The sequence below is a fragment of the Paenibacillus diazotrophicus genome (assembly GCF_042610465.1).
The window spans coordinates 115,343-346,028 of the sequence record NZ_JBGJZN010000006.1 but is presented as its reverse complement, the minus strand read 5'-3'; the positions used below and the strand labels follow the sequence as shown (position 1 = coordinate 346,028).

The 230,686-nt window shown below is 50.5% G+C and carries 179 protein-coding genes, 1 tRNA gene, 2 pseudogenes and 2 riboswitches (2 of these 184 cut by a window edge); of the genes and pseudogenes, 37 read left to right on the top strand and 145 right to left on the bottom strand.

The annotated features are described in order from the left end of the window. Window positions 1-512 carry the 3' portion of a sporulation protein YhbH gene (gene yhbH, locus ACAN54_RS22380; protein WP_379160934.1) on the top strand. The gene continues 649 nt to the left of window position 1, outside the view, so only the last 512 of its 1,161 coding nucleotides appear in the window; its start codon lies beyond the left edge, outside the window; the stop codon is at window positions 510-512. A gap of 68 nt (window positions 513-580) precedes the next feature. On the opposite strand, the gene ACAN54_RS22375 is transcribed toward yhbH, so the two are convergent. The 7 genes from ACAN54_RS22375 to ACAN54_RS22345 form a co-directional block, all read right to left on the bottom strand. Then, window positions 581-1,477 (bottom strand): stalk domain-containing protein, encoded by an 897-nt coding sequence (locus tag ACAN54_RS22375; RefSeq protein ID WP_379160707.1) that lies wholly within the window; start codon window positions 1,475-1,477, stop codon window positions 581-583. A 94-nt stretch (window positions 1,478-1,571) separates the two neighbouring features. Then, window positions 1,572-3,077, bottom strand: coding sequence for an alpha-glucosidase/alpha-galactosidase (locus ACAN54_RS22370; RefSeq protein ID WP_379160704.1), 1,506 nt, complete (start codon window positions 3,075-3,077; stop codon window positions 1,572-1,574). Between the two features lie 98 nt (window positions 3,078-3,175). Next, window positions 3,176-4,132: an AraC family transcriptional regulator gene (locus ACAN54_RS22365; protein ID WP_379160701.1), complete on the bottom strand. Its 957-nt coding sequence runs from the start codon at window positions 4,130-4,132 to the stop codon at window positions 3,176-3,178. Between the two features lie 193 nt (window positions 4,133-4,325). Next, on the bottom strand, window positions 4,326-6,380 hold the full coding sequence (locus ACAN54_RS22360) for a methyl-accepting chemotaxis protein (protein WP_379160698.1): 2,055 nt from the start codon (window positions 6,378-6,380) through the stop codon (window positions 4,326-4,328). A 201-nt stretch (window positions 6,381-6,581) separates the two neighbouring features. Then, a complete protein-coding gene (locus ACAN54_RS22355) occupies window positions 6,582-7,430 on the bottom strand; it encodes a sugar ABC transporter permease (RefSeq protein WP_379160695.1) in 849 nt (282 codons plus the stop codon). After that, window positions 7,427-8,740, bottom strand: a complete 1,314-nt coding sequence (locus tag ACAN54_RS22350; RefSeq protein WP_379160692.1) for a sugar ABC transporter permease — start codon at window positions 8,738-8,740, stop codon at window positions 7,427-7,429. Before ACAN54_RS22350 ends, ACAN54_RS22355 begins: the two co-directional genes overlap by 4 nt. 113 nt (window positions 8,741-8,853) lie before the next feature. Beyond that, window positions 8,854-10,191, bottom strand: a complete 1,338-nt coding sequence (locus tag ACAN54_RS22345; protein ID WP_379160689.1) for a sugar ABC transporter substrate-binding protein — start codon at window positions 10,189-10,191, stop codon at window positions 8,854-8,856. An 867-nt stretch (window positions 10,192-11,058) separates the two neighbouring features. Here ACAN54_RS22345 and ACAN54_RS22340 point away from each other — a divergent pair. Beyond that, window positions 11,059-12,804, top strand: a complete 1,746-nt coding sequence (locus tag ACAN54_RS22340) for an alpha-glycosidase (protein WP_379160686.1) — start codon at window positions 11,059-11,061, stop codon at window positions 12,802-12,804. 116 nt (window positions 12,805-12,920) lie between these two features. Here ACAN54_RS22340 and ACAN54_RS22335 read toward each other — a convergent pair whose 3' ends face one another. Next, window positions 12,921-13,955, bottom strand: coding sequence for a Gfo/Idh/MocA family protein (locus tag ACAN54_RS22335; protein WP_379160932.1), 1,035 nt, complete (start codon window positions 13,953-13,955; stop codon window positions 12,921-12,923). 13 nt (window positions 13,956-13,968) lie between these two features. Beyond that, window positions 13,969-15,465, bottom strand: a complete 1,497-nt coding sequence (locus ACAN54_RS22330) for a DUF5605 domain-containing protein (protein ID WP_379160683.1) — start codon at window positions 15,463-15,465, stop codon at window positions 13,969-13,971. A gap of 257 nt (window positions 15,466-15,722) precedes the next feature. Between ACAN54_RS22330 and ACAN54_RS22325 the strand changes: the two genes are divergently transcribed. Next, window positions 15,723-16,760 (top strand): LacI family DNA-binding transcriptional regulator, encoded by a 1,038-nt coding sequence (locus ACAN54_RS22325; RefSeq protein WP_379160680.1) that lies wholly within the window; start codon window positions 15,723-15,725, stop codon window positions 16,758-16,760. A 168-nt stretch (window positions 16,761-16,928) separates the two neighbouring features. On the opposite strand, the gene ACAN54_RS22320 is transcribed toward ACAN54_RS22325, so the two are convergent. Continuing rightward, window positions 16,929-24,611: a pullulanase gene (locus ACAN54_RS22320; RefSeq protein WP_379160677.1), complete on the bottom strand. Its 7,683-nt coding sequence runs from the start codon at window positions 24,609-24,611 to the stop codon at window positions 16,929-16,931. A gap of 637 nt (window positions 24,612-25,248) precedes the next feature. On the opposite strand from ACAN54_RS22320, the gene ACAN54_RS22315 reads away from it, so the two are divergent. From ACAN54_RS22315 to ACAN54_RS22290, 6 genes are all read left to right on the top strand, one after another. After that, window positions 25,249-26,286: a LacI family DNA-binding transcriptional regulator gene (locus ACAN54_RS22315; protein ID WP_379160673.1), complete on the top strand. Its 1,038-nt coding sequence runs from the start codon at window positions 25,249-25,251 to the stop codon at window positions 26,284-26,286. Between the two features lie 301 nt (window positions 26,287-26,587). Further along, on the top strand, window positions 26,588-27,250 hold the full coding sequence (gene pgmB / locus ACAN54_RS22310) for a beta-phosphoglucomutase (RefSeq protein ID WP_379160670.1): 663 nt from the start codon (window positions 26,588-26,590) through the stop codon (window positions 27,248-27,250). A 226-nt stretch (window positions 27,251-27,476) separates the two neighbouring features. Further along, entirely contained in the window at window positions 27,477-29,795 is a 2,319-nt protein-coding gene (locus ACAN54_RS22305) for a glycoside hydrolase family 65 protein (RefSeq protein ID WP_379160667.1), read from the top strand. Between the two features lie 277 nt (window positions 29,796-30,072). Next, window positions 30,073-31,761, top strand: coding sequence for a glycoside hydrolase family 13 protein (locus ACAN54_RS22300; RefSeq protein WP_379160664.1), 1,689 nt, complete (start codon window positions 30,073-30,075; stop codon window positions 31,759-31,761). A gap of 117 nt (window positions 31,762-31,878) precedes the next feature. Then, window positions 31,879-32,739: an AraC family transcriptional regulator gene (locus ACAN54_RS22295; protein WP_379160931.1), complete on the top strand. Its 861-nt coding sequence runs from the start codon at window positions 31,879-31,881 to the stop codon at window positions 32,737-32,739. 174 nt (window positions 32,740-32,913) lie between these two features. Beyond that, window positions 32,914-33,759: a DegV family protein gene (locus tag ACAN54_RS22290; RefSeq protein ID WP_379160661.1), complete on the top strand. Its 846-nt coding sequence runs from the start codon at window positions 32,914-32,916 to the stop codon at window positions 33,757-33,759. A 258-nt stretch (window positions 33,760-34,017) separates the two neighbouring features. Here ACAN54_RS22290 and ACAN54_RS22285 read toward each other — a convergent pair whose 3' ends face one another. The 6 genes from ACAN54_RS22285 to ACAN54_RS22260 all read right to left on the bottom strand — a co-directional run bounded on the left by ACAN54_RS22285 (window position 34,018) and on the right by ACAN54_RS22260 (window position 40,353). Then, window positions 34,018-35,682 (bottom strand): PAS domain-containing sensor histidine kinase, encoded by a 1,665-nt coding sequence (locus ACAN54_RS22285; RefSeq protein ID WP_379160658.1) that lies wholly within the window; start codon window positions 35,680-35,682, stop codon window positions 34,018-34,020. A gap of 281 nt (window positions 35,683-35,963) precedes the next feature. Beyond that, window positions 35,964-36,665 carry an ABC transporter permease gene (locus ACAN54_RS22280; protein ID WP_379160655.1) on the bottom strand — a complete coding sequence of 234 codons (702 nt, stop codon included), beginning with the start codon at window positions 36,663-36,665 and terminating at the stop codon, window positions 35,964-35,966. After that, window positions 36,649-37,566, bottom strand: coding sequence for an ABC transporter ATP-binding protein (locus ACAN54_RS22275; protein WP_379160652.1), 918 nt, complete (start codon window positions 37,564-37,566; stop codon window positions 36,649-36,651). Before ACAN54_RS22275 ends, ACAN54_RS22280 begins: the two co-directional genes overlap by 17 nt. A 139-nt stretch (window positions 37,567-37,705) precedes the next feature. Beyond that, window positions 37,706-38,641, bottom strand: a complete 936-nt coding sequence (locus tag ACAN54_RS22270) for a sensor histidine kinase (RefSeq protein ID WP_379160649.1) — start codon at window positions 38,639-38,641, stop codon at window positions 37,706-37,708. Then, on the bottom strand, window positions 38,638-39,366 hold the full coding sequence (locus tag ACAN54_RS22265; RefSeq protein WP_379160646.1) for a response regulator transcription factor: 729 nt from the start codon (window positions 39,364-39,366) through the stop codon (window positions 38,638-38,640). The genes ACAN54_RS22270 and ACAN54_RS22265 overlap by 4 nt, the downstream gene beginning before the upstream one ends. Window positions 39,367-39,450: 84 nt before the next feature. Then, a complete protein-coding gene (locus tag ACAN54_RS22260; RefSeq protein ID WP_379160643.1) occupies window positions 39,451-40,353 on the bottom strand; it encodes a DUF4362 domain-containing protein in 903 nt (300 codons plus the stop codon). Between the two features lie 151 nt (window positions 40,354-40,504). Between ACAN54_RS22260 and ACAN54_RS22255 the strand changes: the two genes are divergently transcribed. From ACAN54_RS22255 to ACAN54_RS22245, 3 genes are all read left to right on the top strand, one after another. Next, window positions 40,505-41,482: a phosphodiester glycosidase family protein gene (locus ACAN54_RS22255; RefSeq protein WP_379160640.1), complete on the top strand. Its 978-nt coding sequence runs from the start codon at window positions 40,505-40,507 to the stop codon at window positions 41,480-41,482. Beyond that, a complete protein-coding gene (locus tag ACAN54_RS22250) occupies window positions 41,479-42,492 on the top strand; it encodes a GtrA family protein (protein ID WP_379160637.1) in 1,014 nt (337 codons plus the stop codon). The genes ACAN54_RS22255 and ACAN54_RS22250 overlap by 4 nt, the downstream gene beginning before the upstream one ends. Window positions 42,493-42,931: 439 nt before the next feature. Next, complete coding sequence (locus tag ACAN54_RS22245) at window positions 42,932-44,326, top strand: SpoVR family protein (protein WP_379160634.1); 1,395 nt, start codon at window positions 42,932-42,934, stop codon at window positions 44,324-44,326. A gap of 113 nt (window positions 44,327-44,439) precedes the next feature. Here ACAN54_RS22245 and ACAN54_RS22240 read toward each other — a convergent pair whose 3' ends face one another. The 5 genes from ACAN54_RS22240 to ACAN54_RS22220 all read right to left on the bottom strand — a co-directional run bounded on the left by ACAN54_RS22240 (window position 44,440) and on the right by ACAN54_RS22220 (window position 50,679). After that, the gene (locus ACAN54_RS22240) at window positions 44,440-45,942 is read right to left on the bottom strand and encodes an alpha/beta hydrolase family protein (protein WP_379160631.1); all 1,503 of its coding nucleotides are present in this window, start codon (window positions 45,940-45,942) and stop codon (window positions 44,440-44,442) included. Window positions 45,943-46,422: 480 nt separating this feature from the next. Continuing rightward, window positions 46,423-47,310 (bottom strand): AraC family transcriptional regulator, encoded by an 888-nt coding sequence (locus ACAN54_RS22235; protein WP_379160628.1) that lies wholly within the window; start codon window positions 47,308-47,310, stop codon window positions 46,423-46,425. A gap of 234 nt (window positions 47,311-47,544) precedes the next feature. After that, the gene (locus ACAN54_RS22230) at window positions 47,545-48,669 is read right to left on the bottom strand and encodes a glycoside hydrolase family 88/105 protein (protein WP_379160625.1); all 1,125 of its coding nucleotides are present in this window, start codon (window positions 48,667-48,669) and stop codon (window positions 47,545-47,547) included. 47 nt (window positions 48,670-48,716) lie between these two features. Continuing rightward, a complete protein-coding gene (locus ACAN54_RS22225; RefSeq protein ID WP_379160622.1) occupies window positions 48,717-49,739 on the bottom strand; it encodes an alpha/beta hydrolase family protein in 1,023 nt (340 codons plus the stop codon). 49 nt (window positions 49,740-49,788) lie between these two features. Further along, window positions 49,789-50,679, bottom strand: coding sequence for a pectinesterase family protein (locus ACAN54_RS22220; protein WP_379160619.1), 891 nt, complete (start codon window positions 50,677-50,679; stop codon window positions 49,789-49,791). Between the two features lie 72 nt (window positions 50,680-50,751). On the opposite strand from ACAN54_RS22220, the gene ACAN54_RS22215 reads away from it, so the two are divergent. Continuing rightward, window positions 50,752-51,615 (top strand): helix-turn-helix transcriptional regulator, encoded by an 864-nt coding sequence (locus ACAN54_RS22215; RefSeq protein ID WP_379160616.1) that lies wholly within the window; start codon window positions 50,752-50,754, stop codon window positions 51,613-51,615. 33 nt (window positions 51,616-51,648) lie between these two features. On the opposite strand, the gene ACAN54_RS22210 is transcribed toward ACAN54_RS22215, so the two are convergent. Both ACAN54_RS22210 and ACAN54_RS22205 read right to left on the bottom strand, forming a co-directional pair. Continuing rightward, window positions 51,649-53,106 (bottom strand): glycoside hydrolase family 28 protein, encoded by a 1,458-nt coding sequence (locus tag ACAN54_RS22210; protein ID WP_379160612.1) that lies wholly within the window; start codon window positions 53,104-53,106, stop codon window positions 51,649-51,651. A 16-nt stretch (window positions 53,107-53,122) separates the two neighbouring features. Continuing rightward, window positions 53,123-54,688, bottom strand: coding sequence for a glycoside hydrolase family 43 protein (locus ACAN54_RS22205; RefSeq protein WP_379160609.1), 1,566 nt, complete (start codon window positions 54,686-54,688; stop codon window positions 53,123-53,125). A gap of 200 nt (window positions 54,689-54,888) precedes the next feature. Between ACAN54_RS22205 and ACAN54_RS22200 the strand changes: the two genes are divergently transcribed. The 5 genes from ACAN54_RS22200 (at window position 54,889) to ACAN54_RS22180 (ending at window position 61,936) form a co-directional block, all read left to right on the top strand. Continuing rightward, complete coding sequence (locus ACAN54_RS22200; protein WP_379160605.1) at window positions 54,889-57,120, top strand: helix-turn-helix domain-containing protein; 2,232 nt, start codon at window positions 54,889-54,891, stop codon at window positions 57,118-57,120. A 300-nt stretch (window positions 57,121-57,420) separates the two neighbouring features. Continuing rightward, the gene (locus tag ACAN54_RS22195) at window positions 57,421-58,407 is read left to right on the top strand and encodes an ABC transporter permease (protein ID WP_379160602.1); all 987 of its coding nucleotides are present in this window, start codon (window positions 57,421-57,423) and stop codon (window positions 58,405-58,407) included. Between the two features lie 12 nt (window positions 58,408-58,419). Then, the gene (locus ACAN54_RS22190; RefSeq protein WP_379160599.1) at window positions 58,420-59,304 is read left to right on the top strand and encodes a carbohydrate ABC transporter permease; all 885 of its coding nucleotides are present in this window, start codon (window positions 58,420-58,422) and stop codon (window positions 59,302-59,304) included. Window positions 59,305-59,440: 136 nt separating this feature from the next. Then, window positions 59,441-60,985 (top strand): DUF3502 domain-containing protein, encoded by a 1,545-nt coding sequence (locus ACAN54_RS22185; RefSeq protein WP_379160597.1) that lies wholly within the window; start codon window positions 59,441-59,443, stop codon window positions 60,983-60,985. Window positions 60,986-61,204: 219 nt separating this feature from the next. Then, the gene (locus ACAN54_RS22180; protein WP_379160594.1) at window positions 61,205-61,936 is read left to right on the top strand and encodes a hypothetical protein; all 732 of its coding nucleotides are present in this window, start codon (window positions 61,205-61,207) and stop codon (window positions 61,934-61,936) included. 269 nt (window positions 61,937-62,205) lie between these two features. On the opposite strand, the gene ACAN54_RS22175 is transcribed toward ACAN54_RS22180, so the two are convergent. Further along, a complete protein-coding gene (locus tag ACAN54_RS22175; protein ID WP_379160591.1) occupies window positions 62,206-64,101 on the bottom strand; it encodes a PrkA family serine protein kinase in 1,896 nt (631 codons plus the stop codon). 174 nt (window positions 64,102-64,275) lie between these two features. Between ACAN54_RS22175 and ACAN54_RS22170 the strand changes: the two genes are divergently transcribed. Further along, window positions 64,276-65,040 (top strand): DUF2161 family putative PD-(D/E)XK-type phosphodiesterase, encoded by a 765-nt coding sequence (locus ACAN54_RS22170; RefSeq protein ID WP_379160588.1) that lies wholly within the window; start codon window positions 64,276-64,278, stop codon window positions 65,038-65,040. A gap of 223 nt (window positions 65,041-65,263) precedes the next feature. On the opposite strand, the gene ACAN54_RS22165 is transcribed toward ACAN54_RS22170, so the two are convergent. Beyond that, a complete protein-coding gene (locus tag ACAN54_RS22165) occupies window positions 65,264-66,481 on the bottom strand; it encodes an aminotransferase-like domain-containing protein (RefSeq protein WP_379160585.1) in 1,218 nt (405 codons plus the stop codon). A gap of 68 nt (window positions 66,482-66,549) precedes the next feature. After that, on the bottom strand, window positions 66,550-67,206 hold the full coding sequence (locus ACAN54_RS22160; protein WP_379160582.1) for a response regulator transcription factor: 657 nt from the start codon (window positions 67,204-67,206) through the stop codon (window positions 66,550-66,552). A gap of 279 nt (window positions 67,207-67,485) precedes the next feature. On the opposite strand from ACAN54_RS22160, the gene ACAN54_RS22155 reads away from it, so the two are divergent. Then, window positions 67,486-67,893: a hypothetical protein gene (locus tag ACAN54_RS22155; protein WP_379160579.1), complete on the top strand. Its 408-nt coding sequence runs from the start codon at window positions 67,486-67,488 to the stop codon at window positions 67,891-67,893. Further along, window positions 67,890-68,957, top strand: coding sequence for a phosphodiester glycosidase family protein (locus ACAN54_RS22150; protein ID WP_379160576.1), 1,068 nt, complete (start codon window positions 67,890-67,892; stop codon window positions 68,955-68,957). The genes ACAN54_RS22155 and ACAN54_RS22150 overlap by 4 nt, the downstream gene beginning before the upstream one ends. A 448-nt stretch (window positions 68,958-69,405) precedes the next feature. Here the strand turns inward: ACAN54_RS22150 and ACAN54_RS22145 are convergent, their stop codons facing one another. The 17 genes from ACAN54_RS22145 to thrS all read right to left on the bottom strand — a co-directional run bounded on the left by ACAN54_RS22145 (window position 69,406) and on the right by thrS (window position 90,740). Next, window positions 69,406-69,660 carry an AbrB/MazE/SpoVT family DNA-binding domain-containing protein gene (locus ACAN54_RS22145; RefSeq protein WP_379160573.1) on the bottom strand — a complete coding sequence of 85 codons (255 nt, stop codon included), beginning with the start codon at window positions 69,658-69,660 and terminating at the stop codon, window positions 69,406-69,408. Window positions 69,661-69,887: 227 nt separating this feature from the next. Further along, window positions 69,888-70,352: a tRNA (uridine(34)/cytosine(34)/5-carboxymethylaminomethyluridine(34)-2'-O)-methyltransferase TrmL gene (gene trmL / locus ACAN54_RS22140; protein WP_379160568.1), complete on the bottom strand. Its 465-nt coding sequence runs from the start codon at window positions 70,350-70,352 to the stop codon at window positions 69,888-69,890. 107 nt (window positions 70,353-70,459) lie between these two features. After that, window positions 70,460-71,551, bottom strand: coding sequence for a 3-phosphoserine/phosphohydroxythreonine transaminase (serC, locus tag ACAN54_RS22135; protein WP_379160929.1), 1,092 nt, complete (start codon window positions 71,549-71,551; stop codon window positions 70,460-70,462). Window positions 71,552-71,656: 105 nt separating this feature from the next. Continuing rightward, the gene (locus tag ACAN54_RS22130; protein WP_379160564.1) at window positions 71,657-72,541 is read right to left on the bottom strand and encodes a hypothetical protein; all 885 of its coding nucleotides are present in this window, start codon (window positions 72,539-72,541) and stop codon (window positions 71,657-71,659) included. A 182-nt stretch (window positions 72,542-72,723) separates the two neighbouring features. After that, window positions 72,724-75,459, bottom strand: coding sequence for a GH36-type glycosyl hydrolase domain-containing protein (locus tag ACAN54_RS22125; RefSeq protein ID WP_379160561.1), 2,736 nt, complete (start codon window positions 75,457-75,459; stop codon window positions 72,724-72,726). Between the two features lie 584 nt (window positions 75,460-76,043). Continuing rightward, window positions 76,044-77,468: a type I glutamate--ammonia ligase gene (gene glnA, locus ACAN54_RS22120; RefSeq protein WP_379160558.1), complete on the bottom strand. Its 1,425-nt coding sequence runs from the start codon at window positions 77,466-77,468 to the stop codon at window positions 76,044-76,046. Window positions 77,469-77,750: 282 nt separating this feature from the next. Beyond that, entirely contained in the window at window positions 77,751-78,797 is a 1,047-nt protein-coding gene (gene aroF, locus ACAN54_RS22115) for a 3-deoxy-7-phosphoheptulonate synthase (RefSeq protein ID WP_379160555.1), read from the bottom strand. A 305-nt stretch (window positions 78,798-79,102) separates the two neighbouring features. Beyond that, window positions 79,103-80,059, bottom strand: coding sequence for a 4-hydroxy-3-methylbut-2-enyl diphosphate reductase (locus ACAN54_RS22110; RefSeq protein WP_379160552.1), 957 nt, complete (start codon window positions 80,057-80,059; stop codon window positions 79,103-79,105). Between the two features lie 59 nt (window positions 80,060-80,118). Beyond that, window positions 80,119-81,567, bottom strand: a complete 1,449-nt coding sequence (locus ACAN54_RS22105; protein ID WP_379160549.1) for a sensor histidine kinase — start codon at window positions 81,565-81,567, stop codon at window positions 80,119-80,121. A gap of 1 nt (window position 81,568) precedes the next feature. Continuing rightward, complete coding sequence (locus ACAN54_RS22100) at window positions 81,569-82,255, bottom strand: response regulator transcription factor (protein WP_379160546.1); 687 nt, start codon at window positions 82,253-82,255, stop codon at window positions 81,569-81,571. Between the two features lie 124 nt (window positions 82,256-82,379). Further along, entirely contained in the window at window positions 82,380-84,077 is a 1,698-nt protein-coding gene (locus ACAN54_RS22095; protein ID WP_379160543.1) for a S1C family serine protease, read from the bottom strand. 314 nt (window positions 84,078-84,391) lie between these two features. Next, window positions 84,392-85,045, bottom strand: coding sequence for a response regulator (locus ACAN54_RS22090; RefSeq protein WP_379160540.1), 654 nt, complete (start codon window positions 85,043-85,045; stop codon window positions 84,392-84,394). A gap of 79 nt (window positions 85,046-85,124) precedes the next feature. After that, complete coding sequence (locus tag ACAN54_RS22085; RefSeq protein WP_379160537.1) at window positions 85,125-86,180, bottom strand: HAMP domain-containing sensor histidine kinase; 1,056 nt, start codon at window positions 86,178-86,180, stop codon at window positions 85,125-85,127. Window positions 86,181-86,182: 2 nt separating this feature from the next. Beyond that, window positions 86,183-87,262: a cell wall-active antibiotics response protein LiaF gene (gene liaF / locus ACAN54_RS22080; RefSeq protein WP_379160534.1), complete on the bottom strand. Its 1,080-nt coding sequence runs from the start codon at window positions 87,260-87,262 to the stop codon at window positions 86,183-86,185. Between the two features lie 232 nt (window positions 87,263-87,494). Then, window positions 87,495-87,632 (bottom strand): hypothetical protein, encoded by a 138-nt coding sequence (locus ACAN54_RS22075; protein ID WP_178382567.1) that lies wholly within the window; start codon window positions 87,630-87,632, stop codon window positions 87,495-87,497. 166 nt (window positions 87,633-87,798) lie between these two features. Continuing rightward, a complete protein-coding gene (locus ACAN54_RS22070; protein WP_379160927.1) occupies window positions 87,799-88,422 on the bottom strand; it encodes a 3D domain-containing protein in 624 nt (207 codons plus the stop codon). A 380-nt stretch (window positions 88,423-88,802) separates the two neighbouring features. Next, the gene (gene thrS / locus ACAN54_RS22065; protein WP_379160530.1) at window positions 88,803-90,740 is read right to left on the bottom strand and encodes a threonine--tRNA ligase; all 1,938 of its coding nucleotides are present in this window, start codon (window positions 90,738-90,740) and stop codon (window positions 88,803-88,805) included. A 49-nt stretch (window positions 90,741-90,789) separates the two neighbouring features. On the opposite strand from thrS, the gene ACAN54_RS22060 reads away from it, so the two are divergent. Then, window positions 90,790-91,107 (top strand): hypothetical protein, encoded by a 318-nt coding sequence (locus tag ACAN54_RS22060; RefSeq protein WP_379160527.1) that lies wholly within the window; start codon window positions 90,790-90,792, stop codon window positions 91,105-91,107. 111 nt (window positions 91,108-91,218) lie between these two features. On the opposite strand, the gene ACAN54_RS22055 is transcribed toward ACAN54_RS22060, so the two are convergent. Beyond that, window positions 91,219-91,389, bottom strand: a complete 171-nt coding sequence (locus tag ACAN54_RS22055) for a type II toxin-antitoxin system antitoxin (RefSeq protein ID WP_074109682.1) — start codon at window positions 91,387-91,389, stop codon at window positions 91,219-91,221. A 12-nt stretch (window positions 91,390-91,401) separates the two neighbouring features. After that, window positions 91,402-92,244: an SPFH domain-containing protein gene (locus tag ACAN54_RS22050; protein WP_379160523.1), complete on the bottom strand. Its 843-nt coding sequence runs from the start codon at window positions 92,242-92,244 to the stop codon at window positions 91,402-91,404. A 156-nt stretch (window positions 92,245-92,400) separates the two neighbouring features. Between ACAN54_RS22050 and ACAN54_RS22045 the strand changes: the two genes are divergently transcribed. Continuing rightward, complete coding sequence (locus ACAN54_RS22045) at window positions 92,401-92,583, top strand: transcriptional regulator (protein ID WP_379160520.1); 183 nt, start codon at window positions 92,401-92,403, stop codon at window positions 92,581-92,583. Window positions 92,584-92,737: 154 nt separating this feature from the next. Here ACAN54_RS22045 and ACAN54_RS22040 read toward each other — a convergent pair whose 3' ends face one another. The 4 genes from ACAN54_RS22040 to metA form a co-directional block, all read right to left on the bottom strand. Next, window positions 92,738-97,078, bottom strand: a complete 4,341-nt coding sequence (locus ACAN54_RS22040; protein ID WP_379160516.1) for a bifunctional 2',3'-cyclic-nucleotide 2'-phosphodiesterase/3'-nucleotidase — start codon at window positions 97,076-97,078, stop codon at window positions 92,738-92,740. 283 nt (window positions 97,079-97,361) lie between these two features. Continuing rightward, entirely contained in the window at window positions 97,362-98,498 is a 1,137-nt protein-coding gene (gene mqnC, locus ACAN54_RS22035; RefSeq protein ID WP_379160513.1) for a cyclic dehypoxanthinyl futalosine synthase, read from the bottom strand. Between the two features lie 234 nt (window positions 98,499-98,732). Further along, entirely contained in the window at window positions 98,733-99,911 is a 1,179-nt protein-coding gene (locus tag ACAN54_RS22030) for an aminotransferase class I/II-fold pyridoxal phosphate-dependent enzyme (protein WP_379160509.1), read from the bottom strand. A gap of 45 nt (window positions 99,912-99,956) precedes the next feature. Further along, the gene (gene metA, locus ACAN54_RS22025; protein WP_379160505.1) at window positions 99,957-100,886 is read right to left on the bottom strand and encodes a homoserine O-acetyltransferase MetA; all 930 of its coding nucleotides are present in this window, start codon (window positions 100,884-100,886) and stop codon (window positions 99,957-99,959) included. Window positions 100,887-101,012: 126 nt separating this feature from the next. After that, a riboswitch (SAM riboswitch) is annotated at window positions 101,013-101,112 on the bottom strand. A 427-nt stretch (window positions 101,113-101,539) separates the two neighbouring features. Here metA and corA point away from each other — a divergent pair. Then, complete coding sequence (gene corA, locus ACAN54_RS22020) at window positions 101,540-102,475, top strand: magnesium/cobalt transporter CorA (RefSeq protein ID WP_379160502.1); 936 nt, start codon at window positions 101,540-101,542, stop codon at window positions 102,473-102,475. A gap of 83 nt (window positions 102,476-102,558) precedes the next feature. Here corA and ACAN54_RS22015 read toward each other — a convergent pair whose 3' ends face one another. The 14 genes and pseudogenes from ACAN54_RS22015 to cobJ form a co-directional block, all read right to left on the bottom strand. Continuing rightward, a complete protein-coding gene (locus ACAN54_RS22015; RefSeq protein WP_379160499.1) occupies window positions 102,559-103,491 on the bottom strand; it encodes a 1-phosphofructokinase family hexose kinase in 933 nt (310 codons plus the stop codon). Window positions 103,492-103,602: 111 nt separating this feature from the next. After that, entirely contained in the window at window positions 103,603-104,622 is a 1,020-nt protein-coding gene (locus ACAN54_RS22010) for an HRDC domain-containing protein (RefSeq protein WP_379160496.1), read from the bottom strand. A gap of 272 nt (window positions 104,623-104,894) precedes the next feature. Then, window positions 104,895-105,776: an ROK family protein gene (locus ACAN54_RS22005; protein ID WP_379160493.1), complete on the bottom strand. Its 882-nt coding sequence runs from the start codon at window positions 105,774-105,776 to the stop codon at window positions 104,895-104,897. Window positions 105,777-106,138: 362 nt separating this feature from the next. Next, complete coding sequence (locus ACAN54_RS22000) at window positions 106,139-106,537, bottom strand: hypothetical protein (RefSeq protein WP_379160490.1); 399 nt, start codon at window positions 106,535-106,537, stop codon at window positions 106,139-106,141. 395 nt (window positions 106,538-106,932) lie between these two features. Then, window positions 106,933-107,070 (bottom strand): annotated as a pseudogene (locus ACAN54_RS21995) (hypothetical protein); the annotation flags it as partial. Between the two features lie 357 nt (window positions 107,071-107,427). Further along, entirely contained in the window at window positions 107,428-108,906 is a 1,479-nt protein-coding gene (locus ACAN54_RS21990; protein WP_379160488.1) for a cobyrinic acid a,c-diamide synthase CobB, read from the bottom strand. A gap of 4 nt (window positions 108,907-108,910) precedes the next feature. Beyond that, window positions 108,911-110,014: a cobalt-precorrin 5A hydrolase gene (locus ACAN54_RS21985; protein WP_379160485.1), complete on the bottom strand. Its 1,104-nt coding sequence runs from the start codon at window positions 110,012-110,014 to the stop codon at window positions 108,911-108,913. Beyond that, the gene (gene cobM, locus ACAN54_RS21980; RefSeq protein WP_379160482.1) at window positions 110,007-110,810 is read right to left on the bottom strand and encodes a precorrin-4 C(11)-methyltransferase; all 804 of its coding nucleotides are present in this window, start codon (window positions 110,808-110,810) and stop codon (window positions 110,007-110,009) included. The genes ACAN54_RS21985 and cobM overlap by 8 nt, the downstream gene beginning before the upstream one ends. Then, on the bottom strand, window positions 110,807-111,535 hold the full coding sequence (cobI, locus tag ACAN54_RS21975) for a precorrin-2 C(20)-methyltransferase (protein WP_379160479.1): 729 nt from the start codon (window positions 111,533-111,535) through the stop codon (window positions 110,807-110,809). Before cobI ends, cobM begins: the two co-directional genes overlap by 4 nt. Before the next feature lie 53 nt (window positions 111,536-111,588). Continuing rightward, window positions 111,589-112,821 carry a precorrin-6y C5,15-methyltransferase (decarboxylating) subunit CbiE gene (gene cbiE / locus ACAN54_RS21970; RefSeq protein WP_379160476.1) on the bottom strand — a complete coding sequence of 411 codons (1,233 nt, stop codon included), beginning with the start codon at window positions 112,819-112,821 and terminating at the stop codon, window positions 111,589-111,591. Next, window positions 112,814-113,965 (bottom strand): cobalt-precorrin-5B (C(1))-methyltransferase, encoded by a 1,152-nt coding sequence (locus tag ACAN54_RS21965; RefSeq protein ID WP_379160473.1) that lies wholly within the window; start codon window positions 113,963-113,965, stop codon window positions 112,814-112,816. Before ACAN54_RS21965 ends, cbiE begins: the two co-directional genes overlap by 8 nt. A 51-nt stretch (window positions 113,966-114,016) precedes the next feature. Then, a complete protein-coding gene (locus ACAN54_RS21960) occupies window positions 114,017-114,691 on the bottom strand; it encodes a precorrin-8X methylmutase (protein ID WP_379160470.1) in 675 nt (224 codons plus the stop codon). A gap of 135 nt (window positions 114,692-114,826) precedes the next feature. Next, a pseudogene (gene cobK / locus ACAN54_RS21955) lies at window positions 114,827-115,585 on the bottom strand (precorrin-6A reductase); the annotation flags it as partial. Next, complete coding sequence (gene cobJ, locus ACAN54_RS21950) at window positions 115,582-117,546, bottom strand: precorrin-3B C(17)-methyltransferase (RefSeq protein WP_379160464.1); 1,965 nt, start codon at window positions 117,544-117,546, stop codon at window positions 115,582-115,584. The gene cobJ and the pseudogene cobK, both read right to left, overlap by 4 nt. Before the next feature lie 176 nt (window positions 117,547-117,722). After that, a riboswitch (cobalamin riboswitch) is annotated at window positions 117,723-117,911 on the bottom strand. A gap of 124 nt (window positions 117,912-118,035) precedes the next feature. Here cobJ and ACAN54_RS21945 point away from each other — a divergent pair. After that, entirely contained in the window at window positions 118,036-118,974 is a 939-nt protein-coding gene (locus tag ACAN54_RS21945) for an ArsR/SmtB family transcription factor (protein WP_379160462.1), read from the top strand. A gap of 136 nt (window positions 118,975-119,110) precedes the next feature. Here ACAN54_RS21945 and ACAN54_RS21940 read toward each other — a convergent pair whose 3' ends face one another. The 11 genes from ACAN54_RS21940 to ACAN54_RS21890 form a co-directional block, all read right to left on the bottom strand. Then, a complete protein-coding gene (locus tag ACAN54_RS21940) occupies window positions 119,111-119,386 on the bottom strand; it encodes a DUF6171 family protein (protein WP_379160459.1) in 276 nt (91 codons plus the stop codon). Between the two features lie 13 nt (window positions 119,387-119,399). Continuing rightward, window positions 119,400-120,896 carry an alpha-N-arabinofuranosidase gene (locus ACAN54_RS21935; protein WP_379160456.1) on the bottom strand — a complete coding sequence of 499 codons (1,497 nt, stop codon included), beginning with the start codon at window positions 120,894-120,896 and terminating at the stop codon, window positions 119,400-119,402. 192 nt (window positions 120,897-121,088) lie between these two features. Continuing rightward, the gene (locus tag ACAN54_RS21930) at window positions 121,089-122,015 is read right to left on the bottom strand and encodes a 5'-3' exonuclease (protein ID WP_379160453.1); all 927 of its coding nucleotides are present in this window, start codon (window positions 122,013-122,015) and stop codon (window positions 121,089-121,091) included. A gap of 155 nt (window positions 122,016-122,170) precedes the next feature. Continuing rightward, window positions 122,171-122,536: an arsenate reductase family protein gene (locus ACAN54_RS21925; RefSeq protein WP_379160450.1), complete on the bottom strand. Its 366-nt coding sequence runs from the start codon at window positions 122,534-122,536 to the stop codon at window positions 122,171-122,173. 160 nt (window positions 122,537-122,696) lie between these two features. Beyond that, window positions 122,697-123,743, bottom strand: coding sequence for an RluA family pseudouridine synthase (locus ACAN54_RS21920; protein ID WP_489685746.1), 1,047 nt, complete (start codon window positions 123,741-123,743; stop codon window positions 122,697-122,699). Window positions 123,744-123,750: 7 nt separating this feature from the next. Then, on the bottom strand, window positions 123,751-124,314 hold the full coding sequence (locus tag ACAN54_RS21915) for a cob(I)yrinic acid a,c-diamide adenosyltransferase (protein ID WP_379160444.1): 564 nt from the start codon (window positions 124,312-124,314) through the stop codon (window positions 123,751-123,753). Window positions 124,315-124,497: 183 nt separating this feature from the next. Next, window positions 124,498-124,704, bottom strand: coding sequence for an aspartyl-phosphate phosphatase Spo0E family protein (locus ACAN54_RS21910; protein ID WP_379160925.1), 207 nt, complete (start codon window positions 124,702-124,704; stop codon window positions 124,498-124,500). Window positions 124,705-124,888: 184 nt separating this feature from the next. Then, a complete protein-coding gene (locus ACAN54_RS21905) occupies window positions 124,889-126,106 on the bottom strand; it encodes an aminotransferase class I/II-fold pyridoxal phosphate-dependent enzyme (protein ID WP_379160441.1) in 1,218 nt (405 codons plus the stop codon). A 13-nt stretch (window positions 126,107-126,119) separates the two neighbouring features. Beyond that, complete coding sequence (locus ACAN54_RS21900) at window positions 126,120-126,620, bottom strand: Lrp/AsnC family transcriptional regulator (protein ID WP_379160438.1); 501 nt, start codon at window positions 126,618-126,620, stop codon at window positions 126,120-126,122. A 174-nt stretch (window positions 126,621-126,794) separates the two neighbouring features. Further along, a complete protein-coding gene (locus ACAN54_RS21895; RefSeq protein ID WP_379160435.1) occupies window positions 126,795-127,181 on the bottom strand; it encodes a spore coat protein in 387 nt (128 codons plus the stop codon). Window positions 127,182-127,227: 46 nt separating this feature from the next. Further along, window positions 127,228-127,464, bottom strand: a complete 237-nt coding sequence (locus tag ACAN54_RS21890; protein WP_379160432.1) for a hypothetical protein — start codon at window positions 127,462-127,464, stop codon at window positions 127,228-127,230. 177 nt (window positions 127,465-127,641) lie between these two features. Between ACAN54_RS21890 and ACAN54_RS21885 the strand changes: the two genes are divergently transcribed. Then, on the top strand, window positions 127,642-128,868 hold the full coding sequence (locus tag ACAN54_RS21885) for an NAD(P)/FAD-dependent oxidoreductase (RefSeq protein ID WP_379160429.1): 1,227 nt from the start codon (window positions 127,642-127,644) through the stop codon (window positions 128,866-128,868). Between the two features lie 99 nt (window positions 128,869-128,967). Here ACAN54_RS21885 and ACAN54_RS21880 read toward each other — a convergent pair whose 3' ends face one another. The 7 genes from ACAN54_RS21880 to ACAN54_RS21850 form a co-directional block, all read right to left on the bottom strand. Then, entirely contained in the window at window positions 128,968-130,494 is a 1,527-nt protein-coding gene (locus ACAN54_RS21880; protein WP_379160426.1) for a flavocytochrome c, read from the bottom strand. 224 nt (window positions 130,495-130,718) lie between these two features. Next, window positions 130,719-131,438 carry a response regulator gene (locus ACAN54_RS21875; protein ID WP_379160423.1) on the bottom strand — a complete coding sequence of 240 codons (720 nt, stop codon included), beginning with the start codon at window positions 131,436-131,438 and terminating at the stop codon, window positions 130,719-130,721. Next, complete coding sequence (dcuS, locus tag ACAN54_RS21870; protein ID WP_379160420.1) at window positions 131,435-133,039, bottom strand: DcuS/MalK family sensor histidine kinase; 1,605 nt, start codon at window positions 133,037-133,039, stop codon at window positions 131,435-131,437. The genes ACAN54_RS21875 and dcuS overlap by 4 nt, the downstream gene beginning before the upstream one ends. A 36-nt stretch (window positions 133,040-133,075) precedes the next feature. Continuing rightward, window positions 133,076-134,284, bottom strand: coding sequence for an MFS transporter (locus ACAN54_RS21865; RefSeq protein ID WP_379160417.1), 1,209 nt, complete (start codon window positions 134,282-134,284; stop codon window positions 133,076-133,078). A 69-nt stretch (window positions 134,285-134,353) separates the two neighbouring features. Continuing rightward, window positions 134,354-134,899 (bottom strand): hypothetical protein, encoded by a 546-nt coding sequence (locus ACAN54_RS21860; RefSeq protein ID WP_379160414.1) that lies wholly within the window; start codon window positions 134,897-134,899, stop codon window positions 134,354-134,356. A 132-nt stretch (window positions 134,900-135,031) separates the two neighbouring features. Beyond that, window positions 135,032-135,451, bottom strand: a complete 420-nt coding sequence (locus tag ACAN54_RS21855) for a DUF350 domain-containing protein (RefSeq protein ID WP_379160410.1) — start codon at window positions 135,449-135,451, stop codon at window positions 135,032-135,034. A gap of 31 nt (window positions 135,452-135,482) precedes the next feature. Then, window positions 135,483-137,849, bottom strand: coding sequence for an endonuclease MutS2 (locus tag ACAN54_RS21850; RefSeq protein WP_379160407.1), 2,367 nt, complete (start codon window positions 137,847-137,849; stop codon window positions 135,483-135,485). A gap of 153 nt (window positions 137,850-138,002) precedes the next feature. Between ACAN54_RS21850 and ACAN54_RS21845 the strand changes: the two genes are divergently transcribed. Continuing rightward, complete coding sequence (locus ACAN54_RS21845; protein ID WP_379160404.1) at window positions 138,003-138,350, top strand: phage holin family protein; 348 nt, start codon at window positions 138,003-138,005, stop codon at window positions 138,348-138,350. Between the two features lie 82 nt (window positions 138,351-138,432). On the opposite strand, the gene ACAN54_RS21840 is transcribed toward ACAN54_RS21845, so the two are convergent. Next, window positions 138,433-139,416 carry a GGDEF domain-containing protein gene (locus tag ACAN54_RS21840; protein ID WP_379160401.1) on the bottom strand — a complete coding sequence of 328 codons (984 nt, stop codon included), beginning with the start codon at window positions 139,414-139,416 and terminating at the stop codon, window positions 138,433-138,435. A 275-nt stretch (window positions 139,417-139,691) separates the two neighbouring features. Between ACAN54_RS21840 and ACAN54_RS21835 the strand changes: the two genes are divergently transcribed. Then, window positions 139,692-140,084, top strand: a complete 393-nt coding sequence (locus ACAN54_RS21835; protein WP_379160398.1) for a cupredoxin domain-containing protein — start codon at window positions 139,692-139,694, stop codon at window positions 140,082-140,084. An 81-nt stretch (window positions 140,085-140,165) separates the two neighbouring features. Here ACAN54_RS21835 and ACAN54_RS21830 read toward each other — a convergent pair whose 3' ends face one another. The 10 genes from ACAN54_RS21830 to ACAN54_RS21785 all read right to left on the bottom strand — a co-directional run bounded on the left by ACAN54_RS21830 (window position 140,166) and on the right by ACAN54_RS21785 (window position 155,052). Further along, the gene (locus tag ACAN54_RS21830; RefSeq protein WP_379160395.1) at window positions 140,166-141,359 is read right to left on the bottom strand and encodes a sugar ABC transporter permease; all 1,194 of its coding nucleotides are present in this window, start codon (window positions 141,357-141,359) and stop codon (window positions 140,166-140,168) included. A gap of 2 nt (window positions 141,360-141,361) precedes the next feature. Next, window positions 141,362-142,873, bottom strand: a complete 1,512-nt coding sequence (locus ACAN54_RS21825; protein ID WP_379160392.1) for a xylose ABC transporter ATP-binding protein — start codon at window positions 142,871-142,873, stop codon at window positions 141,362-141,364. A 78-nt stretch (window positions 142,874-142,951) separates the two neighbouring features. Further along, window positions 142,952-144,010: a D-xylose ABC transporter substrate-binding protein gene (xylF, locus tag ACAN54_RS21820; RefSeq protein ID WP_379160923.1), complete on the bottom strand. Its 1,059-nt coding sequence runs from the start codon at window positions 144,008-144,010 to the stop codon at window positions 142,952-142,954. A gap of 237 nt (window positions 144,011-144,247) precedes the next feature. Beyond that, a complete protein-coding gene (locus ACAN54_RS21815) occupies window positions 144,248-145,828 on the bottom strand; it encodes a response regulator (RefSeq protein WP_379160389.1) in 1,581 nt (526 codons plus the stop codon). 30 nt (window positions 145,829-145,858) lie between these two features. Further along, window positions 145,859-147,292: a sensor histidine kinase gene (locus tag ACAN54_RS21810; RefSeq protein ID WP_379160386.1), complete on the bottom strand. Its 1,434-nt coding sequence runs from the start codon at window positions 147,290-147,292 to the stop codon at window positions 145,859-145,861. Beyond that, complete coding sequence (locus ACAN54_RS21805; protein WP_379160383.1) at window positions 147,289-148,272, bottom strand: sugar-binding protein; 984 nt, start codon at window positions 148,270-148,272, stop codon at window positions 147,289-147,291. The genes ACAN54_RS21810 and ACAN54_RS21805 overlap by 4 nt, the downstream gene beginning before the upstream one ends. Window positions 148,273-148,411: 139 nt before the next feature. Further along, a complete protein-coding gene (gene zapA / locus ACAN54_RS21800) occupies window positions 148,412-150,577 on the bottom strand; it encodes a cell division protein ZapA (RefSeq protein ID WP_379160921.1) in 2,166 nt (721 codons plus the stop codon). 203 nt (window positions 150,578-150,780) lie between these two features. Further along, window positions 150,781-153,225 (bottom strand): phenylalanine--tRNA ligase subunit beta, encoded by a 2,445-nt coding sequence (gene pheT / locus ACAN54_RS21795; protein WP_379160380.1) that lies wholly within the window; start codon window positions 153,223-153,225, stop codon window positions 150,781-150,783. Window positions 153,226-153,571: 346 nt separating this feature from the next. Beyond that, a complete protein-coding gene (gene pheS / locus ACAN54_RS21790) occupies window positions 153,572-154,606 on the bottom strand; it encodes a phenylalanine--tRNA ligase subunit alpha (protein WP_379160377.1) in 1,035 nt (344 codons plus the stop codon). Window positions 154,607-154,908: 302 nt separating this feature from the next. Continuing rightward, window positions 154,909-155,052, bottom strand: a complete 144-nt coding sequence (locus ACAN54_RS21785; RefSeq protein ID WP_379160374.1) for a hypothetical protein — start codon at window positions 155,050-155,052, stop codon at window positions 154,909-154,911. A 582-nt stretch (window positions 155,053-155,634) separates the two neighbouring features. On the opposite strand from ACAN54_RS21785, the gene ACAN54_RS21780 reads away from it, so the two are divergent. Further along, window positions 155,635-157,239, top strand: a complete 1,605-nt coding sequence (locus tag ACAN54_RS21780) for a diguanylate cyclase domain-containing protein (protein WP_379160371.1) — start codon at window positions 155,635-155,637, stop codon at window positions 157,237-157,239. Window positions 157,240-157,335: 96 nt separating this feature from the next. Here ACAN54_RS21780 and pulA read toward each other — a convergent pair whose 3' ends face one another. The 13 genes from pulA to ACAN54_RS21715 all read right to left on the bottom strand — a co-directional run bounded on the left by pulA (window position 157,336) and on the right by ACAN54_RS21715 (window position 175,446). After that, complete coding sequence (gene pulA / locus ACAN54_RS21775; RefSeq protein ID WP_379160368.1) at window positions 157,336-159,732, bottom strand: type I pullulanase; 2,397 nt, start codon at window positions 159,730-159,732, stop codon at window positions 157,336-157,338. Window positions 159,733-160,217: 485 nt separating this feature from the next. Further along, window positions 160,218-161,930, bottom strand: coding sequence for a phosphoenolpyruvate--protein phosphotransferase (ptsP, locus tag ACAN54_RS21770; RefSeq protein WP_379160365.1), 1,713 nt, complete (start codon window positions 161,928-161,930; stop codon window positions 160,218-160,220). Further along, window positions 161,923-162,198 carry an HPr family phosphocarrier protein gene (locus ACAN54_RS21765; RefSeq protein ID WP_379160362.1) on the bottom strand — a complete coding sequence of 92 codons (276 nt, stop codon included), beginning with the start codon at window positions 162,196-162,198 and terminating at the stop codon, window positions 161,923-161,925. Before ACAN54_RS21765 ends, ptsP begins: the two co-directional genes overlap by 8 nt. A gap of 100 nt (window positions 162,199-162,298) precedes the next feature. Then, window positions 162,299-164,362 carry a glucose-specific PTS transporter subunit IIBC gene (ptsG, locus tag ACAN54_RS21760; protein ID WP_379160359.1) on the bottom strand — a complete coding sequence of 688 codons (2,064 nt, stop codon included), beginning with the start codon at window positions 164,360-164,362 and terminating at the stop codon, window positions 162,299-162,301. Between the two features lie 269 nt (window positions 164,363-164,631). After that, window positions 164,632-165,501, bottom strand: coding sequence for a glucose PTS transporter transcription antiterminator GlcT (glcT, locus tag ACAN54_RS21755; RefSeq protein ID WP_379160356.1), 870 nt, complete (start codon window positions 165,499-165,501; stop codon window positions 164,632-164,634). A 148-nt stretch (window positions 165,502-165,649) separates the two neighbouring features. Then, complete coding sequence (locus ACAN54_RS21750; RefSeq protein ID WP_379160353.1) at window positions 165,650-167,266, bottom strand: hypothetical protein; 1,617 nt, start codon at window positions 167,264-167,266, stop codon at window positions 165,650-165,652. Next, window positions 167,259-167,969, bottom strand: coding sequence for an ABC transporter ATP-binding protein (locus tag ACAN54_RS21745; RefSeq protein ID WP_379160350.1), 711 nt, complete (start codon window positions 167,967-167,969; stop codon window positions 167,259-167,261). Before ACAN54_RS21745 ends, ACAN54_RS21750 begins: the two co-directional genes overlap by 8 nt. Before the next feature lie 97 nt (window positions 167,970-168,066). Continuing rightward, entirely contained in the window at window positions 168,067-169,614 is a 1,548-nt protein-coding gene (gene floT / locus ACAN54_RS21740) for a flotillin lipid rafts scaffold protein FloT (protein WP_379160347.1), read from the bottom strand. Next, the gene (locus ACAN54_RS21735) at window positions 169,614-170,150 is read right to left on the bottom strand and encodes an NfeD family membrane protein (protein WP_379160344.1); all 537 of its coding nucleotides are present in this window, start codon (window positions 170,148-170,150) and stop codon (window positions 169,614-169,616) included. The genes floT and ACAN54_RS21735 overlap by 1 nt, the downstream gene beginning before the upstream one ends. A 183-nt stretch (window positions 170,151-170,333) precedes the next feature. Further along, window positions 170,334-171,497: an iron-containing alcohol dehydrogenase gene (locus ACAN54_RS21730; RefSeq protein WP_379160341.1), complete on the bottom strand. Its 1,164-nt coding sequence runs from the start codon at window positions 171,495-171,497 to the stop codon at window positions 170,334-170,336. Between the two features lie 175 nt (window positions 171,498-171,672). Beyond that, window positions 171,673-173,253, bottom strand: a complete 1,581-nt coding sequence (locus ACAN54_RS21725) for a UDP-glucose--hexose-1-phosphate uridylyltransferase (RefSeq protein ID WP_379160338.1) — start codon at window positions 173,251-173,253, stop codon at window positions 171,673-171,675. A 26-nt stretch (window positions 173,254-173,279) separates the two neighbouring features. Then, a complete protein-coding gene (gene galE, locus ACAN54_RS21720) occupies window positions 173,280-174,266 on the bottom strand; it encodes a UDP-glucose 4-epimerase GalE (RefSeq protein WP_379160335.1) in 987 nt (328 codons plus the stop codon). Window position 174,267: 1 nt separating this feature from the next. Beyond that, window positions 174,268-175,446: a galactokinase gene (locus ACAN54_RS21715; RefSeq protein ID WP_379160332.1), complete on the bottom strand. Its 1,179-nt coding sequence runs from the start codon at window positions 175,444-175,446 to the stop codon at window positions 174,268-174,270. Between the two features lie 236 nt (window positions 175,447-175,682). On the opposite strand from ACAN54_RS21715, the gene ACAN54_RS21710 reads away from it, so the two are divergent. Further along, window positions 175,683-176,540: an AraC family transcriptional regulator gene (locus ACAN54_RS21710; RefSeq protein ID WP_379160329.1), complete on the top strand. Its 858-nt coding sequence runs from the start codon at window positions 175,683-175,685 to the stop codon at window positions 176,538-176,540. A 264-nt stretch (window positions 176,541-176,804) separates the two neighbouring features. Here the strand turns inward: ACAN54_RS21710 and mgrA are convergent, their stop codons facing one another. The 4 genes from mgrA to ACAN54_RS21690 form a co-directional block, all read right to left on the bottom strand. Beyond that, the gene (gene mgrA, locus ACAN54_RS21705) at window positions 176,805-177,809 is read right to left on the bottom strand and encodes an L-glyceraldehyde 3-phosphate reductase (protein WP_379160326.1); all 1,005 of its coding nucleotides are present in this window, start codon (window positions 177,807-177,809) and stop codon (window positions 176,805-176,807) included. A gap of 137 nt (window positions 177,810-177,946) precedes the next feature. Continuing rightward, the gene (locus ACAN54_RS21700) at window positions 177,947-178,684 is read right to left on the bottom strand and encodes an NAD-dependent protein deacylase (RefSeq protein ID WP_379160324.1); all 738 of its coding nucleotides are present in this window, start codon (window positions 178,682-178,684) and stop codon (window positions 177,947-177,949) included. 29 nt (window positions 178,685-178,713) lie between these two features. Then, window positions 178,714-179,484, bottom strand: a complete 771-nt coding sequence (locus ACAN54_RS21695; protein ID WP_379160321.1) for an HAD family hydrolase — start codon at window positions 179,482-179,484, stop codon at window positions 178,714-178,716. Between the two features lie 32 nt (window positions 179,485-179,516). Then, the gene (locus ACAN54_RS21690; protein WP_379160317.1) at window positions 179,517-180,257 is read right to left on the bottom strand and encodes an alpha/beta hydrolase; all 741 of its coding nucleotides are present in this window, start codon (window positions 180,255-180,257) and stop codon (window positions 179,517-179,519) included. Window positions 180,258-180,462: 205 nt separating this feature from the next. Between ACAN54_RS21690 and ACAN54_RS21685 the strand changes: the two genes are divergently transcribed. Continuing rightward, a complete protein-coding gene (locus ACAN54_RS21685; protein ID WP_379160314.1) occupies window positions 180,463-181,503 on the top strand; it encodes an acyltransferase family protein in 1,041 nt (346 codons plus the stop codon). Window positions 181,504-181,805: 302 nt separating this feature from the next. Further along, window positions 181,806-183,491, top strand: coding sequence for a dihydroxy-acid dehydratase (gene ilvD / locus ACAN54_RS21680; protein WP_379160311.1), 1,686 nt, complete (start codon window positions 181,806-181,808; stop codon window positions 183,489-183,491). Between the two features lie 381 nt (window positions 183,492-183,872). Here the strand turns inward: ilvD and ACAN54_RS21675 are convergent, their stop codons facing one another. Further along, window positions 183,873-185,252, bottom strand: coding sequence for a polysaccharide deacetylase family protein (locus ACAN54_RS21675; protein WP_379160308.1), 1,380 nt, complete (start codon window positions 185,250-185,252; stop codon window positions 183,873-183,875). Between the two features lie 242 nt (window positions 185,253-185,494). Between ACAN54_RS21675 and ACAN54_RS21670 the strand changes: the two genes are divergently transcribed. Then, window positions 185,495-186,694, top strand: coding sequence for an AI-2E family transporter (locus tag ACAN54_RS21670; RefSeq protein WP_379160305.1), 1,200 nt, complete (start codon window positions 185,495-185,497; stop codon window positions 186,692-186,694). Here ACAN54_RS21670 and ACAN54_RS21665 read toward each other — a convergent pair. The 8 genes from ACAN54_RS21665 to ACAN54_RS21630 all read right to left on the bottom strand — a co-directional run bounded on the left by ACAN54_RS21665 (window position 186,655) and on the right by ACAN54_RS21630 (window position 197,606). Further along, a complete protein-coding gene (locus tag ACAN54_RS21665; RefSeq protein WP_379160297.1) occupies window positions 186,655-188,451 on the bottom strand; it encodes a peptidoglycan D,D-transpeptidase FtsI family protein in 1,797 nt (598 codons plus the stop codon). The two genes, ACAN54_RS21670 and ACAN54_RS21665, sit on opposite strands and share 40 nt — an antisense overlap. 210 nt (window positions 188,452-188,661) lie before the next feature. Continuing rightward, window positions 188,662-190,728 carry a methyl-accepting chemotaxis protein gene (locus ACAN54_RS21660; RefSeq protein ID WP_379160294.1) on the bottom strand — a complete coding sequence of 689 codons (2,067 nt, stop codon included), beginning with the start codon at window positions 190,726-190,728 and terminating at the stop codon, window positions 188,662-188,664. A 43-nt stretch (window positions 190,729-190,771) separates the two neighbouring features. Beyond that, window positions 190,772-191,734 carry an acetylxylan esterase gene (locus ACAN54_RS21655; RefSeq protein ID WP_379160291.1) on the bottom strand — a complete coding sequence of 321 codons (963 nt, stop codon included), beginning with the start codon at window positions 191,732-191,734 and terminating at the stop codon, window positions 190,772-190,774. Between the two features lie 468 nt (window positions 191,735-192,202). Further along, window positions 192,203-193,228 carry a glycoside hydrolase family 130 protein gene (locus ACAN54_RS21650; protein WP_379160288.1) on the bottom strand — a complete coding sequence of 342 codons (1,026 nt, stop codon included), beginning with the start codon at window positions 193,226-193,228 and terminating at the stop codon, window positions 192,203-192,205. Between the two features lie 33 nt (window positions 193,229-193,261). Next, complete coding sequence (locus ACAN54_RS21645) at window positions 193,262-194,095, bottom strand: carbohydrate ABC transporter permease (RefSeq protein WP_379160284.1); 834 nt, start codon at window positions 194,093-194,095, stop codon at window positions 193,262-193,264. A 5-nt stretch (window positions 194,096-194,100) separates the two neighbouring features. Then, the gene (locus ACAN54_RS21640; RefSeq protein ID WP_379160281.1) at window positions 194,101-194,982 is read right to left on the bottom strand and encodes a carbohydrate ABC transporter permease; all 882 of its coding nucleotides are present in this window, start codon (window positions 194,980-194,982) and stop codon (window positions 194,101-194,103) included. A 126-nt stretch (window positions 194,983-195,108) separates the two neighbouring features. After that, window positions 195,109-196,482 (bottom strand): extracellular solute-binding protein, encoded by a 1,374-nt coding sequence (locus ACAN54_RS21635; RefSeq protein WP_379160278.1) that lies wholly within the window; start codon window positions 196,480-196,482, stop codon window positions 195,109-195,111. Window positions 196,483-196,796: 314 nt separating this feature from the next. Next, entirely contained in the window at window positions 196,797-197,606 is an 810-nt protein-coding gene (locus ACAN54_RS21630; RefSeq protein WP_379160275.1) for a response regulator transcription factor, read from the bottom strand. A 227-nt stretch (window positions 197,607-197,833) separates the two neighbouring features. On the opposite strand from ACAN54_RS21630, the gene ACAN54_RS21625 reads away from it, so the two are divergent. Genes ACAN54_RS21625 through ACAN54_RS21615 form a run of 3 tightly spaced genes read left to right on the top strand, consistent with a single transcriptional unit; the run spans window position 197,834 to window position 201,214 of the window. Further along, window positions 197,834-198,793 (top strand): glycoside hydrolase family 113, encoded by a 960-nt coding sequence (locus tag ACAN54_RS21625; protein ID WP_379160272.1) that lies wholly within the window; start codon window positions 197,834-197,836, stop codon window positions 198,791-198,793. A 7-nt stretch (window positions 198,794-198,800) separates the two neighbouring features. Further along, window positions 198,801-200,030 (top strand): AGE family epimerase/isomerase, encoded by a 1,230-nt coding sequence (locus ACAN54_RS21620; protein WP_379160269.1) that lies wholly within the window; start codon window positions 198,801-198,803, stop codon window positions 200,028-200,030. Then, the gene (locus ACAN54_RS21615; protein WP_379160266.1) at window positions 200,030-201,214 is read left to right on the top strand and encodes a glycoside hydrolase family 130 protein; all 1,185 of its coding nucleotides are present in this window, start codon (window positions 200,030-200,032) and stop codon (window positions 201,212-201,214) included. Before ACAN54_RS21620 ends, ACAN54_RS21615 begins: the two co-directional genes overlap by 1 nt. Window positions 201,215-201,524: 310 nt before the next feature. On the opposite strand, the gene ACAN54_RS21610 is transcribed toward ACAN54_RS21615, so the two are convergent. The 26 genes from ACAN54_RS21610 to ACAN54_RS21485 form a co-directional block, all read right to left on the bottom strand. Beyond that, complete coding sequence (locus tag ACAN54_RS21610) at window positions 201,525-201,779, bottom strand: hypothetical protein (protein WP_379160263.1); 255 nt, start codon at window positions 201,777-201,779, stop codon at window positions 201,525-201,527. Continuing rightward, complete coding sequence (locus tag ACAN54_RS21605) at window positions 201,751-202,305, bottom strand: class I SAM-dependent methyltransferase (protein WP_379160260.1); 555 nt, start codon at window positions 202,303-202,305, stop codon at window positions 201,751-201,753. Before ACAN54_RS21605 ends, ACAN54_RS21610 begins: the two co-directional genes overlap by 29 nt. A 10-nt stretch (window positions 202,306-202,315) precedes the next feature. Beyond that, complete coding sequence (locus tag ACAN54_RS21600; RefSeq protein ID WP_379160257.1) at window positions 202,316-203,380, bottom strand: LacI family DNA-binding transcriptional regulator; 1,065 nt, start codon at window positions 203,378-203,380, stop codon at window positions 202,316-202,318. Between the two features lie 16 nt (window positions 203,381-203,396). Continuing rightward, window positions 203,397-204,719: an ABC transporter substrate-binding protein gene (locus ACAN54_RS21595; protein WP_379160919.1), complete on the bottom strand. Its 1,323-nt coding sequence runs from the start codon at window positions 204,717-204,719 to the stop codon at window positions 203,397-203,399. Between the two features lie 22 nt (window positions 204,720-204,741). After that, on the bottom strand, window positions 204,742-206,628 hold the full coding sequence (locus tag ACAN54_RS21590; RefSeq protein WP_379160254.1) for a sensor histidine kinase: 1,887 nt from the start codon (window positions 206,626-206,628) through the stop codon (window positions 204,742-204,744). Between the two features lie 202 nt (window positions 206,629-206,830). After that, window positions 206,831-209,089, bottom strand: coding sequence for a methyl-accepting chemotaxis protein (locus ACAN54_RS21585; RefSeq protein ID WP_379160251.1), 2,259 nt, complete (start codon window positions 209,087-209,089; stop codon window positions 206,831-206,833). A 235-nt stretch (window positions 209,090-209,324) separates the two neighbouring features. After that, window positions 209,325-210,656: a peptidase U32 family protein gene (locus ACAN54_RS21580; protein ID WP_379160248.1), complete on the bottom strand. Its 1,332-nt coding sequence runs from the start codon at window positions 210,654-210,656 to the stop codon at window positions 209,325-209,327. A gap of 267 nt (window positions 210,657-210,923) precedes the next feature. Beyond that, window positions 210,924-211,856 carry a peptidase U32 family protein gene (locus ACAN54_RS21575; RefSeq protein ID WP_379160245.1) on the bottom strand — a complete coding sequence of 311 codons (933 nt, stop codon included), beginning with the start codon at window positions 211,854-211,856 and terminating at the stop codon, window positions 210,924-210,926. A 380-nt stretch (window positions 211,857-212,236) separates the two neighbouring features. Then, window positions 212,237-213,283 (bottom strand): endolytic transglycosylase MltG, encoded by a 1,047-nt coding sequence (gene mltG, locus ACAN54_RS21570; protein ID WP_379160242.1) that lies wholly within the window; start codon window positions 213,281-213,283, stop codon window positions 212,237-212,239. Window positions 213,284-213,446: 163 nt separating this feature from the next. Beyond that, window positions 213,447-213,755 (bottom strand): DUF1292 domain-containing protein, encoded by a 309-nt coding sequence (locus ACAN54_RS21565; protein ID WP_379160239.1) that lies wholly within the window; start codon window positions 213,753-213,755, stop codon window positions 213,447-213,449. After that, window positions 213,748-214,056 (bottom strand): DUF1292 domain-containing protein, encoded by a 309-nt coding sequence (locus ACAN54_RS21560; protein WP_379160236.1) that lies wholly within the window; start codon window positions 214,054-214,056, stop codon window positions 213,748-213,750. The genes ACAN54_RS21565 and ACAN54_RS21560 overlap by 8 nt, the downstream gene beginning before the upstream one ends. 13 nt (window positions 214,057-214,069) lie before the next feature. Continuing rightward, entirely contained in the window at window positions 214,070-214,486 is a 417-nt protein-coding gene (gene ruvX, locus ACAN54_RS21555) for a Holliday junction resolvase RuvX (RefSeq protein WP_379160916.1), read from the bottom strand. Continuing rightward, the gene (locus tag ACAN54_RS21550; protein WP_074084724.1) at window positions 214,486-214,761 is read right to left on the bottom strand and encodes an IreB family regulatory phosphoprotein; all 276 of its coding nucleotides are present in this window, start codon (window positions 214,759-214,761) and stop codon (window positions 214,486-214,488) included. Before ACAN54_RS21550 ends, ruvX begins: the two co-directional genes overlap by 1 nt. A gap of 334 nt (window positions 214,762-215,095) precedes the next feature. Then, entirely contained in the window at window positions 215,096-217,729 is a 2,634-nt protein-coding gene (gene alaS, locus ACAN54_RS21545; protein WP_379160231.1) for an alanine--tRNA ligase, read from the bottom strand. Window positions 217,730-217,755: 26 nt separating this feature from the next. Continuing rightward, window positions 217,756-217,908 (bottom strand): hypothetical protein, encoded by a 153-nt coding sequence (locus ACAN54_RS21540; RefSeq protein WP_379160228.1) that lies wholly within the window; start codon window positions 217,906-217,908, stop codon window positions 217,756-217,758. Window positions 217,909-218,055: 147 nt separating this feature from the next. Next, a complete protein-coding gene (pdxR, locus tag ACAN54_RS21535) occupies window positions 218,056-219,549 on the bottom strand; it encodes a MocR-like pyridoxine biosynthesis transcription factor PdxR (protein WP_379160225.1) in 1,494 nt (497 codons plus the stop codon). 97 nt (window positions 219,550-219,646) lie between these two features. Beyond that, window positions 219,647-220,861: a tryptophan synthase subunit beta gene (trpB, locus tag ACAN54_RS21530; protein ID WP_379160222.1), complete on the bottom strand. Its 1,215-nt coding sequence runs from the start codon at window positions 220,859-220,861 to the stop codon at window positions 219,647-219,649. 20 nt (window positions 220,862-220,881) lie between these two features. After that, window positions 220,882-222,291: a UbiD family decarboxylase gene (locus ACAN54_RS21525; protein WP_379160219.1), complete on the bottom strand. Its 1,410-nt coding sequence runs from the start codon at window positions 222,289-222,291 to the stop codon at window positions 220,882-220,884. Next, window positions 222,288-222,593 (bottom strand): chorismate mutase, encoded by a 306-nt coding sequence (locus tag ACAN54_RS21520; RefSeq protein ID WP_379160216.1) that lies wholly within the window; start codon window positions 222,591-222,593, stop codon window positions 222,288-222,290. Before ACAN54_RS21520 ends, ACAN54_RS21525 begins: the two co-directional genes overlap by 4 nt. Window positions 222,594-222,604: 11 nt before the next feature. After that, window positions 222,605-223,204, bottom strand: coding sequence for an anthranilate synthase component II (locus ACAN54_RS21515; RefSeq protein WP_379160214.1), 600 nt, complete (start codon window positions 223,202-223,204; stop codon window positions 222,605-222,607). Further along, complete coding sequence (locus ACAN54_RS21510) at window positions 223,185-224,684, bottom strand: anthranilate synthase component I family protein (protein WP_379160211.1); 1,500 nt, start codon at window positions 224,682-224,684, stop codon at window positions 223,185-223,187. The genes ACAN54_RS21515 and ACAN54_RS21510 overlap by 20 nt, the downstream gene beginning before the upstream one ends. A gap of 23 nt (window positions 224,685-224,707) precedes the next feature. Next, window positions 224,708-225,049 carry an AraC family ligand binding domain-containing protein gene (locus ACAN54_RS21505; RefSeq protein WP_379160208.1) on the bottom strand — a complete coding sequence of 114 codons (342 nt, stop codon included), beginning with the start codon at window positions 225,047-225,049 and terminating at the stop codon, window positions 224,708-224,710. Between the two features lie 53 nt (window positions 225,050-225,102). After that, on the bottom strand, window positions 225,103-225,786 hold the full coding sequence (locus ACAN54_RS21500; RefSeq protein WP_379160205.1) for a flavodoxin family protein: 684 nt from the start codon (window positions 225,784-225,786) through the stop codon (window positions 225,103-225,105). Between the two features lie 28 nt (window positions 225,787-225,814). After that, complete coding sequence (locus ACAN54_RS21495; RefSeq protein WP_379160202.1) at window positions 225,815-226,114, bottom strand: AzlD domain-containing protein; 300 nt, start codon at window positions 226,112-226,114, stop codon at window positions 225,815-225,817. Next, window positions 226,111-226,833: an AzlC family ABC transporter permease gene (locus ACAN54_RS21490; RefSeq protein ID WP_379160198.1), complete on the bottom strand. Its 723-nt coding sequence runs from the start codon at window positions 226,831-226,833 to the stop codon at window positions 226,111-226,113. The genes ACAN54_RS21495 and ACAN54_RS21490 overlap by 4 nt, the downstream gene beginning before the upstream one ends. After that, on the bottom strand, window positions 226,793-227,614 hold the full coding sequence (locus ACAN54_RS21485; RefSeq protein WP_379160195.1) for a B3/B4 domain-containing protein: 822 nt from the start codon (window positions 227,612-227,614) through the stop codon (window positions 226,793-226,795). The genes ACAN54_RS21490 and ACAN54_RS21485 overlap by 41 nt, the downstream gene beginning before the upstream one ends. Before the next feature lie 201 nt (window positions 227,615-227,815). Here ACAN54_RS21485 and ACAN54_RS21480 point away from each other — a divergent pair. Continuing rightward, window positions 227,816-227,889, top strand: a tRNA-Pro gene (locus ACAN54_RS21480). 86 nt (window positions 227,890-227,975) lie between these two features. On the opposite strand, the gene ACAN54_RS21475 is transcribed toward ACAN54_RS21480, so the two are convergent. Then, window positions 227,976-230,686, bottom strand: partial view of a glycoside hydrolase family 10 protein gene (locus ACAN54_RS21475; RefSeq protein ID WP_379160192.1) — the 3' portion only. The gene runs 1,276 nt beyond the window's last position; the window shows 2,711 of its 3,987 coding nt (coding positions 1,277-3,987); the start codon falls outside the window, past its right edge; the stop codon is at window positions 227,976-227,978.

The window sequence follows — 230,686 nt, the reverse complement described above, 5'->3', positions numbered from 1 at the left end:
TGATGGATACTTCCGGATCCATGGGCACTTTTGAAAAATATTGCGCCCGCAGCTTCTTCTTCTGGATGACCCGCTTCCTGCGCCGCCAGTACGAGAAGGTGGACATTGTGTTCGTGGCACACCACACAGAAGCCAAAGAGGTTAGCGAGCATGACTTCTTCACCCGCGGTGAGAGCGGGGGAACCATCTGCTCCTCAGCCTACCAGAAGGCCCTGGACATTATCGACAGCCGTTATCCGCCCTCCAAATACAATATCTACCCCTTCCACTTCTCTGACGGCGACAACCTTACCTCCGATAATGAACGATGTGTCAAGCTGATCGGGGAGCTACTGAAACGCAGCAACATGTTCGGTTACGGAGAGGTTAACCAATACAACCGCAGCAGCACGCTGATGTCCGCATACCGGCATCTGAAGCAGGAGCAGTTCATGCACTATGTGATCAAAGACAAGAAAGAAGTGTATCAGGCACTGAAGACTTTTTTTGGTAAAAAGAACGCCGTACAATGAGCAAAAGACCTCCACCCGGAAGGGGTGGAGGTCTTTTGCTGTCGATATCCTTTTGAACAATATGACAGTTATTCGTCACTTAATAAAAGCTCACCATGCAGCACAGTATCCCCCTTGTTATCCAGATACCATTTGCCATCGGAGGCCTTGACAACCGATTTAAGATAATAAAATAGTTCTATCACTGAACTTTTATCATCCTTGTCACGGACAGTATAAACAAAATAGACTGTGGCCTTATTCGGTCCATATGAGACAACGGTCGCCTGCTTCTTGGTATACTTCAGTTCGTGTTTGAGAAAGTTGTATTCCAGCAGCTGCTTGACCTGATCTTTGCTCAGATTTCGATTGATATAATATGCTTCAGGAGAGCGATCCACCGCCATGAGCGCCAGTGCATCCTCATTGTTCATTGCTTGTATATATTTATCAAGCAATGTATAGATGGCTACCTTGTCGGCATCCGGAACAGCCGCTCCCTTATTAGCAAGGGAGAGATCATCGGGAGACTCTGCTTCAATCTGGTAGACATCAATATTTTTATGAACGGCATCATAATTCATTCTGATATTGGAAGTAGCATTGAACAAATGATTTATAACCATTACATTGGCTCCGGAACCCAGTATCATTGGAGCATCTTTACTGTAGGTAAATTCACGGTCGTTAAGAAAGGTCTTCCCCGATTTAAGATCAATCTTATAGGAAGTATCCTTCGAATCTGCTGTGATCACCTTTTTGGCCGCATCGTAGTTGAACTTGAATCCTAAAGCCAGCACAACACTACGGAACTCGATGTACACTCTGCCCCCTTGCACGATAGGAGCAGCCTTCGGATGGATTTCCTCGCTCTGGACGAAGACTCGGATCGTCTTCACGTTTGCTGCCGCTGCGGAGGCTGCTGCCGGACCCAAAGACATAACTGTCAGAACGAAGGCCAGAAAGAGCATTGCAATCTTACTCATATTTAAATTCTTCATTAAATACCTTATACCCCCATTTTAATTAAAATCACCCTTTCTACTTTATCGTCAACTTTCATGTAATTCCTTTGAAGTCCTAATTAGTCTTCTCTCTATCCTTACCCTTGTCGGATTCACCAGCGTTCTTATTTGCGGATTCACGATCCTTCATCATCTCGTCCACAGACTTCACCTTCAGCCGTGCAGCCCCGGCGTTATCAGCCATCGTCGGTACGAGATTACCAGAAGCAAGGCGAGCCTTCGCTTCAGCAATCGCAGCACCATACTGCGGTAGCCACTGCTCCCCGGCAACCAGCATCTCATCGACCATCTGCCAGATTTCCTTCGGATTGCAGACGGCTCCGACCAGCGGGTCCATCATGAAGGCTTGACGCAGCAGCTTATCATCGCCATGTACCGCAGCCTCAACCGCCAAACGTTGCACAGAAATGCTGACATTGCATACAGCGGCAAGCCCAAGCGGTAGTTCCCCTACCACCGGCATCGAGATGCCGTTATGATCGACGTACCCCGGCGCTTCAATAATGGCATCATCCGGCAGATTACCAATGATACCGTTATTGACGGTATTAAAGTGGCCTCTATATACTCTGCCCGTCTCCAATCCTTCAATAATATAGGAGCCATGCTCTTCGCCGCGGTGCTCAGCCGTGTATTCCAGCGCCGGGTCCTTCATCCAATTAGGAAAATCAGTCTCGAACCAGTTGCGCCCTTCTGTGCAGACCCGTAAGTATCCCCCGGTTTCTCCGTTGATCCAGCTGCCCAGGTCGATCCAGTCCATAATTTCGCTGCTTCGCTTTCGGTACCACGGAACATATTCGCTTAAATGTCCATTAGACTCGGTGCTGTAAAAGCCGAAGCGGCGCAGCATATCGATCCGCACCTTTTCCGTCCGGCTGAATTCAGGGTGCTTTTCAAAAGCTTCCAGTAGTCCTGCGGTCAGATCCCTGCCATTATGCTTGGCTGAGATATACCAGGTCTGGTGATTGATCCCTGCACATATGATATCCACCTCAGTTTTCTCCAGCCCATAGACCTCAGCAATCTGCTGATGCCCATGCTGCACTCCGTGGCAGAGCCCAATGGTCTTCACACCCCCGTATTTATTGCAAGCCCAGGTCAGCATGGCCATGGGATTGGAGTAATTGAGCAACAGCACATCGGGCGCAGCTACCTCCCGGATGTCACGGCATATCTCCAACATCTCGGCAATCCCGCGCTGCCCGTACATGATTCCGCCTGCACATAAGGTATCACCCACGCACTGGTCCACACCATATTTCAGCGGAATATCCACATCGGTCGCAAAAGCTTCAAGCCCTCCCATACGAATAGTACAAAATACGTACTTCGCATCCTTAAGCGCTTCTCTGCGATCTGTCGTAGGCGAGATTGTGATCTTCAGGCCGTTCTCCCGGATATCCCGCTGACACAGCTCGGTGACCATCTGCAAGTTGTGAGGATTAATATCCATAAAGGAGACTTCAATCCCCTTAAATTCCTGTACCGTCAGCAGGTCACGCAGCAATCCCCGTGTAAAACCTATACTGCCTGCTCCAATAAAAGCTACTTTAAATGACATTGCCATCATCCTCCCAATGAATGAATTGTTCCTGTTCATTGTAGCAAGGAGGCTGCGGGAAGCGTTATCAATATCACGACCATTTTACTGATGAACTGTCAACAATCCTCACTTGTCGTCGACACCGGTTGATAATCCCCCCATGATAACCGTTCCATCGCATTACGGTACTCCACCGGTGTATAGAGGGTGTACTTCTTGAACAGGAGATGAAAATACTGCCTGCTGCTGATCCCCACGTAGTCCGCAATTTCCGCAACAGGAACTTCGCTCTGTCCGAGGAGCATCTTTGCCTTCTCCATACGCAGCATATTCAGATAGTCCGTCAGTGTCCGTCCCGTATGCGCCCGGAAGATGCGTTGTAAATACCCTGGATGCAGACTGACCTCGGCAGCAACCTCTTTGACCTGGATACTGCGGTCATAGTTCTGATGCATAAATTCAATCGCGCGCCGCACATAAACCTGCGAGGGCTGCTGGGTGGCCTGTATCTGTTCCCTCCGTAGTCTGGAGAGGCGCAGCAGCAGCTCGGCGAACAGCAGACCGATCATTATGCTCCCTTGTCCCTTCTTTTGCGCTTCTCCGTCACCACCTTGCTGGTCCAGTTCCAATACTAGCGATTTAAGTACACGAAATATCTCTTCGGGGTCCGGCAGCACCAGACTGCAGAAGGGCACACGTAGCAATTCTGCCAGATCCGGCTCCTCCTTAGCCAGTCTGGAGATGGAAAGGGATGCCCCCTTGGAGGGTGTGAAGCCAAATTCAACATTCAGCATTCGGCACGATGTTCCCTCTTCCACAATCAGCCGGTGCGGCACATTGGCATCGAGTATAATTAATTCTCCTCTTTTCAAGCGGATACGTTCCTCATTCACACCCTGTTGTACATCTACCACACAGCTTCCCGAGATTAGATACATGATCTCCGTCCAATTATGCTGATGATACGCCATCGTATATGAATTCCACTGTTTATAATAGTAGGCAAAAAAATGCGGCCCATAATCCCCTTCCAGCAAAGCCTGCTGAAACAGGCTACCATTTAATTCCGGCAATCAATTCCCCTCCTTTCTGTCTGCAGAATTCTTATCTCAACCTGCAAGACTTCTTGGTTCCTTCTATATAGGACAAGTGTATCCCTTGAACCTCCCCGGGACAAGGACCGGATACGCACAACAGGAAGCAGTCCATGCCAAAAACCCCCGCGCCGCCGATGACTCGGAACGCAGGGGCTATGTTCTATCCAGATTATCCCTGAAAAGAAACCAGAGACAGCTTCAACTCCTCAGCCAGTGCCTCCAGCTTGCCGGATAGAGCGACCAGCTCCTCGCTCACGATGAACTGCTGCGAGGACATGGAGGCCACTTCCTCCGTCGAGGCACTGGTCTGCTGGACTACCGCATGCACGCTGGCCATGGATTCACTCAACAGCTGCTGGCATTCTGTCAGTGAAGCGATCGAGGCCGACGACTCATTCAAATATCCGATAAACTGTTCCATTTCTGTCCGGACACCTTCAAATATAATAGAGGAATCCCGTACAGATGCAATCTGCTCACGAAAAAGAGGCGCTGTCTCCCCCACAACCTGAACCGTATTTTCTATATGCCTGCTGATTTCTTCAGTGATTGCGGCCACAGAAGCGATCGACTGGTTGGATTGATTGGCCAGTCCGCGGATTTCGTCCGCAATCACTATGAAACCTCTTCCGGCTGCTCCGGCTCTAACGGCTTCTATGGAGGCATTGAGCGCCAGAATATTCGTCTGCTTATTCACGGCGACCATCGGGGTAAGAATGCTCCGGATCAGAAGTGTGCTTTCTCTCAGCCTTATGGAATTTTCCTGAATCAAATCCATCATCCGCGCAGTAGATTCACTCTGGGCAACCAGTGCCTTCATCAGCTCCGCTCCCTGGTCGCTGACCGTGATTACCTTCTCCGCCGATGTATCCATGACTTGATTGATCTCCTTCACTTCCTTGATCTGGAGATTCATCCTTTCCACGTTGCGGTTGCTACTCTCTGCTTCAAGAGCCAGGCTGGCTGCACCGCGGGCAATCTCTCCCGTAGCGGCTGCCACTTCTCTCGCATGGGTGGATGTCGCACCGGAAGCGTTCACCAACTGTTCCGAGGTAGCCAGTACCTGAGCCGCTGAACTTCCGCTCTGGCCTGCCAAGAGGGAGATCTGCTCCATCATCTTGTTGAAACTATGGCCCAGCCGGCCAATCTCATCCTGGCCTTTGAAGCTGGTACGCACCTGGAGATTACCTTGCTCGCCTTCCTCCATCAGACGGGCAAGCTTGCCCAGCGGGCGCCCAATCTGGCGGACCAGCAGGTAGCCGATCAGCAGTGCAATCACAGCTGCAGCGAGGACAACCAACAGCGTAATATAGAGCAGTTTGTCCGCAGATTTGGTAAAGTCACTGACCGGAGCATATCCCATCAGAGTCCACTTAGCTGTATCCAGCGGCTGATAGACCACCAGTTGTGATGCCCCCTGCTCATTGCTGCTTGTAAATGAATGAAGCTGTCCCTGCGCCAGTTCTGTTTCAGGGTGTATGTATGAGGACTCACCAAGCAGCTTGTTGTCCGCTCCGTACACAATACTTCCTGCCGGGTCCAGAATGCGGATCTCTCCGGCAAGCCCGATATGGAGATTGGCGAGCATATCCGTAAGCGCCTGGCCCTTGATCTCAATCAGCATATAATACTCAGCCTCGGGATGTTGTATATTCCGCAATAGCCTGCCCATCGTCAATGAAGACTGGTCATAGGCATCGAAGAAGCCTTTGGCCCTTACCGGGAACCAGACAGGATTGCCTTTGGCTTCATCGATCTGCTTCACTCTGGCCAGGATGCCTTCATCGCTGCGGACAGCACTAATACCAGTCGACTTGTACGATTCGGCATCTACTAGGCTTTTGGAGATAAGCCGGATGCCCATCATCCGTTCATCCGAGCCCTTCACCGAGTCCAGCTTGCGTCGGATCCGGTCCTCAGCCGCAACTTTGGCGACGGTTCCGGCTCCCGGACGGTTCACCGTCTCCATATCTGCTTTTAAAATAGAATCCACAGCAAACTGCCGGGAGAGTGCTTCATACTCGGCAAATAAAAAGTCCAGCTTGTCTGCAGCCTGCACAATGGACTGTGAGGATGCAGCAGCAACCTGATCAGTGATAATGCCTTTGGCGGCATAATATGAGGTTAGGCCCAAAACCGAGGATAGTACCACAATCGTACAGAACAAAATGACGAACAGCTTGATGCCTACCGATCTAAATCGTAAATGAAGCGGTCGTTTCATTACACACTCTCTCCTCATGCAACAAGTAGAACCCGCTTTGTCGCCCTTTTTCTAAGGACGATATCCGTTTCAGCGAGAAATAGAAGAATAATTTATAGCGTAAAATATATAAACTCTTCTATTTAAATAAAGATACAGCCCTTAATAGACAACATAAAGGCTGTACCCCTTGTTTCAATAATTCACAATCACACAAGACAACTATCCTTTGCTTGCACCTGCGGTCAAACCGTCAACGAGCAACCGCTGGAGGAAACCGAACAGAATCATAATCGGTACGGATATCAGCACAGCTCCCGCCGCGAACAGAGTGAAATTGGAATTTTGCATCGTATTCACCATATCCCACATGCCGACAGCGACCGTCCAGTTCTCTTTGGTCCGCAGAATTAGCTTGGCAAAGATGAAATCCACCCAAGGACCGACGAATTGAGTAAGTGCCATATAGGTGATCATCGGCCGGGAGAGCGGAAGAATAATCCGGGCAAAAATCCCGAAATTGCTGGCTCCGTCAATCCGCGCCGCTTCATCCAGCGATCGTGGAATGGTGTCAAGGAAGCCTTTGGCGATCAGCGTTCCGCCAAGCGGCGCTCCTGCCGCATAGACGATAATCAGTGCCATATGCGTATCCAGCAGATGGAACTCTTTGAGCAGCAAATAGATTGCAATCATACTCATGAAACCCGGGAACATTCCGAGAATGAGCAGGGTCGACATGGTAGTCTTACGGCTCTTGAAACGAAATCTGGAAAGAGCGTAACTCGTCAGGAGTGTCAATATCACACCGATCAGCATGGAGAACACGGCAATCTTGAGCGTATTAGCATACCAGGTTCCGAACATATAGACGGGTGAAGTAAACAGTTCCTTATAGTGGCTAAGCGTGAAATGTTCAGGAATCAGGGTCTTGCTGTACAGGGATTTACCGGGCCGGAAGGATGCGAGCAGAATCCAGAGTGCCGGATAGATCGCAGCAATCGCCAGCGCAACAAGAATGATATAACTGAGGCTTAAGCGAACAAAGTTCGCAAGCTTGCGTCCGATGATCATTGAATCATATCCTCCTCTTTAAATGATTTGGTCCGGCGGTAATTGTACAGGGAGAACCCGGCGACAATTATGAAGAGTATAATACCTATCGCGGAAGCCATATTATTTTTGTTCTGGTCCAGCGTCAACTTGTACAGCCAGGTTACCAGCAGGTCCGTTGATCCGGCATACTGGTAATTTCCGTTGACCGGATTGCCCGCAGTCAGCAGGTAAATCGCATTGAAGTTGTTGATATTGCCGGCAAATTGCATGATCAGCGTTGGCGCAGTGGAGAACAGTATCATCGGCAGCGTAATAATCCGGAACTTCTGATAGTTGGTAGCCCCGTCTACTTCGGCTGCTTCGTACATATCACGCGGGATCGTCGTCAACACGCCCATGATCAGCAGCATGGAAACCGGAATCCCGACCCACATATTAACGATAATTACCGTAGCCTTGGCCCAGAACGGATCCGTCAGCCATGGCAGCCCTCCCAGCCCGAAATAACCGAGATACTGGTTGATCGGACCGAACTGCCCGTTGAACAGATTGCGCATAAGCAGCAGGGATATCATCTGTGGGATGGCATAAGGCACTATCAGAATCAGTCTCCACAGACCCTTGAAGCGGATACCTTTTTGGTTAATCAGCAGAGCGACAAGCAGCCCGCCGAAGTAAGTAGTAATGGTGGATAGAACCGCCCAGATAATGGTCCAGGTAAGTACTCCGTAAAAGGTATGGCTCCATGATTTGAGGACCAGTAGGTTGCGGAAAGTTTGAAAGCCTACCCAGTCGACCAGCCTAGCCGGCGGGATATGATCCGGTGCGGCATAGTTCGTGAAGGCCAGCATGATCATAAAAATAATCGGCATGATTGTGAAGAACAAAATACCGATACCCGGAATCAGCAAAAAGCTCTGGGCAAACTTGTAATCCAGAATATAGCGTACAGATTGCTTGAATGTATTCGAAGGACGACCGGTTTCGCGTTCTTCTCCGATTTTATGGGCATCCTTAATATTCATGTACCAGCCAATCAGGAATAACACAAAAAACAACAGGGTAATCAAACTTTCGATCAAAATAACGATGGAATGGTCCCCGGGCACCATTTTAGCGATTCCCTTAACCTTTTCCAGATGGCTTGGAGAATCCCCCAGGGTTGTAATCCCCCAAAAGGCTCTACCCAAATTAGCTATGAAATAGACCAGAGCTCCAGCCTCTACGGCTATAAAAATAAGCCCTTTAATGAATTGGCGGTTATATATTTGTCCCAATCCCATAAAAATGGCCGACAGTATTGCGGCTCTGCTGCGGTGTCGCTGCATTTCCCTTCCGTTCTCCTCTCCGTGCGGAATTCAGGAAACTCGCCCGCCGCTACTTGGAGCGGCGGGCGAGTTGATTCCACTATGTGCTATTGTTTGGCTGATTGAAGACTCTCTTACTTGGCGGTTGAACCGTTATTGAGGTCCTTGATCTGCTGTACTGCTTTGTCCATAGCCGCTTTAGGGTCAGCATTGTTATCCCAGATTTCCGGAAGTGCAGCATTCACAGGGCTCCATACATTGCCCATCTCAGGGATCGATGGCATTGGCTGGGAGTTCTTAGCCTGCTCAGCAAAAGCGGAGATGAACGGATCACCTGTAATTTGCGCATCCTTCAGCGCTTCGTTATTGGTCGGAACAGCACCGATCAATTTATTGAGCAGAAGCTGTGAATCCTTGCTAGAAGCAAAGTGTGCGTATAGTTTCGCAGCGTTCGGATATTGCGAGTATGCGTTGACACCGAAAATTTTGATACCGGAGAATGTAATTGCCGGTTTGCCGTCAATGGTTGGAACTGGAGCGATACCCAGCTTGTCGCCAAGCGCTTCTTTGTATCCCGCAAGCTCCCAAGGACCATTAATATCCATGGCAACATCGCCGGAGCCGAACAAACTGCGTTTGATGTCGGCATTGATATCACCGCTCTTAATAGGCAGGATTTCTTTCAATTTGACGTAAGTTTTCAGACCTTCAATTGCAGCATCGCTGTTCAGGCCGATATCGTCTTTGTCTGTGCCGTCTTTACCAAACAGGTAACCGCCAGTAGTGGCGATGAAGGGATAGTTAAAGTACATGTTGCCGACTTCCCACATAATGCCGTATCTGTTCTTGGCTTTGTCTGTGAAGGTTTTGCTGAAGGTAATCACGTCATCGAAGGTTTTAGGAGCTTCTTTGACTAGCGATTTGTTGTAATAAAGGGCATAGGTTTCTGCCGCTCTCGGGTACCCGTACAGCTCGCCGCCGTAAGAGGAGCCTACGATGGAAGCCTCTGTGTTGTCTGCTTTGGTCTGCTCGGCAAAAATATCATTAGGGAGCAGCAGGCTCGCGCTTGCAGCTTTACCCAGATTGTCATGCGGGATCAGCACTACGTCTGCAGCCAGGCCGGATGGGCCATCCTGTGTGAGCTTGCCGACCTGATCTGGTGGTGCTACCTCTTCAATTTTCACGGGAACATTATATTTAGCTGTAAATTGCTTGGCGATTTCTTCGGCAAAAGGTCTTTCTTCTTTACTCTCCCACACAACCAGGGATGCGCCATCTTCAGGTGTAATATCAGTTGTTGCCGCAGTGTTGCCGCTATTTGTAGCAGCATTAGTAGCTGTAGCGTTATCTGCTGGTGCATTGGTTGCCGCAGCATTTCCCCCGTTATTCCCATTGTTGTTAGAACCGCACGCCGTAATGGATACTGCCATAGAGAACGCTGCGGTGAGAACCATGAGCTTTTTCAATTCCATTGCTTAAACCCCTCCTAATTTGTGTATCTTGCCTCACGCTTACGATGAAATCCAGATCTTGCGCAAACGATTTCAGGGGATTCAAAAAAAATGTATGTATTCGTTGATACCCCTTCTATATACGCTTCAACAAGTTCTAGAAAGCGCTTTATTTCCTATTTCATAATACAACAGGAATGTTAATAGTAAAAACGTTTGCACAGCGTATATTCAAGCGAATTACTGCGTTTTTAATATAAAAAAACCGGTTTCCTCTCTTTTTCAAAAGAAAACTCATGTTTTTTCCGTTTTACAGTGATTCATTTCTAAAATATTATGATTTGAAGGCTTTTTATCGAAATAATTGGTTACTATTAGGTGTTTATACTTATATAATCCAAAAGAAAACCGGTTTTCCGTGTTCCGACATTTTGTGCAATGGTTTGAACTAAAGTATTGAACCCATAATTATTCCATGCTATAATCCAAAACATTATTAACAGCCCGACCTTCTCTGCCAGTCATCACTGCTGCCCTTTCAATTCTTACAACCAAAAGGCAATGTTACTTTAAAAAAGGTACAACCTCGGACAAGCTACCCGGCGGCGGTTGTGCCTCTTTGTTATGGGCAGAGAACGGAACGTTTGTGCAATAAGGCATAAAAAGTGTGCAACAAGCATAAACGAGGCATTTTCTTGTTTTTTTACTTTTTATGGATATCTTTTGCGTTAAGTATTCGTACATCTACGAGCGGTCTGCGGCTCCTTTGGCCGGAATTTCTCCGTAGGTTACCTATGCTCACAAAACTTAGCATGTGCTTCCGAGGCCAGTTTTGTTCGAAGCTGTTCAAGGATGCCATGCTCACAAAACTTTTAGGAGGAATTATGAATGTTACTTGAAGCTGTCTACCACCGTCCGCGGTTAAACTGGTCTTATGCTTATGATCACGAGACGATTCATCTGCGCCTGCGCGCTAAAAAAGGGGATTTAACCGAGGTGTTCGCCTGGGCCGGAGACAAGTATGCCTGGGATGCCACCAAGGAGCTGATCCCGATGACTCTTTTTACCTCAGACGCGATGTTTGACTATTGGGAATGCTCTTCGGTACCTCCGCACCGCCGGCTCAAATATGGATTTCTGCTGCAAAAAGGACATGAACGCATTTGGATGACCGAAAGTGATTTCCAGACTGAACGCCCTTCCAATCCCAACCGTCTGTTTGAATTTCCCTACATAAACCGTGGTGACGTCTTTTCTCCGCCGGCTTGGGTGAAGGACGCCATCTTTTATCAAATCTTCCCTGAACGGTTTGCGAATGGAGATCCCAGCCGTAATCCGGATAATGTGCAGCCCTGGGGCGGAACGCCTACACCCGAGAACTTCTTCGGCGGCGATCTGCAAGGGGTTATCGACCATCTGGACCATTTAAGCGAGCTTGGTATTACCGGTATCTACTTCACGCCAATCTTTACCGCCACTACCAACCACAAATATGATACGGAAGACTATATGTCTGTCGATCCGCACTTCGGAGATGTAGAGACGCTCAAAAAACTGGTCGCCGCCTGCCACGAACGCGGGATTCGCGTGCTGCTTGATGCGGTGTTTAACCATTCAGGCCGAACCTTTGCCCCGTTTGTGGATGTACTTGAAAAGGGTGAAGCTTCCCCTTATAAAGATTGGTTCCATATCCGTGAATTCCCGCTGCAGGTAGTGAACAATATTCCGACTTATGATGCTTTTGCATTCGAGCCCCTGATGCCGAAGCTGAACACCGAGAATCCCGCTGTAAAGGAATATTTGCTGAAAGTCGCGGAATACTGGATCACCGAGGCCCACATTGACGGCTGGCGGCTTGATGTAGCGAACGAGGTAGATCATGAGTTCTGGCGTGACTTCCGTAAAGTGGTCAAAAAAGCCAATCCGGATGCCTATATCCTGGGTGAAATCTGGCATGAATCTGCCCCTTGGCTGGAAGGCGACAAATTCGATGCGGTGATGAACTACCCGTTCACCGATGCAGTGCTTGACTTCTTCGTCTACGGCACACTAGATGCCGAAGGCTTTGCCAACGCCATTGGCAAACAGCTCTCCCGCTACCCGCTGCAAGCCAGCGAAGTGGCCTTTAACCTCTTGGACAGTCACGACACACCGCGCCTGTTAACCCTGGCTGAAGGCGATAAGAACAAGCAAAAGCTCGCCTCGTTGTTCCAGTTCACATTCATGGGCACACCTTGCATTTATTATGGTGATGAGATCGGGATGGACGGTGAGGGTGATCCAGGCTGCCGCAAATGCATGGAGTGGAACCCTGAGAATCAGGATCTGGACTTATTCAGCTACTACCGCAAGCTAATAGAAATCCGCAGCAGTCATCCTGCACTTCGCACCGGATCTTTCACCTTCCTTGAAGCTGGACCGCAGGGCACCAAGCTGGCCTATGAACGCCGTCTGGGAGACGACATTATCCTGGTACTGGTCAACACAGAGGAGACAGCGCAAACTTTCCGCCTGGATGTGGAGGACCGCAATTGGGAGAACCTATTCACTGGCGAGGCACTGCGTGCCGAGCGGAACAAGCTGTCGATCAAACTGCCTGCCTACGGGTATGCTGTGCTCAAGGCGTTATTGTAAAAGCACAAGACAGCTATAAGAGTCATGAATTCGACTGACCTAGCTTATCAAACCACAGAAATAGAAGGGGCTGTCCCAACTTATGGGACAACCCCTTCTGTATGTCTGATAGGCTATCAAAAATGAATAACCCTATGCTCTTTTGCACTCCTGTAAGTTTCAAATACAAGCTCCAGCGTCTTTATGTTGTCTTCTCCGCTGGTCTGAAATTCCTCGCCCGTGTTCAGACAATGGATGAAATGCGATTGCAGACGGTAATGGCTTTCTTCAAAATCGAGGCTGTTGTTCTCCGAAACCTTGATCTCGGTGCCATGGTTGTCAATCACACTGATGGTGCCGTTGCTGTATAGCTTCACCGTTGCCTTATCACCCTCAATTACCAGTTGCTCCTGGTGTTTGGGAAGCACAGGGGTTGTTAACTTCTCCGGCAGGTTTTGCCGCGTAGCCCAGCTCATATCCATTAATCCCATATAATTATCATATCCCAGAGTTATCAGTCCCGCATCCTCCCCCTTGATATAAGGGCTGATTCGTCTGGTTTCGGCATACAGCCGTTTGGGGTCCCCAAACAGATAACGCCAGGTGTCATACCAATGAACCCCCATTTCATAGAATAGCATCTTGGGCATCTCCCGAAAAAACGGTTGCGGAAGCTCATTCTCCGGTGCAAAGCGCGGGGAATAATAATCAGTATGGATGTAACGGATCGTGTTCAAGTTACCCGCTACACCGTCATCAAGCATTTGTTTGATTTTCTGGAACGGCTGCAGCCAGCGCCAATTCTCTGTGACCATAAGCCGTACATTCGCGGCCTTAGAAGCTTTTACCATATATCTGGCTTCCTCTACAGAACGGGCAAAGGGCTTCTGGCACATGACATGCTTACCCGCTTGAACCGCTCGGCTTACTAATTCCGGGTGAGTATCCGGTGCAGTAATAAGATCAATTACGTCGACATCAGCGTTAGCCAGCATATCATCTAAGCTGACGTAGAGTTTATCGGCAGAAAGACCATAGACCTCTGCCTTCTTTTGCAGCTTAAGCGTATCCAGATCACACAGTCCTTGAATCTGAACACCTGGAATACGCTTCCACGCTTTCAAATGCATATCAGACCAATATCCCGCGCCTACCACACCAATTTTCCACATATCCGTCACCTCTCTACCGGCCGCCGGCATCTTCCAGACGAGTCATCCTGAGTGCCATGTACATCCGCCCAGGCAGATTGATCTGGAAATGGCCCTCATAGCTGCCCTCCAGCTTGTCAACAGTCATGTTCCAAGTATCGAGCAGCTCAACTTGATAGCGGATGCCTGGTTTCATCTTGAACTCGCGGAACTTGGGCTGATTGAAACCGAAGTAGAACAGGTAGTATTCATCTTCGATCCCGGCCCGGGGCAGATCCCAATCGGAAGGCAACGGATTCAGGCCGTCTGCCGGCCCCTCATTCATAACACGGCGCAGAAATGCTATACGTTCTGGACTGGTTCCATAAAGCTGACCACCTTTGGCCCACCAAATTTTATCCTCCGCATGCAGATACGTCTCCCCATGGCCGACATATCCCCCGCGAATATATCCTTCCCAGAAGCGACGGACCATTTCTTCTCCGGTAATGTTCCCCCAACCGTGTTCCATATTGCCTTCATATGCACATTCATCGATCACTACCGGCTTATTCCATTGGTTTCTCCATTCCCCTGTATTCTCTGCTGTCTTGTATACGTCAACACGTTGTATACTGCAATGCGTCACCCAAGGCTGATGATAGTCGTAAAATTGGATACCGTTGTGGTTGGAGATTAAGTGCCTGTAAGGGTCATTGTCTGTTACTATTTGAGCGAACCGTTCCCAATCCTCAGCGGTTTTATTCTCCATGAAATCGTATTCATTCGCAAGTGACCACCAAATATGCCGATAAGCCGATAGTCTTGCCACAATATAACGGAGATACCGGTCATCTGCTTCCTTGCCCATATCAGCAAATCCCCAGCGGTCATAGGGGTGAAACAGTATCAAGTCAGCCTCTATGCCAAGATCGCCAAGATTGACAATCCGTTCCTCAAGATGCCTAAAGAAGGCCGGATGAAATCTGGTGTAATCCCAGCCCTGTTCAATCGAACCTTCGAATGGATAGTATATCGGCTCATTAGTGTTGTAGCAGTACGACTTAGGGAACACGCACATTCTCAGTTTGTTGAATGAACTCGCTTCCAAGGTTGCTAGTGTCTCCTGTTCCATCTCCTCACCCTGATGGGTCCAGGCATAGCATGTAGTACCGACCGGAAAATAAGGGGTTCCATCCTCATAGGCAAAATGAAAGGTATGTTTAACACGAACCGGCCCATGATTCCCTGTGTCGCCAGCTACACATTCAAATCCCCCTTCAATTCCGTCAAGAGTGTGCTCCGTGCTGCTGGTTCTGAACGACCAAGCGCCTTCTCTATCAGGCATAAATCGGATGCGATATACACCTTCCCCATCATAGAACCCAGAGCTCTGAATAGTGTGTCCGCCCTCAGTAAATGCTGCTTGTAAGGTAACATCCACAAAAGGATTGCCCTGTACAGGTCCTTCATGCAGTACAATTTCACACACTCCCCATTTGGACACTTTATCCGGGATCATAATGGAGACCTTCTCTTGTCTATCCGTCATAACATCAACTCCTCCCTTCAACTTTTGCTACGAATAAAAAGTAAATCAAACCCAAAACCGATTACTAAACGACACAACTAAAAAAAGAAACAAAACAAAACACCCAACTAAACAATAACTAAACAAAATAAAAAATTCACTATCTATTTTTATCCTACACGAAGAGAAAAAGATCGTCAATATAGTGATTATATTGCAAATTCAAGTGATCTATTATATACTAAACAAACTAAACAAAAGTGAACGGAGGAAAACCGGTGAATATGGAAGAGCTTGCTAAGCTTGCCGGAGTATCCAAAGGCGCAGTCTCTTTGGCACTGTCCGGGAAGCCTGGAATTGGACAAGACACACGCGAGCGGATTCTTCGCATTGCGGATGAGGTTGGCTATACGTTAAAAAAGCAGAAATCCACGGGCGAAAGCACCGGCAGGTCTCTGCGGTTTTTGGTATTTACTAATGATGGACTGGTGCATGAGGAATATTATCAGCAGCCTTTTTTCAGAGAACTCATTCATCATATTGAAGAACGCTGCCGGATTAAAGGATATACACTGATCTTCTCTGCGATCGAACAGAACAGCTATGAACAAGACATTCAGATCGTTATGAACGAACGGACGGACGATGGAATCATTCTTCTGGGCACCAATTTACCCGCCCACCAAATCTCGGATATCGCAGACAAACTGCCCAATTTAGTAGTCTTGGATACCTGCTTCGATTCGCTTCCGGTTCGTTTTGTGGAGATCAATAATTTCATGGGGGCATATCAAGCAGGCAAATATTTGGCAGAGCTGGGACATCAGCGATTGGGGTATATTGCCTCCGAAGAACGGATTCACAACTTTGAGGAGCGCAAAAGAGGGTTTTGGTCTGCCTTGGCTGAGTATCATTTGGAGATTTCCAAAAGCAACATTCTGGCTGTGCCTCCGACCATGTTATCCTCCCAAGGACCCTTAAAGGAGAAATTGCGCAAATTAATGGATCATGGACAACCTTTCCCTACCGCTTTCTTCTGTGAATGTGATTATATAGCCATCAGCACTATGAAGGCACTCGCTGAACTTGGCTTCTCCATTCCAGAGGATGTATCGGTCGTCGGATTCGATAATATCAACGAATCTCTCATTCTGACACCGGAGCTAACCACCGTTCACGTTGAAAAGCAGCAGATGGCGCATTGGGCCGTTGACCTCTTGACTTCACTTCACACGAGCTCAGGCGTGAGCGCAAAAATTAAAATCGATACCCGCTTTGTCGACCGGTCATCCTGCAAGCGGCTTAATTCGCCATAAATCGGCGCTTAATCCACAGCATTCATCAGTAAGACTATGTGCGAATGCGAATGTATCTTCCAACACCATAAAGGCACTCTTCCAGGTGGAGAGTGCCCTTGTGGTGTTATTTGCTATGTTGATGTACCGCCTGCTGAATTAGTCAGCTCTTGAGTCCATCATTAATGGCTACTTCCCAAGCAACCTGTAGATGACCTCTGCCGCTTCAGCACGGGTCATCGATGCCTGTGGCGCAAATTGGTTGTCAGTTCTGCCCTGCAATAGACCCAATTCAACAGCAGCCTGGACATAAGCAGTTGCCCATGAGCTGATGCTGGAAGTATCGGCAAACGCCGGGTTGCCAGTTACAGGTTCTCTCTTCTTACCTTGCTTCACCTCCAGTGCCCGGATAATCAAGACAGCCATCTCTTCACGGCTGATCGCTGCACCCGGAGCGAACAAGTTCTTGCTGCGTCCAGTCACCAGCCCCTGACGGACTGCTGCGGAAACATAGGATGCATACCAGGCATCCGCCTTCACATCCGTGAATCCGCTCTGCTCTTCCGCCTTCACATCCGCAAATGCAGACTGCCCGTCAGCCTGAAGTCCGAGCGCCCGCATGAGAAGTGCGGTGAATTCTGCGCGGGTGACCAGGCCCCCCGGTTTGAATTCGGTAGTCGTCACACCCGATATTACCTGCTTGGCACTGAGCGATTTAATTGCTGTCTCTGCCCAGTAGGAAACCGGAACATCCAGGAAAGATCGGCTGATCTCAAGCGCCGCATATGTGCTGAAATGAGTAACCTTAGCTGTAATTACATCTCCCTGCTGTACGCCTCCGATATACTCCAATGAATTGCGCTCACCCAAATTATATACACCAAGCAATGCCTTGTCGGGATTGCCCTTAACCTGGAAGGTCAGTGTAACCGGTTGAGCAAAAGAGGTCACCGGAAGAATCGTCTTGTCTTTACGTATAATCTCAAGCTTGAACTCATAGACATCCGATGCCGCTTTTACCACCGTATGATCCTTGTTGAGCCCAGTCAACAGAGCGCTTGATGCCTCGCCTTGCAGCGACGCTGCTCGCAACAGAATCTGCGCACCCTCGGCATCCGCTCCAGATAATGTTCCCTGAATCCGACCCAGAACCTGGGCTGGCAGCGTAATTGTGAGCCTATCCATATGAAGCACGAGATCATTTGGCCCCAGCATAGCTGCAGCCTGAATTGGCAGAAGCACTGCCTGCTTGCCTGAAGCCAGTTCCACTACAACTTTACCATCCTTGCCGTTCTTCAGCGTATCCCCGTTCACAAGCTGCGTATCTGCCGCAGGTGTGACCGTGGGGACGACAGGTGTTGGCACAGGTGCTGCCGTTTCCGCTGGTGCTGGTGTAGCTGTCGGGGTTGGTGTTGGCACAGGGGTCACCTTCGGCACTAAAGCCAGAATAACTGTTCCGCCCTCATCCCTGCCCGGCAATTCAACCGTAACTTTTTGATCTTGGGATACCGTATAGGTCTGCCCGCTATATTCATCCACAACCGCAGCCTGTGCGGCAAAAGGAACCGGAAGACTAACCGATACCGCCTCTGTCTTCGTGTTGATCGCCGTTACTATATTTTCTTTGCCATACTGCTTGTCAAAAGCCAGATAACCCAGCCCATCCGAGCCGGCCAGCTTGGTGCGTACACCCTTAGAATAAATCTGCGAGTATTTGGCACGGATGTTCAGCAGCTTCTGGTAGTGGTCGTGAAGTCCCTGCTCCGCACTCAGCTGATCCCAAGGCATATCCCCGCGGTTCTCGCTGAACTCTCCTTTCGACATATCTCCGGCATTTGCACCGGAACGCCCCAGCTCTTCTCCGTAGTAGATGACCGGCTGGCCTTTGGCTGTAATTTGCAGCGCAGCAGCCACCTTCAGCTTGCCTTTGTCACCACCTATATAGCTGGATAAAAAGCCGTTCTCGTCATGACTGCTCAGGAATTGAGCCATCATTCCAGTATTGTCCATCCGGGCTTCCCGGGTTTGCAGATATGCATCTACAGCCGTGATTTTTCCGTCTGTAAAATCTTTTGCGGCATTCTTGAAGCCAAAATCAAGCAGACCATCCATCTGGCCGGACTTCAGATTGCCCCCATCGTTATCCAGAGTACCGCTGTAATATTCGCCAACCAGCTTGAAGGCTGGATCTATTGCAGTCAGCGCATTTTTGAACGCCTTCCAGGTTGTGCTATCCACATGCTTCACCGTGTCCACACGGAAATAATCGATTGTATCTCCACGTTCGGTCCGGGCATTATCCAGCCAGCCCGTCTGCCAGTCGATAACGGTCTGACGCACTGCCGGATCTTCAGTCTTGAAGTCAGGCAGACCTGCCAATTCGCCCTTCACCGGGTCCGTATCCGCGGACACACCGTCCGTGCGGAGCATACCGCCAAAACGCGCCTTATCCTCAGCCGTAACACCCGGATAACTGTCCTCCGCCTTCAGGCCGTATCCGGTATGATTCAGCACAACGTCTACCATAATCTTGATGCCTTTGTCATGGGCTTTCTCGATCAGCTCCTTGAACGTGGCCATGTCCCCGAGATGCTCATCCAGCTGGGTGAAATCCTTGGCCCAGTAGCCATGATAAGCATATTGCGTGCCGCCAAAATCAATACCCTTGTTGAAATCGATATTGTCTACAATCGGCGTAATCCAGAGTGTATTAATGCCAAGCTGCTGAAGATAGTCTAGATTGTCGATCATCCCGCGGAAATCTCCACCATGATAGGCTTCCAGATGGGTTTTGTCGACATTGGTGTTGTTCGTAGCATCCCCGTCCTTGAAACGGTCAGTCAGTGCGAAATAGATCCGGGCTTCATCCCAGTCAAAATCAAGCCGGTCACCCGTATACGTTCTTGCCTTCACCTCAACTTCAGCCGTGCCTTTGTGCGTATTTCCATAGGAATCCATTAGCGTAATCGGGATGGTTTTGATTCCCGCGGGCACAGTGTTCTTAACGGCAACCGTCTGTTTCATGAGCGCTGTGTCCAGCTTCACTGCAGCCGGTCCGCCCAGGGCAGTCAGATCCATATAACCGTCCACGAACGATACATCTTCCGCAGAAGCAGCTTTAACGGTTACCACTGCATTTTCATTGGAGGTAATGGCTTCCGGCTGGACTGCCGCAGTAATCGTCACATCCGGGATATGATAGACGACGACTGATTCACCGTTTACGGTGTTTTTCGGATCGTTCAGCTCTTCGGTCACTCCGTCCTTGGTCACGAGGAAAGTATACTTGTATGTGCCTTCCTGCAGATCCTTCAGCTGATAGCTGAACCATTCATTGGCCGTATCGTATAACATAGGATACTCCGTGCCATTCACTTTAATCTTAACCCCGCTGATTGCAGCCAGATTATCAGTTCGGAAGAGGGCATCATCCCGGTAGCGGAAGGTGATCGTCCCGTCTTTCATCACAGGACCGACAATCACCGGTTTGATATCCAGCTCTTTTACCATACTGGTGATAACCACCTTGGTAAAAGCTTCACCAGCCGTGAGCGGAATGACCCGGTCGTCAGGGTAGTCCTGCTTGCCGGTATTCCAGTCCGTTCCCTTGCGAAGCACAAAACCCACACTCGTGGCATTCGGTGCCACCTCAAGCATCACACTGGCCTTGCCATCCTTGAAGGTAGTGAAATCGATCTGGTCGTTTTTGACTCCCGTATTCCACACCCAGAGATTCCAGTCGGTATAATCCTTATCGTCCCGTACATAGGTAATTTGAACATACCTTTTGGTATCCACCGCGTCTTTGGTCACTTCAACAGCAACCGTTGTGGTGAGACCGCCATACGTGATTGTAATGGTGGCGGTGCCTACCTTAACGGCTTGGACCAGCCCTTTGCTTGTCACCGTGGCAATCTCCGGATTGCTGGAACTATATGTCGACGTATCTGTAACCTTTCTGGAGCTGCCGTCATCATATTTGGCCATAACAGCCGTTTGATGCGCGCTGCCGATTTGGAGCGAATAGCTTGGGCTGTCCGTTCCAAGAGAAGTCAGAACAGCTGCGGCGGCATCCTTACGAATGACCACAGCAGTAAGCGGGGCTAGCGTAATCGAATTCGCTGTAAGCGTGAAGCCCGTCTGGCTCTCTGCAGGGATTGCCGCAGTTCCCGCTTGATCGTCGTCCACAAGCACCTGCCCTCCGGTCAGATCCTCGGAAAGCGTAAGGGTTCTCGCTGCATTATCCCCGTTCATGAAGACGTAGTAGAGTCCGGTTCCATCGGTCGCTTTATTCTTGTAGCCGATCACCAGATCGGTTGCCTGGATTTCAGGCGCTGCGATCAGGCTGACATTCGAGTCCACCAGACTTTTGTCACCAAGCCGGAAGGCGTCGGTGGATTGTCTCAGCTGAATCAGTCCAGAAGTATATGCCCGGGTGGCATTCTGAACAGGATAGTTGATGTCATCCGTGGCTTTGGCCCAATCGAACTGGTTAACGGCATCCGAAGAATCGTAGGAATCGTTGATAAAATAGCCAACGCTCTGCCCGTTCCCGTCCTTCAGCTCCGTATATTTCTGCTCGGGAACCCCCGCTCCCTTCCACTGCTTCGTACGTCCATACTCCTGGCCCGCCTGCAGGAAGGCTGTCCCTTGGGAAGTGAGCTCCAGCAGATTGCCCAGCCGTATCCGCTTCTGGATTTCCAGCTCATTCACGGCAATCGACGGGTCCTTCCGGATCGACTGCGCAATGACATCATGCAGGGTCAGATTGTCATGGGCTTCGATATACGGCACAACATCGCCCGGATCATCTGCTGGAATGTTGGAAGGCTGCGCTTTGATATTGTTGAAGATCGTAGCGATAGACCGTGCTCCGCCTGTTATGAACCGGGGCTCCCCTTCCGAGCCAAAACCGGACTTCAGCTCATTACGGAATTCATCGGAGAATACACCGATATTATCCGTTTTGTCCATCCAGGACTGGTCTGCGCCTTTACCGGTTAGTGCCGGATCGGAAGCGGCCCCGCCGAAGGTTTTCCAGCCTTCCCCGATGAACAGCGCTTGCGGATTAATCGCTTCAGCAGCATCATAAGCTGCCTGAACAGCATCTGCTGTCGCGTCCCCCATCATATCCCAGCGCATGCCGTCGATTTTATATTCGCTGAACCAGTATTTGACCGAATCCACCATCAACTTCTCGGCCATCTTATGGCTGGTCGCCAGATTGTTGCCAAAGCCCCCGATAAAGCTGCCGTTCGCATCCTGGAAGGCATAGTAGTTCGGTACGATGTCGTTCAGAAAATCTTTTTTCGCCATATGGGTATAGACGACATCGAGAATGACTCCCATGCCAGCCTTATGGACCGCATCTATCAGGCCTTTCAGCTCCATGATCCGCTCTTCGGGATCAGCAGGATTCTGCGAGTAAGCCCCATCCGGTGAGAAATAACTCTGCGGATCATACCCCCAGTTGTATTCATTGTTCTGGGCTGAATAGGCGGATTCCCTGTTACCCATCTTCGTTTCGTCTCCATAATACCAAGCCATTACCGGCAGCAGCTGAATATGGGTCACGCCCAGGGATTTAATATAATCGAGCTTCTTCTCAAAAGCCGCATACGAACCCCAGCGTTCACCGCCCAGCTCGCTTTCAATCGACACATCCGAGGTGAAATCCCGTACATGAACCTCGTAAATAACAGCATCCTCCCGCTTCTGATAGCCAGGGATAGCCGCTGCCCCGAAATCCGGCGGATTCGTCCCGCTGAGATCAACGATAGCTGCTTTACCAACCATGTCTCCGTCAGGCCCAGCCGCACCCGTGGTATTCACAGTGAACACTGCCATTGATTTGGCATAAGGATCAAGTACCTGCTTGCTAATACCGTTATTCGTCACTTCGTACTGGTAGTAGAAGCCGCGCACATCCCCGGCTGCGGACGCACCACTCAGATCAGACGGCTTCAGCTGCACCGACCAGACCCCCTTATCGCCTGGAGTCAGGCTGACCTGACCCACCTGCATGGCGGCGTCAGTCTTGCTGTACACATTGGCTACTACACGGCTAGCCATAGGTGCCCACAGCTTCAGGGTCGCAGAGTGATCTGCCGGATGATAGTTAGCCCCCAGATCATCTCCGGTGTAATTGTACATTTCATCAAGCATTCTCCAGCCTGCCGATGCCGATACACTTTTACCGGAATATGTCACGCTGAGAGGAGCCTGGTCCAGTGCAAAAGCCGCTGTGTCCACCTCAACAGAAGTCGTGCTCTTGATCATCACGGCCGTGACAGTAACCGGATTGCCCGCTTTGTCCTTGACGGTTATTGCGGATTTCAATGCAGCAGCATCCAGACCGTCCGTTAAAGTAAAGGTCAGAAGAAGCTTGCTGGTGGACAAGACCTCCGCCGATGCAAGACTCACAGGCAGCTCGCCAAAAGGGGACACATACACATGATCATCACCCTTTTTGATCCACAGCTGATTGTAGCGGTCCAGCAGACCGAAGGTTTTATCGCCGCCGTCCTTATCACCGCTGGAACGGTTCACCACCACAAAGCCCATTTTTTTGGCATTCGCCTGAAGCGGAATATCGGCATAGAGCCCATAGGCATCCTTATGTTCGGCTAGAAACGGCGTCGCATCCCCCGGCCAGGTCACCGGCAGCGAAGCAACCTCATCCCAGAGCCACAAGCCGTACTGATTCTGGTTGCTGTCCTCTCTCGTATAATGGACCCGCACAGTATTGGCCGGGAGTACCACCGGTTCGTAAGAAGTCACAGCATCCGAGTCTTGCATGATCCAGACCTCATTAGTCTGCGGAGTGTTGATCGTAAAAAGCTTGTCGCCTCCGTCCTTTGCCTGTGTGCTGCGGTTAACGACGAGGAAAGAGATTTTCTTGGCCCCCGTCTTCAGCGGCACATCGGCATAAGCTCCATAGGCATCGGTCTGCCCATCCGGAAAAGGGGTTGCACCTGCCGGCCAGCCTGCGGAAGGTGAGGCCACATCATCCCACAGCCACAGCCCCTGATCGGCGTAATCCCCGGCAGGCCGGTTGTAATGAATCCGCAGCTGCCCATCCGGTACAGGAATCACTTTTCCGGGTACAGCTGGCGCTGTAAAAGAGGCACTAACCCCGTGGTCCTGTGCATTATACCTGAAGGTAACCTTCAGATCGTTCGGAAGCTTCAGTGTCTGGTCCACATCTGGGTACAGCTGATCCACGCCCGGCGTATCTCCAGGAACATACACCCGATAAGCGTATTCACCTGCCGGCAGATTGGCGGTCCGTTCATAGATCCCATCCATATCAGGATCGGACAACGCTGCTGCTGCGTCAGCCGGAGAAGAATCCCGGACATCGCCCAGCTCCGTCTGCAGCGTTCCAGTCAGCTTGGGAAGCCTGTCGGCCGCTATCGGTGTGTAATAGGTGGAATCAGCGATTTTCTTGGTGATGTCATTATAATAAAAGGTTACGCTGGTCTCAGCTGTAAGCGTTAACATAATATTGCCGTTCTTGTTGACTCCAGCGGGATTGGTGTAGCTGCTGTATCCGTAGCTCTCATCCCAGGTACCGTTCAAAGCGATCTTGTATTCATATACGCCTGCGGGCAAGGTACCCGTGAACTTGTACATTCCATTGTCCACATAGGTTAACTGTGTCACGCTGGCATCAGGATTCCAGTCTGCGGTAGGCGCTGCCCCCGTTGATAATTCGGACTGAAGATCGCCCACGAGCACAACCTTGGACGCTTCCGCTTGCACGTTGCCCGGGTAAGAGAAATAAGAACACACAAAAACCACACTCATACAAATGGCAAATGCCTTCTTGCCCCATAACGCCCATTTCATTTTGGCTGATACCCCCATCATTGAATTTGCCTAAAAACGCTACTGTTCCACCATCTCACGGCTCTTACATGGATCTTTCGCGATATTCTTTGCGGCTTCAATTGAGCCCTTTCATTCTGCTTTGGCAGCCTCCTCCCGATAAATAAATTTGTTATCGATCCTTTGAACTGCTTCGTTACTGCGAATTGCTTCTTTTCTGCGAATGGCTTCACCAAGAATGCGCAAACGTTTGCAATTAACGGCATGCGGTATATAAACCATAGAAACTAAGGGTCCGGCATGACGAATCGAGTAGAAACAGCAAATGTAAGCGCTTTTTAATTCTGTTCAACATACTAATCCCCTATCTGGATCGTTGTCAATAACCATTTCCAAATGAACAAGTAGCCAGCATCTGGAACGGCCTTCTGCAACTCTTGCCATTTTGCACACAAATCCTGCCGGAAGTTGCGCAATCTTGCATCTCAGCTATCAAAAACTATCGTATCTCTCCCTCCTAACCACCTGATTTCACAAGTAAATATCAGGAAGCGAATAGTCTTCGCCAGTCTTGCAGGACGCCTGCCTATGGCCCTTAGCAAGAGTTTCACTATTTACAATTAACAGCTCTTCGATTAATATTACAGAGTAAAGCAAACGGTTCCATAAGGAGGTTTCTATGACAGTTACCATCAAGGACGTGGCTAAGAAAGCGGGAGTATCTCCCTCCACTGTATCCCGGGTGTTGTCAGGTCATCCCAGAATTAGCCTAGAAACTTCCCGTAAAGTCAAAGTAATTATGGAGGAAATGGGCTACACTCCGAATATGATGGCCAAAAGCCTGGTTTCAAAGACCACGAACAGCATTTGCATCATCCTGCCGAAACCTGCTGAAGAGCTGTTCTCCAATTTATTTTTTATGGAATTGATCCGTGGGATTGTTACACAGTCCAGCCGATCCGGCTATGATGTGCTGATCAGTTCCGGTGCGAACGAGAAGGAAGAACTTGAATCCGTCTCCCGCCTGCTCAAAGGCCGCCGTGTTGACGGCGTTATTCTGCTGTATTCACGCAAAGACGATGCGGTGATTGATTTTCTGGAATCGGGTGGCTATCCTTTTGTTCTGGTAGGGCGAAGTGACCGCTATGAGGACATCCTGTCGGTGGATAATGATAATGTGATGGCTGCTTACGATGCTACCAACCACTTGATATCCATGGGACATGAACGAATTGGCTTTGTAAGCGGCCCTCCCAATCTCATCGTTTCACGCGACCGGCTGGAAGGCTACCGCAAAGCGATGGAGAAGAGCGGACTGGAAATGCGGGCCGAATGGATCGTTGAAGGTGAATTTTTGCAGGACAGCGGCTACCGGGCGATGTCTTTCTTCATGAATCTCCCGAACCGTCCCACAGCACTAGTAGCAGTCGACGATATGGTCTCTTTCGGCGTACTTCGCGGGCTGAATGAGCTGAAATACAAGGTTCCTGAGGATCTGGCGATTGTCAGCTTTAACAATATTCCGCTTTCGGAATTGTCCAGTCCGCCGATCAGCAGCATCGACATCGGTATCTACCATCTTGGCTACACCGCTTCCCAGGTGCTGATCCAGAGCATCCAGAAACCGGATAACCATGACGGATATACGAACCGGTTCGTGATCCCGCACCGCTTAATCGTCAGAGAATCATCCATGTATTCACCAGTGAAGAAGTAATTGCAGAACCAAATAAATGAAGCTATTGATGCTTCATTTATTTTTTCGAAGTTTGTACAAACGTTTGCGCTACATATTGTTCCAATTGCTCAACTCGACTTACCCTCATTCAGTTGAGATTGGGAATACGGTTTATTGCACACTATGAAGGATATCCGATTGCTAGACATCATACAGGATTCCACCAAATATATGTGCTCGGCAACCGTATTGTGGAACATCGCACCACGCTTTCCGCCTGTTTAATTAGTGCAACTTCAGGTCTACCTTGTCTGAAAAACTATTACTAGGAGGTTCTACCATGTCAGAGATTAAAGCCTGTTTGTTCGATTTGGACGGAGTGCTCGTAGATACCGCTAAATATCATTTCATTGCCTGGAGAGAGCTGGCTCAGCAACTCGGCTTCGACTTCACCGAGAAGGATAATGAACGCCTCAAGGGCGTCAGCCGGACGGCATCACTCAACATTCTGCTGGAAATCGGCGGACTAACCCTGGATGAAGCACGCAAATCCCAGCTCGCCGAGCAGAAGAACAAACGTTATGTCGAATACATCGCCAAGATGGACAGTTCGGAGATTCTGCCGGGCGCCTTGGATTTCCTGAAGGAATGCCGGGCGCAGAAGATCAAGACCGCTCTCGGCTCCGCCAGCAAAAATGCAATGATGATCCTGCAGAACACCGGTCTCACGCCTTATTTCGATGCCATTATCGACGGCACACACACCAGCGCAGCCAAGCCCGATCCTGAAGTCTTCCTTCTTGGAGCCAAAGCCGTATCCGCTGAACCGGGTGAATGTGTGGTGTTTGAGGATGCCGAAGCAGGGATCACCGCCGCCATCCGCGCCGGCATGCGCAGCGTAGGCATCGGTTCGCCGGAGACCCTTGCGGCAGCGGATATCGTTGTCCCTTCCCTGGCGCACATTAGCGTGGCTGCCCTAAGAGAATCATTTGCACGCGTATGACGAACATTAACAGTTATCAGTAATGTGAGTCTCTTTTGCCCTACTTTTTATAACAGAACTATATGTGAGAACTGGAGTTACGTGAGAGCGAAGCAGGTGAAAGGATTGTGAAGAAGCGTCAGCGATCGTAACAACCTTTTGCTTGTGGAGCGGTCTGTACGTAGCCTGCATCATCGAACGAATAGTTCCATTTATATCATCCCCCATTTAAAAGGAGCCGGTACCCATGAAACAATATTTAAAAATCGACGAATGGTCCATCATCGAAGAATCTTTTGATCCGCAGACCCAGGAAATTTCCGAAAGCGTATTTAGTCTCGGGAACGGGTACATGGGCGGACGCGCCAATTTTGAAGAGCAGTACAGCGGGCATAGCCTGCAAGGCAGCTACATGGCTGGCGTCTACTATCCGGATAAAACACGGGTGGGCTGGTGGAAAAACGGCTATCCCGAGTATTTTGCCAAAGTGTTGAACAGTACGAACTGGATCGGGATCAATATTGACATCGACGGCACTCCGCTGGATTTGGCAGCCTGCACCGTCAGCGAATTTCACCGGGAACTTAATATGAAAGAAGGTACCTTGTCCCGCAGTTTCACTGCCACAACAGAGAGCGGTAAAGAAGTAAAGGTTGAGAGCATCCGTATTGTCAGCATGGCCCGCCGCGAGATAGGTGCGATCCGCTACTCCATCACTCCGCTTAATTTTGCCGGGGAGCTGACTATCACTCCTTACCTCGACGGTGACATCAAGAACAAAGATGCCAACTATGACGAGAAATTCTGGAATGAAGTCGAGAAAAAAGGCGCACCGGACGGCGGACACCTGACTCTGAAAACAAAGAAACTCGATTTTCACGTGACTTCGGCCTATCTCTTCGACATTCTCGTGAATGGTGACAAGCTTACACGCACAGCCGAAGCGATCGAGCAGGAAAAATATGTTGCCAGTAAAGTAGTTTTCCCGGTAAAGTCCGGTGATCAGGTGGTTATTTATAAGTATGCCGCAAATGTCACCTCACGTAATCATGGGCTGGGCCAGTTGGTTGAGGCCGCACAAACTGCGCTGCATAGTGCACGGGAAGCTGGTTTTTCGGCGCTTTTGACTGAACAGCTGGAAGCATGGAAAGACAAATGGAAGGAAAGCGACATTATCATCGAAGGTGATGTGTCGGCGCAGCAGGCGATCCGGTTCAATATTTTTCAGCTGAATCAGACTTATACTGGTGAAGATGACCGGCTGAACATTGGACCGAAGGGCTTTACCGGGGAAAAATACGGCGGCAGCACCTATTGGGATACAGAAGCTTATTGTGTGCCATTCTACTTAAGTACTGCGGATTCCTCGATTGCCCGCAACCTGCTGATCTACCGGTATAAGCATCTGGAGAAAGCCAAAGAGAACGCCCGCAAGCTCGGGTTCAAAAAAGGCGCGCTCTATCCAATGGTAACGATGAATGGCGAAGAATGCCACAACGAGTGGGAGATTACATTCGAAGAGATCCACCGCAACGGCGCCATTGCCTATGCCATCTATAACTATGTGAATTACACCGGAGACAAAGCTTATCTCGGCCAATACGGCCTTGAGGTGCTGGTGGAAATCTCCCGATTCTGGGAAGAACGTGTACACTATGTACCGCACAAAGACAAATATGTAATGCTCGGCGTCACTGGCCCGAACGAATATGAGAACAATGTCAACAACAACTGGTATACGAACCGGATGGCTTCCTGGACGATGGAATATACACTGGAAGCACTGGCGTATCTGCAAGAGAATGAGTCCACCCGCTATGCAGAACTGGTCGACAAGCTGGAGCTGGATGAGGCTGAAACGGTGAAGTGGAATAAGATTATCGCCAAGATGTACTATGCTGCGGACGAGGAACGCGGGATCTTCCTGCAGCAGGACGGATTCCTCGACAAGGAGATCATTCAGGTCAAGGATGTACTGCCGGAGAACCTGCCGCTCAATCAAAAATGGTCCTGGGACCGCATCCTGCGCTCCTGCTTCATCAAACAGGCTGATGTGCTGCAGGGACTCTACTTCCTGGGCGACCGTTATGACCTGGAGACCAAAAAGCGCAATTTCGATTTCTATGAGCCGATCACCGTTCATGAATCCTCCCTCTCCCCTTGTATCCATTCTATTCTCGCCTGCGAGCTGGGGTATAAGGAGAAGGCTTATGAGATGTATCTTCGCACGTCGAGACTGGATCTCGATAATTACAACAATGATACGGAAGACGGCTGCCATACCACCAGCATGGCGGGAACCTGGATGTCCATCGTACACGGCTTTGGCGGACTTCGGGTGCATTCAGACCGTCTGATTCTGAACCCGTCCAATCCGGGTCACTGGACAGCTTATTCGTTCAAAATCATGTTCCGCGGCTCCCGTCTGAAAGTAAGTGTGACCGATGTGTTGGTTACCGTTGTCAATGAAACCGATATTCCGGCGTCCATCACGATTCATGGCAAGGACTATACAGTGAACGGACTGAGCAGCGTTACATCTGAGGGAACTTCTGTTACTGTATAATCTTTGTTACCCCGGAGGCTTTAAGTACTTCGGGGATTTTTTTGTAATTTGAACTTGCGATGAGAATTACAAGATGCAAGTAACGGAGGGGATTTTTGGAACTGTAGGAGCGGTAGCGACCGCCTTTGTCACCGGATATCAACCGCTGGCAGCGGTATAAATTGAAGATATCAGGGGGCAACAGCGGCCGGAAGTCCAAAATCACCGCAGTTACGACCAACATCTAAATTGGAAACTTCTCTGGCTCAAATTCAAAACACTCAAAGGAGCTAACCGAATGAACAGAACCTTTTGGAAAGAAGCCGTAGTCTATCAGATCTACCCGCGCAGCTTCCAGGACAGCAACGGAGACGGGATCGGGGATCTGCAGGGGATTATCTCACGCCTCGATTATCTGCAGAAGCTAGGGGTGGATGTCGTCTGGCTCTCACCGGTCTATAAGTCCCCCAATGACGACAACGGCTATGATATCAGCGACTATGAAGATATTATGGATGAATTCGGCACCTTGCAGGACTGGGAGGAGCTGCTGAACGGGCTGCATGAACGCGGGATCAAGCTGATGATGGACCTTGTGATCAACCATTCTTCGGATGAACACGCATGGTTCCTGGAGTCCCGCTCCTCCAAGGATAATCCGTACCGGGATTATTATATCTGGCGTCCTGGCGGTTTGGATGGCGAGTTGCCGAACAATTGGAGCTCGATCTTCAGCGGCCCCGCCTGGGAGCTGGATGAACAGACAGGCGAGTACTATCTGCATCTGTTTTCCCGCAAGCAGCCGGATCTCAACTGGGAGAACCCGAAGCTGCGGGACGCGCTGTACAAGATGATGGCTTTTTGGCTGGACAAAGGAGTGGACGGACTGCGCATGGACGTCATCAACATGATCTCCAAAGTCGAAGGCCTACCTTCTGCCCACTATGAAGGTCTTGCTCCCGGCGAACTGGCCGGTGGAGGAGAATATTATATGAACGGGCCTCGCGTCCACGAATATCTCCAGGAAATGAACCGTAAGGTTCTCTCCAAATATGATGTAATGACGGTAGGTGAAACCCCGGGTGCTACGGTGGAGGATGCCATCCTCTACACTGCCGAAGACCGTCAGGAGCTACAGATGGTCTTTCAATTCGAGCATATGGACGTGGACTCCGGCCCTGGCGGCAAGTGGAATGTGATTCCCTGGACATTGACCAATCTGCGCGGCATCCTGCATAAATGGCAGGTAGGTCTGGCGGAATGCGGCTGGAACAGCCTGTATCTGAATAATCATGACCAGCCCCGGATGGTATCCAGGTTCGGCGATGACGGGGATTACCGCATTATTTCGGCCAAAATGCTTGCCACCCTCCTCCATACCTTGAAGGGGACCCCTTACATTTATCAGGGTGAGGAGATCGGCATGACGAACGTGGAGTTCCCGCGCCTTGAAGATTACAAGGATATTGAAATTCATAACATGTACCGGGAAAAGGTTACCGAAGGCGGCGGGGATCATGATACGATCCTCAAGGCCATCCATGCCAAAGGACGTGACAATGCGCGTACACCTATGCAATGGGACTCTTCGGCCAACGCCGGATTCACGGAGGGCACTCCATGGCTGAAGCTCAATCCGCGTTATGAGGAGATCAATGTGGAACAGGCGCTGGCCGACCCGGATTCGATATTTTATTATTATCAGAGGCTGATCCGTCTGCGCAAAGAGCATCCTGTTATGGTCTACGGCGATTATGATCTGCTGTTGCCGGAGCATGAACATATTTATGCCTATACCCGGACGCTTGCGGGCGAGCGGTGGCTGGTGCTGCTGAATTTCTGTGAAACTCCGCAAACCGTGGAGCTTCTGGATGAGCTGAACCATGTGACTGAAATCATCATCAGCAATTATCCCGAAGAGCAGGCGGATATGGACCGGGGAACCCTGCGCCCTTATGAAGCCAGAGTCTGCCGGCTGGGGAACTGACGTCTTCTTCTCACTTGAGCTATACTTAAATAAACATGCCTGTCAGCGATGAGCAGAGAATAACAGGACCGCCCTGGGATTGGCATGATAGTATGGAATCAAAGGGAGATGGCAGACTTGGAATGGCTGATCCGCATGAAAGATGCACTGGATTATATGGAGAGCAAGATGACTGAGCCGCTGCGAATTGAGGATATTGCAAGGGTGGCTCATGTCTCTCCTTTTCACTTCCAGCGGATGTTCAGCATGCTGACAGGAGTTACGGTGGCAGACTACATCCGCAAACGCAGGTTGACCTTGGCAGCTCAGGAGCTGGCTATTTCACAAATCAGGGTGCTGGATGTGGCGTTGAAATACGGCTACGACTCGCCTGAGGCATTCGCCAAAGCATTCCGCAGGGCGCATGGGCTGACCCCATCCTCCGCGCGCGAGCCCGGGGTACAACTCAAAGCATTCCCCCGCCTCTCCTTCCATCTATCTTTGAAGGGAGATCAGGAAATGGACTACAAGATCGTGGAGAGATCAGCTTTTACTGTTATTGGTAAATCTATGGAGGTTACTACAAGGGATGGAGAGAATTTCCGCAGAATCCCTGAATTCTGGAATCAATGCAATGCAGACGGTACTTCAGATAAGCTGATTCAGCTCGGCACCGAACCCAATTGGCTCGGGATCTGTATGAGTATGAACATGGAAGAAGAACTGTTATCCTACTGGGTTGCAGTGGAGGGGAGCCCGGGAACTAACCCAGAGGGCTATGAGACTGCTGTCGTTCCGGCTGCAAGCTGGGCCGTATTCACATCAACTGGACCTATGCCCCATGCGATTCAACAGGTGTGGCAGCGGATTTTCCAGGAGTGGTTCCCGGGAACTGGCTATGAGCATACAGGTGGACCCGAATTTGAGCTATATCCGCCAGGAGATCCGAATGCAGAAGATTACGTATGTGAAGTGTGGATTCCGGTAATGAAGAAGTAACCGTCTATGTTGGAAGTTCAAGACCAGCCGCAGGTGCGGCTGGTCTTTTTGCCGGGACAGAAGTGAAACTATTATTTTCATTTTGAGAATTGGTGCGGGCTTGGTATAATTACAGATTATATGGCTTTTATACTATGAAAGATTGTCATCCGAGAATCGGTGAAGGAGAAATTCATGTCTATCGTAAAAATCTTTTCAGACAGCACATCTGATCTGCCTCAAGGCTGGAAGGAAACGTATGATATCGGTATCGTCCCGCTGTACGTGGTATTCGATGATGCTACTTACAAGGATGGGGTGGACATCACTCCTGAGGAAGTGTACCAACAGGTAGCAGCACGGGGTGCCCTTCCCAAGACAGCAGCACCCTCGCCTGCCGATTTCATAACTGCCTTCGAACCGGTGATCCGGGATGGAGCAGACATCGTCTATATCAGCCTTTCCTCTGCATTATCCTCTACATATCAGAATGCCCTGCTGGCTGCCGGAGAGTTCCCGGAAGGCCGGGTGCAGGTGGTTGATTCCGAAACGCTGTGCGGAGGCATAGCCCTCCTGGTTATGAAGGCCGCCCGTGCGGCAGCAAAGGGCGAAAGCGCCCTGGAGATTGCTGCTATGCTGAAAGCGTGCCGCAGCCGGGTAGAGACAGAATTTGTTGTAGATACGCTGGACTATCTGTATATGGGCGGGCGCTGCTCCGGTATGCAGAATTTGATCGGTAGCCTGCTTAAGATCCGGCCTGTGCTGCGCTTGATTGACGGTGCCATCGTACCAGTCAGCAGAGTCCGCGGCAAGAAGGAGAAAGCCGTCGAGCAGATGCTGCAGCACGTTCTGGACCACACTGGAGATATCGACAAGGAGCTTCTGATTGTCGCCCACACCCTTGCAGAAGAGGATGCCAAGTACTTGGAACAAGCACTCCGGGAGCAGACAGGAGTGGACGAGATCGCCTGCATCCACGCAGGCTGTGTAATCGGCAGCCACTGTGGCCCAGGAACAGTAGGCCTTATGTACATGCATTAATAGACTGTTGCGGGCTGGCAAGCGATCGTGCTCCAGCCTCAATAGAAATAGCTACAGTTCACTTAGACGAACCCATGGTCTACATTTTGTAGAGACATGGGTTCGTTTTTTTATTACAATCTCTACCCGTCTCTGCATGATTTACAATTAACGGGCTACTGCACACAAAAACAGCAAGTCCCCGGTCATATCATTCACCCGAGACTTGCTGTATCATGCTGTAAAAGTCCTCCGGCTGTTCGGCACGCCAGGGTTAAATCAGAATGTCATATCCGCCTCTACCTCTTCTTTGACGAAAGGAAGCATGAAGCGGAAGGTTGAACCCCGGTCTTCTTCGCTCTCCACAAAGATCGTTCCGCCCATCAGCTCCACCAGCTGCTTACAGATCGCCAGCCCGAGACCCGTGCCTCCATATTTGCGGTTGATGAACGGATGCAGCTGGGAGAAGGATTGGAACAGCAGATTCTGCTTGCTCTCCGCAATCCCGACCCCAGTATCCCTTACGGAGAATTCCAGGAGATATTCGGAAGCCGGAAGCTGGATATTCTTCACAGATAAGGTAACGCTCCCCCGCTCCGTGAACTTCAGTGCATTGCCTACCAGGTTCACAATGATCTGCCGCAAACGGCTGGGATCTGTTGTCACAATGGATGGCACGCTCGTATCCGCCCACCATCTCAGCGCGAGCTGTTTCTCTTCCGCTTTGGGGGTAAATAGATCAATGATGCTCTCAATCATTTCACGCAGATCAAATCTTTCCGATTGTAGTGGCATTTTGCCAGCTTCCATCTTACTGAAGTCGAGGATATCATTCAGGATTTTGAGCAGATTGTAACTGCTGCTGCGCAAAATCTCGGCATAGGCATGCTGCTCCTCCGCAAGCTTTGTTTCCAGCAGCAGATCGGCCATCCCGATCATCCCGTTCATCGGGGTGCGGATCTCATGGCTCATCATCGCGAGAAAATCCGCCTTGGCCTGGGCCGCCTGCTCCGCCGTTTCCTTGGCCCGGAGAATCTCACGTTCATTGGTAATATCACTGAAGGAACCCACCACACCGCATATGATTCCTTTATGCAGAAGCGGAGCGATCCGGTAGCTGACAAAGAAACTGGTTCCGTCCTTCCTCCAGAAAATCTCATCCGTCCTGCTGCGGGTAATGCCATCCTGCAGGGTCTCCCAGATCGGACATTCATTCTTCAGGTACCTCGACCCGTCCCCGCGGATGTGATGAATCTGATCTGCAAGGCTCCGTCCGATCAGCTCGACAGGCGCATAACCCAGCATATCTGCCCCTTCCCGGTTAATAAAGAAAGTCCTGCCCTGCGTGTCCAGCCCAAAGATTCCTGCTGCAACAGAGTTGAGGATCAGGGCAAGATGCTTATCCTCAGACATCTCCAGTACCAGCTCCGCCTTCTGCTGTTCCTCCGCTGCAACGATTTCACTCTGCTTCTCTTCCAGCCCTGGTCTCTGGTCATCTGTCCAAACCATGGGGGGCTGATCTTGTCCGGCCAGCAGTCTTCTGAACCATTCCTGTAGCGGAAGTGGCAATCTGCAGCTGCGGTTATACCGGATAAAAGCGAAAATGCCTGCGATTCCTTCGGGAGTCTTCACCGGTACATAAGTAATTGCAACCGGGCTGTCTTCTTCATCCTCTGCTGCCTCCAACTCAAAACCGGAGCAGATCCCGCCTAGTGCTGCGGCAAAATGTTCTTCCCCAGGAAGCTGCGATATCACACCGGAGGAGTGCATGTGTATCTCAGCATCTGCATCAGCAGCATCATCCTCTAATGGACGGTTGCTGTCCACATACTGCCCCTGCCTGTCCAGCACAATAATCAGATCGGGATGATGATCATATAACATTTTATAGGCACTTTCTTCCGAAAGCACCCGATTCAGAATGGATGTCCACTCTTTAGGCATAGCCCACCTCCTCCGCGCTTCAATCTTGCGTTAGTCTGTAAGAAGCTGCGGATAAACTATATATTACCAATCCAGACTGCGCTCAGGCAGCAACTGCAATCAGCTATTCATGGATAGGGTCAAAAAATGCTGAAATATATACTATTATAGCAAAAAACCGCGATAAACCGCCATCTAAACATTGATGCAATACGGTTTATAAGCAAAAAAAAGTTCCCTCCACCGGATGAGCAAGGATAGAAGTAACTCCTTGACATCAGAGGAAGGAACTGTGAACCAAGTTAGGCAATATCCTTCTGTTCAATACTCCGAATGGACAGGTAGGCGATACCTACACCAACAAGGGCCAGCGCCAGAGAAACCCACACCTGGTTCCCCAGCTGGAAATCACTGGAGCCGGAGGATAGCAGACTGACAATCAGCACCGCAGTAACGATGGTGGCGGGAACGGATTTTTTACGCATCCCGAAGAATAATGGAATTAAGCTAATACCCGCTGCATATACCGCGTCTGCACTGATTCTGGTCAACTCTGACGGAATCATGCTGAGATCAAGCGAATCTGGAATCACATGGGTGAAAGAGTTAATCCCCACCATAACTACATTTAGCAGAATAGCTGAGACAAACACATTGACGGTTGTAAACAGGAACACAATGATGATTTTGGCAGTCATGAGCTTCTTGCGGGAAATGGGATACATGAACAATAGAGTAATGGTATTGTTTTTATACTCATCGATCACCAGCTTGCTCAGCACCACAGAAGCAAAAATGATAAAGGCTGCCTTGATGAAGGTGTATCCGACTGCGAACATATCTGCATACGACTTAAATTCACCGCCGTTTTCAGTCGTATCAAGGTAGGTGATCAGAATCATGAAGGCAAGAATAGCCAGGTTGGTAATAACGACTCCCTTTAGCATACCCATGAGCTTATTTTTGCGGATTTCCAGTTGAATCAGCTTAAGCAATGCCTTCACCCCCCATCAATTCCACAAAATGATCTTCCAGCGTATGACTCTTTTTACTCAGACTTTCCAGCTCTACATCCGCTTCTGCCAGTGCCTTGTTCAATTCCCGCTGCTGCACAGCATCGTAAATACGGATGGTCCGGGGATCCAGCACCTTGAAGTTGGTGAGGCCCAGCTTGTGCTCCAGAATATACACCGCTTTGCTGCTCTCGCCGGTAATCAGTTCAATGTACTGTGAATCCCGGCTGCGGATCGTATCCATCGCTACTTCCTCAAGCAGGAATCCTTCACGGATAACACCGATCGTATCGGCGACCTGTTCAATCTCCCCTAGAATATGGCTGGAGATTAGCAGCGTCATCCCATATTCCCGGCTCAGCATGCGGAACACCTCGCGCAGTTCCTTGATACCCATAGGGTCCAGCCCGTTGATCGGCTCATCCAGAATGAGCAGCTCCGGCTTTGTCATCACCGCCCGGGCAATACCCAGCCGCTGCTTCATTCCCAGGGAGAACTGCTTGACTGGCTTTTTGTCCACACCCTTCAGTTTTACCAGTTCCAGCGCTTCTTCCATGGCCTTAGCGTCGTAGTATCCCATATACTCTCCATGCAGTTGGAGGTTTTCCCTGGCGGTCAGTTTATCATAGAATACCGGATATTCTATAATACAGCCCATGCGCTTCAGCATTTCATACGAGCGGTCTGTCATACTCTCACCGAAAAACTCAATGTTCCCTGCCGTCGGCTTTACCAGATTGGTAATCATCTTCATTACCGTGGTCTTGCCAGCGCCATTGGGTCCCAGGAACCCGTAAATTTCACCTTGCTTGATGCTCATATTCACGCCGTTAACAACCTCTTTGCCTTGATACTCCTTGGTTAAATCCCAGGTTCGCAATATGGTAGTCATATCCGTTATCTCCTTTTGGCTCTTCGTTTGTCTTCCTGGTTCTTATTGTACACAGCGGAATTTTCTTTTTTATTACCTGAATCTTACGAAAATCTTAAGCTGCTGTAATCCAGGTATAACCGCCAGACCAGGATAGCTTTTAGAAGGTCAGCCTGCGAAAAGAGAGTGTGAATGCTGTCCGCACAAAAGGTTTGCTGCGCAGCGTAATACTGCCGTTCATCTGTTCCGTCAAACGTTTGGTGATGGTCAGTCCCAGACCGCTCCCCTGATAATCCCGGTTACGGGAATCCTCCAGCGTGTAGAGCCGCTCGAAGACTTTATCCTGATGCCCTTCGGTAATGCCCTTCCCCCGGTCCCATACCTCTATGCACACCTGATCCCCGTCGCTGTATAGCCGAAGTCCAAGTACCCCGCCGGCATCCCCGTATTGGATGGCATTGGACAGCAGATTAGATAACACCCGGTCCAGCGCCTCTCCGTTGCCCATGATGTACATCGCCTCATCCGGAATCTCGATCTCCACTTCACTGCCCTTGGCACTCAGAATATCGTAAAAGGAAAGAATGTTCCGCCGGCAGACCTCCCCCAGCTCCACCCGCGACAGGGTGATCTCTTTATCCCCCGACTCCAGCTTGGCCAGATCAAAAAAGCTGTTCATCAGCCGGATGACCTCTTCCGCCTTGCCGTGAATCGTCCGCAGAATATGCTCCCTCTCTTCTTCCGTCATCGCGGGATCATGAAGAATCGTTTCAATATAGCCGAGGACTACGGTCAGCGGAGTCTTCAGATCATGAGATATGTTCGCCAGCATGCTGCGCATAGACTTCTCCAGCCTGGCCAGTTCCACTGCACCCTTGTGGTTGACATCCAGCAGCCGGTTCAGATCGGTAAGCAGCTTCTGCAGATGGGGATCGCTGTTGAACAGTAATAGCCTTTCGTGCGAGCCCCTGTCCATAATCCCATCAAGCTTCGTATGGATATAATCGAGCTGACGGGAATGCTCCCGCAGACGCAGGTACTGCCAGAGGATCACAATTAGAAGCAGCAAAATAGCAGCACTGAGCAAAACTATCATTCCAGCACATCCCCCAGCTTATAGCCGATGCCCCATAATGTTTTGATGTATTCCGGCTTGGATGGATCATCTTCAATCTTTTCACGCAATCTGCGCATATGTACATTAATGACATTCTCGTCACCGTAATAATCGTCTTCCCAGACACTGCTGTAGATCTGCGCTTTGGTGTATACCCGGCCGGGGCTGCTCACGAACATTTTTAGAATCTGAAATTCCTTGGCGGTCAGCTTGACCTCCTCACCGTTCTTCAGGGCCGAGAAATTATCAAGATCCACGGTAAGTCCGCGCAGCGAAATCCGGTTCGGCTTCTCTTCCACTGAAGGCGTTGTCAGGCCGGAACTTCCTGCAGCGGCATATCCGGCCCTCCGGATCGCTGCCTTCACCCGCGCCGCCAGCTCGATCATCGAGAACGGCTTCGTAATATAATCATCTGCGCCGAAGCCAAGGCCCAGCGCCTTATCGACATCACTGTCCTTCGCGGACATGATCAGCACAGGCACCAGACTGTCGCGGCGGATCGTCTGCAGCACATCACTACCACTCCGCTTCGGAAGCATAAGATCCAGCAGCACCAGATCATACGTACCGCCGCGATGAAACAGCTTCTCCGCAGACTCCCCGTCAAATGCCGTCTCCACTTCATACCCCTCTTTTACCAAATACGAGCGAACCATTTCACTTATCGCTTCGTCGTCCTCTATCAGCAGCACGCGCTGTGGCATGTCCGAACCTCCCTGTAATTGACAATAGGCTGGTTAAATCTAATTAAGTTATGCATCACTGTGCAGTTTCATCAAGTGATTGTGTTATTCGTACCCGCCTTCGGCCCATTTAACAGCCTCTCTGTCTTCAATTATATCTATAATGAACTGAGCTATGCTGTTCATGCTCTGGCCGTCCTTGCTCGTATCGCATTCACTCCAGGCATATTGACGCTCTGCGCCATTCACTTGGACCATCAGTTCATAGCTTTCATAAGGCTTCCTATTACATTCTGTGGAAAGCTGCTTTTCTTCCAGGATATTGCGGAGTACCAGCTCGCGAAAAATGCTCTGGCGGTCCTTGTCCGGCAGCTTATAATCTTCAGTAACGCGCACCGTACCGTTCCGCAGGACTTGGACCAGCTTCTGCTCTACGGTATTGATCTCATTCTTGCGGTTCACCCCATATTTCAACATGAACTCGAACCGGTCCTGCTTCGCCACATCATATTCGACCGATAGCAGCTGACGCTCAGATGGCTCAATATTACAGCCTGTTAGTGTATATTTCAGTAGAGTATCATTCTCCACCCGCTCCAGCTTCGTGCAGGAAACTGTACGCATCTCAGGATTTCCAAAGGCATCTTCCGTTGTATCGATTGTATATTTCAGTCTTCCTTCCTTGTACTCCAACACCGTAAATATCGGATCACCCTCTATGGTATGCTGCACCACCCGCTGTACACCGCTCCTCCGTCCGATAAAAGCATCCAGCTTGTCCAGATTCTCCGTGCCTAAGCTATTACGGTTGATTACATCCTCCTGCTCGTTCAGCTTGTGGCTGATCTTCTGGAAGGTTGCTGTATCTTTATTCCAAGGCAGCAGGGAGCAGCCTGTAATTACAACCAGTATCAGCAAGACGCTTAGAATCATCAGTAATAGTCTCATAGCGTGGCTATGGATCGCCTCGTGTAGACCCGGCCATTTTGAAGAACAGTGTGGACTCATCGCATGAAGCCTCCTTTTCAGGGCGGACGGAATTTAGCATTTGTTAAAGTATACCATTGTTAAAAATCATCCGGCCATTTCTATTTCAGTTTCACTAAAGGTAGCCCAGGTAAGATGACCTTAACAACTTACTTGATGAGGTGAACCTTCAATGAACAACCCCGAAAGAAAACAAGCCTGGAGCTTCAAACGCAAACTGCTGATCGTGATGATTATAATCCTCCTGGGTCTCGGTACAGTGATATATAGTCTCGCGGACCGTTACCTGATCGAGCACGTCGAGGTCGTCGTAGCAGATGACACAACCACAACCGCAGCGGGTTCCGGCACAACAGCAACCACTGCCGCAGCCGAGGTTCACACAACTTCAGATGACTGGAATTATTCCAGCGACGACGTCCAAATCCAGATCGACCAGGTTCAAACCGGATCCGGCTCAGACCAGATCACCTATTTTGTCGCAGATGTAGTCCTTAAGAATGCCAGCAGCCTGCGCTCAGCTTTTGCCGACAACAGCTTCGGCACGAACATCACCGAGGATACTTCGGAGATTGCTTCCAGCAACCATGCGATTTTTGCCATCAACGGCGATTACTATGGCTTCCGCGACAACGGGGTGATTATCCGCAACGGTACGGTCTACCGGGATGATCCGGTGCGGGATGCGATGGCGCTGTTTGATGACGGGACGATGCAGACTTACAACGAAGAGGAGGTGTCTTCGTCCGACCTGCTGGCACAAGGGGCTACGAACACGCTGTCCTTTGGACCGATTCTGATCCAGGACGGTAAGATTGTCAGTGACTTCAGCAATGTCAAAATCGATACCAACTTCGGCAACCGCTCGATCCAAAATGCAAATCCCCGGACCGCCATTGGTATGATTGCACCGAACCATTATGTATTCGTTGTGGTGGACGGACGCAGTGAAGGCTACAGCCGCGGAATGACGCTTACGGAGCTTGCCAATCTCATGTCGGATCTCGGAGCAACGGAAGCTTACAATCTGGACGGCGGGGGTTCATCCACCATGTATTTTAATGGACGGGTCGTCAATAATCCGCAGGGCAAGAATCAGGAACGCGGCGTCAGCGACATTCTGTACATCACAGAGGGGGCAGCATCATGACTATACTCATTCCGGCATATGAACCCGATGAACGTCTTCTTCATTTAATTGAACAGCTTCGCAATTATCAGCTTGAACCGATTATTCTTGTGGATGATGGCAGCGGCCCGGATTACCGGGGGATCTTCAACATTGCTGAAGCACTCGGCTGTACGGTTCTGACCCATCCGATCAATTTCGGCAAAGGCCTCGCCCTGAAGACAGGGTTCCGCTATATCCAGGAGGCTGGATTACCGGGTTACGTGGTCTGTGCAGACAGCGACGGGCAGCATCTGCCCCACGATATCAAACGGATTGGCGAAGTGCTCCAGAATCAGACTACTCCTGGAATTGTACTAGGCAGCCGCCGTTTCAGCGGGACCATTCCCCTGCGCAGCCGCTTCGGCAACTCGGTGACACGCGGGATCTTTTCCCTCACGACCGGCACCAAAATATTTGACACCCAGACCGGCCTGCGCGGCTTCTCCCCCCAGATGCTGGACTGGCTGTGCCGGATTCCCGGTGAACGGTTCGAATATGAAATGAACATGCTGCTGACCGCTCATAAAGAGGTTTATACGATTACCGAGGAATTCATCGAAACCGTCTACCTGGATGATAATAAATCGTCCCATTTCCGGCCACTGGTGGACTCCTTCCGGATATATCTGCCGATTCTGCTGTTCAGTACCTCTTCGCTGGTATCTGCCCTGATCGATTTCACCCTGCTGTTCCTGTTCCAAAGCTTCAGCAACAATCTGTTCCTGTCAGTTGCCGCCGCAAGATTGTGCAGCTCCATCTTCAACTATTCCATGAACCGGAAGTACGTGTTCTCCAGCGGCAGAACCTCCAAGCTTCAGAAGTCGCTGCCCAAATACTTTGCACTGGTGATCCTTGTATTACTGTTCAATTACGGGCTGCTCTATATTTACAACGAAAAGCTGATCATTCCGCTGGTCGCCGCCAAGGTGCTGACCGAGGTCTCGATCTTCCTGTTCAGCTTCTGGGCGCAGCGGCGGTTTGTGTATTGAGGGGTGAAGCTGACGAGCTGAAGATATGCTAATTCGGGTTCGGGCGTGACTGCGGGGAATGTTTGGACTTCCGGCCGCTGTTATGTTTGGATTTCCTGATTTTGAACCGCTAGCTGCGGTAGAAATCCAAACATAAAGGCGGTCGCATTCGCTCCTCCAATTCCAAACTTCCCCTCCGTCACTACTCCCTTTTTGCTGGTTCGATTCAAGTTCAGACCTTTACTACAGTCAAGCCTTGGATTCTGACACAATAAACTCTCCGCGAACGATATGGGATCGTTTGTGAAGAGCTTCCTTTATTTACAGTGTTTCACCTAACGTCATACACTTATCTCCCCTCCCATATACATAAGTAGAGAGTTCCGGTCGCCGCCGCACATCTGCGGCTTGGCCTGAATATACTGCAGTCTTAAGCCCAAGCTGGAGGGGAGATGGATTCATGCCCGGAGATGAGATTCAAGCGCTGGAACGGGCGATTGCCGAGATTACGGAGATTGCTTCCGGGTTTGGGCTGGATTTTTACCCGATGCGTTATGAGATATGCCCGGCTGATATTATCTATACGTTCGGTGCCTACGGGATGCCTACCCGGTTCGGGCACTGGAGCTTCGGGAAGACGTTTCACAAGATGAAATCACAGTATGATTTTGGCCTCAGCAAAATCTATGAGCTTGTCATTAACTCCAATCCCTGCTACGCCTTCCTGCTTGACGGCAACTCGCTGGTCCAGAACAAGCTGATCGTGGCGCATGTGCTCGCCCACTGCGATTTCTTCAAGAACAACATGCGTTTCTCCATGTCGAACCGGGACATGGTCGAGAGCATGTCAGCCACGGCGGACCGGATCGCCGATTATTCGGTCACTTACGGCATGGATGCCGTAGAGAGCTTCATCGATTCCGTACTGGCGGTTCAGGAGCATATCGATCCCAGCCTGATTCAGCCCCGCAAGCTGGGCAAGACCCATCTGCTCGAAGCCAAGATGAAGGAGCGCAAGGATACGCCTCCCGGAACTCCCGGACCGGCGAATCCCTATGATGAGCTATGGGATCTGGAGAACGGCAAGGCCGTCGGCCCGGAACCGGAAACGGCCGGGAAACGCAAGTTCCCGCCCGAGCCGGAGAAGGATATCGTCTGGTTCATCCAGCAGTATTCGACGGCGCTGGAGGACTGGCAGCGCGACATCATGACGATGCTGCATGACGAGATGCTCTATTTCTGGCCGCAGATGGAGACCAAGATCATGAATGAAGGCTGGGCTTCCTACTGGCATCAGCGGATCATGCGTGAGCTGGATCTGACCTCCGAAGAGACAGTGGAATTCGCGAAGCTGAATTCGTCGGTCGTTCAGCCCTCCCGGCAGAGCCTCAATCCCTACTATCTGGGGCTGAAGATCTTTGAGGACATCGAGCGCCGCTGGGACCGTGACAAAATGTTCGAGGTCCGGGAGCTGGACTCCGACATCTCTTTTATCCGCAGCTATCTGTCGAAGCAACTGGTCCAAGACCTGGATCTGTATGTCTTCGAGAAAAAAGGCCCGGAATGGAAAATCACAGACAAGGCCTGGGAAAATGTCCGTGACCAGCTGGTGCTGGCACGGGTTAACGGTGGCTCGCCTTACCTGGTCATAGAGGATGCGGATTACGAGCGCAACGGGGAACTGCTGATTGCCCACCGTTATGAGAGCATCGAACTGGATCTGAAGTACCTGGAGCGCACCCTGCCGCACATCTATGCCCTCTGGGGCCGTACCGTCCACCTGCAAACCGTGGTCGAAGACAAAAAAGCCCTTTTTACCTATGACGGTAAAAGGGTGCAGCGGAAATTCATGTAGAAGTAAATGCGGCACTATCAGCGCGTTTCTCTGGCGGAAATGCGCTGATAGTGCCCTTTTCTTTTAGATAAGCAAACTGAGTTGTGCGCGGCTGGGATAGCCTGTTCCGTAATTTATGAAGGCGAATATACGAACTTCACCTCCGGAAAGCGGCTATCTGGCCCTTTCATTAAGTTTCCGCCTTGATTTTTCAGATACATATCGAAGAAATCCAGCATATAGGCATTGATAACGAAGTCCGCTCTTTCGGGCTTAATCTTTCCTGTAATGCCCAGCATTTTGAAAATCGGAGAAACAAACTGTACGTCGGTAAAATTTAAATGCTCCGTATTGTCAATATATAGGGCTTGCCCCCCTACGCCGACCGTTTCGCGCATCCGTTCAAGCTCCAGCTTTTTATCTTCCGTTACTTGATCCTCCCACTCTCTAGTCGAGCCCATACTTTTAAGCTCTGCATCCGTGTAGACCCTGTTATCCATCACCCTTTTTAATTTTTCGAAATAGCTTTCCGAGTTGATGAACAAAAACGGCTTTCGCAGACCCTCTCTGTCCCGCAGACGATATAGCCCTCCATCAAGGTCTATGCCCACTGATATTCGCGGATCGTAAGAAGCGTCATAAGCCGTTGCTCCGCCGATGGAGTGACCGAATACCCCGACATGACCGAGATCAATCTTCCCTTTTAACTGACTTGGAATCTGCCCAGATTGGATGAGCTCGAATTGGTCCAGCACAAACGCCACATCTTCGGTTAAGACTTTTCCTAACTTGTCGCGAATTTCTCTTCCTGTCTGGTAGTCATTGTCGGGTGAAAATAAGTCGTTGGTTGTGCTGGTCGTGATTCGCCCGTCCGGAAACTCAGTGGCAAAGGTATTGTAGGTGTGGTCGATCACTGCCACGATATATCCGTGACTTGCGAGCTCTTCAGCTTGCGACGTGTGGAGGAACCTGGAGGAGCCGTTGCCGGGATTCGCAAGGATCAGCGGGTATGAAGTCTGTGCTGAAGAGGCTTCGGCCCCCGAATAAGTATGACTAGATACGTATTTCAGGTGCCCAAAAGTAAACCCGGGAAGTCCATAGTCCGCGGCCATATAACGTAAAATCCGGGTATCAGGGATAAAGGGAGCATACTTGCCGGAGCCCGCTTGAGCCGGATACCATACCTGAACCATTAATTCTCTATTCCCCTCTCTGGCAGCGTCAAAAATCTCTTTCCTATGGGTATCCACGAAATGAAAAGTTTGCGTTCCTACCTTAAATTCGCCTGTCGGTTCAGGTAGTGTAAATACAGGAAAAACATACATAAGAACTGCTGTTCCGGCCAGCATTGCCGCTATCGCGGTATAAGCTGCACCCAATAGGAATCGTGGAATTTTTTTGGGACCGTTTTTGTTAAAATAGCTATAACCTGATACGGCTAAAAACAGGATGGTTATGCAATATGGGAAAAATAGCTGCACTCTGTATCCTTCCACCGTCCAATGAATGACCAGTAAAAGGGTAGCGATCCCGCTTGTAACGAATACTGGAATTTTACGCCGTCCTTTTTTTAATAGGACTGTACAAACAAACAAGCCGATGTTTGATAAAAAAAGCAACAGTTCAAACAGTCTCATCTCGATTCTCCTTTTTAAAACTTTCTATTTGCGTTTGTTCCAATCTTATCCTGCCAGGCTGGCCTAAGCTTTCGATTTGCCTTACATCTAACTTACATTTTTGTAACTCGATCTTACGGTATTGGTAGGCTGGTAAGACAGTTTCTTTTGGAAAATAAGGCCGAAATTGCCCCTATTTCTGAAAGAACCGCCGGCATGTTCAATAGCCCGCCAGCACACGAAGGTGCGAGCGGGCCATTTTATGCGGTCGCTACCCCTTAGCGACCGTTGTAATAGCAATATTAGGCAAAGGCTGTAAAGGTGAGAGTAACGGAGGGAAGTTTGGAACTGAAGGAGCGGTAGCGTCCGCCTTTAAGGTTGGATTTCCACCGCTGTCCAGCGGTTCAAATCAAGAGATCCAACCTTAACAGCGGCCGTAAGTCCAAACATTCCCGCAGTTACGGCCATACACCGGACAGCCTTGCCCCGTTTTTCTTTTTCTCAAAGTCGCCCCTTAACCGGAACATAAATCTCCATCACCGTATCCACCCGGGAATGACAGCGCTCGTCGTAGAATTCAAAATCCAGTTTGCTCTCATCATAATCATATTCACCCGCCGGAAACCATTCTTCAAAAATATACTTCCAGGTGCTCTTGATCACCTGCACGAACGCTTCCTGATCATTCCCCTCTGATGTATCCACGGGCGGTGTAGTGAAGACCGCATACAGGGCTTCCGGCACATCGGCGGTAACCATGTCTTCGCTTACCCGGCTGAAATCGTCCACGATCACACCAAGCAAATAGGTGGCATGGCCGTCGTCAGAGCCTGGCACGCATAACCCAACCTCTCCATGCTTCGGCGGGTGCAGAAGAGCATACATTTTGGACTCCAGATTTTCACCTTCATAGTGGCTCCAGAAGGAAGCAATATCCTTTGTATAACTGCCTTCCGCCACATTTGTGGCTATGCCGTAGCCTGCGACCTTAAAAGCCGGTTTCTGTACTATCACTGGATTCATTAGATAACCTCCGATTTCAAAAATAGGACCGTCCTGAAGATAACCGTTCATGCGCGCCGCATATTGCGAGGGACTGTAGCCAAAAGCCTTGCGGAACGCCTTCGTGAACCCGCTCTGCGTCTCAAAGCCGTACTCCAGTGCGATATCAATGATCCGCTTTCCGCTGAACAGCTCTACTGCCGCCAAAGACAGCTTGCGGCTACGCACATATTCCATCACAGACATCCCCTTACACAGGCTGAACACCCGGCTGAAATGATACAGCGAATATCCCGTCTGCGTGGCAATTTCCTCAGCAGTCAAATTTTCTTTTATATTTTGTTCAATATATTCTATGGATCTCTCGATATCCTTACTGTAATTCAAGCAGCCACCCAGCCTTTCCCCGATCGGTGATTTTATTATAGCAACTGGCTGCCAAGCGGGCTGTTCCTGTTTTGCTATACTTGAGATCTTCACGCAGCAATCGTTCTAACCTGACGGACTGTGGTCCCGGCAAAAAGCAAACAGCCCGCTCCTTCCTTTTCCAAGGAAAGAACGGGCTGTACATCTAATGTTAATCACACGTATCCAACACATCATTCACATCATTCTTTGGCATCAGACGGATAAGTACTTCTCCACTTCAAGTGAAGCCAGCAGCCAAGGAGCAACGCCCATCGGCACATCGGACAATACGGCTTCCGAAATGTAGTAGTCATAGGAACCGTTACGGTCTTTGCTGAGCCCGGCCCCATGGCAGATTCGATGCAGGTGCACGCCTTGATCATCTTCACTGGCCAGGTGCGTCAGAATACCCTCATAGCCGCTTAACATAGCTTCTTTGAAGGAAGGCTCGAGATAACCGAGTCTTAATCCTTTGGCCATTGCATAGACGAACATGCATGAGCCGGAGGCCTCCAGATAATTGCCCTTGCGGCTTGCCTGATCCAGCACCTGGTACCAGAGTCCGGTCTCTTCGTCCTGTACCTCCACAAGTGCCCCGCACATCCGCTGGAATATTCCGATGATCGTTCCCCGTTTAGGATGCGTAATCGGGAAATGCTCCAGGCAATCCACTACCGCCATCGCATACCATCCCATCGCCCGGCTCCAGAAATGGGCGGACAAGCCGGTAACCGGATTGGCCCATTCCTGCTCCTTCGATTCATCCCAGCCGTGATAGAGCAGACCAGTGCGCGGATCCCGGGTTCTGCGTTCGATCAGCAGCAGCTGATGAGCCGCCTCGTCAATCTGTTCAGGACGCTGGAAGACTGCGCCATACTCCGCTAGAAACGGCGATGCCATGTACAGCCCATCCAGCCACATCTGGAACGGATAGATTTTCTTATGCCAGAATCCGCCCTCGGAAGTGCGGGGATGTCCAATCAGCTGAGCAGCCAGCATATGAGCAGCTTCGGCATAACGCTGTTCTCCGGTTTGCTGGTATAGGAGGAACAGATTCTTGCCCTGGTTGATCTGGTCCAGATTATACTCCTCCAGCCTGTATGTGCGGATCGAGCCATCCTCGCCGATGAAGCTGTCCATGTGCCGCTGCATATAGCCGACATATTCAGGCTTACCAAGCTGGACACCGGCTCGTGCCATCGCCATCTGCAGCATGCCCGGGACATAAGCCCAGCGTTCCAGCACAAAGGCATGCTCACCCTGTTCGTTGCACTGGCTGAGAATCGTATCCGCAATTTTGCGGGACCAGCTTGCAGTGCTTGCTTCTGTAATAGACATCCCAATTCCTCCTGTCGCTTGTCGTGCAAGCTAAGTTTGGCCTTAATTTACCGGAGCTGCCTGCGCAGCCACGCAAACGCCGGTTCTCCATGAATTTCATGACCGCCTGAGAAAAAATCCGCCTCCACCTGCCCGCCCTGTCCGGCCGCGCTGTATATAAGCTGCAGTCTGGCTAAGGCTCGCCTCGCTCCTGCCGGACCGAATAGAGGGTCTGCATCCCCCGACTCCAGGAATAAGCCTCTTGGTGCAATCAGCCCCAGCAGATCCGGCATCTCTGCTTCGAGCAGAATTCCGGGGATATAATTATCCAGGCAGTGGTTCCGTGTCAGAATACTGTCTGCAAAAGTATTCGCATATCCGCTTACCACTGCGCAGCGTATCCGCTCGTCAAGTGCTGCCGTGAACCCGGCCACCAGTCCTCCGCCGGAAATGCCCATGATCCCTATACGCTCACCTATAACCTCATCCCGGGTCTGCAAATAATCCAGTGTCCGCATCGTTTCATAGATGCGGTAGCCAGCCATGGTCTGACCGGCTATTAAGAGCGCCGAGGACAGGCGGAAGCAGGAATTCCGCCCCGGTTCACCGCTGGTTAGGTCTTCTGCCAGCCGTCTGTCACCGAATCCGAGCACTTCCGGGGCAGCGACCACGTACCCTTCCTTGACCAGAGAGACAGCAAAATCCTTATGCAGTCCCGCTTCTCCCTCACGGTCTGACCCGTCCGGATTCAGGCCGGTAATCTCCCGGCTGCCGTAGCCGTGTCCGTGAACTGCAATCACGGCAGGCGCCGCTGAAGTAGCCGCCTGTTCCGGGATGAGGAGGTACAGAGGCATCCTCATTCCGTCATAGGTAGTGATCTCTATACGCTCCCGTGTATAGCCGGAGCAGGCAACCCGCTCCAGCAATACCGGCTCCAGCTCAGCCGGAGCCTCCGGGAATCCGCCCAGCCGCCCGGTGAAGCCGCTAGCGAGCATAGAACGCCATTCCCCGTGAGGAATATCCCCACGGAACGCAGCGCTGCGGGGTGCTGAACCGGTCAGCTTATTCATGTATTGCTGTAGTGCATCCATCTGTTTTTCTCCCCCTATACAATTCTCACTACCAACGGTCACCTTAATCCTAATATCCCTCGGGATGCCAGCCGCCCAATACGGTGAGTACCCTGTATTCCGAAGCTTCCTGCGGGTTCAGCTGCCGGGACCATGCTACTCTGGCTTCCGGTTGGGCTCCGGGGCCCATACTTCCGAATTCCTCATAGCGGCTGGTCTTCTCCCGCTCAGGCTGCCCCCAATTATGCCAGCCTTCGCCGATTACTGAACCATCCATGAGTGTGCGGATGAAGGCGACATGTGCGTGGGGGCGCCACGGGCGTCCAAGATACACCTCGCTTACACCCTCCCCTCCGGTAATCCGGCAGTCCAGGAATACATAGCCGAATGCTGCGCCTTCCGGTGTAGAAGCGGCTGTGATATAGCCTCTGGAGCGCTTGTTGTGCAGGTGACAGCGGTCGAATAAAGCCGTAGCGGCACCAAAGATATAGTCCACATCACCTTCGATATAGCAATCATCGTAATATTGCTTGCCTACACCGGTATACAGCGTGTCCTGATCCCCAAGCAGACGTACGCGGCGGAAGACCGCCTGTCCGGCATCAATGAAAGCCGCCACCGCCTGACCGGTACCCGGACCGGAGGCGTTGCAGATCGTCAGATTCTCTGCTGTGAAATGTTCGGCGAACACATTCAGCGTTCCTGATCTGAACGTACCCAGCGGCTCTCCGTCAGCGCCAAGCGTATGGGCGTTATCGGACCAAGTGAGGACGGTCGACTGCGGATCCTCGCCAAGCAGCAGGATCGGAGGCGCCTTAGGCCCTACAGTGATTTTCTCCTCGTAAATGCCGGGCTTAATCCGGATTGTTACCTCAGAGGTATGCTCCGGCGGGATGGAATCCAGCGCTGCCTGCAGACTGGCATATCCTTCGGTGCTATTTTTGGAGACTATAATTAGCATGTGCGGCTCCTTTCATATCAGCCTGTGTTTATTCTATAATAACCGTAACGGTTAGGAGAGAAGAGGAGATTCATGACCAGCGTAAGCAGCCCAAATCCCAAATATTATATTGAAGACGGCCGGTACAGCATCCAGCATATGAAGCGTAAAGGCATTACCGCCATGCCGCGTCCCCACAGCCACGAACTGACCGAGCTGTACTACCTGCTGGAAGGGGAGCGCGTATATTTTGTGGACGACCGGGTGGTTACAGTTCATAAAGGCGAGCTGATCCTGATTCCCGGCGGAGAGCTTCATGCCACTGCCAGTTCCGAGATGGCCGAGTTCGAGCGGATTCTGATCAATTATGATCCGGGTCTGCTGCCGCCTGTGCTGCGAAATAGAGCACAGTGGTTCCACAGCCGGGGCTACCGCCTGTTCAGGTTAACGCTACGTGAACAGGACGAGGCGGAGAGCCTGCTGACCCGGATGCTGGAGGAATGCCGTCTGCAGCGCCCGTATTATGAAACCTGCGTAAGCACTTTATTAACCGAGCTGATGATCCTGCTGCAGCGCTCAGAGACCACATCACAGGCCGGAGGAACAAAACATCCGCTGCATCAGCTGGTCACGGAAGTCGCTACCTTTATCCGCAGTCATTACCGGGAGTCCCTGACCCTTGAAGAGACGGCAGGACATTTTTTCATAAGCCCCTCTTATTTAAGCCGGGTATTCCACCGGTTGACGGGCTTCCATTTCCGTGAATACATCGTCCACATCAGGGTAAGAGAAGCCGAGCGGCTGCTCGCCGGGTCTGACGGCAGAATCCAGGAAATCGCCGCTGCTGTCGGGTTCGAACATCTCTCTCACTTCAATAAGACTTTCAAAAAATCAACCGGACTGACTCCGCTCCAATACCGGAAGGAAGCACGGACGCGCCATTCATCCAGGGTATAGTGTGAATTCCGGTTTCAGGTACGCAGAAGGTCGTTATCTTTCCGTACCAACCAAATCTGCTGAGTTCGTTACTATGACATTACTGCTGCTCTGCATCTGCAGGGCCGGCACAGTCGGAGTTTGAAGACTGATGCAGTCCAGCAGCACGCCTTCGGCATGACGCAGAATGATCCCGCGTTCGCTTACGGCATGAAAGTTCTCGACAGCAAGCCGGGAGAGAGGCATTTCCGGCAGCCCGTTTACAAGCAGTGCGGTAGCTGCTCCATAGCAGACGATGTTCCGTAAGGTGATATCCCGAAATTCAGGGGTTGCTTCAGTTACCGGGAACAGCTGGCTGTCATGCCCTTCCGAGCCTTCAACTCCTGCATAGAACATATGAAAAGACACCGCCTCGTGGAGAATACCGCTCATCGTGATATTCTCCATTACAATATCCTCAACTACTCCGCCTCTGCCTCTGGTGCTTTTGAACCGCAGGCCGATATCCGTTCCGATGAACAGGCAATCATGGACTCTTACCGCATGGACTCCTCCGGACATCTCGCTGCCGATCACCACCCCGCCATGTCCGTGATACACGGTACAATACCGGATCGTAATATACCGGCAGGGCATACCCATTCTGCGGCCTTCTTCGTCTTTGCCCGACTTCAGACAGATCGCGTCATCCCCGACATCGAAGCTGCAGTGCTCGACAAGCGCATGTGTACAGGATTCCAGATCAAGGCCGTCCCCGTTCTGTGAATACCACGGATTGCGCACCTGAATATTACGCACAGTAACCTGCTCACACCCCATGGGGTGAAGACACCAGGCCGGAGAATTCTGGAACGTCGGCCCTTCAAGCAGTATTCTGCGGCAGTTCCGCAGGCTAAGCAAGGCCGGACGCAGATATGTCCGCACTGGCAAATAAGCCTCCATCCCGCTTTCTCCATTCTCCTGCAGCTTACGGACGAAGGCTTCCCCTTCCATCGCTTCACGGCAAGGCCACCAGATTTCACTCTCCACATCCGTTACACCGCCGGAGCCAGTGAGCTTCTGCCACTGCTGCTCTGTCATTTTGAACCGTTTTACCGGCCGCCAGCCTTCACCGCTGCCGTCGAAGATGCCTTCTCCTGTAATCGCCACGTCACTTAAAGCTTCTCCGTCCAGAGGCGCCTGGCAGCGCCAGCCGGACGTTCCCTCATAATACGACGGAAGCAGGGGGTACAGCTCCGGATCGGCAGCAAACAACACAAGCGCTCCCCGCTCGGCAGAGAGATTGATCCGGCTATGCAAGGTAAGCGGACCCGTGCGCCAGATTCCAGGCGGAATGACTACTTTTCCTCCTCCGGCAGCAGCACAGTCATCCAGCGCAGCCTGTATACTAGAGGTGCACAGTGAAACTCCGTCGCCCTGTGGGGCTCCATAATCGGTTATGCTAAATATCCGTTCAGGAATCTGCGGAAGCTCAGGCAGTGGATAAGCATGTGAATTCTGCTTGCCGTTCATCGTCTTATCCCTCCTTTTACTCAAGACCTTCGTAGCTGAACCAGTCAAAATCCGCGTGATTCCCGCTTACTGTCCCTTGTGAGCTTGCATACATCCCCATGTAAGCCCCTGTAAAACCTCCGGCCAGATCGGTGCTGAGTATCCTTCCGTCCGCCCTTTCATACAGAGCACTCCACTTGTCAGCTTCCGACGATCTGAAGAAGAAGCTGCATTCCTGCCCTTTGGCCTCTACCTTAAACTGCACTTTATCCTTCGGATAAGTCACTGATGCAAGCAGCTGTTCACTTCCGCCGCGGCGTTCGATGAGGCGCAGCACCTGCTCACCTGCATCCATCCCCAGTTCAAACCGGAAATGATAATCCGCATTCTGCAGCAGGACAAAGCCTGCGGTTTCCTTCTCCGTACCCGGTCTAAACGTCATATCTGCAGCGGCTCTGAAGCTGAGGTGTTGCTGGCGTCTTCCGACAAAGGACGGGTTATTGATCTCGGAGAGCCGCTCCGGCTTCAATTGCAGCCGCAGTACCCCCGGTTGTTCTGCAAGACTCCAGAATCCGCCGCGCGGTGTCCTTAGGAAGTTCCATACCGGCGCAAGCTCACGATCATCAAAATCATCACGCACCGGCAGCTCCGGCCATTTCGTCTCCGGCAAATCCGGAGCAGCCGCCTCCAATTCCAACACCCCTTTGCCGGGATTCACTACAGGCCATTCATTCTCCCAGCTGACCGGTGTGAGGAAGGTTTCGCGTCCCAGATTGCGGTAATAACCGCCGTTCGTCCGGGAGGCCAGACAGAACATCCACCAGTCCCCATGCTGGGTCTCCACAAGTTCTCCGTGGCCGACATTCACAATAGGATATTGTCTGCCGAGATGCCGGTGGGTCAGAATCGGATTGGCCTTGTAGCCTTCATAAGGGCCGGTCACATTCCTGCTTCTGGCAATGGTAATTGCATGGGTATGGCCGGTTCCGCCTTCGGCAATCAGGACGTAATACCAATCTCCGATTTTGTACACATGCGGGCCTTCCTGTGCATGGGCCACCTTGAGCGCACCCTGCCAGATGCTGATCTTGGGTCCGGTCAGCTTGCCCGCTATAAGGTCGATTTCCTGCAGCCAAATATCCATATGCTTCGGATAATCCTGGCCTTCCGGCGGAACCCGGTTGCCGGTATAGTACACTTTGCCATCATCATCGAAGAATAAAGAGGAGTCGATGCCTGGCGCATCCTCCAGCCACACGGGATCAGACCAATCCCCGGCGGGGTCGGTTGCCGTAACATAGAAATTGTGCTGATTCTTGTCATTGTCAATATAGGTAGTAATCATATAAAAGAGGCCTTCATGATAGCGGATGGTCGGCGCCCAGATGCCCATAGAGGGAATCGTATGATCCAGATTCAGCTGCGACGGACGGTCCAGCACATGCCCGAGCTGCCGCCAGTTCACCAGATCCTTACTATGAAAGACCGGAACACCGGGGAAGAACTCAAAGCTGGAAGTCACAAGATAGTAATCCTCACCTACACGGATGGCCGAAGGATCAGGATAGAAGCCCGGCAGTACCGGGTTGCGGAATGTTCTCAATATAGGAAGCCTCCTCAATGCATTTAAAATGTAAGCACAACCAATTATAGTTCGTCCAGATTTAACTTTCTTGCATTTTTCATGCTCTATTTCTCCGATTTTATACTTTTATGCTCAATCCATCACTTTTCCTGTCTTGTCAGAGAATGACTTGTCCCTCTAGAATGAGTATAGTAGGATTACACAAAGGGGCGATCAGCATGGGCAAAAACAGGAAAATATACACCCGCTTTTTTATCAGCCTGACTACAATATCTGTCTGCTGCATCCTTGTGCTGGCAGTTGTAATCTTTTACTGGTACCGGAATATCTCAATAGCAAGTGTCAATAAAGCGAACCAGAATGTACTGCTGAATACAGAAACCGTATTTATGAACTATAAAGAGATTGTCCAGAACTATACAATGGACTTCTATGCCAATCCGAATATCCATGCATTGATGATGAGCGGAGATACTGACTGGAGCGACCAGCTCAATAGTGCCCTAAGCCAGATCCGCGGCGCACTGGTAGTCAATCAGTATCTTGAGAACGCATACATCTTTGGTGTAAAAGAGCCCGTCGCCATGTTTGAGAATATGCCATTGAGCCCCTCGTCCAAGCTGGAGCTGTCACAGCGGATGCGGAACAGTCGCATTATTGAATCTCCCTTCCTCTGGAAGGCTACTTTGAACAATGGGAGTCCCGTGACACTGCTGACCGTCTTCTATAATGACCGGGCCTTCGCGGACAGTGAGTATTATGGGGCAGTGGCGTTAACAGTCAATTTGTCCAAGCTGCAGAATAATCTGTTTACGCAGACAGACGGTGAAGCGACTCGTTATGCCGTGCTCGATGCGAACGCTACAGTGCTTATGCACAGCGCACTGTCCGGAACTCCCCTGGATTCTGACATGCTGGAGAAGATCGTCGCTTCTTCTGATGAAAGAGGTTCTTTTGTCTATAAAGCTGCTGGGCAACAACCCCAATTGGTTACCTTTGTGTATTCACCGGGGGATAAGCTGTGGTTCGTGTCGGAGACTTCTTATAAGGACAGCATCCGGGATATCTCCAGCGCACGTAATCTGATGATTGGCCTGTGCCTCGCCCTTATTCTGGCCGCGTTCATTATCTCGGGCCTGCTCTCCCGGCACATCTACAAGCCTATCGGCCGTCTGTTCGGCAATATCGTCCATCTGTCCGGCAATGATGAGGCACTAAAGACAGGCGGGGATTTCGATACAGCCAGTCAGGAATTGGCGATGATCGGGGTCAAGCTGGAGCAGTTGAAGAAGGAGAATCATGACAGCGCCTTGATGCGCTGGCTGCTCTCGCCCCGCGGAGCTCCGGAACACAGCGGGAATCCCAATATGAGCTTAATCTCGCCTGGAGGAGCTTATTGCGTATGCGTAATGGAGGTATTAGCGGAAGGAGCACCCGGGGATGCCTGGGGTGTAGGCAGTGAAGGCATTCAGCAGATCCGCTCAGCATTCGCCGCAATGGCTGAGGTGCAGTCCTTCCAGCCGCATGAAGGGTCCGCAGTCCTCATTCTCAGTGAGCTTAACACTGGAAGCTTCGGGGATTATGCCATGTACCGTAGTAAATGGGAGGAGACCGCTACCCTCCTTCTCCCGTCCGGTGTACGCTTCGCCTTTGGAATCAGCGGATTGTCGGATGACCTGAGCCAGTTAAAGTCCAAATACAATGAAGCTGCCGATTGCCTGCAGTATATTAAATTTCACGATAAGCAGAATATTGTCTTTGCTGATGATACCATCCACCTGAACAGCAGTCCGGTACCTGAGCATACGCTCGAGCCTGTGCTGCAGGCAGTCAGGCTGCCGGAGCAGGGTGTACACATTCCGCAGGCGGTAGAACGGCTGCTGGCGGTTATGACCAGCTATCGTGCTGAACCTGCCACTATTGCCTTATCAAGGCTTGCTGTTGAGCTGAGCCGCACCGCTGAGCTAAGTAGCGAGGCTCAGCACTCCGGATTTCTGGATGATTACCAGCGAATCTGGAAGATCCGAAGTTATGACGAGCTGCGCAGCTGGATTGAAGCCGGCTGTTATTCCGCCCTCGCGCGGATCTCCGCCATGAGCGCCGTACAGACCCGGAGTATCGCAGCCGAAGCTATCTGTTATATCCGGGAGCATTATGACGATCCAAGACTGTCGCTGAACGCGCTAGCCGAGAAGATGTCACTTAGCCCCGCCTATCTCAGCAGACTGATCGCTGATGAAGTGAACAGCAGCTTCCCCGATTTCATCAACCTCCTGCGCCTGGAGCAGGCACAGCAGCTGCTGGTTACCGAGCTCGGGATGGATATCCAGGAAATTGCCGGAAAGGTGGGGTACAACAGCAGCACCTATTTTACAACCCAATTCAAGAAGCGATATGGGGTAACGCCCTCCAAATGGAGAATGAATCATATTCTGCAGCATCAGGATTAGCTGGAGTAGCCCCTCCTCTCCGCTTGCCCAAGCAGTCAATGAAAAATCCAAGGATGTCCAGCAGCCGTTTAAATGGCCTGGGCATCTTTTTTTGGGCCGAAAAAGGCCATTATGCGCTCAAAAAGTAGAAAAGTGATGCCTTTTTCGTTTTTTTAAGGCCGCTGTTTCTGTTTTTTTAACCTTTTTCCGTTTATTTTGATAGCGTTTACATTTACTGCGGATTTATGATTTGCCTTGTAAAGCACCCCCCTGAGATACGGGGAAATAGGATAACTCTAGTCACAAAGGAGTGAATTGTAAATGATTCAAGAGGCTGCACCGGAGAAGCCGGGACGGCAAAGCCTAAGCCTGAAGCTTAAGGCCGCCAGAACCGGAAGCCTCCGCAGATCCCTAAGGAAAGACAGCTCCCTGTACCTGCTCGCTCTACCGGGTATTATCATCTTAATTCTTTTTGCGTACCTGCCAATGAGTGGACTGATTCTTGTCTTCAAAAATTACAACTATAACGACGGAATCTTCGGCAGCCCCTGGGCAGGCTTTTCCAACTTCGAGTTCTTTTTCTCCAGCATGGAGGACGCCCTGAGAGCCACACGCAACACCGTAATGTTGAATACGCTTTATATGCTAACCGGTACCTTCTTTTCCGTCGCTATCGCCGTGATCCTGAATGAGCTGCGCAGCAAGTGGTTCATTAAAGTAACGCAGAGCGTGATGTTTTTCCCGTATTTCATCTCATGGATTATTATCGGAGCCATCCTCTTCTCCCTGCTCGATTACGACAAAGGTATAATGAACCAGCTGTTTCAGGCGCTTGGCCTGGCCCAAATGGACTGGTATTCCAGCCCGTGGCTGTTCGTAATTATTCTGGTGCTGGCAAACATCTGGAAAAGTGCAGGCTACGGGGCGATTATTTACTACGCTGTACTGCAGGGGATCGATACCTCCTACTATGAGGCCGCACGGATCGACGGTGCTTCCAGGTGGCAGGTCATAACCAAAATTACCATACCGATGCTGATTCCCTCCATTATTCTGATGACACTGCTCGGTATCGGCGGAATGCTCAAAGGGGATCTCAGTATGATTATGGGTGTAACCTTCCTCAATCCGCTGCTGCTGCCTACAACCGACATTATCGACGTATACGTCTACCGCACCGCCATCCGTTCCGGTGAGTTCGGCTTCGCTTCAGCTATTACGCTATACCAATCCGTCTTTGGCTTCATTCTGGTACTGCTGGCGAACAAGCTGGCGGGATGGTACGACAAAGACAGCAAACTATTTTAGGAGACAACTATCATGCATACTACCGAAAGCAAAGGCATGCTCATTCTCTTTTATGTCTGTATAGCCGTTTTTTCGGCCATTTGTCTTGTGCCGTTTGTGCTGGCAGTCTCCGGTTCACTCTCTACCGAATCGCGGATTGCTGCAGAGGGGTACTCGTTCTGGCCCAGAGGTTTTACCTTTGAAACCTACGAATTCCTGTTTGGCTCCAAAGCAGAGCAGATTCTGCGGGCGTACTCCATGTCGGTGATTGTAACCGTGCTGGGTACCCTGACCGCCGTGCTCGTAACTACCGCTTATGCCTACGTCATTTCGGTCAAAGGCTTCAAGCTCAAAAATCTCTTCGCCTTCTTCGCTTATTTTACGATGCTGTTCAGCGGCGGAACGCTGCCCTGGTATCTCCTGAGCACCAAATATTATCACTTAGACGATACGCTGCTCGGGCTGTTCATCCCTTATGTACTGAGTGTGTTTCTGATGTTCCTGATGGCGAATTATTTCCGCAGCATTCCGCACGAAATTGTGGAATCTGCGCAAATCGACGGGGCTGGCCATCTGCGGATCTTTTTCAACATTATGATTCCGCTTGGCCGGGTCGGGCTTGTCACCATTTCCTTGTTCTATGCGCTGCAGTTCTGGAATGACTTCTATCTGCCGCTGATGCTGGTATCCAACCAGGATCTCTACACGATCCAGTATTTAATGTACAACATGATGGCGAACATCCAATTCCTCGCTTCCGGCAACGCCGCACAGGTGGGTGGCGCGATGATCACTCCTCCGCTTGAGACAGCCAAGATGGCCATGACCTGCCTGACTGTTCTACCGATAGCCATTCTGTATCCTTTTCTTCAGCGCTTCTTCGTCAAGGGCATTATCGTCGGCTCAGTCAAGGGCTGATTCCTGCACAATGCAGCAGTATGGATTGCTTCAGGCCCCTGCTCCCCGCAGCCAACTTGTTGTACAATGGGTGAAGGGAGCACAGCCTTTGCAATATATGCCTCATATGTACATTCTATTTTCAGGAGGGTTCATCATGAATAAGAAAAAAGGTTGGTACAATCTGCTCCTCTCTGCTGTGTTTCTGTTAAGCGCCTGCTCGCAGGGCAATAATGAAAGCGCTAACTCCAGTAAATCCGGCAATAGCGGCAACGAAGGTACAGCAAATGCAGCGTCAGCGGACAGCGGAACTGAAGGCAGCGCCCTGGCCCCCGCCAAGCTGAAGATTGTCCTGTACGGGGATGAGTCGAACCGGATGAAGGAGCTGGCGAAGACAGAGTTCTATGATGTAATCAAAAAAGAAATCAATGCAGAGGTAGAGTTCCAGTTCCTGCCCTGGACTGAATACGGCGGCGGCAAAACCGATTTGATGCTCTCAACGGGTGAGGATTTCGCCACCTATACCGATGCCAATTATATGGTGAAATCGGTAGCCAAAGGACTCTATGCCGATCTTACCTCCTATGTCCCCGCTGCAGCTGACCTGAGCAAAACGGTGGATGAAGCCTCTTTCACCGCCTTTCAGCTCGATGGCAAACAGTATGCCATCCCGGTTGGCAACAAACCGAATTCTGCAGAATTCTACAGCGTGCTCGTCCGCCAGGATCTGCTGGAAGAGGCCGGGATGAAGCAGATTACTTCACTGGCAGAGCTCGAACAATTTTATGATAAAGCGCATGCCCTTCATCCCGAGCTGATCGGCTACGCCAGTACCGATGCCCGCAGAATGCTGCAATATGACTTCACTGACAAAAATCTGTACTGGCAGAATGACTTCATTGCGCTTGATGAATCAGCCGAGGACGATCAGATCATCAACTGGTTTGAATCTGAAGAGTTCAAAGCTTATGCCAAGCTGATGCGCAGTTGGTATGAAAAGGGGATCATCCCCAAATATGCCGCCACCAATGTTCCGCAATTGCAGTCGGACTGGAATTCCGGCAAAGCAATGTTCTGGGCAGGCACAGCGGCCCGTCCGTTCGAGGGTGCGGCAACCATCTCACAAGCCGTACCTGACGCCAAGCTGGTTAACTATTTCCTCGGCACGGGCCGTCCGAAAATCAGCCGCGGCACTTACAGCACCGCCTTCTTCGTCTCTTCTGCCGCCAAGGACCCTGAACGCTATGTCATGTTCTTCAATCTCCTGCAAAAAAATCAGGAGCTGTACGACCTCTTTGCCTATGGCATCAAGGGAACTGATTATACCTTGGATGAGAACGGCCGCCTGACCAAAATCAGCACCGATTCACTGATTCCCGACTGGCTGCTGATGAATAAAAACTTCATCCGCTTCGACAACACCGTACCGGATGATTTCATTGCCGAATACAAAGCATGGGATGACGGGGCAATCATCTCCAAAGGTGCCGGCTTTAATTTTGACAACACGCCGGTCAAGAATGAAGAGACGAAGCTGAATGGAGTGTTCACTGAATACCTCGCCCCAATCGGCAGCGGCTTTAGCGATTATGACACGGCATTCCCGAAAGCGCTGGATAGACTGAAGGCGGCGGGGATTGATAAATATATCGCCGAGTACCAGAAACAGTTCTCGGAATGGTACGCCAAGCAGCCAAAATAAACCTTAGCCGCAGCAGGCGATGCTGTGGTTCCCACAGCTCAACAAGGGATGTCCCAAAGACCATGTAATGGCTTAGGACATCCCTTGTTCATGTCATAAACCAGCCCGGAACCGGCTCACAGCTTGGATCATACCTGTAAGACCCACCAAAGTCATGTATCATTTCAACGATACCCTGAATAGGCTGTTGTAATTAATTGAATAATGGAGGTATTCCAAATGACCTTTGGGAACGAATATTCAAACAGTCCGGCTTATTCATCCGTGTATCCTTATTCCCGCTCCACTTCCTACCCCTACTCTCATTACTACCACCTGGTTCGCTCAGACAGCAGCCCGGAAGCACCGCCAGCAGACAGCCCAACCACAAACAAGGAACTGGTAAGTGGTTATATGAACGCAGGTGTGGGCAGCGGGCAAGGGGTTCATGTTGATACCGGAGGAGAAGTAGGCGGCAAACACGGCATTGGCTTACAAGCTGGCGGGAAATTAAACTATGGCGGTGCGGGAATGCATGCAGGCGGCCACATCGGCAACACATCCTATGGCATCCATGCGCAAGGCAATACCCATCTGGACAGCAGTCAGGGTCTGGGGCTGAATGCAGAAGCTCAGGCCTTAGGGAAATACGGAATTGCAGCTCAGGCCAAAACCCAGCTGGGTGGCGGTCAAGGCGCAGGTTTCCATACAGGGGCGCAAGTTGGTGGAACCTACGGTCTGAGTGCAGATGCGGAAGGCCATCTGGGCTTCAGCCAAGGCGCAGGATTTCAAACCCAGCTGCAGCTTGGCGGTGACAACGGTCTCGGCGCCCAGGCAACAGCCCAGCTCGGGGGCGGTCAAGGCGCAGGCTTGGGCGTTGCCGGACAGGTGGGTAAATATAATGGACAATTAGGCTTTAATATTGGCGGTAAGAACCCGGAATCTGCGGAGTCTATGCAGTCTAAGGAGTAAGCCGGGACGGAAAACAAGGATAACTAAGCTTCTCACTATGGAGGAGGGAGCGGAAAATCTCCTTCCTCTTGTCCTGCCGTACGTTGGGGTTAACCCTTTATGGGACAAGTCCCTACACTAGTTACGCTTCCAATGAACGATTTCAGGGAATTCCATGCATAGCAAAAAGGACCGCCAGCAGGCAGTCCGTGCATTGTTCTAGTAATAACCTGACCGCTGGCTAACAAGCAGATGTTCTGTCTGTTATGCATTACAGGCTGCATGCTCCCTTAGCGGTTCAGCAGACTTCCGACATATTTCAGCAGCTCGTTGGCGCAGATCGGGCAATAGGAATGCTCATCGATCAGGCGTCTGGAGACCTCGTTGATGCGTTTGAGCTGGCTTTCATCCGGTGTTTTGGAGGAGGTTGTAATTTTGACGATATCCTTCAGATCCGTGAACAGCTTCTTCTCAATAGCTTCCCTCAGCCGGTCATGATTGTTATATTCGAACTTTTTGCCTTTACGGGAGTACGCTGAAATCCGGATCAGGATCTCCTCTCGGAAAGCTTTTTTGGCATTCTCGGAAATACCGATCTGCTCTTCTATGGACCGCATTAGCCGTTCATCCGGCTCCATCTCCTCATCGGTCAGCGGATCGCGGATTTTGGTCCAGTTGCAGAAGGCTTCAATGTTGTCGAGATAATTCTCGAACAGCGTTTTGGCGGATTCCTCAAAAGAGTAGACAAAGGCCTTCTGCACTTCGCTTTTGGCCAGAATGTCGTATTCCTTGCGGGCAATGGAAATGAAGTTCAGATAGCGCTCGCGCTCTTCCTTCGTAATCGAAGGATGCTGGTCCAGACCGTCTTTGATCGCCCGAAGCACATCCAGCGCATTCATGCACTGCAGATCGCCTTTGATCAGGGCACTGGAAATACGGTTGATGACATATCGCGGATCGATGCCTGACATCCCTTCGTCCAGATATTCGGTCTGCATTTCCTTGAGATCGGCTTCCTTGTAGCCTTCAACCTCTTCACCATCGTACATGCGCAGCTTTTTGATCAGATCCATGCCCTGCTTCTTGCTCTCCTTAAGGCGGGTCAGAATCGAGAAAATCGCCGCCGCACGCAGCGCATGAGGGGCAATATGAACATGCTTCATATCGCTTTGGGCGATGAGCTTGGCGTAGATTTTCTCCTCTTCAGACACTCTCAGATTATAGGGAACAGGCATAACGATCATGCGGGACTGGAGTGCTTCATTCTTTTTATTAGCGATAAAGGATTTGTATTCCGTCTCATTCGTGTGGGCGATGATCATCTCATCGGCAGAGATCAACGCGAAGCGGCCGGCTTTGAAGTTCCCTTCCTGGGTCAGTGACAGCAGATTCCAGAGGAACTTCTCGTCGCATTTGAGCATTTCCTGGAACTCCATCAGTCCGCGGTTGGCCTTGTTCAGCTCCCCGTCGAAGCGATAGGCCCGCGGATCGGATTCCGAACCGTATTCGGTAATGGTCGAGAAATCAATGCTGCCCGTCAGGTCGGCGATATCCTGCGACTTCGGATCGGATGGACTGAAGGTCCCTATGCCGACACGCTCCTCCTCCGACAAAAGCACACGGACCACCTTAACCTGTTCGATATCGCCGTGGTATTCATTTTTGAGCCGCATCTGGCAGGACGGGCACAGGTTGCCCTCGATGCGTACCCCAAGCTCCCGCTCAATCTCTGGACGAAGCTCCAGCGGAATCAAATGCAGCGGGTCTTCATGCATCGGGCAGCCTTCCACCGCATATACGGCACCCTCTTCCGTCCGCGAATACTGCTCCAGTCCCCGCTTCAGCAGGGTAACCAGTGTCGATTTCCCCCCACTGACCGGCCCCATTAGCAGCAAGATCCGTTTGCGTACATCCAGCCGCCGGGCGGCAGAATGGAAATACTCCTCCACCAGCTTCTCCACCGCACGGTCGAGTCCAAAGATCTCCTGTTCAAAAAACTTATACCGTTTGCGCCCGTTAATGTCCTCTACGCCGTGTGACTTGATCATGTCGTATACGCGGGAATGAGCCGTTTTCGCGGGAGAGGGATCTTTTTTCAGCAGTTCTATATACTCCTTGAAGGTGCCGCTCCACGCCAAACGGTCGTTCTCAGCCCGATACGAAGCTATACGCTCAAATATATCCATTGCTCGCTACCTCCTCTTGCGCTCCTACTTGCTCCACCAGCTTAGAAAGTGTATTACATAACTATGCGGCGGGCCCGGAATAGTTGACCTCTTTTTTGCTGTGCTATAATAGAGAATCATTAATCATCCAGTAAAATGCATATACCTATAAATTAGGGCGCAGGAGTGACAACTATGGCCGTTAAGCATGAAACGGAGCTGTATGCTCCTTTGAAGAGTTTTTTTGAGAAACAGGGTTATTCGATCAAAGGCGAGGTGCGGACCTGCGATCTGGTAGGCCTGCGTGAGGATGAAGAGCTGCCGCTGATCGTGGAGATGAAAAAATCGTTCAACCTCGCTTTGCTGCTGCAGGGGGTTGAACGGCTCCGGCTCAGTCCCAATGTCTTCCTCGCGGTAGAACGCGTGCGGGACAAAAAAGGCGCGGTGAACCAGCGCTGGGGCGAGCTTACCGGGCTGTGCCGCCGCCTCGGCCTTGGGCTGATCACCGTGGTCTTCTACAAGACCAAGGCTCCGCTGGTCGAGGTGCTCGCGGAGCCGGGCGACGCGCCGCCTCAAGTCCGCAGCGGCGCGAGACGCCGCGAGCGGTTGCTCTATGAGTTCCGCGAGCGCAGCGGGGACTACAACACCGGCGGCAGCACGCGCGTCAAGCTCGTGACAGCCTACCGCGAGAAGGCGCTGCGCGTGGCCCTCGCGCTGCAGGCGGCCGGCCTCGCCCTAGGCCCGGCGGCTGCGCGCAGCCGGGCGGAGGCACCGCTCGGCGTGACCCCCGCCGAGCTGCGCAAGAGAAGCGGCGTGCCGGGCGCCGCCGCATTCCTGCAGAAGAACTACTATGGGTGGTTCTTCCGGGTGGGGCGCGGCCGCTACACGCTCACGGCCGCCGGGACCGCGGCGCTGCTTGAATATGCCGCGATCGCAGAGATCAGCGCGGGCAAGCTGTAGCCTTCCCGCTCCGTACTGCGGGGCCAACGCTAGAATAAGTGCGTTTGCCCCGCTTTCGGCCGTCTTCACAGCTGCTCTAGGCTTCATTATCATTCCGCCCATGACATCTCTCTCCGCCCGATAACACTGAAAAAACGAGTCCCCTGAATTCAGGAGACTCGTTTTTCATAACAGACTGTACACAACCATACCTTCAACCCCAGATTTCCTGGCCCCTGAACCCTCAGCTCCGCGCCGTGAACTCCGTAACCGCCTCGCTCATCAGGTTCATGCCCAGCAGCAGCTCATCCCGGCCGGGATGACTGAAGTTAAGCCGGATACGGTCATTCCCGCCGGTTACACTGCATAGCGGTCCGGGCAGAAAGGCCACGCCTTTTGCCAGCGAGGCTTTCAGGAGCGCCATGGAATCCAAGCCCTCTGGAAGCGTCACCCACAGAAACATACCGCCTAACGGCAGATCATAGCTGCAGCTCTTCCACGCCGGACGCTTGAGCAGCTCCGCCATCAGCTTCAGGCGGGTGTTATATTCACGGTTCAGCAGGGCGATATGCTCGCGCAGGTCAAAAGCGCTCGCATCCAGCAGATGATGCAGCAGCCGCTGATTAAGCGAGCTGGACTGCCAATCGGCCATCTGCTTCGCTGCGGCCATCATTCCGATCAACTCGCGGCTGCCTGCCGCCCAGCCCGTCCGCAGGGCAGGTGCAACGGTTTTGCTGAAGGAACCAATGTAGAGCACATGTCCGCCCTCACTGATATTCTCAAGTGCATATAAAGACGGATATTTCTTTGACGGATGTTCAGTGTACCTCTGAAAATGAAGATCACCATAAGAATCATCCTCAACAATCAGCAGGTTATGCGAGGTACACAGCTCAAGTACTTCCCTACGTCTGGCCAAGCTCCATAACATCCCGCTTGGATTTGTAAAGCTCGGCGTAGCGAACAGCATCTTGGGCCGATGCAGGCGGATCTGGGTCCGCAAGTGCTCCGGCAGCAGCCCGTCCCGGTCACTTCGGACCGGAATAATCACAGCACCCTGCATCCGCAGCACCTGCAGAATTCCCGGAGATGTCGGGTTCTCCACCAATACACGGTCTCCGGGGTCAATATACACCCTGGATAATAGATCAATCGCTTGTTGGCTTCCCGTTGTCAGAAGAACTCCGCCTTCGGGAACACTCACACCCTTGGCCTTCAGCCAGTCTCCGGTTAACCATTCACGAAGCGGCCCATACCCTTCAGGATCACCATATTGCAGAGCTCCGGCATCCTCCGAGATTACTGTGGATGCTGTTTCAGCCAGCAGAGATAATGGAAACAATTCTTCGGCCGGCAGCTCTTCGGCTAATGAAATCAACGTACCCCTGCGTGTCTCTGTACGTATGCTCAGCAGTGGTGAAGAATTCAATGTATGTGCGCGGGCAGAAAACTCATATTTCATATGCTCCCCCCTTCTCCCTGGTACCAAGAATATTCCTTCCGGGCCTGCAATATGTCGTCATGCTTGGGTTATGCGTACATTTGCCTTTTTTGTCTGGAGAAAAGCGCGAATTTCTCAATAGCCTGCGCTCTGGTGGAGACCTCCAGCTTCACATATATTTTTCTCAGATAGTTATCAATAGAACGCCGGCTGACTTCAATTTCAAGAGCAATTTTATCGTATGTAATTCCCTGAACAATCCGTTCCATTATGAACATCTCAGTCTGGGTCAACTGCAGCAGCCCGTCCAGTCCCCGGGAGCTTGTCATCGGCCGAAGCCCTTTCTCCACCCAGTTCAGCGGAATAGAGAGAAATCCTTCACGCAATCCATTGATCATTTGCAGCAGCTGACGGGGAGAAGCCCCCTTGGACAATACGCCGCTTGCGCCGAGCTCCATGAGCGGCTGGAACAGGTCACAGTCCTCTTCCTCGGTCATAATAATGAAATGAGACTCTTTCGAGCTCTGTTTCATCTCTACCAGCGGACCCTCCACTCTGCCTTCCGGCATTTCATAATCGGTCAGCACCAGATCCGGCTGCTCCTGTTGAACAGTATTAACAGCCTCATTCCACGTGGAGAACATACCTACGACTTCAATTTCTTTTCCTTCCTCTAAAATCAATTTTGTACCCAGCATACTTGTGGGATGACATCCCACGATGATCACCCGCCACACCTTCATCATTACTGCCCAAACCTCCTGCTACTATATATATTTACCCAGAAAGAGAAGCGCCGTAGCGTTTTTTGTCGGTACACAAGCAAGGCTCCATGATGACTTGTCAATATTCCCTTCTTTTTCCTTGAATACGCCCCTCATAACTTCCAATCTATAGAAATTGTATCCAGTAGTTTGATAAAGTGCAATTACTTTTTCATGTTTTCATAAGCCTTTTCACTTTTGCGAAAATAGTAAAAGTCTGATAGAATGAGAACTTGAAAAAAATTTGCCTGAGGTGATTACATGCAACCGCTAGCGGAATCGACACCGATACACTCGCGTTCTACTTCAGCGAGAAGCCGATCTTCCGTAAAATGGTTTTTACTGTTCTGGATTTTGATGATCGGACTCGGATTTTACGCCGTGTACAGCTACACCAACCATCTTAAAGAGCAGGTGCTGAGCGAGCTTAGCACCCAGAGCCAGCAGCAGCTTACCGTTTTGAAGACCGATTACGAGACGCGAATTGGAGTGCTCTCCCAACAAGTCAAGGAATTGCAGAATACGGTTCAGACCTTTAACGAGCTTCTCACCTTTACCAAAGATAATGCCAGCAACAAAACAGATAACAGCAATAAGCTTTACACCCAGCTTAACGAAGTGCGCAAACAGCTGGCTGCCCTGCAACAAGAAATGGACCTGCTGAAATGATGACGCCGGTTAAAAGAGTCAACCGTTTCTTTATGCTTCTGACCGCGCCATTTATCGGATTGTTTCTCTGTTTATGGTGGTATCAACCGCCTCTTGACCTGAACCTGGATGCAGGCAAGTTCACTGCAGAACCTGGACCTGTCCATGAAACGGCCGCGCTGCTCAATGAGTTGACTGCTGCTCAAGCATCGGCCTCGTATACTATAGATTCCATCGGAGCCAGTGCGAAACTGTATAATCAGACTACTAATGCCATGAATGCACTGGTCCAAATGGCCAAGTCCCAGGCAAGACGCCCGGAGAATATCTACAACCGCAGGATCACTTCCAGGCTCGGCATTCCTGCCGATGTCGTACAAAGCGACCGGATAACCATTGAACTCTACCGGCTGAACCCCGGCAATTATAAAGCTTATGCTCTCAAAGTAAAACTCAAGGACCCTACCGCCATGAAAATGAGTCTGGCCGGAAACGGCAAAGGCGGAGCAGAAACGACACTTCAGGCTGTGAACCGCTATGGCGCAACTGCCGGCATCAACGCCGGCGGATTTGCGGACCAGGACGGCAAACGTTACCCGCTCTCCACAACAGTCATCGGCGGTAAATACTTGTACGGCTTCGAATCCAGCTATAAGGATCTCAGTTTTGTTGGACTGAACGCTTCAGGCCAGCTGATCGGAGGCCAATTTTACAGCCGGACCCAGCTGGACCGCTTACAGCCTGTTTTCGGCGCTACTTTTGTTCCGGTTCTGCTGAAGAATAACAGCAAGATGCCCATTCCATCCAAATGGCAAGTGTCCCCCAAACGTGCCCCGCGCACAGTTATCGGCAAGTATAAGGATGACCAGCTGCTGATTATGGTAGCAGACGGTTATAATGAAAATGGGAACTCCGGCGCAACTCTAACGGAGCTTCAAAACAAACTGTCGAGCATGGGTGTTACGGATGCCTACAATCTGGATGGCGGAGGTTCTTCTTCCCTGATTTTCAATGGAAGGGTCATCAATCAGCCATCGGATGGAAATCTGCGTAAGGTTCCTACGAGTTTTCTCTTCTTTAGATAATAATTATGTATTGTCAATGAAGCTGATCACATTTTCGTTTATTTTTGGTAAACTGCGGGTTATAATCAGGGAAACGAATACAGTCACTCACGGAGGTGTACGCATGTCGTTTTCCCTGACTTTTTGGATCATCACCCTTGTGTTTCTGTTGTTTCTTGCAGGTATTCTTACTGCTTCGTACAACGATGACAAGACCAACGGCCTATAAAAAAGAGCGCCGCACAAATGTGCGGCGCTCTTTTTTGGGAAGAGAAGGATGTAGAACTTCACATCATACATCCTTCTATCCCTCAGGGACGGTCACCGTCCTTTGTCAGTACAGCAGTCGCCGCTTGGCTGCAGCCCACTTTGGAACTTGAATGGTGTTTCCGCAAGAGGGCGCAAGTTGATGTCTAACCTATGTACATGTTGCCTCTTGCGAACATTCTCCTGAAATGCCCGGTTTGATCTAGGCGTGTCTTGGCAATTGGGTCATTTCCGTCAGGCATTCAGCACAAATATAACGATCTTTATATTCGCTTACGCCTTCGATCGATCCGCAAAAGACACATTTGGGACGGTAACGCTCCAGAATGATATGATCTCCCTGCACCAGAATTTCTACAGGGTCCCCTTCATTCATTTGGTACCTTTTACGCAGGGACTTAGGCAGAACAATTCTACCCAGCTGATCTACTTTTCGAACTACGCCAGCAGGTTTCATATCTAACTTACACTCTCCTGTTCAACTAAAAATTAGTAGCTATATAAGATGAACTTAAGAATGGGGCAGTGAAGTTGCCAGAAAAGCTGATACACAGAATTTTCCGGCAACTTCTCTTATAACATTAGTAAGTTCACGCTCTATACTACTTATTTCGGCACTATTCTTCTATTTCGTTACCAAAATGTCGAATCCTGCTGAAAAAATCAAAAAAATTAGGATAATTTTTAAAAAAGTTGCGGAAAATTCATTTGCCTCAGTGCTTCATAAACAATAATCGCTGCCGAGTTCGATAAGTTCAGTGATCTTACAGCCTCACTCATCGGCATACGCATGGCGGTTTCCCTGCCAGCTTCCAGAATCTCAGGAGACAAGCCCTTGGTTTCCTTGCCAAATACAAAGAAATCCCCGTCCTGGAATGCAAAATCACTATAGCGCTTGTCTGCCTTGGTTGTTGCATAAAAGAACCGGCCCTCTGCATACTTTTCCAGTACCTCCGCAAAGGAGTCATGATATTCGATATGCACCGCATGCCAATAATCCAGTCCTGCACGCTTCAGTGTAGCATCGTCGGTACGGAAGCCGAGTGGACGTACCAGATGAAGATGGGTGCCCGTTGCTGCACAGGTCCGGGCGATGTTGCCGGTGTTGGCCGGAATCTCCGGTTCCACCAGTACAATATGTAATGCCATAACGTAGTGAACTTCCTCTCTTCAGGCTCAACAGCCTGTTGGTGTTGTAGGATTTGAAAGCAGAAAGCCTCCCGCCAACAGGCGGAAGGCTGCAAAATTCGCATTCATTAACCTTGAGTTTGCCGGAAATGCTTCATGAAATCGGATAGTGCCTTTATGTTCTCGTAAGGAACGGCATTGTATATGGAGGCGCGCAGGCCACCAACACTGCGGTGTCCCTTCAGCCCAACAAAACCTTCCTGCTCGGCCGCTTTGACAAATTGCTTCTCCAGCTCTTCCGACTGCATACGGAATGTAACGTTCATAATGGAACGGCTGCCCGCTTCCGCCACCCCGCGGTAGAAACCATCGCTGCCATCAATGTGATCATACAGCAGACCTGCTTTATCGCGGTTCTTAACTTCTATGCCGGCCAGTCCGCCTTGCTCCTCAATCCATTTTAACACTTCGTTAACCATATATATAGAGAAGGATGGTGGTGTATTGTACAAAGAGTTGTTCTTCAGGTGTGTATCATAACGCAGGATCGTCGGAATATTCGATGGAGATTTGGCAACCAGCTCTTCCTTGACAATCACCACGGTTACACCAGAAGGCCCGAGATTTTTCTGCGCACCAGCATAGATCAGCCCAAATTGATTCACGTCAAAGGAACGGCTGAGAATGTCACTGGACATATCCGCGATCAGTGGAATAGAACCGGAATCCGGATACTCCGCGTACTGCGTACCTTCAATCGTCTCATTCGAAGTAATATGCAGATAAGCTGCATTATCGGCCGCCTTGATACTGCTCAGCTCCGGAATAGCCAGAAACTTCTTATCCTCGGAAGAAGCAGCGACATGTGCACCGCCTGCCAGCTTCGCTTCCTTGAACGCCTTCTCCGCCCAGCTTCCTGTCATAACATAGCTGCCTACCTGGCCTTCAGAGATAAAGTTCATCGGGATCATGGCGAACTGCGTGCTTGCTCCGCCTTGAATGAACAGAACCTTGTAGCCTTCAGGATTGCCGAGGAGCGAAAGCAGACGTTCCTGCGCTTCATTATGCACGGATTCGTATATCGCCCCACGATGCGACATCTCCATAATGGACATTCCGCTCTCCCGGAACTCGACAAACTCCGCTTGTGCGCGCTCAAGTACTGTGAGCGGCAGTGCCGCTGGACCAGCGTTAAAATTGTATGCTCTCTTGTTCAAAATTGCTCCCCACCCTTTCTCTCCTATGAATATGGATATCGCTATGATAGCAATAATCTCACACACCATCAAGTATAATTATTCACATAAGAGGTAAGATCGCGGCCATTATATGTTGAAAAACCGGTAGCTGCGGCTCCAATGCTTGCTGTGACGCGGTAAAATGCTGACGTCCACAAAAACCTCGGGAGAAATTACATGTTTTTCACCCCACAGCGCCATACGGTCAACTGTGAAATCTCCACTCTCTTTCACTGCGACTCCACTTGTGGAATGACGCAGCTCCCAGAAGCAATCGGCCTCCCCACGCCCCCTGCCTCCCAGTCTGCAGTAGAATGGACGGTCAGGCTCCGCCCTCCAGCTAAGGGTATTTCCCGATACCATGAGCAGCTCTGCCGTATAGGAAGATTCCGGTTCTTCCACTTTGAGTCCAGCCGGGATTCTAAGCTCATAGTCAGGCCCGACATTTGCCTCGTTAATTCCCACAAAGTTATGGATATACTCTTCGGTATGCAGCGGCTTGTCTCCCATGTTCTCCAGTGTATAGGAAATATTCAGCCGGTCCTGCTGCAGCACAATGGACTTGGTCAAAAGCATGCTATAACCCCGGCACTCCATCGGCTGAACAGTATAAGTAGCGGACACCTCGCTGCGTTCTTCAACCACCTCGAAAGGAATCAACGGATAACTCCCGAAAAAATCGTATGGTGCATCACTTACCTTTTGCAGCAACCCAACTCCAGGCTTCGGAAACCACTCGCCAACCGCTGCATCCTCATAACCAATTGCCCGGGAAATGCCGAACTCATTACAGAAGCCCATACCGCCACTTCCCTGACCTGGAACCAGGCTCTCCGGAACACCAAAGGTATGCCCCCCCTGTACTAAAGTCACTCCTGTAATAAATCCAGTCCAATCGAATCGCGTACCGCTGTACTCCCCGATATCGGCAATATCTACCTTAAGAATGCCATTTGAGAGACTGTAAGCCATGTTTGAAACCTTCCTTTCCACAACTGCTAGTCTTGACTTCACACATACTTATTAAGCATAACATTCATCTTAACGCCGCACTATTGCGGTTACGTATACCGCCATACGTCTGTGCATTCAGAAAAAAAGCGTCCGCCGCCGTATATCCGGGTAAGCTGACGCTCCTCTTATCTATTCTTCGGTTAGATCAGTTCCACCCTAAGCAGATGAACATCTCCTTCAGACAAAGCCGTCAGCTCTCCGCGGGGAATTACAACACCCTCTGAGACGCGCTGAAGCGTCACCTCAGCACCATTAAGCTTAACGGACTGTATTTGATATGCTCCGTAATCCGCACTGCTTAGAGACACGTAGACGACCTCAAGCAGACGTTCCGCAAAAATTGTCTTCAGCGACGCTTGGCCTTCCAGGTCGAACTGCTCCTTCATCAGCTTCGGCTGAAGCAGCAGATCGCCCACTTGACCTTTGACCCCGAACACCTCCGTCACCATAGTCAGCAGCATCCAGCTTGCGGAACCGGTTAAATAGGTGTACATGCCTCTTCCCTGTTCATTAATGTACTCAGGAATACCGGGGTACATCCGGCTGAGTTCAAAATTGGCACTAAGGCTGTATAGTGAATCCAGTACCTTGCGCCCTTCTTTTACATAGCCGCGCTTATATAGTGCATTCGCATACATCACAGTCATATGACTGAACATAGCGCCGTTCTCTTTATGTCCAAAGGCAAATCCGAACGCACGGCCCAAATTCTGTTGAATACCGCCAAAATTCGAATTCAGCCGGTACCCGATCTTCTCATCATACAGATTGCGCTCCACCGCTGTGATGATCTGCGGAATCTGCTCCGCAGAGGCGGCATGGCCGAGAAGCGGAAACACCTGGCCGGTAAGCGTCATTCGGACATGGTCTTCGAATTCGCCCTCCACACGTTCCCCGTCATTATTATAATAACCGTTGAACCAGCCGTCTCCTTGTGCGCTCTGTACCCACTCGCTCTGACGCAGATGTTCAAAGATCCACTCCGCTTTATGAGCCAGATCATCCGCTACATTGTCCACAGCAAGCTTGACTTGTCTTCCGCTCACCTTATTGGGTGCTGCAGCATAATACCGGTCGAGGAGTGCCTGTTTGGCAGATACAGACTCATAATCCACCGCTTCATACAATGAATCCAGCAGCAGCGTAATTTCTTCTGCCATTTCCACTACTTCAAGCCCTTTACGCTCTTTCAGCGTGCGCAGCAAATGAGAGAGATCCAGAAGATTGCTGGCATAGAAGGACGTGAAGGTAACACTTTCACCACGCTGTGCAGCCATGTCCAGACCATCATTCCAGTCCGCACCTTCCAGCAGAATATTGTTATGTTCGCCCACATTGAAGAAAGGCACCAGATTCTGCAGCAGGATATGCTCCAGGATCGTCCCTGAATATTGCTCACCATCTACGGTCCGAAGCGTGCTGCCTGCGGAAGGTTCCCAAGATGCATCGCGCTCCCTGCAGCGGGCCATGAAAGAATCACGGAAATAACTCTGCTGCTCAAACAAGAAATCCAGATCACCGCTTTGATCCAGATACAGCATAGTTGTGAGGAATGGCCAAGCCCCGTGGTCCATCCATACGCGCGGAATATTGTTACGGTCGGCAAGGAACTCACCTGGCTGCTGGCCAATAATCGTCGCATTGCTGCCGTCAATTCTCACACCTGCATAATTATTCAGCAACAGACTGCGGACATCCGCCGGTTCCATGATCAGCAGCGCCAGGCAGTCTTGCCAGAGATCACGCCAACCTCTGCCACCCCGCCCGTAGTCATGATACGGTAAAAAGGAGTTGCCATACAGTCTGCGGAGCACCGGCTGCAGCGTGACCCATTTCATCCACTGATCGGCATCCGGATCGCTGGTGTGGAACTCCACTGTATTCACCTTATTAGCCCAGAACGATTGGTTCTCCTGAAGCCATTGATCAAAAGCATGGGGTGAACCGTATTTGTCCATTAATGCTGACACATTGATTCTGTCACTCCCAATTGCTAGCAGAATCACGTAACTAATACTCTGACCTGGCTGTAAAGCTACTCTGGCAAACCTCAGACCACCAAGCGCTTCGTAGCCCTCCTTACGTTCGCCTCCACCTGCTCCAACTTGCGGCTCCAGATTCAACACCACTGCTTCCGGCCAATCCAGACTGCCGCCTTCACCGATGAATTCCTCCTGCACAGGAAAGAAACCAACAGGTTGCTCTCCCCCTTCTGAGGTCCCAAACACTCCATAAGTGGTATGGTTAACCTTGTGTCCACGTTCATCAAATGATAAAGCAGGCTGTACTTCAATACCATGCTCAGAAATATAAATCCGGTTCAGCAATGAAGTGACATGACGATGGTCGCGCAGATCATCCGCTGAACGCGCATACAACGGAACCGCCGCTGTTGGCGTAATTGTTATTTCCTCTAGAGAAGAGTTAGTGAGCATCACCTTCATAAGCTCAACCTTATCATCACCCGCCGGTACGTAACTGGTGATCTCTGCCTTGATCCCTAACTCCCGGCTCTCGCGGGTTACACGGTGCCATAGCAATCCAGCTTCTAAGAGTGCTTCATCAGCTTCATCCCCATACATCTTGGCATTTTGCCGGGCGGAGTTCCCTGCTGCGGACCAGGCGCCTTTACCTTCTACATACACCCAGAAATTACGGGAAGCCCGTGAGTTATGCAGATCCTCCACCGACAGGGGAGGTGTCAAAAAGGTATTGTGACCCGAAGTCACCTGACCGTGAAGCTTAGGGCTTACTGAAGACATCATGCCCCCCTCATTCACCAGAGGAAAATATAAGAAGCTGCTCCGGTCAGGCTGTCTCAGACTGAAATCCCCATTATTTCCGGTAAAAGCCCATCCCGCTCTCTTGTGATTCACTAATATCATCCTTTCTACCGCTCATAATACAGAAACCGGTTTCGATTTTAATTATTACATCGCAGGATTTCTTTGTAAAGTTTTTTCTTTATCATTAACATTCATCATATAAACCCTATATAGACAGCATTTATCGAAAAAAATCTGGTCACATTATTTACGAAACCATTTTCGAAAATGACCAATTATAATCTAAAAGAACTTATTATTCATTGATAAATTTATATTTCCGCCAGATAAGTAAGCAAATTGCTCCTTTGCAAACGCAACCATAAATATTTGAAATAAATAAATGGTCTTTCCGGATGATATTATCGAAAATTTTCGTATCAATCCAATGTGAATCCATACGTCTCAGATGCCCTCACAACAGCTTCAAAGCTCTCGCTTCATAAATGCACCACTGCGCCGCTGTAAAGCCATTAGAGAGGCAGTCAGCACCGTCACACTCGCATCATACATGCAATCCCACACTCTAATGGCTGGTTTCCTGCCGCTCCATCCATTTACTAATCCTAACAGGAGCAATAGAAAAAGCCTCCGGTTTCCCGGAGGCTTCTTGCTTAAATATGGGTCAGACGATCTTATACATCAAAGTACAGGGAGTATTCATGCGGATGAACACGAATGGCAACCGCTTGAGCTTCTCCACGTTTCAGAGAGATGTAGTTATCGATGAAGTCCTTAGTGAATACGCCGCCTTCTGTAAGGAATTCGAAGTCAGCTTCCAGGGCATCCAATGCTTCCTCTAGTGTACCAGGAACGCTGCGAATCTGCTTCTTGTCTTCATCGGACAATTCGTAGATGTTCTTGTCCAGTGGACCGTAACCCATTTCTTCAGGGTTAATCTTCTTCTTGATTCCATCCAGGCCAGCCATCAGCATTGCCGAGAAAGCCAGGTAAGGGTTAGCTGTGGAATCCGGTGTGCGGAACTCAATGCGACAGCCCTTAGGTGTCACAGCAGCTACCGGGATACGGACTGCAGCGGAACGGTTACCTTTGGAGTATACCAGGTTAACCGGTGCTTCATAACCAGGAACCAGACGTTTGAACGAGTTGGTGCTTGGGTTTGTCAGCGCGATCAGTGCCGGAGCATGATACAGGATACCGCCGATGTAATGCAAAGCCATTTCACTCAGGTTGGCATAAGCGCCTTTTTCGTAGAACAAAGGAGAATCGCCGTTGAAGATGGATTGGTGAACGTGCATACCGCTACCATTATCGCCGAACAGCGGTTTTGGCATGAAAGTCGCTACTTTTCCGTATTGGCGTGCAGTGTTTTGCACAATGTATTTGTAAGTCAGGAGATTATCAGCTGTTTTCTTCAGGGTGTCAAACCGGAAGTTGATTTCCGCTTGGCCTGCAGTGGCTACTTCATGGTGATGGCGTTCGATTTCAAGGCCTGCTTCACCAAGCAAACGGCACATTTCACTACGGATGTCCTGTTGGGAATCCACTGGTGCAACCGGCACGTAACCGCCTTTAACGCCTACTTTGAATGCCATGTTGCCGCCTTCGTCTTTACGGTTGGTGTTCCATGCCGCTTCTTCCGAATCTACAAAGAAGGAGGAGCTGTTCATTCCGCTCTCATAACGAACATCATCGAAGATGAAGAATTCGGATTCAGGTGCGAAGAATGCTGCTGTACCTACACCGCTTGCTTGCAGGAACTCTTCTGCTTTTACTGCGATACCGCGCGGGTCGCGCTCATAACGTTCGCCATCAGGTGTGAAAATGTCGCACATGATATTAAGCGTTGGGTGAGCTGTAAAAGGGTCGATATATGTAGTGCTTGGATCAGGCATCATGACCATATCTGATTCTTCAATTCCACGGAAACCAGCAATGGAAGAACCATCAAATGCTACACCATTCTCAAATGTTTCTTCTTCAACCGCAGAAGCTGGCAGTGAGATATGATGGGCGCGTCCACCCAAATCTACAAAACGAAAATCCACCCATTCGATATTGTTCTCTTTGATCGTCTGCAACACTTTTTCAACCGACATGAATTTATTCCTCCCCAAGTTCCGAACATTAGGCCGCTCACAGTATCAAAATGTTCTTGTTTTTAATTTTTTACTGTCGTCATTATAAATCTCAGACCTAACATCGTCAATGCTTATGTCAGGTATTTCTTGAGACAATGTAAGATATTCTGACGCTTTGGTGAAAAATGCACATCTTGTCCATTCACATGTTACATTCACTCCGCTATATGCAAAAACAGTCCTCTTACCCCGCCCATAAGCGGGATGGAGGACTGTTAGAAATCGTATGCAGCGGTAATATTAAAGGGCGGGAGCCGCCTCCAGAGAATTGGAGAACTTGCGTCCCACAAGCGGTGCCAGCTTCTCTAAATCTCTCAGCAGCTTGTCAAATTGCTCAGGGAACAGAGATTGCACTCCATCTCCCGTCATAGAATTGTCCGGATCGGTATGCATCTCAATAATCAGTCCGTTAGCCCCCGCAGCAACCGAAGCTTTGGCCATAGGCTCAACCAGCTCACGCCGTCCCGTACCATGGCTTGGATCGGAAATGACTGGAAGGTGGCTCAGATTCTGGAGCACAGGAATAGCTGACAGATCAAGCGTATTGCGTGTGTACGTCTCGAATGTGCGGATACCGCGTTCGCAGAGCATAACATCACGGTTGCCGCCGGCCAGAATGTATTCAGCTGCATTCAAGAGCTCATCGTATGTCGCACTGAAGCCGCGCTTGAGCAGCACAGGCCGCCCGCAGGTACCCAGCTTGCGCAGCAAGTCAAAGTTCTGCATGTTGCGTGTGCCTACCTGCAGAATATCTGCATGCTCCGCACAAATATCAACATACTCCGGTGTCATTACCTCGGTGATGGTCAACAGACCATGGCGTTTGCCGGCTTCCGCCATCATCGTAAGACCTTCCACGCCTACACCCTGGAAGCTGTATGGACCCGTACGCGGTTTGAACGCTCCGCCGCGCAGCACCTGGCCCCCGGAAGCTTTGACCAGCCGGGCGATCTCATCAATCTGTTCAGGAGATTCCACGGCGCAGGGTCCTCCCATGATGACCAGATTCTCACCGCCAATCTTCACACCACGGATATCAATTACCGTATCCTCGGGATGGAAGTCACGGCTGGCCAGTTTATAGGATTTGGAGATCTTCACCACGTTCTTGACGCCTTTCATCTGACGCAGATGCTCTGCAAGCATAGGTGTAACTCCGCCTACGAGGCCAATAACGGTATGATCTGCACCGCGTGAGAGATGGACTTGAAGGCCTTCTTTTTCAATGACGGCAATAATCTCGTTGACCTGTTCCTGTGGTGTTTGATTGGATGTGATGACGATCATATTATAGCTCCCCTTTTGGACAAATATACTGAATTAGACTTTAAGAAAAAGAATATACTATTTCGCTACGACGCGTGTACGCTTTTAAGCGCTAAAGCAATTTTAACGCATTCCCCTTCATTAGTCAATCCGTAATCTGCTATATCCTCGGTACTGTGTCCATATTATGGCTGGTTTCCTCTAATTCCCTGAGGTAACTTATGGGTCTGCAGGGAGTTATATCCACAGAAAAAAAGCACGCATCCCCCTAAATGGAAGTTACGTGCTCTCTACAAACGGTATAAGTCCATCAGAATATCATTAGTTCAGGTCGCGCTTGCGCTCTTGTTCTTCACAGGCGGCAACAGCTTCGCCATATTTACAGTACGTTTGATCTCCCATGTCTCAGGAAATGCAGGGTCGTACTGTTCGAGGTAACTGATGACTTCTTTGGTGATGGGCGTAGGTGTAGAAGCACCGGAGGTTACCCCTACCTTAGTAATCCCCTGCAGCCATTCCGTCTTCAGCTCTGACAAGTCGGAAATCCGGTGTGCAGGCACTCCCGCAATCTCTTCTGACACCTGGGCCAGGCGATTAGAGTTATTGCTGCGTGGATCTCCAACTACGATGACTAGCTCACACTGTCCGGCCTGTTCAGCCACCGCTTCCTGGCGTACCTGGGTTGCCATGCAGATTTCGTTGTGCACCTCAGCTCCCGGGAAGGTCTCCAACAGTTTTTTCATGATGTGCTTGATATCCCATTGACTCATGGTGGTCTGGTTCGTAATCACGATACGCGAAGAAGAGATCGACAGGCTGGAGATGTCCTCCTCCTTCTCGATCAGATGGACATGCTCAGGTGCAATACCCACGGCGCCTTCCGGCTCGGGGTGACCTTTTTTGCCGATATAGATAATCTCGCAGCCTTCTTCTACCTTTTCCTTGATAAGATCATGAGTCTTTGTCACATCCGGGCAGGTGGCATCCACTGTGGTCAAACCTTTGGCCCGGGCCAGACGGCGTACTTCCGGCGATACGCCATGGGCAGTGAAAATCACCGTGCCACTGTCTACTTTATCCAAAATATCCAGACGGTTATGTCCGTCTAGTGTAATGATTCCATCGTCCTCGAACGAATTGGTGACATGGCTGTTATGCACAATCATGCCAAGTATATAAATCGGCCGGGGCAAATCAAGATTTTGCGCGGCCTGCCGTGCCATAACCATGGCATCGACGACGCCATAGCAATAACCCCGGGGAGAAATTTTGATGACTTCCATATATTCACCGGCTTTCTGCTGTCGTTGAACTGCTGTAATAGGACCTGCCTAATTATACCCTATTCCAGCGGGGGAGCAAAGAGCAGCGGCAGCCAGATTACAAAAGTCGTACCCTCGCCCTGGCGCGTAACCACCTCTACCGAACCTCCATGCTCATCAATAATCCATTTGGCAATCGACAAGCCGAGACCGATTCCTTCCGTAATCCCCCTCGATTCATCCGCACGGTAAAAGCGGTCGAATATATGCGGAATCTCGTCTTTATCCATACCAATCCCTGTATCTGTAATGCGGATACCCACCTGATTCTGATAAAATACGGCATCCAGCGTGACCTCACCCGATGGAGTGTACTTGAAGGCATTATCAATAAAAATAAACATCATCTGCTGCAGATAGTCTTTGTTGCCGACAATATATTTGCCATTCAACTGGCTGAGATCCCCAACGGTCCATTCGGCCTGCCGTGGCAGAAAGGCTGCTCTGCGGGCCACTTCTGTCATCATTGGCTCCAGCGCTACAGGCTCAATATCAAACGTCCGGCCTGTATCTGCCCGGGCGAGCGACAGCATGTCGGCCACCAGGCGGCTCATACGTTTGGATTCATCCGCGATATCCTTCACCGATTCAAGCGATAGCTGGCGGACCTCAGCGTCCGTCATCCGGCTTTCCTCGGGATTCATTTCCCATATTTTTTGCAGAAGGTCGATATTCCCCCGTATTGTTGTCAGCGGTGTCCGGAGCTCATGTGATGCATCGGATACAAAACGGCGCTGAGTGGCATAAGAATCCTCCAGCTCCGTATAAAAACCCTCCATCCGCCCGAGCATGCTGTTAACCGTCTGAATCAGCCGTCCAATCTCGTCCTGCGGCCCGTCATATACAATACGTGAGCTTAGGTCGGTCCCTGTCTGAATCCCATTGGCTGCCTCAATGACCTTGCCGATCGGGCTCATCGCTTTGCGTGCAAGGAACAAGCCGAAGGTGAAGGCTGCAATCAAGGTGGCAAAAGAGCCGACAATCAGTATGTTCTTCAGCCTGTTCAGCAATGACACTTGCTCTCCTGTATAAACCGCAACTTGAAGCACAGCCGAATGACTGCTGTTAGAACTGGAGACTTCAATGGGCTGCTGGTAGATCAGAAAAGGATTTCCATTGTAATAGGCTTGCGAAAATCCTTGCTGCTTCATAACAACTTCCTGTGCCGGAACCTTAAATTCAAGATTGATCTCAGACATATTTGGACTGGAGATCATCTTTTCCAGATCATAAATATACATTTGGGCAAACAGGCTTTGACCTGCAGGACCGCCAAGCACTTGCTGTAATGTGCCATCGTAGTTAATTCCCAGCTTGAGACTTACTTGCTGTGCCTGATGGGTAAGCCGGTCCTTCAAATCACCATACGTATTAAAATAGACAAATCCGTAAATTGCGGCTGATAAGGCCAGCAGCATAACGGCCAGAATCCCTGAATACCAAGCAGTCAGCCGCAATCGTATCGACATATTAGTCACCTCTTAGGATGTAACCGGCTCCCCGGATCGTCTGAATCAGTCTTTTGCCGCCGTGCTCCTCGGTTTTCTGGCGAAGCATGGCAATATATACTTCAAGCACATTGGATTCCCCGCTATAATCATAACCCCAGATTTTATCCATGATCAGATCACGGGACAGCACCCGTTTGGGATTCTGCATGAACAGATGCAGCAGCTCGAACTCCTTCGCGGTCAGCTCCAGACGTTTGCCTCCGCGGGTTACCTCACGCGAATCCACATCCAGGGTAATATCTTCGTAAGAGACTGCCTGATCCGAACCTCCGCCCTGCTCGCTCTTACGCCGCAGTAATGCGCGTACACGGGCAAGCAGCTCCTCCAGCGCAAACGGTTTGACCAGATAATCGTCCGCTCCCAGATCCAGTCCTTTTACCCTGTGCTCAATTTCATCTTTTGCTGTGAGCATGAGTACCGGAACCGTACTGCCACCCTCCCGCAGACGTCTGCATACCTCGAAACCATCTATCTGAGGCATCATGACATCCAGCACTACCACGTCCGGATCACTGTTCAGAACAGCGCGCAAGCCATCGGCCCCATTTGTAGCCGTCTTTACGTCATACCCTTCAAATGCAAGTCCCCGGCGCAGCATAGAAATAATTTTTTCATCATCATCAATAATCAAAATATTCGGTCGCATCCAAACAGCCCCCATTGTCCAAATCGTATATCTCTATTGTAACATGATTGCAGGGTTTCTCAGCCAGTGCAGCAAAAGCGGAAGGGTCTCCCCTTCCGCTGTGCACTTCACCGTCCGGTGTTTGTTACTGCTGCTGAGTCTGAGTAGTGTTGAAGTCATTTTTGTTGCCAATCGTTACGGGAAGTTCCAGTGTTTTGCCGTCGCGAACGACATCGAGTGTGATTTTGTCTCCTACTTTGAGCGTCTGGATGTAGGTAATCAGATCCTGGCTGGTTGCATATTTCTTTCCGTTCACACCGGTTATGATATCGTATGGGCGCAGATCAGCAGTATAGGCTGGTGATTTAAAGATAATGTCGGCTACGACAGAACCTTCTTTGATATCCGTACCCATCTGTTTGGCTACTTCATCAGTAATGGTCATCAGCGAAGCACCAATAAATGGAACCGGCTCTTTAGGAATTTCCTGGTTGGCTTCGAGTTTGTCTACAACCTCTTTGATGGTATTCACCGCAATAGCGAAACCGATCCCTTGTGAATCTGTGCTAACGGCTACGTTCATTCCGATAACCTGACCATTCAGATTGAGCAATGGACCGCCGGAGTTACCAGGGTTGATAGAGGCATCCGTCTGCAGCAGGTTTTTATAATTGCGGGTGCCGCTTCCGTCTTCTTCATTGATATCAATACTGCGGTCTTTGGCGCTGAGCACACCTGCAGTAACTGTATGGTCGAAGCCCTGCGGGTTACCGATAGCGACTACTTCAGAACCGACCTTAATGCTGTCTGAATCGCCAAGGTCTACAGTCGGGAAGTTGCTGCCTTCAATCTTCAGAACAGCCAGGTCCAGATCTTTGCTGACACCGAGCAATTTGGCTTCATATGGTTTAGTATTGCCGTCAACAGTTACCTGAATCACATCGGCATTGTCAACCACATGCTGGTTGGTCAAGATATACCCGGCCGCATCATAGATAAAACCTGTACCGATTCCATACGGCGTAAGCTGGGAAGAATTCGACCCTGAATTTGATCCTGAATTCGATCCTGAATTCGATCCTGAATCTGAACGGGAAGAGCCGTTGCTTCCAAATTGATCACCGAAGAAAAACTGCGAGAACGGATCACTCATATTCGGATTGGTGGAATTTCTGCCAGCGTTGGTTTTCACTAAAGTCTCAATCTTGACAACTGCCGGCCCTACGGTATCAACTACTTTGGAAGCATCCGTTGTTCCTGTCAGCAGCGACGTTGTGGTAGTTGCCGGTGCAACATTTGCGCTACCATTGGCCGTCTTGGCTGCAGTGTTAGATACAGCCGCTGTCGTTACCTGATCTCCTGTAAACCAGTTACCGCGATCCGCCATGAACATCGAGCCTGAGAGAACAACCATTCCGGCCAGAAAAGAGACCAGCACCGCTTTTACAGGTTTCTTGGTTTTGCGGTTGTACTGCCAGCCGTTGCCTCCGTCTGCTCCATTACCGCCCCGTGAGCCGTTGCCGTCTCCGGTTGTACGGAGTGAAGTGCTGTAAGGCACCGGTCTGACCGGCTGCGGAGGATTAATCTCTACACGTTCCGGTTCCCGGCGGTTATAATGCTGAGGTTCTTCCGGATTCATCTCATCTTTGTTCAAAGATTGAAAAGGACCGTAAGAATAGTAGTAGGAAGATCCGGATTCCGGAGTGTTATTATTATTGTTATTTACGCTATCATTGCTGTTTACATTGTCGCTGTTGTTGCTATCCCATTCCCGCTCCGGAGACAGATCATTATCACGATTAAGGTTGTTGTCACGATCATAGTTGTTTTTGTTATCGTCCATGTTTTTCTTTCCTCCCGCACCTTGCGCATCAGGCAAGGATTAATTTGTTTTCTTGGTCTTATTTTGTACTTTAAACCTTAAGGTCACATTAAAAACAATTTAAGCGGAGATAAAAAGTGGTTGACCCTAGTGTCATGCAGGAGAGCAGAGAATTGGCCTTGCTAAGTTATTCGCGTCTAGATACGAAAATAGGCCCGAGCGCACAGAACGCGCCGGGCCAGAAACTACTAAAGAAAGGAATTTAATATTGCAGTTAAGAGGTAAAACACACTGCCACCAAAAGAACGCGAGCAAACGCAGGGAGTCCTCTCTCCTTATCCCTGCGCCCAGCCCTTGCGGTGGGCATAAATTGCCAGCTGGGTTCGGTCATCCAGCTCACATTTCATCAGCAGGTTGCTGACATGGGTCTTTACAGTTTTGATGCTGATATGCAGTTCCTCGCCGATATCCTTATTGGTCTTGCCTTCGGCAATGAGAAGCAGCACTTCCTTCTCCCGTTCGGTAAGGCCGGAAGAGTCTCCTTGAACCATTCGCTGGCGGATGCCGCGGGTAAGTGCCTGGGATACATCACCTGTCATAACCGGCATGCCGCGGAACGCGCCTTGAAGCGCGTAGATTAGCTCCTCAGCAGAGACCGTTTTGAGCACATAGCTGACGGCACCGGCTTCAATGGCATCTACAACAAGATCATCCTCCAGGAAACTGGTGAGAATTACGATTTTGAGACCCGGAAATTCAGCCAATACCGCACGTGTAGTCTCCGCCCCGTTCATCACCGGCATCATCAGGTCCATCAGAACCAGATCGGGCAGTGCATCCTTCCCCCAGCTCCGGAGCGTTTGCAGCGCTTCCTGTCCATTTGCCGCCTCTCCGATAACCTCAAACATCGGGTCCAGCATCAGATATGTTTTGAGGCCCATCCGGACCATGTCATGATCATCTACAAGCAGAACTTTTATAACACTCATATTTATCCTCCTCAGAGTATGTTGGAGCTTAACCTCCTGCATGCAGTATAAGCAGTATCTTAAGCTTTCGCCTGGTGTATCAGTTCTCAGCAGCGCCGGCATTATCCAGCTCCGGGTTACCCTGAACAAATTTTGGTATATGTACACGGATCGTAGTACCCGCTCCCTTACGGCTGATGATCTCCACCTGCCCGCCGAGCTTCTCCGCGCGTTCACGCATCGTTGTAAGTCCATAGGAACCCTGCTTATGCTGAACATGTTCAAAGCCTTGTCCGTCATCGCTGATGCTGAGCACTACTTGTCTCGGCACTTCACGCAGCGACAGGCTGACGAGCCGTGCTCCCGCATGCTTAACAATGTTCGCCATCGATTCCTGGATAATCAGGAAGAGCTGATGCTCAATGGCTTCGGACAGCTCTCCTTGCAGTTCAAGCTCTTTCACGCCTTTAAGCCCATTCTGACGGCAATAATCCGGGAACCATTTCTCCAGCGCCTCGAACAGATTCCGCCCCTCCAGTTCGACCGGCCGAAGCTGAGCAATCAAGGCTCTCATCTGCTTCTGCGCCATTTGGGACATGGTAATCAGCTGATCCATTACAGTTCTACCATGCTCCGCACTCCGCTCCAGCACTTTAGGCAGCGAAGAAGCGGACATATGAATCGCAAACAGCTGCTGGCTTACGGTATCATGCAGATCCCGTGCCATACGCCTCCGCTCTTCAAGCACCGCGCTCTCCGCTGCCTTTTCCTTTTCAATCACTTCCTGCTCACCCAACCGCTGCAGCAGCTGCATCTTGTTCTCCACAGTATCCATCATCATGTTGAACTCGTGATATACCCTGGCAAAGGACTGGTCATCGCTCTCGGGCATCCGTACCGAAAGGTTCCCTTTGGCCACCTGCAGCATATTCAGGTCTAAAAGATCAATCCGCCGCTGAATCCGCTGGCCGGCCATATATCCCACAACTACAGTGAACAGCACGATCCCCACACAAAGATACAGCCACATGCGATAATCTTGAACCTTGATATAGCCCAGGCATGTCCCGGCATACATAAGTCCGGCGGTTACCCCTCCACTAAGCAGAAAATACACCAGCAGCATCCATTTGGTATTGCTTAATAATTTCCCCATGCTTACCCCACCGTTTTAATTTTAATGTCGCCAATGAAGGCACTGACATTAATGCGGATTTTTTTGCCGGCTTCCTTATAATACGGTGTGGTACATTGGACACTACTCATGAATCCGCTTCGCGACTGCTCCAGCACCTGCATATCTCCGATAAAAGAACTGCTGTTCACCTTAACTCCCAGGTTCATATCTTCCGGTATATACACCTTGATATCGCCTACAAAAGCAGAGATATTGATCTTCGTCTCTCCGTAGGGAATCTGTGCGTTGGTAAGATCCAGGACGGTGTCGCCAATGAACTGCGAAATATTTGTATTTTTCAATTGAAAGTGATCCTTACCCATATGAACATCCCCGATAAAAGCAGACCGGTTCGTCGAATCCTTATGTTCACCGGTACCATGGAACTCTTCATGCCATCCGCCATGCCGGCGGGCGTGGCGGTCCCTGCGCTCCTGCCGTCTGCGTTCATGCCGTTCGTGCTTCTCCTGCCAGCGTGAGTCTGCAGCGGAGTGAAAATGCCCGGTTTCATCCTCATCTTCCTCTTCATCCTTATGAAGGTACTCATTCCAATCCCGTTGCCCTTCAGGCTTGCCGAATTTCTGTTCGAACTGCTCATCCAGCGTGGATTCGAGGGGCTTGGGAGGTTCGGCATCCAGAGAACCTGCTCCAGGTCCCGGAGGATAGAAAGGTGGCGGTGCTGGCGGTGACGGAGGTACTGGCGGAGTATGATCCCGGGGCTTGAAGATCACGTATAATCCTCCACCGATCAGCATCACGGGAATCAGTAATTTGAAGAAATCACCGGCAGAAACCTCAAACCAATCCAGATTGCGCCCCAGAAAATAAACCCCAAGTGCCAGGTAGAGGAACCCCCAAAAAGCAGATGAACCCTTGGAGCCGCGCTCATTCGTAGACAGAAAATTCTGCATTCCCATAATGATGAGAATAACCGGCCAATAATCAGCAAAAAGGGAACCTATACTGAAATTGGTATATCCCATCTGCCGTAGAAGAAACATTCCTCCCAGACCTATCAGGATCAAACCCCCGAGGATCTGGCTGGTGAACCGTCTTTTCATCCTTCATTTCCCCTTTATATTGGTGTAGCTTACTCATTCATTCTTATAGCCTTAGTCTACAGGAACAAGCAGCCGTAGAACAGCGCCGGGAGAAGGAAACTTGACTCAGCCTCGGGACCGAGGCGCATGGAAATAACAGTAAAACTCTGTCCACACAAAAAAAGACTGCCCCGCCGCTCAGAAACTGAACGGAAACGGGACAGCCGGTGATTGATCATCTGGAACTACAGCATTATTGCTGCGGTTTTTGAACCGGTTTTGCAATACTCTGCTTGGATGCGCCGTCATTTTCTACAGCAAACTCAGCATTGTATTTTTCATTAGGTGTTTTATAGTTTTCTTGAACCTTTGGTTTTTTAGAATTGGCCACGGAAATCACCTCCCTTGTCTCTTATGCAGTCTGATAGCAGAACACATCAGAGAATCTTACGAAAGAGGCTGTGAATTCTGCCCCAGTCCGTATTATGGGAAAGGCGGGACCTTATTATGCATGCTTATGTGAAATAAACTTCATACTGCCAATGAATAGGGCAAACCTAGATAACTTCCTCAAGAAGATCCTGTGGAATGGCATTGTAGGTTTGGATAGCCTTGCCCAGGCTCTTCAGCATGTTCTCGGTACATCTTCCGTTCCCCCGCTTAATGAGCTGCACGACTACCGTTTTTTTACCCCATTCCTTATACACCTGTTTGGTAGTGGAAAAATAAAGATCAATCTTCCGGCCCTTGATCGCCGAACCGGTATCTGCCACAATCGCGTAGCCATAGCCGGGAATATACAAAACACTGCCAAGCGGAATCACCTTAGGATCAGCGGCGATGGTCGATACAGCATTCTTGTCCCGGCGCACTTTAACACCTGAATACGTGATCCCGTACTGCGGATGCTTTGCGGTTTTGCCTGTAGATTCAAACCCTGCTGTGTAACCTGTGGCTGTAACCTTTAATGAGGTGATAATCTGTTCCGGCGCCGGTGCCGCTACCTGGACACTTTCCAGAGGCTTGGCTGCTGTATTACCCGGTGGTTTGGTTGCTTGAGGTGCAGCTGTATGTTTTGGAGCCTGAGTGGCTTCCGGCTTGCCGGACTGTGCGAGCGCTTCAGAACGGGATACCCCTCTGGAGACAGATTCTCCTTGATCATATAGTGCAGCTTGACCCACTGACAACACTTCCGGACGGGTGTTCCTGCTGACACTGCTGAACTGCAGAGTATCTTTGGTATATTGCGAATCGACTGACTGGTGTAAGTGGTTACTTAACTGATCTGCAGTGTCTTCCGCCCCATTAGCTTTCACTGGCTTGCGTCCAAAATCAGGATAGACCCCGGCAGCAGTCAGCAGCAGCACAATAGTAACGAAAAGACACCAAAACCTCTGGCATAAGCCCATTTTGTTCATTAGTTAAACCTCCCCCTATTAGCGAAGGTTTCCCGTTTCACAAAATTTTATACCTGCAGCTGTTAATACTGGCCGCAGGCGGCATATGACAGAGGTTAATTGAAAGACACTAAAAATACGAAAAAAGGTCTGTTACTGAAGCGTTAGATTACACGCTCCGCAACTTCCTTAACTAAGGAAGCAATCACTTCCTGCAGCGGCTGGGCACCGATATCGCCTTCTCCGCGCTTGCGGATGGAGACACTTCCGGCGTTCATTTCATTCTCGCCCACCACGAACATATAAGGGAGCTTCTCTAGCTGTGCTTCACGGATTTTGTAGCCCATTTTCTCGTTGCGAAGGTCCACTTCAGCCCGGATTCCGCTGGCAAGCAGTTTGGCTTCCACTTCTTTGGCGTAATCATCAAAAGCTGAGGACACTGGAATGATCTTCACCTGCTGTGGTGACAACCATAATGGAAGCGAGCCGGCAAAATTCTCCAGCAGGAAAGCTACAAAACGTTCCATGGTACCCAGGATTCCGCGGTGAAGCACGACCGGACGGTGTTTTTGTCCATCGTCTCCGACATATTCCAATTCAAAACGCTCAGGAAGCAGGAAGTCAATTTGCACAGTAGACAAAGTTTCTTCTTTGCCCAATGCTGTACGAATCTGCACATCGAGTTTTGGGCCATAGAATGCGGCTTCTCCATCGGCTTCGAAGAACGGCAATCCGGCTTCTTCTGCCACTTCACGCAGCATACGCTGTGCAGTCTCCCACATTTCATCATTCTGGAAGTACTTCTCAGTATCCTGCGGATCACGGTAAGATAAACGGAAGCGGTAATCGGTAATACCGAAATCGCTGTACACCTGCTTGATCAGATCAAGTACGCGGGTAAACTCGCTCTTGATCTGGTCCAGACGGCAGAAGATATGTGAATCGTTCAGGGTCATGGAACGCACACGGTGCAGCCCGGTCAACGCCCCTGACATTTCATAGCGGTGCATTGTGCCTAGCTCGGCTATACGGATCGGCAGATCACGGTAGCTGTGCATCGAACTCTTATAAATCATCATGTGATGCGGACAGTTCATCGGACGAAGCACAAATTCTTCAGTGTCGATAACCATTTTAGGGAACATATCTTCCTGGTAATGCTCCCAGTGTCCTGAAGTTTTATACAACTCAACATTACCGAGTACCGGAGTATATACATGCTGGTAACCGAGGCTCGCTTCCAGATCAACGATATAGCGTTCCAGAATACTGCGCAGCTTAGCGCCTTTTGGAAGCCAGATCGGCAGGCCTTGTCCTACCAGCTGGTTGAAAGTGAAGATCTCCAGTTCTTTACCCAGCTTACGGTGGTCGCGTTTCTTTGCTTCCTCCAGCAGGTGCAGGTACTCATCAAGCTGAGCTTTTTTGATCCAGGCAGTACCATATACACGCTGCAGCATTTTGTTCTTGCTGTCTCCACGCCAGTAAGCTCCGGCTACATTCATCAGCTTAAAGACCTTGATCTTCGCAGTGGAAGGCAAATGCGGACCGCGGCAAAGGTCAAAGAATTCTCCCTGTTCATAAATCGAGATCACACTATCTTCAGGTAATGCTTCAATCAGCTCAAGCTTATAGGGGTCACCCAGTTCTCCGAAACGATCCAACGCTTCCTTGCGGCTAACCTCAAGACGCACGATCGGCAGATTCTCAGAGACGATACGTTCCATTTCCTTCTCAATCTTGAGCAAGTCTTCCGGATTCAGCGGGTGCTCCAGATCCATGTCATAATAGAAGCCATCTTCGATCACAGGGCCTACACCCAGCTTAACTTCCTTAGTCCCGAAAAGGCGGCGTACTGCCTGGGCCATCAAATGGGCCGTACTATGGCGCATCACTTCGAGGCCTTCCGGCGAATCCAAAGTGACGATCTCCACCAACGCACCTTCTTGCAGCGGTGTAGATAAGTCTACAACAATTCCATTCAGCTTGCCGGCTGCGGCATTCTTGCGCAGACCGCTGCTGATCGAAGCGGCAACATCATCAATGCTGCTGCCATCGGCATATTCCCGGACCGAGCCGTCCGGAAGCTTGATATTTACTGACATGATTATTCCTCCTAATATTTTGGTAAGACAGATTAGTTACGGAACGGTAATGTCCATGCACACAAAAAACACCCGTCCCGCAAAGGGACGAGTGATTGCACCCGTGGTTCCACCCAAATTCGATTCCCGGCTTACAGGAATCCTTCGTCAGCATGGAGATAACGGCCATGAACCGGCGGTTCTTACTATCCCTGACAGGTTGTCCGCTATTGAACAGCACTTGGGAGTTCATAACCGCAGCTACAAAGGGGTAGATGAATTACCGGATACCGGAGGAAATCACAGCCTGAAGTTCCCTCTCTCTGAAACGGCCCTACATGTAAACATCCATGTCTTTGTCAACGCTGATAACGTGAATCTTGTGTAATTATAATTCTCCCTCCGGCCTTCCGTCAAGTCAGTCCCTGCATTAAGTCAACCGCAATACCATTCCCCGTAAAATAGCTTAAGGGCAGAAGCTGCATTCTGCCCAACAAGTCTATTCTTCCCGGCGTTTCCGTTCAGGCAAGCGGCCTGCGCGTTTCAAAGCTTCACGCAGCAGATATTCGATGTGTCCGTTTACGCTGCGAAATTCTTCTCCCGCCCAGCGCTCCAGCGCTTCGTGCAGGTCGGGATCGATCCGCAGCGGAAAGCTTTTCTTGGCCGCCATAAGGAACGTCCCTTAGTACAACGAGCCGGCATTAATGACCGGACTCGCTCCACGCTCTGATACAATCGCAACCATCAGATTGTTGATCATCGCCGCTTTGCGTTCTTCATCAAGTTCGACTACACCGCTCTCCTTCAGCTGGCGGATCGCCATATCTACCATACCGACCGCCCCTTCCACAATAATCTGCCGTGCGGACAGTATCGCAGAAGCCTGCTGGCGCTGAAGCATAGTGCTGGCGATTTCAGTGGAATATGCCAGATGAGTCAGCCGTGCTTCAATCACTTCAACACCGGATAAGGAAAGGCGGTCCTGAAGCTCAACTGCAAGTTCCTTGGCGATCTCATCCGAATTCGCACGAAGAGACATTCCCGTTTCGTTAAAATTGTCGTAAGGGTAACGGCTGGCCACATGCCGCAGTGCCGTCTCGCTCTGGATTTCTACAAAAGCCATATATTTGTCGACATCAAACAGGGCTTTGGCCGAGTTGATTACTTTAAATACAATGACCGCAGCAATCTCAATTGGATTCCCTTCGACATCATTGACCTTCAGCTTGACGCTGTTGAAATTCCGCACCCGCAGGGATACGGTCTTGCGGACACTGAACGGAATAACTGCAAAGAGTCCGCTAGTGGCAATAGTACCAATGTATTTTCCAAAAAAAGTTACCACAACCGACTTGTTCGGCTGTACTACCGTGATACTTGTGCATAGCACACCTGCTAAGACGAACAGAACTACAGGAACCACAGCATAGTCATAGGCTGCACCGTAAATCCCCCCTGCCAAGCAGATGGCAATAAGCGCAATAACCAGAAAACCGCTGACTGGATGCAGTGTTTTTTCTTTCATGATAGGCACCTCCATAAGATATGTAATTGATATTGATATGATATCACTTATGGATATTGTTGTAAACTAAAAACATCACTGCATCACCTCTGATTTTCTCTTATACTAAAGAATCGATCCAAAGTCATACTATTCTTTATGAAGGAAGTGGAACACATGAGTGTCAAGGAACAAGTACTGGATATTATCAAGGCATCTGCAACTCCGCTCAGCGCAGGCGAGGTCGAAAAGCTCTCCGGTCTGGAACGCAAAGCTGTCGACAAAGCCTTCACCGAGCTAAAAAAAGAAAATGCGATTGTCTCCCCGGTCCGCTGCAAGTGGGAAGCCGCTTCTAAGTAAATTCCCAATGAAACCCTTGCTGTAATTGAATGCACGATTCTCGCCATACAGGTCATCAATCTTTATCCTTGCATCAAAAAAGGAGCTCCACTGCCATCTAAGGATGACGGCGGAACTCCTTTTTGCATCTGTTATTTCATGCTGGATTCAAAACTTAGGAAACCTTCTTTTCCAGCATACGGTAAATGATAACCGCCGCTTGAGCGCGGGTTGCATCGCTCTTCGGTGCGAATTTCTGTCCATCCACCCCGTTGACAATACCAAGCTGTGTAAGCTGAGCTACTGCATCTTGGGCGTAAGGTGCAATTTTTGACTTGTCGCCGAAGTTGGCCAGTGCCGCCTTAGTATCAATGGATTTCAACTGACCTTTAAGTGCAGCAGCGATCATCAGCGCCATTTCTTCACGGGTCACTTCACGGCCCGGTTCAAATTTGCCGTTGCCGGAACCTTTCACAATACCGGCTTTAACAGCAGCTGCGATGGCATCAGTGTACCATACCCCTTGCTTCACATCGTTGAATGTGGCGCTTGCTCCTGAAGTACTGAGATTGAGATTCAGGGCACGAACCAGCATGGTTATGAATTCTGCGCGGGTTACTGTTTTGTTCGGTGCGAAGTTTGTTCCGTCAACACCCTTAAGGATTCCCTTAGCAGCCAAGGAATTGATCGCTGTCTGGGCCCAAGCCACTTTGCTCAAATCTCCAAAAGTGATTGCAGGTGTTGCTGTTGGAGCTGGAGTCGCAGTTGGTACAGGTGTAGCAGTTGGTGCAGGTGTTGCAGAAGGTACAGGTTTAGCCGAAGGAGTTGGTGTTGGTACCGTTCCTACGCTACCCGGATCAGAAGCTTTTCCGTTATTGATCCGGCCTTCAACCGCGGCTGTAATTGCACCGCCCTTGAACGTCTTCACAATATAATCATAGAAAACATCCAGGTCTGTTGGTCCTGCCAATGATGCACTGGCTTTGGTCAGTACGGTGTAGTTATCACCACCGGCAGCCATGAAGTTATTTACCACTGCTGTGTAGCTTTGAGTCATGTCGATTGGTGTTCCGTCTGTCTTAGTAAGGGCAGTAATACGGCTAGCTACTGGCAGATCCATATTCGCTGTATACTTCAATCCGGAAATTTGCAGTGTCTTCGTATCTGCAGTTCCGTCAGCTTTGATTGCCCATTGCTGCTGCAGCAGCGTCTTGATTTGTTCACCAGTCAGTGTCAGCTTCACCAGCGTGTTGCCGAATGGCTGGATTTTGGCCAAATCTCCAAAGGATACATTGCCCTTTGGTAGATCAGCGCGGATACCGCCTGGATTCATAAAGGCGAAATCTGCGGAGCCTTTGCCATCACCGAAGTTAGCTTGACGCATTGCATCGGCAATCAGGTTACCGAGTGGAGCTTCTTTGAGGTAAACATCTGTACGAGTGACCGTACCGTCTGTTGTACCGACAGGTTTCGTCAACTCAGGGTGCTTGGCCAGATATTTGTTAACCAAAGCTGCTGTTTCCGCATCTGGTGTAACATTTTTTTGAAGTGTACTGGTTACAGTTGCCGATTTGCTCTTCACATCACCAGTTGCACTATCAATAACCAGCTTGATGTCTTCGAACGCCGTACCATAAGAATAGGCTTGAACAATCAACTTGCCATTTACAACGCCATTGGCAAGTGCATGATTATCCCCTGCTACAACAACGTCAACTGGTGAGTTCGCAGGCAGAGCATTAGCCAGATCAGCAGCTTCTCCCGTGGTCACATCTGCTTTAGTTGTCGCCGGATCATGTGCAAGTACAACGATTGTCTTCACACCTTTTGCTACCAGCTCGGCAGCATATTTTTCAATAGCCGCTACTTCTTCGCTGGCGCTCAGGAATTTTACTCCTTTGGTGCCTTCAGGAGATACTTTACTTGGCGTAGCTTTGGTAACTACACCGATGAATCCGATTTTCACGCCGCCTACTTCTTTGATAACGTAAGGGTTGATAATCGGTGCCCCAGTAGTGCTGTCTACTGCATTGGCATTGATATAGTCAAAATCCGCTCCTTTATGAACAATGCTGGTGTTCTTAGGATCAGCACCGCCATAAATTTGGGTCTTCATGGCTTCAACGCCTTGGTCAAATTCATGGTTCCCGAGCGTACCAACATCGAATTTCATCAGGTTCATCCATTCCATCGTCGGCTCGTCACGCTCAAGCGAGGATACCGGCGCAGATGCACCTACAGAGTCACCATTGTGGAACAGCAGGGCATTAGGATATTTCGCACGTGTTTCTTTCAAGTACGCTGCGAGTGTTGCTGCAGTCCCTACTGGTTCACTAACACCATTCACAGTAACATAAGAAGTGGTATCGAGCTGGCCGTGGAAGTCATTAATTCCGAGCAAGTGAACTTCCACATCTCCGGTTGGAGCAACTGGAGCTTCTTTTAGATTAAGATTGTAGATTTCAAAGCCTTTGACGTCTTTAGAGCCTGTGTCTGTAACATTGGCAGGCTTCACAGCCGCCGCCTTCGGTGAAGAAGTGAAGGTCACATTGACATTCCCTTTAATTGGAGCGATTGACCAGTTGTTGTCTGCGGTCGGATCAACAGTTCCGGCTGCACTGATATAATCCATCAGTACCTGGCGGTTTTCCATTTGGGAGTCAATAATCATCTTCCCAGCTTTAACCCCCGGGAAGTTCCCGCCGCCGCTTGCGCGGTAGTTATTGGTAACCACGATGAAATCCTGATTATCATTCAAAGGTTGATCGCCATAAGTTATGGAAGTCACGCGGCTGGAAGAAGCATCATTAATCGTTCCATCCGGCTTGTACTTCGCATTTTTGGTTACATCAATTGTGTATTTGATACCATCAATAACATCGAAATTGTAGACAGCAAACGCCGAGTTCAAAAGCGGCTGTGGCGTGGTGATTGCCGGCTTGATTCGGTTGAACGCTCCTGCACTCATCTCTACCCATTCCTTCACTGTAGAGCCTTTAACCACAACGGCTTTCAGCGTGTTGTCATAGAGATAGAGATCACTTGCACTCGCAATCGTAAGATCGCCCTTTTGGATTTCAGTATATTCCTCAGGGCCGTTACGTCCGGCCTTGAATGGTGCGCCTACACTGAGAATCGGTAGGTCTTTATACTGAGCAAGCTTAGCATCCGTATTGACCAGATTCGAAACATACTGCTGCTGTGCATAGGTTACGATCTGAACGGTCGGATCATCCTGTACCAGAGCAAAATAGCTGTTCATTGGTGCAGTGGTCTTGCCCAACGGCTGATTCACGTATTTGATCGTGGCTTCATGGGCAGCTCCTGCAACTGCATCAATAGCAGGATCAACTGCTACACCGGCAATCGAGCGTGTCGAAGCCTTTGAAGATGCCTTATCGACTTTATAGCCGCTGCCATCAGGTACAATCTCCAGATCGATCAGACCCAGGTTACCCCCGCCATAACCGGCTTGAACTGCTGGAGTACCGTTAATATGACCGTTGAGGTTATCAATCTTTGCCACATCAGAATCATACGGCTTCTTGGTTGCCGGATCCTTAAAGGAAGCATCCAGCTTAGTGTCATCCCCGTTCGTCGGGAACACCTTGTGTGTATGAGAGAAGGTGATTGCATCAATACCATCAACCTTGCTTAGCAGGTTGATGGCATTTTCCGCACCGGTTCCTGCAACCGCAGAGGCATCAAACCCGGTGTGAGCCATTGCGATAATGACATTGGCACCTTTTGCCTTCATTTCAGGAACAAAATTGGCTGCAGTCTCAGCAATATCCTTGGTGATTACCTTGCCTTCAAGGTTTACCTTGTCCCAATCCATAATCTGCGGAGTTACCAGACCTAGGAGGCCGACATTAATCGTTACCATATTACCGTTACTGTCTGTAACCTTTTTAGGAATGATGACGTAAGGTGTAAATGTGTTTTTACCATCAGATACATTATAAATGTTAGCATTTACATATGGGAAATCCGCATCCGTATTTGATTTATCCGTTGCGCTTCCGTTGATTGTGCGATCCAGATAATCCAATCCATAATTGAATTCATGATTGCCAAACGTTGCAGCATCATAGCCCATAAGGTTCATAGCTGCGATAAGAGGATGAATCTGGTCTTGGCTTGCCTTGAAATTCGATACCTGGGCCATGTATGTACCCAGCGGTGTACCCTGAATCAAATCACCGTTGTCGAGCAGGAGATTGTTCGCTTCTTGGGTTCGAGCTTCCTTAACCAGCGTTGATGTGCGGTCCAGACCAACTGTAGTGGAAGCTGCATTTTTGAAGTAGTCCCAACCGTACACATTGGTGTGAACATCCGTGGTACTCATCAAGCGCAACTTCACTGTCCCAGGAGCAGCGATTGTTGAAGCACTTGCTGCCTCCGCTTTGCCTGCACCCAAAACCGGAACTGCAAAAACTCCGCCCAGCACTTGCGCTGCAAGAACAGCGGATGCCAATAAAGTAGCTACTGGCTTGTTCCATCTTTTTTCTACCATAAGTCAGATATCCTCCCCATATGTTTCTTATTCCTACTTATGCTGACCGCAAGATTGTATCATAACCAAAAATAGGAATCTAGCAGAAACCATTAAATCTATTAAATAGTTGTGTAAAATATCACTTTATCACTATTATTTTTGTTCTAAATGACGACATATGTTTACAAAAAAACAAAAAACGCCTATTCTCGAGGTTTTCATTAACAAAACCACCCAAGAATAGACGCCGCAAAAAAATCTTACACACAACGTTATGAATAAATAGATTATTATTGCAAAATTAGTTCTGCATTACAAAATCATTATCAATCTTCACATTCCCGTCTTCGAAGGTACGCAGAATATCGTAACGCGTGTTGCGCTGCGCAGGAATCTTGCCTGCTTCGCGGATCAGCTGGGTAATCGACTCGATGTTCACCTTGTAGGTGGCGCCCGCCGAGGACACGACATTCTCCTCAATCATGGTGCTTCCAAAGTCATTACAGCCATACTGCAGCGACAGCTTGCCAACCTCAGGCCCCATTGTTACCCATGAGGACTGGAAGTTCTTGATATTGTCGAGCACCAGCCGGCTGATGGCTACTGTCTTCAGATATTCCTCCGGGGACTGTCTGTCCAGCTTCAGATTCGTATTATCAGGCTGGAAGGTCCAGGAGATAAAGGCCAGAAAGCCTTCGGAGTCATATTTGTTCGCAATACACTCATCCTGGGCTTCACGTACCCGCAGCAGATGAAGTGCACGCTCTTCCATGCTTTCGCCAAGACCAATTACCATAGTCGCCGTAGTGTTCATGCCGATTTTGTGAGCGGTCTGCATCACGTCCATCCATTCACGCCAAGAGCCTTTGAGACGGCTGATTTTGCGGCGGGTCCGGTCATCCAGAATTTCTGCACCGCCGCCGGGGAGGGAGTCGAGGCCTGCAGCATGAATCTCGCGGACCACCTGTTCCAGCGGCAGCCCGGATACTTCGACCATCTTCATAATCTCCGCCGGGGAGAACGAATGCATCGTAATTTCCGGGAAACGCTGCTTAATCCCGCGCAGCAAATCCGTATAGTAGCTAAATGGCAGATTCGGGTTGGTTCCGCCCTGCATCAGGATTTCCGTTCCGTTCACATCGATAGTTTCCTGGATTTTCTGAAAAATCGTCTCGTCAGGCAGTACATAACCTTCCTCCGAGCCCGGTCTGCGGTAAAAAGCGCAGAAACGGCAGTACACATCACATACATTCGTATAATTAATATTGCGGCCAATGACAAATGTAGCCAGCGGGTCCGGGTGCCAACGCTTCATGATCACGTCGGCGGCAGCGCCCATTTTCTCAATTTCATTGCTCTCGAACAGCCGAATTGTGTCCTCCAGACCAAGACGTTCACCCTTCAACGTTTTGTCCAGAATCAGATCTATCGCACTCATCGTTCGCAGCCTCCTTTTTATGCCCATATTATAAGAATGGATAAATAAAATTTGCACAACATTTAAATACGCTCGTTCCTCCATCGTATCACAATCTGAACAGCTTGAAAAACCTTTACTGGTGCCGTTATTGCAATATTAATAGGTGATATATATAAATCCATATATTCTCTAAAAAAACAGCAGCCCCCGCTTGGAAGCTGCTATAAGGATTCATGATTTGAATGTCAAAGTCTAACCGGCGGTCTCTTCCAATTCAATCCGTGCAGCTTCAAAAGCCTGGGCAAGGTCCGCAATCAGGTCTTCCACATGCTCAATGCCTACGGAGAAGCGCAGCAGTCGGTCATCTACGCCGACGGCATCGCGGATTTCCACCGGGATGTCGGCATGAGTCTGCACCGCCGGATAGGTCATCAGTGACTCCACACCGCCCAGACTCTCGGCGAAGGCGATTAGACGGATATGGCGCAGCAGAGGCTCGACATATCTGGCGTCTTTTACCTTGAAGGAGAAAATCCCGGTGTTGCCCGAGGACTGGCGGTTCTGAATCTCATAGCCGGGATGATCCGGCAGACCAGGATGGAAAACCTCAGCTACGGCTGGATGCTCCAGCAGATAGCGGGCCAGCACCAGGGCATTGCTCTCATGCCGCTCCATGCGCAGAGCAAGTGTTTTCATCCCCTTCATTAGCTGATAGCTGTCGTTCGGCGCAAGCACTGCACCCAGCGAATTATGAAGAATAGCTATTTCTGCCGACAGCTCCGTGCCTTTGGTTACAATCAGCCCGGCAAGGACATCGTTATGCCCCCCCAAATATTTGGTTGCGCTATGAACGATGATATCCGCTCCGAGCTCCAGCGGCCGCTGGAAAAAAGGAGTCAACAGCGTGTTGTCTACAATGGTGAGCAGGCCATGACGGTTCGACCAGCTACAGACAGCTTCAATATCTGTAATCATCATTAGAGGATTGGTAGGCGTTTCGATAAATACAGCCTTGGTATTCGGACGCCGCGAAGCCTCCAGCCCGTCCAGATCATTCGTATCCACATAGGAAGCGCTGATGCCATATTTGGAAAGAATCCGTTCAAGCAGACGGTAGGTACCGCCATACAGGTCCAGCGAAACCACCAAATGGTCGCCCTGTCCAAACAAAGAAAATACCGTCGTCAGCGCCCCCATTCCAGAACTGCAGGCAAAGGCTGCATCGCCGGATTCCAGTTGTGCTGCAGCTTCTTCCAGCACCGAGCGGGTAGGATTCTTGGTACGGATATAATCAAAACCTGTGCTCTGCCCGAGTCTGGGGTGACGGAAAGCCGTAGCGTTATAGATCGGATAATTAATTGCTCCTGTAGCCGGGTCCTCGAGTGAACCTATCTGTGCCAATCTGCTCTCAATCCTCAGTTTCTCATCCATTGCTGCTGCCTCCTAAGTGTGGTGTATACATATATTTTCTATATTTTAAAATACTAAATAATCGGCCTGGTCTATATCGTAAGGGGTCTCCTGGTATACATAGTAATTGAGCCAATTAGAGAATAATAAGTTGGCATGAGCACGCCAGACAGCCGGCGGTGTGCGCTGCGGATCATCCTTAGGGTAGTAATGCTTCGGAATGGCAATATCCATTCCTTTGGCGATATCCCGGTCATACTCCCATTTTAACGACAACGGGTCATATTCGGAATGTCCGGTCACGAAAATTTGTTTTCCGTCAAGCGTCGACACCAGATACACTCCGGCTTCCTCGGATTCGGCAAGAATCTGCAGCTCGGGATTCGCAAGGATATCTTCACGCGAGACATCCGTGTGCCGGGAATGCGGAACATGGAACACCTCGTCAAAACCGCGCAGCAGCTTTACGTTAGTATGGTTAATGGTGTGCGGAAAAACGCCGAAACACTTCTCTTCCAGTTCCACCTTGTGAACGCCGAAGTGATGATAAAGCCCTGCTTGTGCGGCCCAACAGATATGCATCGTCGAGGTCACATTGTGCTTGCTCCATTCAAATATTCCCTTAAGCTCTTCCCAGTAATTCACGTCTTCGAATTCAAGCTGTTCCACCGGAGCGCCGGTTACAATCAGCCCGTCAAAGCGGCGGTCACTGATCTCATCAAAGGTTTTGTAAAAACTCTTCAGATGTTCTGCCGAAGTGTTCTTCGAGGTATGGGAGCTAGGGTGCAGCAGTACAACATCCACCTGAAGCGGTGAATTCCCGACCAGACGCAGCAGCTGCGTCTCCGTGGTTTCCTTAGTAGGCATCAAATTCAGAATAGCGATACGAAGCGGGCGGATATCCTGGTGGAAAGCCTGGCTTTCATCCATTACAAAAATATTTTCTCCGGACAATACTTCTTTGGCCGGCAGGCTGTCGGGAATTTTAATTGGCATTACAGTTTCCACTCCTCCGTTAAAATGAATATAAAAAAGACCTTTCTCGGGCGAGAAAGGTCATATATCTGTTAGTCATATGTGCCTCTCTCATCTGCCAGAGAACTTGTGCCAGGCAGCCTGATTGGCTTACCTGCAAAAGCTTCCGCAAGAATTAGCACCGTGCGTTCACACGCCGGTTGCCGGGTTTCATCGGGCTAGTCCCTCCACCTGCTCTTGATAAGATTTAGCTGTATTCAATTGAGAAAAAGTCACATAACGTTAAATGCTTTTCTTAAAATTTACTTTAAATCATGAACCTCCTTTTCGTCAAGTCCATACAATGCTAGTAGGCCCTTTTAAGCGTAAAGAATTTAGCTTGAAAGACCTATACCCGGGGGTTATACTAGACAAGGGTTTCAAAGGCCCTACCTGACGATAAGAAGAGGTGAGAGAAGAATGGAAGGCGACCCGAGTTCGCAGTTAAGCGTCCAGAAAGAGCAACCACACAGGATTAACATCAGCTTGCCGGCGGCGGGAGCATTTCTTCTTCATGCCCTCGAACCGTCATTTGGCCTCATGGATTGACCGTACCACCGGCCAAGCTGATTTTTCCCTGTGCCTATATTAGCACAAGCCCTGGAGAAGACCGGGGTCAAGAGGAGCGGAATCAGATGAAAATCCGGTTGGTAAACGCAGGCGTTTTTACACCTGTAGATGACATTGAAGAAACATTGACAGTCCCTGCAGAGGGGTTTTATTGGATTGATGCGGATGTTGAGGATCTGGAGCTGCTTCAGCCTTTGTACAATCTGCATGATCTGGCCGTTGAAGACTGCCTCAGCGAAGAGGATCAGCGTCCAAAGCTTGAAATTTATGAGAGCCATTATTTTATTGTAGTTAATAGCATCCGTTTTGATGATGAAGAGATCTTCCTCCGGGCGCTCAACGTGTTTCTGGGCAGACATTTCATTATCACCGTGACCAAGCAAAAGATCCACGAACTGCGTGTGCTGAAGCCCGTCCTGTGGGAGCAAGAGGTTAGTGAGCCGGACCGGTTCCTTTATCTGCTGATCGACCTTGTCGTAGACAACTTTTTCTCCGTTGGTGACCGGATAGAGGCGCGGATTGAGAAACTGGAAGAGGATATCCTGATGCATACCAAGAAATCGCATCTGAGCGAGATCATCGGTCTGCGGAGTGAAATTCTCTGGCTGAAGAAAATGCTGGGACCACAGAAGGAAGTTATCAATACCCTTAACAAAAAAGACCTCCGTCTGATCGATGATCAGCTGCAGAAATATTTTAGCGATATTTATGAAAATGCGGTCAAGATCTCTGAAACCTTTGAAACATACCGCGATCTCATGGGCAACTTACGCGAAGCTTACCAATCCAGTATTGCCAACCGCGCGAATGAGATCATGAGAGTCTTCACCGCTATTACCACGATATTCATGCCGCTGACGGTTATTACAGGGATTTACGGGATGAACTTTGATAATATTCCTGAAATCCATACCCGTTACGGCTACTATGGAGTCATTGCCGTTATGGTCACACTTGGCTGCGGGATGCTGTTTATTTTCCGCAAAAAGGAATGGCTATGAATCATATTGGACGAATAAGCAGGACGAAGGCCCCCTATACCTCATGGTAAGGAAGCCTTCGTCTTTTTGGTTTATATCAGAGCTTAAGCATCCGCTGCCTCGATTAGCGCAAACAACCGTTCCGTATCCCCGCGTTTGCACAGCTCACGCTCGGGGTTCATTACCGCCGCCGCTCCGGAGGCGATTCCGAATTGAACCGCCCGGCGCAGCGGCCAGCCCCGTTCCAGACTGTAGACCAGCCCGCCCACCAGACTGTCACCGGCCCCTACCACACTCAGCACGGGAACTTCAGGTGCCTTGATATGCTCGCAACCCTCCCTTGTAATCAATAGGGCTCCCTCTCCGCCAAGCGACACCAGTACCACCTCTGTCCGTCCTTGCTCGATCAGCTCCAGCGCAGCCGCCCGAACTTCGGCATCACCTGTAATTGCGTGTCCGGCCAGCTCCTCAAGCTCGCGTGCATTGGGTTTGAGCAGATATACGCCAGCATCCGCCGCCTTTTGCAGGGCTTCGCCCGAGGTATCCACAATAACCTTCGCCTGCCATGGCTTCACCGCTTCAATAACACGGCCATAGAAATCTGCCGGACAGCCTGGAGGCAGGCTTCCGCTCGCCACAATATACGATGGTTTCCCTGCCAACGATTTCAATTGATCCAGGCACTGCTCCCAGTCACCTTCAATAAACCGCGGACCCGGCATATCGAACCGGAACTGTTGTCCTGTGGATTCCTCTACGACAATTAGATTTTCCCGTGTCTGTCCGGAAATCGGGATCTCCTGGTGGCTGACCCCCTCCTTATCCAGCATCTCATGAATCAGTTGCCCGTGCAGTCCGCCAGATGCATACAGGGCCAGGGAATCGCCACCCAGTCTGTGGATGGCCCTGGATACGTTGACCCCGCCGCCTCCAGGCTTATAAGAAGCTTCCCGGCAGCGCAGCTTATGGTCCGGCACCACCTTTTCAATCCCTGTGCTGGCATCCACGCTAGGGTTAACCGTTAATGTTACGATCATAGCGTTCTCTCCTTTTACTCGGAATACCTGTATTTTACTCCAATACACTGTATTTTCCTAAAGAGAGAACTCCAAGGAAACTGCTTCATTCAAGACACCAGTCTGCCGAAACTAAAAATTCGTTGCCGAACCTAACTGAACCGCCTGCCCCCGCCGATACCGAATGCGGATTAGGCGCAGCCGCTCATAATAGACATCCAGCCCTTCTGCAGGAGTGAAGGCTTCCCCATAGGCTTTGAAAAGAACGGGCTTCAGGAAGGTATCTCCCATAAGCTCATAGGCTGTCCATATTCCGTCTAGCTCACTTGGGGATATATCCGCCAGTTCAAGCGCAATAAGCTTCTCCACGGAATAGCCGTCCTTTTCCAGCTCCTCTACAGCTTCAAGCACTTCACGACGGCTCACTCCACTCTGTACCTTCAGCTGCTCCATGCCGAGACCGTCCTCAATTCCCTGCAGCAGCACTCTTCGCAGCCGCAAGCGCTCCAGCTGCTTCTTGTATTTCAGCTCTTTCTGCTTATACTGCCAGGACATAAAATGCTCTTCGTCAACGGCTTCATGCACCCAGCCCAGCGGAAAACTATGCTCCCGCTCTATGCCAGATGTAATGTTCAGCCAGTCTCCGCCGTATTGCGAAGCCTTGCCTTCACCCACACCCGGAATTTGCAGCAGCTCCTCCGGGGTACGGGGTAGAAAGGCACTCAGCATTCGCAGCAGCCGGTTGCTGGCAAGAATATAAGGCGCCTTCCGTTCACTGGAAGCCTTACCCCGGCGCCATGCACACAGCTCTTCATAGATAGATTCATTGCCATGCTGCTCGCTGAAATACTGCAGTTTCAGCTGCTCCTGATTGCGTAAGCCCGTGGGGCTGTCCTCCTCGTGAAAGGAACCATCGATCAGCGGCCGGTAGCCATCCCCCATCTTCACCGCCAGCTCATGCCGGTAAACGCAGAGCATCTCATTCCAGGAGCCGCCTTCATACCACACGTTATCTCCCATTTCCTCTGTGCCCGAGAATTCACGCCAGCCAAGGCGCCAGAGACCTTCTTCTTCCCCGATCCAGAGCTGGGCGAATACCTCCTGATCGGCCCCTGATATTCTGGACAAACGGTTCATAAATACAATTTGCATCTGCGTTCCCTACCTTCCTAGTCATACAGTATGCATCATCCCGGTACTGATCAGCGTCCCCGCTTGCCGGACAGCACCGGGGAATTAAAGGATGACAGTAAGCATGAAGCTATACATCCTTAAGTTTAGACACAAAAAAGCACCTCTCTCACGAATTGCGTGAAAGAGGTGCTTCCTCTGAATGCTATACTGTTAATGCTTACAATACCTATTTATGGAGAAACAGTCAATCTCTTTTTATTACAAGTATTAAAGATGGATCCGTTCTTATGCTACTCCCGGTCCAATGCCAGTTTAGCCAACCCAATTGCTCCGGACAAACCCGCATTGTCTCCCAGCTGCGGCGGTACAATATAACTGTCTATGGCCTCATTCAGTGCCGGATGCTGGACGTAGCCGCCCAGCAGTTCCTGAAGTTGAGCATGAATCAGCGGGAAAAGCTGACTCTGCTTCATGACTCCGCCACCCATGACAATCTTCTGCGGAGAGAGAATAAGCACGTAATTCATCAGTGCATGCGCCAGGTAGTGGGCTTCCATTGCCCAGGCCGGATGTTCGGGTGCCAGTTCCCCTGCCGGTATACCCCAGCGGGTGCCAATCGCCGGACCTGCCGCCAATCCTTCCAGGCAATCACCATGATACGGACAAAAGCCGGCAAACGTATCTTCCGCATGGCGGCGCACAAAAATATGCCCCATTTCAGGATGAGACAGGCCATGAACCAGCTTGCCTCCTACTACCGCACCAGCCCCAATACCTGTACCGACTGTGATATACAGGCAGCTGTCAAGCCCCTGGGCCGCACCCCACTTGTATTCTCCCAGCGCCGCACCGTTCACATCCGTATCAAAGCCGATAGGCACGGAAAAATGTCCGGCAACTGTTCCAACCAGATTATATTGTCCCCAAAAGGGTTTAGGGGTGGTTGTGATGTAGCCGTAGGTCGGGCTGCCAATCACAGGGTCAATGGGTCCGAATGAACCAATGCCGATCGCTTCTACATTTTTCCCCGTGAAATAATCCAGCACAAGCCCCATTGTTTCCTCGGGCGTGGTTGTCGGAAAGCTGACCCGGTCGATAATCGTACCGTCCTCATGTCCAATCCCGCATACAAACTTTGTTCCCCCTGCTTCAATAGCTCCAAGTACTTTCACTGCAGCAGTCTCCCTTCCCATACACGTGCTCTTCTCAATTAGCGTTGTCCCCATGTTAGGACATTGTTACGGAAACCTCAAACTGGGCGAAACCAAATTGGGCGTCCTCCCGAAAATTCCATTCTAGTATATATCGCCGCTTAAAAAGCGGGCATTGGTGCCTCTTGCCCTTATTATACGTGGCATGCAGATATATGACAAGCGGTTGACATACCAAAAAATAAAACTGGAAAGGTAGATTTATTTCGAACCTTAGGATTGGCGAATTGTCCGGTGAATTAAAGAATTAGGTTGATTGCTTAAAAGAAGCAGAGGCAGAACAAGACTTGATAAATAATGCCTTAGACTGCCGCTGTTGTCATTTAACTAATGTTTGTCCCTATTGTTGAACTATTGATCCTTAAAAACTCAGTTGTTGCTTCCTGCATTCCCGATCGCCTAAGTCCTTCAATCGCATCGGGGCTGAGCGAAACCACGAATCTTAAACTTGTATTTATCCGTTCGATAATATCCATTCGTGGGCCGCTTCTCCACTCCTCACTATTGTAGAACGCATCTTGAGAAGAATTAAGGTGGTCCAGGTTATCGTAAGACCTGATAAGGTAATAAGCATCCTGATCGTGCAGGGAATTACCGTAGGTAACAACATCCATCCCAATGCTGGTATGCAGAGGAACACTGATCTCATGCATGATTTTATGGAACTCGTCGCCAGTGCCAGCTTTCAGAGTATAAAGAAGAATCTCGATCACTCTATTCATAAATACCTCCTGAGTATGTTCATGTGTTTGTGTCACATTAAAGTATATGAATTTTTCTAATTATATGAGTATCTAATTATATGTTATTATTGTTTAGATGTTTTGGCAAAGACCAATCGATCTGGAAATACTTGCGTGGTGAGGGATTTTCCAATACTGTTCGGACAGGGAATGCTGTTATAACATTAGCGGGGTACACACCTTTCTTGTTGGCATAGTCGCTAGCCACTTCCAGGTTACTTTTCAAGCGAGGTGTATTTTGTCAACAAGAATAAAGTCTTCACACTTTAATTATTTTGCGTATGCCAGTTGTGTCCGGCAAGGCTTTGCTCTATTGGTATCCTTGCCGGACTGTCTTGAGCCCGAGGCGTGGATTTGTGTTATGTGAAGAACTGTTACCATTCCCTCCATTCTTCTGTAATATCTTGATCCTCCTCAATTACTAATTCAGCTAGCTTAGCTGCCTTGTCAATAAAATCAACTAATTCTTCACGCTCCATCGTTTCAATAAAATAGCCATTTTCCTCATTCATTTAAGCGCATCTCCATATTCTATCATTCTTTCATTCCATAATTTGGTTGGTTTTTCATCAAATAAGTTTTGTAACGTCATTGAGCATACCCTCATTTTCTTGTTTTTAATGGTATTTCACATAACGTTTCTGTCTTCATGACATCCTGGGTCAGTTTTGTAAAAAAATATCCGAGTCATGGTAGCTTTTCACTTCCATCAACCCTCCCCCTCTTTTGAAGGAACGTCATGCCCAGTCCATATTCAATTAATACCTATATTTTACTTGTGCTCATTTTTTCGTACAAGTGTACTCTTCTGTTTCCCTACATTTTTCCTTTATTCTATTCGTTGGCAGTCATTTCTATCATATATAGCTTCATAAAGTCTTTCTTTCGTGGTAGTTGCGGCAGGCTTCTACAAGCCGGAATGCCGCCGGAAAATAGGATGCCAGGTGAATATGCGCATAGGCAGCCAAGATATTTCCGTCCGCGTAACCCTCAGGCTGGTTTCCGCTTCTGCCGTGACTGTCATAGGCATACAATTGTGGCTCCTCAGGCGCATAACTCATCTGGGAGTAGTGAAACTCATGACCGCGTATTCGTTCCCCCCGCTTCAGCAGTAGGCAGTCCGCACGTGCTGTTACTTCGCGGTAGCCGAGTGCAGCGCGCCGCTCCTGCATGACCGTGGCGGCGGGAATAATCCCGGCCATCTTGTGTACTGCCCCGCTGCGGTCGGTGAGACTGCGGGCCAGCACCATGTAGCCGCCACATTCCGCATACAGTGGCATTCCAGCTGCCGCAGCTGCCCTTAAGCCATCCAGGAAGGCAGCATTCCCGGCGATTCTGGCGGCGAATTCTTCCGGGAAGCCGCCGCCGATGTAGATTCCGTCCGCGTGCGGAGGAATACCGTCGCCGTCAAGCGGACTGAAGTACACCAGACTTGCCCCGGCGCGGACCAACAGCTCCAGATTGTCGGCATAATAAAAATTGAACGCGGCATCCCGTGCAACGGCAATGACAGGCGTAATGTCCTGTATAGTGACCAGAGCTTTAGGAACATCTTCTGCCGGATTCTCTTCTACTGGAACCTGCTCAGGCCACCATCCCTGCCCTAAAGGATAACGCAGGGATGGTGCGGCCGCAGCAAGCTTCAACAGCAGATCCAGATCCGTGCCGGCTTCCAGCAGATCGGCGGCACGGTCAAATAACGGATCCAGTTCACCGCGCTCGGCAGCAGGCAATAGTCCTAAATGCCTCTCCGGGATATCCAATTCCCGGTCCCGTTCCAACCATCCGATGACTGGAATACCACTGGCTGCTTCAATCGCCGCTTTGACAGTCTGGTAATGGCTGGCACTGCCACAGCGGTTCACGATTACAGCAGCGATGCGTACCCCTGGCTCCAGCTGCCCAAAACCAAGGACGATGGCTGCTGCACTGCGGCCCATACTGCGCACATCTACGACCAGCAGCACCGGACTGTCTGTGAGTAGAGCCATTTCCGCCGTTGATCCGGTAAGCGCTGTTGCCTCTTTGCCGTCATACAGTCCCATTACGCCTTCAATTACTGACAGATCGGCCCCCTCCGAGGAACGCAAATAATACTCCAGCATATATTCGCTGGAGGTCATCCAGGAATCCAGATTCCGGGCCGGCCGGCCCGTTACAGCCGCGTGGTAGGCGGGATCAATATAATCTGGACCGCATTTGAAGGCCTGCACCATCAGACCGCGCCGGGCAAACGCCCGGAGCAGTCCAAGCGTCACTGTGGTTTTACCTGATCCGCTGCCTGTTCCAGCTACCACAATGCGCGGGCGGGCCTGGGAAGGCCACGCCGGTCTGCTTATCTCATTCATCTGATCACTCCTCCGCTTCCGAAAAACGGACTCTCGCTACAGCGATGGTTGCATTGCCGCTTTTTTTCTTTCTCAGTACAAGATCCCGGGCACCTGAAGACAGCAGGGCCGCCGGCTCGCAGACGCCGTAAGCCCCAGTCACCTTGAATACAGTCTCCGAAGGCTGCTCCAGCACAACCGTATTTAGCTGCTCCGGCGAATACAGGTCCAGCTTCCAGCCGTATTTGGCACATAAGGCCAAAAGACCAGCCTCATCTCCTTTGATCCCGGCGGTAGCCACATTGCGGACACAGTGAAGCGAAAGCCCCAGCTCCGCCAGTGTATCCTGAACTACCGCTTCAAGCTCCGCCAGTTTGGTGCCGCGGTTGCAGCCGAGCCCAAGCACCAGGCTGCGCGGTCGGTAGACTACGGCCCGCTCGCCTAATACAACCGACTCCGGCTTGGACAATAGCCGGTCCGTAACCACGATCGCCGCGCTGAACGGCGCTTCCTGCAGCTCTGCCATGCTTCCGCAGAGGCGGACATGAGCAGGCAGAACCGCTCTTTGCGGCAGCCAGCCGCGTTCGCCGCTCTCCTGCAGGAAGGCCACCGCCTCCCCGTTGACCAGGGCGGCACTGACCGTTCTCATCGGCGCGAAATCTTCTGCGCGCCAGCCGAACTCTGAACCGAGCAAGTCCACGGCGAAGGTGCCCTGCACATCCGAGGCGGTAGTGATCACCGGATGGCTGTCAAGCAGCTGCGCGATCTGCAGCGTCAGCCTGTTAGCCCCGCCGAGGTGCCCGGAGAGCATGCTGATGACATGCTCTCCATGCTCGTCAATGACGATGACGGCGGGGTCGGTTCTTTTATTCCCCAGCAGAGGAGCAGTCAGCCTGACCGCCGCACCCAGCGAAAAGAACAAAATAATCCCTTCGTACTGCCGGAACAGCTTCGGAAGCAGCTCTTTGACCGGTTCCGCGAATATCTGAAAGGTGCAAGAAGACTCACGCAGGTCCCTGCTGTACTTGGCATAGCCATAAACATCTGTATCTGCGAGCATCTCTCCCAGCTTCAGCGCCAGACGGATACCATTTGTAGTAATAGCAACAGCTGCATACCGGTTAGCCATCGGATTCGGTTCCTTCCCGGCAGCCGTGGGTAAACTTCTTGTCGTACAGCTTCGAGCGGTGCTGATCCCGGTCCGTAAGTGTCGGATCAAGGGCCCAGCCGGCGAGGATCATCGCATGCATGGTAATGCCCGCATCCTGCAGATCATCTGCAAGACGGGACACCGTAGTCCGCAGAATCTGCTGATCCGGCCAGGTCGCCCGCTTCACGACAGCCACTGGCGTATCCGGACTCCAGCCGGCAGCAAGAAACTCAGCTGACACATGTCCGGCCAGTGAAGCACTGAGGAACAGGGCCACAGTGCAGTGATGCGAAGCGAGATGCCGCAGCTGCTCGCGTTCCGGCACGGGCGTCCGGCCTTCAGCCCGGGTCAGAATCACTGTCTGCGTCAGCTCCGGCACCGTCAGCTCCGCGCCTAGAGTCGCCGCTGAAGCAAATACAGAGCTGACCCCAGGCACAATCTCATAGCTGACACCGCACAGCTTCAGCAGCGACATCTGTTCCAGAATCGCCCCGTACATTGAGGGGTCTCCGGTGTGGACGCGGGCTACGCTTTTACCCGTCTTCACTGCCGCTGCCATGATCTCTACCTGCTGCTCCAGGTTCATTCCCGAGCTCTGCAGCACCTTAGCTCCCGGCTTGGCGCTGGCAATGAGCTCCCCGCTAACCAGAGAATCTGCGTAGAGCACCACATCTGCGGTGCGCAGGATCCGGCTGCCTTTTAGCGTAATCAGCTCGGGATCACCCGGGCCGGCTCCTACGATATATACCTTTGGCTCCAAACTGGCTGTTATCATTTGCTCACCACCATAAGACTTAGATATTCCAGCTCCCGGCCACGCAGCTCTCGGGCGTCCCGCCACACTGTCTCGTACGGCGAGGTCACCTTAGTGACAACGGATGCTTTGCCTCCAAGATCTAGCTCGTCCAGCACCTCCAGCACCAGATCCAGCACTTTAGCCACCTTCAAAAAAACTACCGTATCATGATGCAGCAGTGCCTCCTTCAGCGCCTCGCGATCGTCTGTAGCCGGAATAATCCCCACTCGCTGATTGCCGTCCGCAAGCGGCTGTTCCAGCGCAGCAGCAGCACCCAGCAGTGACGAAATCCCCGGGATCGTAACAATAGACACATCAGGATGCAGCTCCTGCATCAGCCGGGCCAGGTGAATGAATGTACTGTACAGATTCGGATCGCCCTCTGTCACAAAAGCAATATCGCGCCCCAGCTTCAGCTCATTCCAGCACAGCTCTGCCGTATGGTTCCAGCCGCTGGCCAGTCGTTCCGGGTCTTTAGTCATCGGGAACACCAGTCCCAGCATAACCTTTTCGTTAGCATTGACGTGCATCTCTACAATCTCGTGGGCGTAGGATTTCCCGCCCTTTTGGGTAGCCGGGTAGGCAATTACAGGGCATTCCCTCAGCAAACGACAGGCCTTCAGTGTAATCAGCTCAGGATCACCGGGACCCACGCCCACACCGTACAAGCTGCCGATCCCGTTGCCCGTTTCTTTTGTTGTCATACGCTTTCCCCTCCTATGTTCTGCTAAGTAAGTGGCTAATCCTAGCTCTTGCTCTATTGGCAGTCCTGCCTGCGTCCGCTAACCACATATACAGGGTTCATCCCCTCAAACCGGGTCATACCGAGGATCGGCTTCCCCCGCGAAGCCTGGAGCTGCGTCACTTCGACAGCCAATCCTGCAAGCTTCAGCGATTCCATACCGGAATAAAGTGTTTCAATCGTGATCGCTGCGATGACCATCCGTCCGTCCCGCCGCAGCCGCTGAGCGCAGAGGGCAATAATATCCTTCAGTTCGCCCCCGCTGCCGCCGATAAACACCGCATCCGGGTCCGGCAGACCGTCCAAGCCCCTGGGGGCTTTGTCATGGATAATCTCAAAATCAGCACGAAATTTACGGCGGTTGGCCACCATGTTGGGCAGGTTCTCGGCACTTTTTTCAAGTGCGTATACCTTGCCGAGACGGGCAATCCGTGCACATTCCACCGCCACTGCCCCTGATCCTGAACCGATATCCCAGACGACTGCGTCCTCGGACAAATTCAGCTCTGACAGGACAAGTGCCCGGACCTCGCGCTTTGTAATCAGGCCTTTCTCCGGATAACGCTGATGGAAGGTTTCATCGGGATAGGCAAAACCCCGCCGCAGAGCCTTATCGTCCTCCCGTTTCCACCGCAGAATTACTATATTTAACGGAGAAAAGACCCCCTCTTCGAGCTCATCCAATTCCCAGAACCGGCAGACTTCACCGGAACCACCCAGTTTTTCGCAGACAAACGCCTCATATTCCGTCATTCCAAATTCGCGCAAATAGGCTCCTATAACTGCAGGGGAATTGACCTCATCGGTTAGTAGAGCTATTTTGCGCTTGCCGTCAATCCGCTGGGCAAGCCCCCGGATCGGACGGCCGTGGAGACTGACCAGCTCCGCATCCTGCCAGCTGTCTCCGAGCCGGGCAAACGCTAGCTGCACACTGCTGTAATGTGGAATCACCTCAACATGCTCGGGACCGAACCTGCGGACCAAATACCCGGCAATGCCAAAAAACAGCGGGTCTCCCGAAGCAAGCACCACGACACGGCGCTCCTTCCATATTTCCTCCAGTTTGTCCGCAAAGGCCTTCAGGCCGTTTTTCAGAACAATCTTTTCCCCGTGGTAGGTGCTGAAAAAAGACAGCTGCCGCTCCCCGCCGAGCAGCACTTCGCTTTCATGCACTTTGCTCAGGCTATCCGGGGTTAAGCCTCCGGCTCCGTCCTCCCCGATGCCAATAATATATATAATGTCAGCCACGGATCTCCGCCCTTCCCAGCACCCGGCCCTTCATGGTGATCAGCACCATCTCCACCGTCATGCCGCCATGTATATGTTCCATACAATGCCTGCAGGCATGCAGACACAGCAGTTCAAAAAAACCATCATGCCCTGCCTCCGTCATATGGTCTACAACCTGTGAAGCTGTGTTAGCTCCGGCAATCTCCGCTACCAGTTCCCGGTCTGCTCCCGACTCCGCCGCCATCCTGGCCAGAAAACCGAAATCGACCGGAGCATGTTTGGAGTGGATCAGCATCGCGCCCTGTGCTACTTTCGAGTACTTGCCCGCCATTCCCACCAGCGTAACTTTACGGATTCCGTAAGCCTTGGCATGCTCCAGGGAGTAGCCGACATATTCACCCATCTGGATAAAAGCTTCCTCCGAAAGCGCTCCGAACATCGCCATAGCATATTTCTCACTGCTTCCGCCCGTGGTCAGGATAATCTGCTTGTTCTCCATGGCCGCAGCGACCGAAATAGCCTGCACCACGCTCGCCTTGTAAGCATCGGTGGAGAACGGCGTCACCACACCGCGAGTACCCAGGATAGAAATGCCGCCCTGGATGCCCAGCCGGGGGTTCAACGTCTTGAGTGCAATGGCCTCGCCCTCCGGCACACTGATGACTACCCGCACCCCCCTGGCCGCGCCATGCTCCTCCAGTACCTCGGACACCGCATCCCGGATCATGCGCCGGGGCACAGGATTGATCGCCGCTTCCCCGGGCGGTACCGGTAACCCCGGCTTCGTTACTCTCCCGACACCTTTGCCTCCGTCTATCTCTACACCGGGAGTATCGCTCCAGCTTACAGCAGCCACAATCCTTGCCTGATGTGTCGCATCCGGGTCATCCCCGGCATCCTTCACAGTTGCACAGATTGCCGAGTCCCTGCCGGTAAGCTCACCCCCTGTCAGATCGAACGTATGCCGGAAGCCGGCAGGCAAATCGATCTCCACACGCTGTGGAACTTCGCCGGTAACCAGCAGGAGCACTGCGCCTTTGGCGGCAGCGGCAGCACAGGCACCGGTCGTATAACCGCGGCGCAGTGGTACTGAGGGATCGGCATACCCGGAATCCCTGCCGTGCTTACTACCCTGGAAATCCAGTGACTCCCGTTGTTCCATGACCCAATTCGCCTCCCTTCTCTGCTGTGTCAGGTGATATTCACCAGGGCCCTACTGGCCCTGATTCTGCAACTCTGACGCTTGACGGACAGCCAGCAGGCTGAGTGCGTTGACCGCTGCAACCACAACTGTGCTGCCGCCTTTGCGTCCGATGTTAGTGATATATGGAATATCTAGTTTACGCAACTCATCCTTCGACTCAGCAGCAGATACAAATCCGACCGGCATGCCAATCACAAGTCCAGGCTTTGCAGCACCTTCTTTGATCAAACGAATCAATTCCAGCAGCGCGGTTGGCGCATTGCCAATCACGTAGATCCCGCCTGGCGCTTCAGCGCAGGCTTTACGGGTTGCGAGGATAGCGCGGGTTGTTCCTTCCGCCTTGGCAGCCTCAATTACATCCGGATCAGAGATATGCACCCGGACTTCGCCGCCATATTTGTGAATCCGCTCCTTGGCAATCCCGGCTTCCACCATACGCACGTCTGCAATAATGGGCTTTCCCGCCAAAATAGCGGAAATACCCGCCTCCACCGCCCCGGGATGAAACACGAGACTCCGCCCCAGTTCAAAATCGGCAGAAGCATGAATGATCCGCTGCACGACTGGATACTGCATGGCGCTGTAATCATGCTCCCCCAGCTCACTGGTAATCATTTGAAAGCTCAGACTTTCAATTTCCTGCGGCTGCACCGTAAGCGGCTTAAAGTCCGTACCAAATTCCATAGCTATCCCTCATTTCTTATATAAAGCTGTAACCGCTAAGACGATCTCATCAAAGGACTGATACACCCTGCAGTGATCTCCAGAAGCCGTTTGAGGGCGTGCAATCAAAATGACATACAGGCCCATATCCAGCNTAACCGCTAAGACGATCTCATCAAAGGACTGATACACCCTGCAGTGATCTCCAGAAGCCGTTTGAGGGCGTGCAATCAAAATGACATACAGGCCCATATCCAGCGCCGCATGCACCTTTTCATCGAGGGAACCTTCTGCTCCACTCTCTTTCGTAACCATCACTTGGGTGCCGTATTGTCTATAGAGAGCTTCATTCATTTCGCGTGAAAAAGGTCCCTGCATCGCAATGATGTTGCGCTGTTCTATCCCGAGGCAAATGCACTTCTGTATATTTTCCAGACAGGGCAGCAGTCTTACGGTTAACCGGATAGCGGTATTCCCCAGCAGTTGTCCTGCAAACACCTCTAATGTTTTGCCGCCGGTCGTCAGCATAATGGAGCCTTCCAGCTGCTTGGCCCTGCGCGCTGCCTCTTCATAGGAATGCACGACCATTAACCGGGGATGTTTATCATAACTGACGCTGCGCCGCTCATAACGCCAATAGGGCAGACCGAGCACTGCAGCGGCTCTCATCGCATGGGCATGTGCCTCCTGTGCAAACGGATGGCTGGCATCAACGATGGCGCTGCAGCCTTCCTTCCGCAGGCAGGAGATCATTCCGTCCTGATCTAGCCTGCCGATACGCGTCCGTATGCCCGCTGCTTCAAGGCGTTCCGCAGCACTTGCCGTCACAACGGACGCCAGCAGCTGTAGCCCTTCACTTGACAGGGAAAGCGCCAGTTCACGGGCATCACGGGTTCCACATAGCATAAATATCATCGGGTCAGTGCGCCATTGGAGCAGTTGGCGGGTTCATGGCCACATCCATGCCCTTCTCCCCCATGGGAGCCGTGATGATGCGCCTCGTCACCGTGGTGATGGTGATGATGATGAATAGAAGCTTCGTCGCGGTATTTGCAATTGTCGCAGTTGGCTACAGTCAGGCCCGCCACAGTCTCATCTATACGATCGATCAGCATGTCGGACAGCAGCGGGTGTGTGCCCAGATAGCTGCCTGCCTCTACTTCAATCTCTGGGTGTGCTGCGGCAAAACCGTTCACCGTTTCGTTGAACTGTCTCATCAGCACCCCGGTGAATAATAAATACGGAAGCACGATGATTTTCCGCGCTCCAAGTGCAAGGCACCGCTCCAATCCTGCGTTCAGCGAAGGCTTGGCCATAGCAATAAAGCAGGCCTCGACGCTTTTAAAGGAGGTTCTTTCCCAGAGCAGACGGGTCAGCTTGAAGAGGTCGCTGTTCGCATCCGGGTCACTGCCTCCGCGGCCCATGACAAGCACGATAGTATCTTCATCTGTGATCTGGTCCTTTTCCTCACTCAGCACAGCCGCCGTCTCCTGATTGCTGCTATCCGGGTGCGCAAAGTGGCTTTGGTGTGCGCGTACGATCGCATTATTAGTGATGTCTCCAGATTGCGCCCATTGTTCTGAGGTCTGAATCGGCCGCGACAGCGCCATAGCTCCTGCGATGCGGTCTAACAGAATTTCCGCTGCTCTCTCCTGCACGCCAATAGGCCGGCCATATATAAATTCCACATCCGGATATTTCAGCTTCGCCTGATCCAGGGCCATCGGAATATCCAGCTTGGAATGTCCCGCCGCGAATAAAATAATCGGTACAACATAGACCTTAACGGCTCCTCCCCGGACACATAGATCTATGCCTTCGGAAATGGATGGAGCCGACAACTCGATAAAGCAGGTCTCCATGATATACTCCGGCCTCCGGTCAGCCAGCAAACGGGTAAAGTTCCGCAGCTCCTCATTCCCCTCTTCCACACGGCTTCCATGTCCTACTAGCAGCACCGCCGGCTTCCGGCTGGCACCTTCCGGGTTCTGCAAAAGCACGGGTTCAGATTGAATCCCGCTCTCCTGGTCACCGCCAGCCAATGCCGCCAGCGACCAAGGTTCTGCTGCGGTCCGCAGCCGTTCATGCGGCTTCAATACCTGCGTATCAGCGCCAAGGCAGTACTTGCGCTCATAGCCGCGTGGTGTAACTAAAAGGCCTTCATAGACTATGGTAGCTGAATTGCCGACGATTACAGTCGAGAGCATGCCGATCTCATGGTTCAGCATATCCTGGAGCGTTGTGACGATGGTCTGCTGGCGGTCACGGTAGGCGCTTTTTACGATACCGACCGGAGTGGCAGGGTCCCGGTAGCGTAGCAGAATCTGACGGGCTTCTTCAATTTGGCGTGTCCGCTTCCCGCTGCGCGGATTATAAAAGGCAATTACAAAGTCAGCCATTCCTGCTGCTTCCACCCGTGCCGCAATGCTCTCCCAAGGCGTAAGATGGTCACTCAGGCTAATCGTACAGGAATCATGCATAATCGGTGCTCCCAGCAGCGAGGAGCAGGATTGAATCGCCGAAATACCTGGAATCACTTCGACCACTACACCTGTGTCAGGTTTCCAGCCCCGTTCGATCAGCACTTCATAGACCAGCCCCGCCATTCCATATACACCTGCATCTCCGCTGGAGATGACAGCAATGGTCTGACCGTCCTCTGCCCGGCGAACCGCTTCCCGGGCCCGGCTGACCTCCTCGGTCATGCCTGTTCCGACAATCTCCTGATGCCGCATCAGCGGCCGGACCAAATCCACATAAGTGCTGTAGCCGATCACAGCCTCACTTTCTTCCAGCGCCGCCAAAGCCCGGCCCGTAATATGCTCCATTGCACCGGGACCAAAACCGATAATCAGCAGCTTTCCTAGTCTGTTCATTCTTGTTCCTCCATCCTTGATACAGCTTCGGTACTCAAAGCAAAAACTCCCGCCTTGTGGGGTGGGAGGTACATGTACGTATTCAGATCACAAAAAGAAGGCAGGCCCGCCGCCAAAACAAGCAGTGCCCCCTCATCTGTTCATCCATTCGTACACCGCTCCTATCCGCGTAGAGTCGTGTGTGCGCAAACAAGGTAGGTCTCCTGGCTCGGGATCATTGCCTGGCTTCGTCTTCCCCGGAGCTATCACCGAGTGACTTGTTGAAGCCGGCTCTTCCTTACAGTGGCGGGACCGCTCGGGAGTTGCACCCGATTCCCTGTTATCCCTTGATATCAATCAAAGGCACCTTGTTTCGTCGCTGATTCATCCTGTACATCATAGCGGAGACCGCTCACGCATGTCTGTGATAAAAGTGCAGCGCATGAAGCTTGTAAGAATGTCACTTGAGTAATATAATTATTAACTATAACGCTGTATCGGAGGCTTTTCATGAAACTTGATCTTACTGAAGAATCCCTGCCGGTGTACGAAGCATTATCCAGCTCTGTTCGACTGCATATGCTCCGTCTGCTTGCCGTCCAGCCCATGAATGTCAAGGAATTAGCCGGAGCGGTGCAGCTCAGCAGTGCGATTATGACCATGCATGTGCGTAAGCTGGAGGCTGCCGGACTTATCAGCACCCATATGGCTCCCGGACGGAGCGGCTTGCAGAAAATCTGCACAATAGCCGTGGACAATGCCGAGATTTTGTTCCCGGGACAAGGTAAAACAGAGCGTAAACGCCACCGTAAAGAGATCCCCGTCGGGCATTATTCCAATTTCCAGATCGAACCGACCTGCGGTCTGGCTACCACGGAGCAAATCATCGGCAACTTTGACGATCCGCGTTATTTCTGGGATCTCGAGCGGATGAATGCCGGTATTCTCTGGTTTGGCAAAGGATATGTCGAATATAAAATCCCTAACTTTCTGCTGTCCAGCCAGCAGCCGGAGGAACTGGTCATTACGATGGAGATTGCCTCGGAAGCACCGTCCATTAATAATAATTGGCCTTCGGACATCACCTTTACCCTGAACGGGCACAAGCTTGGCTACTGGACAAGTCCCGGCGATTATGGAGACAGGCAGGGCAAATACACACCATCCTGGTGGCCCGCCCTCACTAATCAATACGGATTGCTCAAGCAGCTGAGGGTTACTCCAAAGGGTACTTTTATGGATGGCCATAAGCTGTCCGAGGTTACGCTTGAACAGGTGGGCATCCGCAGCAAACAATGGACGTTCATGCTGTCTGTGGAAGAAGACGCCGAGCATATCGGGGGTCTAACCCTCTTCGGCAAAGGGTTCGGCAATTATAACGAAGACATGCTGGTAGATTTATATTATACAGATATGCCAGACAGCAATGAGTCGGCAGGGTCTGCTTAACCCCCATATACGCACAAAATAAAGAAACCCCGAATTCCGCAGTTTATCAAACTGGTGGAATTCGGGGTTTCTTGGCTTAGCCAGGTTTAGCAATCGTTATACCGTTACAGCATGGCCTGGCGATAGTGTACCTTGTCTATTCGTTAACCGGCTGCCACAGGCCGCCCCCGGGAAGCGGACAGCCCCTTGCCTTCAAACGGGCAACAACCGGTATGATGCAGCCGCAGGCGGTGCAGGTTACCCCATCCTGCAGTTTGGAGCAGGTACTGCAAATAGCGACCCGCTCCGCATACAACGAATCTGAAGCGGTGTTACCTTCATTGAACATCGAGGATGCCAGAATACGGGCGATCTGTGCATCTGTGACCTTATAGTCGTCCCGGCAGCCTTTACAGGAAGAGGTTGTGGCCATAGCAGTACTCCTTTTATGCGTTCGGTGTAATCTCCAGTACCGTTACCGACATCGCCGGCAGCTCCACAGTAATCGTATCGCCTTCCAGCTTGAAAGCTGTGAACGGCTGCGGAACGACAGCTTCCGGCTCGCTGAACGAGTTGTGGGCATCGATCGTTGCCCCGGCCAGAGTTGTACCGGTAATCTGAACCGCTTGGCCGGCGAGTCCGCGTAATTCCAGTGGAAGTACTGCTGCGGCCGCATGATTCAGGTTACAGAGGCTGACATGAATCACTCCCTCTGCCGTTACCGAAGCTGAGGCGGATACTTCCGGAATCTCCTTACCATCAAAGCTGTAAGATCCGCTCTCCAGTGTCAGATCGAGCAGTTCTGCATCCTGATGCACCTTGTACATATTGAATACATGATAAGTCGGAGTGAGCAGCATTTTCTCGCCTTCGGTAAGAATGACAGCCTGCAGCACGTTAATCGTCTGGGCAATGTTCGCCATACGCACACGGTCGCTGTGGTTGTGGAAAATGTTAAGTGTCAGTCCGGCAACCAGCGCATCGCGGATCGAATTCTGCTGATAGAGGAAGCCAGGGTTCGTTCCCGGTTCCACATCATACCAGGTTCCCCACTCATCAACGATCAGGCCGACTCTTTTCTCAGGATCATATTTGTCCATAATCACACTGTGGCGGGATATCAGTTCTTCCATGTGCAGCGCCTTTTCCAGTGTCGTGAAATATTCAGAAGCTTCAAAGCCGGTAGCCGCACCCTTATGCTCCCAAGTTGCACCGGGAACCGTATAGTAATGCAGTGTGATGGAGTCCATAAACCGGGTGGCTTCGCGCATTAGCACTTCCATCCAGTAATAATCGTCCGAATTCGGCCCGCAGGCGATCCGGTGAATCTTATTGTCTCCATAGTTGCGGACATAGGTCTGGTACTGCCGGTACAAATCTGCGTAATACTCAGGACGCATATTGCCTCCGCAGCCCCAGTTCTCATTGCCTACGCCAAAATACTTGACGGCCCACGCTTCTTCGCGGCCATTCTTCGTGCGCAGCTCAGCCATCGGAGATATACCGTTAAAGGTCAGATACTCTACCCATTCAGACATCTCCTGCACCGTTCCACTGCCTACATTGCCGTTGATATAAGGCTCGCATTCCAGCATAGCGCACAATTCCATGAATTCATGCGTCCCAAAATGGTTGTTCTCTACGGCGCCGCCCCAATGTGTATTGATCATCCGTTTGCGTCCTTCGCGTGCTCCAATGCCATCTTTCCAATGATATTCATCAGCAAAACATCCGCCCGGCCAGCGCAGCACCGGCACCTTGATCTCCTTAAGCGCTTCCACAACATCATTGCGGATGCCTCTGGTGTTCGGAATCGGTGAATCTTCTCCTACCCAGATGCCTTCATAAATGCAGCGTCCCAAATGTTCGGAAAAATGCCCATAAATATTCCGGTTAATCGTTCCCTTGCGGATATCCGTATTCAGTACAACACGCTGAGCCATTTCAATGCCGCCTCTCTTAAATTAACATTTTTATTAATCATTTAATATTCATATTAACATTATAAAGGGCTTGCTTCTCATCCGTCAATAACAAAAAGCGCCTCTTAAGCCGTTAACGGCTCAAGAAGCGCTTTGGGTACAATCCATATATTTGCTCAGTCAATCATCATGCTGGACAGAGGGGATTAAGCTTCACCCTAGATCCCCCAGCTCGATCTGCACAATGCCCCGCTCATCTTTCACCGTTCCTACCAGATGCATCAGGCTGCCGAACTCCAGCTCCTGGAATTTGCGGGCTGCGTTCTCGCGCTGCAACTCCCACAGGCATTCCGCAAGGGTACAGACTACAGGCACATCGCAGCGGATTTCCGCCAGCTCACGTGACAGATGAAGCATATCGAGATCAGCTTCGATTTTGGCGCGCACCCCTTTGGGTAACAGGTGAAGATTCTCGATCACGCCTTCCACGGTACCATATTCTGTCAACAGCTTCAGTGCGGTCTTCTCTCCAATGCCGCGCACGCCAGGATAATTGTCGCTGGTATCGCCCATAAAACCCTTCAGATCAATCACCTGGGCAGGGGTAAGTCCTCTTTCTTCGAGCAGTTCGGCCGGATCGTACACTTTGTAGTTGGAGCGGCCTTTTTTCATAATCACGACCTTAACGCTGTCACTAACCAGCTGCAGCATATCATGATCCCCTGTCAGAATGTAGACCTCGGACTCCCCGCTGTAACAGGATGCAAGCGTGCCAATGCAGTCATCCGCTTCATAGCCCACCAGGCCGATATTCGGCACACCCAGCTCAGCCACCACCTCTTTGACGAGATCGAACTGTGGAATCAGCTCCAGCGGCGCATCAATCCGGTTCGATTTGTAGCCGTCATACTTCTCCGTGCGGAAGGTCCCTTTGCCCATATCCCAGCAACAGACCACATGTGAAGGCTCAAACGTGCTCACCGCATCGAAAAAATACTGCAAAAATCCGTACACCGCATTCGTCGGCATTCCTGCCTTAGTCTTGCGGATATATCCTCCATAGGCGGTCGCATAAAAAGCCCGGAACAGCAGAGCCATTCCGTCGACGATCATTACCCGGCTCTTTGTTTCTGAACTCATGTGTAACCTCTCCTTGTATCTTCATATTTTGGGGTTTGCAGCGGGAGGCCGATAAATAAGCAACAACTTCGCTGCGATGTTTGATAGGAATTTCATCAGCCGTCTATCCCCTGGTTACTTAACCCGTTACACCCGCGGCGGATGTTAAGCAAGAATCATGCCTGGCTCCAAGCAGCAGCGTACTGTTCTTCCTTAAAGCCTACAGTAACCTTCTTGCCGTCAGTGACAATCGGACGTTTGATCAGCATACCATTGCTGGACAGCAGTGCTAACTGCTCCTCTTCACTGAGACTGGTCAACTTGTCCTTCAGTCCAAGATTCTTATATACTTCTCCGCTTGTATTAAAAAACTTCTTCAGTTCCAGCCCGCTGTCCGCCACCAGATCACGCAGCTCAGCCACTGTTGGCGGCTGTTCGGCAATATGCTGCAGCTCCAGCTCGTGGCCAGCTTCCTTAAGCCATTTTACAGCATTGCGGCAAGTACCGCATTTGGGATATTGATAGACTTTTAAGTGACTCATTAGTTGCTCCTTCGGTAAAAGTTAAAGGTAATAGGCAACGCTTAACAACGGCATTTCTGCCGTTGTCTTCTCTCAAAGCAGCCGGCTCGCTCTCAACAACGGCATTTCTGCCGTTGTTTGCGTTAAGAGCAAGAGCTTCCTCTTGCCCTTGACACTGATGCTACTCCCCGGCCGCATCCCGCTGCAGTCTCTCCTGCAGCAGCGCCAGATCCGGTGGAAGTGGCGCTTCAAATACCAGCTCTGTGCGTAGCACAGGATGCTGAAAGGACAGCCTAACCGCATGCAACGCCTGGCGCGGAATAGACGCATCCAGCTCCGCTACCCGCTCCAATTGCGCTTCCTCTTCCGCATCCAGCCCCGCAACTTGCCCCAGTTGCGGATGCTCTTCCACAATCTGCGACTGAGTATTCACGGCCAGCAGCCCCGCCTTGGCGTAAAGCGGGTGACGGTACATCCCGTCACCAATCAGCGGGCAGCCGATGGAGCCCATATGCACCCGGATCTGGTGGGTGCGGCCGCTCTCCAGCTTCAGCTCGACCTTTGCCGCGCCGGAGTACACCTCCTTGACCTCATAGCGGGTCAAGGAAGGATAGCCATCCGGCGTTACGATCCGCCGGTGCGGCTCCGCCGGGTCGCGATCGATCGGGCCGTCGATATCACCGCTCGGCACAGCAGGAACGCCATGCACCCAGGCGTTGTAACGCTTGTCCACCGTTCCGGCAATCATCTGCTCGGAAATATGCTGGTGACTGTATGGATTCTTCGCAATCACTAGTACGCCCGACGTCTCCTGATCCAGCCTGTGAACGGGGCGGAAGCGGAATTGCACACCTTTTTGCGCCCAGTAATAGACAACTCCATTCGCCAGTGTGTCGGTATAGTGCCCATGGGTCGGATGCACAATGATTCCAGCCGCTTTGTTCACAACCAGCAGATGCTCATCCTCATAAAGGATTTCAAAAGGGATCGGCTGCGGCAAAATATCCTCTGATGTCTCCTGCTCCATGCGGATCTGCACGTTATCGCCCGCTGCTACCCGCACGCTGATATAGACCCGTTCCCCGTTCAGCATAATGCCCTGTTCCGTCATTTTGAGCCGGGACAGCAGCTTGCGGGAGACATCCATCCGCTTCTGCAGGATGGTCTTAAGCAGCCAGCCGTCCTCAGACTGCGGCACTTGATATGAAATGGGTGAATAATAGCTCATTGTCATATTAGTTGCGGAATACCTTTTTGCTCCGCACATATTCTACATCAGCAATCCCGAGACGTGTGTTGGCCGTGCGGGCCAATGCAAAAAAGTAATCCGACAGCCGGTTCAGATAGATCACTGCCTCCGGGTTGATATCTGCACTCCGTCCCAGCGTAACTGCACGCCGTTCCGCGCGGCGGCATACGGTACGGCAGACATGCAGTACGGATGATAATGTGCTTCCTCCCGGCAGAATGAAGCGCTCCAGTACCGGATTTTCGGCCTGCAGCGCATCAATCCAGCCTTCGAGGCGCTCAGCCATCTCACTTTTCACCTTATATTTGTTCTCGCTTAGCTTCACAAAAGCAAGATCCGAGCCGCAGTCGAACAGCTCATGCTGAATCTCCAGCAACTGCTCCCGCACATCTTCGAACTTCTCATCCTCCATCAGGCTACGTGCCTGGCCGACAAAGCTGTTCAGCTCGTCAATCGTACCGTAGGCCTCGACGCGTACATCATCCTTGCCTACGCGGCCGCCAATAACTGATGTTTCCCCTTTATCCCCCGTACGTGTATAGATCGCCATTCGTTTTCTCCTCCTGCCTCTTGAATCACATATTCTTAGTTTAAACGCTCCTATGCAGATAAGGCAAACAAAGTTCGGCATTTCTGACATGTAAATAACTCCCTGAACCGGGGTTATGAGCTTAATCTTCTGCTACAAACAAAAAAGGGACCCGGAGGTCCCAAACAAAGAACATTCGCAGCTTCAGCGTCTGCGGGAATGCCCTCTCATATATTCATTAATCTTCAGGTCCAGCAGGCTACTGACTTCGATCACATTAGCCGAAGTGAACGAATTCTCCTGTACAAAAAGCTGTTCCATTCTGCTTCGGAGAACACGGATTTCATCTTCCAAAGAGAGTCTGTGTGCGTTAATATCGCCCTTGGGGGGCCGTTTACCGCTTCCGGTCAAACATTCCCCGCCATAGGAAGGCAAGTAATAATCGGCGCTGAGCACAATCATCCCTCCTAAATGTATGTTCAGAGAAGAAAATCCATGTAAGTACTAACACAGGGGTTTCTTGTCCTCAGAGTAAAATAATACCATACATTATAAAGATCCGCTATAGTCCGATTTACTTCATCTTGTAGTCTGATTACACGCGTTCACGCTCTAATTGTGAGACAAATGCCCCTATCCGCTCAACGGCTTCATTCAGCTGGGAGACGGAAGTGGCGTAGGAGCAGCGGAGATAACCTTCGCCTCCAAGTCCAAACACACTGCCGGGAACTGCGGCTACCTTATACTCAAGCAGCAGACGCTGGGCAAACTCGTCGGAAGTAAGTCCGGTGCGGCGTATGCTTGGAAATGCGTAAAATGCGCCTTGCGGCTCATGGCAATCCAATCCGGCATCCCGCAAGCCTTTGACTATCAAGCGGCGGCGCTGGTTGTAGGAATCGGTCATCCGGTCCTTCTCCTCCATACCGTTGGTTAACGCCTCCAGAGCGGCCACCTGGCCCATGGAAGGGGCACACATAACAGTGTATTGGTGGATCTTCAGCATCGCAGAGATCAAGTCCGGATGTCCGCAAGCATAGCCCATTCGCCAGCCGGTCATGGCAAATGCTTTGGAGAAACCGCTGACCAGAATCGTCCGGTCGATCATTCCCGGCAATGAAGCGAAGCTGACATGATTGCTGCCATAGGTAAGTTCCGCATAGATTTCATCAGAAATTACGATGAGATCATGCTTTTCTACAACCTTGGCAATAGGCTCCCAGTCTTCACGGCTCATAATCGCACCTGTCGGATTGCTGGGATAACAGAGAATCAGAATTTTGGAGCGTGGGGTAATCTTGGCTTCCAGCCCCGCTGCGGTAAGCTTGAAATTGTTCTCCCCGAACGTTTCAATGCCGACAGGAATCCCGCCGCCAATCGCGGTAATCGGAGAATAGGAAATATAACAAGGCTCAGGAATAAGAATCTCATCTCCGGGCGAGATCAAGGCGCGCAGCGCCAGATCAATGGCTTCACTGCCGCCCACTGTGGCGATGATCTGATTGGCCGGATTATAATCAACGGCGAAACGGTTGTGCAAATATTCGGCTATTCCCTCCCGAAGCTCCGGCATACCTGCGTTAGAGGTATAACCTGTAAAACCTCTCTCCAGCGAATATACGCAGGCTTCCCTGACATGCCAGGGCGTCTTAAAGTCCGGCTCACCGACCCCAAGTGAAATAATATCTTTGCTGCCTGCCGCCAGATCAAAAAACTTGCGGATGCCCGAAGGCTGAATCTGCTGAACCAGCGGTGCCAAATAGGAACTCATCGATTTGCCTGTATCTCCGGTATGCTGACTATTATTCGTGATCATTTGATTACTTCCTTTACGGAGATATCATGAGACGGTTGTCTTCCTCATGCTCTTCAAAGATGATACCGTCCTGTTTGTATTTTTTGAGCGTAAAATTGGTTTTGGTCGAGAGTACCGCATCAATCGGAGACAGCTTCTCGGATACGAAATTAGCGACATCCCGCAGATTCCGGCCTTCTACTTCTACTAACAGGTCATAGGCTCCCGACATGAGGTAGACCGATTTCACCTGGGGATACAAATAGATTCGTTCAGCAATCCCCTCAAAGCCCCGGCCCCGTTCGGGTGTAATCTGTACTTCAATCAGCGCTGTAACCCGCTCATCGTCCACCTTATCCCAATTCACGACGGTGGCATATTTAACAATGACATGGTCTTTTTCCATTTGCTCAATCACTTGCTTGACGTCGTCTTCTTCCGCTCCCAGCAGCGTTGCCATCAGTGCTGTAGAGCTTCGCGCGTCCTCCTTGAGCAGTTCCAGCACTTTCCTCTTCAGTTCATTCATTTCCTTCATGCCTTCCCTCCTGCGATAAGAGTTTAATACTAATATGACATGAAAATGGTACTTCTGCAAACAAAATAACCCCGCAGAAGCGGGGTTAACGGATTGCCTTATTCTGAAAAAGCACCTATTATCCCGGGAAGCGGGAAAGAGCTATGGTGCTGCGTCGGCCATAGGACAGCCGGGTTACATATAGTATGAACTTTGCACGTTCGGCTGATGCTGCGGCACGTTAGGAGCCTGACGGTAATCGCCAGTTCCATTTAATTTTTGCTGTACAAAATGTTGGCATTTCTGCTGGATTTGTTGTGCGCTTTGGATCTGCTTATCCACAGCCTGGCGGAGGGCTTTGTCTGGTGTTTGATAAAATCCCATCTGAGACATCTGGTTGTACAGGTCCCCTTGAATCCGCAGTGTATCCATAGTCAGATCATTGAAGACCCGGCGCACGGTTTGACAATTCGATTCAGTAGCCGCTGTTGTATATTCGCGTACTGTCCGTTTCAGGTCATCCAGAATCATGGTCAACAGATCCTCATCTGCCATAAATTGTGCTCCATTTTGTGCGTACACTTTATAACCTCCTTGAAGTATTTTTAGATTTCATGCTTAAAAGCACTTATTGCTGCGGTTGGGATGGGGCATATTGCTGGTGCTGCTGCAAAAGCTGAATGAGCATGCCCATATGGTGGGTATGGCTCTGGATTTGCTGATTGCAAATCTGGTTAACCGTCGAGTTCTGAGTGCTGCTGGCGGTTGCTGCCAGCTGCTTGATCAGCAGATCCTCATTGGAGATGGAGTCCGCAATATATTCCAGTTCTTTCCCGCTAAGGGCCTGCATTTGCGTAGATTGCATGTTCTTGTGTCCCTCCTTCTAAATGGTTCAAGCCGTATTATTATGCTGCGCATTAAGACTAAATATGTGCAATAAGGCACATCTTCCTGACTGTAAAGAAGACGCGTAATGATGTATGAGAGTAAATACAGCGACCAATACTACCTTATCGGAATCTCATAAAGGGGAGATCAACAGATGAAATTAACCAGCGGGCAGACGCCCTGGGAGAGAACCTTGCCGCATTTCCCTGTATATCCAGTACTGGATGGGGACATCACATGCGATTGCCTGATCGTAGGCGGAGGTATGGGAGGGGCTATGGCTTCATACCGCTTGTCCTTAAGCGGGGCCAGCACCGTATTGATCGATAAACAGGCAGTGGGTCACGGCAGCACGCAGGCCAACACCGGTTTGCTGCAGGTTGCCAACGACAAATCACTCACCTCATGCATGAATACCTTTGGTGCTGCAGAAGGTTTGTTATTTTATAAGTTATGCCGTGAAGCTGTTGAGAAGATTCTGACACTTCCGGACCAGTTGGATATTGATCCGCACATTATTCCCAGAAGCAGCCTGTTATATGCCAGCTTCCCGGAGGATGTTGCCCAACTGCAGCTGGAGTATGAAAACCTGACGGCACACGGATTCGACGCTGAGTTCTGGGAGGAAGACAGGATCCGCACTCATTACTCCTTCTCCAAGTCTGCGGCAATCTACTCCAGAGGTGATGCGGATACCAATCCATTCCGGATGCTTCACAGTCTGATTCAAAAGGCACATGCAAAGGGAGTACGCGTATACGAACACACTAAAGCCCGGCATTTTGAGTACGCTACAGATGGGGTCACCTGCTACACAGAACATGGCCGGATTTTTGCCAAAAATGTTATTTTTGCCATGGGTTATGAAACTCAGGAAATGAAAAAGGACCGGGGAGCCGAACTGATTAACACCTATGCGATCATGACCCGGCCCTTGAAGAATTTCCCTAAATGGCATGAGCACAGCATGATCTGGGAAACGGCACGGCCTTATTTGTATTTTCGCATGACTAATGACGGACGTATTATTGCAGGAGGCAAGGACGAACAGTTAACGGATCCCCTGCAAAGGGAGACCAGAGTGCTGTCCCAGAGCCAGAGGCTGCTGGAGGAGCTCGAAGCCCTCTTTCCAGAAGTAAAAGGAGTTGAAGCGGAGTTCACATGGGGTGGTGTATTCGGAACCACCCGTGACGGGCTGCCTTTTATAGGCCCTCATCCGGAATATCCCCATTGTTACTTCATCGAAGGGTACGGGGGCAATGGAACGGTATACAGCATGCTTGCAGCAGAGCTGCTCACCGACACCCTCGCTGGCCGGACCCGGCCGGAGCTTGACCTATTCTCATTGACCCGGACGGCCAAACCTTCTCCGGTATCCTAGTGGGCTGGTTTCTTGCGATCTTGTGCAAAAAAAGGGCGTTCCAAGCAGCCATTATATTTCATGGCTACTGGAACACCCTTCTCAATTAAGCTAATCTATCTATTGTGCCTGTACGAATTCAGCCGATTTGATTCCGGCTTGACGGCCGAAGATAATAATTTCGGCTACAGAGTTGCCGCCGATCCGGTTTTGACCGTGCAGTCCGCCTACCACTTCACCAGCCGCGAATAGACCTGTGATGGGTTGACCCTCTTTATTCAGCACTTCTGTATTTGTATTAATTTTTACACCACCCATGGTGTAGTGGATCCCTGGGCCGATTTTGATAGCGTAGAATGGTGCGCCGGACAGGTCGTTATCCATCCCGGTTGTTCTGCCGAATTCAGCATCCTTTTTGTTCTTGACCGCAGTGTTCCATGTGTCCACGGTTGTCTTCAGCTGATCTGCAGGAACACCCATTTCTTTAGCCAAGGCTTCGATGGAATCACCCTTTAGAACAAATCCCATTTTATCATACTGTTCAATCGCTTTAACACGGGATCTGACACCGGAATCAAAGACAAGGATCGCAGCTTTTTCAGGAAGCTTATTGATGGCTGCCGTAACATTATCCCGGGTATCCATTTCGTTAACGAACCGTTTACCTTCACTGGTTACAAGCAGAGCGCCTTCTCCGCGAACCGCTTCCCCGATCAGATAGGATTTCTCCTGCTGTACCGTCGGGTGAACCTGGATTTGATCCATATCCACTGTAGTGCCGCCGAGCTTCTCAATCATCTTAATGCCGTCACCGGTGCTGCCAACCTGGTTGGTGGTTACAAGCCCTTCCAGATCAGGTCTAACCTCGGAGATCATCTCCTTGTTCGCGCCAAAACCGCCGGTTGTAACAATGACAGCAGAACCTGTTATTGTTTTTTCATCTGCCTGGTTGAAGAGGACTTTGACTCCATTAACCTTACCGTCTTTTTGAGTAATTTCCTTAACATCAGCGTTCACAAACAATGGAATGCCTTTTTCCTGAACGTTTTTCACTAAGCCTTTGACGAGGTATTGCCCAACTGCCGAACCGTCCTCAGGACGGTGTGTGCGTTTTTCCTTCATGCCACCGGTAATCGTGATGTTATTCAGACGGATTCCGATGGAATCCAGCCAGTCGATCGCACTCGCAGAATTATCAACGAAGAAACGGAGCATTTCTTTGTCATTCGTATCATGGCCGCCCTTAAGGGTCTCTTCATAAAACAAATCGTTGCTGTCTTCAATACCTTGCTCTTTCTGGAACTTCGTCTCTGAAGCGTTCATTCCGGATGAAGATTTAGATGTATTACCGCCCGCTACAGGCATTTTTTCAAGAATAACCGGATTCAGGCCTTTCGCTTTCGCCTCAAGCGCTGCCGACATCCCGGCACCACCGGCACCGACAATGATGATATCATATTTATCTTTTAATTGATCGTACGGAGTATAACTTGCTTCAGATGCCCCTGAAACTGCTTCTGTCTTTTTAGTCTCAGTGTTCTTGCTCTTGCTCTCAGCACTGTTGCTGTTGCCGTTATTGCCGCATCCCGCGATAACCAGCAAGACAGAAAGAATGAGAATAAGAGCCGCTGCTGCTTTCTTTTTCATTGTAATGTTGCCCCCTTGTGCATATTTTCACAATTATCATAGCGGCAAAGGGGCTGATCATGGAAGCTTACGTAATTAAAGAAATCGTTAAGTAACTAAAGTAAGTGGGTTCTGCAACTTCCATCTTCTACAACCACTCCTCAAAAATAGGACCAGCTGTTTTCAATCGATCATTGGGATTATGAAAAAAAGGACCCAAAGGCCCTTTCCGCTACAGCATCCGCCTAAATATATTTTGCAATAATCTCATGGCCCAAAGCAGTTACGGTATACATATATACGGGTCTGCCCACCGCACCGTAGCTGATCTCCATGTCCAGTACACCTGCCTCAGTGAGGAATGCCAGGTATTTGCGGACGGAGATCCGCGAAATCGGAGCCTCTGCCGTAATATCCTCAGTCGAAAACACCGGATGCTCAAGCTTTTGTATGGTGCTCCAAATGCTCTCCAACGTACCTTCTGTTAGACCTTTGGGCAGTGTGCCGCTCTTGTTGTCCTCCTCGGTACTGAGAGAATGGCGCAGCAGCTTATCCAGCTGCTCCTGACTGAGATTCTCCTTGTGCTTCATCAGAGCGAAATCCTCCCGGTATGCAGACAGTGCCGCCTGAAAGCGGGCGAATTCAAATGGTTTGATTAAATAATCAACAGCCCCCAGTTGAAGAGCCTTGCGGATGCTCGCATTATCGCTGGCCGCCGAAATGACAATAATGTCTACCATACTTCCCTGCTCCCGCAAAGTGGACAGCAGCTGAAGCCCGCCGGTATTAGGCATATGAAAATCTAGCAGCATGAGATCAACCTTCATCTCAGCAAGCATCCGTCCGGCCTCATCACCTGAAGCCGCCCAGCCCGCGAACTCGAAGCCCGGGATCTGCTCCAGATAGTGGCGGTTGAACTTGGCTACCATCGGATCATCTTCAACGATCAGTACTTTTATGGTCATCTGGCCTCATCCTCCTTCACCGCATATAGCACATCAACCATGAACGTAGTTCCGCGCTCCACACCGGGTAAGATCTCAAGGCGGCCATGCAGCTTTTCAACACTTTTACGGACCAGATATAGGCCTATCCCCCGGTGTTCTCCCTTGGTAGAAAATCCTTGGACAAATATCTGCTCCCGAAGTGCTTCAGGAATTCCCGGTCCGCTGTCACTCACCGTGCAGATCAGACGCTCCCGGTCATAATGAAAAGCCAGCTCAATGTTCTTTAGGCTGCAGCCTTCCAGTATTTCCATAGCGTTGTCGAGCAAATTACCGGTGATGGTAATCAGTTCATGCATGACTTGCGGATCTGCAGATTCCGGCAGGTAACCGTCCTCGGCCAATTGCAGCTCAATTCCCGCTTCCCGGGCCCTACTCAATTTCCCCAGCAGAAAGCCGGCCATAACCGGGTCCTTGATGTGCCTGGTAATCGAGCCAATCTCATTCTGATGATTGATGACGGTTCCCGAAATATACTGCTGCAGGTCATCATACAGACCCATATGAGTCATTCCCATGATCACATGCAGCTTATTCATGTATTCATGCGCCCCTGCACGCAGGGCATCCGCATAGACAGAAATACCTGACAGCCGTTCCGCCAGTACCGCAAGCTCGGTCTTGTCCCTGAACGTGGCAATAGCACCTGCGATCTGCCCATTCACGCGGATCGGAACACTATTCGCCAAGATAGAGATACCATTCAGCTCCAAATCCTGATCCTGCCTCGCCTCACCGCTGAACAGTACCTGCTCCAGACGTAGCTCCGGCCAGTAATCTGCGATATGTCGGTTCACCGTGTTGCCCGTAATCCCTGCCGTCCCCAGAAGCCGTTCCGCTTCTACATTGATCATGGTGATCCGGGCCTGATCGTCGACCGCAATAATTCCTTCACGTGTGGATTGGAGCATGGCACTACGCTCCTGCAGAAGCTTGGAGATATCGGATGGCTCCATACCGAACATCATCTGTTTGATTTTGCGGGCCAGCACCATAGCTCCTCCGGCTCCCAGCACAGCGCCTGACAGCAGGATGGCAATAATGGTCCATTCATTCTGCCGGATCAACCGGTGCACCCGTTCCATGGAAAGACCTACTACCACCACTCCCACCTGGGAACCTCTGTTGTCATAGACGGGGACGAAGGCTCGCAGCGACTTGCCGAGCAGTCCTTCCCCTTCTGAGATGCCTTCTTCACCGCGAAGCGCAATCTCCTGCCCTCCCCCGACGAAAGTCTTGCCAATCTTCGAAGGATCGGGATGAGAATAACGGATGCTGTTCATATCGATGACGACAACAAACATAATATCATTGCGTCGGGTGATTTTGGAGGTATAGGCCTGAATCTCCTTGCTGCGTCCTTCACTGAGTCCCTCTGATACCAGCGGCATCAAAGCAATGGTCCGCGCTATAGTTATTGCCTTATCCTCCAGGGCATGTCTGGTCTGAGGAATAATCTGATTTCTGAAAATAATGTATAGCACTATCATGATCAGCATCACCACAGCGGAGACCATGACCGTAACCTTTGTCCTCAGACCGTAATCCTTTTTTTTGGCCAATGCCGTATTCCCCCTGTTCTAACCTTCAATTGACTATTAGAGGGATTCCTCCGCTTTGCGCTTCAGCAGACGGTGCAGTGTAAGCCAGCTTCCCAGCGGGGCAGCGCCCAGGAGAAGCATCAACAAGGTGATCACACGGGGCGAATCGTTAACGGATAGCATAGCTATAAATACAAAAACACCCAGAATCTTACCTGTCATCAAACAAAGCTCCCTCAGAACCACCAGTTCTACACGTTTACCCACACTCTCCTCCGACTCTCCCATCAGGTCAAAGCTGCTTGAGGTCATCGGCAACATATATAATGGAATAAAAAGTGAGGTGCCAATGCCCATAATTAGCAGAGTTCCGTAGCTGACCCTCCAGAGGAGGGGTGTAATGACGGCAATCAGCAGAATACCTCCGAATAACATTCCCCCCGATCGGAGTCTTGGCTTGAACCACTTGCCGGCAGCATAGTAGCTGACCAGTGAAACTGCTGAAGTGATCAGTGCAAATTGTCCAAGCTTGCTTTCCTCTTTAGCCGCTATGTACACAAGAAGACCGATCAAAAAAGAAAACACGCCCTCCCGTAAACCCTGGAATACCAGCGCGGCAGCTTCCGGCCGCCAGGCACTGCCCTTTCGGTGCAGCTCTCTCCATGGCTCCTTCCACAAATATGCCCCTTCACTCTTGCGTTTCTTCAGAAAAAAGCTTAAAACCACGGCAGCTCCATAAATAGAGAGGGATAAGATAAACACGATGCGATACCCTCGTTCTCCATGCAGTGAAGAAATGATCCAGCCTGACACCCAAGGCCCCAGGATACCGGTGAATGAACCTAACAATCCCATCCAGCCATTGAAAAAATCCCGGTTGCCTGCATCCGTAATCTCAAAATAAATAATGTTATAGGCCAGCCAGAACAAACCCATGGCTACACCCAGAACTAATCCAAGCGGCCATATATAATAAACCGCCCGATTTCCCAGCCACAGTACAAGCAAATAAAAAAGGCCCGAAACGGCCAGACCCAGCCGCAGGGCATTCATCTTGTTGTGTTCCTTTACCCATTTCCCGGCCACCCAGAAGCTTAGACCTACGGCCAATTGCTGAGCAACCGTAAACCAGCCAATCATGGAGAAATCTTGCCTATTCTTCCATAAATAGACGTTCAAAAATGTACCTGCCAGTACGCTCGCCAATGAACATAATCCGTTGACTGCGAGCAGCAGTATCTCTTGCTTATGAGATGAATCCTTCATTCCGTTCCTCCTTGCCAGCTGGGCGTGTCTGCTTAACATGCCCAGCTCATGGAGAAACCATAACCTGTATTACTTGTTGCCAGTGCTCAGATTACGCACAAGCTGAATGCGGTCTTCCTGCGCCAGGCTATGCTGTACATGGAAGCACGATGGGCAGACGAAAAGATTCAATGAGAAAGGCGGTTGCAGAACAGGTCCTCCCAGCGCCTCCGGGGATGATGGCTTGAAGCCTTCCACTTTCTGCGTTCCAGAGAGCAGCATCAGCTCATGACACTGAGGACACTCCGGTGCCTCCAGCTGCGCCGCCAGAATAGCGGACACGCTCGACTCATAGCGCTTCAGATCATAATCATCGCCGAACTGTACGAGTGTATTGAATATCGGCACTACACTTTCTTTGTCGCTGTCATCCCAAAGATCTTCATCGCTTATTTCCTCTTGCTCCGGTTCCGCGGCTTCATCCGCCTCGTCTTCATCCTCCAGGTCATCTACACCCAGAGTTACCGTGCGGTAACCGCTAAGTTCATTGTTGCAATGAGGGCAGGTATCCTCCGGCCCGAACTCCTCGTCCCACACAATTTCCGTATGACACCAAGGACACACTGTTGTTTCCATCTGAAATATCTCCTTCTTACCTCACATTTGAATTCAGTTGATCATTAAATATATTATACCGGCCGCAATAAATGCGAGGGCAGAAAAGAATAGAACCCGCACCAAAATCTTCATGTTATTCTACACCCCGCTTTAAAAAATAGCAGCACCAATCACATAAGACAGGGACACGGAAATCATCATGGCAGTCAGACCCACGGCACGGTTATCTGCGGCTATTTCATCATCAATGGAAAAGACCGGGGTCAGGAACTCGAAAAGAAAATAGGCAAGCAGAAGCAGCAGGAATCCCACCACCGACCATTTCATCGTTTCGTAGATCGAGGCTCCCGCTGAAATGCTGAAGCGCAGAATATTGCATATGCCGAAGATTTTTCCGCCGGTCGCCATGGCTACTGCCACATTTCCTTTGCGGATTTCTTCCCAGCAGTTATATTTGGTCACCATTTCGAAGAAGGACAGGAATACCACCAGGCCCAGAATGGCCACAGTAAAATAGCCCAGCAGTGCTCCCAGCGGATGATCCAGCAAAAGATCAATATTTTCTTGCATGCTTCTCCCTCTTTCTGCTGGACTCCAGCCGCTATTCCAGTTCGGCTACGGTTACACCCGCGCCGCCTTCATTATAATTCCCGAGCCGGTAGCTCTTCACATGCTTATGCTTACGCAGATATTCCTGAATGCCTGTGCGAAGCACCCCGGTGCCCTTGCCGTGAATTATGGAGATTTGCCCCAGGTTGCCAAGAAACGCCTCATCAATGAAGCGGTCTGTCTCCATAATGGCCTCCTCCAGATTCGCACCGCGAAGATCAAGCTCACTGCGGATATTCTCATCACGGGTACGTTTGACCGTAGTGGCACGACGAAGTGCAGGAGGCGGTGAATCGGGTGCAGAGGCCAGGAATTCCAGATCCTCCAGATTGACCTTCATCTTCATAATGCCAAACTGCACAATGGCTTCCTTGGGACCGCTCAGTTCAACCACATAGCCTTTCTGGTTGACATTCTGCACCTTTACTTCATCACCAGGCTGGATCTTTCTTGGTGCCTTGACGTTGCTTCTGGCCACTGTCTTCTTGCGGGGCGCAGGCTCCGCTTCATCCAGGCGGCGTCGTGCTTCAATGAGCTTATGCTCCTTAACGGAAGCCCCTTCCTCCAAAGCGAGGCGGCGCAGATCACCGATGATCTGCTCGGCTTCCTTGCGGGCCTTATCGAGGATCGCACTGGCGTCCTTCTCCGCCTTCTCCAGCCGCTTGTCACGCTGGCTCTCGAGCTTCTCGAGCTCCTGCTGCTGCCGGCTGCGGAATTCCTCCGCTTCACGGCGAATCACTTCAGCGCGTTCACGTTCGTTCTCCGCTCCGAGGCGGTTCTCTTCCAGTGAAGCAATCATATGCTCGACGCGCAGGTCCTCTTCCTTCACCTCACCGCGCGCATGCTCCAGTATGGCGTTAGGCATACCGAGGCGTTCGGCAATGGCGAACGCATTGCTTCGTCCCGGCACACCGATCAGCAGCCGGTAGGTAGGACTGAGACTTTGTACATCAAATTCCATGCTGGCATTAATCAGACCTTTGCGTTCATAAGCATAGGCTTTCAGCTCGCTGTAATGCGTCGTGGCCACCATCCGGCATTCGGTCCGGTGAATATGCTCCAGAATCGCAATAGCCAGAGCTGAACCTTCGGCCGGGTCAGTACCCGCCCCTACTTCATCCAGGAGAATCAGACTTTTTGGAGTCATTCTGCGCAGAATGGAAATAATATTGGTCATATGGCTGGAGAAGGTACTGAGGCTCTGCTCAATACTCTGCTCATCGCCAATATCGGCATAAATCGCATCAAATACACACATCTGGCTGCCTTCCTCTGCCGGGATAAACAATCCCGACATCGACATCAGGCTGAGCAGACCAATCGTCTTCAGCGTGACCGTCTTACCGCCTGTATTAGGTCCGGTCACGATGATCGAGCTATATTGGTTGCCAAGCTCGACATCCAGCGGAACCACCTGCTCTGCCGGGATCAACGGATGCCGTCCCTTGCGGAGCTTGAGGTAGCCCCGGTCATTCATGCGGGGCTGTATCGCCTTCATGTCACGAGCCAGACGCGCCTTGGCAAATATAAAGTCCAGCTCGCCCAGAATATCTACATCGTAAGCCATTTCTTCGGCAATATCGCCAACGAGTGCGGTCAAGCGGTGCAGGATGATCTCAATCTCCCGCTCCTCGCGCAGACGGGTTTCACGCAGCTTGTTGTTCATTGCCACAATGGATTCCGGTTCGATAAAAAGCGTGGCACCCGAGCCCGACTGGTCATGCACGATTCCGCCGAAATGGGCACGGTATTCCGCTTTGACCGGAATGACGAAACGGTCACCACGAATCGTAACAAGCTGGTCCTGCAGCATTTTGGCTACGGAGGAGGAGCGGATCATCGAATCCAGTTTCTCGCGGATCCGGGTCTCCCCTCCGCGCAGCTCACGGCGGATGGTAGCCAGTTCAGGGCTAGCCGTGTCAAGCACATCTGCATTCTCGTCAATACAGCTGCGGATGGCATCCTCTACATGCTTCTGTTCGGACAGCAGATCGCTCTGCGCGAACAAAAGAGAGATATTCTCATCTTCATGCATAGCTGCCAGAAACCGTTTGACTCTGCGCGCACCGCCAATAGTGTTCCCGACAGAGAGGAGCTCACTGGTTCCCAGCAACCCTCCAATAGAGGCACGTTTGAGGGCCATCTTGATATCTGTTATGCCTCCGAAGGAAGGTATGCCTTTCAGCCGGTCGACATTCGCAGCTTCGTCCGTAGCCTGCAGCAGCTTTTTCACACCTTCAAAATCACCGGAAGGCTTGAGACTTTCTGCCAGCAACCTCCCCATCGGGGTTTGCGTATATTGCGCTAATTTATTTAAAATCTTGCGATATTCAAGCGTATGCAAAATTTTGTCGTCCAATTACAGTCACAGCTCCCTTCATAGATGGTTACATTATACCTAATTCAACCGGGTTTCGCTATTTGGGTAAGTTTTAAGGGAATAGAAAATCAGATGCAGGCAACAATAACAAATGCACATATCCTTATGCGAAGGCCAAAGGAGGTTAGTTCAGTGAGATTTTTAGGTCATGTGGTCCGATTTATCGTGGCAGCGATCGTGCTGTTGGTGGTTGGCTGGATCGTTCCGCAATTCACCATTGGCGGCTTCTGGAGTGCGCTTGTTCTTGCGCTTGTCATTGCACTCCTCGGTTGGGTCATTGAGGGCATTTTCGGCAAAAAAACAACGCCCTTCGGCCGCGGTATCGTCGGTTTTCTCGTCAGCGCACTGGTCATCTGGATCGCCCAATTCATCGTGAGCGGTGTCAGTGTCACCGTCCTGGGAGCGCTTATGGCGGCACTCGTCATAGGAATCATCGACTTGTTCCTGCCGGTCTCCACACCGTATGAAGCTGCAAAATAAAGAATCAATCTGCTGGTCTTCTTGCAGACAGGAAACCCCCTATTCCGAATTATAGCGGAATCAGGGGGTTTGTTGTATACACTTAGGCGTAAGCCAAGATATTATCATTCACAGAAGCGGTGACTACTGCATTTTTACCGTTGCGCTTGGCGGAATACAGGGCTTGGTCCGTTTTGCGGAACAGCATTTCTTTTCCATCCCCATGCTGGTAATCACACAATCCAATACTGACTGTAATCGGCTTGCCGCCGGCATAGGTATGCTCCATGGCCGCAATGTTCATTCGCAGCTCTTCAGCTGCGGCATAAGCCTCTTGAAAGCTTTTATCCGTAAAAATAACCGCAAATTCTTCCCCGCCATACCGTGCTGCAAAATCATTTAAACCAATCATGCCGCCTACCTTCGCTGCTACCTCTTTGAGTACAAGGTCCCCAACCCAATGGCCATAGGTATCGTTGACCCGCTTGAAATTGTCAATGTCAAACAGCGCCAGCTGCAGCCTGAGGCCATTGCTCTCACACTGTTCCAGCAGTGAATCCAGATACTCATGAAAGGTCTTATGGTTGTATAGTCCGGTCAGAGCGTCAATCTTCAGCAGCTTATCCGAGATCGCCCGTTCTACCATAAGTCCTTGTTCAGACTTGGTTAACTGCTCCAGATGCTCACTCACCTCACGGGCGCGGATAATGACAGCCTGGGTCATGGCAACAAACACGATAAACACACTTTCCACCATCAAAAACTCTGTCAGCGGCTTCCCCAGCATGCTCCGCTCCAGCCCGAAGTAAATTCCGCCATAGAACAGCAAGCTGAACGCGCCCAGTATACCAAGCAGCCTCTGGTCAAAATATATAAGGGCAATCATTATAGGCAGCATAAGCGCCATCTGCGCTCCATGTACAAAGGGTTCAAAGACAAAATACATAAGATAAGACACCATAAACCCGCATACGACCACAGCCTGCTTGTGATATAGCAAGGTGGACCGGAGCCACATCTCGGCTGAGATCATCGCTATCAGAATCATCAGATTGCATACGATGAACAAATGTCCTTTGGCAGGCATGAGGACTGTGCGGACTTCAACTCCAGAATTCGACAAAACAAATACAAGCTGGGAAGCCAGCATGCAAAAAACAATGATCCAGTAGCCAGACAATATTTTACGGTGCCACTTCTCCGTATTCAGCGATATTTGGGCTAAATTAATGGTAATTCCCTACTTCTCGAACTATAATAGAATAGCTTTAAGTATAATAAATTTTAAACGATTTCGCATCATTTATTTGCAAATTTCGACAAAGTCAGGCAAAACCAACCGTATCCTGAAGGAGGATGAAGATGAACCGAAGATTAGCCTTTTTGCTGTCCATCGCTTTCCTGCTAATCCTATCCGCCTGCGGAGGTACCAGCAGTAACAACAGCACCGCAGCTTCTCAGAAGGAAACAGCTGATGCCGGTATTACAGCAGACGAAGAACTCATCATTACAGCTACGAACTACAGTTTTGATCAAAAGACGTACCATTTGAAAAAAGGGGTTCCTGTAAAAATTGTTTTTGAAAATGAAAGCGGGAATCATGGCATTCTGATCCCGGAGCTGAATCTGCGCCTGGACGGCAAAGACTCCTCCCGGATTATTGTCCCGGACGAAGCCGGAACCTTCGAAATGACCTGTGCGATCATGTGCGGCTCGGGCCATAGCGGGATGTCTGCTCAGGTGATCGTAGAATAGAAGATATAAAAAAGCAGCAGCCGGCCTAAAGGGACTTCCCCCAGGCCGGCTGCTGCTGTTCCTATCCGGTTGCCTATAACTCTACTTCACACCTTTGCTCCGGTTGGAAATGTCCAACCAGACGGCTATTACCAGAATGGAGCCTTTCACTACATACTGCCAAAACGATTCCAGCCCCATAAGTGACATTCCGTTATCAAGCGAGGTCATCACTAGTGCCCCGATGAGTGCGCCGATCACTGTCCCCGCTCCACCCATCAGTGAGGTTCCCCCAATCACGCAAGCGGCAATGGCATCCATCTCCGCCATATTCCCTGCAGTGATCGTGGCAGAAGCAAGACGTGAAGTTAACACGACAGCGGCGATAGAGCCCAGCAGTCCGCTAAGCAGAAAGATCAGCATGGTCTTTCGTCTGATATTGATTCCGGAGAGACGAGCAGCCTCAATATTACCGCCAATAGCATAGATATGGCGTCCAAATGTTGTTTTGGTTGAAATAAAATAAAAAATCGCTGCCAGTACGATTACAAAAATAATAGGAAAAGGAATCCCTTTATAGTTGTTCATCACAGCTACGAAGACTACTACTAGCAATGCCAGCGCTGCAACCTTCGCAATATCCATACTCAGCGGTGCAATTTCGAAGCCGTATTTTTTACGGGAACGCCGTTTATTGAATGCGCTCCAGAGCAGAAACCCTACCGCCAGAACGCCAAGCGAAATGCCAAAGCCCCGAGCAAAATAAGCATTTCCAAGCATGGCGAGCACAGGGTCGGATACCGGAATCGTCATGGATTCCGTCACCCCCATCAACACCCCGCGGAACACCATCATCCCGCCCAGGGTGACAATGAAGGCGGGAATCATTTTGTACGCCACCAGCCAGCCTTGAAGCAGTCCCAGCACCGCCCCGGCGGCAAGGGTGCCGAGAATGACGACGATAGCTGGCAGCTCCAGCCAATTGCTCAGTATGGCTGCTATTCCGCCCGTCAATCCGACAATGGAGCCGACCGACAGATCGATGTGCCCTGCCACAATGACCAGCACCATTCCAATGGCCAGAATGGATGTCACTGACATTTGCGTAAATAGATTCGACAGATTCCGCGAAGTCAAGAAGGTGGGATTAAGGACTCCAAACAGCACCCATATCAAGATTAATGCCCCTACCATCGTGTATGCGCGGATATCCATTTTGCCGAACAGGCCACGCAACTGCGATCTTCCCGCAACTTGGACTTTCTCAGGGTCCTGAATTTCATTTTGCAGCTGCATCTCTATTTACCTCCCGTAGCGGCCAGCATAATGTTCTCCTGCGTGGCCTCACGCCAATGATATTCCCGCACAAATTGCCCTTCGCACATAACCAGAATCCGGTCACTCATTCCCAGCACCTCCGGAAGCTCTGAGGAAATCATAATAATCGCCACTCCCTGTTCAACCAGATGGTTCATCAAATTATATATTTCATATTTCGCTCCAACATCGATTCCGCGGGTAGGTTCATCCATAATCAGTATTTTCGGGTCGGACATCAACCATTTCCCTACAACCACCTTTTGCTGGTTCCCTCCGGAAAGTGTACCCACGGGCGTCTCCAGCGAGGCCGTCTTCGTCTTCAGGTCCTGCACATACCGGCGTCCCCATTTAATTTCCTCATTCTCGTTAATGACACCCCACTTGGATACTTTGCCAAGCGTCGCCAGGGTTGTATTCCTTTTCACATCCATTCCCATTACCAATCCCTGACGTTTGCGGTCTTCGCTGACCAGGGCGATTCCTGCTTTAATGGCTTCAGCAATAGAACGGATCTTCACAGCCTTCCCTTCAATGTGCACACTTCCTTCAGACTTGCCCGCATAAGCTCCGAACAAACTGCTTACCAGCTCTGTCCGCCCCGCTCCCATAAGTCCGGAGATCCCGAGAATCTCACCCTTGCGGAGTGTAAAATGAATATCATGCAGCACCTTTTGATGACGCTTCTCCGGATGCCAGACGTTGTAATCCCTAACCTCCAGCACGACTTCTCCCGGCGAATGCTCCATGCGTGGATAGCGTTCCGTCAATTCTCTCCCAACCATTAGAGACACAACCTTGTCGTCATCGGTTTCTCTGCGGTCAAGCGTAGTAACGGTCCGGCCGTCCCGAAGAACCGTAATGGAATCTGCCAAGGCAAAGACCTCCGGCATTTTGTGTGAGATATATACACAGGAAACACCCTCGCTCCGAAGCTGGTTCAAGATGCCCATCAGGATGGACACTTCACTTTCGGTCAAGGCTGCTGTAGGCTCATCCAGAATCAGAATCCTGGTGTGCTTGGAGAGGGCTTTGGCGATTTCCACCAACTGCTGCTGGCCTATTCCGAGATTGCCGATTTTGGTATCCGGTGACAGGTTCAGACCTACTTTTTTAAGCCAAAGCGAAGCCTGATGATACAGCTCATCCCATTGTATTGCGCCTCTCCTGCAGGGCTCTGCACCCAGAAAAATATTCTCGCCGACAGTCATCTCTTTGACGAGGGCCAGCTCCTGATGAATGATGGCGATACCCGCCTTTTCTGCGTCTGTGATTTTATGAAACTCCTTCTTCTCTCCGCTGATCATGATTTCACCGCTGTAAGAGCCTGCGGGATACAGGCCGCTTAGCACCTTCATCAGCGTAGATTTCCCAGCACCATTCTCTCCGCACAAAGCGTGGATTTCTCCTTGCTTGACCTTGAAGTTCACATGATCCAGCGCCTTGACTCCAGGGAACTCCTTGGTGATGTCCATCATTTCCAACACATACATTCCTTCTGTCCCCTTTCCGGCCTCTAACCGGCAGAGGACGGAACATTCCGTTCCGCCTCTCTTGCCGCAAAGGCTGACTTATTGCTTCGGCCACTGATCCTTGGGAACGTTTTTGTACACATCCTCAAGCTTGTGAAAACCATCTTTAATCAGGACGTCCAGATTCTCCTTGTTGACTGCAATGGGATCAAGCAGCACAGAAGGAACATCAATTTTTCCATTATTCACTGTTTTATCAGTAGAAATGGATTCCCCTTTAGCAGCCGCTACCGCCATTTCAGCAGCTTTGGTCGCAATTGCATTGATAGGTTTGTAGACTGTCATCAATTGTGTGCCTTCGGCGATGCGCTGGACAGCAGCCAAATCGGCATCCTGCCCGGATACCGGGATTTTACCAGCCATTCCCTGTGCCGTCAGCGCCTGTATGGACCCGCCAGCAGTTCCGTCATTGGCAGCAACCACGCCCTGAACGTCATTGTTATTCGCTGTCAGAGCATTCTCCATATTCTTCAGTGCTTCTTCAGGCTTCCAGTCCTTGGAGAACTGATCATAGACAATTTTGATATCGCCCTTTTCTTCAAGCGGCTTCAAAATATTCATGGCCCCTTCTTTAAACATATGGGCATTGTTGTCGGTATCCGCTCCGCCAATATAGACGATGTTGCCTTTAGGCGCCTTATCAATCACGGCCTGGGCCTGGAACTCCCCGACCCGTACATTATCAAAGGAGATATAATAATCGACCTCTGCGTTGTTGATCAGACGGTCATAAGCAATTACTTTAATGCCTTCCTTATGGGCTTTTTCTACGATTGGAGCTGTAGCTTCAGCGTTGTGGGCAATCACTACGAGCACATCTACTCCCTGGGAGATCAGCTGTTCCGCCTGGCTCAATTGCGTTGCATCATCCCCATTAGCCGCGAGCACCTTCACTTCGCCTCCCAGTTCTTCCACTTTGGAAGTGAAGATGTCCCGGTCCTTTTGCCAGCGTTCCTCTTTCAGCGTATCCATCGACATTCCAATTACAATTTTGCCTCCGTCTTTGGTGTTCGCTGCAGGTTCCTCCGCTTTCTGTTGATCTCCGTTTGAGACTACTCCACAGCCCGCCAGGGAGGCAGTCAACCATAAAGCAGCCATCCCTAAAGAAATGAATTTACCATATTTTCTCACGCTTTCTTCGCCCCTTTTCTCCGCTAAATAAATTTGATTGCGCTTACAAAAAAATTCTAGCATGTTTATTCCAGCCCCGGTGTCTCCAATACCTGCACTCTTTTACCTTCTGCCCGCATTCCATTGTCCTCTCATGTAATGTAAATATTTCCAGAAGCTTTCATAGGAAAAAACGGGGATGCAACGCAAAAAAGTCCTTGTTGGTTAACAAGGACTTTGTTTCTCATTCAGTAGTCTGAATTCGCTCGGCGTCATGCCGGCAGCTTTTTTGAAGACCCTGCTAAAGTAATTAGGGTCCTTATAGCCCACCTCGTAACAGATTTCCTTAAGGCTTAAGCGCTCTTCGGAAATCAGACGTTTTGCCTCATTGATCCTTAATCGCGTAATGTAGTCAATAAAGGTTTCACCTGCATGCTGCCTGAATAATTTACTGAAATAATGAGGACTTAGATTCACATATTCTGCTGTCTGCTCCATGGAAATGTCCTCTTTATACTTCTGGCTGATGTAGAAAAGCGCCCTCTGCTGCACATGGGAACGGCTATGCTCCCGCTCTTCCCTCAGGCTGTCGAAGATAGCCTCCAGCCAGGATTCTGCTGACATCCTCAAGGAGCCGGGGTCCTCCAAAGCATTAAGCGTAGCAATCATCTTCGCGCCGGCTGCGAAATGGACTCCTCTGGCGAGGAACAGCAGCAGGCCAATTACTTCACCGCGCAAAGCAACGAAGGACCGGTTCCCGTCTTCCTCAAAATGGTCATACACTACACCAAAACGCTCCACTGCCTCCTGCTTATTGTGCTGCAGCAGGGCATCCAGCAGTTTTTTTTCATCATCCAATGAAATGGCAGTCTGGCCGGAGCTCTGTATCATATCATCAAAATGGCGTACACTCAGCGGGTCGTTGTTGTCGGCGCATACACGAACTGCCTCCCGGTAGGAACGGCTAAGCCCGTCCCAGCCTTCCCGAATGGAGCCGATGCCGACTGAGACCGACAGTTGAAACCGGTCCTCCACCAGACTGCGGAGACGCTCTCCCCAGTCCAGGGAGCTTACACGCTGGGAATACCCCGTACGTCCCGGAGACAACGGGATAAACAGTGCCATCTGATGACCGATCACAGGTCCGGCGATGCCACCCAGACCTGATTTCACAAATTGTTTAATGGCCTCGTAAATATCCCGCTTGGCCAACTGGAAGTCGCTCCATTCCTCTTTGGAGTGCCGGGGAAATGACAGCAGCATAGCATACCCTTTGCTCCACTGCAGGTTCAGAAGCCCGGCCAGCTGTTCAAGCTCCACTTCCTGCACATATTCCAGCATCAGCATTAGGGAAAGCTCATTCTCGGCGAGCGGGAGCAGGTGGGCCAGCTTCTCCTGAAGTTCGAGCTGTTCATTCCGCCTGCACCTCTCCTCCTGTGTTTCGGCAATCAGCTGCCTCAGGACCTCCATTACCTCCTCACATCTGGCCGGCTTCAGCAAATAATCACGTACTCCCAGCGACAGTCCTTCCTTTGCGTAGGAGAAATAATCATGGGCAGTTATCATGACTATTTTAGCCGAGGGGTGCTTAGCCGAAATTTGCCGGACCGCCTCCAATCCGTGAATACCCGGCATTTTGATGTCCATGAAGATAAAATCCGGCCTGTGCTCCTCCGCAAGCTGTATGGCCTTCCGTCCATTCTCCGCATGCAGAAATTCGAACATATCCGGCAAAGAATTCCGGATCATCATCTCCAGCCCTTCCCGTTCCAGTGGTTCATCATCAGCAATAAGCAGATTGTACATCCGTGTATCCCCCTCTCTGATTCCCGGGTCTTAGACCAACGGGCGGTAAGGCAATCTGAACAGTACGGCTGTCCCTTGCCCTTCACTGCTGTCGATTTCAATCCGCTGTTCTCCTTCAAAAAATAAATGCAGCCTTTTGAATACATTATGTGTGCCAAGTCCGGTGGACTGGCCTTTTCCGCTAAAACGGGGTGCTTCCTCCCGAATCGATTCCATTAGCCTGTCTACGGTCTCACGGTTCATCCCAACGCCATTATCACTAATTCTGATATTCACACGTCCTTCGTCATGCCTGATCGACAGCTCCAGCACCGCCCCTTCCTCCATATGCTCCAGACCGTGCACGAAGGCATTTTCAAAAATCGGCTGCAGCGTCAGACATGGAATCATCCCCTCCAGCGCCTGCTCTTCAATATCCATCACAAAGGTAATCCGTTCACGAAAACGCGCCTTTTGAATATTGATATATTCTGTAACATGCTCCACCTCTTCGCGCAGTGGAACAGCCTGGTCCAGCTTCTGCAGGTTATAACGGAGCAGACGCGAAACGGAGACGGTCAGATCACTTGTTTTGGCTGCCCCTTCCAGATAAGCCAGCTTGGCAATAGAATTCAGCGTATTGAACAGAAAGTGAGGGTTGATCTGACTTTGCAGCATTTTCAGCTCCAGCTCCTTGACCAGCCGATCCTTCTCCAGGCTCTTGATATTCTCCGCCATCAGTTCCTGGATATTATCGATCATTCCGTTAAAGGCCCGGCATAAAATACTAATCTCGTCGTTGTTAATACTCTCCGGGGCCTTGGTGTCCATCCGGCCTTTCGATATTTGCTTGGCGGTCGCCACCAGCCGGCGAATCGGCCCTGTTATACTACTCGAAAGCCAGATCGCCATAATGATACTCAGCACCGCCGCAGTAATAACCAGTTGAATCCCCAGCTCGTTGAGCTTGTCCGTTGTGGACATAATTTCCTCATATATCGGCTTATACTGATCCAGCTCCATATCAACTAAAGCCTGCGCTTCCTCACGGATGAACTTTTCCGTCTGCTCCGTTTCGATATACGCCCCAGCCAACGTATTGGAATCCTGAACATCAATCTCCGCGATCATCTGCTTCGCCTGTTCCAGAAATGTATCCATGATATTGCGGTAATTCATAAGAGGAAGGTCGCTGCCGCCTATCGTCTCCACACTCTCCAGCCTCTCCCGCAGTTCCACCGCGGCATTGAGATGTTTTTCTACTTCCGGAAAGCTGCCGGCATCCACCTGCATGATCAAACGGTTCATCGACCGCATGGTCTCCCCAACCTCGTACGAAACTTCCTTGTATAGCAAAATCCGGTTCATCATCAGATGATAGCTCTCCTGCACATTTTTCCCGCTCTCAAACAGAAAAAAGGAGACGGAGCTCATCAGCAGCACAAGCAGCGGGATACAAATCAACAGCTTTTTGCGGATACTCACAGGCTCTCCCCTTCCTGAACATTGGATTGGTCCAGTATCCGTACCTCTGTGTAGTATTCCTGCTGCAGCGGGATTCCCTGAAAATGCTCATGAAGCAGTCTTACAGCCATATCCCCCATCAGGAAGGGCTGCTGTGCCACGGTGGCCTTAATCTCACCCCTTGTTATGGCAGCGAGTGTCTCTTCCTGGTTGTCAAAGCCTATGATCGTCAGTGAACCGTTCTTTATACTCTTGGAAGCCTTAAGAACCCCTAACGCGTCCGTAGAGCTGGTCCCCACCATCACATCAATTTCAGGATGCAGCCGCAGCATGTCAGCTGCCTGCTGAATAGCCTCCATATGAGAAATGTTAGAGCTGCGGACATCCACAATTTTCAGCCCGCTGTAGTTCTTCACGATATGGCTTAAGCCATTCAGACGCTGCAGCTGATTTTTGGCCTGTTCACTGCCGATGATCACCCCGATTCTCCCTTTCCCTCCGGTTGCCTGCAGAACCATGCGGCCAAGGGTTTCGCCCGCCGCTACATTATCGGTCCCTACATAAGCCAGCCGTTTGCTCTCCGGAGCATCGGTATCAATGGTAATCACAGGAATTCCAAGCTCCACGGCTTTATCGATCACCGGAGTGAACTTCTCATCATTCAGTCCCTGTACAATAATGGCGTCCACGCGGGCCGCAATTGCTTTTTCCAGCAGACTGATCTGTTCCTCCATGTTGTTGCGGACCGGACCGGTAAATTCAATATCGATCCCGTATTTCTCAGCGGATTCTTTTGCACCTTTCTCAACCATCTCCCAATACGGGTGATATCGTTCCTGTTCGATCAGCACAATATGGTAACCAGGCTTACGCTCACCCGGATGCCCGCTTAATTCCTTAACAATGCTGCCCATGCGGGCGGAATGATTGGCAAAACCAATAAATAAATAAGCCTGTAGAAGAAATAATACAATGACACCGCCCAGCCATTTTTTATCCATTCAACTCACCTCATCCACATCCTAACCCGGAATGTAAACGGTTGCAATATTTGCATATGATTTTTCCCACACAGAAAAGGGCTGTTACCCATGCAGTACCTCTGCTTGGGCCAGCCCCTTCTCTTCATGCGTCCGCTATTCAACTGTCCTGTTCGATCAGTTGAATCCATTCATTATATTCACTCTGGAGCTTGGCATATTCCGCCTGAAGTCTGCGATGCTCCTCCGAGAGCTTGTCCATCTCGCTCTGCTGGAGCTCATGCTGTGCCTGCACCAGACGCAACTGGCCCTGCACCAGCTCAAAGTTCTCGCCGATCTCGGCAAGCTGCTCCTGCACTAGCTCGTGTTCACGGCTCATGGAATCCGTTACCGCCTCGGCCTTGCCCGCTTCCTGCTCCCAAATCTCAATCTCTTCACGAAGCTGTGCTTCCGTCTCGTTCCATTGCTGCTGACTCTGCTGGAGCTCCTCGTACTTACGTTTCCAGGAAGCCTCCACCTCGCGGGTCTCCCGCAGCATTTCCTGCTGCTCTGCCGCCGTAGCGGCGGCTTCCCTTCCAGCTTCGTACAGCTCTTCCAGACGGCGGGCGGTTTCTTCGCCTTCCGCCTCCAGAAGCTCGTATCTTTCTTTCAGCTGCTCACCGTCCTGCAGTACTTCATCATACTGCGCGATAAGCTCCTCATAACGTACGCGCAGTGCGACAAGCTCCTTGCGGGAGGCTTCCGCTTCTTCGCGGTATTGCTCCCTCTCTGTCTCCGCTTCGGCCCGCCGCGCGGATTCACGGTCAAGCTGCTGCACCATGCCGTCGGCTTGCCCCCGCAGTGTCTCAATCTCACTCTGCAGTGCCACAGACTTCTCTTCCGATTCCAGCAGCTTCATCTCCAGCTCCCCGATATCCTCCATGTGCTTGTCGGCAAGCTCTTTCCAGTCCGCTGCTTCTGCTGCAGACAGGTTCAACTGGCCTTGCAGCTGATGCAGACCAGACTTGGCTTCACCAAGAGACTGGCGAAGGGTTGAAGCTTCTTCCTGCTTATCTTCATAACGCTGGCGCAGTTCACCCAGTTCTGCACTGAGCAGGTCTCCGAGTTCATTTGCAGCACGCAGCTCTTCCTGCACCCGGCTAAGACCCTCCGCAGTTTCCCGCAGCGAAGCTTGGAGTCCTGCCGATTCGTTCTGCGCAGCCTCATGACGCTGGCGCAGGTTCTCCAGCTCGTCCCGCTGCAGTGTTCCCTGCTGCACGGCCGTATGAAGCTCCTCTGTCAGCTGTTCTTCCCGCTTCAGCACAGCCTCGTATTGAGCCAGCAGAGTCATTCGGGCATCACGTTCACCCTTCAGCCCAGCTTCAGCTGCACGCAACCTAGACTGCAGTTGCCCGGTGCCGCCACGCAGCTCGCCCAGCTGCTTCTCCAGCTCCTGCACTTGCTGCTTGTGACGATGCTCCTGCGTGCCTTGCGACTGCCGCAGCTCCTTATTCTTGGCAAGCTCCTTCTGAAGCGCCTCGCGTTCCTCTGTGAGTTCCTTTTCCAGTGCAGACTTGGTCTCTGCCAGCTCCCTGCCCAGTGACGAACGGATCTCTACAATCTCGCCTCCGAGCGATTCCCGGGTCTGTGCGAGCTCCATTTCAAGCTGGGACAGAGTTTCTTTCTTCTCCTGGTCCAGCATCTCTCTCAGAGTCTCCAGCTCCAGCAGATGCGCAGCTTTGAGTTCTTCAAGCTGCTGCAGACGGGCCGCCTCAGCGGCAGCAAGCTCCTGCCGGTGGCTCTCACGGGCAGCAGCCTGCTCCTGCTCATAGCTCCCGCGCAGAGACAGCAGCTCCGCTTCACGCGCCTTAAGCTCTTCAGCCAGCTGCTCTCTAGCGGCTGTTGCCGCCTTCTCCGCTTCCAGCAACGCCTCCGCATGAAGCTTGCGCTCCTGCTCCTGAATCTCCAGATGCCGCCTGCGCTCCTCTTCGGCAGCGGCAATCAGACGGGCGGCTTCCTCCCGGGCGGCGGTTTCCATCCGTTCGTACTCTTCCTGCCGCTCCTTCTGCGCTTCCGTAAGACGTGCAACTTCTACACGCAGCTCCGTACGCTCTCCGGTCAGCATGTTCAGCTCATTCTTAAAGTCCTGTACCTGAATGGCCTGCTCTGCCATATGTACGGCAGCAAGCACCGCGATCCGCGGGGTATCCAATCGGTTATGAGATTTGGAGATTGCACGCATATGCTCGTCTACATAGCGGGCAACCTGTTTCATATATTCAGTGCTGCTTCCGACAAGTTTGTAGGAAGTTCCATATATCTCCACGGCGACACGAGTCCGGTCCATAGCCACAGTTGTGCCCTCCTTTGTATGTGTGCGGATTCTAAGCTGGTATCCCTGCTCCTATTGTAGCGTGATTTATTCTCTTTTGCCAAAAAGCCGTTTATTTCATAGATTATGCCGGTGGCCGCCGCAGCTTCAAGCGTTAGAAAAAAGCCGCAGCGAACTCCGTTTCTAAAGGGATTCGCTGCGGCTTTGCACAATTCCTGCTACTTTCTTAATTCGGCGCCAAAAGTTTGCTGAAGTGCGGATACGACTCTTTCATGCGCTTCTACAACCTCTTCGTCGGTCAGTGTATGATCCGTATGACGGTACAGCAGCGAAATGGCAACGCTCTTCTTGCCGCTCTCCATCTTGCCTCCCGTGTATACATCAAATACCTGAACATTCTGCAGCAGAGTTCCGCCGTTCTCACGGATGGAAGCCAGCAGGTGCCCTGCAGGCACTGCAGAATCCACCACAACTGCGATATCCCGCTCCATACCCGGGAAGCGCTGCAGCTCAGTGTATTGCAAATTGGTGCGGGCGTTGCTGTAGAGTGGCTTAAGCAGGAGCTCGGCCACATAGGTATCTTCCAGATCCAGTCCGCGCTGCAGCTCAGGATGGAGCTGGCCAAATGTTCCCAGCTTCACTCGTCCTTCTGCACCCTGCAAGTATATCGATGCCGAACGGCCCGGGTGGTAATTCTCCGGAGCGTCGCCTTCGTAAACCACACTATCCGTTAGGCCCAAGTGGCTAAATACTGTTTCAAGTGCACCTTTCAGGTCGAAGAAGTCCACAGGCTGTTCAGCAACATTCCATTGCTTGGACGTACGGCTTCCACTCAACAGAAGTCCGAGCACCGGAAGCTCACGGGGCTGGCGGGTAAGCTGCTCTTCATCCGTGAAGAACACATTCCCGATCTCGAACAGCGCCAGATCACTTTGGCGGCGGTTAGTGTTGTAGCGGGCGATCTCCAGCAGCTGTGGAATCAGACTGGTGCGCAGTACGCTGCGGTCCTCGCTCATCGGCATCGCCAGTTTGACAGACAGCTGGCCTTCAGAAAGCGCCGGAAAAAGCTTGCTCTGCTCCGGCTGAATGAAAGAGTACCCCATAACCTCCTGATAGCCGCCATGTGCCAGCAGACGGCGCAGTTCACGGCGCTGGGACTGCTCACTCGTAAGTGCTCCTGGTGTAGTCACACCTTCAATCAAAGTTGTAGGGATATTGTCATACCCGTATAACCGGGCGATTTCTTCAATCAGATCGACATCATAGCTGATATCACCGCGTCTTGTCGGAACCTGCACCTCGACGAGACCTTGCGCGGCATCTCCATACTTGAAATGGAGACGGCTGAATATAGTCTTCACTTCCAGCAAAGACAGCTCTGTACCGAGATAGCGATTTAGCTTCTCAATGGATAAGGTGATTACCTTCTCCTCCACCGAGCCGCTGCCTGCCTGAACAATCCCTTCATGCACAGTACCCCCGGCATAACGGGCCAACAAGGCTGCTGCCCGGTTCAATGCAGGAATAACGGAATTCGGGTCCACTTCCTTCTCGAAGCGGAGAGAAGCTTCAGAGCGCAGTCCCAGCTGACGGGAGGTTTTGCGGACGGTTCCGCCATCGAATTTGGCTGATTCCAGCACAATATTCACGGTTTCACCTGTTACCTCACTATCCAGTCCGCCCATCACACCAGCCAGGCCTACAGCCTTCACTCCATCCGCTATGACAAGCATTTGCGGCTCCAGCTTACGCTCCTGGCCGTCAAGCGTGGTCAGAATCTCACCTTCCTTGGCAAACCGCACACCCAATACGCCGCCTTCCACTTTATCGGCGTCAAACGCATGTAGAGGCTGTCCGTACTCCAGCATTACGTAATTGGTAATGTCAACGATGTTATTAATCGGACGTACCCCTGCAGCCATCAGACGGTTCTGAATCCAGAGCGGAGATGGGGCAGGCTTCACTCCGGCAATGTAACGTACCGAATAATGCGCACAGTATTCTTCGTCCTCAATCCGGACGGAGATGGAGTCCGATGCCAGTCCGCCCGCCTCAACGATATCCGCTGCCGGATCAGGCAGCTTAAGCTCTCTTCCCAGAATGGCGCTTACTTCATAAGCGGCTCCAATCATACTAAGACAGTCGGAACGGTTCGGGGTCAGATCGAAATCCAGAACCTCATCATTCAGGTCAAGCACCTTCAGGATGTCTTGACCGATTTCTGTATCCTCAGGGAGCACCAGAATACCCTCTTGCAGCTCCTTGGGGAGCAATTTATCGTTGAGCCCGAGCTCCTTGGCGGAACAGATCATCCCTTGCGACAATACACCGCGAAGCTTAGCCTTTTTGATATCCAGACCCGGAAGCTTTGCACCTACTAATGCAACCGGGACTTTCTGGCCTGCGGCCACATTCTTGGCTCCGCAGACGATCTGCAGATCCTCGCCTTGTCCGGCGTCTACGATGCACACATTCAGCTTATCAGCATCCGGATGCTTTTCTTTCGATTTAACATAGCCAACCACGATACCGGACAGGCCTTTGTTGCGGCGCTCCACACCGTCGATCTCGATGCCGGCGGTCGTGATTTTCTCGGCCAGCTCATCTGCGGTAACGCCCTCAAGCGATATATAATCCGTGAGCCAGGAGGTTGATACTTTCATGTTCGCACACTTCCTTTTGTGTCAAATGTATTTATCTACGTGCCGGGTTTGCTTGGCTATGCGGGGACAGTGAGCAGCACCCGGATCTTTGTGCTTCCGTTTTATAAAACCTTCTGTTAATAGTGTCCCTACAGGGAATGTTTGGACTTCCGGCCGCTGTTATGATTGAATTTCCCGATTTAACTGCTGACCGCAGCAGAAATTCAATCATAAAGGCGGACGCTATCGCTCCTACAGTTCCAAACTTCCCCTCCGGTCCATTTTTAACCGATTGTTAAAACAGAAAATCAACATCCAAAATCACCGCATCTCCCATTCCCGCCCAGCCCGCTCACCTGCCAAAAACTTAAATTCCCTTGAACTGCTTCACAAAAGCCATATCATTCGTATAGAAATGGCGGATATCATCGATGCCGTACTTCAGCATGGCAATCCGCTCCACGCCCATACCAAAGGCGAAGCCACTGTACTCGGCAGGATCATAACCGCCCATTTCCAGCACGTTCGGGTGAACCATGCCGGCACCGAGGATTTCCAGCCAGCCGCTCTGCTTGCACAGACGGCAGCCGTCACCACCGCATTTGAAGCAGCTTACATCCACCTCAACACTCGGCTCGGTGAACGGGAAGAAGCTTGGACGCAGCCGGATGCCTGTATTCGGTCCGAACATCTCCTTCACGAACTGCTGCAGCGTGCCCTTCAGATCGCTCATGCGGATATGCCGTCCAATCACGAGGCCTTCGATCTGATGGAACTGGAAGGAGTGGGTCGCATCGTCGTCGTCACGGCGGAATACTTTGCCTGGACAGATGATTTTGACAGGAGTTTCGCCCTTCATAGCCTGCATGGTGCGGACCTGAACCGGTGATGTCTGTGTGCGCATAAGGATATCCTCTGTCAAATAGAAGGAATCCTGCATATCACGTGCCGGATGGTTCTTCGGCAGGTTGAGCGCTTCAAAGTTATAGTAATCGGTTTCCACCTCTGGCCCTTCCGCCACCCGGTAGCCCATGCCGATGAAAATATCCTCGATCTCCTGAACCACCCGGCTCAGTGGATGAATCCCGCCTTGCGGCAGTGCGCGGCCCGGTAGAGTTACGTCTACTTTTTCCGCGTTCAGCCGGTTTTGGGTCTCCTGCTGCTGGAAGGCTTCCTGCTTGGCTCCGATAATATCCTCAATGGCACTCCGCACCAGATTGGCCACCTGGCCAATCACCGGGCGCTCCTCCGCGCTAAGCCCGCCCATGCCGCGTAATACCTCTGTAAGTTCGCCTTTTTTACCCAAGTACTTTACACGCAAATCGTTCAGAACCTGCGGATCGGTAACTTCCTCCAGCTTCGCTAACGCTTCGACCTTTAATGCTTCTAGCTTCTCTTTCATACCGTGTACTGCCCCCTTGTCATGGTGTTATCAAGTGAAAACGTCTATACCGTTCTGTTAAGGACGGTATACGTTTCAGCGAGAAATATAAGGAAAATGGATAGCAGATAGCCTACAAATTCTTATATTCCCAACAAAAAAAGGCCTTTCCTCCCGGTAAGGGACGAAAAGACCGTGGTACCACCCTTGTTAGACTGTCTGCAGCTCATCCCAAGAGCAATATTCCTGCTATTGGCATGACCAAGACCTGTCTCACTCTAGCAGATATAACGGTCTGCGGCCGGTTTCCCCTACGCTCTCCTTCAAGCAAGGCTCGAAAGAAATTCAAGGAACTGCTCCGGAGTGAACTTCGGCAGCTCTGCTCTCTTAGACACGCTCTCAATCAACGGCGTCTCCTCCCTGTAAGCCAGGCACTGCGTACTCTTCTCCATCACTGCATTTATCATGGATGTTGCTGAATGAACCTCATCTTCTGCTTAAGAAGATATGTCTATTTATTATATGCAAAATCAGCTGTTTTGACAAGCGGGACAAATTTTTCCGCCTGGATTGGTGCGTGGTGCCTATAGCCCTGGACCTTATCTGCGGAATATTAATCAGAGAGGGTATCGCTAGCAGAAAAGTTGGGTAATAGGACTCAAGGGCTGGAATATCCATAAGGAAGCAGGCTATACATAATCTTTTTATTTTTGAAGCGACAACTCTAAAATTTCAATACCAATCTCCCCGGATCAAGGTTTGAACCTGAGCCGATGCTTCCGGAGTCTGGAGATTATTAAGCTATATCCATTTTTTCACAGGCAATTGCTGAACATGAGTGCTTCCTTTATACTGATGAGAAGAAACTTCGATCATACCGGGAGATTCATTCCTGCCACCCCATTCTTCCCCTGCTTTGTATGACTCGCTTGGATTCCTATCTCTTCTTTATCCTGCACACATAAGCAATACGTCCACATATGGATATATTTAGCGTGTTATTGACAACATTGTTGAATACTTAATAGCATTTGCAGGAGGTGGATGAAGTGGCAGGTTTTTCAGGCATCAAAAATACACGCAGGCTTATCCTGTTATTCGCCGCTATCTCCGTTCTTCTGGTGAGTATCAGTATTGCTTCCCTTCTATATTTGAATCATACGATGAACAAACTATCCGCTTCCTTATATAACGATGTCTATCAGAATTCCGAGCTCATCCTGAATGCCGACCGCGACCTGTACCAGTCTGCCTTGGCCCTTCATACTGCTATCAATGGAAATATTACCGCCGAGGAGCGCAGCAGGCTGTCCCAGGATTTTGAAGAGAATAATAACCAGGCGAAGCAGCGGCTTAGCATGGCAAGCTATAACATTAACTCTGTAGAGAATCCATTCAGCGGGATGAAGCAGAGTGCTCAGCTGCTTACCGAGCTCAAAAATGTACTCCAAGACGTCGATGGCCCTTTTCAAACCTGGAAAGATTCAGGGAGGGAACTGATCTCACAGCGGGTACAGAGTAACTGGAACCCGGAATCCTTTTCCGCCCTCCAAACCAACACTCTTCTGAACCAAGTGCGGGAACCTCTGGACAAATCCGAAGAATTAATTGACGGCTATGCGCGGCAGGTAACTGAGGAATTCCGGGATAAAAAAAGTGCACTGTTCGCGTTATATTCCTTATTCCTGTTTATGCTGGTGCTCGTTATTATTTTCCTGTGCCGCAAGCTGATTTCCCTTCAAAATGAAATGCTTGAGGAGAAGTCACTATATCAATTAATTGGTGAGACAATGTCTGACTTTATTATTTTGACCGATCCTAACGGTCTGATCCTCTACGCTTCCCCTTCCCATTCCGGTCTGCTCGGATATATCCCTGTCAAGGGTGCTCCGCTATCCAATTATATCCGGGAGGCGGAGATTACCTGGGCTAAGCTCAAAAGTGTGGTACAGGCTACCCCGCGGATTTCCGAGCTACGCATGCGTTCAGCGGAGGGGCACTGGGTATGGCTGGAAACAAAGGTTACCCCGATTAAGGGCAGCGGTGCTTTTCCGGCGCAGTTCATGCTGGTATCCCGTGAAATCACCCAACGAAAGCAATATGAGGAGCGCTTGCATAAGCTGGCCTTTTACGATCACTTGACTGCAATCCCCAACAGAGCCCATTTCAAAATGTATATGGAGAATCTGATCCATCAGCCGGAGGAACGCAAACAGGAGATTGCGCTGGCCCTGCTGGATTGCGACCGGTTCAAGCAGCTGAATGATACCCTTGGCCATCTGGCCGGGGATGAATTCCTGCAATTGCTCTCACGTGAACTGCAGCAGACCGTCAAGGGTTCCGGCCAGGCCTTCCGGATTGGAGGAGATGAGTTCGCCGTGGTGCTGCACCGGTTCCAAAACCCTGAGATGCTTGATGAAATCCTGAACCGGCTGCTGCAGCTCTTCAATAAAACCTGGTCAATCAACCAGGGCTCCAGCTTCCATACTTCAGCCAGTATAGGAGTAGCCCTTTACCCGCAGCATGGCAGCAGCATTAATGAACTGCTCCGGGCTGCCGACCTGGCCATGTACCGCTCCAAGAATCACGGCGGCAATGAAGCCAATCTGTATAGTGAGCTGGTGGATGAAGAATATTCAGACCAGCCCAAATAAGGGATATCTGAGAACCTATGAATCGTACACACACAAAAGAGCTGTTCTGACGGCCCCTAAAGGGTTGCCGCACAGAACAGCTCTTTTGACTATATATTAACTGGTAAGCTGCAGCGAATCATCCTTACCCCCGCTGTTCTCCCGCAACCGTTCCCGGATGGTTACCTTAACCAGCTGCTGGCTGCCGGAGCAGTCAATGAAACGGTCTCCAGCCCCGTCCTTCTCTTCCCAGTCATTCAGCCGCAGAATGTAGCCTATGGACTCTGTCTCCGGAAGCACTTCGATCCGTGCCACCGCATGACCATTCTCCATCTGCCGGAAATCACTCTGTCCATCCTGAATACCTGTACCCCATGTCCACAGGTTCCAGCCCCGATAATCACCATCCGGCCGCTCATAATGGATTTCAATGATTTTGGATCTTGGTTCTGGCTGCCCGTATTTATCGTAGAGCACCATCATGGATAATCCCTCAAGCTCTACCTCCGAGCCTTGGACAGTCCGGAAAGCATTGGCTCCGGCAGAGGTATGGTCAACAACGATATTCCAGCAGCCGTCCGATTCAGGGAGCCTTTGAGTGACCAGGCCGGGATTGGCATTAAAAATCACAACGATATTGTTCCAGACGTCACCGCCGGCATTATTCTTGAGCAGATAGGAGACTACTCCGCCATCACACCGGAGGAATTCCAGAGAACGCTCGATCTCTTGGCGTCCATGCAGCCGGAAAGCCGGGTGACTGCTCCGCAGCGCAATAAGACCTTTATAGTATTCGAAGACGGGAAGGAACTTTGCTTTGTTCTTCCAACGGATAGCATTGATCGCATCGGGACTACGGTAGCTGTTGTGGTCACCGTATTTGCTTCGCAGGAATTCATCCCCCGCTTGCAGAAAAGGGATGCCCTGAGAAGTCAGGATGATTCCGCTCGCCAGCAGTGACCGCCTTACTGTCTCATTGCCGAGAATATCCTGCCGGTCAACCGCGAAGTAGGGATCGGCAGCGGCAATGGCTGCTTCCACCGAACCACCGTACTTCAGCTGTCCATTCTCCAGTTCCGGCAGCTTGGCCGCTTGGCGCAGACCCTGTGTGGCAAGCACCTTATCCCACAGATTTAGATTATCGTGTGCAGTAACATAATTCACCGTTTCCACCGGGGAATCGGTAAATTCATGAATGGCTCCCTTGATCCCGGAAGCAACCGCGCCTTCCTTGCCAAATTCGCCAGTTACGAAGCCTTTGCCCCAGCCATCGCTGTCCCCTTTGATCGCAGACCGGAAGTTGTCATTAAAGACCGCATATCCCTTGCCCTTCTGCACGCCCTTTAGTGTTTTGGTGGCCAGAGGAGAATCCCCTCCAGTCCAGGGCTCGCCGTAGAGCAGCAGACTCGGGTTGATCTCAAGTCGCAGTTCTTCCGTTATCTCACGCATGGTTACACTGTCCATCAGTCCCATGAGATCAAAACGGAACCCGTCAATGTGATATTCAGAAGCCCAGTAGGCCAATGAATCTTTAATATATTTACGGACCATCGGACGTTCAGTCGCCAGTTCATTGCCGACACCGGAGCCATTAGAGAGACGGCCGTTATAGTCATGCCGGTAGAAATAATCGGGAACCAGTGGCTGAAAAGGTCCTTTTTCCACAGAATAGGTATGATTGTACACGACATCCATAATCACGGATATCCCTTTACTATGCAGCGCCTGCACCATTTCCTTCATCTCACGGATACGGGTTCCCGGATCAGAGGGATTGGTGCTGTAAGAACCTTCCGGTACGTTGTAGTGCTGAGGATCATACCCCCAGTTATATTCAGTGTAAAAGGGCTCCGTTTTCCTTACGCTCTCTGTGCCGAGTTCATTGATGGTCTGAAAATCAAATACCGGGAGCAGGTGTACATGGGTAATGCCCAGCTCCTCCAAATGGTCAATGCCCAGCGCGTGTCCCGCAAGATCCTTAAGTCCGAATTCAGTAAAAGCTTTGAATTTGCCTTTATGCAGCATACCGGAGTCCTCAGACGATGAGAAATCCCGTACATGCAGTTCATAGATCACGGCATCGGCAGGATGAGGAAGCGCAGGAGACCTGTCTAAGTCCCAGGCTTCCGGATCGGTACTGCGCAAGTCCACAATGGCTGAACGTGTACCGTTGGCCGACACTGCTACAGCATACGGGTCCGCTGCCTCCTTAATCGTACCATCGCTAAAAACGGCACGATACATATAATACTTGCCTTTCAAATCCCCCGAGATACGAACCTGCCAGACTCCGCCCTCCAGCAGCTGCATGTTCACGATACGGCCGCTGTCCCGGTAATCGTCATTCAAGGCTTCCGTCCCATTCCCATCCGTATCATACAATACCAGCGACACCGTGAAGGCTGTGGGCACCCATACTTTGAAGAGGCTGTAACCCGCAGTATAAGTCACTCCAAGATCCTTACCTGTATAGACTTCTATATCTTTCTCTGCATTTATATAATTGCTGTTCATTCATGTTCACCATCCCAGTGTCCTCCGCGCGGTTGCCGGAAACCAGATCTACTGCTGTTAGTAGCCAACTATTTCCACATCATTCAAAAATAATACTTACCCATAGCTAACCCATAACTTGGCTTAACCTATTATATGTAACACGATGTTCACAAGTTTGGGTCCAGCAGCCTATTCTGCTGTCTATACATCCTATATCGGTAGTTATGACTTCCCGATTTAGCTTATCAAGTGAAAGCAGCTATTCTATCGGAAGTATAACCTGCTATGGTTAGGATAGCTACTGTAAATTGATGCTATGTGATGACTTCAGCCAGTCATATCCTTTCTAACGCAGCAACACTGAACAATGTTACAAATGGTGGTTAGGTATAAACCGGCAAGCTTTAATAATATAAAAAAAACCAGCCCCCAGATTAGGAGGCCGGAATAGAGTAGTTGGAAAAGCAGACTTGGTAAAACCGGAGAAAAGCTTAAAATAATAGTTATTTCACGCTGCTCTGCACAAGTGCGGCAACTTCCTCAGCAGTGCCGAGCTGCAGTGCCTTGGCAGCCATTTCCTTCATGTCTGCGGCAGACAGCTTGGAAATCTGGCTTCGTGCCGGCAGGATGGAAGTCGCACTCATACTGAATTCATCTAGGCCGAGGCCCAGCAGCAACGGAATTGCTGTGCTGTCGCCAGCCATTTCGCCGCACATACCGGTCCATTTACCTTCAGCATGCGCAGCATCGATGACAATTTTGACCAGGCGCAGAATGGCCGGATTGTATGGCTGATACAGATAGGATACCTGTTCATTCATACGGTCGGCAGCCATTGTATATTGAATAAGGTCATTGGTACCGATACTGAAGAAATCAACTTCCTTGGCGAACTGGTCTGCGAGAACAGCCGTGGAAGGAATCTCAACCATAATGCCGAGCTGAATATTATCAGACACTTCCTTGCCTTCTTCGCGCAGCTTAGCTTTTTCTTCAAGCAGCAGATCACGGGCTGCACGGAATTCACCGAGTGTAGCGATCATTGGGAACATGATCCGCAGATCACCATGGGCGCTTGCTCTAAGCAGTGCGCGGAGCTGGGTACGGAAAATATCCTGACGGTCCAGACACAAGCGGATCGCCCGGAAGCCGAGGAACGGGTTCATTTCCTTAGGCAGATCCAGGTATGGCAGTTCCTTGTCGCCACCGATATCCAGCGTGCGTACAACAACAGGCTTGCCGTTCATGTTCTCCAGCACGGTGCGATAAGCATTGTACTGAATTTCTTCAGAAGGCAGCTTGTCGCGGCCCATGTACAGGAATTCCGTCCGGTACAGTCCCACGCCTTCGCCGCCGTTCTCGATCACACCATTCACATCGTTGGGTGTGCCGATATTGGCTGCCAGTTCCACATGCTTGCCGTCAGCGGATACCGTCGGCTCGTCGCGAAGCTTTTTCCACTCCGCAATTTGCAGATCATAGGCTGCCTGCTTGGCTTTATACTCAGCTACCTCAGCATCGCTAGGGTTGATCAGAACATCCCCGCTCAGACCATCCACAATCACCAGATCTCCTGCCTTGATTAAGGACAGCACATTCTTGGTGCCGACTACCGCTGGAATTTCCAGAGACCGGGCCATGATAGCCGAGTGCGAGGTGCGTCCACCGATATTCGTCGTGAATCCCTTGACAAAGTTACGGTTCAGCTGTGCCGTATCGGAAGGCGTCAAATCCTGGGCGATCACAATGACTTCTTCATTGATCTCGGCAGGACTCACATAATGGATACCCAGCAGGTGGTTCAGAACGCGTTTGGTTACATCGCGCATATCGGCTGCACGTTCCTGAAGATAAGCGCTTTTCATATTTTCGAACATTTCTATAAATTGAGTAGCTACTTCATTCAAAGCGTAGTCCGCATTAACCAATTCCTCACGGATTTTGTCCATTACGGGGCTGATCAGCTCAGGATCTTCCAGAATCAATAGATGGGATTCAAAGATCTCCGCTTTCTTCTCGCCCAGTTCAGCAAGAGTGCGTTCTTTGATGGTCTGCAGCTCAGCTTTGGATTTCTCCAGCGCGTCTGTCAGTTTGGCAACTTCTGCCTCCACATCGCCTACAGCCGATTTCGTAATGGTATAGTCCGGATGTTCCAGGATAAAGGCACGGGCTACTGCAATCCCTGCTGAAGCCGCGATTCCTGAAATTTTACTCATTCAGCTCTCCCAGCCCTTCTTTAACCATAACTTCCTGAAGTGCGCTCAGCGCTTCGGTTTCTTCACTGCCTTCAGTAATTAGAGTCAGTGTGTCGCCTGCTTCAAGACCCAAGGACAATACGCCGAGGATGGATTTAAGTGTTACTTTTTTACCTTTTGCTTCTGCAAAAGCTTCAGTGCCTTTGAATTTTGTAGCTGTGTTTACCAGCGCTGTTGCCGGGCGTGCGTGAATTCCGTCTTCATCGATAATTCTGAATGTTTTTTGCATGATATTATCCAACTCGCTTTCTGTTCATATAGGATTTGTTTTGTATGGTGAAGGCTGCGCTCCCTCTAATTATAAAGGAAGCGCTACACCATTGCACATCTTACACGATGCTAATGATATCTTTGTCACCGATAGCCACTTTACCTGACTTCTTCAATGTAACGGCAGAACCTTCAGGCAAATTGGAGAAAATGACCGGAGAAATCACGGAAGGAGCGTGAGCCTTCACATACTCCAGATCAACCTCCATAATCGGCTGCCCTGCAGCAACCAGATCGCCTTCTTCGACCAGAACCGTGAAACCCTGACCTTTAAGCTTAACCGTATTTACACCGATATGAACCAGGACTTCCTTGCCGCCATCGGACATAATGCCAATCGCGTGCTTGCTTGGGAAGACGTTGAACACCTTGCCATATACCGGTGAAGCAATCTTACCGTCATCTGACAGGAATGCAAATCCGTCACCAGTCATCTTTTGGGAGAATACCGCATCCGGTACCTGTGTAATATCAAGCAGCTCCCCATTGACTGGAGATACGATATCTTCAGGAATAATCGCTGCGCCTTCTTCGCCGGCCTTTTTCTCCAGCTCAGGCTGCGGAGCAGCTGCGGCTGGTGCGGCGGCAGGAGTTCTGCCGTTCATTACATCCTGAATCTGTGATTTGATCGTATCGGAACGGGTTCCGAAGATCGCCTGCACGTTGTTACCGACTTCGAGCACGCCGGACGCGCCAAGCTTCTTCAAGCGGTTCTTATCCACGCCGGCCTTATCTTTAACTTCTACACGAAGACGTGTAATACAAGCGTCCAAGTGAGTGATATTTTCTTTGCCGCCCAGTGCGGACAAAATGTTGCGAGGCAGATCATCACCGCTTCTGGATACATTCTCTGTGTTTGATTCTTCCACATCATCCGATGGATCTTCACGACCCGGTGTTTTGAGATTGAACTTCCGGATCACGAAGCGGAATCCAAAGTAGTAAATGACCGCAAGAACCAGACCTACCGGAATAACCAGCCACCAGGCTGTACGGTTCGGAATGACACCGAACAATACATAGTCGATGAAACCGCCGGAGAAGGTCATCCCGATTTTGACATTCAAGATATGCATGGTCATGAAGGACAAACCGGCAAATATAGCATGTACTGCGAACAGCAGCGGAGCCACGAACAGGAATGAGAATTCCAGCGGCTCTGTAATCCCTGTCAGGAAGGAAGTGAGTGCTGCGGAAACCATCAAACTGCCGACAACCCGTTTATGTTCAGGTCTGGCTTCATGGTAGATCGCCAGTGCCGCTGCAGGCAGACCGAACATCATGAACGGATATTTACCGGTTGTAAAGGTACCTGCTGTGAAATCCACACCGTCACGCAACTGCTGCATGAATATCCGTTGGTCACCGCGAACGAGATGCCCGGCCTTATCGATATAGCTTCCGAACTCATACCAGAACGGTGAGTAGAAGATGTGATGCAGACCGAATGGTATCAGGGAACGCTCGATGACCCCGAAGATGAAGGCCGACAGCGTCAGGTTCGTGTTGATCATACTCTGCGATACATAGTTCAGACCGTGCTGAATCGGCGGCCAGATGATCGTCAGTGCAAGACCAAGGATCAGGGAGGTTACAGCAGTCATAATAGGCACAAACCGTTTACCCGCAAAGAATCCCAAATAGGAAGGAAGCTCTATACGGAAGAACCGTTTGTACATAGAGGCTGCAAGTATCCCGACCAGAATACCGCCGAAGACACCGGTCTGGAGGGTTGGAATCCCGAGAACACTCGCATAAGCAAAGTCTTGCTTACTCAGGACCCATTCATTGATACCAAGCACGGTTCCCATCGTCACGTTCATAACGAGGAACCCGATAATAGCCGCTAATCCTGCAACCCCTTCGCCGCCGGCCAGCCCGATGGCTACCCCGACTGCAAAGAGTAGGGACAGGTTACTAAACACAATTTGTCCCGAGTTCATCAATACATTGGCAATGGCTTGAACTACATCATTCTCAAGTGCCGGAACGTATTGAAGGAAATCAGGGTTAACCAGCATGTTGCCAATCCCAAGGAGCAGGCCTGCCGCGGGCAGGATAGCCACTGGAAGCATAAGCGCCTTACCGACCCGCTGCAACACACCAAACATTTTTTTGAACATCGAGGTCACTTCCTTAATTATTAATATCGTTCAAACAGAAGCCAAAAAAGGCATGAGCAACACAGCATACAGGTTGTCCCACTAACCACAAGGTTAGATTACCCCGACTTGGGGCTGGACAACCAAAATACTGTAAATCACTCATGCCTGATCGTATCAGTTACACGCTTTGTATTCTGTTTTGTTTAACCAGGGAACATTGTAGCATCGTTCTTTTAAACATGCAAGCACAAAATAACCTTACAAAATAAGAGTTTTTGTTTTATTTCCTACTCTGATTGCTCCATATCTGCTTCGTCCTCTTTTTTCTGAGCCAGACGCTGCAGATGAATCGTCAGATAGCTTACCTCTGCTGCGTAGACAGGAAGATGCACCCGCTGTTCAATCACCTTGGTCAACTTCCAGGCCAGCATATACATTTCCGGATATTCCCGTTTCATCAGTCCATCGAGCGATGAAGTCTCCCGCACAGTCTCTCCCCTGCGCAGCCGTTCCAGCACGAAACGCAAATGGGTCACGAGACGGGAATAATCCAGTGAGTCTCTCGGGATATGATAATCCAGATTGTCTTCCACCAGGTTCACCATATCCCCAATCAGCAGGGAGTGCTGCTTGACCTCGGAGATATGCCTGTTGCTAATCGCGCTTACAATATGCAAAGCAACAAAACCAATTTCATCCGGTGGAAGCCTTACCCCCATTGCCTCATTAATGCGTTCTAACGCATACTCCGCCAAACTATACTCTTCCGGGTAAATTTCTTTGGTTTCGTATAGGAACGGATTATGTATGGCTATATTCTGCTCGTTTCTGCGGATGGCGAACGAGATATGGTCAGTAAGCGCAATATGGATATGCTCATTCAGCGGTTGACGGCTGCTCTGCATAATATGCAGCACAATTTCTTGCATAACTTCTATAAGCTTCTCGTCCACCTGGGGAACAAGCTGCTTATATTGTTCCTGCTCCTCCTGGTTGCGGAGAATAAACATCTTCTCCACGGAGGACAGATTAATCCGGTCACTTGCTTTACGGTTAAACCCGATGCCCTTGCCGATCACAACCACTTCGGCGAATTGGGGATGCTGGGCGATAATCACATTATTGTTGAGTACTTTCGCTACTGATATGCTGCTCACTATTTACACCTCTTCGAATAACAGATTTCGAACTTAAGCGAGCACTATTATAAAATAAGACTAAAAACCATTATACTTAATTTTCATACAAAACATCAAGGTATAATACATGCTTATTCATCCAAAATCAGTTAAAGCAGTGTAATCATCATTTCACGCGAAATGTTGTTGCTGAATATCTGTAGACCAGGAATAGGGCAATCAGCATATAGACAGCAGCAGCAAGCAGCACGATTACCGCAAAATGAGCTGGTGTACTCCGAAACTGCATTGATATCACAGCTACTGCTAGTACAATGCTGTTCATGATGCTGAAGAACGGATTCTTCACATTCAGCTCCGTGCTGTACGGCTGGAAGATATAGTACATAAACAAGTGATGTACTGAAAAAAACAGCGACAGGCCTAGAATGGCACCGCTAAAAATCAGCATGTCCGTCATTCCCCAGCTTTCCCCCGATAAGAAAAAGAGCAAATTGACTGCCACACTGATCGCTGCGGCCGGAATCAAATTAAGAGCGCTGAGGCGCAGCAGGCGCACGCGGAAATTGTTCAACACTGCAGACCGTTCCCGGTAGAAGCCGTACCGCAGCAGACTAAGGTCACAGTTAAAGAACATCGCCTTGCATACCCGCTCTCCAATAGAGGTGAAATTCATGACAAAGACCAGCATGGGCAGACTGTTCATCACATAACGGGCCACCTTCGAGAACGAAGCCGGTTCGGCCAGCAAAATCATCAAACCGGCTGCAAACAGCGCGCCAATAATCAACAGCCGGCGCTGAATAGGTTGAACCAGGAAACGCTTATGCCGGGAGAAAAAGATCGCGTTCAGGTAGGCATAGCCGGTTTTCTCCTCAAATTGGCCGGACCGCAGCTGTACTGGCGTGAAATCCTTCTCATGGGTCTCTACCTGCTTCCGGTTTGCCTCTTTCATCATTCGTCCCATATCCAGAAGGGGATCATCAATCTTGGTGACCGCATCCACCGCATTACGGTAGCCGGGATATCTGGCAATATAGAGTGCAGACAAAGCTCCAGTGATCACAAGCGTCAGACTCAAGGGGAAATTAAACAACACTCCATCCATATCCAGTAATGCCTTCCCCGTGTAGAGAGGCACAAAAGCCAGCAGATACCCCACTACAATGACGGACCAGACCAGACCGTTTTGTTTGACCAGTACAATCTCCCGCGTATCAAATATCCACAGATGTAACGCTTCACCGGCAAAGCGCCAGAGTGAGAGAAGTAAAGACAGAAGCAGGCCGTGCCAGACCGGCGCGCCGAATGCATGTGCAAATACCATCATCGCAGGAACAAAATAAATAAAAAAAGTCAACGCCCTAAGCGTAAGGACAGCATGCATATACTTGTCGGCGGGAAGTCTCATCAGCTTCACACAAATATATTTATCCCGCTTGGGTTCCAAAATAATGGCGTTTGATACAACGCTCACCCCAAAACTGATTAATACAAGCACATGCAGATACAGATCATATTGTTCAGAAAGCGAAAGCTCTTTGGCGGTGAGAAGGACAGGAAGGTATACGATGAGCCCCAGGTAGGCAAACTTGGATAGGAAGCCCCAGATGATTTTCAGAATAAGGACTAATATAGTAAACTTCTTTTTGAGGGATGTCCGCGAATACACACTGTCATTCACCAGTTTTCCCACCACAGGCAATTTGCCAAAATAGTACAGTAAACGGTTCGCCCCTGAGGCCCCCCGTATCTCCATAATGGTATTCAGTGTGCTAATCATGGCCATCGCCATCCTTCAGCAGCGCTATAATCCGTTCCTCGAACTCCGGACTGTGCAAGGTGTCTGCAGGGATCTCCTGGAGTACGCCATTGCTTAGTACTACAAGCTCATCGCACAAATCTGCCGCAAGCTGCAAAATATGTGTGGAGAAAATAATGATGTGATCCTGTTTCATCTCACGGAGCAGCTTCTTGATCTCCAGTGCCACCACTACGTCAAATGAAGTAAGCGGCTCATCCAGCAGAATCAGCGGCGGGCGGGTGATGATGAAACACAGCATCTGGATTTTGTTCTTCATGCCATGCGAATAGCCTTTGATCAGCCGGTGGCGGTCTTCCTCATCGAAACGGATGATATCAAAATAATCTCCGATGGTTTTCCCCGGCTGGATTTTATCCCGGTTGATGTCCATATAGAATTTCACAAATTCATAACCTGTCAGAAATTCCGGAAGAATGGGCAGCGAAAACACGTACCCGATTTCCTCTTCGCGCAGCGGTAGGCTGACTTCCTCTCTCCGCAGAAAAGCTCCTCCGCTGTCCATGCGTGTTTCCCCGCTCAGGCAGTTGAACAGTGATGTTTTGCCAGCACCGTTGCGCCCCAGCAGACCGTAAATCTTACCTTTTTCAAAGGTATAATCGATGCCTTTAAGTACAGATTTGTCATTAAAACTTTTGCGGATATTATCCAGAATCAGCTCCACACTTGGTCCTCCTATTTCATTCATCTGACAATCAACTGGAAAAATGGCCAATCTCCCTTGTTTAGGAGACGACCACTTTTTCTAAGATACAGTTCGGCTAATTAGTCTCCTGGATACCCGTTGTCCCTTCAGAGACCCTTGGTTGAGGTGGACTTACCGGTGAAGCAATAACGGGCTTGGAAGCTGCCGTCCCTTTGGTTGTAAGACCCTTGATCAGTGCTTCCACATCAATCCCTGATACACTCTTCAGCATTTCAGGAGCCGTGGCCATCAGCTGGGTCACATAGTTGCTGACTCGGGCAGCTCCTTCTCCGTTGCCGGTATCCACCACGGTCAGCTTATCGATGGAGGCCAGCGGCTCAGCGATGCGTCCAGCCAGCTCAGGCAGCATTTTTACGATAATATCGAGCACTGCAGCCTCGCCAAATTTCTGGAATGCTTCGGCCAGCTTCTCCTTAGCCTCCGCTTCTGCAAGACCTCGCAGCCGGATAACCTCGGATTCCGCTTTACCTTTAGCCAGCTCTGCATCCGCTACCGCCTGACCTTCCAGCCGCTTCTGCTCAGAAGTAGCTTTGGCCTGGGTTTCAATACTGTATTGCAGGGCATCCGCTTCACGCATTCTTTTGGCCTTGTCGGCTTCAGCCGCCTGTTCTACCGCATAGCGGTCAGCTTCGGCTTTCTTTTTCACTTCGGCATCATACTGCTTCTCACGGACCTGGATTTCCTTGGCTTGCAAGTCAATTTCCCGTTCCTTACGCACCAGTTCGACCTTCATCTGCTCTTCAACCACCGTCTGTTTGGCGCGCGCTTCCTGAATGTGGTACGCCTGGTCGGCTTCCGCCTTTGCGGTATCCTGATCTCGCTTAAACGCAGCAACCTTCAACTGATTTTCCTTCGACGCTTCAGCAATATTCGTATCGCGCAGCAGTTCCGCCTTCTGCCCCTGCTCCTCCGCGTTCGCCTTTTGAATTCGCGCATCCCGCAGAGCTTCAGCTTCAGCAATTTCTGCATCTCGCTTCACGGCCGCAATCCGCGGCTTTCCGAGCGCTTCTAGATATCCATGCTTATCGCGCACATCCTTAATCGTGAAGGAAACAATCTGCAGCCCCATTTTCTTCAGATCCCGTGCCGCTACCCCTTGAACCTCCTGGGCAAAACGGTCCCTGTTGCGGTAGACCTCCTCTACCGTCATAGACCCTAGGATCGCCCGCAGATGGCCTTCCAGCACCTCCTGTGCTTCGCTCTTCAGGGCTTCAATCGGCTTGCCCATAAATTGCTCTGCTGCCGTCGCCACGTCCTCGGTGGAGCTGCCCACCTTAATAATTGCAACCCCGTCGGCAATTACAGGTACACCTTGCTCGGTGTAGACCTCCGGTGTCGTCACATCCAGCTTATGGGACAGCAGCGACATGAATTCAGCCTTCTGAAACACAGGCAGAATAAATGCCCCTCCCCCGCGGACGATTTTGATTTTGCGGCCGGAGCCGTCATCGGAAATGTGATTGTTGCCCAGGAAGGAACCGGTGACAATCATTCCTTCATCAGGGCCAACCGTTTTATAACGTGCCCAGAATGCAATTCCGAGCACAAAGAGTACAGCAACAACCACAGCAGGAATAAATAAGTATTCAGGCAATCCGTACATTACGCGTCCTCTCCTTTTCGTTTTTCGAATTCAGATACAACCGCAACCCCTTCTTTTACTTCAACCACTACAACCTTAATCCCGGCTGGAATCGGAAGATGGTCAAAGCTTGCCGCCGTGTGCAGACTGTTGCCCGCCCCGAACTTCACCATAATCTCGCCGTAGCCTTGTGCCGGAACTGGAACTGTAACTTCGCCGATTCTGCCCGGCAGCTCGGTCATGGAGAAACCGCTGGACATCTCGCTTTGATCCATGGGTTTTACCACTCCCAAATACATGACAATGCCCATGAATGCTGCAATCAGCAAGGATAGGGCCAGAACGGGTCCATTCTCCAGGCTGCTGTAACGGGTCAGCAGAATGCCTGCTCCCCCGAATACAGTGATGCCTCCAGCCGCAACCGCAGGGCTGATGAAATGGAAGGACACTACATCGAATATTCCGTGCAAGGCACTGCCGATCAAATCTCCCAAAAGCACGCTGACCACGGCAAAGATGACGCCAAGCGCCAAACAGCCCAAATACAGCGTCTCCATATCATTCTCCTCCTGTCTTTTTCCCGGACTGTCATACTAGGTTAAACGCTTCAACCCTGTCCTTGGTTTCACATTCTTGGGTAAATATCACAATATTGTATGATAAAAAAGAACAAAACAAAAAAGCCGTCCCCTGAAAGGAACGGCTCTCCGATGAAGTATAGACCGGCAGCAAGCTGCCGTTTATAGTGCCATTGTATAAATTTCCACAACGTCTTCACGCTGCAGCTTACGGAAGTTACCGAACGGACCAAAGCGTACCGCTTTGTCGGCCATGTTACCAATTTCGCTGTTATCGATATTATAGTCGCCCAGTGTCTTCGGTGCGCCAATGGAATCCCAGAAGCGGCGCAGCGCTTCTATGCCCTCAAGACCCACCTCTTCATCGGTTCTGCCGGCAGCATCAATGCCAAATACATTAACAGCCAGCTGACGGAAACGGGCAGGGTTCGTGCTTAAGTTGTATTTCATCCAGTGCGGGAAGAGAATCGCCAGTCCGCCGCCATGTGGAATATCGTATACAGCCGATACGGCATGCTCAATATTGTGGGTTGCCCAGTCTCCTGCAAAACCCATGCTGACCATTCCGTTCAGTGCCATTGTGCCACAGTACATAATCGTCTCGCGCAGTTCATAGTTGTTCAGATCATCAATCAGCTTCGGAGCAGTAGCAATCACTGTGCGCAGCAGTGTCTCACAGAACCCGTCCTGAACCAGTGTATTACCCTGGGTGTGGAAATAATGCTCCAGCACGTGGGACATGATATCCACCATTCCGTATACGGTCTGATCACGCGGCAACGTAAAGGTATTCTCCGGATCCAGAATTGAGAAAGCCGGGAAGGCGTAAATACTGCCCCAGCCCATCTTTTCTTGGGTGACTTCATTGGTAATCACGGAGCCATTGTTCATTTCCGAGCCCGTAGCAGCCATAGTGAGCACGGTTCCCAGTGGAAGTGCCCCCTGCGGAGCGGCTTTACGTTCTACAAAGTCCCACATATCCCCGTCGTATTTAGCACCCACTGCAACCGCCTTGGCGCAGTCCAGCACGCTTCCGCCGCCTACAGCGAGGATTAGGTCTATACCCTTTTCACGGCACAGGGCTACACCCTTGTGTACGGTGGACAGACGCGGATTTGGTTCAACTCCGGATAATTCTGTAACTACTGCACCAATGGCCTTAAGTTCATTGATTACATTATCGTACAGGCCACTGCGCTTAATGCTTCCGCCGCCGTACATAAGCAGTACATTCTTGCCGTATTTAGGCACTTCCGTCTGAAGTGCACTTAGGGTACCTTGTCCAAAAATCAACTTGGTAGGATTATAAAATTCAAACTTGTGCATAAAGGTAAACCTCCGTTTATTTCAGGAATGTGGTGCAATATCCTATTATAGACCTCTGAACAGCAGCATTCAAATCAGGTCCTGCGAACAGCCGCTCTGCAAAAAGAAATGCCCCCGCCAACCGGCTGGGGACATCTCACAAGGCAATGCAGGGGTTAACAGAAACTGTGCATGCTCACCGGAAACCAAGGCTGTGGGCAAAGCGATGGAATGCCGCCTGGCCTTCAGCCGTACGCTTGTAGACCCCGGCATGCTCAAGAATATGGGTGAACTTAATGCCAACCTCATTTTGTACCGTCTTGACTGCTTCTTCACGGTCCATGTCAGTGCCAAAGCGGGCAGCCAGTTCCTGAATCCAGGAAGCATGCTGCGCCAGCGCATGATCTGCCTGAGTCTGCACAGCATCCAGCAGAGCCGTGTCTCCTGCCAGAATACCGGAAATGGCATCCAGCTCGTCCTTCAGGCGGCCTGGAAGAATGGCCAGACCCATAACTTCGATCAGTCCGATATTTTCTTTCTTGATATGATGCATTTCCCGGTGCGGGTGGAATATCCCTTCAGGATATTCTTCGCTGGTCCGGTTGTTGCGCAATACCAGGTCCATCTCGAAGCCCCCGTCCTCCGCCCGGCGCACGATAGGAGTGACGGTGTTGTGCCGCGTCTGCTCCCCGTCCACCTCACTTGAGGCCAGAACTTCGGCTGCTGGATCACTATAGGTTTGCCAGGCTTCATAGATCGAATTCCCGCATTCCAGCAGCACTGCCGGATCCGTACCCTGCAAACGCAGTACCGACATTGGCCATTTCACGATGCTCAGGCTTACACCTGGATAGGCATCGTGGGTGAAAGTTGCCTCCTTTGGCGCCTTCTGGATCGGAAAGGTATGACGTCCGCCCTGGAAATGATCATGGGTCAGAATCGAACCGCCGACAATCGGCAGATCCGCATTAGAACCGATGAAATAATGCGGGAAGGTCTCCACGAAGCTGAGCAGGCGCTTCAGCGTGTCCTTGGTCAGCTTCATCGGCACATGATCATGATGGAACACGATACAATGCTCGTTGTAGTAGACATAAGGAGAATACTGGAGGAACCATTTCTCATTGTTCAGCTTCAGCGGAATCACGCGCAGATTCTGCCGGGGCGGATGATTGATTCTTCCGGCATAACCGACATTTTCACGGCACAGCAGACATTTCGGATAGACCGGAGGAGGAAGCAGCCGAGCCATGGCAATTTCCTTCGGATTCTTCTCCGGCTTGGACAGATTAATAGTCATTTCAATGTCGCCGTAAGGAGATTCCTGCAGCCAGAACACATTTTTGGAGATCCGGTCCATACGGATATAATTAGAATCTATGCTTAGCTTGTAGAAACGGTCAGTCGCCGCCTGAATACCTTTTTCCGCTGTGAGGCTGTAGAATTCGGCATTCACCTCGGAAGGACGGGCCATTAGAAGACCCATAATCTTGGCATCCAGCAGGTCGCGGTACGTATCCGTATTTTCGGGAATCAGCCCAATTTCAAAGCCATAATCAATCAGAACATCCAGCGGAGCCTGCGGACTCTCCAGCGGCGCTTCTGCGAATTCTGCAGCATACGGCTCACTGAAGCCGAACTGATCCAGCAGTTCATTCCGGCTGTAATCTACGTCTGCAGGCTGAATCAGCTGCTGATGGATAGCAAACCCTACCAGTTGTTCGATTGCATACAGCGCCTTCACCGCACCGGGAGCGGTATTATCATTGTTAGTCATTTCAATTCTCCTTCATGTGCTGTAGCTTATTCCCCGTACCCTTGCGGATTGGCCGAATGCCAGTTCCAGGCGCTTTGGATGATCCCCTCAACATCGGCGTGCTGCGGGTTCCAGCCCAGCACAGAGCGGGCTTTGTCGGAGGAAGCTACCAGTACAGCCGGATCGCCGGCGCGGCGTTCCTGAATCACCACCGGAATATCAAGGCCGGTTACCTTTTTCGCAGTTTCAATTACCTGTTTGACAGAGAAGCCCAGCCCGTTGCCGAGGTTGAAGATATTGCTGGCACTGCCGCTGCGCAGGTAGTTGACGGCCCGTACATGGGCATCCGCCAGATCGCTGACATGGATATAGTCGCGCACACAGGTTCCATCTTCTGTCGGGTAATCGTCACCGAAGACCGCAATGCTCTCACGCTGCTTCAGCGCCGTCTGCAGCACCAGCGGAATGAGGTGGCTCTCCGGACGGTGGTCTTCGCCGATCTTACCGCTGGCATGTGCCCCGGCAGCGTTGAAGTAGCGCAGCGCCACATATTTGATGCCCAGCACCTTGTCGAACCAGGACATCATCCGTTCCATGGTCAGCTTGGTTTCGCCGTACACATTCGCCGGCTCAGTGCGGTCGGTTTCTTCAATCGGCACCTTTTCCGGTTCGCCATAGGTTGCGGCAGTCGAAGAAAAGACGATTTTGTCCACACCGGCATGCTGCATCGCTTCCAGAAGGCATTGTGTACCATATACGTTATTGTCATAATATTTAACCGGGTCCTTCATGCTCTCGCCAACCAGCGAGCTTGCAGCAAAATGGATGACAGCGTCGATCTTATTTTCCGAAAAAAGCTTGGCGAGTGTTACCTTGTCACGCAAATCGCCCTCATACAGCTTGCCGCCCAGAAGTGCCTCGCGGTGCCCTGTCAGCAGATTATCAATGACCACAACCTCTTCGCCACGATCCAGCAGCTCCGCTACGGTATGAGAACCGATATACCCTGCTCCACCTGTTACCAGAATCGCCATCTTACTTCACTCCTTTCAGTTCTTCTACACCATTACCGATTCCGCATACATAGAACTCACCGGTCAATCCGGTTCTGTTCTTATAGGTTTCTCCTACTTCACGGATAAACCGTTCCACGTCATCTTCATGCACCAGCGATACGGTACAGCCGCCGAAGCCTGCGCCGGTCATGCGTGAACCGAGCGTACCCGGAATCTTCTGTGCTTCTTCCACCATAACGTCCAGCTCCTCACAGCTGACTTCATAGAGGTCACGGAGCGAGACATGGGAGTCATTCATATATAAACCGAACTGCTTCAGGTCGTTCTTCTTCAGTACTTCTACAGAATCAAGTACACGCTGATTTTCTTCCACTACATGGCGGGCGCGGCGTCTTACTGTTTCGTCAGTGATTTTGTCCTTATGAATTTCGAATTGTTCAGGTTTCATCTCTGCCAGGTAGGACAGGGCGGGAACCTCCTGCTTCAAAATCGCCAGGGCCTCATCACATTGGCTGCGGCGCTCATTGTATTTGGAGTCCACCAGACCTCTCTTCTTATTGGTGTTGCCGATCACAAGCTTGTAGGAGCCGGTCACAAAAGGAATCAGGCTGTATTCCAGGGTGTCGCACATGAGCAGGATCGCCTGGTCACGCTTGCCGTTAGCTACAGCGAACTGGTCCATAATCCCGGAGTTTACGCCGACGTACTGATTCTCCGCGCGTTGGGAGAGCAAAGCGATTTCTACAGTATCCGTGTCTCCGCCAAGCAGCGTCAGGAAGGCATACCCGGTGACCACTTCGATGGAAGCGGAGGAGGACAGACCCGAGCCGTTCGGAATCTCGCCATGGAACAGAAGATCGTAGCCTGCGGATACCGGAAGATCCTTTTTAGCCAGCTCTACCATCACACCAACCGGATAGTCTACCCATTCACCGGTTTTGGCTTTGCCGATTTCACTGAAGTCAATGGAGGCTTCATAAGGGAAATTTGTCGATGCGAACTGAACCTTGCCATCACTGCGCGGACGCACGATAAGTGTAGTTCCGAAGTCCAGCGCTGCCGGAAACACGTAACCTCCGTTGTAATCCAAATGCTCACCGATGAGGTTTACCCGACCAGGAGCATAGAATACACGCGCCTCCTCAGTGCTCTCTCCGTATTTCTCGATAAATTTGACTTTCAGATCCTGTATGCTCATTAATGCCACTCCATCCTTTCGCTGCTTCTCGTATTCACTTTAGTCAATCGTATTGCTTCGTTTATGCTTACATTATAATAAAATCAGACTTGCCCTGATAATGCAATCATGTGTGTAATGTATGGACAAATGTGACTTCCCTGAAAAGAAGCGATATAATCAAAAGGATAAATACCCTTCTCATTTACCCGCCCTTATGGCTATGATAGCGCTAACGGGGGAAAGGCGGTTCCAGTATGGAACATACTTATTCCGTAGGATCAAATCCTGTAGTTTATGACAGTCAGCATTTGCATGTGCTTTTTGCCGGTGAGAGCCAGACGCTCCCGCTGCATCAGGCGGGTCCCAAAATCTATGATTACTTCCTCCTGCACTTCATTGAATCTGGCTTCGGAACTTTCCGGACGGAAGAGCGGAAGTACGAGCTTGGACCGGGGGACTGCTTCCTGATTCATCCCGGACAGTTGGTCAGCTATCTCTCTGACGAAGAACAGCCCTGGCGTTACCGCTGGGCTGCATTCACGGGCACGGCTGCTGACGCGCTCGTGCTGCAGGCCGGCTTCACACCGCTGAAGCCGGTCCTGTCCACCATCGAAGGCAGTACCTTCCCCGGCGCGCTGGCCGGGATGATGCGTGCCTTCTATGCGGGCCAAGAGAGCGCCCATCTGACCTCGCTGGGCTATCTGTACCTGATCGTCGGCGAAGCAGCCGGGCTGCATCTCTCCTCCTCCCGGCTTCCCGGCGCGGAATCCCAGGTAAAGCGCACCGTGAAGCAGATGATCCACTATATGGCCGCCCAGTATGCCCATCCCGTCTCCATTGAGCAGATGTGCGCCAGCCTTGGCTACAACCGCGCCTATCTCTCGCGCATCTTCAAGCAGGAAACGGGCCTCTCGCCCGTTACCTATCTGCTGAAGCTGCGCATCGAGAAATCACGGCAGCTCCTGCGCGAGCGGCCGGAGCTGTCTGTCGAACAGGTGGCTGCCTCGGTCGGACTGACGGACGCCCTGTATTTCTCCCGCCAGTTCAAACGCCTCTGTGCCCAATCCCCCACCGCTTACCGGATTGCAACGGCAAGGCATGTAGAGAAGTAGTGGTATAGATGACCCTTTGGGGAGACAGGGACGCAGATGCCAATGCTAAGTGGAATTTATACCACTAATCGGTGAAAATCCTTACCATTACGGAGGATAGTGGGAATTTGTACCCTTATTTTGCGGCAAATAAGAAGTATTGCTCCATACGAAATCATCAGACCGTTGTGTTCGCTTCGCTTGCAAGCGGCAAAAGCCCGTTTCCAGTCAGGAAGCGGGCTTTGTGCTATGTCAGTGTAAGTGGATGATAAGAGCCGCTATTTCTCAGGACTCGGTGTCCGTCTTCAAGATCGTCTCGATCCTGTCGAGCTCCTCTTGCGTGAACTCACCGTGCGATAATGCAGCAATGTTCTCTTCAATCTGGCTGACCCGGCTTGCGCCGATCAGTGCGGATGTTACTTTGCCGCCGCGCAGAGTCCAGAGTAGCGCGAACTGCGCTAATGTAAGGCCACGAGAGACTGCAAGCTGGTTAAGCGCGTGAATTTTGCGCAGCACTTCAGGCGTAATCCGGCTTTCGTTCAAAAAAACGGAAGGGCCGGCCGCCCGGGAATCATCCGGAATACCGTTCAGATATTTATTGGTCAAAAGGCCCTGTGCGAGCGGGGTGAAGGCAATGCTGCCGACGCCATGCTCTTCCAGCACATCCTGCAGCCCCCCTTCGATCCAGCGGTCAAGCATGGAATAGCGGGGCTGATGGATCAGCAGCGGCGTGCCGAGACTTTTCAGAATACGGATAGCCTCTACGGTCTGCTCAGCTGTGTAATTGGACAAGCCGACATACAACGCTTTGCCGGAACGCACCGCAGTATCCAGTGCCCCCATCGTTTCTTCCATCGGTGTCTCCGGGTCAGGCCGGTGCGAATAAAAAATATCCACATAATCCAGCCCCAGCCGCTTCAGACTCTGATCAAGGCTCGCCAGCATATATTTGCGAGACCCCCAGTCCCCGTAGGGTCCCGGCCACATGTAATATCCTGCCTTGGTTGAGATAATCAATTCATCACGGTAGGGAGCCAGATCGCGGGCAAGCACTTTACCGAACATTTCCTCTGCTGAACCCGCAGGCGGGCCATAGTTATTGGCCAGATCAAAGTGGGTAATGCCAAGATCGAACGAACGGGTGATCATATCCCGGCCATTTTCATAGGCATTGATTCCGCCGAAGTTGTGCCAGAGCCCCAGTGAGATTGCCGGAAGTTTGAGGCCGGTTTTGCCCGTACGGTGATACTGCATCGTTTCATACCGTTCCTCGCTAGCCACATATACCATTATCCATCCCTGCCTCTCATTTCGCTGACATTCTCAAGTTCACGTTCTATATCCTATTTTAAACCTCACGAGATAAATGTAATCCCCACCATTTCATGCCCATGTACAGCGGTTGCCGTATGATGTTCACTATAAGCTCATAGCAGCTCTTGTATTCTGCCCATCACCGCGCCGATTCGATCCGTCAAAATCAGATCAGCCTTATGATCATAGGGGGTTGGTTCTCCGTTCAGCAGCACTGTATGCCGGCCCTGGAAGTAAGTAATCAGACTTGCAGCCGGCTGCACAGTAAGCGAAGTACCCCCAATGATAATCAAATCTGCAGCCGCAATAGCTGCGACGGATTCCACAAGAACATCATGATCCAGCTCTTCTTCATAGAGCACCACATCCGGCTTGATGATCCCTCCGCAGGCCGGACAACGCGGAACGGTATCCTTGATAGCAAGCACTTGATCCAGACTATAGGCACGCGAGCAATCCATACAATGGTTGCGGTGAATGGAACCATGCAGCTCCAGCACGCGCCGGCTTCCGGCAAGCTGATGCAAGCCGTCGATATTTTGCGTGATGACCGCCTTAAGCTTGCCGCTGTGCTCCAGTTCTGCGAGCAGCAAATGCGCCCCGTTCGGCTTCGCTTCCGGATGAATCATTTTGCTGCGGTAAAAGTCAAAAAAAATGTCCGGAGAGGACATAAAAAAGCTGCGGCTCAGCATCACCTCAGGCGGGTACGGTGAATTGTGCTGCTCTTTATACAGGCCTGCCGCAGAGCGGAAGTCCGGAATCCCGCTTTCCGTAGATGTTCCGGCGCCTCCAAAAAAAACGATGTTGCCGCTGTCCTTGATCCAGGAAACCAGTGTCTGTAGTGGATCCATAAGTCACACGCATCCCTTCTATAGAAAGCTCAGATTGTGAGACGAAGCTGATGATAACCGGAGATAACGGTGTCCGCATCCAGTAAATAAGCAGTGCTCCCTTCTGGAGATATGCCAATGGACAACCGTAGGCCTGCTCCTCTTCCTAACTGCATGTCGGCATTGCTGTCGCCGATAATTACCGTCTCCTCAGGACGGAGGCCCAGCTCACGGCAGGCGGTCTCCGCCATTTCAGGCGCGGGTTTGCCATGGGTTACACGGTCTCTCGTAACCACAGTGTCAAAATAATCTGTGATTCCCATCCATTCCAGCTGCTCCCTTGTAGTAGAGGAACCGTCGGAAGTTACTACTCCAAGCTTTAATGAAGCTGACGCACATTGCTGCAGGAAGGGCAATAATTCGGGCAAAGGCTGAGCGGATCTGCGGCGGCGCAGTTCATTCATGGCATCCTTACCGATAGCGTTCACCCGGGACACAGCTTCGTTCCAGGGAATTCCTGCTGTATATAGCTGCCAGGCCAGAATCCCATTAGTCTCCTCTGCGGTAGCCATGGATAGCGGTCCGGCAGGGTCGTAGCCGATCACTTTCCCCCCGGCGTCATGGACTGTGCCCAGCACCTTAGCGAGGTCTGAGCCAAGGCGGTTTTCTTTTCCAATAAGTATTAGTTGGTTCTCCAGCCCTTCCAGCATCAGATCAGCCCAGGTTCCCCAGGTAGCAAGAAGGTCAAGCAGGGTACCATCCTTATCGAACAATATACCCTTGCAAGGTACGGCTAACTCATTTACATGCAGTACGGCCATTCTTCAGTTCCTTTCTACGGACAGAATAGAAGTTAACGCAGATTGCCCAGCCAATCCAGCAATGCCCGTGCTGTCAGAGTCTGCTGCTCATCCTCCGAAATGGTTGCTTCCCCGTCACCCTTCTGTTCTCCATAGCTTCCGAATTGGGCGTGATTTCCGCCTTTGACCGAATAATATACGGTATTGCTTGGCAGATAGGAACGTCCTTTATTGTAGTTTTCCTGATCCACCACTCCATCCTCCGTACCCAGTACCGACAAAACAGATAGGGTGGTATCCTTCAAACTGCCTTTCTCATCCGGATAGGAGGCCAGGAAATATACACCCTTCAACTGGTCTGCATGCTCTACCGCAAAACGTGAAGCCATAACTCCTCCGAGCGAATGACCGCCAAGCACAAATGACTGCTTCGGATGAACACGGATGATCTCTTCAGCGGCACCGCTTTTGATTACAGCGAGATTCAGCGGCATTTTGGCGATGTAGAACGGATGGCCTGCAGCAGCGATTTTTTGGGCCAGAGGAGCATAGGCCTCCGCTTCAACCAGGGCACCCGGATAGAAAATCACGGCCGTGCCGAGCGTAACGGAAGGCTCAAACGAAATCCAGTTATCATTTCGTTCCACACGGACGCCGCCTGCGGACACCAGTGCATGTTCAGCCCTTATTTCCGCCGTGTACGGTGTCAGATATCTCCATACTCCAAGACCCGCTGCGACCAGAAGCACAAAAATCCCCAAAAGTACGCGGCGCTTGGTTAATATTTTCCTCAATGATGTTCACTCCCGATTATTGCATACAGAAAATTATAGAGGAATCCATGGAATCAAACAACCTTCAAGACATCGCCACAATTATCCGCTATGATAGCGCTTACTATAAATAGAGTTGTGATGTATTTCACAATTGTTTGACCTGAAACCTTGTATTTTAAAATTAAAGTAATTGGCTGAATGCAACCGTATTGGAGGTTAGGTCATGTCAGGGGAAAGTTCACTTACAGCACGCGGAGAAACCTTTTTTCTCAACTTGCGCTTCATGCTGATTGTCACCGTATTTGCCGGCAATGCGATTGAGCCTCTGATTGGCACACTGAGCGGAATGCACAGCCTGTATCTGTGGATTTTCAGCTTTCATATGCCGCTGTTCGTACTCGTAACGGGCTATTTCTCTAGAAAAAGTCTCACTGGAGCCCCTGGCCGCAAGGTTCTGCTGCAGATAGGACTACAATATCTTATATTTCAGACTCTATATTCAGCGCTGGACGTTTCCCTCTTCCACGTATCCAATATCCACCATTCCTTCTTCGCTCCTTATCTGCTGCTGTGGTTCCTGGCCAGTCACGCCTGCTGGCGTCTGTTGATGCTTGGGATGGGCAAATGGAGTAAAGCCGCACAAATTATATTCGCTGTTTCTGCCGGGATCGCGGTGGGTTATCTGCAGCTTGACGGAGTCTGGTTCAGTATCAGCCGTACCTTTGTGTATCTGCCATTTTTCGTCATCGGCTATCATTTCTCCTTCGAGGCGTTAGCCCGTATCTATACCAAAACTGTCAAAATCGCCGCCGCTGCCGCTTCTGTTCTGCTGCTTCTGGCTTTGGGAACACTCGGCTCCAGAATCCCGCTGGGCTGGCTGTACGGCAGCACGACCTATATGCAGCTTGATGCTCCTGAATGGTATGCGGGGGTATACCGGCTGGGAATGTATGGGCTGCAGCTTACCGCCTCTCTCGCTTTTCTCGGATGGGTGCCTTACCGGCTGAGCCGGCTGACGGACTGGGGCCGCCGCACCCTCTATGTCTTCCTGCTGCACGGATTTGTGATCCGTCTCGCTGCCGTGTCCGGGATATATAGTCATCTTGGAAATGCCGCCGGAGCTGCCATTGTCTTGCTCAGCGCGGTCTCCTTCACGGTACTGCTGGCGCAGCCCGCTGTCAAGCGCCTGCTTCATCCTCTGGTTGAACCTTCTGTGGACTGGGTGATTACCCTGCAGCGCGCCGCTCTACGCCGTTCACTGTAACAACATTCCAAATCAGCCTGTCCCTTCCGGGATGGGCTTTTTCCGCGTTCTGTAAGGGGGGCGCCTCTCGACAAACTTCACATTGTCCGGTAGAAAAATGAGGTCTTTTGTGATAGACTCTCTAATAACGTTCGTAGTATATCCGCTTATATTTTATAGAAACGGCTTCGCCCTTCTTCTGTTATATGCAAGAAGCTGGACCCCGTTCCTTCTATAAACCGCAGATTCGCAGCGTTTGGGATTGCAATGCGTTAATGCGACACCATATCCGGTTCACATCAAAATTAGGAGGGAATATCATCATGGCAGACAAGAAAATGCGTTCAGACATGATCAAAAAAGGGTTTGACCGCGCTCCGCACCGTAGTCTTCTGCGGGCAGCCGGCGTAAAAGAGGAGGATTTCGGCAAGCCGTTTATCGCGGTCTGCAACTCCTACATCGATATCGTTCCCGGCCACGTGCATTTGCAGGAATTCGGCAAAATCGTCAAGGAAGCGATTCGTGAAGCCGGCGGTGTTCCTTTTGAATTCAATACAATCGGTGTCGATGATGGTATCGCCATGGGACATATCGGGATGCGTTATTCCCTGCCAAGCCGCGAGATTATCGCCGACTCCCTGGAAACTGTAGTGTCCGCGCACTGGTTCGACGGCATGGTCTGCATTCCCAACTGTGATAAAATCACCCCGGGCATGATGATGGGCGCCTTGCGCGTGAATATCCCGACGATCTTTGTCAGTGGCGGTCCAATGAAGGCCGGTGTAGACAGCAAAGGTAAAAAGCTCTCCCTCACTTCCGTATTCGAAGGTGTCGGTGCTCACCAGGTCGGCAAGATCAACGATGCTGAACTCCTCGAACTTGAACAATATGGCTGTCCAACCTGCGGCTCCTGTTCCGGGATGTTCACCGCGAACTCCATGAACTGTCTGGCTGAAGCGATGGGCCTCGCCCTTCCGGGCAACGGTACGATCCTCGCCGTAGCTGAAGAGCGCAGAGACTTCGTACGCAAATCAGCAACTCAGCTGATGGAGCTGATCAAGCTGGATCTGAAACCGCGTGATATCGTAACTAAGGAGTCCCTCGACAATGCCTTTGCGCTGGATATGGCAATGGGCGGCTCTACTAATACCGTGCTTCACACACTGGCACTGGCTCAGGAAGCTGAAATTGACTATCCGCTGGAGCGTATCAACGAGGTAGCCAACCGCGTTCCTTACCTGGCCAAACTGGCTCCGGCATCCGATATCTTCATCGAAGATGTGGACCGGGCAGGTGGCGTAAGTGCCGTGCTGAACGAGCTTTTGAAGAAACCGGGCGCGATCTTCGGGGATTGTATGACCGTTACCGGCAAAACACTGGCCGAAAATGTTACCGGGCATGAAATCCAGGATACAAGTGTTATTCATAAGCTGGATAATCCTTATTCCGAAGTAGGCGGTCTGTCTGTCCTCTACGGCAACCTCGCTCCTGAAGGCTCCATCATTAAAGTCGGTGCTGTGGATGCTTCTGTAGGCGGCTACCATAAAGGACCTGCCATCTGCTTCGATTCGCAGGAAGAAGCGCTTGAAGGTATTGCCAACGGCAAAGTCAAGGAAGGTCACGTGGTTGTTATCCGTTATGAAGGTCCGAAGGGCGGACCGGGCATGCCGGAAATGCTTGCTCCAACCTCCCAGATCGTCGGCATGGGTCTTGGCGCCAAGGTGGGCCTAATCACCGATGGCCGCTTCTCTGGTGCATCGCGCGGCATCAGTATCGGCCACATCTCGCCGGAGGCGGCAGAAGGCGGACCGATCGCTTTTGTAGAAGATGGAGATATCATCGAGCTGGACCTCAACAACCGCAAGATCGAGCTGCTGGTCGATGAAGAAGTGCTGGCTACCCGCCGCACCGGCTGGAAAGGCTTTGAACCAAAGGTGAAGACAGGTTACCTGGCCCGCTACTCCAAGCTGGTTACCAATGCCAGCAAGGGCGGCGTGCTGAAGATCTAACAAGCGCTGGGCAATATGCACAGCACCGCTAATATTGTGTTGCCACGATCTCCTGGCTACGACACTGGTCAGGAGATCTATGGCAATGCCCATAAAGCTCCTCAACAACGGTATGTTTGCCGTTGTTGAGGAGCTTTTTTGTACTGGCTGGGCCAAACAACGGCATTTCTGCCGTTGTTGCAGGTCTGTGCTGCTGCGGTGGGCCAAACAACGGCGTTTCTGCCGTTATTGCGGGTCTGTGCCGCTTCGGTGGGCCAAACAACGGCGTTTCTGCCGTTATTGCGGGGCCTTGCCCTAATTCCCAAACAACAAAAAAACTCCGGTGACCAGATCAGTCACCGAAGTCGGCTAATGAATAATTGCTGTTCCATTTCACTATTGTTAGTGCACAACCGTAGCCGCCGGAAGCTCGGCTTCCAGGCTCAAGTCTTCTTCCCTTACCCGCTCACGCGGCTTCACTTGTTTCTGCGGACGCTGCTGATTCATCTGGTCCAGCAGTTGGGAGATAGGCATCAGCATCATTTTGGGAACCAGTACCTCGCTCCGTTCCTTGAGTCTGGCGCCGCCTGCAGGATGGATGACACTCAGGAGAATACTCAGGTAGAATTTGGTTGACCGGGCAAACCAGCCGTTTGGCAGATCCAGCACCATGAACCCGAATTTCTCCGGCCCGCGATTAATCATACTGACACCATACAGCGCTTTTGCTTCGGCCAGGTCTACATCCGCAGCAATCCGCTGCGCAAGCACCGGCAGATCCTTCTCCATACGGCGGATCATACGGATCGCCAGCTGAGCCGAGGAACGGGAATGTACACCCAGCTCGAACAACTGCTTGTTGTCGATATGCAGTTCTATCACCTTGTCGCCTTTACTTAGGAGTTCCCCGCCTTCCATCTGCACAGGTCCACCCTGATATTTGCGTATACGGTAATGCAGGAATGGATCTGCCGGAGAGATGGTCTTCAGCCGGAACATTAGCTGGAAAAGCTGTTCCCAGGCCAGCCACAGGCCGACAATCAGTCTTTTGCCAAAAGAAAGCTGCTGAATGGGAGAGCTCTGCCCCCTCTTGATCATCTCGTCAATCCGTATACTGCGCAGTCCGCGACGCTCCGCCTCCTGAAGCATCCGTTCCAGAGCAATCAGCATATGTTCAGGTGCTTTGGGGTCCGCACCCAGTGTGGTACCGCAGTCATGCAGCAGCATGACCTCCCCCGGATTCAGCTTGCTGATCAGCTTCTCCGTCAACCGGTCCGCGCCAAGCTTCTCTTTCCAATCACCGAACATGGCAGACCACAGTACGATCTGCACCTGGCGGCGCTTGGAGAAATCAAACAAATTGACGATTCCCCAGGGCGGACGGTAGTATGTACTCCGTTCACCCGTAATATTGTAAATAATTTCGTCGGTGAGCTGGATTTGGCGTTTCACGGTATGTGGACGCATCAGCCAGTTAGTCTTGTGCACATAATTATGAATCCCGATCAGATGCCCTTCCTCGTGCATGCGCTTGATGATCTCCGGGTTCTGCTCCGCATGTGAACCCACTACAAAAAAGGTGGCTTTTGCCCCGTAACGCTTCAGTAAATCAAGCAAAATCGGAGTATACTGCGCATCCGGACCATCATCAAAAGTAAGGGCGAATTCGCTGCGGCCGGTCCCTTTTCGAAAGACACGATATCCAAATATCCGGCTGATCATACCAGGGATAAATGCATAGAAGGATGAAATGTAAAATAACCAGAGCAGCAAAGTCTGCATATAAATTCCCCGCTTTTCCAGAGTTGACTTTGGCTCGCCTATACGTCTGCAAGCAGATTCTGTGATACGGCCAAGTAGGTGATTTATGTCTCGCGGTTTTTAAGTAGGCAGAGTCCCACAAAAAAACGTTACCCCCTATTTTAACACAGGTATCAAAGAAATAGACGCTTTTTTGTTAAAATCGTGTACAATGAATTCAAGCCAAATTTGTAAATATATCTAAAAAGGAGTCGTTTATACCTATGCTGCCCCTGTACAAAAAATATTGGCGCACCTTCTTCGATGTCGGTTTAGTCGTGCTGACCGTGTATCTTGTAATGCTTGCTTTCAGTATGCTTTACCGTTTGGCCGCCCCTGTGTTCTTATCCTTTTTTGTATTTCTGCTGATCGAGCCGCTGGCCCGTTTCCTAAACCGCCGGGGGATGGCCAAACCGTTCGCCTCCGCCATCTCGGTGATCCTCTTCCTGATTGTCCTGCTTGGCGTTTTATTCGGTGCTGGACTTCTCATTACGATGCAAGCGCTCCAGTTCCAGGATGATCTGCCCCGGTATACATACATAGTCCAGCAGCAGTTTGCTGAGACAACTACCTATTTACAGCATAAAGTGGATGCGTTACCGCCGGATCTTACGGACAAAATTAACGGTTATTTCAAAGAAGCGACCAATGTGCTTTCAGGCTGGCTGGTCATCTTTCTAAAGTATATGATCGGCGTCCTTGGCTCGTTCTCATCATTTATGGCCAATTTCGGCATTGCGATTATTTTGGCGTTTTTCCTGAGCATGGAGATTAAAGACTGGCGCAAAGTTGCGCATGATAAAATGCCGAAGACGTTCAAGACCGCTTTCGCCTTTTTGCAGGGAAATGTCTTCAAAGCGATCGGCTCTTATCTCAAGGCTCAACTGATTCTGATCAGCATTACCTTCGCAATTGTGCTTATCGGCCTCTTCATTCTGCGAAGCGGAAATGAAATCACCATGGCACTGGTCTGTGCCGTGTTCGATGTGCTGCCGCTGCTGGGCGTGTCGACGATTCTGATTCCATGGATTGTATATCTGTTCATTGTCGGGAATACCACGCTTGCCATCGGCCTGCTTGTGCTGCTCGCGGTAGTGCTGATTGTGCGGCAGCTGCTGGAGCCCAAGATTACAGGCAATTCCATCGGTGTATCCTCGGCATTCCTCATGCTATCATTTGTAATTCTGTCCAGCTCTCTCTTCGGGTTCGCCGGCCTGATTCTCTCGCCGATTCTGCTTATTCTGCTCAAGGAGCTGCTTCAGCAGGGTTATCTCCAGCGCTGGATCTTCCTGCCGCAAGAAGAGTTTATCGTCTCACCGTTTGCTGCGACCTGTGAGCCTTCGACACCGGGAGGAGCTGCGGTCTCAGGTGAAGCGGGAGGGGCTCAGGCTCCCTCAGATTCTGACAACAGCTCAAATACCTGACCGAACAGTGTGGTGGCGGCATGCGGACTCCCCGGTGCCACATCCTCTACCATAGCGGATACAGCATATCTGGGATGGCCGACCGGCCCATACCCAATGAACCATTGGTTATTGCGGGATACCCCCTTCACCGATGTCTGTGCCGTCCCTGACTTGCCTGCTACGGGCCATTTCGTGCCCAGCAGGCTTTTTCCCGTTCCCTCTGTTACAACCTTGCGCATCAGGGAGAGGAGCACATGGGCTGTAGACGGAGAGATCCTGCCCTGCGGAGCAGGAGACAAATGTGTAGGCAGCTCCTGGAGGGTCTGTCCATTAGCAAAGACCACCCGCTGCAGAATGCGTGGTGCGCGAACTTCGCCTCCATGCAGCAGCGTGACTAGCAGGTTGGCTGCCTGCAGCGGTGTAACCCGGACATCACGCTGGCCGATCGCTGTCTGCACTCTGGCCCCGCCATCATCCGTCAGCAGGGTGCTGAATATGGTTCCCGGCTGTTCCCCGGACAACGGACGGAGCAAGGGAAGGCCAAGCGTATTCTCCGCTTGCCAGCTGATATCCCTGCCCAGCCCCAGTGCAAGGGCTGCAGACTCCATTTGCACCCCGTTCAGCCGCTCAGCCAGGGAAGCAAATACGGTATTGCAAGACACGGCGAATCCCTCTGCCATGGTAAGCGAGCCGTGTCCATTGCCTTTTCGGCAGGCCAGTCCGTATTTCCCGTAATGTCCAGAGCAATGGAACCTCTCTTCAGGAGAGGTCACTCCGGCTTCCAGTGCTGCAGCAGCGGTGACTATCTTGAAGATCGAGCCAGGCACTGCTGCCTGGAGTGCCCGGTTGTTCCACTCTCCGCCCTCGGGCGAGATGCGTCCCGGATTATAGAAGGGGAATGATACCATGGCCTCAATATCCCCGTTATTCGTATCCAGTACAACTACTGCACCCGCCTTGATTCCAGATTTCATAACCAACTGTTCAATACCTTCCTGGAGCTGCTTATCAATCGTTGTATATAAGGATAACGGATAATACGGATTTCCAGGTGCCCTCACCCTAAGAGGGCTACCCGGAAGACGGTTCCCGCGGGCATCCACCTGGGCATATACTTCGGTATGACCCACCCCCTGCAGCAGCGGTTCCAGTGTCTTCTCCAGCCCGTCGGTTCCCGTCATTGGAATTCTTAAACCTGTAGTGGATTGCTCCATCTGGGCTTCCGAAGCCTCTGACATGTACCCCAGCCACTGTCGCCCTGACTCTTCCCCTTCATATCGGCGGGCAAAGGGAAGTGCCCGCACACCGTCGATGGCAAGAGATTCCACCGTTTGAGCCTGCCCCGGGGTAAGCTCAAGTGGATTTTTCCCGCTGCCGGAAGGCCAGAGCAGCGGTTCTTTCAGTCCCTTACGCTTTGCCTGAAGCTGCTCATAGGTCACACCGAGCACAGTGGCAAGACGCTGGAGCTGCTTCTTACCGGCTGCACTGTTCTCAGCAGCTTTAGCTTCCTCCTGCGGAAAAAAAGCCGCGGTCCACACCGTTTCACCCGCCAGCGGCTGGCCGTTGCGGTCATACAAACGGCCACGGCCGCTGTCCAGCACCATCTCCCGCTCACTCTGAATTGCCGCCATTTGAGCCATAGAGTATTCTGCCCCCGGAACCTTACGGTCCTTCAACAGCAGTTGGACCCATGCAAGCCTCAGAATCAGCATCCCTACCAGTGCACACAGGATGATTGAACTCCAAATCATACGTTTAGGACCAAGCTTGTACAAAACCATTCCTCCTGATGTTTGTTGACTCACTAAAAGTATCTTAGATTCTATTATGCCCACCTGATGGATTTATTACCTGAAGCGGCAGATCGCTCCAGCTAAAACTCCAGTATCATCTGCTTATAATGACCAAGCGGAACGTATGAATGATGCCCAAAGACGCCTCTTTCCGGTTGGAAAGAGGCGTCTTTGATTTGAAGTATTCAGAGATTATACGTTGAACTTTGAGAGTCTTTCTTTTAGCATATTCGAGGAGCGTTCCAGTCTGCCGGAGAGGTCCACCAGATAATCGCTGACACTTTGCTGCTCCCCGCTTAGGGATGCCACTTCCTGGGAGGCTGCAGAGGATTGCTCTGCAAAAGAGCTGACATTGCTTATCGTATCCGACAGCACGTGCTGGGATTGATTCAACCCGTCAATGGATGCTCCCACGGATTCCAGCCGTGTAATGAAGTGATTCATCTGGCCCTGAACGGTCACAAAGATATCACTCGTGTTCCGGACTGAAATGGTCTGCTCCCCGAAAAGAGGTGCGACCTCCGACAGTGCTGCTACTGTCTCATTCATATCCGACATGATTTTGTCAGTAATATCAGCCACCATGGCAATGGAGCGCTTGGACTGTTCAGACAGCTGGCGGATTTCGTCAGCCACCACCGTGAATCCTTTACCTGCTTCACCAGCACGCGCGGCTTCTATTGAAGCGTTCAGCGACAGAATGTTGGTCTGCTGTGTAATGCTCTGCATGACATCCAGAACTTGGATCACCGAGGATGCGGTATCCTTCAATTCATTGACCTTCATGACAAGCTTGTCCGTCATATCGCCTGTCATCTGTGTTTTGGTAAGCAGCTCCTGCAGCTTCCCGACACCTTCCTGACTGGACTGTCCCACATCATGTGCGGTACTCTCCATCTCGTGAGCCGCAGATATCACCACATCCATCCGCCCGGATATCTGCGCCGTCATCTCATTGCCGCGGTCTGCTTCCAGCGCAAGGCTTCCAGCTCCTCCGGCAATCTCTTCCATCGCCGTAGCAATATCTTTGGCCGATGCAGCTGTCTTTCGCGAAGCACTGCCCAGCGCATCCGCCGTTTCCATAACCTCACGTGCCGTCTCGTTGGTATGCACTACCAGCTCAGTAATCCGCTCCATCATCACATTAAAGGAACCGGATAGCTGACCGATTTCATCGCGGGAAGCCACTACCGTCCGTACCCGCAGGTCCCCTTCCGCTCCCTTGAACATCAGGTCCCTCAGTCTGGAGAGTGGACGGGATACCATTCTGACCATCCACAAGCCGATCAGAATCGCAATGAGCGCAGCGGCTGCAACTGCAATATAAGTCGTGCTCAGAATGCGGCCTGCATCCTTAACCAGATTCTCTGAAGGCACAACACCAAGTACTCTCCAGCCCGAGCTCTGCAGAGTGCCATAGACCGCCAGAATCGATTTGCCTTTTTCGTCTTTGGTTGGCAAAGACCCCGAGGTTTCAGTCAATCCCTTGAACAAGGTGCCTCCCAAGCGAAGATACGAATCTGCCTGTTCCTGGGAAGAGGCTATCAGTTCGTCTTTGCTTGTAAGTAATTGGATGTAAGAATCCATTCCCAGGTTAACCTTCTTCAGATGCTTGTCCAATTCTCCTGTATTGATATCGGCAACAGCCATATAACCCGCTGCCCCTGAATCATCAGCGATGGATTTGGCTAAATGAAACACACCCGAAGTATTCCCCTTCTTCAGCCCTTCAGTAATCCACAAACTCTGCGGCTTCTCCTTCAGCTGCTTGAACCAGGAAGCTTTCCGGATCCCATCTATAAAAGCCTCGTCCTTAGTTCCCGCCGCAGACACTGGAAGTTTCTCGTTCAAAGGGATCAGATACACCGCCTGTACTCCAGTGACCGAAGTCATCCAACGGTTCAATTCACTATTGATCTGTTCCGCCTGATTCTGCAGTCCTTCCTTGCTGTCAACGGCCGCAATCCCCTCGTTAACTGCATCCTGAATATCCCTGCTGTAAAAAAGCTGACTCAGGCTGTCTTCAAAACGCATCATGATGACATCCAGCTTCTCAGCGGTTTGCTCGACGTTCTGTTGATTGGACATCAAAGCATTGTTCTCAATGGTTTGTTTGGCAACAGAGTACGAGATGTACCCCAGAGATAATACAATCCCCATCGTCGCAATGAAAAACACGAGAAAGAGCCGCACCCCTAGCGACTTGGAGGGGCGCAGCCGAGTTAGAAATCCTTTACTGCCTGCTGCTGGTTTAACCACAAAAATCACCGCCAGATCTACAATATTCTTGTACGGTTTCCCGTTACAAGGTCATGAAGGTCTGTAACGTCCGATCAGAAAGATATGGAAGATACTCATGACCGTATTCATGATATACTAATAGATCTTTTGCTGCTGTGATTTTATTGTATGCGGCAAATTGTGTCGAAGGTGGACAGATTGTATCCACCAGTCCGGTTACCCATAGCACTTTAGCCCGGATCCGGTCTGCCAGATTCTGAATGTCGATGTATCCGAGACGGTTAAAAACCTCTTCCTCCCGCTCATGATGCGGATCAAAAAAGCGGAAATAATAATTAATTTCCTCATAAGCGGAAGTTGTAATATCCAGCTCCCATGCCCGTTTGTAATCGGAAAGGAATGGATAGACCGGCACGGCCAGCTTAATCCTCGGTTCAAGGGCAGCACAGGCTACGGTAAGCCCGCCGCCTTGGGACAGGCCGAATGCGCCCACCCGCTCCGGGTCTACTTCCGGCATATTCATCAGAATCCGTGCCGATTGAGCGGTATCCAGAAATACGTTCCGGTAATACAGCTTGTCCGGATTCGGATCATCGATCCCACGGATGATGTGGCCGCGGATTGTTGTACCCTGAACCGTAAGGTTGTCTTCGGACAAGCCGCCCTGTCCGCGGCAATCCATAGCAAGTACACTGATGCCATGCGCCGCATAGGTGACCTTCTCCATCCAATCACCGCTATCGCAAGAATAGCCGTGGAACATAACCACACCAGGCCCTTTCGCCTGCTCCGTCTTTTTGGGTCTCACATATTTGCAGTGCACTTTGGCACCGCCTACTCCGGTAAAATACAGATGAAAACACTCCGCCAGCTCACTGGTGAATTCCGCAGGCACCAGTTCATAATCCAGAGTCTGGGCATCGAGGTCAGCCAGGGCACGATCCCAGAATGAATCGAAATCAGCAGGCTTCGGGCTGGAGCCTTCGTAGGCTTTTAGTTGGGGCAGGGATCTTTCGGATGTCATAAGAAATCCTCCTTAGGGTTGGATTGAATTGTGTTGGCAAAAAGTGAGTGGGGGGGTGGGGGAGTGTACGGCGTAACTGCGGGGAATGTTGGTTCCGATCGCTGTTGTTCCCGGATTTCCTGATTTGTACCGCTAGGCGGTAGAAATCCGAGAACTGCATATGCTTTCGAAGCGAGCTTTCCTTCGGAAAGCTTTCAGGCGAACGCTCCGCTTCTCCACTCAACATTCCCCTCCGTTACTCCCCACTCCCCCCCCTCTCGACCACAGGGTTTGCAAGAACAAGTTAAATCCAATAAATCGGATCTAACCTTTAAGTGCAAAACTTTAAGAGCAAAACTTTAAGACCTAAACCTTAGATCAAAACAAAATGAAAAACCCATTAAGCATGGGTTTTTGGATCGTGCAGCAACGTGGCGGCCACAGAGGTGGCCGCCACTGGCTGCAAAGGCGTAGCTGCAAAGGCAATGTTTAGATCTTGCCCAAACCAGCGTCGTCGCCGACTTCCTCATGAGTGTCGATCACATAGTTGACGATTTCTTCAACCGTGGTGTAGGCAACACCTACATAGGTGTCAGCTGCGCCATAGTAAATGGCAATACGGCCGGTTTCAGCATCATTCAGGGTGGCGCAAGGGAAGAGCACGTTGTTCACGAAACCTCTTTCTTCGTACCATTCTTCCGGTGTAAGCACGAAGTTCTTGGAGCGGTATTTGACCTTGGATGGCTCCTCCGTGTCCAAGATGACAGCACCCATGCTGTATACGAGACCGTTGCAGGTTCCGGTAACGCCGTGATAGAACATCAGCCAGCCTTCTGAAGTCTCGATCGGTGCTGGGCCGCCGCCGATTTTGGTGCTCTGCCACCAGCCCTGTCCACCTTTAGTCATGACATGGCGGTGTTTGCCCCAATATACAAAGTCAGGGCTTTCGCTAAGGAATACATCACCGAAAGGCGTATGGCCGCTGTCGCTCGGACGGGACAGCATCACGAAGTTGCCGTTGATTTTTTTAGGGAACAGCACGCCATTGCGGTTGAACGGCAGGAACGGATTTTCCAGGCTGGTGAAGGTCTTGAAATCCTGGGTTTTGGCCACGCCGATCGCAGCTCCGTAGAAATCTGTGCACCAGATGATGTAATAAGTGTCTTCGACCTTAACGAGACGGGGATCATAGGCATAACGAGGCATATACGGATTGCCTGCTTCGTCGGTAAATTGAATCGGAGCATCATCGATTTTCCAATCCAGCCCGTCTGCACTGTGGCCCATACGCAGATGAGGACGGGTGGTGTTGTCTTCTACACGGAATACGCCCAGAAAACTTCCTTCATAGGCAATAACCGCACTGTTGAAAATACGGGCTACCCCTTTAGCGGGATTGCGTTTGATCACCGGGTTATCACTGTGTCTCCATACCGGATTGTCATTGCCAGCCGGTCTGTCCTGCCAGGGTATATTCGGAATATTCTGACTTGCAATCAATTTAACTTCTTTCATAATGTAAATTCCCTCCAATAGCCTGTACAGGCTTTATTTTACCGACCCTTGGGCAAAACCGTTGTAAATATACTTCTGCAAAGCTATGAAAGCGATCAGGGTAGGAATAATAGCGATCATAATGGCGGCGCAGATAACCTCCCACTGTGAACCATACGGGCCTTTGAATTTGAACAGCGCGGTGGATACCACCTGCAGGCTGCTTTTTGGCATATACAGGAAAGGGGTGTAGAAGTCATTGTAGATGTTCACGCCCTTTACAATAATCACAGTTACAATGGCCGGGCTCAGCAGCGGAAGAATAATTCTCCAGTAAATCGTCCAGTACGAGGCTCCGTCCAGCATTGCAGACTCATCGAGTGATTCAGAAATAGAGTCCAGGAATTGCATGAATATATAGACGGCGATAATATCCGTACCCAGGTACATCAGAATCGGTGCCCAGCGGGTGTTGAACAAATCCAGCGAGTTGATGATCTGGAAGGTGGCTACTTGAGTCGTAACTCCGGGAATCAGCGTTGCGAGCAGAAAAGCACCCATCAGCAGCTTGCTGCCTCTGAACCGGAACCTCGCCAGAATGTATGCCATCATCGAACCGGTAAGTGTAGCACCGGCAATAGATATGACTACAATAATAAGAGTATTCAAGAAGCCTAGGAGCATATTCCCGTCCACAAAAGCTTTGGTATAGTTGGCGAAATTCAGCCAGTTTTCCGGCAGGGTCAGCGGACCTGTTGATGCATATTCTTTATTCGTTTTCAATGAAGCAAAAAAGACGACAACGATCGGAATCAGGGCCATCAGCGCTCCCAAAATCAAAGTGAGGTATTTGAAGAAAGAGGCTACGTTGTATTTTAGAGTATGCATAGTTCTTACTTCTCCTCCTTAATCAGAACACGCTGCAGAATGGTGACAAGAACAACAATACCCAGGAGCACTACGGCCATGGCCGAAGCAAGACCCAGCTTACTGTATTTGAAGGCCACATCGACGGTCTGGATGACAAATGTGCCGCTGCCATTGGAACCGCCGGTCATGACATACGGAATTTCGAATACACCGATCGCTCCGCTTACCGCGAGGATCAGATTGAGCTGCAGAATACGTTTGATGCTTGGAATAATAATGTGCCGGAACTGGTGCCAGCGGTTGGCCCCGTCAATTTCCGAAGCTTCATATATATCACTGCCGATGGAGGAAATCGCTCCAAGGAAGATGATAAAGTTCATCCCCATGTATCTCCATACCGATGCAAAGGCGAGGGAGATATTGATCAGATGGGGATTCAGCAGCCACTTCTGCTGCCAGGCTCCAAGTCCAACGAGATCAAGGATGGTATTCAGGGTGCCTTCCGGCTTGAAGAAAAACAGAAAAATAAATCCAATGGCCACACCATTCAAGAGTGTCGGAAAGAACAGGATTCCTTTGAACCAGTTCTTCATACGGACATTAAAGCTTAGGATCGTGGCAAAATACAGCGCCAGCCCCATTTGGACGAAGGTGGCAAAGAAATAATACAAGCTTACCTTGAACACGGCAAAATACTCCGGTTTGGTAAAAATCGTCTTGTAGTTATCAAAGCCGATATACTCCATGTCTTTGCTTAGACCATTCCAGCTTGTGAAGCTGTATTGGAACATTTTGAATACAGGCAAATATGAGAACGTCAGCAACAGAACTACCGGTACTAGTGAGAATAAAAATATGATCAATATCCGCTGATTTTTATAACTTAAGTTGGACAATCTCTCCACACCTCCTAAGAAGACTGCTTATCACTCCAAATCCTTCTCCATACTCGCAAAAGTGAAGGGGAAAATGCCGCTTTGGCATCTCCCCGTTCTCTGCAATCTTTCTTCACTGCTGCGCTAATACCATACTTACTTAGCTGCCGTTACTTTGGCTCTTGCAGCTTTCCATTTATCATTCAGGTCTTTCATAATGTCATCATAGGAATCTTTTCTGTTGCCAATTGCCGCTTCGATAATCACTTTCTTGAAGTCAGGCTGCCAGAGGCCGATTTCAGCTTCTTTGTCGATGGCATCAACCCAGCCCTCTTCACCGGCTTTTGCAGGGGCAAGCGTATCAAAGGTTACATCAGTGCCATCAAATTGTTTCAGGATTTCCGGAAGCTCAGCACCTTTAACTGGGCTCATACCGCCACCTTCAGTGGTAGGATAGCCGGATTCGTTGATGAACCAGTCTACCCAGGCTCTAGCTGCCTCTTTGTTTTTACTGTGAATGCTGATACCCAGATTGTAGTCATCTGAGAGCGGAACCAGAATCTTGTCTGCGTTGGTCGGGAAAGGCATGAAGCCTACATCGTCAGGGTTGGTTGCCAGCCCTTTGATCTGGCCGATAGCCCAAGATCCAAGCATCATAGTACCGATTTTACCGTTAGCCAGGTCAGCCTTGGAAGATTCCCAGTCTGTAGTCGTAGGATCTTCTTCAATCAGACCATTCTTGGCAGCGTCATACATAACTTTGTACAAGTCGTAGTGCGGCTGGCCTTGAACGAAGTTATCATCCGATGCCACTTGGCCGATATTCACATAATCACGATCGCCGGCTACGGTAGCCAGATCCGCTTCCCACTGGGTCAGAGTCCAACCGGCAGCATAGTTCGTGTAGAGAGGAACTGCATCCGTCTTGTCCTTGATACTCTTCAGAGCAGCAGAGAACTGGTCAAAAGTTCTTGGAACCTCAGTAATTCCGGCATCCTTGAATACTTGTTTGTTGTAGATGACACCGGAGAAGTTAACCGTAATCGGAATACCGTAAGAAATACCGTCAACAGTACGTTCTTCCAGCCCGGTATATTGCTTCTCCAGATCGGACATTTTACCCAGCGGTTCAAAAAAGTCCGGCAGGTCTTTAATAGCGACACTTGTAGGCAGCAGCAGAACATCGCCGTAATCATTTGTGCTCATACGGATCTTAATCTGATCTTCATAGCTGGACAGTGCTTCGAAGTTTACTTTGACATTCGGATACTTCTCATTAAATTTGGCTGCATAATCTTTGAATACGGTATCAACAATATCCGTTCTTTGCGTGATTACCGTGATATCTCCTTTGATATCCTTGGCTGCGTCACCTTCTGGAGCCGCTGTTGCCTCAGTATTGGTTCCGGTGTTGCCTGCATTGGTTGCTGCGGCATTGTCCGTAGTATTGTTGTTCGATGAACAGCCTGCGAACAAACCCGCCATTAATGTCAATGCTGCCAGACTAGTAACTGCTTTGGTTGTCTTCATTGTCTTTTGACCCCTTTCTTCATTTCGAACCTCAAAACCAATAATAACTAAACGCTAACAACATTCATCACAAATCAACGATTATATTCCAGGAAAATCTATTGATCCTCTATTTCGTATGAAAAGTGGTGATGTTATCGCTTACAAACACATTATAAATCGTTTCCAACCGCAAAACGATGGTTTCAATTGCTTTTTCTGGTCTTCAATTTGTTATTTTTGTTTTTTATATTTCCCATTTGTTATCTACATATATATAAAAAGGCAAACTCCCCATTGCACGGAATCTGCCTTCATATAAATCTATTTATTTATCATCTGCAGCGGCTCTTGTAATCCTTTGGCGTCATGCCGCACATTTTTTTGAACAGCTTGTTGAAATAAACCGGATCACTGTAACCAACCTTTTCGGCAATTTCGTAGTTTTTCAAATCAGGCTGACCGAGCAGCAGCTCCTTGGCCTTGGCGATACGGATGCCTATCAGGTAATCTGTTATGGTCTGACCTGTCTTGTATTTGAACAACCGGCTGATATAGCTCGCGTTCATCCCCACGGTCTCTGCCAGTCGCTCCAGTTCAAAGTTATGACCATATTCCTTCTCCAGAATGCTTTTGGTCTGTTCAACCACATAATGTTCCCCACCCTCGGGGGCCAGAGGAGGTGCACCCTTCAGTTCTGCTTCTATAGAATGAATTTTCTTGTTCTCTTCCACACTTTTTAGCAAATCGTATAGCTGTGTTTTCTCAATAGGCTTAAGCAAATAATCAAGCACTCCGTGACGCATGGCCCGACGGGCATATTCGAATTCACTGAACCCGCTTAATACCGCTATAGGGAGATGCTTCAGATGCCCTCTAACCTCTTCGATCAGCTTGAAACCATCCATTCTAGGCATCTTAATATCTGTAATTAGAAGGTCTATATCCTCCTGGCTAAGCTCCCGGATCTGATTCCACGCCTCCAGCCCATTACCATGGGAACCGATAACTTCAACTTCCAAATCCATTCTGGAAGTAATCTTCTCAAGCCCACGGCGAATTACTTCCTCATCGTCCGCAATCATGACCCTGATCACCACCAATCGCCTCCAGTTCGTTGCTGCCACAAATGATTGCGGTATCATTATCAATTATAAGCCTCATTTATCACTTCGCATATGTGCTCAAATGTACTTTTATAGTCTTAAGTTTACTTTGCCCATTTTATCCTTGAAATCATAACCGAAAAGGGTTATAACTGAATTGTATTGTTGTTATTATTTAATAACAAATTTACAATAACAATATAACAAAATATTCAAATGTTTCGATCCCTTTATTCCTACTATTCTGACAAAGCGAGGTAGCTGAGATGTCACTGCAGAATGAATATGTCGGAGGCGTTACCTGGGGTTTCATGGGCAGGCGCGGGACCTGGGCAAATCAAGAGGCTGAAGCTTCAATGGAGCTTATGAAATCGGTCACCGGAGCGAACTGGACAGCCATCGCTTTCAGTGCAATTCAAGCCACTCCGCAATCTACGGAAATTCCTTATTGGGAGAAACCCACAGTTACTGACGATGAGGTTCTATGGGCGATCCACAAGGCAAAGTCGCTTGGTCTGAAGGTATGCCTGAAACCGATTGTGAATTGTGCAGACGGTACTTGGCGCGCGCACATCAATTTTTTTGACAGGGATGTTCCCTGCGAGCCCAAATGGTCGGAATGGTTCAGCTCTTATACTGCCTTTATTATGCATTTTGCCGCGATCGCAGAAGAAAGCGGTTGCGAGATGTTCTGCATCGGCTGCGAGCTCGTGATGTCTGACAGACGGGCCGCAGAGTGGCGGGCCTTGATTGCAGAAGTACGCACAGTGTACAGCGGAGTTCTTACCTATAATTGCGACAAATATCAAGAGGACAATGTGACCTGGTGGGATGCCCTGGATGTGATATCTTCCAGCGGCTATTACCCCGAGCTGGACTGGGAAGCACAGCTGGACCGGATTGAGGCGGTGGTGAAGCGATATGGCAAGCCCTTCTTCTTCATGGAAGCAGGCTGCCCCAGCCGCACCGGAAGTGCCGCGATTCCAAACGACTGGTCGCTGAAGGGCGAACCGAGCGAAGAGGAACAAAAGCGCTTTTATGAGGCCATGTTCCGCAGCTGCGAGCGCCGGGAATGGGTTCAGGGCTTTATGCTCTGGGATTGGCCGGCACGACTGTATTCACTGGACGCCGCAGCAGAGAACGATGACTACTGCATGTACGGGAAATCTGCAGCAGATGTCATTAAGAAGTACTACGGTTCCAAGACTACTGCGATTAAGGAGTGAACAACCGATGAATAATTCAACTCAAGTATGGCTGAAAGAGCTGGAGGATGAACTGAAGGACAATATTTTACGCTTCTGGATGGAGCACACCCTGGATGAAGCGAATGGCGGCTTTGTCGGAGAGATCGACAACCAGATGAATGTGATTGAAGGTGCCGAGAAAAGTCTTGTGCTCAATGCGCGGATTCTATGGACGTTTGCGAGCGCTTACCGCTTCTATGGCACAGCTGAGTATTTAAAGATGGCTGAACGTGCCTTCGACTATTTGAACCGGCATTTCTTGGATCAAGAATACGGCGGTTTGTTCTGGATGGTGGATGCATATGGAGTACCCTCCCAGCCGAAAAAGCAAATCTATGGCCATTCTTTTGCCATATACGCACTTGCTGAATTTCATCATGCCACAGGGCGCGCTGATGCGCTGCAGCAGGCGATTGATCTGTTCCATATCGTAGAGAAATACGGCTATGATCCTATTTATAAAGGCTATATTGAAGCATTGTCCCGTGAATGGCAAATGACAGACAATCTCAGTCTCAGCTCGAAAGATATGAACGAGAAAAAGTCCATGAATACCCATCTGCATGTGCTGGAAGGCTATACCGGCCTGTACCGGGTATGGAAATCGGAAGAGCTGAAGCTCAAGCTGACCGAACTGATTGAAACTATGCTTGAGCATATCATCGATGCGGACGGCAAGCATTTCCACCTATTCCTGGACGAAGAGTGGCATGTGAAATCCGAGAGCATATCATTTGGCCATGACATCGAAGGCAGTTGGCTGCTGGTCGAAGCCGCAGAGGTGCTGGGAGATGAAGAGCTGATTCAGCGCGTGCGCAAGGTGGCCATTTCTATGGCCGATGCCGTGCTTGCCGAGGGCATTGCCGAGGATGGCGGAATCTGGAATGAAGCAGACAAGAACGGATTTATTGATAAGTCTGAGGAGTCCAGAGACTGGTGGCCGCAGGCTGAAGCCATTGTAGGCTTTTATAATGCATATCAACTGACCCAAGATCCACGGTTCCTGCAAGCTGCCGAGAACGCTTGGGCTTTCACTGACAAATATTTGGTTGACCACCAACTTGGCGAATGGTATTGGGGGATTAACGAAGCGCTGCAGCCTCTGCCACACGCACCCAAGGTCAGTGCCTGGAAATGTCCTTATCATAACAGCAGAGCCTGTTTTGAGATGATTGAACGGCTTAGCTTGACATCTACTCTAAAGGAGACAAAATAATGAACACAAACTTTCAAGAACGCAAACAGAAGCTCACGGAGCGTTATGAGGCCCTGATTGGCCGCAAAAATGAAAAGGTTCCCTATGGTAACGGCATCTATGACCGCTACAAGTATCCTTTGCTCACTGCTGAACACGCACCGCTGATCTGGCGCTACGACTTCAATCCGGAGACTAACCCGTATTTCGCAGAAAGAATCGGGGTTAATGGTATCTTCAATCCTGGAGCCATTGAGCTGAACGGGAAGTTCTATATCGTTGCCCGTGTCGAAGGCAATGACCGCAAATCCTTCTTCGCTGTAGCCGAGAGTGACAGCGGCGTGGACGGCTTCCGCTTCTGGGATCACCCCGTGGTGCTGCCTGAAACGGAAGATCCGGACATCAATGTCTACGACATGCGCCTCGTGAAACATGCGGACGGATGGATTTACGGCTTGTTCTGCACCGAACGCAAAGACCCGGATGCTCCTCACGGCGATTTGTCCAGCGCAGTTGCCCAATGCGGTATTACCCGGACGAAGGATCTGAAGACCTGGGAACGTCTAGCTGACCTGAAGACCGGCTCCGCTCAGCAGCGCAATGTAGTGCTGCATCCGGAATTTGTGGACGGCAAATACGCCTTCTACACCCGTCCGCAGGATGGATTCATCGACGCAGGTTCAGGCGGCGGTATTGGCTGGGGATTATCGGAGACTATCGAGAACGCAGTAATTACGAGTGAATCCATTATGGATCAGCGTTATTACCACACCATCAAAGAAGTGAAGAACGGCCAAGGCCCGGCGCCAATCAAAACACCACGCGGCTGGCTGCATATTGCCCACGGTGTCCGCAACACCGCCGCAGGACTGCGCTACGTGCTGTATGCCTTCCTATCCGATCTGGAAGAGCCCAATAAAGTTACGCATGCACCAGGCGGACATTTCATCGCTCCTGATGGTGAAGAGCGCGTTGGCGATGTATCCAACGTTGTATTCTGCAATGGCGTGATCGCACGGGATAACGGGGATATCTACATTTATTACGCATCCTCCGATACCCGCATCCACGTAGCTACTACTACGGTTGACCAAATGCTGGATTATGTACTGAATACACCTGAAGATCCGCTCCGCTCTTATGCATGCGTGCAGCAGCGGATTGCAATGATTGACCGGAATATTAAAATGAACCTGAAAGCCTAGCATAGAATTTCCTGTGTTAAACGTGACTACGGGGAATGTTTGGACTTCCGGCCGCTGTTGTCCGCAGATTTCTTGATTATTTACCGTGTATCACGGTTGAAATCCGCAGACAAAGGCGGTCGCTGTCGCTCCTCCAGTTCCAAACTTCCCCTCCGTTACTTCACCCTTAATGTACCTTATCAAGTTCTTTTATAGAGAGTAAGCAGAATCAAAGGCGGCCCTAGTGATATCCACTGGGGCCGCCTTTGATTTTAAAGAATAGCTCGCAAGAATCATATCCTTGAGCAGATGTCCTCAGCCATCGACCATTCTATACCGTAGCCCTAACAATATAATGTTCTACCGTAGTCGGCAGGCCTTGGGCAGTCTGATGGTGAGCGAAGATCCGACTGATCTCAGGCAGACTGCTCTCCATAACCATTTCATGGACTGCAGACGTTTGCCCGAAGCAGCGAAGGCGTACGATATCTATCGGCTCATGCAGATACTGTGTACTGACGACCGTCTCGATTTCAGCCGCAGCAAATCCGCTTGTATCAAGCTGCTGCTTGATCTTGTCCAGCACTGGAGTGCCTTCCTGCCGTGAGCCAAACAGCCCCGGGAAACAGCAATGACAATTCAGGAGACAACCGGTCGCCGGGGTGGAGAGCGATGATCTGTCCCCCTTTTCTAATAATTCTGGTGAGCTCAGGGTATGCGGATGTGGGTCCTTTACGGTTATATGCACAATCGAACTCATCCTGCTCAAAAGGGAGCCTATGTTTGGTGTTAGCCGTAACAAAGGACACATTGGAAAGGGCAGTACTGCTCGCGGTATGTATGAAATCAGCAGTGACATCAAGCCCAACGATGTGCTGCACCACAGGGCTCCACATGATCGTAAAATCGCCATGGCCGCAACCGACATCGAGCACTTTTTTGCCCGGAACCAGTCCGGCCACCTCCTGTGCAAACATCTGCTCCGCATCCGGTCCCATAATCGTCGAATTCCAGGGATAAGCGTATTTCCCAGTGAGACTACCCAGCCCGGCATACCACTGGAACGAATGCGGTACAATCCAATCCTTGTGCATTGTAGGGTCTATGAACACTGAACGCCTCCTACTCCCGAGGTCCCGCCACCGAATCCCGGTGGACAATATCGGCGGAGATCAGAATTTTCTCCAGAGGAGCTGAAGGGTTATGGATACGGCTTAGCAGCTTCTCTACTGCAGCCCGGCCCATAGCTTCCTTTGGCACATGCACCGTTGTCAGTGGCGGAACACCGCGAAGAGCATCCTCGATATTATCAAAACCCGTGACTGAAATGTCACCCGGGATTGCCATCCCGTCTTCCCTCAGCACATCACAGACGGTCAGTGCCGTGAAGTCGTTGGCACAGATAAGAGCGGTCGGCAGGGTTTTGGCTTTTTTGCGTTTCGTCATCCAGAGCTTGAATTCATCACGGAACGAGCCGTCATCCATACCCTCCAGCAGCAGCATCTCGTCGTCACCGGCTGGTGTTCTCATATCATTCTCTTCAAGGGCACTGCGGACGCCGATCCAGCGGTCACGGAAGCTCCGGGAATACCGGATATTGCCGACAAAATGAAACAGAGTATGTCCAATGCCCATCAGATGGTTGCTAAGACGCGTCATGGAATCAATGTTGTTGGCGAATACGGTATCGCTGGGAATAAGCGGGTCTTCATGATCAATAAGCACCATCGGTAGACCGATGCGGTGCACCTCAAGCAGAAGTGAAGTGGAAATCTGCCCTACCCCCACCAGACCGAGCAGACCGTTCGGATTAAGAATGTTGATGAAGTTATCGGCGCGGTGCTCCGAGACAATAACCATGCCCAGCCCTTCCTGATCGAGAGCCAGTGCGATACCATCGATGATTTTCCCCCAATAGAGGGAATCCTGGGTCTGCGCCCGGATATTCGGCATCAGTACGAGCACAGATTGCTTGCCCCGCTCATTGCCGGATGCCGGAGACGGACGTTTCACATTTTGCACATAAGCATTCTTCTGGGTAAAATACCCCAGCTGAGACGCGGCTTGAATAACCCGCTCCCGGGTGGTCTCATTAACGCCGCCTTTGCCCGAGAGCGATTTGGAGACTACGAACTTGGATACACCGAGGTGATCGGCGATTTTTTGCATGGTCACTTTTTTTGCCATAGGAAATTCCTCCAGATTATCTTGATTGCACAGCTGCTGCCTGCGGCCCGGGAGAAGCCTGCTGGCCTGCCCGTGCTTCTTTCCATTTCTTATTGAGTTCATCAAAAGCCTTCTGTAAATCCGGTGCTGCAATTAACTCCTGCATATAATCTCCTGACCAAAAGGACAGCTTCGCCCGGTTCGACATGTCAATAAAGGCGTCAGATTGTACAGTTGCCTCAATCAACTTGGGATGATAGGAGAGAAACTCACTGTATTGCGGCATGGAGGGCTCCTCCGAGCTATTAGCGGGCAGAAATCCCGAGTTGGTCGTATAGGATGTTTCTTGTACAAAAAACTTCACCCAGGCCATTGCAAGTTCCTTGTTATCGCTGTATTTGCTGACTCCTATGAACCAATCGGGATTCAGCAGGGCATTGTGAACCGGTTGATTATCATAAGGGAACGGGAAAAATCCAATATCCTCAGTCTTCGCTCCGGCATCTATAATCTGGCGGATCGTCCAGTTGCCCTGAAAATACATACCTGCTTCCCCTTTGGCCAGCATGGTCTTAGAGATCTCCCAGTTGTTCGAGAAAAGCTGATCCTCCACATATCCTTTGGCCAGCAGGGTCCTGGAAATCTCAAGCGCCCGCCCCCATTCATTCCCGATCTTCCAAGGATTGTTCTCGTGCACCATATTGTTCAAGTAATCAGGATTGCCTGACATATAATTAACCAGGTTGTCGCCCCAATCCCGCAGCGGCCAGACGGCACCATAATTCATGTATAGCGGGATAATGCCTGCCTGCTTCAGCTTGGCGCTGGCTGCATAGAATTCATCAAGCGTTTGCGGTACCTTCTCAATCCCTGCTTTTTTAAAAGCCTGCTTATTGTAGACAATCCCGCTCGTAGTGGTCCCGGTAGATAACCCGTATCTTTTGCCATCATACGTGGCGAAGGTTGTGAACTTCTCCTGTGCAGCCAATTCCGCGGTTAGCGGTTCAAAAAAAAGTCCCAGCTCTTTCGCCGGCAGATTCACGGGAAGCAGCAGCACATCGCCCGCGTCCTTAGTGGAAAGACGGACCAAAATGTCCGTGGCATAATTGGACAAACCCTCAAATTCCACCTTAGCCTCCGGATATTTCTTTTTGAACTTATCGGCGTAACCTTTGAACGTCCCATTCTCAATTAGATCGATCCGGTTCGTCAGCATTACGATCGTACCGGACAATTCAGACGGACTCTCGCTTCCCGCCGGAGATGTTGAAGGCACAACCTGCGGATTGCCCCGGCCTTCACAGCCGGTAGACAGCAGAAACAACAACAGGATGATATGCATAGTCCAACGTAATTTCATCCGTTTCAAGCGGACTCCTCCTCTATTCTCTTCCCTTCATTTCCTGACCTAACGGGCTCAGTAGCGGCAGTGATAAAATCACATCCGTCCCTTCTCCCGGCTCACTAAAGACCTCAATACCATAGGCCGCTCCATAATGAAGCTGAATCCGCTGATGAACATTTTTCATCCCGATGCCCCCATTGATGCTTTTTTTCGGAGGCATTTCATGCTTCAGGCTGTCATTCAGCTTATCGAGTGTGGACTGCTCCATCCCGCAGCCGTCATCCCGGATATGGAACAAAAGCTTCTGCTCTGTAACTTCACACTTAATGCTCAGATGCATTTGAGCTTTGGTATCATCCAATCCATGGTAAGCGGCATTCTCAATAATCGGCTGAAAAACCAGCTTAATCATGGAGTAATTGTCCAGCGTCCCAGGAACATCAATCTGCAATACGAACCTGCCGGGATAACGGCAGCCCAGCAGTTCGACATAATTTCGGACATACAGCAGTTCTTGCTTCATAGTCGTTATTCCGGACAACTCACTGGTGCTATAGCGCAGGAGCTTGCCTAGAATGGAGATCATATCCGCGGCCTCTACATCATCATTGATCTCTGCAGTCATACGGATGGATTCCAGCGTATTGTATATAAAATGGGGGTTGATCTGACTCTGCAGCGCTTGCAGCTCAGCCTCTTTCTTCTGTTCCTCAATCCGGTATATATCCTGAATCAGCTGCCGGATACGGGCCAGCATACGGTTGAATTGATGGCCCAGCAGCCCAATCTCATCCCGGCGTTTAACACGGAAGGTCACATCCAGATCGCCGTTCTGCACCTTTTTCATCAGCTGGATCATTTGGGTCAGCGGTTTGGTCAAGGCAAATGAGAGGATAATCGAAATAATCAGCGCCAACACAATAATTATAAGAGTAGCGGCAAAGGTAGCATTACGGGTCAATTTTACCCCGCGCGTCAGCTCATCCACAGGAATTGAAATGATAACCTTCCAGTTAGTCTTGGAGGAGCTTGAATAAATATTAAGCCGCTCCTTGCCTGATACGGTATCATAGAAACTCCCGGCATTGCCAGAAGCCTGACGAAACAGGCTCGTATGGGAAATATCAGTCGTCAACAATCTCTGGTCGCTGTCAAAAATCACTTTGCCGTCCTCATCGACAATGATGGATTTGCCATGAGTTACGGTATCCAGCTCGGCTACCTGATTTTCCAGATTGCTGATGTTGGCTTCGACTGCAATCAGTCCAATCGGATTCCACAGCCCGTCGACAATTTTGCGGACTACAGTAAATGCATAACGGGTACTCTGCAGATTGCTGGTATAGGCTTGGGTACCAAAGAGCAGCGCTTCACCGCTAGAGTCCTTTGCCTGATCGCTCCAAAATTTGTAGCTTTGCTTCAGATCCAGACGGACACCGCCATCCTTGGCAGAATAATATCCATTGCCGTAGCCGTCAAAAATATATACCGAATTGGTTCCCCGTTTAATATTGTTAATGAAGGAGATATTCCCTTCAATTCCCCGCTGAATCGACAGCAGCAGATCGTAGTCACCGGGAGCAACCTGTGTGCCGTTCCCCTTGCTTACCATCATCTGTTTTTGTTCATAATACCGGTTCGAACGGATCAAATTCTGCTTGATATCGTTTACATAGGCAGGCATGGAAGAAATCCGTTTCATATCCTCTATGTAGTCATCAATGGAGTCCATCATCTGGTCAATCAGCTTCTCTGAATAGGCAACAGTGTTCGCCTGAATCGATTCTGAGTAGCTCCTGAAGCTGATCACACTAATGAAAGAAAGGGGAAGTGTGATAATAATCAGGAAGACCAAGAGCAGCTTGCGTTCCATGCTCATGTCCCCTACAAAGGACCACCAGGTGTGACTTCGTTTTACGTTCATTCGGCCCTTCTCCTTGTTCCAGCTTTTCCTAACATTTTAAGAAAAAATAACAGTTACCTAACAAAATAATTATACTTGTTAGTTCCGTGATGTACAAGGAATTTACATTCCCAAACTATGAATATCGTGCAAAAAAAACATCCCGCTGCCAATGAATGGCTCCGCGGGATGCTTGTTTTACTAGTAGGCCGAACTTATATTTCTATTTAATCGTAAAGAGGGACAGCTTGTCTTTCAGCTGGGTGGAGACACTTTCCAGTTTGCCGGACAGTGCAACGAGCTGATCGCTGACATTCTGCTGTTCATTACTTAGGGAAGCAACCTCTTCCGAAGTGGCCGAAGACTGCTGTGCCACTGCACTTACATTGCCCATGGCATCCGACAACACACCCTGGGAATGATTCAGGCTGTCAATGGCTCCGGTAACCGACTCCAGACTAGAAATAAAGTCTCCCATTTGCCCTTGAACGGATACGAAGATATCGCTGGTGCTCTTCACCGAACTCATCTGCTGTTTAAAGAGCGGCGCAACCTCAGACAATACTGCTACTGTCTCATTCATCTCGGTAATAATCTTATCCGTAATACCAGCTACGACAGCAATGGACTGCTTGGATTGGTCGGCCAACTGCCGGACCTCATCAGCAACAACCATAAATCCACGTCCCGCTTCACCTGCTCTTGCTGCCTCGATCGTGGCATTGAGCGACAGGATGTTCGTCTGCTGGGTGATATTCTTCATTACATCCAGTACCTTGATGACCGAGAATACTGTTTCTTTCAGATTGTTGACCCGGTCTACCAGTGCAGTAGTCATCTCTCCGGTGCGGCTGGTCTGCGTCAGCAGCTCTTCCAGCTGCTTAGCACCTAGGCCACTGGCTTCTCCCACTCCGCGGGCGGCTTCATCCATCTCGGCGTTAGCTGCGATGACGCTCTGCATTTGAGTTCCAATCAGATCCGTAAGCTCATTGCCGCGCTCAGCTTCTTGGGCCAGACTTCCTGCACCACCGGCAATCTCTTCGGTAGCTGCCGCGATTTCCTTCGCGGAAATCGCCGTCTTGCGGGAGGCATCCCCAAGCTCACCGGCAGTCTCCAGCACTTCACGGGCAGTGTCCGTTGTCTGGGCTACAAGTTCGGTAATCCGTCCCATCATCATATTAAAGGACGCAGACAATTCACCGATTTCATCCTTGGATACATATTCGGTGCGTACGCTCAGGTCACCCTTTGCACCTTCGACCATAAGATCCTTCAAACGGGCCAGCGGCCGGGCAATCATCCGTACCATTGCAATACCCACCAGAACAGCGAGAACCGCTGCTGCCGCTGCGGCTGCAAAGGTTGTGAACAGGATTGGAGTAGCTGCCTTCACCAGTTCACCGGTAGGGACAATACCTGTCAGCTTCCAGTCCGCTTTGACCATAGGTTTGTAGACAGCCAAAACATCTTCACCTTTTGCATCCGTAGCTTCCTGACTCTTACTGTTGGTCTTGCTCTCTTTAATAAATTTAAGCTCCGATACCTTACCATCCTCTTCAGCATTGGAAGAAGCCACTACCGTTCCATCCGGTGCAACGAGCTGAATCCGCGAGCCGTCTCCGAGTGTAACGCTCTTGAATGCTTCTTCAAGCAGTGTATTCTTGAGTTCAAGCAAAATCACATATCCCGAATTGGCTCCAAGGTTTTTAAGCGATCGGAACATCGCAATATTCTTCCCGTTTCCTCCTGTTACAGAAGTAGGGAACCAATAGTTCTGGGCCGCTTTTTCCTCTGCGGTATAATAGCTTTTGTAACTCTCCGTATTAGCAACCCCTGTTTTGAACCATTCCTGATCTCTGATATTATCCAGCTTCACGCCGGAGCTTCCGCTTGAAACAATATCAAAGTCCGTGGAAGTCGGAATCAGTGTAATCGCAACAATATTAGAGTCCGTAGTCGTCTGGCTGGATAGCTTTTTACTGATGGCATCCGTTGCCACAAACTTGTCATAACTGTTCTCTGCAGCCATGAGATCCCGCAGATTAATCTGCATTTGTGGATCAAAAAAGAGCTGCATAGCAAGATTCTCATATTGCTTGAGTGTAATATCAAGCTTCTCCGAGGTCTGGATAATCGTCTGGCGGTTAGCTTCTGACACGTTATCCTTAATAGTGTTCTTAGCTTTATTGTAGGACAACAGTCCTAGAGCCAATACAACTACTACAATTGACGACAAAAAGATCAAGAACAGTTTGACCCCAACGGACTTATTAGGATTAACTCTCTTGGCCTGACGTATCGTAGTATGCAGCATTCCTTTAACCGTAAGATCGGAGCCTATACGTTTTTTGATTGACACCGGTTCTTTGGTTGTTTCCTGTCCTGCATCCGTCTGATTTGTCTCAGATTTCTGGACGGTCGACGGCAATTTTTTGTTAGGCTTATTCTTTTTTGTGAATTTCATCTTTTTCTCTTTCTGCATTTCGCCATTACTCTCCTGTTTAGGAGCAACCATCATAATCACCTGCCAATTAGTTTAGAAGACCCATGTAAGCGTTCGCTATAAGTTATATCGGCAGTGTGGGTATTTTTGCTTAGTTTTCTTTAGAAATTACCATAGAATCTTTATATATTTTAGTCATTTTCCATTTAATGCTATAAATCAAAAAGGAATGCCCCTCATCAGAGGTGCATTCCTGCAGAATACTCTAAAAATACTATTTCTTTTTACGCATCATGTCGAAATATGCAACAGGCTGATCCACCTTCATGCGTATCCGCTGGAGCGGATGGCGCGCAGCATCAAGCGGCTGGCCTTCTTCGTCCCACAGCTCGCCTACCGTTTGTTTGAAGAACGTATTGTCAGGCCCGAAGAACTCTACTTCCTGGCCCGGCTTGAAGTGGTTGCGCTGCTGAATCAGCGCAGTTCCGCTGGCCGCATCGTACTCCAGCACCAGTCCGGCAAAGTCATAAGGAGCCGCTTTTTCCTCTGGCTCATAAATATGATCCTCATGATCCGGTGTATCGTAGAAAAATCCGGTATTCAGCGGACGGTTCGCCGCCTTCTGCAGCTCCTCCAGCCATTCCGGCTTCAGCACGTACCCTTCCGGGTCGGCCATATAGGCATCGATGGCTTTGCGGTAAGCATTGACGACCGTCGCCACGTAGTGGATGGACTTCATCCGGCCTTCGATCTTGAAGCTGTCAATGCCGACTTCGATCAGCTCGGGAATACTCTCCAGCATGCACAAATCCTTGGAACCCATCGAGAATGGGTTATCCTCCGGCTGATGCAGCGGAAGCTGGGTTATCCCCGGCTTAAGCGGCTGAGGAGATTGCAGCGCCTGGGCCTGATCTTCTTCGGATACCCAATCCCCTTCAGGGCGGGCATCCTCGAACAGATCGTATTTCCAGCGGCAGGACTGGCAGCAGCCCCCGCGGTTCGAATCACGGTCTGTAAAGTGGTTAGACAGCACACAACGGCCGGAGTAGGAGGAACACATTGCTCCATGGATGAAGCTCTCGATTTCAATATCGACATGCTGCTTAATCTCGGCGATTTCCTCCAGGCTCGTTTCACGGCCGAGCACGACACGCGGCAGTCCTTCTTCTTTCCAGAAAGAAACGGCTTGCCAGTTGAGTGTGGACTGCTGGGTACTCAGATGCACTTCAAGACCCGGCACCAGGCGGCGGGCGGTATCCACTATGGCAGGATCCGCTACGATAATGGCAGCAATTCCCGCTTCATATAGGTTACGCAGGTATTCTTCAATCCCCGCGATATCTTCATTATGGGCATAAATATTCGTAGCCACAAAAACCTTGGCACCGTATTTTTTGGCAAATTCCACACCTTCGCGCATCTCTTCAAAGCTGAAGTTATCCGCTCCCGAGCGCAGGCCGTATTTCTGTCCTCCAATATATACTGCATCCGCACCATAGTGTACGGCGAATTTCAATTTCTCCAGATTACCCGCCGGAGCTAGGAGCTCCGGTTTGTCCAGACGGTAACGTTTGCCTTTGTATTGCGGCTTGGTCATGGTTCCCATTCCTGTTCTCCCCTCCATTGTCTCATCAGTTAAAACAGCTTAAAAAGCTTACATTTTGGTGTTGAACGCAGCTGCGGGAAATGTTTGGACTTCCGGCCGCTGTTAGGTTTGGATTTCACGAACTTAACCGCTGGCCGGGGTAGAAATCCAAACCTAAAGGCGGACGCTACCGCTCCTACAGTTCCAAACTTCCCCTCCACTGCTGCACCTTAATGTTGCTTAATGATCTATTTTAAAAAGCTGAGTCATTGCTTTTTTTATTATATTTTAATATACCTGTTCCTTGTAGAAAAATCCGAAGGACAATTCGCGCTCAGGATCTTGCAGCGCACGGATGCCATCCATCCACTCCTCCTGGAAGGCATAGCCTTCAGGATTAACAGCGTACAGGTCAATCGCTCGGCGGTACGTCTTGACGACAGCTTCGTTGTAGGCAACCGGCTTCAGCAGCCCTTCAATCTTCAGGCTGTGCACACCGGCCTTCAGCAGAAAATGCAGATCTTCCAGGATGCAAATATCATCGGAGCTCATAATATGCGTCCCGTTCTCATCCTCGTATATCGGAAACTTTTCATTGGGTCGCTCAGCTTCGATCAGGAACAATCCCCGCTCCTTACCCAGGCTTCCGCCATCACTCGGACGGCCCTGGTGAGACATGTAGCTTGCAACCAACTTGCGCTTGGAGTGATAAATATTCGTCATGCCATGCACCTGCACCTGGGCTTCAACTTCCAGGAGCGGTACCATTTCGGTCATTTCATCCATATTCAGCTCACGCGCCAGAACAACCCGCGAAGCACCCTTACGCCCCCAGTAATTGGCGGTGGCATAGTTAGTTGAAGTCATTTCCGCATTCCAGTGCAGCTTCAGTCCCGCTGCCTCGGATTTCACTGCAGCGAGCACGGCTGGATCACCAAATTCGATGCCATCTACACCCAGTTCCGCAATGGCTTTTATATACGCGGGAAGCTCATCCAGCAGCCGGTTGGACATTAGGCCACCCAGGCCAGCATACACTTTGCAGCCTCTTGCATGAGCCAGCTTGATCACCTTCGCAGTATCCTCCAGCGAGAAATGGCCAGCCAGACGCATGCCAAAGCGGTCATCACCAATCAACAGCGCGTCCGCACCGGCCTCCAGCAGCACAGCCGCTTCTTCCAAGGAAGCGGCTGTCGCCAGAAGCTCCGTTTTGTTATTCATGTTGCACCCTCCTAAAAGCTTTGTAAGAACTAAATTCACGTAGCAAACTAATTTAAGGGGATTCGCTCCCTCTAAATTCGTTATAATGGATCATTTGGTGCAATTAAAGGGATTCGTACCCTCTAATTATCTCGGTTTGGTACTTAATGATAACACGATAAAGATTAGAGGGCATATTTCCCGCTAATCTTAAGAATGTGAGGATTCAAATGAATTTAGCGGGAGTAATTCCCGCTAAGTAAATAAATAATTTCATATTAACCGGATGTAGCACTTTTCTGCACCACTGCTCACTGCACCAAAGCGTACCACTCGTGTATCAAAGTGTCACGATCTGCCGCACTAAAACTCAATGCACCACTGATAATTCTACCTGTTTTTCACTGGTTTTGTTCACTTTTTTTGATATTGGCTAAATGTTCCTTATACGTCTTGCCGAATAAATGGCCCTGCGAGCCATCTTTTTTGGTTACGTAGAAATAATAATCGGAAGCTTCTGGGGTCAGGGCAGCCTGAATAGATGCAAGGCCAGGGTTGCTGATGGGTCCAGGCGGCAGACCCTCGTTAGAATACGTATTATAAGGACTATCTACCTTCAGATCCTTCTCATATAGACGTTCCTTCTGTTTGTCCAGCAGGTACTGAACCGTTGCATCAATCTCCAGCTTCTGTCCCTTATCCAGCCTGTTATAGATGACTCCGGCCACAATCGGACGTTCCTTGTCTACTACGACCTCACGCTCTACAAGCGAAGCCACCGTAAGTAGCTCATGTAGGGAGAGTCCCCGTTCGTTCAGTTTGCTTTGCCAGCCTTCAATGCTGTCCAGCTTCTTCTCAAGCTGCTCCAGCATCGCTTCTACAACCTGCTCCGGCGTGCTCCCCTTTACAAGCTCATACGTCTCCGGAAACAAATAACCCTCCAGGCGGTGGCGAAGCTTGCTGTCTTCGGGAATACCAAGTCGGCCTACGGCTTCAAGACCCGCACCCGAATCTATAATTTTCAGGAATACTTCGGGTTTCTGATTCCAGGCTGCAGCGAGCTTATCGGCAACCTGCTTGGCCGTATACCCCTCAGGTATCGTAAAGGAAACTGTTTCCTTTTTCACCACATCCCCTGCATTCAGGCGGGCAATCAATGAATCATAGGTGTCCCCTGGACTGGCGGTATAGGTGCCTGCCTTAAAGCTTGACCCTTCTTTGACCCATTTCAGGTAGCCTTTAAAAAATAATCCTTTGCGTATGATACCATTTTGTTCGAGCAGATCAGCAATTTCCGAGCTACCCATTCCCTTCTCTATCGTAAAAGTTACCGGGGGGCCTGCCGGCTTCACCGGCTGCATGCCATTCCAGATGTACCAGGCTCCTCCGCCGCCGATTACAGCGAGCAAAAGGATGATTAGAGCCAAGGTGCGGATTGCAGCTTTCAAATGTCACTCCTCACTTTCCGACTATAAAGTATAAAATTGTACTGTCTCAAATTCAACATATATTTTTAGATAAGTATATTTTTCTTCGATCTCAAGCAAAAAGAGCGCGGGAAAACCCCGCCCTCTTCCGTGCCAAGCCTTGCTATAGCGTACATATGGAAGTTTATTCGCTTTCGTCAGCGGGAAAAGTCAGCTCGTCGTACAGCTCGTTGACATTTTCCCATTCCTCATCATCCACGATGCTCTCCAGTTCGGGAAGTCCGTCAGGCGATACCACAATCCGCAGAATCTCCTGTTCGGCGTCCTTCCCGGAGCCGGCAAGCACCGCATACGCGCGGTCACCAACTTCAAATTCGGCAATAATATCGTAAACGGAAGATTTGCCGTGCTCGTCTTCCAGTTCTACTGTTTCTCCATATACTTCTGTAAGCTTTGAAGTCCAAACCACCTGATCAGCGGAAAACTCAGTCATTCTCCGCTCCTCCGTCGAGCTCATCTACCAGCGTATTGAAGGTTTCCTCCACAATAGCCCATTCCTCATCACTCTCGATCATAAAGAGTTGAAGATCGTCACCGTCTTCTTCATAACGGAACGCATACACCTCATCGCTCTCTTCATCCTCGGAATCCAGCGGAACTACCATCATATACTTGGCATCTGAACCGTCGACTTCAAATTTCATAATGACCTCAAATTCCTCTTCATTACCTTCCTCATCAGGAATGTAGATAATTTCCGGTTCTTCTTCTTGGCCAATCTGCTCGTTTGTCACTCCAACACACCCCTCACCTTTTACTGTTAGCATCCAAAAAATTTTGCAAAATCAGGGCTGCAGCCATTTTGTCTACAATCCCTTTGCGTTTCTTCCGGCTGACGTCCCCATCAATCAGTATCCGCTCTGCAGATACCGTCGTCAGACGCTCATCCCAAAGGTGTACGGGCATTTCGAGCTCATCCCGAAGCCTACCGGCAAACTCGATGCAGATCTCACCGCGGGGTCCTACTGAGCCATTCATATTCTTCGGAAGGCCTACAACAATCTCTCCAATCTCATGTTCCTTGACCAGTTCGCGGATACGCTTGAACTCATTTCCGTCGCCGCGCCGCTCAATCGTCTCCAGAGCTTGTGCAGTCCATCCAAAAATATCACTTGTGGCAACTCCGATTCTACGGTCGCCGTAATCCAGACCTAGCTTCTTCATCATTTCGGATGATCCGCCCGATGATTAGCGAGGTAGAAACGAACCAGTTCCTCAATCAGCTCATCACGTTCTTTCCTCCGGACCAAACTTCTCGCATTGTTATGGCGTGGAATATAAGCCGGATCTCCAGAAATAAGATACCCTACGATCTGGTTGATGGGATGATACTCCTTCTCCACCAGCGCATCGTATACCGCGAGCAGTATTTCTTGGGAAGAGGCTTCCTTCTCATCGCCCTTTACATTGAATTTGACCGTTTTGTCCATGGAGTCCATTTGTGACACCTTCCTTCTGCAAAATCACCCGCTTCTTGGGCGGCTTCGCAAAGTTGCTGCTGTACAGCTGACTTGCTGCCCTCATCATAACATATTCATGGCCCAACGAGGAAATCCTTCCCCCTTGGTAACGCTTTTTTTGGTATTTCGTCTACAAAAATAGAGATTTTTTTGGGTTTTAAGCTATTGCAGATGTTCGCCGAAAGTGAATATTGACAAAAAATATACATTTTTCAGCTTTGTGCGTATAAAGCAGCGGTACTGATATATTGCTCTCAGTACCGCTGCGGCAACTCTCATTTCCGATTTCATGTACATCCGTCACTTTAGCAGCTTAAGCCAGGGCAGCTACAAGCTCCTCAGCCTTCAGAAGAGCTTCAGCCAGCTTGGAAGCGTCCTTGCCTCCGGCTTGCGCCATATCCGGACGACCGCCTCCGCCTCCGCCGCATACCGCTGCGATTTCCTTCACTAGCTTGCCAGCGTGGAAGCCTTTTTGGACGAGAACCTGAGGTACGGATACAACAAAGTTGACTTTGTCGTCCATAGCGGCGCCCAGCACGAGCACTGCATCCGGCAGCTTGGATTTCAGTTCATCTGCAGTGGAGCGCAGCGCATCCATATTGCCTGCTTGAACGGCAACAGCGAGCAGCTGTGTACTGCCGCCTATGGTTTTTACATTACCGGTCAGTTCAGCAGCAAAGGTCGCACTCAGCTTGGATTGCAACGATTCATTCTCACGGGACAGCTCACGCACTTGGGCATGCAGTGCATCAATGCGTTTTGGCACATCGTTCAAGGAAGACTTCAGCAGTCCTGCCGATTGCTTCAAAAGATCCAGCTGGCTTTCAGTGAACTGGTACGCATAACGTCCGGTTACCGCCTCGATCCGGCGAACCCCGGAACCAATGCCGCTCTCACTGACCAGCTTGAAGATCCCGATCTGGGAGGTGTTGGAAACATGGATACCGCCGCACAGCTCAAGGCTATAATCACCAACCTGAACCACGCGCACGATGTTGCCGTATTTTTCGCCGAAGAGCGCCATGGCACCCATAGCCTTAGCTTCATCAATCGGCTTGTTCTCAATAACTACATCCAGGCCGCGCCAGATTTGCGCATTCACCCGGTGTTCAATGTCGCTCAGCTCTTCCGGGGTAATTGCCCCAAAGTGCGAGAAGTCAAAACGCAGACGTGCGCCTTCTACTAAAGAACCGGCTTGATTCACATGGCCGCCAAGCACTTCTTTGAGTGCCTTGTGCAGCAGGTGAGTTGCTGTATGGTTCTTAACAATGTCCTCACGCTGCTCACGGTTCACTTCAGCGCGGATACTGTCGCCCACTCTCAGCTCCCCGGCTTCTACGGTTACCAGATGAACATGCTGGCCATGCGGAGCTTTGAAAAGTCCGGTTACCTTGGCTGTCACAGAACCTCCGGTCAGAAGACCGGTATCGCTGACCTGGCCGCCGCTTTCAGCATAGAATGGCGTTGATTCCAGAATAACCTGGCAATCGGTACCTTCACCAGCGATGTCCACCAACGTGCCATCAGCTACAATAGCCAATATTTTAGACTCCGCTACGGAGTCAGTATATCCAACAAATTCACTTTTAACCGTCAGCTCAGCCAGCGGTCCGCCTTGAACCTTCATGCTGCCTCCGTCCTGACGGGCAGCTCTGGCGCGGTCACGCTGCTCCTGCATAGCGATGTCGAAGCCTTCGCGGTCGACGGTGAGACCCTGCTCGGAGGCAAAATCCTCCGTCAGGTCAAACGGGAAGCCATACGTGTCATACAATTTGAATGCATCAGCACCGGCAATAGCAGTCAGACCGTCAGCCTTTGCTTTGGCGCTGATCTCGCCCAGAATAGCCAGACCGTCGGACAACGTTTCATGGAACCGCTCTTCCTCGGTACGGATGATTTTGGCGATGTATTCGCGGTTTTCGACAACGGATGGATAGTAGACACCCATCACTTCGCCCACGGTAGCGGTAAGGTCGAACAGGAATGGACGGTCCAGACCCAGTGTCTTGCCATAACGCACCGCGCGGCGGAGCAGACGGCGGATAATATATCCGCGGCCTTCATTAGAAGGAAGCACGCCGTCTCCAACAGCAAACGTTACTGTGCGGATGTGGTCAGCGATTACTTTGAGGGCAATATCCTGTTCCAGGTTGTCCTTATAAGTTACACCCGCAAGCTTGGCTGTCTTCTGGATAATCGGCTGGAATAGATCGGTATCGAAGTTGGAGTCGACATCCTGCAGGATGGAAGCGAAACGTTCCAGACCTGCTCCGGTATCAATGTTCTTGTTCGGAAGCGGCGTATAGCTGCCGTCTTTGTTGTGGTTGAACTGTGAGAACACCAGGTTCCACACTTCAAGCCAGCGTTCATTTTCCCCGCCCGGATACATTTCCGGATCGGACATGTCACTGCCGTAGGCTTCACCGCGGTCATAGAAGATTTCCGAACAAGGGCCGCAAGGACCTTCGCCGATATCCCAGAAGTTGTCGTCACCCAGCTTGATGATGCGCTCTGCAGGTAGCCCTACCTTTTCATTCCACAGCTTGAAGGCTTCTTCATCCTCTGCATATACCGTTACGGAAATGCGTTCCGGATCAAAGCCAATCCACTCTTTGCCGGTCAGGAACTCCCAAGCCCAGGTAATGGCTTCTTCCTTAAAGTAGTCGCCGATCGAGAAGTTGCCTAGCATTTCAAAAAACGTATGGTGGCGGCGTGTTTTACCTACATTCTCAATATCGTTGGTACGAATGCATTTTTGCGAGTTGGTCAGGCGGGGATTCTCAGGAATCTCCCGTCCGTCGAAATACGCCTTCAGCGGCGCCATCCCGGCGTTGATCCACAGAAGTGACGGGTCATTATGCGGCACGAGCGATGCGCTCGGCTCAATGCGGTGGCCTTTACTCTCAAAAAACTGCAACCATTTGGAACGGATTTCACTTGCTTTCATCTTGTACAGCCCCTGTCTCAATGTTATTAAAAAACAAAAAAACGCCCCTGAATAAATTCAGGGACGATGATTATCGCGGTACCACCCTGGTTATCGCCATGATCCGTGAACTCACGGACAACTAGCAGACGATCGCCTTGTGCGGCTGTTAACGGGCGCCCCCGGCGGGATTTCCCCACACTCCGAAATCAGCTTTCCGCCGGCCTGTCTTCAAGGTTCTCACAGCCAATTGCGAATACTATCGCAAAGGAACCTCTTCTCTGACCAAGCCATTCTCCGGCGTACTTCATTTCATCAACGTTTTTTCCGATTTGCATTTTAACATTTCAAGTATAGCCAGCGCCCCTATTCCTGTCAATCTCAGGTACCTGATTTATTCTTCTGCATTCATTTTCTGCACGCGCTACCTGCTTGATACCCGTTCTTATTTGATTCTCGGATAAATTGGAATAGCCTAAAATAAATGTAGGTTTTTGGGGAACAGAGTTAATAAAATAATCAGATGCAGAATATATTTTAACTCCATACTGAAGAGCCTTCCCTGCAATTAATCTCTCCTCCACCGTTGTGTCCAGCTCAATGAGCAAGTGTAATCCGGCCTCGTCTCCAAATACCGTGACCCGTTTGCCGAATTCCTGATGTAAAGCGTCCACCAGACAAGCCCTGCGGGCGGCATATAGTTTGCCCATCCGGCTCACATGTTTGGCGTATTGTCCGGTTTGTATGAAATCTGCCAGCGCCTCCTGTTCCAGTGTAGGGGTCATCCGGTCCGTAATCCATTTGATCGCCAGAAAGGGCTCTATCAAGGAAGGGGGGAGAATGGCGTAGCCAATGCGCAGCGCCGGAAACAGAATTTTGCTGAAGCTTCCTACATATACCACCCGGCCACAGGAATCCAGCCCTGCGAGTGCAGATACTTTTTGCCCGACATACCGGTATTCACTGTCATAATCGTCTTCAATAACGAGTGCTCCCGATCTTCTTGCCCATTCCAGAAGCTGAATTCTCCGGTTAAATGACATCGTCACACCCGTCGGGAACTGATGTGAAGGAGTTACGTAGAGAAGTTTGGGAGTTCTTGCTTCAATCTCCTGAACACATATTCCTTCTTGATCTACTCGTACAGGAATCACTTCCCCGCCTGAGTAGCTGAATATTTCCCTGAGCACATTATGGGTTGGGTCTTCAACCAGCACCTGATCCCCTTTGCTGAGACATAGCCTGGCAAGGATATCCAAAGCTTGCGTAGCTCCAGTTGTAATGACAATTTGCTCTGGCAGTGCGGGAATGGAACGGGTTGAACGCACCAATCGGGCAATCTCTTCTCTAAGTGTCAGGGAACCTTCTGCCGGTCCGTATGTAAGCATATCAGGCGTTGCCCTCCGGCATGCTTCAGTCAAAGACCGTTGCCAACGATCCATCGGGAAGACATCCCAAGCTGGCACACCATGACGAAAATCGTAAGGCACCGCTGATGCAGATTGTTCAACCGATACGAAATTCGGTGCTTTCGTTGCCACTTCACAAAGGTTGTTCACTTCAGTGCCGGGGTCTGTTTCTATACCTGCTGAAATTGCAGAAATGAATGTACCGGCTCCCTTCCTCATCTCCAGATACCCTTCTGCCTGCAGCTGCTCATAGGCTTGAAGAACAACGCTGCGGGATACTAGAATCTGCTCAGACAATAGCCGTGTTGAAGGAACCTGATCTCCGCTTCGCAAGCATCCGTTAGTAATAGCCTGTAGAATTTGCTCATAGACCTGTCTGGACAAGGATGTATCCAGTGTTTTATCGATTGTGATCAACAATTCGTATGCCAAGTAAAGCCCCTCCAACCCCTATGAGATATTTCTCTTTAAAATGGATTTAAGCCTCCGGGTCTGGAAACACCGAAGGCTTGATGTATATGGCTTTTTTCTATACTTCTTGGAGCTCAGGGCATAACTGGAGCATGTCATATACTTGAGCAACATCCTTATCTCCCCGGCCAGAAAGACTGACCATAATGATAGCATCCTTGTTCATTGCTGGAGCAACCTTCATCGCATAGGCAACCGCGTGTGAGCTTTCCAGGGCCGGGATGATTCCCTCTGTCTTAGAAAGTGTCAGAAAGGCATCCAGCGCTTCTGCATCGGTAATGGAGACATATTCCGCCCGCTTAATATGCTTGTAATAACTATGTTCCGGACCCACACCAGGGTAATCCAGACCAGCTGCAATGGAGTGGCAGTTCTCGGCATCGTCCATGACATAACATCTGAAACCATGGATAACGTCCGGTTTGCCTGTGCAGAGTGGAGCCGCATGTATCCCGGTCTCGATCCCTTTTCCAGCCGGCTCTACGCCTACTATTGTGACACTGGGGTCATCTACGAAAGGATAAAACAAGCCTATCGCATTCGATCCCCCGCCCACACAGGCAGTGATCAGATCCGGAAGACGCCCTTCCTTCTTCAGAATCTGCTCTTTGGCCTCTCTTCCAATGATAGATTGGAAATGACGGACCATCAGCGGAAAAGGGTGAGGCCCAACCACAGATCCAATCAGATAGTAAGTATCTTCATAGTTCTGCGCGAAATCATCCAGCGCCTCATCCACAGCTTCCTTCAGGGTTCTGTTGCCGGACTTTGCAGCCACAACTTCCGCTCCCAGCATTCGCATGCGAAACACATTTAGAGCCTGGCGTTCAATATCCACCTCTCCCATATAAATGGTACAAGGGATATTAAACAAGGCACATACCGTGGCAGTGGCTACACCATGCTGTCCTGCGCCAGTCTCTGCTATGATTCTTTTGACTTTCATCCGGTGGGCAAGCAGGACCTGGCCAATGGTATTGTTAATCTTATGCGCTCCGGTGTGATTTAAATCTTCACGCTTAAGGTAGATTTTGGCCCCGCCCAATTTATCCGTCAGCCGCTGAGCATAATAGAGCGGATTCGGTCTGCCCACATATTCATTCAGATAATAATGGAACTCTCGCTCGAATTCTTCGTCGTCCTTATATCGCTGAAAAGCTTCGTCAAGTTTATGGAGCGCTGCCTTCAGCGGTTCCGGTACATAACTTCCGCCAAACCTCTCCTGATCCTCTTCACCAAATACACCATCCGCAGTTACTTTGATAATACTCATAGAGTAACCTCCTATAGTTTTTATGACGTGCCAAAAGAAGTTCTTACAAACTGGCTCTTCAATCTGTAGGGCACTGTGCAATCAAACACAACCTTGGTGGTCATGCCCGGCTTTGTAATCTGTGGAGACATGCCTGGGAATTGCGACGGGTCCAGATGGAAGCCATCAAGCCCCGGCAGAGTAATGATGTCAACATCAGCCTGAAAACGGGTAGTCATAGCCCACCACACTTCCTCTTCACTGAACAGGTTAACATCCTCATCTACCAGAACCACCTGTTTGATCATTCGGAATGACTGAAGGATCATCGTTCCGGCGAGTCTGACTGCGGAATCATCCTCTTCACTCTGTTTATGAAATTGAGCAAATAACAATAGTTGTCCTCCCCCGGCAGAACTGCAATAGGCATTCGTGATCCGGGGGGTCACATGACTGCGGACAAACTGCAGTACTCCGGCCTCCATCCCTACTGCCAATAGATTAGACTGTTCATACCCTGGACCAATCACGGTTTGAAATATGGGACTAGATGAGGAGGTGATGCCTGTAATCTTGACGACAGGCAGATGGGGATGCGCCTTCCCGTCATATCCCAGAAACTCCGGCATGGAATAGCCCCCGGGCTCTCCTTCAGGAGCGTATTCATGGGTGATTTCACCTTCCAATACATATTCCGCTTCGGACAAACAGTCTGCAGCAACAGATAAACAAGTGGAAACCTTAACAGGCTGTCTCCGTATACCGCCTGCAATAGCCAGTTCATTGAACCCTTTGGGGGCTACAGCACCCGTGCAGCAAGAGGCAATATATATAGCAGGGTCCAAACCGATGTTAATGGAGATTGGAAGCGGCACTCCCATTTCTTTTGCCGCCAGGTAGAAGCTCTCCAAATGGCGCCCGGGAACCATCCAGATCGTCAGTTCACCGCTGCTTTTCACCCATAAGCGATGAATGGAAATATTACTGTCACCCGTAAGAGGATGCTTTGCGACTACTAAGCCGAGTGTAATATAAGGCCCCGCATCCTTCACAGTCATTGTAGGAATAGGAAGCTTGGCCAGGTCAACGTCCGTATGAATCACTTGCTGACAGGGCGGTTCCTCACACTTTAGAGGTTCAATAGGATGGTGTGCGGCATCCAGCAGGAAGTCTGCAATATATTGTTCATCTGCCCCCAGTAGGAGTGCACAACGTTTCCGGGTTCCAAATATTCCAACCAGCACCGGTTTGTTCACTGGCTTCACTTGTTCGAATATCACGGGTTTTCCCAGTCCTGTGGGCGAAGCGACAGGCACCCCACCTCCCTGCTCGGCGTACAGAGCAGCTAACTCATATTCAGCATCCACTGGCAGCTTATAACGCTGAGGTCCTTCACCCTGTTCATCCAAATATATAAGGGCCGATTGCAGATCATGAATGGCGGCGTTCAAACGGCAGGCTCGTCGGATTGCTCACGGTTGTGCAGATACTCAAGCTGCATATCCGTCAGAACGGTAATTAAAGTTCTGTAAGTAGCCACTGCAATCTGCGGTTCAAGACCTGCTTCCTCTGCAAGTTTGGCTACCTTATCCAGTACCTGCTGTACCCGGTCACAAGAGCGAACAGATTCTTCATCCGTTTTTAAAACCATGATTTTCTTAACGACCCGGGTTCTTTCAGCGAGCAAAGCTACAATCTGCCGGTCAATGATATCAATCTCTTGACGATGAAGAGAAAGGTTTTCTTGCAGCATATAGATTCCCCCTAGACAATTTGAGATGTAATTGAGCATGGCACATAGGTCGCAATGAAATTCTGAAAGATTTGAAATCCGCTTTCAGTACATACACTTTCCGGATGAAATTGAACGGATTCGATTGGAAACTCCCGATGCCGTAATCCCATAATATATCCATCATCTGCTGATTCTGCAGTCACTTCAAGACAATCCGGCAGCCCCTCCTGGCTCACAATCAAAGAATGATACCGCGTAGCCCGAAGCGGATGATGAAGGCCTGCGAAACAACCTTTGCCATCATGAATAATCTCGCTGGTTTTGCCATGCATGAGATGTTTCGCACCTATAACCTCGCCGCCAAAAGAAAGCCCAATGGCCTGATGTCCCAGACATACGCCAAGGATCGGAAGATATGCGCCATATTGCCTGATCAGCTCAACATAGCACGCGTCAGCCGGATGGCCCGGACCTGGACCCAGTACTACAAAATCTGGAGCCATACGCTCTACCAGACCGGGTCTTAATTGATCATTACGTACTACCTCCAGCTCCACTTCCGCTTTCATCAGATATTGGCAGATAATATATACAAAGCTATCATACGCGTCAACGACTAATGCTCTCATGCAGCACCTCCCTGCCTGTGATCGCCCAGAATAAGGCGCCCATTTTATGAAAAGTTTCACTCCATTCCTTCTCCGGCACAGAATCCGCAACCACTCCCGCAGAAGCCCGGATAGCATAGGAATGGGGTGCGCGATGAACCGCCGTCCGAATACAAAGAGCCATATTTACGTACCCACTGAAATCAATAAACCCTACGGCTCCCGCATAAGCTCCACGACGCGTGGTTTCAAGCTCTTCTATAATTTCCATCGCCCGAATTTTCGGCGCACCGGTCATTGTGCCTGCTGGAAAGGTGGCTGCTATAATGTCATACATGTCTTTGGAGTCCACTTGCGTACCGCTTACACTTGACACCAGATGGTTCACATGTGAGTACTTTTCGATCACCATCAGTTCCTCTACCTCCAGAGTCCCTGTCCGGCAGACCCGCCCAATATCATTACGGCATAAATCCACCAGCATAATGTGTTCTGCTACTTCCTTCTCATCCTTCTTCAAAGCCTCTATGAATCTCTCATTTTCTTCTGGAGTGGAACCCGTGGGACAAGTACCCGCAATCGGCCTCATCGTAATGTCTTGACTCTGTATTTTGATATACAGCTCAGGACTAGCACCGATCAGAGTCATCTCTCCAAAGGAAGCCAGATACATATATGGCGAAGGATTACGGACCCTTAATCTCCGATATACGTCAACTGGAGTCATATGGCTCTCAATATTAATTTGATTACCTAGCTGAACTTGGTAGATATCTCCGGCTGAAATATACGAGAGAGCTTTCTTCACGTTATTTTGGTAGGCATGACGATCTATCGTGTATTCTACCGACAACGGCTCTATAACATCTGCTGACGTCTGGTTTACCTGCAAATCACCTTGATAAAACATATCGCAAATTTCCGCCTTGGAAATATAATCCCATCCATCGGCAGATTGGTTGAGAATTAGCCTGACCGACTTGTCGATCAAAGTATATTCAATTAACCCTTGATAAAGGGACAAGGCAAGATCCGGGACCGTTCCATCATTCGAAATATGACTCGGCAGACTTTCAACAGACCACGCCGTATCATAGCCCAAGTATCCAAAAAATCCGAAATAAAAAGCTTTTCCCTGTTCCGGAACGGAAATATTGAACCTGGACTGAACGAACCGCAAGAAATCCCATAATCCACTTCGTTCTTTCAAATGCAAAGCCCCGCCCTGAGAGATTAGCAGCCCTGCCTTCAGCGCACCCTGGCTTATCTGCTCAACAATGGACTCCATCCCCGTCAGTTGGATCTCTGTTGCAAATGCTGTAATGGTAAACAGGGGGTTAAACCCAATCAAAGTACTCTGTGCACTCTTGGATGGCCCGGATAAGGTTTCCAGAAAGTAGACATTTTGCTCGCCCAGCTGTTCCCGCAAAGATAAATAGGTCTCAAAGGGATCGTGAAACTCAATATCATGCACTTCAGTGTCTACTTGAATAGGATGCAAGATTCTTCACACTCCAATCTGATTTAGTCCATTTCATCCATAACAAACACTAGAGTCGGGCTGCCTTCCATCCCTTGTGACCGGTGCGGATCTCCATCAGGAATCACGAAGCCCATTCCAGGTCTGCAGGATACCTTCCGATCCTCGTAATGTATGGTGAATTCTCCCTGCAGCACATAACCCACATGCCCTTTCAGGCACCAGTGCTCTTCATTAAATCCCGGAGGAAGCTCTAGTAACCGCAGCCGCTTATTGCCGATATAACTGATTTTCACACGTCCGTTTGCACCCGGCTTTTCCCAACCTGTCCATTCCATGTTAGGAAAATCAATCCCTCCAAGAGCTTCCAGTTCCTTATTCGTCACAACCATCAACCTCCACTTTTCATTATATGGATAACCTTATAGGGGTTATTCTCTTATACTAGCGGTGCCTGCAGACGCAGAAGCTCGTTCTCACATATTCTTCGCTCATTCTCTTCCTCACACTGCAGAAAGGAATGGTTCGTAATCTGCAAATAATGCTTCATGGCTGAGATCATATCAATCATCCGGTTGATCATTCTTCGGACAGAGTCTAGCCCTTCCAAATCACTGAATGCCTCATTGGCTTGTCCGGCATGCAGAAGAGCGGGGAAACCGCTCCCTACCATAATCATCCGATTCAGCAGAATATTGTTCACAATCTGGGAATGCACGTGCTGGTGATTGTAACGCCGGCCAGTAATGATCGCTCCGCCTACTTTGTTTGTAAGGGGGCGTTCAAACCGGAGATAGCATACCCCTGAGCGTTCTATGAATATTTGCATGAGATGCCCCATCCCAAAGCCATGAACAGGAACCGCATAGATAATCCCTTCGGCCTTCTGCATCCTTTGCACAATATACTGCATGTCATCCGTCAGTTCGCAAGCGTTCTCCCGATTATTGCAATCCCCGCAAGTTCCACAAGCTGAGATGTTGAAGTCTCTTAAATTCAGTACAGAGAGATTTGCACCCCTTTGATTGGCAATTTGATTGCCATACTGAAGAATTTGGTCTGTATTCCCACCGATGCGGGTTGACCCGCATATTGCTAGCAGTTCTACCGGCTTAGTATCCATAGCTGAATAATCCTCCCACTATAAATAATCACAGAATTTTTACAATAACAGCCACGGTAACAGAAGCAATAATTACGCCAAACAAAGGAACCTTTCTTAGGAGTACAAGAATAATAGCGGCAACGCCCGCTGCAATCCCAACCATTGGGGCCTCTTCATCGACCTGAAAAATACCGGGAATGATTAATGCGCTGAGTACGGCCAAGGGGAGATTCTCCAGAAACCAGTTTGTCCGCTCTTCCATCTCCGGCTTCCTGACGAGCAGCAGCGGTGCAAACCGAAACAAGAAAGTAATCATGCCCATTCCCAGGATTAATAATATTGTCACAAGACTTCACTCCTGACCTTGTCTTCTTTGACAGGGAATATTCCACCTACGCATGCCCCAATGATCATGGCTACAACTACAGTTGCAGTTCCTAAGAGTGGCTGTAACAACCATGAGGAAGCAGCTGCTGTAATGCAGATCGCCAGGTTTCTTCTATCCCGCCGGATCTGGGGGATAACCAGTGCAATTAGCAAAGCGTACAGGGAAGTATTCAGCGCCGGCAGAATATCTGCGGGAATATATCCTGCGAGCAAGATTCCTGCATAAGTTGAGATTAGAGTGACGGCATATGGCGGGACCTCTAGCCCCAACAAGTAAGGAAGAGAATGATTACCTGAATCTTTCCGGTGTTTGTCTGACATCATGCTTACCGCATACACTTCTTCTGTTAGACCGAATCCAACAAGCCCCTTGTGCAAGGGGTTGGAATTCCGGTTCATCCTGGAGGAGAACGACATGCTGATAAAAAAGTATCGCAGGTTAATTACGAACGTAAGTAACAAAATAATAGGTGCAGCGGTTCCCAATGCGAGCAGTTTGGCAGCTATAAACTGGCTTGCTCCGGCGTAGACCACAGCAGATAGAAGGAAGACCTCCAGGTCGCTTAAGGAAAGGGCTTTGCCAACCAAGCCGAAGGTAATACATGCCGGGATATATCCGATAACAATGGGAATGGAGTCAATGATACCCTTCTTCACTTGCTTCATAGGTTCTGTCACGATCCGAGAAAACCTCCCCAGTATGTAATTCAAAGGTATGCATCGGGGAATCTTTATGAATAAAAGCCCATTCAGATCGCCCTTCCCCGGTGAAAGGGTGCAGCAATTCATTTAAAAGAAACGTGGTTGCCTCTACCAGCACTCTAGCTTCTTTATGGACGGCTTCAATCGTAAACAGCATGCTTGAGGATTCCGTGGTGGTCTTAATATGGTCGCTCTGCCGCCAGTTCCAGCGCCGGGAATGGGCCCTTCCAGAATGATCCGCATAAATAATCTCACCGGTGGAAGGATTCTCATATTCATCCACTTTCCCAATCGGCAAGAATTGCTCATTCCCCACAGCTCTTCTAATAACAAATTCTTGTACATCAGAGATATCACAGGAAGCTATGGGTGTGCGGCACTTCAAGGATATAGCATTGCATAAATTCACTAGCGTATTGATCCGTGCCAATGCCCCCTGTTCGACTACACGTCTTATGAGAGATTCTGCAGCGCAAGGGTATCTTGCGGGCTTGACACCAAATTGACTGTATACCTTACGCCAAGCAGCAATGGTGGGAATTTCGCTTACGGTATCTTTTTGCAGACCTGAGTTAATGATCTCCTGTTCCATATGAGTGAGCAGCGCATTCACTTCAGAATCCTTGTCTAAGTGTGCAATATGAGAAGTGGCGATCAGTCCAACATGTAAATCCGGGGCAATCTCAAAGACATCCTTTGAAAATTCAACCTTAAACGCTCTGCTGCTCTTATCTCTGCTAGTCTGGATTTGATTCATCTTGCTCCTCCTTCACTTTACTGCATTGCAGCACTACATGGAATATTATACCTTATATTCACTTTATTTATAAATTACCAATTGTAAACCAATAGACCATACCAATTTTTACCTCATTATTATTTACAAACGCTTTCACAGAGGTGTATAATTTGTGTGTTTCATAGTTTCCCTGCCAGAAAATAAGGCGTTGTCTATTGTCGAGACGTAGCTCAGCTTGGTAGAGCGCTTGCTTCGGGAGTAAGAGGCCGCAGGTTCGAATCCTGTCGTCTCGATTACACAAAAAAACAGCCAGTCACCGGAAAGATACCGGTGGTTGGCTGTTTTTTGTGTAAAGAATTCTTAGGTCTAAACGCTGTGCTTACAGCTTCCAAATGCGGTACACAATGACTGCTGCTTCAGCGCGGGTGAGCGGTTCGTTCGGAGCAAGCTTGCCGTTCTTGCCGTTCACGATTCCGTATTTCACCAAGGATGCCACACTCTCTTGGGCATAATCAGAGATTTGGTCCGCATCCGTATAAGCACTGATTATTCCGGTGCCGCTGCTCTTCTTACCTGCAGCTGCCAGAGCACGGGAAGCGATCACCATCATATCCTGGCGAGAGATCATACGATCCGGTTGGAAGGTGTTGTCTTTATAACCAGAGACGATGCCTAGCTCCTTCGCGGCAGCAAGCTCTTTGCTGTAATAAGCGTCAGGCCGGACATCGCTGAATGCAGCTTGATCCTGGTCTACGCCTCTCAGCTCAAGGGCCCTCACAAGGAGCGCGATGAAGTCTCCTCTCTTCATAGAAGTAGCTGGAGAGAAGCTGCTCGGGGAGATGCCCTGGATAATATCACGTGCAGCTAGGGCGGACACTGCCTGCTGTGCCCAAGCTACGTTCCCCAAATCTTCAAAACCCATGGGCACATCCACTACAGCATAAGAACCAAATTGGGCGGTTTGAAAAATAAGCGCTCCACTTCCTGCGTCATATCGGCCATTAGGAATTGGGGTCATGCTGCCATTATCAGCGAGGCGCAGGGCCACCAGCGAATCCGGGTGGCTAAGCTGTTCCCCTGTTAGTGTGTAAGGAATTGAAATCTTAACAGGCGCATTCGGATGGTTCCATGTCATCACCTGACCGCCAGCAAGCACGTTCAAATCGATCACAGCACCGCTGCCAATCTGATCACGGGCTGCCGCAGGCAAACGGTCTTTGGAGACTTCTTTTACCAGGATCGACACGTACTCCAGGCTATCGGTTATGCTGGTCAGCAGGTTGCTTGGAATCTCAAGGACGGCCCGGTCTGTCTTCAGAAGTAGGACGAAGTTCTCCTGACCTTTCAAGCTCGCAGCCGGCAGTTGCACTTCATACGATAGAGCATTAGCCTGCTTCGGTACGTCGATAATAATCTGTTTCTTACCATTTGCCGCTGGAGCAGCTTGCTCAAGCGCTTGGTTCAAGACGTTGCTCGAGATCGCTGCCTTAGCCTCTCCGCCCTCAGTCTTCACTTCGGGTTTAAGCGTAACCACGCCGTCCTTACTCACAACGCTTCCTGTCCCTTTGTTGGTAGCGACGGCAGCTGTTGCTGTTGGTACCGGTGTTGGGGCTGGTGTGGCTGCCGGTGTTGCTGCCGGTGTTACTGTTGGAGTCGGCTCTGAATTGGCAGGTTTACCGGATAAGGTCAGCAGACCATATACAGAGGTATCCTGATAGCCATTACCGGTCGTATCATTCCATGCGGCAACACTTTGACGGGCGCCGTCCTTGGCATCATTGATCTGTACGTCAAATCCGATTTTCTTATCATTGCTTGCTGTTATTTTTCTGAAAGGAATCTTCACTTCGACCGTGTAGTTGGTTCCGGCAACCTGGGTAGCTGATTGGAAACCTTCGGCGATGCTGGCTGGACTGAAGGTTGTTTCGTTGTCAAAATTCACTCGGAATTGTCCGTCATCGTCTTGATAAAACGTTGTTTTCCCGTTGTTTTCGTCCAGGAAGATTTCAACGGAATCCTGTTCCCATACGTTTGCACTGCTTTTGTCGAGCTGGGTATCGCTAACCTGGATTAATACGTACAGATTCTGATCATCCCAGAGGGTTCTGGCCACACCACTTGCACCCTGCCAAGCCATCTGGTACCGGTTAACCTGCATTGGAACTGCGTTGCTCCAGACCGCGTCCACGGTCCCGTCCACCACAGGTGTGGCATAGTTCGCGGTGGACTGGTAGGCATCTTTGGTATCTGGCTGATGCTCTCCCATGAATTTCACAGGATCAATAACGCCATAGTAAGCTGGCTTGGCCTGCAGGTTCTTATCGAACAACAGCGGGTTGGATTCGGATCTCCAGCTCGTATGGTCATCCATTCCCCAGAAGGTCACGCGCCCGATATGGGCGGAATGAGCCCTGAAGATATCCATCAGTTGTGCGTAGAGATAACCTTGGGCATCCGCCAGCTTGTCAGAAAGTTGATGATTGCTGCCAGCCTGAATGTCCAGCTCAGTAATACTCACTTCTACGCCCAGGGAAATAAACTTCTCCAAGGTCAATTTAACATTCTCTGGGTTCGTATTCACATTGTAGTGCGCCTGCATGCCGATGCCGTCAATCAAGTGTTTTCCCGGATGTGTAAGCGCATATTTTACGTTGATATCCGAGACCATATTATAAATGGCCTGTGCCTTATTCTGATTATCTTCATTGTAGTCGTTGTAATACAGCTTGATATTCCAACTGGGATGTTCGTCCAGTACTTCTCTCGCCGCCAGAAAGGCCTGCTCCAAGTAGTCGGGTCCAATGGCATTATACCAAGGAGATTGACGGAGCGACCCTTTCCAATCGGAGGGATTCGCCGGGTTATCATTCATCGCTTCATTAACGACATCCCAGGAGATGACCCTGTCGCCAAAATGCTCCATGACGGTTCGGATATGGGTTCTCAAGTTAACCAATGCTTCGTCCCTTCCCAAAGGGATGGTGTTGCCTTCCGCATCCTTGCTTGTATTCATCCATACAGGAGACTGTTGATGCCATACCAGCACATGCCCATGCATCTGCATCCCTTCAGCCCGAACCTTATCTACCA

Excerpts from the sequence above, each read along its gene's own strand:
- ACAN54_RS22375 (WP_379160707.1), bottom strand. The coding sequence starts at position 1,477 with ATGAGTAAGATTGCAATGCTCTTTCTGGCCTTCGTTCTGACAGTTATG.
- ACAN54_RS22370 (WP_379160704.1), bottom strand. The coding sequence starts at position 3,077 with ATGTCATTTAAAGTAGCTTTTATTGGAGCAGGCAGTATAGGTTTTACA.
- ACAN54_RS22360 (WP_379160698.1), bottom strand. The coding sequence starts at position 6,380 with ATGAAACGACCGCTTCATTTACGATTTAGATCGGTAGGCATCAAGCTG.
- ACAN54_RS22355 (WP_379160695.1), bottom strand. The coding sequence starts at position 7,430 with ATGATCATCGGACGCAAGCTTGCGAACTTTGTTCGCTTAAGCCTCAGT.
- ACAN54_RS22350 (WP_379160692.1), bottom strand. The coding sequence starts at position 8,740 with ATGCAGCGACACCGCAGCAGAGCCGCAATACTGTCGGCCATTTTTATG.
- ACAN54_RS22345 (WP_379160689.1), bottom strand. The coding sequence starts at position 10,191 with ATGGAATTGAAAAAGCTCATGGTTCTCACCGCAGCGTTCTCTATGGCA.
- ACAN54_RS22340 (WP_379160686.1), top strand. The coding sequence starts at position 11,059 with ATGTTACTTGAAGCTGTCTACCACCGTCCGCGGTTAAACTGGTCTTAT.
- ACAN54_RS22335 (WP_379160932.1), bottom strand. The coding sequence starts at position 13,955 with ATGTGGAAAATTGGTGTGGTAGGCGCGGGATATTGGTCTGATATGCAT.
- ACAN54_RS22330 (WP_379160683.1), bottom strand. The coding sequence starts at position 15,465 with ATGACGGATAGACAAGAGAAGGTCTCCATTATGATCCCGGATAAAGTG.
- ACAN54_RS22320 (WP_379160677.1), bottom strand. The coding sequence starts at position 24,611 with ATGATGGGGGTATCAGCCAAAATGAAATGGGCGTTATGGGGCAAGAAG.
- ACAN54_RS22315 (WP_379160673.1), top strand. The coding sequence starts at position 25,249 with ATGACAGTTACCATCAAGGACGTGGCTAAGAAAGCGGGAGTATCTCCC.
- pgmB (WP_379160670.1), top strand. The coding sequence starts at position 26,588 with ATGTCAGAGATTAAAGCCTGTTTGTTCGATTTGGACGGAGTGCTCGTA.
- ACAN54_RS22305 (WP_379160667.1), top strand. The coding sequence starts at position 27,477 with ATGAAACAATATTTAAAAATCGACGAATGGTCCATCATCGAAGAATCT.
- ACAN54_RS22300 (WP_379160664.1), top strand. The coding sequence starts at position 30,073 with ATGAACAGAACCTTTTGGAAAGAAGCCGTAGTCTATCAGATCTACCCG.
- ACAN54_RS22290 (WP_379160661.1), top strand. The coding sequence starts at position 32,914 with ATGTCTATCGTAAAAATCTTTTCAGACAGCACATCTGATCTGCCTCAA.
- ACAN54_RS22285 (WP_379160658.1), bottom strand. The coding sequence starts at position 35,682 with ATGCCTAAAGAGTGGACATCCATTCTGAATCGGGTGCTTTCGGAAGAA.
- ACAN54_RS22275 (WP_379160652.1), bottom strand. The coding sequence starts at position 37,566 with ATGACTACCATATTGCGAACCTGGGATTTAACCAAGGAGTATCAAGGC.
- ACAN54_RS22270 (WP_379160649.1), bottom strand. The coding sequence starts at position 38,641 with ATGATAGTTTTGCTCAGTGCTGCTATTTTGCTGCTTCTAATTGTGATC.
- ACAN54_RS22265 (WP_379160646.1), bottom strand. The coding sequence starts at position 39,366 with ATGCCACAGCGCGTGCTGCTGATAGAGGACGACGAAGCGATAAGTGAA.
- ACAN54_RS22260 (WP_379160643.1), bottom strand. The coding sequence starts at position 40,353 with ATGAGTCCACACTGTTCTTCAAAATGGCCGGGTCTACACGAGGCGATC.
- ACAN54_RS22255 (WP_379160640.1), top strand. The coding sequence starts at position 40,505 with ATGAACAACCCCGAAAGAAAACAAGCCTGGAGCTTCAAACGCAAACTG.
- ACAN54_RS22250 (WP_379160637.1), top strand. The coding sequence starts at position 41,479 with ATGACTATACTCATTCCGGCATATGAACCCGATGAACGTCTTCTTCAT.
- ACAN54_RS22245 (WP_379160634.1), top strand. The coding sequence starts at position 42,932 with ATGCCCGGAGATGAGATTCAAGCGCTGGAACGGGCGATTGCCGAGATT.
- ACAN54_RS22240 (WP_379160631.1), bottom strand. The coding sequence starts at position 45,942 with ATGAGACTGTTTGAACTGTTGCTTTTTTTATCAAACATCGGCTTGTTT.
- ACAN54_RS22230 (WP_379160625.1), bottom strand. The coding sequence starts at position 48,669 with ATGTCTATTACAGAAGCAAGCACTGCAAGCTGGTCCCGCAAAATTGCG.
- ACAN54_RS22225 (WP_379160622.1), bottom strand. The coding sequence starts at position 49,739 with ATGGATGCACTACAGCAATACATGAATAAGCTGACCGGTTCAGCACCC.
- ACAN54_RS22220 (WP_379160619.1), bottom strand. The coding sequence starts at position 50,679 with ATGCTAATTATAGTCTCCAAAAATAGCACCGAAGGATATGCCAGTCTG.
- ACAN54_RS22215 (WP_379160616.1), top strand. The coding sequence starts at position 50,752 with ATGACCAGCGTAAGCAGCCCAAATCCCAAATATTATATTGAAGACGGC.
- ACAN54_RS22210 (WP_379160612.1), bottom strand. The coding sequence starts at position 53,106 with ATGAACGGCAAGCAGAATTCACATGCTTATCCACTGCCTGAGCTTCCG.
- ACAN54_RS22200 (WP_379160605.1), top strand. The coding sequence starts at position 54,889 with ATGGGCAAAAACAGGAAAATATACACCCGCTTTTTTATCAGCCTGACT.
- ACAN54_RS22195 (WP_379160602.1), top strand. The coding sequence starts at position 57,421 with ATGATTCAAGAGGCTGCACCGGAGAAGCCGGGACGGCAAAGCCTAAGC.
- ACAN54_RS22190 (WP_379160599.1), top strand. The coding sequence starts at position 58,420 with ATGCATACTACCGAAAGCAAAGGCATGCTCATTCTCTTTTATGTCTGT.
- ACAN54_RS22185 (WP_379160597.1), top strand. The coding sequence starts at position 59,441 with ATGAATAAGAAAAAAGGTTGGTACAATCTGCTCCTCTCTGCTGTGTTT.
- ACAN54_RS22180 (WP_379160594.1), top strand. The coding sequence starts at position 61,205 with ATGACCTTTGGGAACGAATATTCAAACAGTCCGGCTTATTCATCCGTG.
- ACAN54_RS22175 (WP_379160591.1), bottom strand. The coding sequence starts at position 64,101 with ATGGATATATTTGAGCGTATAGCTTCGTATCGGGCTGAGAACGACCGT.
- ACAN54_RS22170 (WP_379160588.1), top strand. The coding sequence starts at position 64,276 with ATGGCCGTTAAGCATGAAACGGAGCTGTATGCTCCTTTGAAGAGTTTT.
- ACAN54_RS22165 (WP_379160585.1), bottom strand. The coding sequence starts at position 66,481 with ATGAAATATGAGTTTTCTGCCCGCGCACATACATTGAATTCTTCACCA.
- ACAN54_RS22160 (WP_379160582.1), bottom strand. The coding sequence starts at position 67,206 with ATGATGAAGGTGTGGCGGGTGATCATCGTGGGATGTCATCCCACAAGT.
- ACAN54_RS22155 (WP_379160579.1), top strand. The coding sequence starts at position 67,486 with ATGCAACCGCTAGCGGAATCGACACCGATACACTCGCGTTCTACTTCA.
- ACAN54_RS22150 (WP_379160576.1), top strand. The coding sequence starts at position 67,890 with ATGATGACGCCGGTTAAAAGAGTCAACCGTTTCTTTATGCTTCTGACC.
- ACAN54_RS22145 (WP_379160573.1), bottom strand. The coding sequence starts at position 69,660 with ATGAAACCTGCTGGCGTAGTTCGAAAAGTAGATCAGCTGGGTAGAATT.
- trmL (WP_379160568.1), bottom strand. The coding sequence starts at position 70,352 with ATGGCATTACATATTGTACTGGTGGAACCGGAGATTCCGGCCAACACC.
- ACAN54_RS22130 (WP_379160564.1), bottom strand. The coding sequence starts at position 72,541 with ATGGCTTACAGTCTCTCAAATGGCATTCTTAAGGTAGATATTGCCGAT.
- glnA (WP_379160558.1), bottom strand. The coding sequence starts at position 77,468 with ATGTCGGTTGAAAAAGTGTTGCAGACGATCAAAGAGAACAATATCGAA.
- aroF (WP_379160555.1), bottom strand. The coding sequence starts at position 78,797 with ATGATCGTCATCACATCCAATCAAACACCACAGGAACAGGTCAACGAG.
- ACAN54_RS22110 (WP_379160552.1), bottom strand. The coding sequence starts at position 80,059 with ATGGAAGTCATCAAAATTTCTCCCCGGGGTTATTGCTATGGCGTCGTC.
- ACAN54_RS22105 (WP_379160549.1), bottom strand. The coding sequence starts at position 81,567 with ATGTCGATACGATTGCGGCTGACTGCTTGGTATTCAGGGATTCTGGCC.
- ACAN54_RS22100 (WP_379160546.1), bottom strand. The coding sequence starts at position 82,255 with ATGCGACCGAATATTTTGATTATTGATGATGATGAAAAAATTATTTCT.
- ACAN54_RS22095 (WP_379160543.1), bottom strand. The coding sequence starts at position 84,077 with ATGGACGATAACAAAAACAACTATGATCGTGACAACAACCTTAATCGT.
- ACAN54_RS22090 (WP_379160540.1), bottom strand. The coding sequence starts at position 85,045 with ATGAGTGTTATAAAAGTTCTGCTTGTAGATGATCATGACATGGTCCGG.
- ACAN54_RS22085 (WP_379160537.1), bottom strand. The coding sequence starts at position 86,180 with ATGGGGAAATTATTAAGCAATACCAAATGGATGCTGCTGGTGTATTTT.
- liaF (WP_379160534.1), bottom strand. The coding sequence starts at position 87,262 with ATGAAAAGACGGTTCACCAGCCAGATCCTCGGGGGTTTGATCCTGATA.
- thrS (WP_379160530.1), bottom strand. The coding sequence starts at position 90,740 with ATGTCAGTAAATATCAAGCTTCCGGACGGCTCGGTCCGGGAATATGCC.
- ACAN54_RS22060 (WP_379160527.1), top strand. The coding sequence starts at position 90,790 with ATGTCCATGCACACAAAAAACACCCGTCCCGCAAAGGGACGAGTGATT.
- ACAN54_RS22055 (WP_074109682.1), bottom strand. The coding sequence starts at position 91,389 with ATGGCGGCCAAGAAAAGCTTTCCGCTGCGGATCGATCCCGACCTGCAC.
- ACAN54_RS22050 (WP_379160523.1), bottom strand. The coding sequence starts at position 92,244 with ATGAAAGAAAAAACACTGCATCCAGTCAGCGGTTTTCTGGTTATTGCG.
- ACAN54_RS22045 (WP_379160520.1), top strand. The coding sequence starts at position 92,401 with ATGAGTGTCAAGGAACAAGTACTGGATATTATCAAGGCATCTGCAACT.
- ACAN54_RS22040 (WP_379160516.1), bottom strand. The coding sequence starts at position 97,078 with ATGGTAGAAAAAAGATGGAACAAGCCAGTAGCTACTTTATTGGCATCC.
- mqnC (WP_379160513.1), bottom strand. The coding sequence starts at position 98,498 with ATGAGTGCGATAGATCTGATTCTGGACAAAACGTTGAAGGGTGAACGT.
- ACAN54_RS22030 (WP_379160509.1), bottom strand. The coding sequence starts at position 99,911 with ATGGATGAGAAACTGAGGATTGAGAGCAGATTGGCACAGATAGGTTCA.
- metA (WP_379160505.1), bottom strand. The coding sequence starts at position 100,886 with ATGCCAATTAAAATTCCCGACAGCCTGCCGGCCAAAGAAGTATTGTCC.
- corA (WP_379160502.1), top strand. The coding sequence starts at position 101,540 with ATGAAAATCCGGTTGGTAAACGCAGGCGTTTTTACACCTGTAGATGAC.
- ACAN54_RS22015 (WP_379160499.1), bottom strand. The coding sequence starts at position 103,491 with ATGATCGTAACATTAACGGTTAACCCTAGCGTGGATGCCAGCACAGGG.
- ACAN54_RS22010 (WP_379160496.1), bottom strand. The coding sequence starts at position 104,622 with ATGCAAATTGTATTTATGAACCGTTTGTCCAGAATATCAGGGGCCGAT.
- ACAN54_RS22000 (WP_379160490.1), bottom strand. The coding sequence starts at position 106,537 with ATGAATAGAGTGATCGAGATTCTTCTTTATACTCTGAAAGCTGGCACT.
- ACAN54_RS21990 (WP_379160488.1), bottom strand. The coding sequence starts at position 108,906 with ATGAATGAGATAAGCAGACCGGCGTGGCCTTCCCAGGCCCGCCCGCGC.
- ACAN54_RS21985 (WP_379160485.1), bottom strand. The coding sequence starts at position 110,014 with ATGGCTAACCGGTATGCAGCTGTTGCTATTACTACAAATGGTATCCGT.
- cobM (WP_379160482.1), bottom strand. The coding sequence starts at position 110,810 with ATGATAACAGCCAGTTTGGAGCCAAAGGTATATATCGTAGGAGCCGGC.
- cobI (WP_379160479.1), bottom strand. The coding sequence starts at position 111,535 with ATGACAACAAAAGAAACGGGCAACGGGATCGGCAGCTTGTACGGTGTG.
- ACAN54_RS21965 (WP_379160473.1), bottom strand. The coding sequence starts at position 113,965 with ATGGAACAACGGGAGTCACTGGATTTCCAGGGTAGTAAGCACGGCAGG.
- ACAN54_RS21960 (WP_379160470.1), bottom strand. The coding sequence starts at position 114,691 with ATGGAATTTGGTACGGACTTTAAGCCGCTTACGGTGCAGCCGCAGGAA.
- cobJ (WP_379160464.1), bottom strand. The coding sequence starts at position 117,546 with ATGAACAGACTAGGAAAGCTGCTGATTATCGGTTTTGGTCCCGGTGCA.
- ACAN54_RS21945 (WP_379160462.1), top strand. The coding sequence starts at position 118,036 with ATGAAACTTGATCTTACTGAAGAATCCCTGCCGGTGTACGAAGCATTA.
- ACAN54_RS21940 (WP_379160459.1), bottom strand. The coding sequence starts at position 119,386 with ATGGCCACAACCTCTTCCTGTAAAGGCTGCCGGGACGACTATAAGGTC.
- ACAN54_RS21935 (WP_379160456.1), bottom strand. The coding sequence starts at position 120,896 with ATGGCTCAGCGTGTTGTACTGAATACGGATATCCGCAAGGGAACGATT.
- ACAN54_RS21930 (WP_379160453.1), bottom strand. The coding sequence starts at position 122,015 with ATGAGTTCAGAAACAAAGAGCCGGGTAATGATCGTCGACGGAATGGCT.
- ACAN54_RS21925 (WP_379160450.1), bottom strand. The coding sequence starts at position 122,536 with ATGAGTCACTTAAAAGTCTATCAATATCCCAAATGCGGTACTTGCCGC.
- ACAN54_RS21920 (WP_489685746.1), bottom strand. The coding sequence starts at position 123,743 with ATGAGCTATTATTCACCCATTTCATATCAAGTGCCGCAGTCTGAGGAC.
- ACAN54_RS21915 (WP_379160444.1), bottom strand. The coding sequence starts at position 124,314 with ATGGCGATCTATACACGTACGGGGGATAAAGGGGAAACATCAGTTATT.
- ACAN54_RS21905 (WP_379160441.1), bottom strand. The coding sequence starts at position 126,106 with ATGATCACGAATAATAGTCAGCATACCGGAGATACAGGCAAATCGATG.
- ACAN54_RS21900 (WP_379160438.1), bottom strand. The coding sequence starts at position 126,620 with ATGAAGGAAATGAATGAACTGAAGAGGAAAGTGCTGGAACTGCTCAAG.
- ACAN54_RS21890 (WP_379160432.1), bottom strand. The coding sequence starts at position 127,464 with ATGCAATCTACGCAAATGCAGGCCCTTAGCGGGAAAGAACTGGAATAT.
- ACAN54_RS21885 (WP_379160429.1), top strand. The coding sequence starts at position 127,642 with ATGAAATTAACCAGCGGGCAGACGCCCTGGGAGAGAACCTTGCCGCAT.
- ACAN54_RS21880 (WP_379160426.1), bottom strand. The coding sequence starts at position 130,494 with ATGAAAAAGAAAGCAGCAGCGGCTCTTATTCTCATTCTTTCTGTCTTG.
- ACAN54_RS21875 (WP_379160423.1), bottom strand. The coding sequence starts at position 131,438 with ATGACCATAAAAGTACTGATCGTTGAAGATGATCCGATGGTAGCCAAG.
- ACAN54_RS21865 (WP_379160417.1), bottom strand. The coding sequence starts at position 134,284 with ATGAAGGATTCATCTCATAAGCAAGAGATACTGCTGCTCGCAGTCAAC.
- ACAN54_RS21860 (WP_379160414.1), bottom strand. The coding sequence starts at position 134,899 with ATGGAAACAACAGTGTGTCCTTGGTGTCATACGGAAATTGTGTGGGAC.
- ACAN54_RS21855 (WP_379160410.1), bottom strand. The coding sequence starts at position 135,451 with ATGCAAGAAAATATTGATCTTTTGCTGGATCATCCGCTGGGAGCACTG.
- ACAN54_RS21840 (WP_379160401.1), bottom strand. The coding sequence starts at position 139,416 with ATGCCTGCCAAAGGACATTTGTTCATCGTATGCAATCTGATGATTCTG.
- ACAN54_RS21835 (WP_379160398.1), top strand. The coding sequence starts at position 139,692 with ATGAACCGAAGATTAGCCTTTTTGCTGTCCATCGCTTTCCTGCTAATC.
- ACAN54_RS21830 (WP_379160395.1), bottom strand. The coding sequence starts at position 141,359 with ATGCAGCTGCAAAATGAAATTCAGGACCCTGAGAAAGTCCAAGTTGCG.
- ACAN54_RS21825 (WP_379160392.1), bottom strand. The coding sequence starts at position 142,873 with ATGTATGTGTTGGAAATGATGGACATCACCAAGGAGTTCCCTGGAGTC.
- xylF (WP_379160923.1), bottom strand. The coding sequence starts at position 144,010 with ATGGCTGCTTTATGGTTGACTGCCTCCCTGGCGGGCTGTGGAGTAGTC.
- ACAN54_RS21815 (WP_379160389.1), bottom strand. The coding sequence starts at position 145,828 with ATGTACAATCTGCTTATTGCTGATGATGAACCACTGGAACGGGAAGGG.
- ACAN54_RS21805 (WP_379160383.1), bottom strand. The coding sequence starts at position 148,272 with ATGGATAAAAAATGGCTGGGCGGTGTCATTGTATTATTTCTTCTACAG.
- zapA (WP_379160921.1), bottom strand. The coding sequence starts at position 150,577 with ATGGACCGGACTCGTGTCGCCGTGGAGATATATGGAACTTCCTACAAA.
- pheT (WP_379160380.1), bottom strand. The coding sequence starts at position 153,225 with ATGAAAGTATCAACCTCCTGGCTCACGGATTATATATCGCTTGAGGGC.
- pheS (WP_379160377.1), bottom strand. The coding sequence starts at position 154,606 with ATGAAAGAGAAGCTAGAAGCATTAAAGGTCGAAGCGTTAGCGAAGCTG.
- ACAN54_RS21785 (WP_379160374.1), bottom strand. The coding sequence starts at position 155,052 with ATGATAAATGCAGTGATGGAGAAGAGTACGCAGTGCCTGGCTTACAGG.
- pulA (WP_379160368.1), bottom strand. The coding sequence starts at position 159,732 with ATGAACAGCAATTATATAAATGCAGAGAAAGATATAGAAGTCTATACA.
- ptsP (WP_379160365.1), bottom strand. The coding sequence starts at position 161,930 with ATGAGTAAAATTTCAGGAATCGCGGCTTCAGCAGGGATTGCAGTAGCC.
- ACAN54_RS21765 (WP_379160362.1), bottom strand. The coding sequence starts at position 162,198 with ATGCAAAAAACATTCAGAATTATCGATGAAGACGGAATTCACGCACGC.
- ptsG (WP_379160359.1), bottom strand. The coding sequence starts at position 164,362 with ATGTTCAAAAAAATGTTTGGTGTGTTGCAGCGGGTCGGTAAGGCGCTT.
- ACAN54_RS21750 (WP_379160353.1), bottom strand. The coding sequence starts at position 167,266 with ATGATTAGCACACTGAATACCATTATGGAGATACGGGGGGCCTCAGGG.
- floT (WP_379160347.1), bottom strand. The coding sequence starts at position 169,614 with ATGTACGGATTGCCTGAATACTTATTTATTCCTGCTGTGGTTGTTGCT.
- ACAN54_RS21735 (WP_379160344.1), bottom strand. The coding sequence starts at position 170,150 with ATGGAGACGCTGTATTTGGGCTGTTTGGCGCTTGGCGTCATCTTTGCC.
- ACAN54_RS21730 (WP_379160341.1), bottom strand. The coding sequence starts at position 171,497 with ATGCACAAGTTTGAATTTTATAATCCTACCAAGTTGATTTTTGGACAA.
- ACAN54_RS21725 (WP_379160338.1), bottom strand. The coding sequence starts at position 173,253 with ATGACTAACAATGATAATACCGCTCCCGGTGCGGTGAAGGCGCTGTAT.
- galE (WP_379160335.1), bottom strand. The coding sequence starts at position 174,266 with ATGGCGATTCTGGTAACAGGTGGAGCAGGGTATATCGGTTCTCATACC.
- ACAN54_RS21715 (WP_379160332.1), bottom strand. The coding sequence starts at position 175,446 with ATGAGCATACAGGATCTGAAAGTCAAATTTATCGAGAAATACGGAGAG.
- ACAN54_RS21710 (WP_379160329.1), top strand. The coding sequence starts at position 175,683 with ATGGAACATACTTATTCCGTAGGATCAAATCCTGTAGTTTATGACAGT.
- mgrA (WP_379160326.1), bottom strand. The coding sequence starts at position 177,809 with ATGGTATATGTGGCTAGCGAGGAACGGTATGAAACGATGCAGTATCAC.
- ACAN54_RS21700 (WP_379160324.1), bottom strand. The coding sequence starts at position 178,684 with ATGGATCCACTACAGACACTGGTTTCCTGGATCAAGGACAGCGGCAAC.
- ACAN54_RS21695 (WP_379160321.1), bottom strand. The coding sequence starts at position 179,484 with ATGGCCGTACTGCATGTAAATGAGTTAGCCGTACCTTGCAAGGGTATA.
- ACAN54_RS21685 (WP_379160314.1), top strand. The coding sequence starts at position 180,463 with ATGTCAGGGGAAAGTTCACTTACAGCACGCGGAGAAACCTTTTTTCTC.
- ilvD (WP_379160311.1), top strand. The coding sequence starts at position 181,806 with ATGGCAGACAAGAAAATGCGTTCAGACATGATCAAAAAAGGGTTTGAC.
- ACAN54_RS21675 (WP_379160308.1), bottom strand. The coding sequence starts at position 185,252 with ATGCAGACTTTGCTGCTCTGGTTATTTTACATTTCATCCTTCTATGCA.
- ACAN54_RS21670 (WP_379160305.1), top strand. The coding sequence starts at position 185,495 with ATGCTGCCCCTGTACAAAAAATATTGGCGCACCTTCTTCGATGTCGGT.
- ACAN54_RS21655 (WP_379160291.1), bottom strand. The coding sequence starts at position 191,734 with ATGACATCCGAAAGATCCCTGCCCCAACTAAAAGCCTACGAAGGCTCC.
- ACAN54_RS21650 (WP_379160288.1), bottom strand. The coding sequence starts at position 193,228 with ATGAAAGAAGTTAAATTGATTGCAAGTCAGAATATTCCGAATATACCC.
- ACAN54_RS21645 (WP_379160284.1), bottom strand. The coding sequence starts at position 194,095 with ATGCATACTCTAAAATACAACGTAGCCTCTTTCTTCAAATACCTCACT.
- ACAN54_RS21635 (WP_379160278.1), bottom strand. The coding sequence starts at position 196,482 with ATGAAGACAACCAAAGCAGTTACTAGTCTGGCAGCATTGACATTAATG.
- ACAN54_RS21630 (WP_379160275.1), bottom strand. The coding sequence starts at position 197,606 with ATGATACCGCAATCATTTGTGGCAGCAACGAACTGGAGGCGATTGGTG.
- ACAN54_RS21625 (WP_379160272.1), top strand. The coding sequence starts at position 197,834 with ATGTCACTGCAGAATGAATATGTCGGAGGCGTTACCTGGGGTTTCATG.
- ACAN54_RS21620 (WP_379160269.1), top strand. The coding sequence starts at position 198,801 with ATGAATAATTCAACTCAAGTATGGCTGAAAGAGCTGGAGGATGAACTG.
- ACAN54_RS21615 (WP_379160266.1), top strand. The coding sequence starts at position 200,030 with ATGAACACAAACTTTCAAGAACGCAAACAGAAGCTCACGGAGCGTTAT.
- ACAN54_RS21600 (WP_379160257.1), bottom strand. The coding sequence starts at position 203,380 with ATGGCAAAAAAAGTGACCATGCAAAAAATCGCCGATCACCTCGGTGTA.
- ACAN54_RS21595 (WP_379160919.1), bottom strand. The coding sequence starts at position 204,719 with ATGAAATTACGTTGGACTATGCATATCATCCTGTTGTTGTTTCTGCTG.
- ACAN54_RS21590 (WP_379160254.1), bottom strand. The coding sequence starts at position 206,628 with ATGAACGTAAAACGAAGTCACACCTGGTGGTCCTTTGTAGGGGACATG.
- ACAN54_RS21585 (WP_379160251.1), bottom strand. The coding sequence starts at position 209,089 with ATGCAGAAAGAGAAAAAGATGAAATTCACAAAAAAGAATAAGCCTAAC.
- ACAN54_RS21580 (WP_379160248.1), bottom strand. The coding sequence starts at position 210,656 with ATGGGAACCATGACCAAGCCGCAATACAAAGGCAAACGTTACCGTCTG.
- ACAN54_RS21575 (WP_379160245.1), bottom strand. The coding sequence starts at position 211,856 with ATGAATAACAAAACGGAGCTTCTGGCGACAGCCGCTTCCTTGGAAGAA.
- ACAN54_RS21565 (WP_379160239.1), bottom strand. The coding sequence starts at position 213,755 with ATGACTGAGTTTTCCGCTGATCAGGTGGTTTGGACTTCAAAGCTTACA.
- ruvX (WP_379160916.1), bottom strand. The coding sequence starts at position 214,486 with ATGAAGAAGCTAGGTCTGGATTACGGCGACCGTAGAATCGGAGTTGCC.
- ACAN54_RS21550 (WP_074084724.1), bottom strand. The coding sequence starts at position 214,761 with ATGGACTCCATGGACAAAACGGTCAAATTCAATGTAAAGGGCGATGAG.
- alaS (WP_379160231.1), bottom strand. The coding sequence starts at position 217,729 with ATGAAAGCAAGTGAAATCCGTTCCAAATGGTTGCAGTTTTTTGAGAGT.
- trpB (WP_379160222.1), bottom strand. The coding sequence starts at position 220,861 with ATGAGTATTATCAAAGTAACTGCGGATGGTGTATTTGGTGAAGAGGAT.
- ACAN54_RS21520 (WP_379160216.1), bottom strand. The coding sequence starts at position 222,593 with ATGCTGCAAGAAAACCTTTCTCTTCATCGTCAAGAGATTGATATCATT.
- ACAN54_RS21515 (WP_379160214.1), bottom strand. The coding sequence starts at position 223,204 with ATGAGAGCATTAGTCGTTGACGCGTATGATAGCTTTGTATATATTATC.
- ACAN54_RS21500 (WP_379160205.1), bottom strand. The coding sequence starts at position 225,786 with ATGGATACTAAGCCGGTAGAACTGCTAGCAATATGCGGGTCAACCCGC.
- ACAN54_RS21485 (WP_379160195.1), bottom strand. The coding sequence starts at position 227,614 with ATGAATCAAATCCAGACTAGCAGAGATAAGAGCAGCAGAGCGTTTAAG.